We start from the raw sequence: 228097 nt of genomic DNA, 5'->3' as shown, positions 1-228097 counted from the left end.
GGCATCGAGCGTCGAGTCGGTGAACGACGCCATCGAGAGCCGCGAGTCGCCGATCGCGTCGGTGCTCATCACGCCCGGCCCGCCGGCGTTCGTGATGACAGCGACGCCGTCACTTTCGGGAAGGGGTTGACTCTCCAGGACGCGCGCGGCGTCGAACAGTTCCTGGACGGACGCCGCGCGGATGACGCCCGCCTGTTCGAGGCCGGCCTCGTAGGCCTGATCCGAGCCGGCGATCGTCCCCGTGTGACTGGAGGCGGCCTGTGCGCCGGCGTCGGTGCGACCGGACTTCACGAGGACGACCGGCGTCTCTGCGGTCACCTCGCGCGCCGTCTCGATGAACGCCTGGCCGTCGTCGATGCCCTCCAGATAGCCGATTATCACGTCGGTGTCGTCGTCGTCGCCCCACTCTCTGACGAAGTCGGATTCGTCGAGGACGGCCTTGTTACCGAGCGAGACGACGTCTTTGAAGCCGATTCCCTGGTCGTTCGCCCAGTCTAAGACGGCCGTGATGAACGCCCCCGACTGGCTCATAAACGACATCCGCCCCTCGGTGGCGTTCTCGGGGCCGAACGTCGCGTTCATTCCAACCGGCGTCGACATAATCCCGAGGCTGTTGGGGCCGACCAGGTCGATGTCGTACGTTTCGGCGACCTCGATCAGGTCCTGCTCACGGGCGGCGCCCTCACTGCCGGTCTCGCCGAAGCCGGCGGTGATGACCACGACGTTTCGGACGCCCGCCTCGCCGGCCTCGCGAACGACGTCGACGGCGATCTGCGGTGGCACGACGACGACGGCGAGGTCGGCGTCGGCGGCGGCGACGTCGTCTAGCGTCGGGATGCCGAAGACCTCCTCGTGGCTCGGATTCACGGGGACGACCTCGCCCGCGAACGAATCGAGGAGGTTCTCCATAATCGCCCGGCCGACGGAGCCCGCACGCTCTGTCGCGCCCACGACGGCGATTCGTTCGGGCGAGAACAACGCGGATAACTCTCCCATCGGGCGAACGTACTCGGGGTCGGCGCTTAAATCCGTGCGGTCTGGTACTCGATTCCGAGTAGCTGTCTTCGAAGACACCAGGCTGATCGGCGTCCGTCTGCGATCACGTGAAACGGGATCAGACGACGTCGTCGGGGGCGTACTGCTCACGAGTCCGTTTCGCTTCCCGGGCGTATCGCCTGCGCTCGTCGGGGTCGGTCACGGTGCCGAGACTCGACTCGCGAGCGAGCAGCCCCGCTGTCGTGTCGCGTGCGTCGTCGAAACTGGTGAGGGCGCGCTCTTTGCGGAGATACTGCGATCCGTCGGGGGTCGCGTACACGAGGATGACGATGTTCTGCTCGTCGTCGGAGTACGTCCGCTCGACGAGCCAGACGCGCTGGCGTTCGGCGTCTCCCTCGCTCTCTGCTGTGGCGTCCACCGGCGGTGATTGATCGGCCATAACTCCACCTACGATGCCGAGATACATAATCGCCAGTCCCCCAGTACTGTTAGCCGCGGGACTGATACTGTCGGACAGAAGCTCGTGAACTATGTTGACACCCACGGGTGTCGATAATCTTCACACAGTTCTGTCCGACAGTATGAGGGCCAGTACCGGACACGAATGTACAATTCCGAGCACGACAGCACACCTACAATTTAAATCACTCTCACCTGTAGCGACCGTATGGATTGCGATGGTGAAGCGATCGACGTCGAGACCGTCTCCCGAAATCAGATGGAGCCGGTGTTCGCTATCGACGCCGATGGCACCATCGCGTTCGCGAACGATCGGTTCTACGCGATCTCCGGCCTCTCCCCTGAGGCGGTGATCGGGGCCGACTACGACCGCTTCGGCCGGATCGTCGAAGACGGCCTCGACTCGCTACGGACGGCCGTCGAATCGGTGCTGGCCGACGAATCAGCCGAAGAACGGGTCGAGTTGGAGATGGGTCACCCCGAGGACGCGCCCGTCCCCCGCCACCTGCCGGCAGAGGCGCGGGTCACGACGCTGCGATCGGGCGGAGAGCCCATCGGGGCGCTGGTCTCGCTCCGACGGATCGGGACGCGGAAAGCGTACGAGCGCCAACTGGAGCGACAGAACGAGCGACTAGAGGAGTTTGCGAGCGTCGTCGCCCACGACCTCCGGAACCCGCTGAACGTCGCCGAGGGACATCTCGAAATCGCGAGCGAGGAGTGCGAGTCAGCGCACCTAGCGTCTGTCGACGACGCTCTCGACCGGATGTGGGACATCATCGAAGACACGCTCACGCTCGCGAAGCAGGGCCATCACGTCGGAGAGAAAGAGCGCGTGACACTTTCGGAGCTCGTCAGACAGTGCTGGGGCACCGTCAGCACGTCCGGAGCCACCCTCGAAGTCGAAGACGAGATGACGATCAGAGCCGACGTCGACCGGCTTCGGAACCTCTTCGAGAACCTGTTTCGGAACGCCGTCGAGCACGCCGGAGACGGGGTGACGGTCCACGTGGGTGCGATCGAAGACGGATTTTTCCTCGAAGACGACGGCCCGGGTATCCCGCCGGAGGACCGAGAGCGCGTGTTCGATCTGGGATACACGACGGCAGCGGACGGCACGGGCTACGGTCTCGCGATCGTCAAGTGGATCGCCGAGGCGCACGGCTGGGAGATTGCTGTGGCCGACAGCGATGGTGGTGCCCGATTCGAGTTCACCGATGTCGACGTCGTCCGCGAGTGAGGGATCGGATCGGCCCTACACCTCGATCGGCGTCGCGTCGGAGACGTCTCGGAGGGTCTGGGGGTCGATCGAGAAGACCGCTGTCGGCGCGCCGGCGGCCGCCCAGACGGTCTCGTAGCCGAGCAGTGATTCGTCGATGTAGACCGGCAAGTCGGCATCGTGACAGAACGGGGGGACGCCGCCGATGCTCCAGCCGACGACGCTCCGAATCTCGTCGGGATCTGCCATCGCGACGTCCTCGGCGTCGAGGTGCGATTCGAGCCGTGATTCGCTGACGCGGTTCGCGCCGCTCGTCACGACGACGACGAGATCGCCATCGGCGTCGAAGACGAGGCTACTCGCGATCTGCCCGACTTCACAGCCGACAGCGTCAGCGGCGTCGGCGGCCGTCTCGGTGCCTTCCGGGAACGATTCGACGGTGAGATCGAGATCGTAGCGTTCCCGTGCCAGTTCGGTGAACTCGCGTGCGCGGCGATGCATACGCCCTCTTGTGACGGCCGTTCCGAAGAGCGCTTCGACCGGTCGCCGGACAGCGGGCAGACGGCGCGCTCCGCGACGGCGCCGACCGCCGAGCGGGATTACTCGCCGGATCCTGGCGTCCCGTCGTCTTCGATACGGGACTCGTATTTCCTCAACGACTCCTCCAGTGCGGCCTCGGCGTCGACGTCGAGTTCCTCGGCGAGCGCGAGTAGTGCGAAGAGCGCGTCGCCAAGTTCGTCGCGTTTCACCGATAGCGACTCTGGCTCGTCGCCGTAGGCGGTCGACTTCGTCGCGTCCGCGGCCAACTCGCCGACCTCCGCTGTCAGATCCAGGAGCCGATACGCCGGGTGGGTGTACAACTCGGCTTCCTCGAGGAAATCCGCCACGCGTCGCTGACTGTTGCGCATCAGACAGGTCCGCGAACGCCGGCGTAGAAAATGTTTTGTTTCCGAAATTATAGAACGTTGATGTCCTTTCGCGTTCGTTTGCGCGACGGTTTTAGGCCCGCCAAAACAATCAGTAATATGAAATGTTTATACCGATTCAGTGGTTACACGCGAGTATGGTCGAGCTGTGGTCTTTCGGATTCGTCTTCCTCGCCGGCCTGATCACGGCGCTGGCGACGGGGTTGGGGGCAGTCCCGTTCTTCTTCGTCTCCGACGTGAGCGACCGCTGGAACGTCGCGCTGTGGGGCATTGCCTCCGGGATTATGCTGTCCGCATCGGTTTTCGGGCTCGTGTTAGAGGCGCTCGGCGAGTACGTCCACGTGGCGCTCGGTGGGGTCTCCATCGACCCGATCCCACAGCGTGAACTGCTCCTCCTCGGTGCCGGACTCTTCGCCGGCATCCTTCTCGTCTACGTCGCCCACGACCTCATCGAAGCCGCCGAGGTCGACCCGCGGCAGTACGAGGAAGCGGACTTCAAGAAGTTGGTGCTCATCCTCGGCGTCTTGACCGTCCACTCCTTCCCGGAGGGCGTCGCCGTCGGCGTCTCGTTCGCAGACCTCGGGCTGCAGGGCGGAACGCAGCTCTTTGGGCTCGTAGTTCCCCTGCTCGCGATCTTTATGACGATCGCGATCTCGATCCACAACATCCCCGAGGGCGTCGCCATCTCGATCCCGTTGCGTTCGATGGGCGTCGCGAACTGGAAGCTCGTCTGGTGGTCGGTGTTCTCGAGCCTCCCGCAGCCGATCGGCGCGGTTCTGGCGTTCTACTTCGTCCGCGCCGCTCGGGAGTTCCTCCCCGCGGGCTTCGGCTTCGCGGCCGGTGCGATGATCTTTCTCGTCCTCACGGAGTTCATTCCGGAGGCACTCGCCGTCGGGCGCAGTCTGCCCGGCGACGGTCGTCGTGAACTGGCTGCGGGCGTCGCAGCCGGCTTCCTCGCGATGGTTCCGCTGCTGTTCGTCTGAAAGGTGAAAAGAGATCGTGCCGCGATCGCCTCGTGCGTTCAGTGACTGTGACCCATCGCCTCGTCGAGCGAGACGCCGAAGCGCTCCTCGAAGAGTTCCTCCATCTTCTCGTTCAGTTCTTCCAGGTCGGCGGGCGTCTCGCCCTGTCCGTGGTGGACGACGGCGTGAGCCTGCTGGGCGAACGACTGGATCAGGAGGTCGCCGACGACGGCCGTCGTCGACTCGCCCTGTTCGGTGAACACGTCGGCGAGGCCCTCGGGGAGTTCGATCTCCTCGACGTCGCCGTTCGGCGCTTCGATCGTGTAGGTCTCGGTGTCGACCATACGTCCTCTCCGGCGCCTCGACATAAGGGTCTGTGGGAATCGGCCGCTCGAACGACGACGCGGCGTCGCTCGCTCATACTATCGGCCAGCAGTTTGTGAATTACGTTGGCACCCACGGGGTGCCGATACGCCGCGCAGAGTGCTGTCAGACAGTATCAGTCGTCGTCGGAACTCATCGACACCGCCGGGGAGTTCGCTCCCGTCGTGACCACGGAGTCGTCCTCCCCCGACAGCAGCGGGTGGACCGACTGGTACTCCCAGACCATTCCGACGATTGCGACGACGGACATAAGCGCGAACGGAAAGCCCGTGATGATCGCCGACGACCGGAGAGCGTCGATGCCGCCGCCGACGATGAGCAGCGAGGCGAGACCGCCCATCAGACCGCTCCAGATGATCCGATTGACAGTCGAGGGGTGTTGCTTGCCGCCGGTCGTGAGCATCCCGAGCGCGAGCGTCGAGGAGTCAGCCGAGGTGACGAAGAACGTCACCACCAGTAGCATAAACACGCCCGCCAGCACGTCGCCGAAGGGGAGACTGGCGAAAAGCGGGAAGCCCGAGACGGAGACGCCGTACTGGTCGACCATCTCGAGCATCGGTGCGATGTTGTTGCGCTCGAAGAAGATGGCGCTGCCGCCCATCGTGAGGAACCACGGGATCGTCGAGGCCGTCGCACCGATGAGTGCGGTCGCAACCACCTGTCGGATCGTCCGGCCCTTCGAGATGCGTGCGACGAACAGGCCGCCGAAGGGGGCCCACGAGAACACCCACGCCCAGTAGAAGACCGTCCAGTTACCGACCCACTCGCCGGTGCCAGTGGCGTTCGTGTAGAGACTCATCGAGACGAACTCGCTGAAGTAGCCGCCGACCGCCTGCAGGCCGGTGTTCATAATGTAGTTGGTCGGTCCCAGCAAGAACGTCACGACCGCCAGCGCGGCGAAGACGCCCATATTGAACAGCGACACGCGGGCGATTCCCTTCTTGACGCCGAGCGTGACAGAAACGGTGAACGCGACTGTCAGGCCCGTGATCACCAGGACCGTCCCGCCGTCACCGAGTGAAACCCCCGCTGTGTACTCCAGACCGGTGAGGAACTGTCGCCCGACGAAACCGAGCGTCGTCGCGATGCCGCCGATCGTCGCGAACACCGCCAGCACGTCGATGGTTTTCGCCCAGAAGCCGTCGAGGTTCTCGACGCCGACGAACGGCGCGATGAGCGTCGAGACGCGCATCGGCGCGTCTTTCCGGAAGGCGTAGTACGCGATCGGAATCGCGACGATCAGGTACGGGACCCAGTAGGAGATGCCCCAGTGAAACAGCGTGTACTGGATCGCGCCGACGGCCGCCGCGGACGTGCCGGCTTCAGCGCCGACGAGCGGCGGAACGCTCGCGTAGTGGTTCAGCGCCTCTGCCGGTCCCCAGAAGACGATGCCGGCCGCGATCCCCGCCGAGAACATCATCGAGAAGAACGACAGGAGACTGAACTCCGGATCGTCCCCGGGCTTGCCGAGTTTGATGTCGCCCCACCGGCCGAACATCAGCCAGAGGCTGAAGACGACCATCAGGAACATCGTCCCGATGTAGACCCACATAAACTCGGTCCAGAGGTACTCGTTGATCTGTCCCATCCGCTCCGCTGAGACGTCTGGATTCAGGAAGAAGACCAGAATCGCCAGCAACGAAACGGAGAACCCGACACCGAAGACAACGGTGTCGAGTTCGTCGACGAATTGTCGCAAACTCGTGCGTATCGTACGCATACATACTGGTCTCCACGTGATGGATTGTCAAACATAAGACGGCATATGACACCCGTTGAAGTGAGTTATTGCATCACTCCAGTGCGGTGACAAAACGCAGCCTAAATACTAGAAAATTGGTATGATGTGCCCGGTACGTTCAATCACTCGGGTCCGGGCGGTAGCCCCGGCTCACGGCTTTCCAGCGGTTCGAGCGGAACCGCCAGAGGTTCACCACCATCGGCACGGCGGTCTCGGCGAGCAGCGCGAGCAGCAGGCCGCCGGTACCGAGCGCCGGGACGACGGTGCCGAGCCACGCCAGCGGGACCGCCGCGAGATACAGCCCCGCCAGCGCCGAGACGAACGGGACCCGGGTGTCGCCTGCGCCCCGCAGCGCGCCCGTGATCGAGCCGTCGACGCCGAGTGCGACGACGCTGACCGCGGCGACGCGGACGAACTGGGCCGAGAGCGCGCGGTTCGCGGGTTCGTTCACGAAGATGCCCGCGATGGGGTTCGCGAAGACGACGACGACGGCGGCAGCGACGAGGTAGACGAGTACCGAGAGTCGGACGATCCCCCAGCCGTACGCCTCGGCTTCGCTTTCCTCGCTCGCGCCGAGTTCCTGGCCGACGAGCGTCGAAGCGGCGATCGAAAAGCCCCACGAGAAGCTCCCGAGTAGCGATCGGACCTGTCGGCCGACGCCGACCGCCGCGACGGCGACGGGACCGAAGGTCGCCGCGATGGCGAGCAGCGGAAACACCACGAGCCCTTGAGCTGCCCGACGGGCGACGAGCGGGGTCGAGACCTGTCCGATCTGCCGGAGTAAGTCGCGGTCGAGTAGCGGCCCCGAGAACGTGAGCGGAACTGGACTCGCCCCCCGACCCCGAACGTAGTTCCGGCCCGTCATCCCCCACGCGAACACGACGGTCACGAGCGCCGTCGCCAGCGTGGTGCCGAGCGCCGCGCCGGCGACGCCCATATCCAGACCGAGGACGAACGCCGCCGACAGCGCGATGTTGGCGACCGCGCCGCCTGCCCGAACCGCCATCGGCGTGAGGGTGTCGCTGACGCCCGCGTAGGTTCGACTGGCGATCAGATTCAAAAACTCGAAGAGCAGGCCGGGGGCGACGACCGCGAGGTACGTCGCGCCGTATCCGACGCTTTCGGGATCCTGTCCGAGCAAGTCGACGAGGGGCCTCGCGGCGAGACCGAAGAACGCCACTGTCGGGATGCCGAGTGCGACCGCCAGAAGGACGCTCAACCGGACGACCGACGCCGCGCGTTCCGTGTCGCCGCCGCCGTAGTTCTGCGAGACGAGCGCCACCGTCCCGCCGGCGAGGCCGATCGCGAGGAACTTCGCGACCATCCAAAAGGCGTTCGCGAGCGTCAGCCCCGCGACCGCGGTCGGCCCGATGACGAGGCCGACGAGCGCGAGGTCGACCGTTCGTTTCGACATAATAGCGAAACCGGTGACGATCCGGGGCCACGCCAGGTCGACGGTCGCGCGGAGGCGCGTCTCCTCGATGACGCCCGCATCCGCCAGTATCCGGGCGAGCGCCGTGCCGGTTCGCCTGAGTCGTGACACGGCTAACAGAAGCAGCGCCCGCGGCTAAGGGATTCCGTTCGGCGGCCAAGGCTGCCGGAAGTGGATCGAAGACACGTCGCAACCGTAGCATCACCGCGCTCCGTGTGGCTGCCACCGCGAGCAGAGCGAGCGGTTTTTCGTCCAGATTTTTTGGCCGGGGTCGAGCGCCGTCGAAGGCGGCGCGAGGCCCCGTGAAAAGAGACGGGTGCTTAGTCGTCGCTCTCGACGGCCGCGACCTCGCTACCCGCTTCGGCCTTCTGCTCGCGTTCGAGATCTTCGAGGTAGTCGTCGGCGTCGAGGGCGGCCTTCACGCCCATCCCGCCGGCCGTGGCGGCCTGCTGGTAGTGGTAGTCGACGACGTCGCCCGCGCCGAAGATGCCGGGGACGTCCGTGGCGGTCTGGTTGCCTCCCGTGCCGCCCTGGGTCTTGAGGTAGCCGTCGTCGTCGAGTTCGACGCCCGTGCCTTCGAGGTAGCCCGCGTTCGGCGTGTGGCCGATGGCGTAGAAGACCGCGCCGACGTCGAAGTCGAACTCCTCGGTGTCGGGGTCGTCGAGTTTGTCGGTGGGGTGTCCCTCGGGGTGGCTGACGAGCGTGACGTGGTCGACCCCCTCCTCTTGGCTGCCGTGGAGTTCCGTGACTTCGGTGTTCCGCATAATCTCGATTTCGCCCTCGTCGACCTTCTCCATCACGCGGTCGATCCAGTAGTCCTCCGCGCGGAACTCCTCGCGGCGGTGGACGAGATAGACCGTCGAAGCGAACTTGGTGAGGAAGTTCGCCTCTTCCATCGCGGCGTCGCCGCCACCGACGACGAGGATCTTCTCGTCGCGGAAGAACGCGCCGTCACAGGTCGCACACGTCGAGAGGCCGTAGCCCATCAGTTCGTCCTCGCCCGGGATGCCGAGCGTCCGCGCGGATGCCCCCGATGCGGAGATGATCGCGTCGGCCGTGTAGACGTCGCCGTTCTTCAGGCGGACCGTGAAGGGGCGTTCGTCGGCCTCGACGGACTCGATGATGCCGTTTTTGATCTCCGCGCCGAAGCGCTCGGCCTGCTCTTTCATATTCTGGACGAGTTCGGGCCCGGAGATGCCTTCGGGAAAACCCGGATAGTTGTCGACTTCCGTCGTCAACGTGAGCTGTCCGCCGGGTTCGTCGCCCTCGAATACGAGGGGCTCGTTGTTCGAACGTCCGGCATAAATTGCTGCAGAGAGCCCCGCGATACCGGAGCCAGCGACGATGAGTGGGCGATGTTCGACGACCTCGTCAGCGGTATCTGTCATACACACTGTTTCGGTAGACACGGCCTTTTAGATTCCGCTGTCGTGCGCACGTCCCGTCAGACTGTATTGCGTTATTGTCACAATTTCACATCCGGACGGATATATACGCCCCGCGCAGCGACTACCGGATATGACCGCGGATCTGATCGAGAAGACGGACCGATACGAGCGGATGTTCGCCGATGCGCTCGCGGAGGCCGACATCGTCGTGCCGACGTCGACGCCGCTGGGCGAGGCGGCTGCCGAAATTCGGGAGATGGCACTGTCGTATCTCGAAGACGGGCGGCACTTCCGCGAGAACGACGATCCCGTGAACGCACTCGCCGCCTTCTCGTACGGCTACGGGTGGCTCGACGCCGGCGTCCGGATGGGGCTCTTCGAGATTCCCGAGGAGACGCACCTGTTCACGATGGAGTGACGAGCCGCGAACGCGGCGGGCGTGCTCGGCGAGGAACGCGGAGCGCTACCCGAATCGATACGTCGGGCCGTCGTCGCTGTCCTGGATTTCGATCCCGAGGGCTTCGAGATCGTCGCGGAGGTCGTCCGCGCGCTCGTAGTTGCCCGCGTCGCGCTCGGCTTCCCGAACGTCGAGGACGAGTTCTACGAGTTCCTCGGCGAGCGTCACGGTTCCGTCGTCGTCGGTCACCGCGCCGAACGAGAGGCCGAAGACGTCGCCGCCGAGTTCCTCGAAGGCCTCGACGCTCTCACGCAGCGCCCAGTAGTCGTACGCGTCGTGGTCGTCGACGTGGCGATTCACCGCCGTCGCCAGTTCGAGCAGCGCCGCCATCGCCTCCCGGACGTTGAAGTCGTCGTTCATCGCCTCCCGGAACTGGGTTCGGGTCTCCGCGAGCGCCCCGCGGAAGGTTTCGTCTTCGGCTTTCGCGTACGCGTCGGTGCTGTCGCAGGCGTCGACGGCGGCCTCGTAGGCGCGGTCGAGTCGCTCCCAGCGTTCCTCGGCCTCGCGCATCTCTTTCTCGCCGAACGTCTGCTCGCTGCGGTACGCGGTCGAGAGATAGAACGTCCGGACGACGTCGACGCCGTACTGATCGAGGGCGTCGTCGACGGTGAGGAAGTTCCCGAGGCTGGATGACATCTTGTCGCCGGCGGTCTGGAGGAGGCCGACGTGGAGCCAGTAGCGAGCGAACTGCTGGCCCGTCGCGGCCTCGCTCTGGGCGATCTCGTTTTCGTGGTGCGGGAAGACGAGGTCGCGGCCGCCGACGTGGATGTCGAGCGTGTCGTCGAGGTGCGTCATCGACATCGCAGAGCACTCGACGTGCCAGCCGGGTCGGCCCTCGCCCCACGGCGACTCCCAGGTCTGGCCGCAGGGGTCTTCGACGGCCGGGAGATCCGCGTGGCGGTGTTCGGCGACGTCCTCGGGCGCGACTGCGCCGGCCTTCCAGAGTGCGAAGTCCGCGGGATGGCGCTTCTCGGAGCGCTCGTCTTCGGGCCCCTGGGTCTCGATCTCGTCGAGGCGCTGATTCGAGAGTTTGCCGTAGTCCTCGAAGGCGGTGACGTCGAAGTACACCGAGCCGTTGGACTCGTAGGCGTAGCCCCGTTCGACGAGCGTCTCGACGAGGTCGATGATGTCGGGGACGTGTTCCGACACTCGGGGGTAGACTTCGGCGCGCTTGAGGTTCAACCCGCGCATATCCCGGATCACGTGGGAGGTGAAGTGTTCAGCCACCTCGGATTCGTCGCCGCCGAAGTCGTCCTCGCCGATGCGGGCGACGATCTTCTCGTTGACGTCGGTGAAGTTCTCGACGTGGCGGACGTCGTAGCCTTCGTGTTCCAGCCAGCGGTGCATCACGTCCGCGTGCGCCCACAGGCGCGCGTGGCCGAGGTGTGCGTCGTCCGAGACCGTCAGCCCACAGACGTACAGCAGGACTTCGTCGTCGTTCCGCGGCTCGAACTCCTCGCGTTCGCCCGTCAGGGTGTTGGTCACGGACAGCGTCATCGACGGTGGATACTCGCGTCCTGGTTGTTAAATCGTCGGAAGCGAGCGCGGCTCAGAGCTCCGAAACCGACGCCAGCGCATCTTCGACGGTCCGGAGAGCGCTCGCGCCGTCGCTCCGCGGGACGACCACGACGAGTTCGTCGCCCGCGACGCCGGCGGCGTCGACGAGGACGTTCTCGGCCCGGAGTCGGCCCACGACGGCCGTGAGTGCGCTCGCGTCGACCTCGCCGTCGACGACGATGGCGGTGAGGCTCCCGTCGGCGGTGACGACGGCTTCCTCACCGACCGACAGCAGTGCTTCGGCGCCCGCGTCGAGATCCAGCGATTCCGAATCGTCGGCAGCGACGTCGACACCCGCGAGTCCAACCCCGCTGCGCATTCGAACGGCGACGTCGCGCTCCGCTGTTTCGGCGGGTTCGAGGTCGTCTGCGAAGCGCCGCAGCGCCGTCGCGATCGAGTCGGTGTCGCCCTCGACGTCCAGCGACTCCGCGGCGGCCGCGTAGTTCACTACGCCCGCCCGGAGCGCCTGCAAGAGCCAGGGACGGGCCCGAACGGCGGCCCGCGTCTCGGCGGCCAGTGACATACCGGACCCCTCGGACGACGGGGAGAAAAGTCCGCGGATCTCTGTGGTCGGGGCGATAGAGACGGGACGCAGATGTGCACCGTCTTCCACCGATCCGACAACCATCCAATTTCGGCTTCCGAAATCTGAAAAATCGTTCGCGGAACCCGAAGTCCCTAAGGGCGCTCCGTCCTCAGAGCCGGGTATGCAAGCGCTGGTAATCGTGGCGCACGGGTCGCACCTCAACCCCGATTCGTCGACGCCGACGCACCGCCACGCGGACACGATCCGCGCGACGGGCGCGTTCGACGAAGTGAAGACGGGCTTTTGGAAGGAGGAACCCTCGCTCAGGGAGGTCCTCCGCACTGTCGAATCCGACGAGGTGTACGTGGTCCCGCTGTTCATCAGCGAGGGGTACTTCACCGAGCAGGTGATCCCGCGGGAGCTCCGCCTGTCCGGCTGGGACGTCTCCGAGTGGGACTCCGACGGCCTGAGCGCCGACACGGCGACGCTGGTCGCCGAGGACACGGGCCAGACGGTCCACTACTGCGGGCCGGTCGGCACCCACGAGGCGATGACCGACGTGTTGGTCCGCCGCGCCGAGACTGTCACCGGCGACCCGAACGTCGGCGAGGGATTCGGCTTCGCTGTCGTCGGCCACGGGACCGAGCGCAACGAGAACTCCGCGAAGGCCATCGAGTACCACGCCGACCGCGTTCGCGAGATGGATCGCTTCGACGAGGTGCAGGCGCTCTATATGGACGAAGAGCCCGAAGTCGACGACGTCACTGACTACTTCGAGGCCGAAGACATCGTTGTCGTCCCGCTTTTCATCGCGGACGGCTTCCACACCCAAGAGGACATCCCGGAGGACATGGGCCTGACCGACGACTACCGGACGGGCTACGACATCCCCGCCGACGTCGACGGCCACCGCATCTGGTACGCCGGCGCCGTCGGGACCGAGGGCCTGATGGCCGACGTGATCCTCGAACGCGCCGCCGACGCCGGCGCGGAGATCGAAGCAGCCATCGAGACCGTGCGCGAGGAGACCCGCGAGACGCCGGCGGCGGGTGACTGACGTGCACGACGAGCAACTCGACGCCTTACTGGCCCGCCTCGAATCAGATGCGGACCCGGTGGAATTCGACGGGCTCTTCGCGGACGTGGACACGAACGCCGACGCGAGCGACGACGGCGGCAGCTACACGCTCGACGTCGCGTCTTCCGACGAACGCCACGAGAACCTCTCGGAATCGGCGTTCCGATCGGTCGCCAGCGACGATCTCGTCGCCCCGTACGTCACGAACTGGTACTACTGGGAGGAAGTCGTCGGGGACCGCGGCCGCCACCGACGCGCCTTCCTCCGGCACGCCGAGGCCGCGTCCGAGCATTCAGTTTCCGACCGCTACGCGGCGCTCCGCTCGGGGATGCACACCGAGTGGGGCGAGGTGCTCGTCACGGCGACGCTCGGCGAAGACGGGCAGCGGCGCTACGAGATCCGGCACACCGAGGACCGCGACGCCGAGGCCGACGACCTCGACACCTACCACGACCCGCTCGACGCTCGCGACATCGCCACCTACGACGAGCGCGGTCGGTACCGACCGCTGAAGACCGCTCCCTCGCTCGTTTCGGGGTGGGTCTTCCCGGATCTCGACGGCCGCGACGCGGTCGAGACGCTCGACGTGCTCTATCCCGCGTCAGTCGCCAACTGGAACCTCGAACGCGAGGGCGACCTCGACGTGACGCACTGGCACGAGACCGCCGAGCGCCAGACCGGGATCTACGGCGTCGTCGAGGACCTGCCGGGCGAGGCCGTCGATTGGATGGCCGAAGCCTGCTGCGTCGATTCGCAGTGTCTCAAGCGCCGCGAGTGGGAGTACGACGAGGGACACGAACTCGACGCCGACGGCGGTACGGGGGCGTTCCCCTGCCGAGAACCCTGTTCGCTCGTCGTCGCGGCCGCGCGCAAGTGGACCAGACTCGAAGAAGAGGAGACGCACTCCTACGAGTTCGAGCTGACACCCTCCGAGAAGGAACAGGTCGAGGAGATCGTCGACGCCGCCGCCGACGGCCGCACCGAGGAGATCCGCGAGGCCGACGTCTACGAGGGCGCGAACCGCTATCGAGCGCGGTTCCTCCGTGCGAAGCGCTTCGACGAGGACGGGAACCTCTCAGGAACGCCGACGCACCCCGAAGATCACGAGGCGGACGCGGAACACGACGACGGGCACTGAATCGGAGTCCCGGCGCAGGCCGTCCCGTGCACCCTGCTACCGTTCGTCGAGCAGTTTCTCGGCGTGGTCGAGCGACTGCGCGCGCTGCCACCGCACTTGCGCAGCGTCGCCGTAGGCCAGTTCTTCCCGGAGCTCGTCCGGCAGAAAGCCCGCGACGGCCTCGACGACGTCGCCGTCTTCGTCACCGAATTCGACGAGTCCGTACGCGTCGGGAGCGCTCCCGACAGTCTCTCGCGTCAACGGCTGCCATCGTTTTCTGAGTGCCATCGGAGTCAGGCGTCGCCGCTGTCTGCGGGGTTAGTGGCGTCGTTATCTGTGTCCTCGCCGTCGGCGTCGGCGCTCTCGGTCACGAACTCGTAGGACTGCTCGCTCCAGTCGTCTTCGACGAAGACGAACACGCGCCCGCGAGCCACCTCGGGGTCGGCCTCGACTTCGGTCCGCATCCCGCCGGGACGACGCACCGTGACGCCGGGGAAGACTTCCTCCTCCTCGCCATCATCGAGGATGACCCGTCCGACGCCCGTCGATTCGAGGACGTCGTCGTGCGTCTTCAGGTCGTTGACGTACATCATCACACCCTCGGTCTCAGTCGGATCCGTCACGAGGACGTGGGTCTCTTTCTTCGGCGGCGTGGTGAGCGTGTCGGTGACGGGCTCGGGGACGCCCCGATACAGCGTCGTCCGGCCGTCGGTGTACTCGACCTCGACGCCGTGATCGAGGAGTTCGACGCCGACAGTGCTCGGTGGGACGTCGTTGCGCGCGCTCATATCTCGGTGTTCGCGTGGCCCGCTCAAAAGGGACGCGATGGCATCTCCAGCGCCGTAGTGGGGTGTCGGAAGCGTCCGAATTGTGGTGAAGTGTAGCGCCCGAGTGAGTCAGTCGAGGGCGACGACGCGGCCCGATTCGGCCGTCCGACCCCCGTAGCTCGCGTCGTCAGTACCGACGAGTATCCGAGAGCCGACCGGGACGACCGCCGAGACCGAGCCGCCGATCGGGTGGCGCCACTGCACGTCGCCGTCGAGCGATAGCGCGGTCACGCGGCCCGGCGGTGGGGTCTCCAAATCGGCGTTCGACCTCTCAGCGTTGGTCTCTTCGGCGGCCGAGTCGAGGTCTGGCGTGACAGAATCCCACCGCGTGCCGACGAGGACGCGGTCGCCGGCGACGACGACCGAGCGCACCCAGTTCTTAAACTCGATGCGCCAGCGCTCTGCCCCCGTCGTGGCGTCGCGGCAGAAGACGGCGCGCCGGCGGCCGTCGTCGCGTCCGGTCCGAAGCGCGTGGAACAGTCGTTCGTCGCGCGCCGCGAGCTCCTTGACGACGACTGGCTCCGACAGCGGCGTGGCATCGAGAGTCGCCCAGCGCCGCGTGCCCTCGCCGACTTCGTGCGTCCGGAGCGACGGCGAGTCGCCGCCGACCGAAGACACCGAGAGCCGCCCCGTCGCGACAAGGTCGGCGGCGTCCGCGCGTGTCACGACCGTCGGGTCCAGCGTGTAGTTTGGCGGGTCCCGGTCCCAGACTGGGTCGGGCGGCTGTTCGAAGACCACCTCGCTCCACCGCCGGGCGCCGAACCGCGTCAGGCGGCCGCCGGCGAGGAAGAGTGCGCCGTCGGCGAGAAGCGGCGTCACGGGGATTCCCCACGTCGACGTTCGAAACAGCCGGCGGCCCCGGTCCCGGCCGAATGCAGTCACCCCGCCGTGATAGCCGACGTAGACCGCCCGCTCGCCCACCACCAGTCGCTCGCCGTAATCACGGACCTCGCGTTGCCACTGCGTCTCTCCCGTCGTGGCGTCGAGCCGCGTGACGGTTCCCGACCGCCCGCTCTCGTCCCGTTCGGACCTCGGTGCCGCCTCGCCAGTCGCGTACACGGCCCCGGTGACGAAGGCGAGTCGCCGTGCTGGCACCTGCCGCGTCCACCGGACGGTGCCGTCGGCGCGATCCAGCGCCGCGACGGCGGGTGCGTTGCCCGCGGTCCGGGCGCTCCCGACGTACACGCGCTCGGGGCCGACGACCAGCGCGTCGACTGACGGCACGGGCTGCTTCCGCCACGCGATTTCGGGCTCTGCGGGCGGAGTCGCTTCCGGGGCCGAATCAGTCCGCTGCGCGTCGCGGTCGGTGAACGGCCACGTCTCATCGGGAACCGTGAGTGCGGCAGGCGGATCGGTCCGCAACTGCGTGAGCGCGCCAGCGCCGACGCCGATGCCGCCGGCGACGAGGAGTCGCCGCCGCGTGATCGCGCGTTCGGCCCGCTCGCGGAGGGAGGGGTCAGCAGGTACATCGCCGGCCGCGTCGGAGACCATACTACACGGCCCGTGTCGGCGTGTAAGTGTCTTTGGCACGACTGCGAGAACTCGCGGCGGTTCTGCACCGAGAGCGCAGCGGCTTTGATGGCCGGCGTCGAGTGCTCTCGTATGACCGATCACGACCCGGGGGTTTCGGCCTCGGCTCCGACGGACGAGCACGTCACGCCGCTCGACTCCGACGGCGCACGCGACGGTGGGACGGCGGCGGACCGGCTGACGTACGAGGAACTCGCCGTCGGCGACCGGTTCGTGGCCGATCGGACGGTCACGTTCACGCGCGATTCGATCGTTGACTTCGCCGGGAAGTACGACCCGCAGCCGTTCCACGTCGGCGACGACGCCGACGCAGCGTCGCCGTTCGAGGGCCTCGTCGCCAGCGGCCTCCACAGCTTCTGCGCCTGCAACCGCCTCGCGACTGAGGCCTTCTTCGGGCGCGTCGCGTTTCTCGGCGGCCGCGGCGTCGACGACCTGCGGTGGCACCGGCCCGTCCGCCCCGACGATACCCTGTCCGTCGACGTGGAAGTCGTCGACAAGCGAGTCTCCGAATCGGACTCCCGACGGGGATACGTCGACGTCGACGTGACCGGGCGAACCTCGGCGGGCGACCCGGTCGTCACCTGGCGCGTGCTGGGGATGATCCGGCGGAGTGGCGCTGTGTCGCCCGGCGAGACCTGATCCGACAAGCAACCGCTACACCTTTTACGGCGGTCGATAGCTATCCTGTATGTACGGCCGAGCAGTCGCACTGGGCGCGGGGACGGTGCTGAACGCCCTCTCGACGGGCGTCGGGTCGGCGTTCGCGATCGACGCCGAAACGACTGCGACCGTCGAACTCGACGACTCCGCGACGGTGACGGGAACGATCGCCGAAGACGCCGACGCCGACACCCGGCTGATCGAACGTTGCGTCGAACTCGCGATCGAGACGTACGGCGACGGCGAGGACTACGGTGGTACCGTCCGGACCGAGAGCGACGTCCCGATGGCTGCCGGACTGAAAAGTTCGAGCGCCGCAGCCAACGCGACCGTCCTCGCCACTGCCGCCGCGCTCGACGCAGCGCCGGATCGCCTGGAAGCCTGCAAGCTCGGCGTCCAGGCCGCCCGCGACGCCGGCGTCACCGTCACCGGCGCGTTCGACGACGCTTCGGCGTCGATGCTCGGCGGCGTCACCGTCACCGACAACGACGACGACGAACTGCTCGCCCGCGACGAAGTCGAGTGGGACGTCTTGGTCTGGACGCCGGCAGAGCGCGCCTACAGCGCCGACGCGGACGTCGATCGCTGTGCGAACGTCGCGCCGATGGCCGAGTTGGTGGCCGACCTCGCGCTCGACGGCCGCTACGCCGAGGCGATGACGGTGAACGGACTGGCCTTCTCGGCGGCGCTCGGCTTCTCTGCGGACCCCGCTGTCGAAGCGATGCCCCACGTCGACGGCGTCTCCCTCTCCGGTACTGGTCCGAGCGTCGTTGCCGTCGGTCAGGACGACGGACTCGACCGCGTACAGGGCCTGTGGGACGAACGCGGCGGTCACACGTGGCGCACGACGACGCGAACTGATGGAGGACGAACCCTATGACACAGAACGAACCTACAGCCCCCGAGGACGCTTCCTTAGACGAACTGCGTGCAGAAATCGAAGACATCGACCGCGAGATCGTCGAGTTGATCGCGCGGCGGACCTACGTCGCCGACTCGGTCGCACAGGTGAAAGACGAACGCGATCTGCCGACGACCGATGAAGGCCAAGAAGACCGCGTGATGGAGCGTGCCGGTCGAAACGCCGAGCACTTCGACGTGGACTCGAATCTCGTAAAAGCCGTGTTCCGCCTGTTGATCGAACTGAACAAAGTCGAACAGCGCGAGAGTCGATAGCTCGATTTTCGACGATACAATCCGTATGGTGCCCGTTTAGTCCTCCAAAATTCTTCCGATAACTGCTCTTTCGAGTCAGGCTCGATGAAAAACACTATGTCCGGTTTCGGGGGCTCCGAAGGATGTGGTAGTGGAAAGAGGGCAAATGTTTTGCCCCTGTACTCACAATGTACACATATGAGTTCCGAATCCAAAAAGAAGCGCGTCCAGTTCCGTGCACCGAGGGGACTAGTAAACCGGGCCGACGCGCTCGCTGCGGTGTTCGAGACGGATCGGACGGACATCCTCATCTCCGCGCTTCGGGACTACTTGCGGGACGCCGCGCATTCCGACGAGGTGAAACAGGAGATCGCAGAGGCCTTCTACGACGACGATATTACGTTCGAGGAACTGAAAGACCTCGTCGGGCACGAGGAGGCCGCCAACTTCCAACTGCTGAAAGAGCAACTGACCGACGAATTCGTGGACGGGGTCGCGGAGGAGCTGGCCGACTCGTAGATGGTTCTGATAGTCGCCGACACGTCGGCTCTCGTAAGCCTCGGGACGGTGGCGGGCACCTCACCGAATCCACTCGACATTCTCCTCGATTCGCACACCGTGGTCATCCCAGAGCAGGTCGTCGACGAACTCACCGAGACGGCGTCCTACGACGATGCATCCGGTGAGGCGGCACAGGCCGTTCTCGACCGTCGCTCTGCGTTGGAGGCTCGTTCCATCGGACTGGACGAGACGTTCCCGCTGGACGACGGCGAGAACGCGGCGGTTACGCTGGCGAACGATATCGACGCCGTGCAACTGCTCTGTGACGAGTTCAATCGACTTGCGCTCGTCCACGCCTCGCTGGCCGAGACTCGCCTTGTCACAACGCCCATCCTCCTCACCGCACTGGTTCGCAACGACGCGATCTTGCCGGACGCTGCCGACGAGTTTTTGGCCGAGATGAGTGACGCTCGCAGTTGGTCGTCAAACTCCTACGTCGAGCGGGCGCAGTCCACGCTTCGACAGCAACGCGATAACGAGCAACCCGATCCGAAGTGATCGACTCGTTAGACACGCGCTAGCCGATCAGAACGACTCTCCGTAGAGCAAGGGCACCTCATTTAAATACGCCACCGATACACGCCCTTTGTGTCCTGAATTCTGTCGTATTGGACGTGTTGTTGGACACTATTCCAGAGAATCCATTATGGATTTTAACGACTTGAACAAAGTCGAACAGCGCGAAAATCGCTGACGGCGGATCTCGAAGTTCTCCTCGCTGCATCCGAGAGTACGATCCGCGGTAGGCGGGCGTACACAGCCACTCGATCACGGTTTTCGAGCGAACAGGGGAGAGTAGGGCCGAATCGAATCCGTGGGTTTAAACTGTCCGACCTCGGTATCCAGCAATGAGGGCGCTTAGCTCAGTTTGGACAGAGTGCTTGGCTTCGGACCAAGTTGTCGCGGGTTCAAATCCTGCAGCGCCCATGCGAATTCTGCCTGAAACGGAGTAAAACTAGATCACTTCGTAGAGGCGTCTATTCGGGCGTATTCTCTGTTTTCGCCGTTTCAACGAACCCGTCTCAAATTGCGACCAAGTGGAATCTAAACGCACCCCTTTGCAGTCGGGCGATTCGCTCAGCAAATCGGGGTGGTTTCAGTGGATAATGCCACTGATTCCAGTTACGTCCAGTACTACTGCCGAATCTGCAAGACGGGATGTATCAACCTCCGTACACAGTCGCGGACCAGGTACCGCGAGTGTGAATCTTGTCACTCGGTCCCCGTGCTCGATCGAGGTGATCCCGTCGACCGGGTACATCCCGGACTACTCTGGGCAGTTCACGCAACCCTGTCCGACCTCGAACTCAGTCCGCAGTCGGATGCACGCGCTGCTCCCGCAGATACCGTTCCATCCCTCGGCTGATGAGCACGGGGGCCTCGATCTCGGACGGATGTAACACATCTCCCCTTAGGGACTACCTTCTCGAAGAGCTGGAATCCGAGGGGCTTCTCGGTCGAGGCCAACTGCTCGATGGTTCGTACACTGAACGCGATCGCGACCGCGCGCGCCTTCTCCAACTCGTCGCTGAACATCCTGAGGGTATCCTCCGTTCTCGACTCGTCCACGTGGGCCTCTATGGCCTCCGTCTGTACGGGACTGATCCCTGGCGCAACACGGTCGGGTTCGACGACCTAGACTGGAACAGCGCCGAAGATCGACACGATGCCGCGCTCGACCGGATTTCAGAAAAGACCTCGACCGTCGATCAGCTCGACGGCAGCGATTCGGAATACCAATTTGCATACAGGTTCACGAAAGCGGCTGAGGAGACCGATCTCGTCCGTCTCGAAAGCGGCGGAAAATCGGCCACCGTGTTTCCGACACTGCGGCTTCTTGACTTGATTTCATCAGGCATTAGTGAAACAGAGACCCCCGACGACGGCACGCTTTCAGACCGTAATTTCGTCCGGCGCGTCCTGTCCTCCGTCGATTCGCACCTTTCAGACGCTCAGAAGTCCGCTGCCGCTGAGGGGCTTCTTCGTTACATCCGGCGCATCGACGATTTTCGACTGGCCTTCGACGTCCACGTTCGCTCCCGATCGGGAACCGAAACGCGTCGAATGACCAAACAGTACAAAACTCGCTTCAATTCCGAAGATCGGCACGGGCGGTCGTTCGCTCGCCTCCAAGATGCCCTCGACGCGCACGCAGAACCAGGTGCGACCGCGGCGTTCACTACTCTTACAACCGACCCGAAACAACACGGTTCGCTGCTTGATTCGATACAGAATATCAATCCGAACTTTCACCGTCTTCAGCAGTACCTCTCGTCAGACCCGTCCTCGAAGGCTGATACACGGGAAGACGATGTCTCCGGTTGGCGGCCGGATCTCGACGACCAGGTGACCGGCCGTCCTCGTCGAACACTTGACTACCTGAAGGTCCTCGAATTCGCATCCGGTGGACTTCCACATCTCCATACGCTCTATTTCAATCCTCCACAGCGTGAATCGGACGGAATGCCGTGGCTGATCGACAAGAGTGAGTTGTCGCAAAAGTGGTCCGATTACGGACAGGGAGAGGTCGTCGACGTGCGACCGTTAGTGTATCGAGACGATCTCTGCCCAGCTGGTGATCCGAACGACCCCGACGACAACGGCCTCCTTGATCTTGTTCCCTTCGTTGGGTCCTCGCTCGACGAAGATGGCACGTGGCAGTTCATACAAGAGTCGACGGAGGACACGATTCTCAACTGGTACCGCCGAGAACACGATCTCGATGGCGTTCGGTTCAATTCCTCCGAGGGGTGGGTCGACTGGTACCGCTACGGAGATAACGACCTCTCCCGTGAAGAGGCGGCCGAACGCGCCGGACAGCACGATCTCGTCAATATGGAAGGCGATGACGAGATCATTTTCCAAAAAACCGCTGGTGCGTACCTCGGCAAGTACCTGAGTGCTACTTACGGAGCCCTTTCGGACGTTGCTGAATCCTTCGAGGATCGTGAATCGATTACGTCGGGTGAGGACGACTCAAAAGAAGCCGTCTGGAAACTTGCGCTCTACTGGGCAACAGACAAACAATTCTGGTCGTGTTCACGCGGAATAGAGCGTATCATCGACCCCGAAGAACAGGAATTAGAGGGTGACGCCCGCGACGCCGCTGAATGGGCTTCTCAGGATACTGTCCTCGAACTCGCACGAGAATACGCTGAGACGTGGGCTCACGAGCCGGATTTAGATGAACTGCTCGAATCAGGTAGAGCGCAAGCTACACTCCTTGAACTATCAACTGATTACTGGGTGTCGATCGATTACCTGGGTGCCTATGCCTACTGGGATATGCCCATCTCGACATCACAGGCTGCTTCGCTTGAAGTAGTTGAAGAGAATCAATACGATTCTGATGAGCCATCGATTTCGGCTGAAGCTGATCGTCCACCGCCGACATCCCAGGTTTGGGGAGAGTCTTAGGCTGCGTTCGATTCTCTGGTTAGGCTGGTCACTGGTTAGACTCTCCAAAACTATCCTGACGACATAGTTGAGTACGTATCATATACGAACTCGGCCACTGACGTTAGAACAACAATCATAAAAATGATAATAAATGCTACTACTAAGATTGTTTGAGCGAGGTCTGGGATCTGGTTTATCGAATCTACACTACCTATTGAAAGGCTGGCACTGAATATTGAGGCAGCTACTTTATTACCATCTAGTAATAAAACCGCCATAACTATGATTGGGAATTCGATCGCAACCTCAATAGCTACCTTTTGTAAATTCATTCTCCGATATCAACCCAATATGAATAAAACAGAAACATCCCGATCACTATAAATAACACACTTATTGAGTAAAGTCCAGTCACCGCAGCGAATACAGTGGCGAGGCTTGAGAGTACAACTCCGAATAAAACAATGATATCGTGAATAGGTTCCAACGGCGCGAATCTAATTTTATTTTTAGTTTCCTTATCAAACTGGTCCCAGTAGTTCACACCGGAATGGACCTCTGTCAGAACCTCTTCGCTATTCAAGACACCACCGGATAACAAACTATCTTTTACTGCTGACTGGAAGCTATCATTTGCTGAGTACTTCCTCAGTTGTGGTTCAACTTTCGCCTCCTCCAACTGGTACTCAACATCTGAAAGCCTTTCTTCCAGGTTTAGCATTAATTCCTTCTCCGATTTCTCACGAATAGCAAAAGCTGAGGGGCCCAGAGAGGGTTCTTTTTTTCTGGATAACCTATTCTCCGTACCAATCACAATTGCCTCACCCTTAGAATCAGCACTATTGGATTCTTTCACAAACCTCCTTTCTATCTCTTGTTCGATCGAGGCGCTTCGTTTGCCCTCCTTGGATGGGAACTCTTTTTCAGTCGACATTGGTTTGTGGGCTTACCGTCTCTAACGACTCCATTTTATCATCAATCTCTTCGACTTTTTCTTTGATGTCTTCGTTTACTTCAACTAAATTTTCGTATTCAGATTCATCAATAAGAAAGTCATTTTCAATTACCGTTGAAAGTGTTTCATTTATTCCTTCGATTATAGATCTACTAAGATGGAGTCCGACAGACGAGGACACTCTGGTTTCGAAAAGATCCAGATCTCCAGTTGACGCCTCAAAATAAATCATAGGTTCGGCATACTCACTCCTGTAACCCGGTTCATAGTCGTATGAGGTAATTGGATTTAGTCGTTCACCGAACACTTCTAAGTATGCGGCACTCAATGAGGGTAAAAGACGAGAATACTTTTGATTAATATTTTGTGCTGTCTCAAGAACTTCTTCTCCCTCTGAATCTCCACGTAACAGTTCTTCATAGCTATTATCCAAATTCATTGAGTACATAAGAAATCGATACGCGTCCCTCTCAGACCTCGCTAAACTTCTTAGTTCTTGTCTTACTTTTGTGTCATTTCCAGATATCCTAGCCCGCAAGAGATCGTCGAGTAGATTCTGTATAGTTCCCTCAAGCTGCTCGTACTGTTCATAATATTGAATGAGTTGCTCAGCGGTTTCTTCAGATGGATTTGACATTACTTCTGATCTGTATTTCGATGACAAAAAAGTTGACCTCTGTAGATCAAACCTAACCATCTGAACTGAGTGTTCTTCACTTCCACCCGGGTCATTTTCCAACTTAATACACAATCAAATGTAGATATTCTCGCAGATGTCAACTGAAACCCCAAGCTTCGACGAGATGGAAACCGTCGACGCACCGGATCAGTCCGGTGACGGCGACGCTGAATGGATCGAACTCGACGCAGGCGAATCCGTTGTGGGCGAACTCCGCAAGCGCCAGGAGACCCAAGAGTACGACAACGACGTTCTCGAAATCGCACGCGGCCTCGGCGACGTTGTCGTGATGTTCTCGAACGGCCAGATCGACCGCCGGCTCGACACCCTCGCGGACGAGTACGGCTCTGCTGAGGGCCTCGTCCTCGGGTTCAAGAAAACCGAGAAGACGCGCACGTTCACCCCTAACGGGTCAGACGAAGAGGTCGAATTCAACCTCTGGGAAGTCCGCCAGCTCAAGGAGTAGACCGATGGCTTCCAGTTCATCCTACTCGTCAATGACCGGTGCGCTCTCGGAGTACGCGAACCTCCGGACACTCCCGGCGATCTTCTCGGTAGTCTTCGTCGCGACCTCGCTGTACCAGTTTGGTGGCATCACCGAGATCACCCTCACGTGGTTCTCGAACTACTCGCTGACGACCGAACACGCAGCCCTCGCGGGTATTGCCGTCTACGCGGCGGCGTTTATGTCCTCAGAGACCAAGCGCTTCGAGAACTACGAAACTTGGGAACAGGTCGCTCTCGGCGCTGTTCCCGTGGTCACCCTCGGGTATCAGTATGTCACCGAGATACAGTCACTCATCAATGACCTCGGCGGCACCAGTCCGCTCGGTGCACAGCTCGCCTTTGCTGTGACGCTATTCGGCTGGTTCGTCGCTGTCCGCTGAGAGGCTTTCCAATGTCCAACGTTTTTCGAAACCACGATCGGAAAGTTGCACTGCTCGGAGCGGGCGTGACCGCGTTCGCCCTGCTCTCGAAGCTCCTCACGGAGGGTCTACTATGAGCCGCGCTGTCGCGGCGACCTCGGTCGTCCTCGGCGCTGGCTTCTCGACCCTCGCCACGGTCATCACTGACCTGTCCGTGTATGACGGTAGCTTCCCGCTGATTTCTTTCGTCCCGCTTGCGCTCGGCCTCCTCGCCGCGAACCTCGTCTATCCCGATGACGACGATCGCGACGAGCTGCCCGATGGCCTCGACCGCAAAGCGATCAAGGACCTCGGAGGTGATCCCGATGCGTAGCAAGTTCGCTTCAATCTTGATGGCCTTCCTGCTCGTCACTTCAGGCATAACGGCCTCGACCGGCGCGGCCTCCGCGCAGACACTCACTGACAGCGAGTGTTCTGGTTTGGTTTCGTTCATCAAGAACGCAGTTTCGCTTGGCCTCACTGGGTCCGGCACTGCCGAGTGCGCTCCCACGAATGACGCCATCGAGGATATGAAGCAGTCCGACGCCAACCAGACCAAGGTCGACATTTACTCGACTGGCTCGGCTGAGAAAGCAAACCTCGAAACCTTCAACACAGTTTACGGGAACTACCTCAACGACACCGAGTCGGTTGCCTGGATGAAGATGCAGGTCGCCGTCGCTGAGGCCTACCAGGACGGTATGTCTCAAGAGCAGGCGCTTGTTGAGGCGCGCCAAGCGATCTCGAACTACTATGCCACGAAGCAGATAAACCAAATCAAGCAGTGGAACACTTCGCTGTCGAACTACCGCTACCTGCGCGAGCAGGCTACGAACGAGACCGATATATCGACCTCGTTCGTCTCGCCGAGTATCGAATGGGCTCATTCTGGTGAGGGTGCCTCATGGAACTTCGGCGGAACCAGGTCTCTGAGCCTCGTCAATGGTAGTACCGCTACCACTGCACAGGTCCACGTCCCGTTCACCCAAACCAATCAGGTGAACAACTACGATGGTACGGCCTACCTCCACGCAGCGGGGATGTCCGGCGCGGACGACTCTCACTTCAGCGACGTGAACTTCGATATTCACCCCCCGGACGGTAACTACGATACGCTGACTGTGTTCGAGGTGGAGGACTTCGCGGCGAGTTGGAATGAGATTCAAACCCGGAACAGCAACCTACAGGCCGAAGCCGAGAACTTCGTTAACGCGACCTACGCCGACTTCTCGGCTGGCGAAGCTAACGCTTCCGACGTGATATCGGCCAACACCGCGATGTTCGAGTACGCGACTCAATCTGACGGGTCCCAGTCGCTGTACGACTCGACGGCCGCGCTCGCGATGATGGGCTTTGACACACCCAATATGAGCAGTTCCGGTACGATGGACGTGACCTACCAAGGTAACACCTACACGGGGATCGTCCTCGCCCGGAATGCGCCTGGCGACGGTTGGGAGACGAACGTCACATACAACACTGGCAATATCACTGGTCCGGTGTTTCTCGCTACGGTCGATGGCCAGAAGCTCGACTTCGCCGAGGGCACGAACTTCACCATCGAGCAAATGCGCTCCCAGACTGGTGCTAACGTCACGCAGGTCAACACCACGAACTACGTCTACAAGACGGCCAACACCTCGGAGCTGAACGAAATGCAGACTCAACTAACCGACCTCCGTAAGGAGATCGAGTCGCGTGAACCGTCCGGCGGTGGTGGCTCCGGCTCCGGCCTCGACAACCAGACGATGCTCGCTATCGGCTTGGTTGCCGCTGCTGCGCTCCTGCTCGGCGGGAGGTCGAACTAAGCGTATGTACTGGCTCCTGGCCAGTCTCCTACCAGTGCGCTCGATCGCCGGGATCGCGCTGCTGGTCCTCGGCGCACACCTCGCTGGAGTCGACGTGATCGGGATCGGCCTCGATCTCCTCGGCCTCCCCGACTGGCGCTGGACCGGCCTCGGTCTCGACTCGCTCTGGTAGCGAACTAATCCTTTTCACCCCTACCCGCTATGAACCACAAACTCGCACTCATCGCGTGCTTAGTCCTCGGACTCCTCGTCGCGCCACCAGCGGCGGCACAGTCCGACGAACCGACTGCGACCTCGACGACGACCGCGACGCCCAGCAGCTCGTCGACGAACTCGACTTCGCTCTTGGCGGTCGATCGGCATACTGATCTCGTCGACAAACGGTACAACCGAAATACCGGCACACTGACCTTGACCTTCGAGGCGGATCGGTACGCACCGATCTCGCTCTTGGTCATCGAGGACACTGGCTCGTCGACTGGCTCGGCCACGTTCACCAAACGCTACCTGCAACCGGGCGAAACAACGGAGGTCCAAATCGAGGCACCGCCGAACACTCGGGTCTGGATCTCGACGGATCTCTCCCAGCAGAACGGCGTCGTCCACTTCGTCCAGACTACCGAAGGCAGCGCGCTGATCTCTGGCCCTTGGACCGCGGCTGATGTTCGGGATGCTGCGCTCGCCTCTGCGTCTGGTGTTGCGCTGATGGTCTTGTACCGGCTTGTCGTTGAACGCTCTGCGGTCAACAAGAACGGGGAGCGTGTTGCTTGATGCCCGAACAATCAGATCCCGACCAACCGGAAGAAGCGACGCCCGAGGAGACACGCACCGGCCATACTGACCAGCCCGACGACCCCCGTTGGTTCCGCGCGCTCGTCTGGCTCGTCGTTCGTGGGAAGTACCTGCTTGGCGCTGCTGCCCTGGTCGTCTTCGCTGTCCTGATCGCCACTGGTACCTCAGTCCCGCGTACGGTTCGGATCGGGACAATCGCCTTCATCGTCTCGACCTTCACGGTCGGTCGGTGGACAGCAGCGAAAACCCTCGATCTTATTGACGGCCCCGGTTGGGTCTGGCTCGTCGACGTCGATCTCCTCGACCTCGATGGTGCCGGGATTTACCGCTGGCCCCGTCCCCGCTGGAAAGAGGTCGAAGTCGTCGACGGACAGCTCTACTGGTCCAGCCCCTCGCTCGCGTTCGGGAAGAACGTCGATCTCGAAGCAAACACGGTCGAAGGTGTCTGGCCCGGCACGCTCGACGACCGCGAGCTGATGATCGCACTCTCGAAGGTACACGAACTTCGGAACGTCCTCGAAGAAGATGCCCAGCGCGGGTTCGCGATCGAGACGCAAGTCTTCTCGATCGTCCGGTCTGCCACGAGACAGGCTGTCCTCTCTGTGGTCCAGACCTTCGAGAAGTCGACGCTCCCCGATCGTGGCGAGTCGATCAATCAGGCCATCGACGACGCGATAGAACAGTTCGAACTCGACCGGCATATCCGCGATCGCGACGATGACGACCCGCTCGACGAGTTCGACGGTCCCGATCTCGATGCCGCGGCCCAAGCAGCTGCCTCGAACCAAACGGAGGCTGCAACCGATGACTGACGTTAACGAACACCTCTTGACCGCAGCGAAGCTCTACGAACAGGCCCGCGGTCGGATGGACAACGAGGCCGATCTGCTCTCGCACGCTGGCCTCCCGCTCGACCAGGAGGACCACGATGTTCTCTCGTTCCTCCACGATGAGCCGATCAGCGACGAACTCGGCGCGTTCGAGGAGACACGGCTCGGCCAGATCGTCGACGCGCACCTCCGTTCGGAAAGCGCCACGCGAGCGGTCAAACAAGGGGACGGTGAGGCGATGTCCTACCTCGTCGGGATTACTGAACAGGATCTCGACGCAAGCGCCCTCACGCTCCCGGCTCGCATCCTCGACGAACTCGATCGCGATGGCGCGCTCACTACCGTCCTCGCGGCTGGTGATCCGAATACCGGGAAGACGAACAGTGCGTGGCTCTTAGTCGAACTCGGTCGGACGCTCTGGGACGACCTCCTGATCCTGAGCAACGCCCGCGCGAGCATCGTCGACGAACGAGTAACGACCTGCCACGATCTCGCCGAGCGCCTACTGGAACACCGCGACCGGCCGAAAGCAGTCGTGATCGACGAGGGCTCGACCCACTTCGACGCGCGGACGAACTCTCACGATGTTGCCACCCAGTGGTCTCCCTTACTCAAGCGGATGAGTAAACTCGGCGTCGAGCTGGTGATCGTGATCGGCCACACGGGGAAAGACGTTGATCCGGAGATGAAGCGCCTCACGTCGCTGGCGTTCTACAAGACTGAGCCAAAGACTATCGAGTTCTACCGTCGCTGGCCCGCGGACTCGGATCGCCCAACAGAGCAGTTGTTCGGTGGTCCGGTCGAATCACTCGAGGCGACGGCGGTAGAGTACGATCCCGACGAGCCTGCCCCGTGGAGCTGGAACCTCCGCTCGAACCTGTTCGACCTTGACCTCTCCTGGTCGGAACTCTTAGCAGAACTTCGCGATCGTGGCCCCGACGACTAGGGACGGAGTCTACCGTCGGGGCGGTCCCACGTGGCTGCGGTAGCGGTCCTCCTGTGACCGGAGCGAGACGCAACGGACCCAGCGGTAGCCCGGAACGGCGCGCAGCGCCGCACGCCCGGAACGTGGCCGTACCGTCGACGCGGAGGGATTCTCAATTATCTTTTTTTCTCTAGGTAGATAGCGGTAGACAACATCCTAGGGCAATTAGTTAGGAGAGGATTATTTCATATATTGTTGTAACCTCTCAATTACAGGACTCCGTAGGCCCAATTATTATTTATCCTGACGTTAAGCCCATCATATGGATGGAACCCCCGATGACAATTTCTCTTTGTCCTCAGTATTCAGTCAATCGTACTTTGAGATCCCAAACTATCAGAGAGATTATGCTTGGGAGGTATCTAATGTGGATGATTTGGTGGACGATATTGAGTTCGTATATAAACAAAATTATAATTCAGAATCAGAGGAAAGATTAGATCATTATTTTGGAACCATTGTCTTAGAAGAGCGAGGAGATATCGAGCCTACAGACTACGAAGAGTTTGATAATTACGGTATAGTCGACGGACAACAGAGATTAGCAACAGTCGCGATTGTTATTTCTGCAATAATTGATGAAATGGCGACTATCGAAAAGAGCCGGGATATTAGCGCAGACTTTTCTAGTACGATTGAGGAGCGGAGAAAAAATATCGCGGAAAAATATATTGAGTACGGCGGTATCGAACGGATTCAGCTGGGTGGACTCGCAGAAGAGGCATATGACAACGTCATTCTTGGCAGTACATCTCCAGAAAGTTATCTTGCACAAGATGGTCTCGTCGAGGCTGAAAGAAAAATTGCGAGAGCTAAAGCAACCACTCTGTCTCGATTGGCGGAATGGAGAGATACTAAATATCAAAATAATACAGTAGACTATGCGGGATATTACAAATTCCTGAATAATATTGTCCAGATTATCACTCAACGGTTTGAGGTTAACGTAAAAGTTGTGGAAGATGTTGATGAAGCCGCGCGAATGTTTAAAGTGATTAATGATCGTGGCAGAGATCTTCGGCTTCATGATAAGATCCGAAGCCATTTGGTCTACTGTGCTTCCCAATCAAAGAAGCTAGATTCTAAGGAGGTATATCAGAGGTTTAACAGTATAGTGAGGAATGTTACAGTTCACGATGGATTCTCTGACACCGAAGTTGATGACCTAGCGAGAATTCACTGGGAAGTGTTTACCAGTGAGCGTTCTGACTCTCGGTCGAAACGATCTGGCCCCTCAGAGATTCACCGGCGTCTTTCCGATTTAAATGACTTCGCAAGTGTTCAAAGGCCTGATTTTGAATCTTTTATTAATCCATACCTAAATTCGCTTGAGAACTTTTCAGAATTATATCCGTACCTCACTGATAGAGATAAATTTGCAGAGAAATACTTTGAGCCTGATAGAGGCCATAATTCGCCAATTAATGTCTCTGTGAGAATGGTTCAACTTCTGTTTCTACACGCTGGATCCCAGTCTGCGACCACCCCAATATTGTTTGCAACAGCTGACAAATTCGGTGTCAGATCTCCAGAATTCGCCGATATAGTAGCCCAACTGGAAAAGCTTGTTTTCAGATACAGTTTGGTTATGTCCCACGGTGCGCAAGGATACGTCAATTCTCTATCCTCAATTGCTAACGATTTGTATTGGTCAGATGTTGACCCAGAACAGGTAGCTGAGGTGTTCAATTCTGATGCCAACCGATACGTCGGATATCAATCAAAAGAGCTTGGGATTAAGGACGCGATTGAACGGATCATCGAAAAAAGAGAGCGGATTGCTCCTATTGAAGAAGTTGCATCTGACTTCTTAGATACGCCTGACGTCCTGGATGGATCTTTCACTTCGGGTTGGGGGGGAGTAAGAAATAACGAGGTTGTGAAATATATTATATATGAATACGAGCGCAGTTTGAGAGGTCCATCCGGACTTCTCTCGCTTGCGCCTTATCATGAGTTTCGGAAAAATTTCCAAGTGGAACATCTTGTTCCGAAGAATGCAGAGGAAGGTAACAAACTTGAAGACCACATAGTGAATCGGAATCGACTCGGTAACCTAGCCGTACTCAGTAATGGAGAAAACCAGTCTGAAGGAAATTCTTCGTTTGAATCCAAATACAACGAGATATACTCCAATTCCTCGTTGAAAGTCCTTGGAGACCTTGACGGCCCAGAATTCACAGTGGCGGATGTATCCGCACGTAACGAGGAATTACTCGAATTTATCAGCGAGAGGTGGGGATGAATACGTAAATATATCGAACGGTTGTTTCAGTACCAAATACGATTGTTAAAAAGCTCGCAAAAATACTACCCACAGACCCACCTACGTATATATAACCTTCTAGGTGGGTAGTCGCTAGTAGATCGCGCGGCCCCTCCTTGTGGGGGGTCGCGCGAGTAGATGCCTTGTCCGAACACTCATTATCCACTGGCTGTAACACATATGTATGTCGAACGCGGATACAGCCGACGGCGGCCCAGAAAAGACTAACATCAATATCCGAGTGACGGAGATGTTCCTCGAAGATATTGATGCCACGTGGCAAGAAGAAGGGTACAACAGCCGAAGCGAGTTCATTCGCGATGCACTTCGCGATGCCGTCCGCCATCCCGGCCTTACTCGGGAGAGCTGGAAAGAGATCGCCGCTGTTGAACACGCTCGGCGGACGGGTGATGATGAGTCGTTCTCTCGCGAGGAAGTCTTAGGCGACGATGAGTGACGACGACTGGACTTGGGAGTTCAAGAAACCCGCAAAACGGACTTACGACGACCTCGACGAGCACGCCCAGAACCGGATCACGGACAAACTCGACGACATAGTAAACGACCAGTGGCGCGATCCGGATGAGTATATGACACCACTGACGGGCGCGCCGCATTCGCGAATCCGGATCGGGCAGTTCCGTCTCGGTTCCGAGTGTGACTACGAGGAGAACGTAATCATCATCTTCACGATAGAGCGCCGGAGAGGAGCATACAAAGCGGATGACGACTAGCTCGGAATCTATGTATTAGAACCCGCCTGGCCACCGGGGCAGAGTTCCAGCGTCCAAGTCACCTCGGAGATATGCCAGTCCCCAAGATGTGATCTCGTACATATCATCGTAAACAGGTGCGATTAATTCACGCTGTACCAATTCCTGACAACGCTCACGAATGTGGTTTTGTGACACCTGTAGTTCCTCAAATCGGGAGTCGGATGCTATCGTCGAAGGGGTTGCCCAGCTGTCTTCCGCCAAATGCTCTAAAATTCGTTCGTCGACTTGCTGCATCCAGTTGGCAGATTTCCGACTTGACATCTATGCTGTTGAGGATTCGGGTTCTTCGTCGGCTTCAGGCAATTGGCCGGCATCTAATTCCCCTTCCAAATAGTCCTCACCAGTATCTGTAATTACATATACTCCGTTTCCCAAGGGTTGAAGCAGCCCGTGCTCGGCCAATTTTTTCAGCCGCCGAGATATCTGCGATCTCGATACTCGAATATATCTGTGGTCCGCAAGCTCGGTGGCGGTCCCTGATCCCTCGTCGTTAATGATCTCCAGGATACGATCGTCCCAGAGAGTCATCCAAGCTGCGGATTTCCGCATTCAGTTGTGTGCTTAATACCACGTAGTCTTAGTTGTAACACTTTGGGTTAAATCTCACTTTCAGTCTTTCTAAGAACAACCTGTGTATTTATGCACTGCGAGTGTTATTGTGGTCGTGCGGAGCTACCGGGTAGGATACTGATGACTCTGGTCGGTTGATGAAGAGCGGGACCGTGCTACAACACGGTCCCAAAGGTGGCTTCGTCCTCTGTGATGAGCAAAGCCATCTTCGCGGGCAGAGCCCGCACGAAGGACGAAACGGCGCATTCTGAAAACAGCATCGGCTCTCTCGCCAGTTCGATCGAGGTGAGTACTGGTGAGTGACGCCTCAAGCGGAGAGAACAATCTCCGACCAATTTCTCCAGGTGAGGCTCGGGACCTGTATCTCGAATCGCTCCGAGACGAAGCAGCCGACTGGACCCAGCAATCTCAGGAGAGCCACCTTCGCGCCTTCATCGAATGGTGTCGCGAAGAAGCTGAAATCGAGAATATGAATACTCTCTCCGGACGCGACATCTTCCAGTTCCGTCAGTGGCGGCGTGCCGGAGGATACTCGAAGGGGAAAGATGGTGAGATCGCACCGCGGACGTTATCGAGCGCACTCACTACTGTCCGCACGTTCCTCCGCTTCTGCGGCCAGATCGAAGCTGTCCCTCCAGAGCTATACGAGCGCGTCGACCTCCCGGCGTTGTCGAAGGCGGACCAAGTCAGTGATTCGACGATCGCGCCAGAGCGCGTTCCGAAGATTCTCGACTACTTGAATACCTACCAGTACGGCTCTCGTGATCACGCGATCTGGGCTCTGGTGTGGCACACCGGAATGCGTTCGGGCGGGCTTCGGTCTCTCGATCTCGAAGACACATACCTCGACGACAAGGAGCCGTACATCGAACTCCACCACCGCCCGAACGAGGGAACTCCCCTCAAGAACCAGTACGACGGTGAACGGGTCAACAGGATTAGTCGCCGAGTCGCCCAGGTCTTGCAGGATTACATCGACGGTCCTCGGATCGATAAGGTAGACGACTACGGTCGGTCTCCGTTGATCACAACGCGGCAAGGTCGGGTCTCGTCGACGGCTATCCGGAATACCTTCTATCGCTGGACTCGACCGTGCAAGGTCGGTGTTGAGTGTCCGCACGGTGAGGACCCGACGACGTGTGACTGGGCTGGTCCGGGTCCGATGAGTAAGTGTCCCTCTGCGCGGTCAACGCACGACGTCCGGAAGGCCCGCGTGACTCGGTATCGGAACGACGGCGTTCCGCGCGGGGTGGTTTCGGATCGGCTGAATGCATCCGAGGACGTGCTCGATCTGCATTATGATCGTGCCTCGGATCGAGAGAAGGCGAATCGACGCTGGGAATTCCTTCAATAGTCACAACGATGATACAAAAACTCAGAAAATACGGTCAAAATCCGATCGGTGGAGACCTGCAGCGCCCATCATTCTGCGTGACGGGCAACATTTGGCAGACGGCGGTACGGCGCTTATAAAGGAACCCCTCTTCGGCCGTTTTGATTTCATCACGTTTCGGAACGGGGGTCGCCGGTGTCATGCGATTCGCTTGCATTTGAATGACACTGTGGGGACATAATTCTTGGGTAGAAGGTGTAATTGGCGGCGCGCGCGAGAGGTTTTGCCGTCCAACTTCGACTCTCATCCCACCACGCACCTCAGCAATTCAGATAGAATTCCTTCTGCTTCCGCGCAATTCCTCGCCCCTCAGAGTTCCTGTTCCAGCCTCTCGAAGAGGGTGCGCCATCGTTCGGGCACGTCATCAGTGTCGTACACCCCTTCGTTCGCTAATTCTAAGAGCCGGACGGCTTCGGCGTCGGTGAGGTTCTGCAGATCCAACTCCTCCACGGTCTTTTCGCGCGCCCATTCCGTGCTCATTGGCCGGTCACGTTGGATGGCCCCATAGAAGTGGAACCAGAACATGAAATTGTCTTCGGACGGTACGGGCGGGCTCTGATCCCGGCGGACTCGGTCGGGGATCAGCGGAAGTGACGGTACTGCTGAGAGAGCACCGAGGAACGACCGTCGAAACATGCCGTCGACAAAGTGACTCCTCTTCTAAAATCTACCTCCGCCTCGTGGTACACTCTCGTGTACGTACTCACGTACATACGTAGGTACATGAGAGGGTACCTACGTTGTGCAGTTCCACTATTCAGGTTGTACCGCAGACACTCGTCTACTCCGAATCAACGTCGGACTTGTCGCTCACTAGTGTGTTCATGACGCCTCATCCGATCCGTTCGATTGACTCAAGGCCGGGGACCTCGACAAGCCGTCTCCTCATCTCCGCATTGGTCATTGTACTGGTCCAGCAAAGCGTGATACCGATGGTGATTGCCGTTGCCGAAAGCTTCGGATCGATACCGTGCAGATCGTCAACCGTGACGGTATTGATGTCCTCGGCCCGCAAGAGGCGCTCTTCGGCGTCGGTGACGAGATCGCTGTCTTCACCACATGGGATGCGGATCGTGACGACAGCAGTCGTCGTCGGTTCGGGGTCGTTGTCACTGGAGATTGCCATGATGTCACCTCTGTTGAAGAGCGTCGCTCGGGCTATCTGATTCACGAGCTACGCTCTGAGTGCGCGAGGGGCGATTCGAACGCCCGTCTCGGTCGTGGCACGACCTCGTGATACCGAACTACACTATTCGCGCTTGACGAAGAAAGATGAGAGAGCAACGCTATGCAGGTTCGAACGCGTCGATCTCATCGATGACCTGCTTCGGGTTTTCGGCGTGTTCGATGAACGAGAGGACGTTCTCGGACCAGCCGGAGACGTTGTAGACGTTCTCGTATCCCTCCGGCGTCACGAGGTCGCCGTAGGACGCAAGATCGACGAGATACAACGCGGTGTCCGAGGAGACCTCGTTCCGATACGCATCGAACGCCGCCTTGACCGTCTGGTTATCACGCGCCGTGAATGGCGTGCTGTCCCAGATCTGCATGTCGGTGAAGACGACGACTCGCTCAATGGGCTCTTCACGCTCGCGGAGATACTCCAATGCCTTCCAGCCGTTCGTCGAGTTCCCGACATCCTCATCGATGGCCAGCACCGCATCTTGACGCTGCAGTACTGGCGTGTCCACGTGCATCGGAACGGTCTGGAAGTCGTCACCGAACCCGCCGATCTCCGCACCTTGGTCGGCCAGGATCGCCCCGAACAACGCACCGATCTCCTTCAGCCTGAGCGTGCTGTTCTTGGACAGCGCCATGTCCATCGACCCTGAGAGGTCCACGGCGACAAACGTGTCTCCGAGCCCGTCAGGCACCGTCTCGACAGCAACGTCGATTGCGTCCTCCAGCCACCGCTCGACCGCTGGTGCCTGGACGTCAGCATTCTGGAGTGCGGTGTACGCCTGGTAGTACCGGAACGGGTACAGCGGCGCGTGCCGGACTGCTTCCAGGTCGAGGTGGTCCACGACGGTGTCCTCGTCGACGCCTGCTTCGAGCATGTTCCGGAGGTTTCGGATCGATGCGAAGATCGGCAGCGTGTACGCGTCGTCCTCGATGAGCGTCTCCCACGCGTCTCGGGTGTTGCCGCGCTCAGAGATAACTGTCTCCCAAGTGTTCGGCGACGGCAGTGGTTCGACGTCGGGATAGTCGTCGAGATCGCCGCGCATGAACCGCTCGAACAGCACCTCCTGGTCGGCGTCGACCGGCTTGGGGTGGACGCGATTGAACACGTCGTGCAGCGTCACCTCGCGCCGCGACAGCTCGTACTTGCCCAGGGTGTAGGCGTCCGCCATCGAGACGAGCGCGTCTTCGACCCCACGTCGAAGCGGCCACGGGGCAGTCCCGCCGAACAGCTGGTCGTGGATGGCGAGCACGGTTGCCGTCTCGTCCATTCGCTGGATGATCGCCGGGGCCCACTCGCGGATGAGTGACTCGGGTGAGTCGTCCTTGAACCGGTTGTCGTTGGCTGCCAGTACGAGCAGGACCTGTGGAATGTCCCGTAGGTAGAGTTCCTGGCGCGCGTACGCGGCGAGTTTCAGGACGAACTCCGGATCCTCGTCTGCCGCGGCGTCGAACCGTCGGACGACAGCAGCGAGTTGTTCGTCATCGGTCTCGTAGAACGAGCCCTCCAGCAGTTGGTTGATCGTGCGCTTGTACAGTGCGAGTCGAGGGTCCGCAGGCTCGAACGCTTCCCCACCTTCGTAGTTGGTGGTTCGCGTCGCCTCCGCGACCGTTTGCTTTGGCCTGTTGAATTCCATACTATCACGCGGAGCCGCAACAGGCGACTCCGATACCGGTGCTGTTCACACGTAGTGCGAGCAGCGAACGCCGGGAGAAGACGTCTCCCGAGCCCAGCCTCACTTCGTTCGGCTGGACGTCCCCGGCACGATTCGAACGTGCGACACCCGGCTTCGAAGGCCGGTGCTCTGTCCTGGCTGAGCTACGGAGACAAGGACGTGGCCGGAAAACTGCTGAAGCCTGAACAGCGTGCTACCAGATTACACTACGGTGGACGAACAGATTCCACCGCCGGGATTCGAACCCGGACTTCCGGCTCCAGAGGCGAAGGATGGCTCCAACTCGACGGCCACGGGATGAGTGATGGCGACCGGGAAACTGTCGAGGCGGATCCGGTGTCGAGAGCACCCACGTGCTCTCTTTGTCCGGGATGTTCTCGATGGACGAGGCCACCGACAGGATTTGAACCTGCGAGTTCCTGGCGAAGCAACACCCCGACTCGACGGTCGCCACGTGCGGTCGGGAAACTGACGGCGCGACGGGCTATGACTCCCGGTGTGGGCCTTGCGGGCTGAAGGAACGCACCGTCTCGTCGACCGCACGCTATGGGAACCGACAGGGGACGCGTCACCGGTCTACGTCGCTACCTCGATGGTACGACGCAGAGCGTCGCTGTCCACTGCCAGTTCCCGAGTGCTCCCGAGGGGAATCGAACCCCCGACCTCCAGCTTGAAAGGCTGGCGTCCCTCGCCAACGGAGACTCCGGGAGCATCACTGCTATGGAACTAGTGGTTCCGAGCGCCTGGGGAAGGACTCGAACCTCCTGCGACCGGGGTAACAGCCCGGCACCCCCACCAGGGGGGTCTCCCAGGCACCGAGAGGGCCCGACGGGATTCGAACCCGCTATCCTGCGGTTAAAAGCCGCTCGCCTGTCCTCATAGGCTCCGGGCCCACATGCTCCAGCCCGGATTCGAACCGGGGGCTCGGCCGTGAGGGCCGTGAGTTTGGCCACTACTCCACTGGAGCGGGTTGGCCTCTCCTGGAAAGGGTCATCGGCCAGTGGGACGGGCAGGATTCGAACCTGCGTGTTCTCGTTACAAGTGAGATGAAGGAACTCTCTCCGTCGCACCGGTTCTCCGGTGAAAACTCGGCGAGAGTGTGTAAATGCCAGGCTCTTCCACCGCCCCGAAGTCTCTCCGGCACGACTCGAACGTGCGTCTCCTCCTCTACAGGGAGGCGTCGTGACCGCTCGACTACGGAGAGAAATGTCGCCGCGAGGATTCGAACCTCGGAAGGACCTACGCCAGCGGTTCTGAGCCGCTTCCCGTTGACCACTTGGGTACGGCGACAGGGAATCGTCTACCGGTACAGTAACCGGCATGCCGCCACCAGGATTCGAACCTGGGAAGGACTAACCACACGGTCCTCGACCGTGTCCGTTTGACCACTCTGGCATGGCGGCGCAATTCGAGAATCGCTAACGACTCTGCGAATCACCTCGGCACGCAGCGGCGGGAGAGTGATTTGAACACTCGTGCCCTCGCGGACGCCGCGCTTCCAACGCGGTCCCTTGGCCGGGCTAGGGAAATCCCGCCAACAGTGAGACGGAGATTCGAACTCCGAAGCCTCGCAGCTCTCGGTTTCAAACCGAGCACAGTCACCAATCTGCTTGTCTCACCACACGCCGTCGGAGCTTGCTCCGACGAGCCTCCTTCGCGTTACTCACGGGCTGTCGGAAGATGCGTATTGCTCAGCTTCTGACCCTCGGTTTCGGGGTGAGTAAGTTCACCAGCACCCAGTCACGGCAGGGGCGAATGGCGGTCACCTCGTTCCGTGAAAGTACGTGCCTTCGTCGGTGACGCAGATTCTCACGCTTCCAATCGTGTCGATGGACGTTGTTTCACCGAGTGGGACGTGCCGGAACGCTTTTTCCTCGCAGTCAGGGCAGACCTTCTTTGGCATCACGCCGTGTCCCGGAGTTGAACCGGGAACCCGTCGCCGGGGCTGGCGTAGCAGGCCAGTGGGGTCACCATTCCCCAGACACGGCACACTGAGCCGACGAGGATTCGAACCTCGGTCCTGTGCGCCCAAGGCACAGATCGTCGTCCGCTGGACTATCGGCTCACGGGTACTGCCGAGCGTTCGGCAGTTAGTTATCTATCTGTACGACTGTTTCCAACTGCGCAACCACGAACGGGTAGTCGTGATTACGTGTCTCATCGCGGGGGCGTACTTCGGGTGCTCCCGGGAATACCACACCGGCTCATGTAGGTTGCAGACCCTGCTGGGCCCAGCATCGTGGGAACGATCCAGCTGATCGCACCAACGGGCTGCCTACCTCGATGGGTATCCCCACGTGGTTTGTCCACGCGTCTACGCCGACGCCGGGGTTCGAACCCGGATCACGGTCGTGACAGGACCGTATGCTCGCCGGATTACACCACGTCGGCATGCAGTCGCCCCGGCCGGAATCGAACCGGCGACCTCCGGATTCAAAGTCCGGCGTCCCTCGCCAGCGGAGACTCCGGGGCTCGACGTAGCCGCAGCTAACGCTGCGGGGGATGTGTGCTAGCGACTCCTCGTACGCTCAGCGCGTACGGAATCGCTCGTTCGTTCCACGGTCAGGAACGAACGCAGACCAAACTGCCGCGAGCTTCAGTCGCCGTACTCGCGTGACGCTGTGAGCTAAGCGAGTACTAGGCGAAAGCAGGCGGCAATCCCGTGTTCCCCAGCCCCTGACGGGTAGTCCGCGTGGGAGCCGGGTTATGCGGGTGAGAGTGTCCGGAGATCGCCGGAGTGCGTCGCACTTTCGCGTTCGATGGCGACGCAAGCCCAGTGATTCCCGGCCGAACTCTTCGCACGCTGGTCTTGTAGATACTCGCCGAACACGCGACCCGCGGCTAAGCGAGAACGAGCACGCCGCGATTTGAAGCGAGTATCGACCATGTTGCGAAATTCTCCGTTTTCGAGATTTGTTTCGGACGTCAATTACGGGATATCGTGGCAACTGTATTAAAGTTAGTCAGGGTGTGGTAACCATAGACAAGGAGGTCGTGAAGTCCTGCGCCAGGTACATTGTTAGAGGTCACTGCTGGAGTGCACAGAAACTATTTACAGTAAACGGCTGTCTGTTAGAACAGATGGTTGGTCTCCCGTCGGTCGAGTTCTAGCCGGGGACCCAGTCACAGTGTGTGACTGATGGTTCTCGGTTAGAGACCAATGACCGAGAATACTGACGCAGGCAAGTCTGACCAGACAGAGTGTAGCGACGCGCCTCCTCAACCGATTGACCCGACCGACTGTTCTTCGTGTCGGGAGACAACCTCCATCCTGGCGTGCGATGCGTGCGACACCACGCACTATGCCGAACTCCACGATGTCTCGCTTGGTGACTCTGAGTACGATGTGTGTAGCGACTGCCTCCAGTTGCTCGTCGATCAGGTCGAGCGATACTACTGGTGGGAACGCCTGACTGAGGCGCACTACAACCGCGCAGCGGGATTTCTCCGGTCACTTGATGAAGTTTGGTGCGTCAAGGATTAGGCGTACGCTGGCGGCGAGCTGTGGATTCATACGCCCTATTGTGATGCGGCAGTCGTCAGAGATATTTGCGACCACTTCGGGTTCCAAATCCGGTGGTTCAGCGTCGTGACTCCCACTGACGAAGGATTTGATTGCATCTCCGAGCATGGTCCCTGTATCGAAATTAACCTCACCTACACGAATCGCCCCTCTAATCCGCTTCCGTTAGAATACGACATCCAGGATGACGTGACGTACCACGAGATCGAGTGGCTCGAAAACCATCACCGCCTGTTCGACCCAACGACTGATTGGAGTAGGCTACTGTAAATCAATTCTCGGTAACACTTATTAGTGATTCGCTATTTTATTTTACAGCAGTGCTTACGAACGCGGGACTCGAACTCATCGACGCTCTTCACGGTGGGCGTGAAGCGACCGTCCACGAGCTCGCAGACGAAACTGGGATCAGCACTTCGCAGATCTACCGGACGGCCGACGAGTTACTCACCGAAGGGCTCATTGACGAGTCCAGAGGGCACCACAATCAGCGGCTTCTGTGCGTTACTGGCCATCCGGTGATCGAAGCGTACCGAAGCCTGATCTCTAAACTGGGGCACGTTGACTGGCCAGATTTGCTCTCGCCGGCAACAATACGCATTTGCTGGTTTCTGGATGAACCTCGACGCGCAACAACAATTGCAGATAGACTTGACATCACGCGACAGGCGGTCCACCACGCGCTGGATCCGTTGAAACATCGCGCGATGCTCTTCCCATCCGGGCCAGAGTACGCGCTCGTCCCCAGCCTACAACCGTTACACGACTTCGCAGAAGCCGTTATCCTCCACGAGCACCGCGCCCGTGTCCGGCGTCTCGCGCCAAGTGCAACAGTCGAGTGGTTCGATCCTGAGCGGGCACTTGTCCACGTCCACACCAAAGACGACACCGCGGCTCTCCAAGCCGCTGACGAGTGGGAGATGACCGGGCTTGCGCGGTTCGTCACATTCGACCTGCAGTTCTTCCTGGCAGGTGAACCGGCATTCTGGTACGCACCAGACGAGCCCCTCACGCCTGCCCAAATTGTCTGTCACAGCCTCGTGAACGATACTGGGTCAAGGCGAGTGAGCTACGCGCTCCTCCTCATCGAGCACGTACAAATCGACGAGAAGGAGCTACGCAATACCGCAACATGGTACAGTTTGGAATCCACAGTCTCGGACCTGTATGCGTTTCTCAAGGACGAGGCCGAGAAGCTGGATGGTGGCGACACAGTGCTTCCGAATCCTACCGAGTATAAGTCGTTGAAGTCACAGTACGGAGTCACGTAGCTCTAAGAGCGATTCTTCGGCTGAAAAACAGACTAGCCAATCAGATTACTTGCTGGAGCAGACTGTTGAGACGCTCTAACACCGATTCACAATCGCCATTCTCTCTGGCAGTTTCGCACAACTCGTCGAATAGGTCGGCCAGAGCCGCCACGATTGGTTCTTCGAGCGCTGTCGGATCGATAACAGGGAGTTCGTTGAGCGCATTGATGCTGAGTTTCTCGTAGCCGCCTTGCTGCGTTTGTGTCTGCGTCTGGATCACCTGCTGTCCGACGTTGCTATTCAGGTACGCGAGCAACGCTTTCAGTTCAGTTTCATCAAGGGACACGTCGTAGAATCCACGGAAGTTGTTGATGTTTCTCGCCGTTGTCTCGTTGAGGATGAAGGTGAAACCGTCTCGACCGGCGTCTTGCACCAAGAACCGAGGTGAGGCTTGTCGACGGGGTCGATACCAGTACGGGCGGTTCTCGATTACGTTCGCTCCAAGTGAGCTGGTCCGGTAGACACTATCCTGTAGATACGAAACGACGTTCGACATCTCGCCGTCGCTGTTCCTCGGGAGCGAGTCAGCGTTGAATAACACTTGCTTCTCGAAGTCCTCCCGTGACTTCCGGACTCCTGGTAGTTCGTCCGGGTTTAGTAGCCAGACCTCCTCACCAGCAGCTCGTAGTTGTTCCCAGTCCTCCTTACGGAAGTCGTACCCGTCGACGAGCCTTGGTTGACGAATGAGTCGAGACAAGTGTTTCTCAGAGATTCCTGACTCATCGACTTCGTTCTGAGTCAGGCAGAAAAACGTCACATCGCCGGTGGACTTCCCGCGGTGGATCGTGACGAACTCGCCGAGCTCAGTCAGCTCGCTTGTATCAACGTCGCAGGGATCGAATAGTGCTCCCCAGTTTTGCCCGGGTACAAGATCCGCTTGCGGCACGTGATTGATGAATCCCCACTCAGTCTCACCCTGCTCCCCATTCTGCACCGCGTTACGAAGCGTACTCGAATCGATGGACTCGTCCACGCGAATGAAGCGCGTCACACCCTCGTTACCACCAGAACATGCTTCTAAGAAGCAAACGAGTGCGGTGACTTGGGCGTCCTCGAAAACCGATTCGCCTTCTGGGTCGAACTGAACGAGCGCGGTGATGGAAAACTCGTCAAGTAGGAACTGTTTGAGTGAGTCGCCGTAGGCCGTCGTGAGGAATCTATCCGGCGTGAGGAACGCTGCACGGTCGCCCGAAGATAGGAACGACCGACTATGGTACATGAAATACGTGTAGAGTGGTGATCGCGCACTGACGTCGATTCCTGTCGATTGCTCCATGTCGGCGTTGATCTGTTCTTTGTACTCTTTCGGGAGCGCATCCCCGCTCGTGTATGGGGGGTTACATACGATCCCGCCAATATCGTGTTGTAGTTCGTCTGGATCAAGATTGAGGAAGTCGTGTGTTCGCGGCGTATTCAGCTGTCCACCCAAAGTGAGTGCTGTCGCGCCCATGACCCGAGCGAGGGGGCTACGTTCGATCCCGTCGACGTGCGTGGGGTCAGTGTTTAGACTCCAGCGCGGGTGAAACGCGCTGGATAGTACGCCGGCTCCCATTCCAGGGTCGAGAAGGTGGTCGACATCGCGGTTAGCCCAGGACTTCATCGTCACTGCAATTTCCGGCGGTGTCCGAAACTGCCCGAGTGACTGTCGATACTCGCTCGGTGTTAGCTCCGCGTAGAGCTTCCCAATATCTTCCGTTGGCTGGGGTGAGAAGAGCAATCGATCCCGGTGAGCCAACGTAGATTTCAGGAGGTCCTCATCAGCCAGTTCTGTGACGTGGTCAAGAATGAACTGATTGAATGCTCTGTCTCCTGTCTGCTTCCGTGCGTTGTGAAACGCCTGTTGTACCGAATTGGAGAGTGGTGGAACGATGCCGTGAAACCGGTACCATTCGTACATCGTCGCTTTTAGGAGAACATTCAGGACGGCGTGTCGCGCAACAGTTCTCTGTACCTCCACTGTTTCTATCGACCCGATTCCGTGCAGCTCGCACCACTCCTGGAGTTGCTTGTGGAGCGACTCGGACAATTTCGTATTGAATGCTGGAGTGATGGTGCCTGCTGCCCGTTGAATGTCCTTGATGAGTTCATCCGTGACGACGGGCGCGAATGTTTGAGAGGCTGAGTCCCACTCGTAGCTGAGTCGGTCGAGTACACGCTCGGTGACTCGGTTCTTTACTGCGGGTTTCCACACCTCGATTCCTACGTCTGCAGCGGTCTGGTACAGCTCTCGCTTCGAGAACGGTGCTGGAATCTCGTGCCGATCACCTGTCAACTTCTGGATGACGGCGTCTACCTGTTCATGCCGCCGTGCGTCCAATCCTACTGGGGTAACCGGTGAGCGGTCTCCCCCACCACCCATCGCCGGAGACGGGACAGGGGTCTGAGGATACGGACGAGCGTTATCACTCGTTCCGCGACGGTGGAGTCGCTTGATTTCTTCTAGGTCCCTCATATTCCTCGCTGCGGGCACGATCCGCAGTACGCCAGCCACTCAGAGAGGAGTGGTTTCCGAGGCAGTCGCTGGAACTACGTTTCGATCAAGTAACCGAATTCCTCGACGACGGTCTCACCGTCAATGCCGCGTTCTTCGCACCAGTCTAGCGCTGCTTCCTCATCGAGCGGTTCGATCTCCGCACTGCCCGTCGTGCCGCCTCCGCTACACGGCTTGGCGTATTGGGTTGCCGCACCGCCCTCGCAGTGGAGGAAGTACTCCCCGTCCGAGGTCTCGTATAGCGTTTCGACGAGGTAGTAGAGATCACCTCGATCCGTGTTTGGGGCATACTGGGCAATTTGTTCGGCTCGGTCCGTGTCGTACAGTTTTCGGTCGATGACGCGCTGCATTGCACACCTTGACATGACCTGGTTGTATTAAAGGGTTAGCCCTGAGAACCCGAGATTTCTAACGCTACAGGCCGTTAGAACCCGGAATCCGGACTCACAGTACGACCGCCCGACTCACAGCACGACTATATCGGGCAAAACGGTCTCAGAGCCCACCAGCCCGGGGGGTAGAAAGTAAACAGCGACATGGATTCTTCAGAATCGCTTGATATGGCTATGACTCACCGAACATCTACGAGAGAGCAACGAATCACTCACGCACGTCCGGACATCATCCTCGGCCGCAGTCATCGGAACAGCAACCCTGTCGCACTCATATTCTTGATATGTTTTCTGGACACCCCCCGTGTTGACAGTGAGAAATCCTGTCCAATATGGCCTGTACTGACTGGAAAATTCTGGACACACCCCGTGCTGACCGACGATGACGATCCATCAAATAGATGCTAATTTCTCACTCCGGCAAGAGCTAACTGTCCGTCTAAAGCCTATCTGGCTCATCTAACCTTGTTTTGATTCTCTACGAGCAATCAACGAAAGTCGTCGTGTGAGAGGACATCTTGTGGCTCCACATCTTTTGGCAGCCCATCTTCGCCAAGTGGTCTAAAGATATAGGAATCGTCGAGATAGTCGTTTTCGAGCAGTTCACGGAGCTCTGCCAACGTCATATCTTCACCCTGATATGCTTTCCTCAGTAAGCGATTACGCGCTTCTCGTGGCAACCCGCAGTGAAGATCGAGGTTGAAGTCAAGCACTTCGTGCCGGTCATCAAGCCCCTTCTCGATTCCATTCTGGAGGACATCTCGAAACCGGTCATTAGTGGAATACCCTGGTGAGTCCGGTGCGTACGCGCACATCCGGTAGATAAACGCGATAGCGTTTTCTGCGGCGTCGAATGCTTGCGTGTTTGTTTCTCCTGATTCCGTGACGAGTTGGGTTACGTCTCGTTCTTCGAGCTCTGCTGCGAGGTACTCAAAATCGTAGAGGCCGTTTCTGACCCTGTCTCGGATCCGTTTCCTGGCATTCCGCGCGCTATCACTTTGTAGGTTCTTTCGCCCAGCGAGGTAATCACGGTCGTCTGTGGTCAAGATCCCGCGTTGTCGATCCGGTCCAGTCATAACTCATTCCGAACACGGTCTCAGTTGATTATAAAGAATTCCCGGGGATCGTCATCGGGTTCCGATTACAGTGTTCTCGAATTTACTATTCCGCTCTCTGTCGACCTCACGAATGCACCGCGCCGCAACCAACCACCGCACACCCAGACCATGCCAACAGACGAAGAAATCAAAGCAAGAATCGAGACAAACTCAACCCGCTACGGACACGGCAAAACGCCACAGGACGTGTTTGAGGACCAACTACGCCCTCAAGCATACGAACTGATCGACGCACTTGCTGCCAGCGAACACCTCTCCAAGAAAGAAGCCATCGCGTTCGTACAACACCACCTCGTAAGCACCCCGACCAGGGTAGAACTGGAAGGTGAATCTGAAGAATTCGATAACCCAGCAGAATTGAAATCGTACGCCCTTCAAGGCAAGCATAAGGTCGCGCAAGCGATCTGGATCTACGAGCTCATTGACGCCTACCGACACCCTGAGCCGCCTGAAGAATGCCGTGAATGTGGAAAATCAATCGGCAACACTTGGATCGGGCATCCAGACAAAGGCGAACCAGGCGTCCTCTGCGAAGACTGCGCCGGCATAGATCCCCACTCCGGTCTCTAAGGCTCGTCACCGGTCAGCACACGTGGACTAACAGAAACGAATCCCCTTATACGAGATTTATCGCCTGTTCGGTCAACCGGTACCGATACGCCGGTCGAACGAATACGATCTGCCCGTAGTCTTCCGATTTCGTGACTTCCTCAGAGGACTCAATCGCTTCGACAGCCGTATTGAGTCGCTCCACTGGGTCACCGGACCGAAGATAGTCGATGACCTGTTCTGGCTCGATACCGAACTCCGTAGCCAGGATACTTCGAATTGTTCGACCAGCGCCGTCAGCGACGGCGACAGACGGTGCTGACACCCGGGTCTGCGGGCCGTCCCGCTCTGCAGCGTCTTCAGAAAGCGCTGTGACCTGCAGTTCGTCGTCGATATGCGCGATCAACGCATCCAGGTTTGCTTCTGCTTCCTCAGTCACCTGCCCATTCACGATGTCGTCAAGCCGCTCGCTAATCGCAAAGACATCCGGTCCGGGCGGCGCGGTCTGGGCAAGCACGCCAGCATCGACAAGGTGATTCAGTACTGTTCGCGGTTGGTACTCGATGTCGACATCAAGCGAGTCCAGCAGTTCTGTTCGCTTGAGTCCCTCTTGCTCGGGACCGATCCCTGCGTTGTAGAACGCTTTTGCCACGTTTACCTGATCGTCGACGCTGTGTGTGTTCCCCTTTCGTTCTTGGATATACCGCTCCAAGCGGTCGAAATCTGTGTCGTCATCCTCGTCAATCGTGAGTGCGTCTCTGACTGTGTCTGGAAGTTCTGGACGCGGCGCATCACGGTGCCGTTGGGCTTTCTCTGATAGGCGCGTGTTGTCGTAGAGGGCACGCGCTACGGGGAGCCCACGGAGGTAATTGTACTCGTAGAGGATTTCCACACCGTGTTCAGTCAGGCCGTAGAACTGACTGGGAAGATCACGCGCGTCCTCATTCGGCGGGTACCGATAACAGTCGATGATATCGTTGTCACTGAGAACCTCCAGCTGATCCCGGATTGCGGCCTTGTTCTTCGGCATCATGTACGCCAACTCGTCGAGTGAGGGGAGATGCTCTGGGTGGCCAAGGATGAACTGCAGAATCAAGTGCCGCGTCTCTTGGGAGAGGAGGTCGTAGATCTGCCGCTGTTCTTCGAACGGGCCGCCACCCTCCGCGGCAGACGCATCACTCATAGTCTCACTTGAGAGTACCTCGGCGACGCGAATAATACTTTGGGTCAACTGGTGTGGTCAATCAGCGTATTAGCCATATTGGTTAGCAACCTATTTATTCCGTCTCCAAGGAGCACCAGTATGGCTGACCCCGGCCCGCCCCCGAATGCAACAGAGATCATGGAGAGCGTGAACGACGCGCTCCAGGGTCTCGAATTAGAACCTCACGAAACGTCGGAAATACTGGGGTTCGCCAACCGAGAACTCCCGCACCTCCACACGCCCGAAGACTCGTACTTCATCCTCGGCAGCTACCGCGACCCATACCTTCGACGACTCCGCATCGTCCAGAACGAACTCGACAAGCGCCTCGGCACATACCCGTTCCTGATGGCCGATCTCCCCGAGTTAGATATCGACCGACTCCCCGTCTTCCGCATCCGATTCACTCTCCTCGCCGCGCATGCCGATACTATCGTCGCTGTGTATGAACAGGATGCCGGGGGCGAAGTTACCGAACTCGGGAAGATCAGCACGACACCATACTTCGACAAATCGTACGTGCTGCCGCGAGACTACGCGTGGATGTCCGAACAGAATCTCGCCACGGAAGCAGACGTCATCGCGGCTGCCGCGACAATCTACTTCAACGACGATCTCGACGAAGCGGCTACCGAAGAAGAGCTGGACTCACTCATTACTACAGCCAACAAGAACGACATCAGCCTCACGATACCCGACGTCATCGACCGATTAGAGGATCGAGAGGACGGCGAACAGGCACCTGTCTCATACAGCTGGGTTCACCTGAACGAATTCCGTCTCTTCGAACTCCACGACCGATGCTTCGCCTGGTCCAGCCCAGATGACCTCCGTGATGTCGTCGATGAAGTTCCGTAGTACTGCATAACGCAGTTGATTCAGAACCAATATGTTCTAACAACTAAGTTATGAGTTTTCTGGACACCCCCCGAGAGGCTATCGAGAGATACCGCTTGAAGGCGTCTGCAGGCCCCGAATAATTCTGGACATACCCCGCCACCACCTCTAATAAGATATTTGATGCTATTCAGGTGTTGAGCGTCACGTGTTTTCAGCAAGGGAAATTCGTCGCCATTCAACTCACTCACCCTGGTGGACTGGCGACATACTGCTATTGGGTAACCGACGCGGCTTGTTTACCGGAGTGAAAGAGTATGTTAGGCACATTCAGCCCTCCTGCTCATAGTGGTGAAGTGTGGGCCGTGGGTCAGCTGCCGAGTAGCCGTCGGAAGAATCCAGGCGAGTCTGTTTCTTCAGGAGTTGCGTCAGATTCCGCCGGCTGGTCGGTAGTCTCACCATTTTCTGCGGGTCCGTTGAGTAGTTCGTCTACCGAGTAGCCGACCCACTCGGCAAATTCCTTCGGTGCACCGATGTAGACACTCGTCCCAGATTTATCGGACATGAACCGCTTGTCCAGTCGTTTCTCGTAGTCGTAGACTTCCCAATCCTCGCGGTCAAAGTCAGCGTTCATCCCATCGGGTTCCGATTCGAACTCGACACGGCCTCCCTGGATGTCGCGCTGCCATTTGAGCCGCCCTGTATCGTACATCTGTTCCGCTGGCTCATTAGCAGGGAAATACTCCGGTGGTTCTCGGCCAGCCTCCTCGTAGAAGTCACAGAAGATCTGGCGGACGTCTTCCACGGTGCCATTGCCTTCGGTCCACGGCTGCTCTGCTAGCATCCGGCGAGCCACGTAGCTGAATATCGGGTTTTCTCGCTCTAACACTTCTGCGAGATCGTCTTGCGCCTCATGGAACCCAGGGTCTTCTGGATTCGAAGGGAACGACACGTCCATACTGAGGATCTTCATTCGGTTCCGGAACTCCGATTTCGGAAGCGAATCGTTAGTCGTGAAAATCAGACACGGCTGATCGACACTGGTCGGCGTCCAATCACCCCAGTAGTTTCGGATTGGGCTCCACCCTTCGATCTTGCCTTTCTCCGCGTCGATGATCGCATACGGGAAACAGGTGTCCCACTCCCGAACTCCGCGAATCTCATCAACACCCACGTCGTCTGCATCAACTCCAGAAATGACTGTGTTGTCCGAAACCAGGCGGAGGATGTATTCCGTGAGTTTATCCTTTCCGGCGTCGCTGTTCCCTTCGATGTACAGGTGCTGTAGGACGTTGTCGAGGGTCCGCGACGGGGACGAGAGTGCCTCAGCGTACTGGTTGGCGAACGGGGCCCAGAAGCCGTAGAGGAACGCTTCGTACATCTGAGCCATTACGGCGGTCGGTGTCTGGGTGTACCCGTGGTTTTTGACGGTCTCGACGTAGGACTCAATGGTATCGAGGCAATGGTCCAGAACCTCGGGAGTCGGTGGATCCGTAGCGACTAAAATCAGGTCCTCATCATCGCCGATGATGACCTGTTCGGCTTCGGGGACGACGGACATGGTGGGGATCTCTGTTGATTCCCGAACTTGGTTGTTGTAGGCGCTCAGCGGAGCTGTGATACTGTGATCCTCGACAGTCGCGCCGCGGGAACGGAGAGTAGAGCTGAACTCGTCGGCGACATCCCTGTCTACTTTACTAGTCCCCATTCGAATTTTCTTCTCTGGCGTCCGAACTCGGGGCCGGTCTAACGTCTCGGTGAGGGCCGTTTCGTTGTCTGATTCGACAAGCCCCACATCCGGTGATTCCTCGCTATCACCCTCTGTTCCCGAAGGTTCGTTCGGATCGGTGTCATCGTCGTCACCTGACCCATCTGGTTTGACGACCGTCTGGTCGGCTTTCTCCGGCTCATCGATGAATGCAACTGATTCATCCGCTTCCTCAGGGTCATCGACTGCTGCCGTTACTCGATCTGCGATCTCCTTCAGATCCTCCGTCGCATCTTGGTTGAGCGCGGCCGTATCGCTTACGTCTAAATCTCCAGATCCGACCCAGTACTCGATGCGGTTTTCGCGCTCTTCGGGAGTGTCTGCGTCTTCGATGGCTTCGACCAGCCCTTCAAGAAGCGTCTGGCTGCTGTATCGTTCTCGGTACTCGTCGATAAACGCTGCAAACTCCTCATCGAGCTCCGTCCCGACTTCGGTAGTGATGACCGAGATCTGGTTCGTGTGGTACTCCCACGAGTTAACGGATAGGTTCGCGGACCCATGAACGAGCTTCACCGTATCGTCCGGCATGACGATACGGTACATTTTCGAGTGGACGATCTTTCGGTTCTTCAGTCGAACAGTCAGCCGGTCGTCCTGCCGGAGCTGAACGAGCGACCGCGCGGTTGAGACATCGTTGACCTGATTGGCGTAGTCGTTAGCATTCCCGACCAGCACATCGAGTGAATCGATGTCATACTCGGTCAGCATCCGGACCATCAGTTCCGGCGTCTCAGCGTACGTCACCGCATCTACGTGGCGGGCCCCCTCGAACAGGTCGAGAAAGTCCTCACGCTTTTTCACCATCACCAACCGATACCCCGCCTCACCGGAACCGTAGAATTCCGGCATGTCCGCGAACTTGTCAAACGAAATGTTCGCTGTTATCTCATCCATAGTTCTGCCTTCGTTTACCCGATTAGTGGAATTCCCGCGGAGTCAAGACGGTAGTCACGCTCCACAACGACCGTCTCGAACCGCTGCCCTCGCTTAATCAAGGCTCTGGACCCCCGTTGAATCTCCTTCACCGAAGTCTGCGGACTCCGATTGAGCTGGTTCCCGCTGGCGCTGATCGTACGCCTCACGCCAAGCCTCAATGACATCCGGACTCTCTGCCCCGTGCTCCGTACGCCGACGCCGAACTTGAATCAGCGCTGGCGTGTTCATCGCATCACCAGAAACCACCGCTTGTCCGGGCGTCAGGCCGGGTAACTCACGGAGTACATCTTCACCTGCAGCCTCGACAGAATTCTTGATCGCGTCTTGGTCGTTCGGGTTCTTGATTTGCATCGAGATCTGGGTGCCACATTGCGACAGCACGTCCTGGTCGATCTTTGAAGGACGTTGACTGATGATGCCCAGTCCGAACCCGAACTTACGGCCCTCGGATGTGATTGTGCGCATAATATCGAGTGACGGTGCGTCACCGGAAGCCGGTGCGAACCGATGCCCTTCTTCGAACAGCGCAAAGATCGGGTGACCGATTTCAGAGTCCCTGTCTCGCACGGCATCGAGTCGTTCTCGATACATCCGTCGCAACAGGACAGTCGTGATGAGTTGCTGGTTCCATCGATCCAGCGTATCCATCTGCAGGACGGTACACTGACCAGGATCCACGATTTCGTCCAGCGGGACGTTGTCCTCAGGGTGGAACAGATCGTTCCGCTCTATCGACCGGCGGAGACGCCACTCTAAGGCCCCGACACTCGCGTCGTCATCCCCGTATCTCGCTTCCATTTCATTGATGAGTTCATCGACGCCCCACGTTCGGCTTTCGCGCCGCTGCATCGCACGCCATGCCGTCGACAGTCGCTCTTGCATCCGATTGCTCGGATTGTCCAAGACGGCCATAACGTCGCCAATGTCCAATTCGGAAATGCGAACGCGAAGCCGCTCGGGATCGTAGTACACGACGTCCGGGTCGTACCCATCCTCTCCTTGGAATGCGTCGTGTCCCTGTATGTCCGCGAGGCTGTCGTACTCGCCATGCGGGTCGAACACGAGGAGAGACGCGCGGGAACCGGGCCGCATCATCTCCTCGATGAGTACGGACGCTGTGTACGATTTCCCGCTGCCGGTGGATGCGAGGATCGCTAGGTGCGTTGAGGCGAATTCCTTGATTGGAATGTGGATATTCGTCGCTTCGGACGGCCGATTCAATAACCACCCCAGGTGTGCAGTTCCGTCCAGCTCCGTCACGTCTGCGCTGTCCGTCTCGCACCCGAGGTTCGGTAGGACTGTTTCCAGCTGCTGATCCGGCGCAATCGACAACGGCGTTCCCGGAGACGGGAGCTGTCGCGGATTGGCGAACGTGGTCATATCGGTGTCGTAGTACCCGATGACCGTCGCCGTCAGCCGGTACAATTCGGTGTCGTCGGTCGGTACTCCGAGCGTTGCTGCGACGGTATCTGGACCAACTTCCGGATCTGCGAGGAAACCGTCGGGAAGTCCGCGAATCAATTCGCGGTTCGTCACGCGGGCAAACACAGACCGGTTCTCTCCATCGACGGAGACAGTGTAGGTGATGAACTCCCCCGTCTTGATTGACTTGTCCGCAGGGGTGACGAAGACGAACTCATTCGGGTCTTCTCCAGGTCCGGCGACGGTTCCGACGACCGATTGCTTCCCGGACATCAGACAACCCCCCGACGCTCGTGCGCCTGCCACTCGATGTTTTGCTCCACTACGTCCAGTACCCGCTGGTTCGGGTCGTCCTCAGGGAGCATCCGTCGGAGCCGGTCGATCAGTGCGACGATGACTTCAGCACCGAGGTCACCCGCGATGTCGATGAGTCGGTCGAGGTAAGCCAGCTGGATCTGTCCGTCGACAGTGTGGAAGGAGACGGTCACCTCATCCGGACAGTGGTAGACCGTGTCGTCTACCTCTAGCGTCCATCGCGGCATCCGATGCGTTGGATCCGCAATCGTCCGATCATCGGTCACGACCGCCGTACCGAGGAGCGCCACGCCGGCGAGTGTCGTTCGTTCCTCGATGTATCCGGGCGTGAACTGTGCTTGGTCGTCTTGGGCTAGCCGCGGGCCAGTGCGGCCTTGGTCAGGGTCGACGAGCTTCGTGTCGTAGATCACGCCCATAACCGCGTGCTCCGTGCCGTCGATGACTTTCTTGATGAAGACGGGTTGCCCGAACTCCCGCTCGTGGAGCTCTGGCGGGCGGTCACAGTCTCGCTCTTTGAAGATCTCGACAACGTAGTCGAGATGGCTGTTCGAGGAAACGATGCTCCCAATCCGGACACATGAGTCGAGATCCGGGGTGTCGAGTTCTGTTGCTGATTCTGTCATAGGTTTACCTCGGTGGTGCTTCGGAGTAGTCGAGTGAGCGGTGCTTCAGTCGTCGCCGTGGCGAAAGCGTTCATCATCGGCGGCGGAGTTCCTTGCTAAGTGCTTTGGCGTTCCATTCTAACGGGACGTCGTTCGATTCGGCCCAGCGCTGCACGACCCGCTGGAACTGTTGCCGATCCTGATGATCCAGTACCGCATCGCTATCCACCTGCTGGAGGATTTCCGGATAGCCACGCCCGATACCGGCCTCCGCTCGGACGATCTCGACGGTGTACTCGAACATCGACTCATATCCGTCAGGACCGTCGCTGCGGCAGAGCCACCCGGGGAACTCGATACGGTCAAGCCCAGCGCCTGGCGGCACATTCAGGTACGTGAACAGGATATCGTCGCGGAACTCGTACGTCTCTCCCTCGTATGTTGCCTGTAAGGCGTCAATACTCCCGTCACGTTTCGAGATGAACGGGAGCGTGATGTCTCCCCACGGACTCATCAACTCTGTCAGCACGTGCGCGTCCGGAATGACGCGATCATCTTCGAACTCCTCGCGCCACAGGAGTCGCGTCATTTTCACCAGTTCCGTTGCGCTCGACCCAGCAACGTATCCCACCAGTGGAATTTCGTGGTGCTGACTCGCCGCAATTACTCGACTCAACGTCGAGAGGTATCGTTCTCGGGTTTCGGGTTTTAGCGGGTTCGCAAACGACGCGATCAACGGCCCGTCGTAGAACACGACCGGCGTGCGTTCGATGTCGCCCGCATCACGAGCAGCGGCCAGATCCGACAACTTCTCGATCAGGAGTTGCCCCTCGTGTTCGTAGCGATGATGACCGACAAGCTGCGAATCGACGAACCGGTAATCGCCGTCCTCCGATTCTTGTGTCACCTCGTCAGGCGTCAGTAGCCGTCCTTCGACGCCTCGGTCAAGTCGGCCTTCCGCGTGGTGATGATTCACCGCCCACGCCGATTGCACGTACGCGACCGGGACGTTGAACTGCGTGGTCGGCGGGAGCTGTGACCCGTCGACAGCCATTACGGGCACATCTCGGACGATGTCGCGCGCCCACTCGTTGACCTCCTCATGGTTTTCCCAGCCGTCACTCTCCGGATATGGAACGATGATGCGACCAGCATCATCGAACCCATCCGTTGGGTACGCGCCGGGATACGACGTGTCCTGTAACGCCGTTCGAATCTCACGGCTCGTCCACTCGTCCGGGAGCCGCTCGAATGCATTCTGGTATCGTTCGACGATTCCGGAGTCGTCTTCTAGATACGCTTCAATCGTCTCGACGTTGGCTTCTAACTCGCTGGCGACCCCCCGCTTGTCAATTGGCATTAATTCACCGTCACCTCCGACGTCTGCCGGTCTTTCGTCACGGAGATCGTGTAGTCCGTCATCGAATCGAACGTCTCGTCGTGACTGATCACGGTGAGCTGCTCGAAGCTATCCAGTTGCTTCAGCTGCGAGACCAAATTCCGTTTCTTCTGCCGGTCGAGGTTCGCCGTCGGCTCGTCAAGGAACGCGACGCCGACCGACGCCAGCTGTTCGAGGATGGCAAGCCGCACCGCCAGTGCAGCCGCCATCTTCTCACCACCACTTAGCGTCGAGAACGACTTCTTCACGTCCGCGTCGTGGACGACGATCTCGTAATCACTCGTCCACTCAAGCGTTTCTGCGGAGGCACCGCGGATCGTCCGGAACAACTCGTTCGCCCGCGCCCCGATCCGGTCGGTGATGATCTCTCGCATCTTCGGCCCTGCCTCCCGAACATTCTCCCGGACCCATTCCGCGAACTGGTGATCGGCTTTCAGCTCCTTCAACTGTTGGAGCTTCTCTTGCCGCTCCTCCAACGCCGTCTCTAAGCGCTGGATTTCCTCGCGCGTCTCGCTGAGATTTTCCCTCTTTTCTTCGAGCGAGCCTTTCGCTCGCTCTATCTCGCCTTTGATGTCCTCGATGTCCGACTCAAGCGCCTGAAGCCGCTCCTCGTCGAACGCTGCTTTCGTCTCTTCGAGTTCGGCTTTCGTCTCCTCAAGGGCATCTTCGAGTTCGGCCAGTTCCTCTTCCGTCTCGTTGACGGCCTGTTGCCGTTCCTCTACCTGGGAGGCCTGTTGCTCATGCTTGATGTACGTCTGATACGCCGACTCGGTCTTCTCCAGTGTCTCCTTGACTTCGGCCAGTTTCTCGTCCAGCCCTTCGTATTCCGCCAACTCGTCGTTGATATCCTCCAACTTCGAGTTGGCAGCATCAAGCTCTGCCCGTTTCTCCTCTAATTCGTCAGGGACGTCCGCGTGCTCCTGCACTCGGAACTCCGCAGTCTCGTACTCGTCATACGCTTCCTGCAGCTCATCCCGTTCTGCTTCGAGTTCTGGCAGTTCCGCCAGTTCCTCTTCGAGTTCCTCTAGGGTCTTCTCCGTCTCCGACTTCTCTGACTGGAGAGCCTCGATCTCTCCTTCCAACGATTCGATCTTCTCACGGTGAACCGGGAGCTTATCGGCACGTTGCTTGACGTTTCGGGCCTCCTCCCGACGGTCGCGTAGATCGGAGAGCTCCTCGCTGAGCTCCTTACGTTCTGTGTCGATGTCTTCGATTCGTTCTTCGCGCTGGTCGATTGCGTCCGACCGGTGTTCCTCCTTCAGTGGTCGGTCACACGTCGGACACGGCGCATCCACATCCGTATCTCGCAGCCGCTCCAACTGCTCTTCGAGCCGTTCCCGTTCGTTCTTCAGTTGCTGCCGGCGCGCCTTCCGCTCGTTAATCTTCTCGTCAAGTTCTCCCGGACGCGTCGTTGCCTCCCACTCTTCCTCGATGGCCTCAACTTTCGCTTCGAGCGACTCCACCTTCTCTTGCTTCTCGCTGATATCTCCGGCGAGATCGTCGATTCGTTCCTGTAGTTCCTTGACTTCGCCCTCACGCTGCTGTAGCGAGTTGATCTTCTCGTCGAGTTCTTCGTACCGCTGTTTCTCGTCCTCGCGCTCCTCCAGCGTTTCCTGCGCCGACTGCAGCGTCTCTAAGTCATCTTCAAGCTGGTTTACCTCGAATTCGACCGACGAGACCTCCTGTTTCTGCTCGTCTTTCCGCTCAGCAAGCGTGTCCCGCTCGTTCTCTCGTTCCTCCAGCTCGTCCAGCCGCTCACTCGCTTCCTCGTGCTGGCGATACCCCTCACGGTTCTCCTCACATTTCTCCTGTGCTTTCTGAGCGGCGCGAAGTTCCTTCTCTGCAGTTTCTAGCTCTCGCTCGGTAGCCTCGATCTCCTGCTCCTGTGACCGCACCTCCTGTTCGAGGCTGTCGATTTCATCCTGGACGGCTTCTAACTCTTCGTGTTCCGTTTCTTTCTCAATCAGATCGTCGGTCTTACGCTCAATCTCGGCTTCGATTGATGCGACCTCGTCGGCCAGCAATTCCGCTTTCGCCCGCTTGTCAGGCAGATCCTGTACGGTACTCGTGAGCCCTGCAATCTCCTCACGGAGCTTCTGTTCCTCCTGCTCAATCGCAGCCGGAATGTCCTTGAGCCGATCCCAGGACTCTTCGTACGCATCCAGATTCAGCAGCGCATCGAACTTCTCCTTCCGAGGCTTCGGATTGTCCGCAAAGTCAGAGAGGAACCGCGTCTGTGGAACGCCAATACACGACTCCCACAAGCTCTGCAACTCCTCTTTGTCCTCAACATCGAACCGGGCGCACAACCATTTGATGAGTTGGGATTTGGAATCGATGTCCTGGTCGATCCACTCGTCACCCTCGGAATCGTACCGGTGCACGCCGTAGTTTGATCGACCAGCCGACCGCGTCACGCGGAAGCGCTGCTGTCCCTTTGCCGTCTCCTGCACGAAGGTGACTTCGACAGTCCCGGAGCTCGCGCCCTCCCGCACGAAGTCCTTGTTGTTGAACGGCAGCGAGTCGAACAGCGCGAACCCAATCGCTTCCTGGATCGTCGATTTCCCCGCGCCGTTCTCACCGAGGATTGCGGTCACACCGCCTTCAATCGGCACGACTGTCCGCCCCTCGTACGACTTGATATCCTCTAACGCTACCTCAGTAATCTTCATTGCTGCACCACCTCCGCTTCATCGCTGACCTCTCGACTGGGTTCTTCATCTCCTAACTCAGTCTCCCTATCGGGATCCGTGTCCGAGAAGGGGTCCTCATCGATGTCAAGCACGATGTTGTCCGTCAACTCAGGGAACAGTTCCTGCCGTGCGGAGCTCACCGAATCGCGGATATCTTCGACTGCCTCCTCGGCCTGCGCCATTTGGTGTGCGTTCCCCAGGACGTCGGCGACGTCTTCCGCGTGGTCATCGTAGATCGATTCCTTCGCTATCGTCTCGAACACCCGGTGTTCCAACGCATCCTTGTTCAACCGTCCATCTTGGAAGACCTCCTCCTCGTCGATCTCGGAGATCAGTTGCTGAACGTCCGCCGTCCGGATCCCCGTGTTCACCTGCACGTACAGGGCATCGCACTCATCTTTCAGCCATTCCGCGAGCTCATCTGTTCGGAAATCCCCGCGACTGAACTGTAACGTCCCGGTGAACCGAAGATCGATGATCGGTGCTCTGGGGTCACCATTCGCCGTGAACTCCTCCTTCCGGCAGTACTCGTCAATCTTCGATTGCTCCCCCCGGACATGCTCCTGGAATCCGGTTTCGAGCTCGCCCGGCGAGTCGTACGGCGTCACATCGAACTCAACCTGGTAGTACGGCCGTCGCTTCGTCGAGTGGTGGTCAACCTCGTACTCGACTGTGTTTTCACCCTCGTCTCCGTTGGGAGACAGGGCAATTGAACAGTAACCGTGCTCCCAGTCGTGGCGACCCTCGCGCGTGTTGTGCGCCTCTGGGGAGCCAGGATTATAGATCCAGTCAGCAGCCTCGTACCGCTTGTGAATGTGCCCGAGCGCCAGGTAATCCACGTGCTCTTTCACATCTCGGAGTTCTGCGTGCGTCATCGTCCCGCCGAGCGTTGGGACCTCATCCTCCATTCCGAAATGCGCCAGCAATACGGTCGCCGCCGGTTCACCGTGCTCGGCATTCGCCGCTTCAATACCGTTTGCCACCTGTTGCAACGCCTGCCCTGTTCTCGCGCCTCGCCACTGGAGTCCGAACACTCGAACTGGTCCGTCACACTCCTCTACCTCGATATCGTAGAACCCAGCGCAATCTCCGGGGTCACTCGGGTCGTATGGGTCGAATCGAGCAGTTTCCGGATCGGCCTCCAGGTCTGCTTTCAGAAACACGATGTGGCCGCGCCGATGCAGGTAATTCAGCCACGTCACCTCGCGTGGCGTCAAGTTCTCGTCGTGGTTTCCTCGGGACACCAGCACCGGTACGTCGTCCGGTAGTCGGCTCAGTTCTCGTTCCGCTTGGTCGAGGACCTTCGGTCGGAGATCCCGCGAGTGGAACAGGTCTCCAGGTAACAGGACCGCGTCCGTGTCGTGCTCCTCGACCATCTCTCGGAAGGCAGTACGCGTCGTCGACACCATGTCGTCTTCTCGTTGTTTCAACCCGTACTGTCGGTGGCCGAGGTGCGTATCTGCGATGTGAGTAAGCGTCAACATGGTGGCTAACACAGATAGTCAATAAAAGCAATAGGTTTTAATAGTTTTGGGTAACTTGGATAGTTTGAGGAGTTGGAACCGATGGAACCGGGTAACGAAGACGAAGACAAGAAAAACCGCTTCCGAGAAGCCTTCGAACGCGGACAACAGGGGCACGTCGGAAGCTACGAAGTCTGGTTGTCGGATCACGGGTTCCAACCAGAACGAGCTAGCCGCGAACGGCTCACAGAATACTTCCAAAATCACCCTGAAAAAGCAGTCAATCACGAAGACGCACTTGACGAGGTCGGTGAATACGCGGGCTTCGTAACTCAGCAACAGGATGTCTATCATACCCCTGTACTCGGGCCGTCAGGAATCGGGAAGACCCAATTACTCCACACCGTCGTATCGTTTCTCACGGAACTCTCCGAGGACATCGATACGAAGTTCATTGACGCGCGGGATCTCGGAAAGAAGGCCGACGAAGGATTCCTTCTCGATAAGTTCGCTCACGAATTGACCGAACTCGAATCCCCAATCGTCTGTATCGATGACTGTGGGTTGGACAAACGAATCGAAACCTCACTCAGCGAGCTCCAACAAGCTGTGGACAGCGGCCTATTCGTAACGACTTGGACGCCCGAACGGTGGGGTGTCAACCGAGGACGAGTCCAAGACTCCCTCCCGCCCTCGAAAGAACTCTACCTCGATGCGTTCCCTCGCAAAGACACCGACGAGACGCTGCGCATCATTTTCGAGGTGCTCTCCGAGAACGAGTTTACACTCCCTTCGGAAACTGTGGGCCGCATCCATGAGCTAAGCGAGGGGAACCCGCGCTTAATTCACGTCCTCGCGTTGGAGTCACTCCAAGAGGCCTTCCGGAAAGAACTGGAGCCAGGGGACGTAGCAGCCACGAATTCGGCTGCCGACCGACTCCACTTGGCTGATGCGACCGAACGCGTCCAGGACCTCTCGGAGTCGAAGCTCACCGTGTTGAAACAGATCCTCCAGCTCCCAAATGATCGCGGTGTCCAACCGAGTACGTTAGTCGAGGAACTCCACCGTGACAAATCGACCATCTCCTATCACCTCAGGGAACTCAGCGACGGGGGATTTGTAGAACGTGACCGAGAAGGTCGCCGCGCGTTCTATCGGGTGACCGAGACCCTGGAACCGTTCATCCAACGACGAATCAACCAGGAGGCCGAGTTCGATGGCTAGCTACAAGATCGTGGAACTACGGGACGAGAGCATCGACACGGAAGCAATCGAAGCCGGAATTGAGGCCACCTCGGCATTCAACTCGGACGCCGACCTTCGCAGCGGAATGCTTCCACAGACGTTCAAAGTGGGAACAGACGGCATCTGCTGGGCGGAATACGGTCGTGAGACGCACTACGACCTAACTACGCTCGAAGGCACCGAACAAACGAAACGCGCCCAACGGTACGCGGTCATCTTTCTCCAGAACGGCTACGTTGCCATCGCAAAGGCAACGAAGGAGGTCGAACAGGAGATTCTCACGACACTCGCAGCGGTTCTCGACGAGGACGTGAAATTCGAGACAATAGAGTTCGAAGAAGAGGATCTTCGGAAGGTCATCGAGGAATCCAGCCGCGTCCAGCGTGTCGATGTCAGTCCGAACAAACGCGAACGACCGGACTACGTGTCGGCTCAAGACCGGGGTGACCTGAGAGACACGGACTGGTGGGAGCAATACTTCGGGGACACATTCGAACAGGTTCGTGTTGATCTCCCGAACAGGAACATCGAGGTCGAAGTCGGGTTCGACGACACCGGTCGCATCACGCTCTATGGCCGTGAAATCGAGATGGCGATTCAGGCAGAGGCGATGCGGTATCTGACCGATGAGATCATCGATCCGTACCGGAGCCCGACTGACTTTCAGGGTACTCTCGGGGGGTACAAATGACGGCTCAGCAACTGGCCGACCTGGACTCTCGGGCGACCGTGAGTGGTCACCCGACGATGGTCTCCTGGTCTCGGGGGAAACCACGGCTGTACCTCGCAGACACGAACGGTCCGGTTGACCTCGCAGGTCTCGTCGGAGAAGAGATCCGCGTCGACGTCCATCCCGGATTCCGGTGCCAGCACTGTGGGGACCGAGCGGACGACTCCCCGTGTCAAGAGTGCCAGTCGAAGCCGCCCTTCCAGCAGTGCGTTTTCACGCCCGGAACGTCATGCGAGTATCAGGACTGCCCGTTCCCGTCGTTCAAACGGCGGTCCTGCGCGCACAACTTCGTCGTCTACCTCGTCGCCAAAGACAGCGTGAAGGCTGGAATCACGCAAGCAGATCGCGCTGTGAGTCGTTGGGCGGAACAGGGCGCGACTCACGGCATGATCGTCGCTCGGACACCGAATCGTCGTGTCGCCGGGATCGTTGAGGACGCGTTGGAGGCTGTCGTGTCGACCGAATCGACGAAGGAGTGGTACGAGGCGCTGGACCAGCCCAAAAACGCGCTCATGGAAGCCGTTGATTCGTGCCGGGACGTCCTAACAGGACCTCTGGAACCGTTCTCGACACTCCCCAGTGACGAGACAACCATCGAAGACCGGATTGTTTCACTCCCGGTTCACTTCGCCGGGGACGATGCGACCGTCAGCACCCTTCCAGAGCTCACCCTTGACGAGGGGATACAGTCAGAGGTTCTCGGAGTCCGAGGTCAGATCTTAGCGACCGAGGACGCTGTCGTGAACTTCGACCATCTGAAAGGGAAACAGGTCACGGTCGAAGCGCCTGCCGAATGTCTCCCAGCAACGGAGGCCGCACAATGAAACCAATCAACCTCGACGAAAACTCACTCAACGACGTACCGGTCGGAGACACCTACGCCGTTCGATTCACGCTCGACACAGTCTTCGACAACGAGGGTCAGTACCCACGCCGCAACTTGAAATTCACAGATGGCGGCGGTGACGACCGAACCATCACGATGTGGAAGAACTCCGCACCAGCGGAGATCTACGACGAAGACTACGACAGAGGAGCCACTTACCTCATCACCGCTGTCGAGTACGATATCGACGAAGGAAACGACGGGACGGAATATCAGAACCTCACCGTCCAGAGCGATGCCAAACTCCTCGAAATGGAGGGCCCCCCGACTACCGAGGAAGCCCTCGAAGACGGGCTCGCCGAAACCCCTGACACGTCCGCCAACAGTGGAGACCACGGTCTCACGACGTTCCGTGCCACAGATGATCTGCCGGACTACGACGTCTACGAGTACGAACTCGTTCCGAAGCGAGGATTCCGACCCTCGGGGCAGAACACGCTCCGGGCGACGTACAAGGCCCGTCGCAAAGTCCGGCAACAACTCGATGTGACACCGGTCGTCGTCGGCAGCGCGTTCAAGCTCGTGTCCCTAGTAAAACTCGCGCACGAACGCGTAGATCTTCCCCGCTTCGAAATCAACGAGGTCGGCACCCGACCGGTCGTCTACGCGGACGAGGATGACCGGGAGATCCTGGGTGAAATGCTCGGTGAAGTCCTGAAGGACGCGAAACGCGACCAGTACGACATCCACGGCATCGATAAAATCCTGGAGATTGACCCGGTAATCGAGAAAGAAGGATTCCGGCTCCACGAGCGGTACAACCTCACCGTCGAGGTGCTCCCCACGCGTGCCGCCTACCTGCACGTCGATTACCGCCACCGGATCCTCTCAGACCGGACGCTCGACCAACTCGACGACGACGAGATTCATCCCGGACTCCGGGTGACACCCTCCTACCGAGACAGGGGGCTGTATGTCATCGGCGTCGGCCCAGAAACCGTCACCGACAAGCTCCACATCGAGGGCAACAAGAGCCTCGTTCAGTATCACCGAGAGGAACCCTGGGTCGATCCAGCGAAAGTTAACGAGATTGAGGACGCGGACCGGGAAGTCATCTGGACAGTTCGCCAGCGTGGCGACGGGACCGAGATGGCGTTCCCACCAGAGCTCCTCGCGCTCCAAGGCCATCCTGAGAACCTCGCTCGATTCGCACCGGACTTCGCAGAGAAACAACGGCTCAATACGCGCCTGTCCGCTCAGCAGTGCATCTCGAACGCAGAGAGCTTCGTCGAAGAACTCGGCCCACTTCAGTTCGACGGCCACACCGTTGAGTTCGGATCGGACCCGCTGCTCGGGGATGAGAACATCTCCGTTCAGGGGCTTTTCGATCCGGAAGCAGACGTTCTCCAGTTCAGTGACGGGCAGACCGGGACGCACCCGAGTGACGTCACCCGCCTCGGAGTGTACGAAGCACCGGATCCCTTCCGTGTGTGCCACATTCGGATGGAAAAACGGGACGACCGGATCCAACGGGGCTGGTCCACGCTCCAAAGCAAACTCGAACAAATCGGAGCCCCGCCAGACAGCGTCGAAGAGGTCACCTTCGACGCGACGATGTCAGCCGACCAACTCGGCATGGAGCTCGCCGCTGAAATCCCGGACGACCACGACTACGACGCCGTCTTCTGCACGCTCCCGCCGAAGAACACTGGGTACTTCGACACGGCAGATCCCGAACGTGTCTACGACGAGGTGAAGAAGGTCCTCGCCACGAAGGACCTCAACAGCCAGTTCGCACACGAAGCGACGCTCGACGAACGGTTCACGATCATCAACATCGCCCTCGGATTGGTTGCGGCTGCAGGCGGGATTCCGTTCACTATCGAGCGGGCGTTGCCAGGGGACTCTGAACTCCACCTCGGTATCGACGTGACCCATCAGTACGACGAATCAGCCGACGGGAATCACATCCATCTCGCAGCCGCAACCACCGCGATTCACGCTGACGGGGCCGTTCTCGGCTATACGTCATCCCGACCGCAGTCCGGGGAGAAAATCCCACCGAAGGAACTCAAAGAGATCGTCAAGCAGGCGGTGATGGGCTTCCGAACTCGGTACGACCGGTACCCGAACCACATCACGATTCACCGGGATGGCTTCGCCAACGAAGACCTCAGCGACGTCGAGCAATTCCTCTCCGACCTGGACGTCAAGTACGACGTCGTCGAAATCCGGAAACAAGCCCCAGCCCGCGTCCTGAAATACAGCGGCGCTCACTTCGACACGCCGCAGAAAGCGACCGCAGCCATCTACGAGGACCTTCCCAAAGCCATCGTCGCCACCTTCGGCGAACCCGAAACCCTCGCCAGCAGAGAAAGCACCGGACTTCCCCAACCCATCACCGTCGAACGCGTCCACGGCGATACTCCCATCGAGACGTTAGCCGCACAAACCTACCTCCTGTCACAAGCGCACATCGGCGCGTCCAACGCCACTGCCCGCCTTCCAATCACCACGATGTACGCAGACCTGGCAAGCGCCGCTGCCGCTCGCCAACACCTCCCACCAACGAACAAACTCCGAGACAAGATCGGGTTTATCTAACAGACACCCATGACAGGAGATTCTGACTGGACAACGGACGGCGATACTCCCTTGGAGTTGTTGACACTCCCTGCATCAACGCTCGACCGCGTATCACAACCCGCGGTCCGGGACGCCATCCAGTACTTCAATCCAGGGCTCATCACGATCCCCGGAGCCCGAACCCCGACTGCAGAGGCCACCGCCCGTGACGCCGCCCCCGACATCCCCGTCTTGCACCCACAACTCGGTCGTGGCGGGAACCGCGTCCACCACTTCCGGTACTCCCCCGACGCCGGTGTTCACGAATCCCCCGACGCCGCCCCACCACCCGGGACGATAGATATTCTCGCCGTCCAAAGCGGGGACGTCCTCCCTCAACTCCAAACGCAATTGGCATCAGGTGAGCGGCAGACAGGCTCCGAGGCGGCGACGTTCCTCTTCGCCCCCAAACTCACTGTCGATTGGGATACAACAACCCTCTCCACGACCCTCCCACACGCCGATCAGTTGGCGGCAATCAGCGCTACCCTGCCCGAACCAGTCACCGTCCTCGCAGGCGGTCAACCAGCAGAGTACTACCACGAGTGGGAGCTACCACACAACCACTCGTCAGTCCACGTCCCCATCTCTGGACTCGGTGCAACAGAGCACAGCGGTGCCATGTTCGCCCAATACACCTGCACGCCCCGCGGAACCATCGCAGCAGAAGCTGTCGATGCTGACCAGTTCGGCCTCAGAGCGTTAAACGGCGTTGGACAGTCTACGGCCCAGCGACTCCGCAAACAGGGCTGTCAAACAACCAGCGATGTCCAGAACCTCGCAATCAGCACTCTCACCGACCTCCCCGGAATCGGGCAGACAACAGCCGAGAAGATCCACGCCCACGCCGACGTCATCCACTCAGGCGAACCAATCGTCCTCACGAACAAGACGCCAGTCAAGACCCGCGACGACCGCCCGCCGCTCTGCCTCGACATCGAAACCGACGGGCTTTCTCCAACCATCATCTGGCAGCTCGGCGTCTACGACCCGGCGACCGACACGCATCAAGCGTTCATCGAGAAGCAACACCCGAAGGATCCAAAGCCAGTCCTCGAAGCGTTCATAACGTGGTTCATCGCCAACCACCAGGACAGGACCGTGCTCACGTGGAACGGGTACAAGTTTGACTACCCACATATCTCGCAGTTCCTCGAACAGCACCTTCCCGAATACGTCGATGCATGGGAGGACGTCTGGACTTACGACCTGTACAAATGGGCCGTCCGCGACGGGAACGCCCTCCTCCCCGGTCGAACGAACAAACTCGACCATGTCGCTCGCGCGCTCGGCTACGATTCTGCCGGAACCGGACTGACTGGGGCACAAACCGCGGCTGCATACCAGGAATTTATGCGGAACCCGGACTCCCCAGTAGCTGAACTGGATTGGGAACGCCACAAGACGTACTGTGAGGATGACTGCCGGGCGCTCTGGCACGTCTACCAGGCAATCACGAATGCCACCCGTCGGGACATGACCGATAGCGGCACCGGCGGCGCAACCGGACAACAAGCCGGCCTCACTGACTTCTAACCATGAGCGACAACACCACCACCACCGACACGAACGCAAGCACCGACGTTAACGCGGACACCATCATCGACACGTTCCCGCGCGTCAGCCTCACACCGGATTCAGAGTACATCGAAACTATCGAGCTACCCGCTGAACCTGCGAACACAGTCCCGACAGCAGAGGTACTCCGCCCGGAACTCGCCGAGCCGTACCCGCACAACCTGTTCAGCCACCAGGCCGACGCCCTCAACGCACTGGAAACAGGCAACAACGTCGCCGTCACGACCTCGACGTCCAGCGGAAAAACCCACATCTACGGCCTGCAAATCGCTCGGAACCTCCTCGACGCCGGCGTCCTCAACCCTGATGGAACTAGAGCGTCCGAACAGAACGACGCCTCAACCGCGCTGTGCGTGTACCCGATGAAGGCGCTTACCAAAGACCAGCAGGAAGCCCTCGACGATCTCTACGACCAACTCGGGTTAGACATCCGCGTCGAGATCTACGACGGCGACACGCAGGACGGGCGGCGAGAAATCCGAGAACAAGCGGACGTCATCCTCACGAACTTCGCCGGGCTCAACCTCTACCTCGAACACCACGACAAGTGGAGCCGCTTCTACAGCGCCCTCAATCTCATCGCCATCGACGAGTCCCATACCTACACCGGCATCGAAGGCATGCACGTCGCATGGATCCTCCGTCGTCTGCAGCGGGTCGCCGACTACTGGGGCGGCGATCCGCAATACGTCCTCACCTCCGCCACAATCGGGAACCCCCGCGATCACTCCGAGGAGCTCATCAACGCTCCCGTGACCGTCATTGACGATGACGGCTCACCGCACGGCCCCCGCGACGTCATCCTTTGGAATCCCCCGCCGCGAGACAAAACCCGAGACTCCACGCCCGAAGAGGAATCGTTCGATATCGACATCGACGACGGGACTGATATGGAGGAGGATGATGAGGAGTTCGTCGCCGAACGCGTCCCAGCCAGCGTCGAAGCGCCGAAAGTCTTCAACCACCTGACCTCGCACGACATTCGCACGTTACTGTTCTGCGAAAGTCGCAAACTCACTGAACTCAGCATCCAGCGGGCAAATGAGCACCGTCAGAACAATCCCCGCGAATACGACCGTTCGACCACCGTCGGGAGAGAAGCGTATAATGCTGGGCTCGGTCGCCGAACCCGTCACTCCCGTGAACACCAGTTCAAAAACGGTGTCCTCACCGGCCTCGCCACGACCTCCGCACTCGAACTCGGAATCGACATCGGCAGCCTCGACGCGACCGTCCTCATGGGCTACCCAGGGCAGCGACAATCCTTCTGGCAACGCATCGGTCGCGCCGGCCGCGAAGCGAGCCGCAGCCTCGCTGTCCTCGTCGGCGATCACCGCACACTCGACCAGTACATCCTCACCCATCCTGAATACCTCCTCGAAAACGACGTCGAAGACGCCGTTGTCGACACCTCGAACAATTCCGTCTTCGCAACCCACGTCCTCGCCGCGGCCGACGAAATTGCCCTCGACGAATCAGATATCGGGACATTCGCCGATGAAGACCGACTTCGTGCTGCGGTCAAGATGTGGCGCGAAGCCGGCTTCGTCGACGGCTACCTCGACGCCGCAGTCCACTACTCTGGCCCGAGCCGCCCACAGACACGCGTCAACCTGTACGGGACTACCGGCACGGACTACCGTCTCCAACTCGCAGACAACGTTGACCGCGACAAATGGGGTCTTCCCGACGATCTTGACCTAGAACCAATCGAGCAGAACCGCGCCTACCGCGACTATCATGAAGGCGCAGTTCGCCTTCAGAACGGCCAACAGTTCGAAGTCGTCAACCTAGATGAAGACCGTCCGCAACCCATCATCGAACTCAAACCAGTCAACTGCGAGTACTACACGCGCACCCGCAACAAAGTCAACGTCCTTGACGCCGAATCAGAAGAATCCCGCGAGGTCAACGGGTTCATGCTCCACTTCGGCCGCGGCACCGTGCTCGTCCACCACCACTCCTACGACCAGCTCTACATCGGTAACAGCGACCCGAAACAACAGGCAATCCCGACCGAAACTCCGCCGATCCTGATGGACACGCAGCTCTGTTGGGTCGAAGTCCCCGAAGACGTCGAAACCGCCCTCTCCCGCAAATACCAGGATTACGGCATCGAAACCGGCGTTGATCCCGAAAACACCGGCATCGCCCACCTCGGATACATCGCTGGGCTCCACGCCGCCGAACACGCCACCATCCAAACCGCCCCACTCGAACTCCGCGTCGACAAAAACGACCTCGGCGGCCTCGCAACCCTCGTGATGGACACCCACTACAGCCATCCGGAATACGATGATATCACCGACTCTATCGGCGACTCCTTCGAAGCCGCCACCCACGCCCTCGAACAACGCACCCAAGAACTCACCGGTCGTACCGCCTCCGGCTGGTTCATCTACGACGGCGTCGACGGTGGCCTCGGCTTCGCACGCGCCATCTACGAGAACTTCGAAGCCCTCGCCGAACGCGCCCGCGACCAACTCCGCGACTGCCACTGCGGCCAACCCAACGGCTGCCCCGCCTGCACCTTCGACGAAAACTGCGGCAACGACAACAAACCCCTCCTCCGCGCCTCGGCCATCGACGTCCTCAACCAACTCCTCGGCGACGACACCCGCGACGACCTCGCCGAACACCTCCCCGACGACGAACACAGCGGCGACCGCCGCCCCGTCGTCTTCTACTCCTAATTCCTCCTGCAGTACGACGGTGGAAGACCTCCAACAATACGACAAAGGCCAAGCCGCCATCAAAGCCCCCGACGTCGAAGCCGTCGAAGTCACCGGCCTCCCCTACTGCCTCACCCAACACAGCAACTAATGATTCGTTCGTCGTAGGACTGCAGTAATCATACACGGGGTAACGAATAACCGGTTGAGTTAGTCCTGTTAGTGGCTTAGGATTCCAACGGAAGGCGGTTTAGTGTGTCCTTCTCATTAATAAACCACCAATGATTACTTGTGTCTGTTTGTCGAAAACCACGGTATGAAGGCTGTGGAACGTAGTTCAGACAGGGTTCGGGATTGGCTCACCAGAGCCTTTGCTCGTTTTTACCATGCGCCAGTTGAGAACGTCGACAATTTCAACGGCTACGATAATGAGGACGAAGTTTACTGGTTCGAAAGTGATTCTGCCACGTTCGGCCAGGCCACGCCGGTTGGTACGATAATACTAAACAAGCAGCGCATGGAGAACCTGTCCGACGAGGCAGCCGAGCTCGTCTATCGGCACGAACAAGGTCATCTGAACCGCTTGCCCGTGTTCCGGGGTTTGTTCTGGGGTATGGTGCTCAACGGGGCAATTGGCATCTACTACTTTCTGCAGAGTCTCGGTTATTCGCTTCTGATCCCGTTTGGAGTTCCTGCGAAGCCGGTGGCCATGCTGGCAGGAATATCGCTGGTGTTCATTGTTTTGATGGCAGTAGCTGCCCGTGTTGAAGAGTTGGCGGCTGATCTGCACGCACTCCAGAGCATAGGTGAGGAGGCGTTCCTTGATGCTTACGATGAGATTTCTGATGAGAGCAGTGATTCACTTCACGTTCGGATTCTAAACCGGATTCAGTACACTGATCCGGCAAATGTGGTCAAGGTCCATCATTTTCTGGTTCGCGCAAAGGTGCAGTACCCGGTGTAGACCATCTATCTCTCTTTAACGAGTCACCCCCATCTCTGATCCTCAAGCAATTAACCACGGAGAATCCATGGTTTCGCATCAGTATCGTACTCGCTGATCTTCCCGCTATGACTTCGGGTCTCTGGCGCGAGAATCCCGATGTGTTTGAGTTGCTGCACGAAATTGAACAGCACGTTCGTTCGAATGATGTCCTTCCAGACGGCTTCCTCCTCGTAGATCCGGGAGACCTGACCAGCCTCTATTAACTCGCGGGCTCGCGTTCGGCCTGACCTGGTGCAGAAAGTATTGAGAAACACATTGGGATATTCATGAACCAATCGGCGGAGTAAATCTGGGAAGTGAATCGTCGGCCCCTCCTTCCGTAACGCATCCAACAACAACCGGAACTCAGGATGCCGCTCATAACAGTTCTGCAGGAGAATCGCAAGCGGCTGGTGCTCCTCAACCACGGTTGATCGTCCAACCTCACTCTTCACTATGTCAAGCTTTGATAGCGTCGAAACCCCGTACCCGCGAAGCACCGTTGCCGCAAGTTCTCCCTGATCAGTAAGCGTATACCGGTCGTCACGCCGGAGCAACCCCAGAGATAGTGTACTCTGACGTGCACTATCACCTGCACCGAACCCGTACTCATCCGCAAGTACATCGACAAGCTCATCGCCAGCCAAGGGCCCGTGCTGATCGATAGCAACTACAGGTGCCAGGTAGTTCAGGGGTTGGGCGAGCGATAGGCTGGCAATATCCCCACTAACATCACTCCGCCGCAGCCGAACAGACAACTGTCCCTCAATATCGACAACTTGTTCGTGCGATTCAGATGTCGGTGGACTCGACCACTCCGATACTCCACTCTCCGTCGCGCCGATCACACCGACCCCTTTCGACCGCAGCAACTCAGTATGCTGCCCAACAGCCTCCTCCGCTGCCGCCAAATACGACACATGTGCCCCCTGCTGGTACGTAAGCGCCTGCCCGATCCCCCGAAGCAACCCACTCGACCCCTTCACCTCAACCGCAAACACGCGATCAGCATTCGTGAACCCCAACACATCCGGATACCGCCCCCCAATCGTGATCTGATGCGATTCACATCGATTCAACACATCCGCATACGTCTCCTCGTGTGAACCGGGCACATGCACAAGCGGCTGATACCCCCGGGCATCCAGCTCATCAACGACGTGTCCAAACACAGCCGATTCATCCATCTTACCCGAGTGTTTCACACCGGGTTTGTTTGAATCTATGGCACCTACACATTCCATCTCTTCTACTCCTTGGATTTCCACACGGAGCAACTCAACTGGTGAGCATTCGAACTCGTGGGAACGCTTATTCCGGTTGCTTGATATGCGCCACCATGGCGACTCAAACTGGAAAGTTCGATTTGAATATGGAGGAAGTACTTGAGGCATGGGGACCAGCCGATGCTACCCGTGAAATTCTAGCGAACGCCCTCGACGAACAGGCACTCACTGGCGGATCTGATCCCGAGGTGTTACAGGACGAAGAGGGTCGTTGGCACATCCGGGACTACGGCCGTGGTCTGCGTTATGAGCATCTCACGCAATCAGAAGACGACGAAAAACTGGCCAACCCCGATACTGTCATCGGAAAGTTTGGTGTCGGGTTGAAAGACGCTCTTGCGACATTCCATCGGCATGGAATCGAAGTCACCATTCACTCCTCATACAATACGTTTACAATCGAAGAAGCTCCGAAGCACGGCTTCGAGGAGATCTCCACTCTCCACGTGAATATTGAACCGCCTCAGGTAGATATCGAGGGAACAGACGTCGTTCTTGATGGGATTTCTCAGACGGCAATCGAGGACGCAAAATCGAACTTTATCCGGTACTCAGACCTCGAAATCCTAGAATCCACTGGATTCGGTGATGTCTACCAGGTCCAAGAGGGGGAGGACGCGGGAGTGTACGTTACCGGCCTCAAAGTTGCTGAAGAGCCGAACTTCCTGTTCTCGTACGACATCACGAACACTACGAAGAAAATCCGTGACGCGCTGAACCGTGAGCGATCTAACGTCGGTCGAACCGCGTACACGTCTCGCGTGAAAAAGATACTACAGGCGTGTGATTCTGAGGCCGTCGCTAGACGCCTCGTTGATGACCTACAACGGTTTACCGACGGTGAAACGCACGATGAGCTCGGATGGAAACCAATCCAATTGCACGCGGTCCGGATTCTGAACGCCAGACAAGAGGTAGTCGTCACGACCGTCGATGAACAGCAGAAGCATCGGGACCTACTCGATCACGCCAAAGACGATGGGCACTCCGTTGTGACGGTCCCAGATCGGATTCGAGATGAACTCTCGGATACTGCTGACGTAGATGGAAACCAAATCCGAGACGTCACCGTCTACGAGAACGAATACAACGACAGTTTCGAGTTCGACTGGGTTGAGGAGTCCTCACTCACTTCAGAAGAGCAGGCTACGTGGGATTCACGAGAGGACGTTCTCCAGATAGTTGGACGCCCGCAGAACTACGACTACCGCATAGCGAGCCAATTCCGCGCAACTGACGATGACCAGACTCGCGGCCTTCACCAGCCCGGTGAACAACGAATCATCGTACACCGCGATGTCTTAGCCGATCAAGCAGAGTTCATCGGCGTCTTTCTTCACGAACTCGCACACACCAGAACTCCGTTCCCCGACCAGACACGAGAATTCGAGAACGTACTAACAGACTTACTCGGGCAAGTCGGCGTGGAGGCGATCTCGTAATATGGGGACGCTCGTACTTGACATCGAAACTGCGAGCCCATTCGAAGAACCACCCGAGAACTCGAACGGCACGCAGTACTACGAATGGTTTGCTGTCAGTCTCGCGTACGCTGATAATCTGGAAGAAAGCCCTGAAACCGAGGTTCTGTTCCGTCGTGGGAACTGGGATGACGCCCATACCATCGACCTCTACCAACGAATGTTCGAGTGGTGCGACAAGCAGAACGTCGAGCGACTACTCACCTACAATGGTACTTGGTTCGACGGTAAGCATCTACTCAACTGGGCCAGAGAAATAGACGCCGCTACCGATCACAATTACCGAGGCCGCACGGAGAGGCTATTTGAGAATCACGTCGATGTCGCCCTCGCAGCAGCAGACGAGTACTCTGAGGAACTGTGGGATGACCAGCACATCCTCCCCGACTGGAAAGCATACAAAATCACGGAGATAAACAACGATAGTGTCTGGTACGACGATTATGACTTCCCAGAGACATACCTCTCGCAGATTGACGGATCTGCTGTCCAAGGAAAACACATCGGCCAGGTTCTAGGTGAACGGTACGTCGACAACGTCGAGGCTGGCATCGAATCTACCAGTGTCCACCGCGAACTCACCCAACTCCTCACCGATTACTGCACGAGCGACGTTGCCGACCTCGTAGATCTTTATACTACACTCGGCGGCCCGACCCTCGACGAAACGTATCGCCGGACAGCAGCTGAAATCACCTAAAAGACCTGATCTGGCGATTCAGGGTACTGTACGATCTCGATCTTCTCCTCGGGGTTCGATGGTATCTCTCGACCCAAATCGTCCACGAACAACAGGCCTTTGACGTCAACCGAATCAAGAATATTCTCTGGGGCTTCGACGTACTCATCCGTTGCAGCACGTCTCACAAACGCCATATATTCCAGTAATTCACGTAGCCCAGTCGCAGCATAATCGAGACTCTGAGTGTATTTCACCTCTCCAATAAACACCTGATCCAGTACCCAATCACCCGATTCCTCTGCCTGGTACCGTTCCAAAACGATGTCTGGACGGCCACCCCACAGCGAACCGCTCCCACTCCGATCCAGCATCTGCTCAGACAAAGATTGCCACCGAGCCAGAACCTCATTCATTCGGAACAAATACCCATCCTGGTCGAGCTCCTCATCTCCTACTGACTCATTGAACGTGAGTTTCTCTCCCGTTGAATCGTGCGACAACCTAAACCGGAATCCGTCTTGTTCCCAAGTAGCGATTGTCGACGGGCTTTCCCTACTGTCAGTCAATATACGATACTGTACTCCCTCATAGGCGTCTAACACGCGGAATACCCAGTACAATTCGAACAGAACCTCTGTCTTCTCTGGCGCAATGATCGTGTGATTCAGAATCTCGCGTGCCTTATCGCTATCCAGTTCTTGATTCACCAACTGCCGATACCTGTCCAGTAGAATAGCAGCCTCCTGATAGAATCTTGACCGAGATCGCTTCACCGATTCAATAGTCCGGTCCGTGATATCTGTCTCCTCGACGTTGATGCGCTGTAGATAGATATTCTCTTCATAGATACGGTCAAGCATCTCTACTGCAGACTCAGCCTCTACGGCGATCTCGCTGTCTGAGTTAACCCACGGACCGAGCCATCCATAGCCATCTGGGTTGTCTACCGCGTACTCCAGATCTTCCGTCACAATCTCGTGAATAACGGTTAGCAACCGCTTCAACACGAGATTCTCATCGATATTGTAATGTTCCTCTGATTGGTTACACACGAAGATCGGCTCACTAAGTCGCCCCGCCCTTGCACGAGTCTTCACTGTCCCTTGCCAATCGATCCGCCCGCGCACCTCGCCATGATACTCGTATGCCTCTGGCGAGGTCGTCGTCTTCATCCGGCGGATACGTGCTTCCAATTCCCGCATAAAGTCCAACACGCCGACATCCTCATCATCTGTTTCAGCTTCCGTCAACACGAAGTGAATCCGAAGCAGAGTTTCGATATCGTCTATCTCAAGATCCGAATGCGCTGAACCGATTACTCGGTCAAACCGAACCCCCTTCCGAAGGTACGTGTGGAAATCATCCGCAACCGCATCGAGTAACGCATCCTCGCTCGTCTTCGCCATCCTAAATCACTCCTCGTCACTCGGCTGCAGATCCACTTGGAAAAAGTCTCGCGCAACCGTCCACAACTCTCCAGACCCATCATCCACAATCGAGTCAAGCTGCTCGATCAGGCCTTCTAACTCGTTCCGACGTAGCCCCTCCAACTGCGGGAACACGTACATAATCAGCGGTGACACGTAATCTGCGTCCTCACGAGTTGGTGCCGCTGCAACGTACTCATAGATATCCTCCACAATCGCAGGCCCAATTGACCGCTCCTCGTTCACGGCCCGCCAAATCCGACCCACCGGCTCGTAATGTTGTTCAGCTTCAGGGACGCTCCTATCAGTCGCCCACACCTTCACATACTCCTCAACCAAGTCTTCTAACTCGGAATCATCCTCATCCGCCCGCTCAGGAAGCTCAGGGATCCCGACTGGAATGAACGCCCATCGCCGCATAAACGCATAACTCATCTCATACAACGAAGTCTTGTCAAGCGTGTTCATCGTCGCAATCATCTGCCAATCCTCCGGGATATAGAACCGATTCAAATCTACCTCCACGTCCGTCTGCGACGCATCGAGGATCTGAATCGGTTCCTCATTCGGCCCGTCAAACGGTAACGTGACACTCTCACCAGTTAATGCAGAAAACAGCGAACCAAACGCTTTGTCGATATCAGCCCGATTAAGTTCGTCAATGATGAGCCACTCGTTCGTCGGCGATCCATCAGTATCGTCCTGGAACCGATCCAGCACAATCCCCGGTTCGAATTCAAGCGTATTCTGCGACGTCGTCTGATATCCACCAACGGTATCGAACGTAGACCAATCAGCTGACGCCGTCACAAGCTCATAATCGTCCCCGACTGTGTCTTCACACACCTGCCTGGCAAGCTTGGTCTTCCCCGTTCCCGGCGGGCCAAACAGCAACACGTGATTCCCATTCGCAAGCGCTCGCTCTATCCGGGACTGGATTCGGCCCCACTCCCCTTGCTCATCATCCGCCCCGTCTGGGAAGTACAAATTCTTCCGATCCACAGTGATCTCTTCATTCGGTACCTCAAGCTCGTCAGCGAAATCACCGAACGTCGTTTTACGAGTCAACTCCAGAATCCTATCGTACTCCCGCTCCGTAAGTTCAGTAACAACGAAACTGTTGTCCGACTCGACGAGTCTACTAGCTTCCAATTCCGGGTCCGACTCTATTTCGCCCCAACTCACCCCCTCCACAGATTCCTCCCAACGAAGGGTAATCCCATCTACCGGCTCCTCACTCTCTTCTACAGATTCCTCGTGTAATCCACGAGCCACATGGGCTCGGCCAACAACACGTTTTTCGGGCGATATCTGATATACCAGCACCTCATCACCCGGCTGCGCCTTTTGATACGCCTCCTGATTCCGACGTTTCCCACCAGATGAACCCGTAACCGGATAGAACGCCTCACCCCCGTCCTGTTGCCAGTCAGTAGCTTCTGCGTTCACCCAGAAGTACCGCGTGGACATCCCCGACTCCACAACCGTCCGATAATCACGGCCCGTGATCTCAATAATCGGATGCTGGAGAGAAATAGAGCTCTCAAACTCCCCACGCACTGAATTCACATCAACCGAATCCAACTCCTCGTACTCCTCAACATCCGCGAAGCAGTGCGTCTCATCACCACGCTCTTCCTCGTGAATCCCAACAATCCGTGCCCTCGCATAGATGTCTCCATCTTCCAAGTATAACACACGGGCAGTCTCAGCATCCCCCAGCTTCCGCGAACCAGGGATCCCCATTTTGAAATGATACTGCTCAGCAGGCTCATCCTCCCACTCGTCACTCCCCGTTTGCAAGATGAAGAAACTCCGCGTAGCAAAATCTACACTAGTATCCTCAAGACGCTGCAGTGGAGAGAGTGTTTCCGCTGGAAGATTCCTCGCCAGAAGTCCTCGAAGTTCCTCAAAACAATCGTACGCCACGACTGTCCGGTTGTCGAACTGCTTTGAAACTCCCCAATCCTGGATATCCACTGCGTCAGAAACGCTTCGCGTAAAGATCCACTCAACGTGTCTGATACATGGATGCGTGTCTGATTCACCTTCATTAGAGAACGCGATCTCACGATCCGTACCACCCACGTACTCGTACCCATCAGGCGTCACGACACCGAGCCCCAACAGGTCATGATGACCTCCTTTGGCGACCACGATATCCCCAGGAGACATCCGCTCTACGAGCGTTTTGCTCTGCGAATTCAACTCATCAGTAGAGACCTGGCTCAGTGGTCCAATATCCCACCCCACCGAAATCACATTCCGTTCTATCCAGATCGGCCAGAGCTTTTCTGGATACGAATGCTGGTTCGTCCCAGGTTGTACCTGCCACGCGTTCCGAGAAACCCCTTCCCTGAGCACCTCAGACCATACGTTATCGGTCGATTGTACCCAGTGAAGGAAGTAATCTAACTCACGGAAATGGCTCTCGAACGAGAACTCTTCTCGAACCTCAAGGAACCTCTCACGCTCATCCAAGTAATCACTCAGTTCCTGACTCACCTGCTCACCGGTCATCAACTCCATTCCGTCACAAGACCGCCCGTTGATAACTGGGAAAAGATCAGGAGCCAAGTAATGGAATATCGGCGAGATGCGGCCGGACTGAACCCCATAAAAGTCAATCGTCAAGATCTCACGCACCGCATCGACTAACTCCGATTCAGCCTCATAGTCCTCAACAATCCGAGCAAAGCACTCATGCAAATCCCGTTCCAACTCGGGAAACTCGTCATCTTTTCCACCCACATGTATCGGGGGATTCGTCATACTCTGGCCAACGCTTCCAACAGACGCATCAATATCATCGACAATCTGCTCAGTCTTGCCATCAGACAAGCCAAGTTGACGAACAAGCTCCCGCTTGTCCTCAGCCGACCGCCCATCACTGCTGTTCTGACACAAGTGATACAGCGTCTTCAGTTCCTGATCCCCAATCCGCTCTCGCTCTTCAACCAGATTCTCGACAGTACTCCGGACGACCCGAGTCGTTTGCTCAGCAGATTCCTTCAGCGCTTCCCACGACGGCTCTTCCCGCTCCTTGAACCGATCAACAAGAAACTGAGCACGGTAATACGACTCGCCCTGAGAATCGAACATATCCTATCCTGACAGAGTAGCCTAAAAAGAGTAACCGGTACGTAGTTATACTCCATTTCAGACCGATCTTACCAGAACAGAGTAATCAACTGAGGTGACTGGAAACCGCCCATAATCTGTTCAACTACTCGCAGTCTGGCTCTCCTTGTAGACTTCGCGCCGGAGATGCTTGGTGATCGCCTCTTGTACTTCCTCGTTATCCATGAACTTAGCGAACAACTCCTGGTTCTGATCCATCCGGTCGATAAACATCTCGGTCAATGCGTCATCGAACTCAAGTGCGAAGTTCTCTCTGCTGTTCACCTGTGCGGACCGACGGAGGTGATCGTCCTCAAGTGCATCTTCTTTAATCTGATCAAGGAAGAGCTGATCCGCTTCGGTAAAGTCCGTACCCAGCTCCTCATTGATCTTCTCCACGATAGTCGAAAGTTCGACCTCCTCATCCTCCTGACTACCCGTACCGGTCTCCGTCGGTACAGATACTCCTTCACCGCCGCTTGAGCCGAGTTCAATACTACCCTCATCCGACTTTTCTAGTCGGTAGTACTGGAGTGCAAGCTCATCGTTGAACTCTACCCGGGACTCACTGGAATCCCGCGGAAGCTCCTTGTATAGGAAACGACCGAAGGTGTACAGCTTCTCTAACGTGGTATCAGCGTAGCTGACGACTTGCGATTGAAACTTGTAGAGTCGAAGGAACGAACGGAGTTTCGAACGGAACTCGTTTTGTGTCTCCTCGTCGGCGACCATGAATCGGTCGCGGGCAGGCTGAATGTGGCTGCTCAGCTTCGCGTGTGCTTGCTCGGTTCCCTTGTTTTCCGGGCTAAAGAACGCCTCTGCAAACTGATCTACCTCTTGCTGGGTGTATATCTGGAAGGCGTTCAGCTCTGACTCTAATTGGTAGATGTGCTGTGGGTCAGTCGTTTCGTCGATGGTAGTCTTCTCGTAGTAGGGCTGAAATGCGTTATAGATGTCGTCGCGGTCGTTTTCAAAATCGAGGACGAACGTATCTTCCTTCCCTGGATGCGTACGATTCAACCGGGACAACGTCTGCACCGCTTGAATCCCGGAGAGCTTCTTGTCCACGTACATCGTGTGTAGAAGCGGCTGATCGAACCCAGTCTGGTACTTGTCGGCGACGACGAGAACCTGATACTCCGGAGTGTCGAACTTGTTGGGGAGCTCTGATTCCTTGATTCCGTCGTTCATCCCCTTCTCGGTGTACTCGAAGCCGTCATCCTCGACGGTACCACTGAAGGCGACGAGTGCGTTCAGATCGTATCCGTTCTTCTCGATGTACTCGTCAATTGCCTTCTTGTATCGCACAGCGTGGACACGTGAGGACGTCACGACCATCGCCTTCGCCTTCCCGCCGATCTTGTGCTGCGTGTGTTCGCGGAAATGCTCGACAATGATTTCGACCTTCTGTGAGATGTTGTGGGGGTGTAGCTTCAGGAACTTCGAGACCGCCTTCACTGCCTTCTTCTGGGGGACCTGCGGGTCTTCCTCGATGACCTTCGCAATGTTGTAGAACGTCTCGTACGTCGTGTAGTTCTGCAGGACGTCGAGGATGAACCCTTCTTCGATGGCCTGGCGCATCGAGTAGACGTGGAACGGCTCTGGCTTATCGCCATCCTCGGGGACGGTTCCGAATGCCTCCAGCGTCTTGCCCTTCGGTGTCGCGGTGAACGCGAAGAAGCTGAGATTCTCCTGGTTTCCCCGCGTCTCCGCGCTCTTCACGATGAGATCCTCGGCATCGTCGTCTTCGTCGATGTCGATGCCAGAGAGGATCTGCTTCATCTCGTGGGCCATCTCACCGGACTGGCTACTGTGCGCCTCATCCACGACGACGGCGTAGTCCCGTTCGGGGAGTCGTTTTGCGTGTTCAATGACGTGGGGGAACGTTTGCAATGTGGTGATGATGACCGGCTTGCCCGCTTCGATGGCCTCCGCCAGTTCCTGGGACTTTGATCCCTGTTCACCCTTGATTGCGTGAACGACGCCGGTCTTGTGGTCCAGCTCGTAGATGGTGTTCCGAAGCTGCTCGTCGAGTACGGTGCGGTCCGTGACAACGACGACGCCGTCAAAGACCGCTTCGTCGGCGTCGTTATGGAGTGAAACGAGCCGGTGGACGAGCCACGCGATGGACTTACTCTTCCCGCTACCGGTCGAGTGCTGAATCAGATAGTCTTCTCCAGCGCCATTCTCCTGTGACGCGTCCACGAGTTGCCGGACGCACTCTAGCTGGTGGTACCGCGGGAAGATGATGGTCTCCTCTTCGTCTACCTTCACGCCGCCCTTCCGGATCTCTTCAGTGTCGATGTGAATGAATCGCTGGAGGAGCTCCATCCAGCTGTCCTTCTCCCAGACCTCTTCCCAAAGGTAGGCCGTCCGGTGACTGTCCTCCCGTGGGGGATTCCCGGCTCCGCCGTCGTGGCCCTTGTTGAACGGCAGGAAGTGCGTATCGTCGCCGTCTAACTGGGTCGTGTACTCTACCTCGTCTTGGTCAACAGCGAAATGCACCAGCGTCCCTCGCTTGAACTTTAGCGCAGGTTCACCGGGATCACGGTCAGACTTGTACTGGCTCTTCGCATCGATGATGCTCTGGTCGGTAAACTTGTTCTTCAATTCCGCGGTGGCCACCGGGATTCCGTTGACACTCAACGCGAGGTCGATGCTCTTCTTCGGGTCAGTCGTCGAGTAGTAGAACTGTTGAGTAACGCCCAGACGGTTCGCTTCGTACCGTTTCTGGACTTCAGGATTCAGTCCGGTGTTCGGCTTGAAGGCCGCGAGGTTAATGGTCGTTCCAGTGGTCCGAAGTCCGTGCCGGAGCACTTCGAGTGTACCACGGCCCTCCATCGCACTCGTGAGATCTTGTAGGAACCGCTTCCGCGCATTGCCTTTGTACGCGGTTTCCAGCTTCTCCCACTTCTCCGGTTGCGTTTCCTTGACGAAGGACACGACGACGTCGGGAAAGATCCCTTGTTCCCGGTCGAACTCTTCGGACGGCAAGTGCTCGTACCCACCATGTTCCACGAGGTGGGATGCGATGAAGTCCTCAAAGCTCTCCTCGTCGTGTATTTTACTCATGTGGTAGTCTCTAATTCGTCATCTTGGTCTTCGGTGACATTAATTTGACCCGTTACTGCAGCGTTGATTAGCGCTTTCCGTTTCTCTTCGAGCAGATCTAACGTCTCTTCGGTCTTCTCAATGAGTTCCCAGAGTTTTTCTGTCTCTGCTTGGATGTGCTCAACAATTTCCCGCTGTTCCTCAACAGGTGGCAGTGGTGTCTTGAACGACCGGATATCTGGCATATAGATCGTCTGGTGTGTAGATCCCTGAGTGAGTCGTTCAAACTCTGAATCCATAGAACGGAAGACATAGAGAAGATATTCTGGGACGATATCGTCGCCACATACCCAGTTGGCAAAGTCCTGTGACGTCGCCATTTCTTGGCCCATAATCCCAGAGAATCCAACAGAAGCAGTTCGGGAGAGAAAGACTGTTCCTTCTGGGAGAAGGCGTGCTCCGGAGTTCTCTAGACCCAATTGGCTGATTTTGTTCTCAGTATCATGGAGATAGATCTTTTTCCCCTTTCGGAATGGTTTGATGTCAGAGGTCGTCACCCAGGGAATGTCCGTGTCTTCCCAATATTCATCATTAGACCGGTCTGGCGTGTGACCTGATTCTAGCCTAGCAACAAAGCGGGTTCTGACAACATCCCAGTGTTCAGGGACTTCCCCAATCCAGCCGACGCCGGACTCTTTCATTTCTACATCGTCTTCAAGCCCTTTTGTGACTGGCTGATGGACCCGATTTTCACCTGAGAGTAGGTCTTCGATGCCCTTGATTACATCCGATCCAACTAGGTCTAACTGAGCATCAACCTCTTGGAGACCGCCTGATTCGTTATACTCGAAAAAGAATCGATCAAAGTTAATTTCGTAACCGACGACTCCCAATTCACCATCTTTGTCATCGTGGTACTTGCTACTCTCGTTAATCCAAGCGTTTTCTAAGTACGGTGCAACCTCCTCCTCGAAGTAGTCACGAGGATCGACCCCCAATGGAACTCGTTCTTTTTCCCGGAGGTCACTATCGTACTCAGGATCTCCGTTCCCATCACGACAAATCTCGGCATCCGGGTCTCGCTCGCCCATGGCACGCTCAATGGCGTTGTACACGCTATCCCGGACATCAAGGCCTGCCATATTCAACTGGAGCTCAACGTCATTCAGGAACGACTCACGGTCCATCCAGACCCTGTCCTTCTCCATCTCTGAGAGCGAATCCTTGATGCGCTTTTGGACGTCCTCGTCACGATTCGAGAAGGCCCGTTCGTCATCCAAATCCCCGATACGCTCTTCACTGACCTCGAACCGGAGTCGAAGCGGTTGATCGATGACAATGCGGCGGTATCCGAACTCTTCGCCATCAACGACTTTCGACCGCCCATTGGCTTCGAGGTCGCCGAAGATACGCGTGATCTCTTTGATATGTTCCTCAGTGAGCCTGTGACGCTTATCGCCCAGACTTTCGTCCATCTCCTCGTACAAGTCCCCTGCATCGATGAGCTGGACTTTGCCCTCGCGGTGTTCCGGCTTGTTATTCGAAAGAACCCAGATGTACGTCCGGATGCCGGTATTGTAGAATAGGTTCTCCGGCAGACCGACGATGCCCTCCAGCCAATCGTTCTCGATAATCCATCGACGGATGGCTGATTCACCGCTATTCGGGCCTCCGTTGAACAGCGGTGACCCGTTGAAGACGATTGCAATCCGCGAACCGCCCTCCTCCGGGGGCTTCATCTTGCTGATCATATGCTGGAGGAAGAGGAACGCGCCGTCGTTGACCCGTGGCGTGCCCGCTCCGAACCGACCAGCGAACCCCTGCTCTTCGTGCTCCTTCTCGATCTGATCCTTGACCTTCTTCCAAGAGACACCGAACGGCGGATTCGATAACATATAGTCGAATTGCCGATCTGGGAACCCGTCGTTAGTGAAAGAGTTACCGTATGCGATGTTTTCGGGTTCCTGGCCTTTGATCAGCATGTCCGAGTTGCAAACAGCGTAACTCTCCGGGTTGAGTTCTTGGCCGAAGACGTGGAGCTTCGCTTCCTCGTTGAAGCTCCGGACGTGGTCCTCCGCCACGCTAAGCATTCCGCCGGTCCCACAGGCGGGGTCATACACCGTCCGAACCGCCCCTTCTTCGGTCAACACTTCGTCGTCCTCGTCGAAGATGAGGTTCACCATCAGTTCGATGACCTCGCGGGGCGTGAAGTGCTCCCCGGCGGTCTCGTTACTGAGTTCGTTGAACTTCCGGATGAGCTCTTCGTAGATGTACCCCATCTCCTCGTTGGGGACCTCGTCTGGGTGAAGATCGATCTCCTTGAACTCCTCTATGACTTGGTACAGGAGGTCGGCCTCATCGAGACGCTGAATCTGGTGGTCGAAATCGAACTTGTCGAAAATCTCCCGCGTTTCCTCGTCGTAGGCATTGATGTAGTACTGGAGGTTACTCGCAATCTGGTCTGGGTCATTACAGAGTGATTCGAAGGTGTACTCGCTAGTGTTGTACACTTTCTCACCAGACGCCTTCTTCAGCGCAGGTGCGACGTTTTCGATGCCCTGCTCCTGAAGTTGTTCGTAGCGCTCCAGCACATCTTCCTTGTTACGCTGGGTCACGCAGTCGAGGCGACGAAGTACCGTCAGCGGCAGGATGACTTTCTGGTACTCGGATTGCTTGTAGTCCCCTCGGAGAAGGTCTGCAATAGACCAAATGAAATCAGCCTTCTCGCTAAAGTTCTCTACCATCTACGGAAAGAGTGTTCATTGGGGATTCTTAAGTGGTGCGGAGAGTTCGTCGGACGGCGACTGGATAATTCACTGATCAGGGGCGGGACGAAGGTCACGCCAACGAAGGTCAACGACGTCACCATCCTCGGTTTCTACAGAGAATATGTGGGAGTCTCTCGGATCACCGGTCTCATGCCCCGCGTCATCCTGGATGACTTCGACGACCGTTCCTTGCAGTCCATGTAGTCGGTCGTGATCTGGATCTGTTTCATCGGGAATGTCGATGCGGACGCGATCTCCTCTCTCAAACCGTCGCATTGTCCTCTGATACAAGCCATAGGAGTGAATTCCCTACCTTCCGACTAGAGATTCGGTTCGCTTCTTCCAGTTCCTTTAGTCGAAGGTAGGCTGTACGCCGATCACAGCCAATTAGATCAGCTACTTCCGTAGTAGAAGCAGTCCCTCCGGACTCTTCGATAGCTTCGACAAATTCCTCATCAGAGTATTCAGTAGTATATCTTCCAGACGATTCATCCCGGTCCCGGTCCGCCATGGGCCGGATTTCTCTATGGATGGCCATAGAACTACTGGTAAACGCACGCCGCCACTAGACGCTCGACTAGTGGTAAAGTTTATACCATTAGACATACGACTAATGGTAGAGGCCCGGTGTGAGACAGGCGTTCTACTTGAAGAACGTCCGGGTGTTGGAGCACCCGAACCGGGTTCTCATTGGCTGCCCGAGAACCCATGACGAAGTCAGAAACACTGCGACAAGTGATTGACGGTGTACAGCTGTTTGAAGACATAAAACAAATATACAGAAATTGTCAGGTCTGTGGGGAGCGTTTGCGGGCGGGTGAGCGGGTGGTTGCGTACGTGTTCCGGCCGTGTCCGCATTCGGTGTGGGTGGCCGGGCAGGTGCGCTGTGTTGACCATCCGCTGTCCCTTGAGTCGATGGTGACGCTGGGCGTTTGTGAAGCGGTTTTGTCGGGTCGTGTTGGGCGATGTGTCGATCAGGCATATCAGAACGAATGGCCGGTGCTGCTTGACCCTGTAATTGAGGGTGTGTCACCGCGTGAGACGACGGCGGCGGTTGGTGTGCCGAGCGTGACGGTCGAAGATGTGACTGAGTGCCCGGTTGCTGAGTCGGCGTTGGAGCGTCGGGCGGTGCTTCGCCGGGCGGAGGTGGCGTAACGATGGTAGACGGCTTCGAGTTTGCTGATCTGCCGGTTGCGGAGGATGATCTGTTGTTCCCGGACGTATTCGTGGCCCTGGAGATCGACTTGTTAGCGCCGGGCGCTGGTGTGGTGACGGATCGGCATCATGCGTCGGCGGATCGGTACGAGCCGGAGGATCCGATGAATCAGATTGAGGGACAGATTTCACCGTTCACGCTGTCGGGGTGGCTGCGGCACGGCTGCGAGGAGGTGCTGCAGATTGCTGGTGCGACGGCGTGTCATCCGGGAGAGTCGGATGGGAATTACCGGCGTGGGGACGTGTACGAGCGTGATCTCGATTCGGGGTATCACGAGAAGGGTAGCTGTACTGAGGAGCACGATGCCGGGTGCGTGGTGTATGACCTGTTCGGTGGGTTCGGTGATCAGCCGGGGAAGTTGTTGCGGCGGCCGGTGTCGTTCTCGCCGATTCGGACGCATGTGGACGTGCTGGATGGTGATGCGGAGGCGCATTACCGGCGGGTGAGTAATCAGCTCCGGTCGCGGAACGAAGCGGATGGTGGGCAGACGCTTCGCCAGTCGGACCGTGATCTGCTGGGGAATGTTGAGGGGACGTGGAAACTCACGCTTCGGGAGGTGAAGCCGGAGTTCGTCGGGCTCCTGCTGGAAGCGGTGTCGTTCTTGGATGCGCATAGTGATGAGTTCGCGTTCCAGATCGGTGGGGCGCGGAACTTCGGGGCGGGGATCGCGGACGCGTGGGTGGTCAACCCGTTATACTCCGAGTCGGAGGTGAAGCGCGTGTTCAATAGGGCGCAGGATGCGACGAGTGAGATGGAGCGGAAAGACGAGGTGTGGGCGTCGGAGTGTCGGCCGAAGTTTGTGCGGGCGTTGCAGGCGCGGCTCGCTGAGCGGGACAGCGATCTTGAAGCGCCGGATCCGGTCAACGGGGGTGAGTCGGTGTGACCGACCCAGGTGACGAGTCGCTGCAGCCGCCGTCGGAGTCGATCCGCCCCTCCGTTGCGAAAGAGGACGGCGCTGGTGAAGCATCGTCGGAGTCGCTGGGCGGCGAGGGTTGCGTGGACCCGATGGTTGCGGTGTATCGGCATGATGTGCATAAGGCGCGGATGCGGTCGCACGAGGACGCTGCGGAGACGTTTCGTGGACTGCCGGTGAATCAGGATGTGCCGTTGGGTGCGGATGGGGATGCGGCGGTGTTGAGTCGGCCGCGAGGGTCGCCGGAGCAGACGGTGGATAATCACAAGTCGTGGCTGCGCGTGTCGCTGCTGACTGGGAACAGCGGGGAGCCGATTGAGCCGGTGGAGGACATCGGCTTGGCGCTGTACGACGTGATCAGCATCAAGGATCCGGAGGAGCTGCACGCGGCGTGGCTTGATGCGGCGGTGCCGGCGTTGTTCTCGGAGTCGCCGTATTACCCGTACACTTCGCTGAAGTACCACACGCTGCTGACGGCTGCGTTGCTGGACAATTACCGGGCTGGGGCAGCGTTTGATGACCTGTTCCTCGCGGTGAGTCGCGGCGACGACGCCGACGTTATTCCGCATCGGACGGTGCTGTCGGTGTCGGGATTCGATCTGCACGTGACGAGTGATCCGGATGGGCGGCCGGCTGCGCGGATTGGTGCTGTGCCGGCGCGGTCGTTCGGGGATGTGTGGGCGCGCCTTCCGGAACTCCCGTTCGATGTGAATCGGGAGCGGCGGTGGCGGGTGTTGGATGCGCAGTTGCGACGCGTGCGGTCGTGGTCGGTGGCGCTGCAGTACATTGAGGAGTACGTGGCCGCGCTCGGACCAGCGGCCAGTGATGGGACTGGCGGCGCGACTGGAGGTGAGTCGCGTGGCGCGTGACTATTGTGCGGGCCGAGATGCGTGTCCTGCCCGCAGTGGAAATGAGGGGGTGGTGGCGTGACGCGAATCCAGCAGGTGCTGTTCGAACTCGACGAGCAGTACTTGGGGTACCCGTATTTCGTCACTGGGAACGCGTTGTTCAACGCGTTGGCGCGTCGTGTTGATGCGGAGACGCGCCGGGCGCTCCAGGTGAGTCACGGTGTGTTCGTGCCCGGTGAGTACGGTGAGTACCCGGACGAAGCGTCGCAGGACGGGTATGCGGGGAAGCTCGGGCAGTCGCTGCCTGAGGTCGAGAGGTATGCGGACTTGTTCGTGTATCGGGATGCGGCGCAGCGGTGGTTGCTGGATTCACGGCCGCGAGATGTGCATAACGTGTTCGACATTCAGATGCATGGTGATCGAGTGGCGTTCGCGTCGACGTGTTGGTTCGGACGGCCGTCGCACACGCATAAGTCGAAGCGGTCGGTGTCGTGGTACGTCCAGTGCTACCTGCACACTGGGCCAGGTGACGATGGTGTGGTCCCGGTTGATGAGGATGTGCTTGACGAACTGCAGGTCGGCGGTGCGCGGAACTACGGGTTTGGCGAGTTGTCGCTCGTCGACACGCAACTCGTGGACTTGGATGCGTTGGATTTCTCCCGGCTGGAGGCAGTGCAGGAGGACGGTGAGGCGTGTCAGCTCGAACTCGTGACGCCGTACGTCCTTGATACTGAGCATCCGAGTGGCGAAGCTCAAGACATCCCGTGGTGGTGGCGTGTCGACATGGACGGGAATCCTCCTGGTTCGACGGGCGGGTTGCGTCGCCGGGAGACGCGGCTCGTTGATGGGTCGGAGTCGTACGCGGTGAGGGCGGTGGACCACGGGCAGGTCGTCGCGTATGCTGGTGATGAGCCCGTGGAGACGGCGCGGAATGGCGTGCTGCGGGTCGGGACGCATTCCCGGTTCGGGTTCGGTGAGTTCCGTGTCCGCCCGCCGGGCGAGGAGCGTGTGCCGGAGCGACGCGCTGCGCGAGCAGGGGGTGAGGCGTAGTGGTGTTGGAGCAGGTGGCGTTCGATATCGAGACGACTGGGTTCGGCGTTGAGGACGAAGTGACGGTGGCCGGGTTCGCGGTGCCGATGGGCGTACAGGTGTTCCTGCAGACTCAGAATCGCCCGGCGCGAAACGTCCAAGCGTCGGTGCAGGAGCAGGTTCCGGTGCACGTGGACGTCTCGACACACACGTCCGAGCAGGAGTTGCTCGCGGCCGTGACGGGGTTCATTGAGGAGCGACTCAGCGGCTCGGACGTGTTACTAGTCGCGTACAACGGAGAACGATGGAACGGCGGGTTCGACGTCCCGTTCCTCCGCACACGGTACGCGAAACTTGACCTGCCGTGGCCGTTCGTGGACATCCCGTACGCGGACGTGATGCCGCTGGTCAGTAATAGATTCAATACGACCGTGGACGGCGACGACAGGCAAGATCTGGGCAGCGCATACAACCTGTTGTGCGATGGTGAGTACCGTTACTTAGATCCGTTCGATGGGAGTGATGCTGCCGTTGCCGCGTTCGGGAACGGCTGGTTCGCGGAGTTAGTACAGCACAATGTTGCGGACGTGCTTCGAACGCGAGAGCTTGGTCGCGTCGCTGAACGGTACTGTAGCAAGTCGGAGTTCCAAGTGAAGTCGCTTACCCCGACCAGAGAGGTGTGACGTGACTCCGACTTATCTCGTCCCAAGATCGGGAGGGCTGCTGAGGAGGCTCAGATCTTCGCGGGAACTGGGTTGACCTTGGTTCCGGTAGCAAAGTTACCTGAAAAACTGCGGATTGAAGCGATACACCACTCCACACCTGGATCGACGACGAGTAATTAATCAACGTGAGTACGACGCATGGCAGAGACTGAGCCACGACGACATGGTGAATCGAGCAGTGAACGAACGGACAGTAGTGGGGCTGATCGGCCGGGGCACTGTGAGTGTCATGAGACAGTTGATCCGGACACGCGTCAGGATGTCTTGGCGGAGTACAAGCATCGATGTCAGTCGTGTGGCCGGCGGGGTCCGGAAGAGGGCGGACTGGCGACGCTGCATGTCCACCACATCGAACGCAACCCTGACGAGATGGGCGAGCACGATATGGAGAACTTGACGTTGCTGTGTCGGCCGTGCCACAGTTGGCTGCATCAGCAGGCGACGCCGGGTGACTCGCCGGTGACGATTACGGAAGCGGATCGGAGCGTCCTCCTCCCGCAGGACGTTGAGGTGTTACAGTACTTAGCGACACATGGACCGACGCGGACCGGTGACATCGCATCTGGGATGACGGCGGACTTGTCGGTGTCGGCGGTCCGGGAGCGACTCTGGGTGCTCATGGGTCTGGATAACCGTGTTGAGTCGCGTGACCGACAGATCGTCGATAAGGATGTCGAGACCGGTGAGTGGGGGCTCGTCGACCAAATCGAGAATTCCGCTCGTGGACACATCCCCGACGATCAGCAACTACTGTTGCAGCGGATGGAGGACGAGCAGGTCCGACGCGCACTCGACCGCGGGTGTGATCGGCGTGCTGTGATGGAAGTTCTCGGAATCTCGCGCCGCTCGACGTTCAACAAGGTGAAGCGAGCGTACGCGTATGACTTTCCGCTCGACGCGTTCAGTCGGGGCGGGCGACCGACTGACGATTCTCGACCAAAGCGGGATACGCAGGCCACGAAGAACGAGTCAGACCAGCAGCAACGGCTCGACGATGTCGCCGATCAAGAGGATGGATCTCTCGGGCGGATTGAAACTTGGGGAACGCCTGAGTCGAACACAGATGAGTCGGGCGTGCATGATGGTGACCTGCGGAACGGGCGATCAGCAGACGACGATGGCCTCAGTGATGAGTTGCGGAGGCATCTGCAGCAAGCAATCGATTCGTTGCAAGAGGCTAATTCAGCGCTCTAACTGACGAATTGGCGGGTAATGATTCGGTATCGGTCGCAGTGGATTGTCCTAGATGCGCGATAGAGGTGATGGTGGCGTCACTTTGATTTTCACGGTGGGTGACTGTAGCGTATGACTCGAAGTATCGAGGCAGAATTAGCGATGATACGGCAGCAACTTGCTGCGCTTCCGGAGGCGGAGGAACCCCCGCCAACTACGCTGCAGGTGCTTGGCCGAAGCACGCAGGAGCGTGACTGGCAGCAGTTTCTTGTTCATTTCCTGATGCCAGGCGCGCCGCATGGTCTCGAACACGCCGTGTTAGAACACGTTTTGGCGGCGTTGTCTGATCGGGACGATCTGAAGTACGCATTTTCTCGATTCGACATCGACGACATCCAGATAGCTCAAGAGGTATCCACGTCGGACGGGATTCCCGATGTCGTTCTGTGGGCATCCGATGAGTGGTTCATCTGCTTGGAATTGAAAGTCCACGCGTCAGAAGGGCAGGACCAGACAGAACGGTACGTCGGCGTCGATTCGTTCGACGGAATCGGGCTTGACAAGTCCGAGGTCCCATCCGACGGCCAGCACTACGTGTTCTTGGCCCCGGAATCCGCGTCATCCCCAGCCGCTGAAGAATTTGTGCATATCTCGTGGGAGTGGCTGGCGGCAGAGCTACAGTCGTTCTTGATTGAGAGCTACGATGAGTACCCGGCGCGAACCACGGCGCAGTTGAGAGACTTTGTCGACACGATTCGGAGTGAACTCACTATGACGGATTATCAAGAGAATCAGCAAGAGAAGGTGGAATTGTACGTCGAGAACTACGGTGTGATCTCAGAGTTGGAGGCGGCGTTTGAGGAGGAATGGTCGGAGTTCGAAGCGACGTGGGGAAGGCGGCTATCGCAGACACTAGCGGGGGCTGAACTTATTGAGGATGCAGATGCGCCGGAGGAGTACGCTGCGGTTCGGGTGCAGATGGAGTCGGGTGACCGTCGGCAGTGGACGTTCCGTCAGGGGAAGTCAGATTGGTCGTGGCTGTTCCCTCGGGAGTGGTGGACGAAGCTAGATGAGAATCGCCCAGTTTCAGATGCGACCAAACCGAATGCGAGGGTTGGGCTGGTTCACCGGCTTGACCGGCATCGGACGGAGGCAGTCCGCGATCACACCTTGATCGTCTCTCTTCGAAATGCACCGTCAGGCCACGATAGCTTCTACAATAACTTCGCAGCGCGATTCAGTGACGCTAATACGGAGATCGCGGAGGCGATTGAAGAGACAAATTTCACGATTACGGGGAACAAGTCGAATCTCCTCCGTGCTGAGTACGACATCAACGTCGATGCCCACGCGGACTTCTTCGACGCGTACGTCGAAGCTTTAGCAGAAGCTGTCCGGGAGATAGCCCTCGAAAACTCTGAGCTGGTCGGAATTATTGACCGCCTGTATGAAACGACAGTGGCGGAAGACGTGACGGTGTGAGCCGTGAGTGATTCGATCAGTCGTTGTTGTGACAGTGGGTCCTATGGGAATCCAATTTGAACGGGGAGAGAGTCAGCTTCGTCGCCCCATGCTAAGTACCGGTACTGCCGGTAGCGTGAACCCTGTCGTGGATCCAGACCAGTGTAGTCGATCACGGGTGACGGCTCTTCGTGGTCTTCTACGTCCTCGTGGTCAGGGTACGTCAGTAGTGCCGCGCGGATGGAAGCGCGTCGATTCGCGTCCACTTGGTCAGGGTCAAGCAGGTACTCGTGAGATTGCAGCACCTCGTATTGAGTCGAGGTGAGGGAGTCCCATGTCGGACGTTCTTGGGTAATCGTGTGACGCACTTCCCGACTTCGCTCTTCGACCTCGCTAACGACCGCTTCGAAGGTATCCCAGTCATCAGCCTCAAACGAAGGTCGCCTATCGATCAACTCGTCAGGAAAACGGAATTCCAGTAATTGACTCTCATAGCCAAGCAGTTGCTGATACCCCTGCGCAGGGTCTGGACGACTATGCGTTCGGAGCGAGACTCCAGCGATAGTTGCGCGTGTGAGAGCTTTGATCTCCGGCCACGTATAGAGGAACCGGGGCTCGATACGGTGGTACGCTCCAGGTTGCGAGTAGCGCGGCTGGGTCTTGTCTTTGAGGTAGACCGCTGAGAACGTAGGGGAGGGCCCGTTTGTCGGCACCCAGAACGCAGTGTACTCGTGTAAGTTCTGTTGACGCTTTGGGAGTGTGGCGAGGGCTTCGACGTCGACGAACACGGTCGAGCCTAAGACGTCCCCGAGCCCGGAAAGGTCAGTGACGACTGGGAGTGCATAGAATGCGAGTCCAGGAAGTGGAGTACGGCCGAGTAGTGTCTTGGCCTGTTGGCCGTTGAACGGGAATTTTACTGCTCTTTGCGGGTGTCCGGGATCGAAGGTGCGATCATCGATTTCGCTGTAGACAGCCTTGTACTGGAGTTCGAGGCGGGACGCTGTACTGAATTCGACATCGTAGCCACCCGTGGCTTCTTCGTGCTGTGTGGGAACGATAGCGACCCCAGCGTCGAAGTCACCCTTGGCTAACTGCTGTTGAGTCGCATTCACGAGCAGTGATGACTCAGAGGGGTAGTCAGTCATATCTCGACCGTGGACTCTTACTGTGATTATTCTTCGGCTGAAACGATAGGAATAGTCTTGCCACGAATTTCAGTTGCCTTTGTCGGCCGAAACGACAAGGCTTAGACTTTGAGTAGATGGTCGTAGACACGTTCAGTCGTCTGAATACTGCGATGACGGAGTCGATTGCGGACATCGTACAACGTGTTTCCGTCTTCTTCGTTCATCATTCGATAAGCAACGCCGTGCCGTAGCGCGTGAGGTGTGACGTCGCTTGGATCTCCTCTACTTCCATCAAGTTTGTAGGGTCGAATCCCAGCCTCCTCAGCGATCTTGTGAAGCATGTTCCTCACGCCTTGTTCGCTGATGCGCTCCGAAGATCTTGATGGGAAGAGGGCTGGCGTGTCTTTCCATCGGTTGGTGAGATACGCTGAGAGCAGCCGTGTCGTATCGGCGGCGAGTTCGAGGGTCACCGGCGGTGGCGAGTTTTGGTTCGGGTAGTCCTTCTGCAGTTCCGTGGGGAGGTAGAGTTCCGAGTTGTTGTTCCGGAGTAGTTCGACATCAATCTGGACGAGTTCACCTACTCGAAGCCCAGTATCGTACATCGTCGTGACAATCGCTTCATTTCGCTGTTGCAGATAGTCTGCACCAACCGCATAACATGCCGACCGCAGCGATTCGACTTGGTCGGGCGTCACCCACACTTTCGCCCGAACTTGGGAATTTGCGTACTCACTCATTCTGACAAACCCTCTTTATAAACAGCACTGTCCCACAACCACTTGAACTTTGGAGTCCACAAGTAGACTCCAAAGTTCATTAATCAGCCTGGGATCTGGAGACTGATGCAGTTCCTAGAAGCGATGTTCTAGATATTCTTGGGTAAATCAGAGTCCACGGACAAGGGATAATCCTGAAGCACTACTCACATCGATTCGTCGAATGAAGCTACTATCTCCGAAAGAATATCCTCATCAGTGCCACTAACGCTCTCCTTGGGCGCAACGAATAGGGACGTATCGTCAACCTCGGATAATCCTTCAATCACAGTTCGACCGATACGAGACTCTTTTTCTCCCAGAACCACACGCAGTGAGGCTGAAAGTACACTCTCGCAGAGGGACAGGAAAGCATCTTCATCTACCTCACCAATTTTGAACCCTTCTTGGTAGGTCTCTGGGAGCGTGATATCGAGGCGGTGAACGTCGTCTTCAGTATCCCAGAGATCAGCACTAACGAGATAATAGATGTAGTCTTCAGTCTCGCAGAAAGATTCACCGTCGTAGAGATCGACGATAGTTGATGCATTGTCGTCTTGGCGTACAACAACGTACGCGTAGTGAAGAACGACCGCTAATGCAACGGAATCGAACTCGTCGGGCAGATCTTCTTCAACAAAGAACATTAGCGGAGTAATGCATTCGGCGGAACCAGGGGTGTGATCGAGGATTTTGTCAAGGACGGAATCCAGTTGGTTGGAGGATGCTTCACTGAGGGAAACGACGACTCGATGGAATGCGTTTGAATCCACTTCGTGGAGCTCGTAATGGGTTAGTACGCGTTCTACGAACGCACATCGCTTCTCAACTGAAAGTTCGCTCACTATATCGAAATCGACAGCCGATGGGTCTGGTGCCGTGTCCCGGGGGTCGGCATCGCTGTTCTTGAAGTAGAGGAGGCCGAGATCGTTCAACGTGTAGAAAATATCCCACGAGACGATATCTCCATCTTCGTTCCCGGTCGCAAGAACCATGTCTCGTGCTTCGGGTTCCAGTTGGTAGGTGTGGAAGTCACCGTGTCGCTTCGGGACGAAATAATAGGAGTCTGCGCCCTTGTGCTTGTGGAATCCTGGCATCTATCATCTGTATTGGAGAGTCATCACATAAATCCAGAGACCCCGTAATAGGACTCTCAATGTAGGGCAATAATGAAACCCGCAAATCCAATCGACGACTGAGCACACCAGAGGTGGATAAAAAATAGGGTCGGGGGCTCACGAGTTGGTGTCGTAGAGCTCCTTCACATAGGCTCCATCGTGGAGCATGAGCTGGACTTCGTCTCGGGGGTCGTAGTAGTGGTCTTTGCCGTTCAGGATGTAGACCTTTCCAGGTTCCAGTCGAACGTCAGGGTCGTAGACAACGAAGGCCCGGATGTCTCCGTAGTTCATCGACTTGTCCCAGAGGAGCCCTTTCTGGTAGGGCCGATGGCTGTTCAGGTCTTGCTCACAAGTGACCTGAGCGTTGACCAGGACATTGTCTCCTGACCCTGAGAGATCTGCGAGATCAGCGAGTCCCTGCTTTTGCGCCATCTCAGTCACCTCCCTTTCGAGTGATGCTGATCGCTCCGGTGCTCCGGCCTGCCTCGGCGGTCGAACCACACCACGGACAGGTCTCGTTTGTTCGAAGCGGTTCGTGGGGATGACCACACCCCTGACACCGGACTTTTCCTGGAGCGTAAACCCGTGTCTTACTGGCGTACATCACGGTGGTGATGACGCCGTTCTTGCAGGTCATCAGGAGGTCCATCAGCGGGTGGAGTCGAGCCTCGTGGTAATCTTTGTCCGGTGCTTCGACTCGTACACCGCGTTCCCACGCTGTTGCGAGGGGGATGTCTCCGTTGTCGAACCGGTTGCCGTACTCGTCTGCTGCGTGGGACGACACAACTGGACGCTGATGCTGGTCGCTGGTGGTTTTCGTGTTCATTGGTAGAATCCTCTGGTCCGTAGGATGGATCTGAACCTGCCGAAGTGTGCTCAGTCGTACGAACGGTCTCTGAGAATCGCTATCTCGCCGTCGGGTGAGGGGAATACCGGACCGGCAAGCTACACGCTACGCTCCGTGACGATGCTCTGAGCTCAAGTTCACTTCGGCGGGGTGGTAACCGAAGCAAGGCTGCTGCTCAGAACGTTGAATACCCTTGGCAATCCATGGAGTCATCTCCTGACGTCGCTCCACGTAGGGTCAAAGGGCCCGAAGCCCCTTCGTGTAATCCTTCGCGGGCGAGCGCCAAAGGTAACCCTTAGCTGACGAAGTCGAGCCAATCTTCATGACCTGCCATAAGGCAGGTAGAGGGTATCGGGGAAGGCCTCGAATAGAGGCCGGAAAATCGGTATACCCTCGCTGGCTCTCCGAGCCACCTCAGCCGGGAACCCCTCAATAACAGTATTGTCGCAGGACCATACTTAAACCAAAATTAAGCAGGCACCCCTCCTCTGATTCTGGATCCTGTTGATCTCCGGACTGTTCAGCAGCACTGCATTAAAGACCGCTTCCGGTACAGGGTTAATGGATGAGTCAATCGGTGTGGGAAACTGCTACTATTGACGATGCTATCCGGGAGATCACTACGGGTGCCCGGTTAGATTATCGCGCAGGGCCCATACACGAGGACGAAGGGGACGGAGAGCTGCCGCCGGCATGGGGGGTCGATGTGGAATCCTATGCTGTCGGGTACGAACCTGTCGGAGAGACCTCTATTGGGAATGCGTCAGAGCGATACAGCCACTCTAAGTTTTCTCGGTTCCGAACACCGGCAGACCGTCTCGCTGAACACAACGAAGGACGGCATCCGTCAGATGGGACGCTGAGCGCGCGACTTGCTCGGCTCGACAAGAAACGCATCACACAAGCATACTGCTCCCGGCTTGATGTCACTCAGTTCCAGCGAGATGAGGCAGTACGCGCGATGCTCTTGTTGAATCTCGACGACTTTGGACAGAACAAACGGATCGAGAAAGTGGCGTTAACAGTCATCCGGGTCATCGTCAACTACAATCGCTTCGCACATCTGCAGAAGACGGATGCTCAGCGAATTTCGGAGACAAAGGATTTCAAACAGCTCGCTGAATCCGTTGAGCTGGATAAGCGAACAATGCGGCGGCTATCGAGAAGCATCAAGGAGAACCTCAGTGCGGCTGAGTTTTTCGAAAAAGATCTGGAGCGACAAGACCTCCGACAGGCGGAATTCCAGCACCGAAACGAGCGTGACACGCAACGACCTGGCCACACGTGGCCTGGCCATGCCTCTGAATAGGACGTTTGAACAGCCTAGCAATCCTCTCTATCGGTTAATTGTTGTCAGTATCCCTCGAATGAGGGGTTGAATGTCTGACGATGGAACTGAAGCGGAAGTTGTTCGGTCGGCACGGATTACACGACATCGTGATGGCACTCCTCTTGGGTGCGGTATTCACCTTACTGGTCCCGATCTTCTCCGATTAGGTATTGATCCTGTCGAAACCGATGTAGTCGATGTCGTTATCCAGGGTGGAGAACTCCGGTTAGTGCCTGGGGAAGGAGAACCTGTAATTGTTGAATGTGCTGCGTCTGCCAATCAGAAAGAACAGTGGCGAGAAGCGAAATCGAAGAATGAGTGGTAGCTGTCTAACTTTTCCTGATACCGGATGCGATACGGTTCATGTATTCCTCGTGGCTGATTTGTGCGCCGCGGAACTGGGGGCTCATATGCCCGCAGGGAAGGATTGCGACGTCGTGTTCTCGTGTTGCTCGGTGGGGCTTCCCGTGGACTTCGGTGATTGAGGATGGATCGTCAATATCGCTGACTGGCTCTGCTTGGAGATGTGTCCGGATGGCGTTCCAGGCTCGGCTTCCGAAGGTGAAGATCAAGTCGGGGTCAATGTATTCCAATTCGCGGATCAGTCCGAGGCGGACTGAGGCATCCAGGGCTGCTTTGGAGGGACTATTTTCTCGGTATTTCACTACGTCCGTCATATAGAAATCATCGAAGAAGGACCCAGAGAGCAGATACTGCCACCACGATTCTTCCATATTGATTAATCCGTGCTCTTGGCATCGCTGGATGAATTCTGAAGTGAAGTCCGTGTAGCGTTTCTTCGCCAACCATCGAGCACCGAATCGCTGGTCAACGTGGACCTTTTTTCGATAGTCGTCGGTGTCGAGATCTGCGTAAGCGTTTGCCTCGAAGACGACGTGCTCTCCCGGGACACCAGGGTCAGCAAGTAAGAAGACGTATGATGGGTCGTTCTGCTCCCAGTCGTGGTAGTAAGTGTAGGTGAGTTTTTCGAGAACCTGTTCGGGAACATCGGTCATGTGATGCTCTTGCAAGCGCTCACGGACACTGCCATAGGCGCTTTGCTGAGCCTCTTGGAGATATCTGGATTCAGGGTGTTCGATTTGCTCAACGAACTCCGCATTCATGATGTAGTGTTCTTGAGCGACACCTAACTTAGTTGTTTAAGCGAAGGTGGGTAGGTAGAGGAACGAGTTTCTTTGAAAACGGCGCGCTTCTTTGTGAAGGGGTCAGGTACTCGGATAGACAATGGAGGGGTCGCAGGTGGGATCGGCATCATCTGGGAGGGTTGAGTAGTTGCCTGTAGATTCGCGTGCTGTTAGGGCGAGGATGGCGGCGTCGAGGACGTCGTCGACGCGGCCTGACTGGATTCGGTGGTGCCATTGGCTGTTTGCTAGTCGCTCGTCAACAAGGTTGATCACCGGCTGGAAGGAGTCGCCGCCATTCTCGATGAGACACTCTTTCCGGGCTTCGAAGCCAGCGTCGCTTTTCTTCGAGGGGAGATCGTCGCCTTGGTACGCTTTGAAGCAGACTTCTGGATGGCTCTCGTAGACTGTCTCACGTGCAGTTTCGAATTCATTCAGTAGAGCGTTCACTTCCTGGATACGTGGGATGAGTCCCCAGCTGTGGCTTCCTAATCCGCGAGTATTCCTCTCTACGGCCTTATCGTAGTCCTCAGCTGTCACCGCGTCGCTGTTCGGTGTCCAGAAGACAGTACTGCCGCGAGAACCGAGGAAGTCCTTGGCTTCCCGGTCACACTCACGGTTTCCCTCACTTTGCAGATGAACTGGAATGTCCACGAGGATCTCATTCGCCCGATTTCCATATTCGTGCCAGACGTTCAGCAGCGATGGTTCGGTACCGACAGTAGTCGTCTCTGAGGTTGCCTCAACAACGACCCATGACCCGCTTGCCCAATCCACACCAACATGTGTATCCATAGAGGAAAAATATAGGAGACTCATTTAGTATTTCAGTTACTCTCGATGGTCCTGAACACGAGAATTGAATCACTGAGGCGAGAGTGGAACCGTACTCAATATCGCAGAAGTGGCGGTTTGGAATGTGATTATCTGTGGCCGAAGGCGACGTGCTGGACGGCTTTCAGCAGCTCTGGGTGAGTGACTGAGAGACGAAGTCCGAGTTCAGGTGAGGCGGCGCGATTGATGAGCGTGTGCCAGTTCTGTAGGAGGATGGCGATGTTTATCCCGTACAGTCGGAGTTTCGGATTGCTGCTTTCGATGACCGGCATAAAGTGGTTGGAGATCTGGTTAATTGCTTCTTCGATTGCCCAGCGTTGGTAGTAGTTGAAGTGGATTCCGCCGGCAGATCGTTCTGGAATAGTGCGGTCAGTCAAGTATGCGGTATGCGTTGATTGATTCCTGATCCCGTCGAGAGTTTCTGGGTCATCGAATTTCTCTGTGAGCGTTGGGACCAATGGATCTTCGGCTTCGTTGGCTTCTGATTCGTCTGTTAGTGTGGTTTGATGCGTAGTTGCCGGCTTCGGGTCGTCTTTTTGTAGTTCATGGACAGTGAACTGGAGTGGTGACGGTTGCGTACTTCCGTAGGGGTATGCGACCGCGTTCGGCTTTGGGGAGCAATTCCACGGAACGCCGAGGACGTGCCCAGTGTACCCGCTTGGCGTGAGCGCTTTTAGACTCTTTATCACGGAGTGGTCCGGTGATTTAATAATCCAATCTGACCCGGCAATCGCTCGGAATGCGGTAATCAGCTCACCTGGGACCATTTCACTGTCAGCGTAGATCGCTTTAACATCGAAGTGGAGGGGTTCGCCGGGAAGCATCTGCTTGATGACGTGTGGGTATTCGCTCTTGTGTTTCAGCCATCGGGTCCCGAGAGTGAAGCGTGCCTCCGTATCGAGAATGCCGATAACGGCGTACGTCCACTGCGTACGGACGTCATTCTCTGATTTGTGTGGTCGGTCGATGGTTGGCGCATCGTCAGAACCCGTCCACTCAATGCGGTACAGGTCAACAGCTAGTGAGACAGGATCGGTGAAGAAGCCGAGTCGCGCTGCGAGAGCAAGAGTATTCTCGTGAACCGCATCGAACTGCGCTTCTATTGTGGGGGTCTCGTCTGAAGTGTTCGTCCGGGGGATGGTTCGCTGTGTAGACGGAACGCGATTGCTAATGTATTTCGGCAGACCGGTTCCTTTGGGGACGTCGGCTGGGTGATGATCCCAGAAAGAAACTTTCGCGGCGGTCTGAAGCCCACTGCCGGTTAATGCCGATGTAGCGAGCAATCCGAGAAAGTGCAAGATGTCGAATTGCGGCTCCTCACGAGCGAACGTGAGTGGGTCTAGAGTTTCGTTTGCCAGGAATTGAATCCAGTTCCGTAGCGCATACTGCTCATCGTCCCAGCGTACGGATCGCTCGGAGAATGGAGGGGCGCGAGCATCGAATCCATACGCTTCGCGGACGGTGTTTGGTGGTTGCACTCCGTTGCGAAATGCCGCGTAGACTGCGCGCGTCCGGGCTGCCTCGAAGGCTTCTTTGCCTCGTTCTAGTTCGTCAAGTTCGTTCGGCAGCCTGCTTTGGGCCACTCGCTGGAACGTGCTGTAGCTCGGCAGATCCATTGCATCGCTGTATCCGAGTGCGGAGAGAATGGGTGGTGAGGCTTTCAGATGTTCGTAGAACGCCTGGTTATTTCGTGGGTGTCGCGCGGCTTTGAGAAAGAGAGTTTTGAACCGCGGTTCGAGCACGTCAAGTGCTGACGGGTCCAGAGTCTCTTCGTCAAGTGCTGCGTCGGCAACGTCGAGAATGGTTAAATCGTACAGTATCGACCCGTCGTTCGGGTACGGTGACTGTGTCTCCCATTGATCTCGGTTGTGTTCGTGGAACTGTGCAGCGAGATGGGCGGTTCTGTGTAGCGTCTCGATGTCCGCGACGGGGTGGTTGAGTTTGAGGCCGGTTCCTCGGACAGCGACCGATCCATATCCATCTTTTTCTGGAAGATTTCGATAGGTGGCCCGGGTGCTGTATTCTCCGTTTCCGTTCCCGATGATCGGTGTGTATTGATCGCTGTGTTTAGCGGGCTGGCCATCTGGCATACGAACCGCATAGGGTTATTGCCCTTGACTGGTATAAAGAATCACCAGGCAATTGATCCGATCTTAATTTCTGATTCCGGAGAATCAGGGCTCCGGAATGTACGAGTTCAAGGGATTTTAGGAAGTCTTCAATCTCGCGTTGGTCCAAACACGAGACTAGTTCCATGGTGCGACTGAACGGCTGATTCTAACTCACAAGAAAACCCCTCTGGACCAGGTGCTAGAAGCCAGGTTCTCGCCCTCTCGGTAGCAACTATCGCATTCATACGCACAAACGCCTATTCGTTGGCAATCAACCTGTTATGAATGCTATTCAGGCATCCCGCATCAAAATACCAGTAGAGGCCACTACAACCCGATTTCCAATAACACACCGCATACGTCGGAGAAAACTATATGAAATTTTTCAGGATGCGAATAGCACCCTGTTTCGAATCTGCTTGAGAGGCTCGCAGTTATCGCTGACAGCCGTGGAGCAGATAATCACTAAGATGAGGGATGGTGTTTGTTACCGTATGGCCTATTGTCCGAATTGTGGAGATCAAGTCAAGGATGAGCACCACTACTGCGGACAATGCGGTTATCCGCTCGCCGAACTTGATGATGATGCAGATGAAATTCCTCCAGCGGGCACAGCTGCAAGTCATCAAGGCTTCCTTAGCGGGCGTTCCCTCCAGTATCTAGTTGATGTACGGAAAGGGGAACAAGAGCTGGACCCAGAGACAGTCGGTTACTCGAATCTATCGCGGGATGTAGGCGCTGGACTGGCGGACTTTGCGAAAGTTGCGGTGGTTGCTGATATCAATCTACTTGCTCTTGTTCTCGACAATAGTAGTGACGCTGATGTCCTAGGAGAGGATGTAGAGCAGCTCAATCGGTGGCAGATCCAGGAACGAATGATGTGGATGGGGTTGCTACGGGTGCCGAAGTTGTACGACCGAGCATTCGGGACAGAGTGGGATGAAGAATTCTCGAAACGGTTAGAAGAACTCTCGGAGAAGGCTGTGGAATTCTACCAGGAGGAGTGAGCCTCCAGCTAATGGAGACTGATGAGGTATTAATTTCGTTGTGTATTGTCTCTCAACGTAGGTTGATTGATTAGCGCCTAAGGCGACTGATCAACGAGATACTGGTTGGCCAAGTATTGCTCTACTCACCGCGCGATGCATCGTGGGTAATCGAAATACAGCACCGATGTTGGACGAGTATTCTCACACCGAAACTGCCGTACTTCGTTTATAATGGCCCTGTTGGTAGCAAATTTCTACGCTTGACCACCTCCGGTAGCGCCATCAGTCAATGGATCCTTTGGAATCGCCAGACAGCGTTACGATTGAGAGTAAATCTACGTTGAAATACAGAGGAGAACCACCCCAGTTAGTAGCAAATATTGCTTGTATTACCTGCCGAAGGCTAAGTGCATTAAATGGGTGGTTATTTTGCGTAGGTGATGACCGACCGGCGCGACGACGTAGAGTTCATCAAAGAACGCCTCTCTGAGGATCCAACAGAGGACTTTCTGGAACAGATAGCCGCTACTGTCGTTGATCAGATGGCGGACTCATTTCCTGAGCTCTCACGCAAGTCGCGCCCGATGGATGAGGTCTTGAATGAGTTCCGGGAGAAGAAACTGGAAGAGGTGAGTTCAACAGGCCAGTACAGGCGGAAACTGAACTATCTCCAGACATACCTCGAAGACGAGATAGATATCGACTCGACTGACAACCTCACGAGCGAGGATGTTGAGCGATACAATAAATGGCGGAAGTACGAGTCTCTGTCTCGGGACAAACCGTTGGCGGACACCACGCTTAGGGATGATATGTACCTCTTCCGCGAGTTCATTCAATATCTGATCGAACATAGGATGGCTCCGGTTCGCTTCGAGAAGTGTGTCGAAATCCCTGAAATAGACTATGCCGGCGGCGAGGGTGTCGACGAGAAGAAGCTTGATCCTGAGATTGCGAAAGCGGCGCTGGACTTCCTTCGGAAATATGAGTACGCCGATATAGAGCATGTCTCGATGGAGTTGATGTGTCAGTCTGGTCCGAGGAAAGCCGGATTGATTGGCCGTGATGTTCCTGATTTCGACTATGAGGAGCGGGTTCTCCAGTACGAAACCGATGAGACGACACCGCTCAAGAACGACGAGAGCAGCGAACGAGAGATCACTCTCTACGGGGATGTTCCAGAGATTATCCAGGACTATCTCAAGGATCAGCGACCTCCCGTAACGGACGAAGAAGGGAGGGAACCGTTACTCACGAAAGGTGACGGGAGAATGAGCCCATCGACATTACAGAAGATCGCTTACAAATGGACTCGACCGTGCATGGTCGGATTAGACTGTCCTCACGACCGGGATCCCGAGGACTGCGAAGCAGCCCAGAAGAACAACTCCGCCTACAAATGTCCCAGTAGTCGAGCCCCACATCACATCCGAACTGGATACATTACCGACCAGAAGAACAGAGGCGTCTCGGCGGACGGGATCGACCAGCGGTGTGACGTATCGCCACGCGTTCAGAAGCTCCACTACGACCAACCGAACGACAGTGAAGAACGCGAACGCTTCGAGGACGAGTTCCGGAATGCCGACGACGACCCCAACTCAGGGTTCAATCACAACTGACAGCGGCTCTTATCGGCGTCTGAGTGTAGTGATGAGCAGATCAGGTAGATTTGAATAACTGGACTTGACGTTGTTCCCATATCCCGCATTTAGGTGAGAATGAGGTCACCATGGCCTATTTGACATCCCCACACCTCCGCAAATATATTATAATGGCGTCGGCTTTTGATGGGGGTTGGCTACAGAGTGTTCGAACTCTGTGTCACACCCTTCACATTGGGTAGTTACCTTTCGGCCCCATTCATTGATGATCTCGCCATTTTCTAGAGTTAATTGAAATTCGTTTATAACATCCTCTCCGCAACAGGCACACTCAAAGCGAGCATATGCGTTAATATCCACTTCCTCCTCTTCTCGGACCGAGTGGTCAGCATGAGTGTATAGATAGACGGAATAATTTTCTCGTGGCCCATCTCCAGGCCACCAAGGATCTGGGAGGCCCCCTGTTTCAATTCCTATTGATTCCTTGAGGGCAGTTCGGACCCTGTCATCACTATTCACCGTCTTCATCAGCGTCATACCTAGTCTGCTCAAGCGGAGTAGATCGGCATTTTTGTCGTCGTTATTGATTACGTCGGTTCTGCCACTGGCGTCCGTTACTGGCTTTCGACAAAGATTCTGGAATCCATCTTTGACAACGGAAATGCCTGGATCGTCTAAATCTTCTGACTTCGCATATGAACGCACGCTCCCCTTCTCACTGTGAAAGTTCGATGTTTTTCCAATCCCCACATCAGACTCTTCGGCTAGATATAGAATCCAGAGGGCCCCTCCATACCCCACTGTATCGGCAGCCTGTAGAACCGATTCCTCATCCCACGTCACACCTCAGTCGTATGGTTACTGCTTATTTAAAACACGTGTTCCCATGTATTTGGAGTTCTGAGATGATGGACAAGATTTATGACCTGCGCTCCCCTCTCATTGTAATGAGAATGAGTCGGACAAACCCCTCCGAAGCACTAGAACGTCTGGCCTGGACATTGAATTACCCCCGGAGGGACCCCATCTCTATCAACGAGCTCGCGGAAAAAACCGACCTTTCGTGGGCCACTACCCAGAAATACGTCCAATTGCTGGAAACCCTCGGGCGGATTGGTCCCAAAATCACCATTGACGAGGACGGGGTAGTCCCACAGCAGCTAGGGGAAAACTTGCATGACATCCGTGACCAGAAAGACATGCAACTCATCATCTACCTCTATACCCATGCAAATATCCAGGGGAGCCCCACAGAACCCTTGGACGTAGAGAAGCATTCAGAGGTCCTCGAACACTACGATGAGGTCATCGACGAATTGGCGGAGTTTGGATGGATCGAGCTCACCGAGGAGACGATCCAGTTAACGCCAGAGGGCGTGTCGATTGCGGCCCCCGCCCAATCACGAATACGAGACAATGACTTAGATGTCACATCCTCCAAAGGGACGACACAGGCAACCCCAGCATCTGGTGCAGCCAGCAAAGCCGACATCCTCGTCGCAGATGCCTGGGTAGATGTCAGTAGCTCTGGCTCGTTCGAGAGTGAACAATCGGAGGACAGCTGGGACAAAGACAACGACTGGAATCGACAAGACACGACGAGTCTGGCCTACTAAGTGACTATGTCAGAAGAGAACCATAGCGGAACGGACATTCACGTTGCGGATGAGGATTCACCAGTTCTAACATCCTATGAGCCAAATTTCCAACGTGTATTTGCACGTGGGACGCTCCTTCGAATGGACGATGATGATCAAAACATCGTTCAGATGGCTTTTTGGAGTTCAAAAGATACTGACATCGAGATAGAAGACGAGGGAATGGCAAACGCTGTTGGCTATCGGTTGGAGTCGGAGATCATGATGGATTGGGAGAGCATTGTGAACCTGCGGAATTTACTCGATAATTATATCGAGGATCATGCTCCCGAAGAACACGTCGCCAATATAGAGTAAAATAGGTCAGCATCACTATCAAGGTGTGACTTGTACCTAGAATACCGTGGATTCCACTATGCCAAGAACTAGTGTATTTTCACCCATGTCCGTTCTATCGTAGAGACTGTGTTCCGCGTTAAACGGTTACGGCATATCGTATACCAGGAAATAGGAGTGATTCTTCCGAGCGTGGACTTGCTTGTTCATCCCAACGACAGTTGGTTTCTCTTTCCGAATCTGAACGAATAGGTCACGAGTGTAGAAATCCAATTCTCTTTCGTAGTAGTTTGTTACTTGAATGTGCGCAAGTTCCTGCTTATTCGACGAGACCTCGTCCATTATTTTGATAATCAGCGTTCCATCCGGTTTCAGCACCCGCTTTGCTTCATGCCCCCCCTCAAAGTAGGTTTGAAGAACTGCTTGGTGGTATTTCCCACTGCCGTCATACGCTCGACCTCCCGAATATGTGTCGCGGAACGACTTGTGAGACCCATTCCCAGCCATGTGTTCCCGGTTCCTTCGATAGTACCCTTCAGCGTATGGTGGGTCAAGGATCATACAATCGAGACTATTGTCTTGAATGGGGAGTGCGCAGCAATCGCCAATCATGGAAAGGTCGTCCGTCTTCGGTGTGATATCGGACGTGACCAGCTCCATACCACGGCTTTCGAGGTCAATGTCTTGCCAGAAGACACCTGTGCCGTGTGTAACATCCGCGATGCGCGCGCCGTCCTCAATATGTAGATCGAGAATACGGGGGAAGAGTTCGCTACTATCGGCTCTGTAAGCAGAGAGGATTAGATCATCGTTCTCTTCGCTATCCGTCATCTGTTGCTAAATTAGCTACCGTGTATATATTTAAACTTGCGTCACTTGACCGCTCAGGCACTTCGCCAATCATCTCGCTTACCGTCCCTGACCACGGTTCTTTGTTCGCTTCCTCAGTGATGATTTCGTACATCCGCTTCCACTTCCGCGCGCTCTTGTACTGTTCTTTATCTGAGGGAATGACATTAATCAGACTACGAGGGACAACCAGTACGAGCTTCTTTTTCATCCGACTCATCGCCACATTCAGGCGTTCAGGACTCAAAATGAACTCTGCTTCACGCCTGATATAGTCCGGATCAGAAACGGTTGCTGACACGATGATGAGATCACGCTCCCCACCTTGGAACCGCTCCACCGTGTCTACCGAGTCATCATCGACACGCCCTCGGAGTTTGGTTCGGAGACGGCCGCGCTGTGCATTGTGAGGCGTCACGACACCTTTCGATTCTTTGTCTGCAGCGGCGTCCACGAGTTTGCTAATGATACCCGCCTCGAATGGGTTTGACTGTTGGCTCTCCTGCTCGTCATGGACGATTAACACCAGGGGATAACGTGGGTGCATTGCACGGCGAACTCCCGGCCGGTGCGACCCTTTGACATCTAGCTGATGATTGAGCCCAGAGCGGTACCGGATGCCATCGTCGCTGTAGATGAGTCGGCGGAGGAACTCGGCGACAACAGTATGACACCGGTACGTAATTTCGAGACGGTCAATAGGGACGAATTGTCCAGTTGGGACATCCACGAGTTCCAGATTCTCACCACCGCTGAAGTTGTCATCTTCGCTGAAGAGCCGGAAAAAGTCCATCGTGGACAGGAACGGCGCGATCTCCTCAACAATCCGCCTGTCCTCCCGGTCCCAGTCGTGCTGTTGAACCGGGGGCATCTGCCGGTGATCGCCCGATATCAGGATCTGTGCACCCTTTGTTGTTGAGGCCCCCGGGACTAACAGATCTGGGACCGGCATCATCGACGCTTCGTCAGCAGCTAATAATTCGAAGTGGGGTTCAGTCCCGTCGTCATAGATCTTCTCAACAAGCTTGTAACCTCCCGAAGGAGTTGAGCACACCAGAATCCCTGAGTTCGTACTTCCACCAGCACCGAACGCATCGAGACTGCTCTGCCCACTCGTCAGGTCCCGCTTGATTTCCGAAATTGCTTCCTCGTCCGTATGGTAGTTTACGAACCGGGATTCGTCGTAGCGGTCTTCACGGACATCAACGTCGCGGCTAACTGCCCGGACGAGTTGTAGATCATCTAGAGGGTCGTCGTCCGTCCGTGGGCCACTCGCCCTCCATTGCTGGAGTAACGCGTCCGTTTTCTCTAAAAGGGCGTTCGTTGCGCGATTGGAGGGGGCAACGACGAGTCCGCGGAAGTCTTCATTGTCGTCGAGCCTAGCGAAGGCGCGAGCTAGCAGACCATAGGAGAGGGTGACCGTCTTCCCAGTACCCGGTGGGCCTTGAAGTACTGCAAATCGCTCTGCGTACCGCTGAATGAACTGACGTTGTTTCTCGTTCGGTGAATCTAATTGGGTCTCCTCGTCAATCCACGAGAGGAATTCGTTCGCTTTCCTTCGGTTGAATAATTCAATCTCAGCGGGGCTACTCATAACTACCCTCCATCAACTGCTCCATCGACTCGTAGATCGGCACTTCCTTCTCTTCGATGCTGTTGTACACTGTTTGACCGCTTTCAGCAGTCCATTCGTCGGTCTGCGGATCGAGAATTATTACGTCATCGGGCGCGAAGTGGACGAGATAGGGCCTTTCGCCGGCTTTGTGTTTGTCTTCGTGCCACGCTCGGTGTTCTCGGACGTAGTCGTAATCCGTATACTGGTTACTGCCGGGATGGAACCCGTGCGCAAATTCGCTCAAGTGGATCTGTATTTCCCGGTCCGGAATATCGATATCCACAACCTCGACGGGGACACCCTGTTCGATAGTCTGCGGCGTCTTATTGTCCTCGTGCATATACTTTTCACCATTCCATTCAACATGGTTCGCTATCAGACGGCTGCCCGATGTCGTCCCTTCCGAGCCCTTGAGACGGCACGAATTCGCAATCTCACTTGGATTAGCGAACTCTCGCCTGTCGTAAACCAACTCCCCATACAGCATCTGTTCCTTCTCTCCCACCTGCTCAGTCCGTTTCACACGGACTATTGCGGTTCGGCCCGTCCGGACTCTTTCTCTCGGTGACTTTGCGTAGTGTCTGAGCTCTTCTTGGCGCTGTGAGAAGTGTTCTAGGTCGATGTAGTCTTGCGATGCCTGTCGCAGGTCGCTCTCACCTAGGGTGAACGACGGCAACTCGGGTAGCGGAATAGGCTTTTTACCGAGATACGCGTTGTGGTACTGTTCATTGTTGTAACCGAGCGCGCGCTCAACGTGCTCTATCGCCCGACACAGTTCTTCTCCCAGTAATTCAACGTCGTCCGGGGTAATACGTCGATCTTGCTTGTCTGCGTCGTGCCAGCGATACTGCTGGATCTCGTTGATTTGCTTATCACCGCCAGCCCAGTCGAGGTCGAGTTTCCCCTGCGCAGCCCAGATATACTCCAAGGGGAATTGAGAGTCGAATCGAGCGCGGACTGGATACCAGCCATCTTCATCCTGCACCGATTGGAACGTGAACCCCTCGTCAGTTTCCTTAAACGGCAGGCGGAAATTGAAGAAGTTCGGTTTGAACGTATTGTATAGGTCGATATCGGGCTTATCTTCGCGCTCAATCTTCCATTCCCATCTGGTGAATCCACCGTCACATCCACACGTGCAGTTGTGGAAGTACGCTCCCTCAAGAACTGGTAGCAGCCCTGTGGACGTGAATTTTAACTCGTATCGCTCTCGCAGTTCGTCCTGTAGGATGCCGACCATAGGCTGGTCTATGGCTTGCCTGAGGCCGAGGAGATCACGAACCGCGCCGAGACTTTCTGAATCCCACCGCTGCATATGCCGTTTAATCCCCTCCACAAGCCAGTCACGCTCACTTCGCGTGTAGAAATAGAGGTGAATCGGGACTTCGTCTCGCCCATCGGCAACCGTTTGAATTGCCTTGAACAACTTGCGGAACGTGGTTTTCAGTAACTTACGCTCTACACGAAGTTTCTCCTCATCATCATCCGGAAGTGACTCTGACAGTTCGGAGAAGGTCTCAGGGTCGCCGTCGTAGTTCGTCCGCGTGACACGGCCCGCTACAAGTCCAACCGCATCACGCATGTAGTCCTGCCTAACATACAGGTAGACCCGAACCATCTCCCCCGGCTCGTACTCGATATCCCCCTTATCGTACTGGCTCTGAGTCGGTTGGTCCTTCGGTAGCGTACCATCTCCTGCTCCTTGCAGCGTCCGAAGATAGGATTTCGACTCGGTAAGTGGGTGGTCCTCGTAGAGTTCCCCAAGTACGCCCTGGGCGTTTTGAACCATATCGTCAAGTCCATCACCGATAATCGGCTCATTCATCAGATCCTGCACTTTTGCCTCACGAAGTGAGTCCAACTCTCGGTACTCCCATGGTTTCGGGTTTTGAGGTGCGCGTTTCAACGACGCGAGTTCGTCAACGGTTTCAATGCTATGCTCTTCGAGGACTCGCTGTTCGCCCTCTGTAAGGCCTAACAAGGCGAGATCAAGGTCACCAACCGCTTGCTTGAAACAATCCTCGTTATACAGGCAATAGTTACATTTGCCCGATAACCGATAGCGGACATCGTCAGCGTCAGCTAATTCATCCATTCGCCCACCCTCCCTCAACAGGCGATTGACGTCACCCTCAACTACCCCCAGATCGTTGATGCTAGGGAATGTGCTTGGATTAGTTGCGTCGAGGGCATCCGAATCGCGGTGAACGATCCCGGCTTCGACGTTCGCATCGAAGCCACTAATAGAGAGATAGTCACGCAGCATCAACGAGTAGACTGCGGCCTGAACCTCGTGGTGTGGCTGGGTGTCTTTCGAACTCTTAATCTCAACTACATAGGCGTGTAGCCCGTCGCCTTCGGGCCAGAAGGCAATGAGATCGGAGTTCCCTGTAACGGGCCAAGCACCGATACGGCGGCGGAGTGGTGCTTGGTATACGAGAACCATCCCGTCTTCTTCAAGTGCAGTCGTGGCAGCCTGATCGATCTTCTCACGGATTGTATTCAAGGAATCAGAGAAGTCATCGGGGAGCTCCCATTCGCCCTTCTTTTCGGCGTCGATGAATGCGACAGCATTCGACTTGAGTTGTGAGAGGATTTCCTGTTCGAACCGCTCGCCGTGTTCCGATAGGAGGACGCTCAATTCCTCCTCCTTCCCCTCGACTGGCCCCATACTCTTTACAAGATAATTAGCGCACTCCTCGAAACCGATATAGAGACTAATGCTTGACGCGGTTATCGGATTCCGGGAACGATCAATCACGGATTTCGTTTCAAATGATTACGACTTAAACCCTCGCTGTAACCTGAACGTGGTCCGTAACTACACTCTCCTAAATGACTGCTATCATTTCCTTGATTCTCACCTTTCGGATATCGCTTGAAAAGACGCAGATACGGACTAATTAGCTGATGCAGAACGATCATCGGGGTCAGGTCACTGGAGGAGATCTGAACCTTCGTAGATCAAGGGGCGGCTATCCAATAGTGGGTTCTTTTAGAATGCAGTTGATCTAGCCTATACAAATGAGAAAATTCGCCCACTATTCTACTGTGTTTACCAGGAAGCCTGTCTAGAGATCATCCAGATATTCCCTTCGTTGCTCCATCTTTTCACGTTCAGTACGTCGGTCGTAGTGCTGCTCGATCACGCGTTGACTTACATTTGCACGGTCGCTGACGACCTTGTCCGGCATATCGCTGTTCAGGCTGTGGGTTATGCTTCCTCGACGAATGGCGTGTGGGCTCACGCTCGACGGACATCGGTAGGCAGTGTCCCGCTCTACTGCTGAACATTCACCGAGGCCGCGGTCGTGGGGACACTCGGTGCTATAGACACACGGACGTGTCCAGCGGTACACGTAGGCGCGCAGCGTCGTCTTATTGGTCCGTCCTTCCCGCGAGGCCAGCAACGGTTCTCGTCCGTACTCGTCGGTGACTGACGGTCGCTTGGTTTCGAGCCAGTCATCGAGGAGGTCACAGACTTGGTCTGACAGCGCGACCATCCGTTCACCCTCTCCCTGGTTTTTGATCGGGGTGCCGGTGTCCGGTCGATGACGGACCTTGATGCACTGCTCGTCTGAGGCGTAGTCGTCAACGTCTAGTGCGTGAACACCGCCGACGCGCATCATCGTGTGCCACATCAGAGCAATCGAGACGTGCTGGATGCTCGCGTATTCGTACTTCTCCAGATGCGCGAGCACCTTCGAAGCACTGTCACTGTCCAACATTACGTCCCGAGAGTTCTCATCAGGAGTGATCGCTGGAGACAGCACCTTCTGACTTAGGTCCTGTTCTACGCCGTCGATGGACTCTAGCCACCGGATGAACACGCGAAGGGTATCCATCTGGGTCTTCTCACTGACTTTGTTCAGGTCGCCATCCTCGCGCCGCCAGAGCCGGTACTTGTGCAGCTGGCGGCCGCTAAGGGTGTTGAGGTTCTGTATCTCTTCTACCTCGTCACACCAGCGGACGAAGTGACCGAGTCGGTACTTGTGGCCCTTCAGCGAGGCCTCCGATAATTCGTTTCCTCTGTCAGCGAGGTACAGTTCGAGCGCGGTTTCTGCGTCGATTGGTTCGAGACTCATGGTTGGTCTTCTCCGGTCAAGCGAACCCCATGAGTCCCGGCTACTGCACGTTCCGAACCAACGGCTACAACGCTCGAAATCGCCAAAAGGAAGGGTTGTCACGCCGCGTGACCAAGGCCTGCAGCGCCCATCCTCTGGCAACGCTCTTCGAAACCAAGAGAGGCGAGTACGTCACTTGGAGTACTCAACAAGCACTACGAAGAACACACCCCGTCGTCTTCGTGTGAGCCGGAGCCGTATAGACGCTGACGCTGTCGTGGTACGGGAGGCGGGGCTCCTCGTCTCGCATCCCGTGGTACTTGACGACCCTCTTGATGGGTGGCCTTCGCTGCCATTTTGTGCTCGTATCTCCCCCGATGAGGGAGAATTAAACGTCCTGTACCCGTCGCGCTGTTGCCGCGCACACTCCGCCGTGATGGCACGGTCCCGAGTGGGTATTCGCGTCATTTCCAGATAATGTCTGCGGGAGTTATACACACGGTAATGGCGGATGAATAGCTGATTAACTGTTCTTTCACCCCGGCGTAGTCGGGCGTTTTTCTACAATCATCCGTGTGGAGTTCGGGGCGTTTCCTGTGGCGGAGGAAGCGGTCGTCCTGGTCTGTAACTTCCGTCCTAAGCCGGTTAATTATCTAACACTTATCGTTTCTTGACCCAGGTGTATGCCAGAAAAGACAAACAGAAACGAGATTACCACATCCGGTGGGTTCGAGTGGCGGTCCGTCCCGGACTCGAACAGTGGCTCGGAGCGCAGCCACCTGGCGTTGGTTGCGTTCGTGGCCGTCGGGGTGGTGTTCGGCAGTGTGGGGATGTTATTTATGTCGGCCCCAGCGAGCGCGAGCACCTCATTCACCGCGAACGATGTGTCGGCTACGACGGCCAACGGTAAGCTGAATGAACTGACGGTGGCACCGAATGGGACCGTGAGCTACTCCGGGCTCGAACAGGAACCCTCGGGGGTCACGGTAACCGTCGAGGTCAAGGGGGGTTCGGCATCCGACTGGAAGGAGATCAGCTCGAAGACCCACAGCGCGACCGGACTCAGTGGTGAAGTCAGCTACGACTTCAGCGAGGCGAGACTGCTGCAAGAGACCTCGATGAAGCCGAGCGATTTCAGGGCGACTGACGGCAACTCGGGGTCGACCGACGTGCAGATCCGCGTGACCGCAGTTGTCGAAGATGCAGGACCGAACGGTGACGACGTAACGACGACGAGCACGAATTCGTTCGCCGTCACGGTTGAGAACAAAAAGGCCGGCGCAGGCGTCGGCGGCAAGGCCAACACGGGTGCGAACGGCCCGGGGGGAGGACGATTATGATTTCGACACCCACTCGGCGAGCGGACGTGCTGCGTTCGACACTCGCTGAGCGCGCGGACGTGCTGCGTTCAACACCCATTCGACCGGCCGACGCTCGCCAACGCGGGAGGTCACGGCGATGAGCGAATCCGGGAAGCCGATGACAGACGTGACGCTCCCGGGTATGGGGGGAAGTACGGTGAGTGTGTATCGTCTCTGCGACGACGAGTCGTCGTCCCTACTGGCGTTTCCACCCACTTCGGTCGGCGTCAACGAGCTTGACCCAACGCACCCGCTCTGGAACCTGACGTGGTTCCAGTTCACCGCGAGTGTGAACGTGTACGTCGTCGTCGATCACGGGAAGGCGTCGATCCATACCGGTCCCGATCAGTTGGCCGGCGTAGTCCCGCATCTGACCGACGCCGAGCAGGACCTCGCCGCAGCGTGTGGCATCGCAGACAGAGGCGAGCGAGAGACGACGTGGGTCTGCCTCGTGGACCAGACCGGGACGGTACAGTCGAGGTGGGCCACAGACACGGAGGGCTTCGACCTCGACGCCGTTCACGAAACGATTCGCGAAACCATAACGGAGAATCCCCAATGAGTATCAAAATGACCGATCTGCAGACCGAAGAGCAACGAGTGGAGAAGACAGTCAACGGCGTGACCGTTCGGAAAGAACTCAGAGAGACCGAGAGCGGCATCACGGTGGTCGTGTTCACGCTGATGAACGGGCGCGACGACGAGGTGGCAGTCGATCTCGACGAGCCACTCCCGGAGGATTTCTCAGTTGAGAAGGTCGGTCTCCATCCGGAATACAACTCCGACAGGTGGACAGTCACCAAGGAGCGGCTCATTTTCGAGGCGATTATCGACGGCGGCGAGGGACTCGTCACGCTGTACGGGGTCGACGTCGAGTCCGCCGAGAAGGCGAGACCGTTCCTCACGGACCCGCAGGTGGATACGAGCATCCCCCTCGAAGATCCACTCGAGTACGACGGATCGACCGAGGACACCAGCGGCAGCATCAAAGTCGAAATGCATCGAACCGAACGAGCGGACGCCGGTCTTCTACCGACTCATCGACGAGACAGACAGGACGGAGTGGCCCTCCAAACGCCACGTACTACTCGCGCTACTCGTTGGAACGGGGCTGGGCCTCGTGGGTATCCTGGACGCCTTGCCACTTGGGCTCTTCACCGAGCCACAGGTCGCAGGGGCGTTCGCCCTCTGGCAACTGGGACTCATCATCGTCCTCAAACGGTACTCCACTTGATTGTGGACGACCCACGAATAGTCCCGCAACCCGTTCTCGAATCGTGTCGCGCTGTCCTGGTTCTTCTCGTGGTGACGTTCCGTGTGGTCTGTCTACCCGACATGGAGACGCAGGGGCGATCGTGTGCTGGCGACCATCGAGCGGGCACTGTCGCGATCCCCATCGAGAGGTCAGTCGAAAGCCTCACTAGACGAAAGACTGATTCGAATCGACGCGACAAACAGCAGATCGCGCGGGCCACGGTCCTCGTCGATGGCGCACACCTCCTCAAAGCGGCACGCCAACGAGTTGGACTCCGGTTCCAGGAGATTCTCAAATCTGTTCAGCAACGTGGAGCCACCGACAGCAGAATCGCGGCTCCAGGCCTTCGGCGTCTGGTGGAAATGCCAAACTTGACACGAAGGTTCTGTCTATTCAGATCAGCTCGAAGACGTGGATCGGCCACTCCTCCTCGTAGGACAGGCCGAAGTCCGGATCGATATCGACCGTCTCGGGATCACGGACTTGGAGTTCGACGCGGTCTCCGATGGTGACGTCCTCGAGCGAAGCGTCGACACGACCTGTCAGCCGAGCCGAAGAGTCGAGTTCGACCACCGCGACGGTGATCGGCGCCAAGTGGTCAAACGCTGACGGAGGTCGGTTGACCGACGTGTACGAGATTACCTCGCCGGTCCGGGGCTGTTCCGAGAGCGTAACTGCCCGGCTGCCACAGCCGTAACAGGCGGGACGAGGCGGCAGCAGGTGTGTATCACACTCCGTACAGCGGGCAGCCACCAACCGGCCCTCAGCCAACGCGGCGAAGAAGCCGGGGAGCGTGAACGGCGAGTCGGCGGTGATGTCTTCCGGTACGAGCGGTCCTGTCGTCGTGGAGTCGGTGTCTGTCATCGGTGAATCACTCTCTTCGGTCATTGTGCAGTCAGAACGTGAGCCACAGTATGGGCGTCTGCGACGCCACCTTCGTTGATGAGCAGCGCGGTGTCGGCGTCGGCCACTTGCCGCTCTCCGGCCCGTCCGGTGAGCTGTTCGTAGGCTTCGACCGCCTGCAACAGCCCGGTCGCCCCAATCGGGTGCCCACGGGCCTTCAGTCCGCCACTGGTGTTGATCTGGACGTCGGTCCAGCCCGCCGATCGGTCCTCGGGATCCTCGACGGTCTCGATTCCGCGACCCTTGGGGGCGAACTCGGCGGCCTCGGCCAGCAGTGCCTCGCAGACAGTGAAGGCGTCGTGTACCTCCGCGACGTCGATATCCGCGGCGTCCACGCCGGCGTCCTCGTAGGCGGTCGAGGCAGCGACGTTCGCCCCCTCGACGAACGTCAGGTCGCGCTCGGCGACGGCGAGGTTGTTGGCCGCCGAGCCAACGCCGGCTACGCGAACCGTGTCGGGACGGCTCTGCAGGTCGGCCGCCACCTCGTCGTTCGCGACGACGACGGCTGCGGCACCGTCGGTAACGGGCGCACAGTCGTACAGTTTCAGCGGGGGAGCGACGTCGGGAGCGTCCATCGCAGTCTCGATATCGACTGCCTGCTGAAACATCGCCCGTGGGTTGGCCACCGCGTTCTGGTGGTTCTTCACGGCGATCTTAGCCAGGTCTCGTTCCGTCGCGTCGGTTTCGTGGAGGTATCGCCGCGCGAGCAGGGCGTACGTCGCGGGCGCGGTGATCCCGGACCGCTGTTCTAAGGCACGCTCGAAGGCGGCCCCGAGCGCGTTCGTGGCCCCTTCGGTCCCGCCGGCGGTCATTTTCTCGACGCCACAGGCCAACACTGCGTCGTGGACGCCCGCCCGAACATCCCGGACTGCGTTCTTGAGCGCGAGCGCACCTGCGGCCGCACACGCTTCGACGCGCTCTGCGGGGACGTTCCGCAGGCCGGCCCATTCGGCCATCAGTGTTCCCTGCATAATCTGGTTCTCGTACCGCTCGGACTGGGCGCCGACGTACAGCCCGTCGACGACATCGGCCGGATCGGGCAATCCTTCGAACGCCTCGGCCAGTGCTTTCGAGAACAGGTCGCGGCCGGGCAGATCTGTCTTGCCCAGCGGAGACGAACCGACCGCGATGAGATGAGCTGTGGACATCTCCTATGGTTCCTCCACTATTGATATTAATAGTTTGGCCGCAAAGCCGTCTGGCTTCGGCTCTGGTCGTCGCAATCGAGCGGTCGCATACTCGACTCCGCCTGGAGAAAGAACTTTACGTCCCTCTGTCACTCGTTGGCATACTGTGAATCGACCGATGACGACGCTCGACTTCCTCGACAGGGGGGTCGACATCTATGGCGACGTCGTTGGCGTGATCGCCCACGACGGCACCGAGTACACCTACGCAGAGTTCGGCGAACGCGTCGACCGCGCAGCGGCGGCGCTCGCAGATCTCAGCATCGAGAAGGGCGACCGCGTGGCGCTGCTATCGCCAAACACACACTGGTTTCTGGAGACGCTGTTCGCAATCAACGTCCTCGGGGCTATCTCGGTCCCGCTCAACTACCGGCTCATCGCCGAGGACTACGAGTACATCCTCAACGACTGCGGCGCTCGGGCGATCATCGCTGATCACGAGTACGCCGAGAAGGTCGAAGCGATCCGCGGCCAGGTCCCCGCCACGGCGTTCGTCGCCAATCCGGCCGACCGCGTCGACGGCGACTGGCGCGACTACGAGTCACTTCTGGAGAGCGCCGACCCCGGCGCAGTCGAGCGCCCCGACATCTCCGAGGACGACCCCGCGACGATCAACTACACGAGCGGGACGACCGGCGACCCGAAGGGCGTGGTCCGGACTCACCGCACCGAACACTGGCACGCGCTGATCACCACCCACCACACCGAGGTCAGCGACGACGACGCTTACCTCTGGACACTCCCGATGTTCCACGTCAACGGCTGGGGCTATCCCTACGTCATCACCGGTGTCGGCGGTACGCACGTCTGCCAGCGCCACTTCGACAGCGGGGACGCCTTCGAACGTATCCACGACCACGACGTGACCTACCTCTGTGGCGCGCCGACGGTCCTCGACCAGATGGTCGACCACTATCAGACCCACGACATCGCGGCGACCGGTGACAAGCCAGTCAGAATCGCGACAGCGGCCAGCCCGCCGCCGGAGGCCACAATCCGGACCGTCGAGGACGAACTCGGCTGGAACATCTTGCACGTCTACGGGCTGACCGAAACCGGCCCGCTGATCACGACGAGCAACTCGCCGCGCCGGATCGAGAGCGAGGGCCGCTTCGCGATCAAGACCCGCCAGGGCCACGCTATGCTCGGGACCGAGCTGCGCGTCGTCGACGAGGCCGGCGAGGACGTGCCGACCGACGACGAGACGATGGGCGAGATTATCGTCCGCGGCAACCAGGTTATGGATCGCTACTGGAACAAGCCCGAGCGGACCCGCGAGGCCTTCTCTGGCCGGGTCGACGGGTGGTTCCACACCGGCGACTTCGCCACTGTCGACGAGCGCGAGATGATCTCGATCAAGGATCGCAAGAAGGACGTCATCATCAGCGGCGGCGAGAACATCTCCAGCGTCGAGGTTGAGGACGCCCTCTACGACCATCCCGACATCGAACGCGTCGCCGTGATCGGCGTCCCCCACGAGAAGTGGGGCGAGACGCCCAAAGCAATCGTCGTCCCCGCCGACGGTGCCGACCTCACCGGGGAGGAGGTCATCGAGTTCGCCCGCGACAACCTCGCACACTTCAAGTGCCCGACCGTCGTCGGGTTCGTCGACGAACTCCCCGAGACCTCCACGGGAAAGGTCCGTAAAGTCGAACTTCGGGAGTCCCACGGCAACCCTGTCGAGTGACCTGTCCGTTCCGGTTCTTGCCGGCGGCTCTCACTTCCAAGACGGGACGGATCCATTCGAAGAATACGCTGTTCCGCTGACCATTTCGTTCGGTTGTAGACTATAGTAGCATTTGCAAATCTTCACGCCCCTGATCGCCCGACAGCGTGTGATCGGGTGCGCAATCAGTTGCAAATGCTACTATAGGTAATCGGCGCTGTCGATCGATTCGTTCGCAGTCACGAACCAGAGGCCATCGCAGCCTCTGTCTGCTCTCCCGGTTCAGACGAATTTGCGGCCGCAGGATTCCCAGTGTCTCCGGAAAGCTCGAAGGATTCCAGCAGTGCTGTCAGTTCCTCGGCGCGTGTCGAGAGTCCCTCGATATCCTCGCGAATCCCCTCAATCGAAGTGGTTTGCTCGGTTGCTGACGTTGCAGCCGCGTTCGCTTGCTCGCTCGTTTTCTGGCTGATCTTTGACACCTGATCAGAGAGGCCCGCCACTTCCTGCGTCGAATGCGCTTGCTGTCCAGTCGTGTCGTCGATCGTCTGAACCCCGGAATTTACTTCGTCGAGGTCGTCGACGACCGCTTCGATGTCTTCCATCGCGTCCTCGATAGTGTCGGCGCCGCCGACGACGCGCGTCTGCATCGTCTCGACGTTGTCGACCGCTTCGGCCGTCGCGACGGTGACGCTCTCGATGGACTCTGCGATCTCTTCAGTTCGATCTGACGTCTCCGCAGCGAGCGATTTGATCTCGTCGGCGACGACCGCGAACCCCTCGCCGGCGCCCCCTGCGCGAGCGGCTTCGATCGACGCATTGAGCGCGAGAATGTTCGTCTGATTGGCGATCTCGTCGATCGTCGAGACAACCTCGTTGATCCCTTTGACCTCGGATTCGAGGGCCTTCACCGTCTCTCTCGTCTCGTCGGCGACGTGGGTCATCTCGTCGAGCGTATCGAGGGCTTCGAGGGCGGCGTCGCGAGACTCGTCGCCGACCGCGGCCGCGGATTCAGACCGACTCGCGAGTTCGTCGGTCTGTGCGGCGACCTCCTCGACGCTCGCAGAGAGATCTTCCATCTCCGCGGAGATATCTTCGAGGAGGTCGTGTTGTTCTGCGGTGCCGTCGGCGATCTCGCCGGTGGCCTCGCTGACGTTCTGACTCGACGCAGCGATGTCTTGCGCCCCGCTCGTAACCGTCTGGCTCGTGTCGTCGACTGCCTCGGAGAAGCGCCGGATCTCACGCATCGCCGCCTCCATCTCGTCCATCATTTCGTTGAACTGCGCTCCGATCGCGGCCATCGCCTCGTTTTCGGCGTTTGTGTCCATACGGACGGTGAGGTCGCCATCGGCGGCGCGGTCCATCACGTCTCCGTACTCGCCGGCTTTCGCCTCTAAGGATGCAGAGAGCGACTCCGAGCGTTCGATCCGCTCGCGAAGTTCCGAGCGCATCTCATCGAACGCGTCGTAGACAGCCGCCACCTCGTCGGTTCGGTCCGTCTCTAGCGTCGCGTCCAAGTTGCCGTTCGCCAGCTCCGTCGCGCGGTCACGGAGGCGACGCATCGACCCGATCGTCGACCGACCGAAGGTGAGTCCGAAGAAAGCGAACCCAACTAGCGAGACTCCCGTTATCAGGGCGAGACTTCGATGAACGGCCCGCGTGACCGCGTACGCCTCCGATTTGGGCTGTTGGACGAGCGCAGCCATCTTAGTCCCGTTGACGGGAGCGTACGCGACGATCGTTCCGTCGTCGGTCGCAGTAAGACCGGTCGTTCCGTTCAACCCCCGCTGGAGGTGCGACACGCTGGCCCCGTAGGCGTACGTCGACCCGATCGCGTCCGTCCGCTGGGAGAGTTTGACCGTCCCTTCCTGATCCACAATCTGCACGTACGACGAGTTCGAGGCGGTCTCGAACATCGCCGAGCGCTTCTCAACGTCGACGGTGACGATGACGACGGTGGTCATCTGCTGTGTCGGCGTGGCGAAGGCGATCAGCGTCTCGCCGTTCCGCTCGTACACTTCGGACACCGCGACTTCCGTCCAGTCGTTGAATGCGAGCTTTTCAGTGTCTCTCGACCCCTCGACCCAGGTGTATCGGTCCTGTTCGAACGCCCTGTTCCTGCTCGAAACGTTGGTGCTCGCGACGTACCGACTGCTGGGCAAGTCGACGACGTGGATGGCACGAGCGTCTTCCGGAAGTGAGTGGAGGTCGCTCGTGATGACGCCCTGGGCTGTTCCCCCCTCGTTGATGAGGCCACGCTGGGAGATCATCTGCGCTGATTGCTCGTACGTCGCGAGCCACTGCTCCGTCTCGTAGGCCTGTTGCTCGGCTTGCATCGTCAACTGGGACTCGACGGACTCTTCGACGAGTCCCGCGACTCGGTGTTCGGCGTAGAATCCCACGCCACTGACGAGCAACGCGAGTACAATTGTCAGAAGAAAAAACTTTCTGAGGATACTCTTTCGAACCGGCTTCGGGACGAGCGAGTCCAGCATCTACGTTGCCCTGAACAGTTGGCTGACTAATTTATTCTGTCCAAATTATACGTTCTGATATCGTATCATTAGGCGAACTGAGGGCTATTTTCGTCTATATTGCTGCGGCTAGGACGGATTCAAAATTGACCTATTATTTCTGGAATGTACGGCTATCAAGTATGACGCAACCGGCTGGAAATGCCCTTTTTGCGGCTCAATTTCATATATTTCGTACGACAATTTAAATACTATTTTTATTATCTTTGTCGTAGACGAGGTGAGGTTATGGAAACTAATACATCATACATATCACATATATTTTAAGTATATTCATATTATAGTTATTGGTAGAGGACTTCTTGATGCGATAGTAACGACGTGGTGTCGCTGAGAATCTGTCCCTCTCCTCGTCTTGCGGTCACCATCTTCCTGCGAGAGACGAGAGATCCGTGACCGTACGTATCAGATACCTAGTGAAATCGGTTACTCGGCGTCGACAATATACCCTCTATGAAGTGGTATCTCCCTTTTCGGAGTCACTCGCTTCCTGCAGAGTCACCGGTTTCCTGCTGCTGTTGGGCCTCTACTTCGTCCGAGTGGGCTTCGCGCCACCAGACCAACTCGAATTCGATGCTCTCTTTCGATTCTGTGCCGCTTTCTGCGGGGTCGGATTCGCCCTCCAGTTTGAACGTCACCGAATCAGTCGGATCCACCTGCATCTGTCGACCACCCAGTTCGAGCGTGAACTCGCTGCCCCCTTCGAGTTGATCTGCCAGGTCTCGGAGGTACGCCGCGACTTCAGCGCGTGTCTTCTCGGATTCGGTTTCGATTTCGGACATAGCTGTATAAACAGGTGACACGATGATGAATGATGGGAGTTTTCCCAGGCCGTAAGAACGCTCGGCGTACCGAATCACCGCTCGAACGCCAGCGAACGAACGCTTTGCGCGCCGGTGTACCTACGAGGATCGATCACAGCAGACGCCACCACTCGGGGTCAAGCCTCCTGCTCCTGCCAGCCCCCGGCGTCGAGGACCGCGAAGAGTTTTCGCCAGTTCTCGTCGTCCTCGGCCTCGGGCAGTTGATTCCGGAGTTGTTGTACGTCCGAGTCTGGCACGAGCGTGCTCACGAGGTCGATGATGACCTGGGCGTGGTACGCGGCGTCGGAGCGCTCGATCCCCTCAACCTCGCTGACCCGGCCGACGAACTCCGTCCAGTCGAACCGCTGGCCGTGCTCGTGGACTGCGCCCGTCAAGTACCACTTGATCTCCATCGGGAGCGAGGCGGCGAGGTCCTCGGCGTTCCCTTCGGGGATCCGCTGTCCGAGCGTCGTCAACGTCGCCCGGATCGCCCGCACTGCTTCGCCCGTCCCGGGGAGTTCGAGTCGGTGCTGCACTTCGCCGGTGAATTCGTCGAAGTTCATAGGAATCGCCCGCCTCAGAGTATGTGAGATCGTCTCATAATTGCTCGCGTAGTTACCATTCGCTTGTGAACGCTGCGGGTGTCGTCGACCTCTCTCGGTGGCGTCGACAGCGAGGATCGAACCGGACGTCGCACTGTCCGATACGGCAGTCAGGGGACTTTCAGATACGCGTAGCCGTCGCTCTGGAGACGTGTGAGTTCGCCGACCCCCGACGGCACGAGTTCGACGTTCGAGAGGAGATCGGACTTGGCGATGTCGTGGCCGCGAACGGAGTTCCGACAGCCGACACACCGGACGCCCGTGCTTCCCAGTCCGCGAATCTTCTCCGAGAGCGGCGCACCGGCCTCGAACAGCCAGATCGCTCCGCCGTTCGCGAGCAAGACCGCGTCGTCGACGTCTGCAGTCTCGTCTTCGAGGAGGTTGCGGACGTTCTGAACCGCGTGTTTCCAGTCGTCGACGTCGCCGCTGGAGACGTGGAATACGACCTGCATACAGGTGCGTACACCGGACACCGTTTAGAAGATTGGTGTCTGCCGACGCCATCGCGACCCCCCGGGACGCCCCGAATGAACAACCGTTTTGCCACTCGACCGCGCTCGAACGTGGTATGCACGCCATCACGAACAGCGGGTGGATCGAGGTCGTCACGGGCTCGATGTTCTCGGGAAAGACCGAGGAGGTCCTCCGTCGACTCCGCCGCGCGGAGATCGCGGGCCAGGAGATCGCGGTGTTCAAGCCCGCCGTCGACGACCGCTACGGCGAGACGACCGTCGGCTCACACGTCGGTCGCCAGTGGGAAGCCTCGGTCGTGCCCAGCGAGGGCGACGGGGTCTGGGAGATCCGAGACCAACTGAACGGGGAAGACGTCGTCGCGGTCGACGAGGCCAACTTCTTCGGCCCGGAACTCGTCGCGGTCTGTCAGCGCCTCGCCGACGACGGCCGGCGCGTGCTCGTCTCCGGCATCGACCAGACGTACCGCGGCGAGCCCTTCGAACCGCTCCCGCAGTTGATGGCCGTCGCCGAGTACGTCGACAAGCTGCAGGCGATCTGTTCGCAGTGCGGCGAACCAGCGACCCGCAATCAGCGGCTCGTCGGCGGCGAACCGGCACACGTCGACGACCCGACGATCGTCGTCGGGGCCGAAGAGTCCTACGAGGCGCGGTGCCGGAACTGTCATACCCTCCGCCGCGACTAATAGAACGTAGAGACGACCGTGACGACCTGGGTAGAGAATCCGAGTGGTGGGCGCGAGCGCGGGCCGCGCGGGGTCGCGCGGGCGTGGATCGAAGTACTCGTTCGACCGCAGCAGTTCTTCCGAAACGGCGTCGCCCCCGGCGATCAAGCGCCCGGACTCGTCTTCGGCGTCGCAGTCGCCGTGGCGTATACGATCGGCCTCTTCTCGTTCGCGCCCGAACGAATCCCGGCGCTCGCCGGCGGACCGGCGGTCTCGGCGCTCATCGCGCTGACGGCCGTCGCGCTCGTGATCGCGCCCGCGACCCTCCACCTGACGGCGGCGCTCCAGACGATCATCCTGATGATCGCCGTGCGTGACCGCGGCGGGGTCAGCGAGACGGTACAGGTGATCGCCTACGCCGCAGCGCCCTGCATTTTCGTCGGGATCCCGTCTGCCCCGCTCCGGCTGGTCTGCACGCTCTATGCGGCCGCGTTGCTCGTCGTGGGGCTCCGAGAGGTCCACGGGACGACCACGGGACGTGCCGTGATCGCGGGCGCCGTTCCGGCGACGCTGCTCTTCGGGTCCGCGTTCGGCGGCGTCGACGCCGCGATGGCCGTCCTCCGGCTCGCGGGGATCATCTGAGAGGGAGTGTCGTCCCCGTTCAGAGATCCTCTCCGCATCGTCCGGCGAGAATCGGTGCAGACGCACGTTACTCCCCTCGAGGAGGCGCGTTCTGGCCGACTGTGATTCTCGCCAGACGCGATTCGCCAGCCGAAACGTCACGAGTGGGATTCGACAATCGTTTTAGGCCCGGACCATTTGATTCGCTCAATGGATTGGATTACGCACGACGAGGACGTTTGGTTCGATTTCAGGGGAGATTCCCCAGAGCAGCTCACGCCGGGACGGTATTACAAGGGTACCGTCGATGGATTCGCGGACTTCGGCGTCTTCGTCGATCTCGCGCCCGGGGTGACCGGGCTTCTGCACCGCAGCGAACTGGACCGCCGGCTGGAGAGTCTCGAGTGGGACGCCGGAGACACCGTCTTCGTTCAGGTGAAGAACGTTCGAAGCAACGGTAACATCGACCTCGGCTGGTCGATCCGACAGTCCGAATCGGAGTTCCGTGGAGCGCGTATTCACGACCCCGACGGCGAGCACGACAACGAGCCGATCGAAGCCGCGGACGACGACTCGGGGTCGGCGCCGGTGAAGAAGACGCCGAAGGGCGTCTCCACGAAGTCGCGGGCCGCGAACGGACAGACCTCGGCCGAGACGGCCGACGGGGCGGCCGACGAAAACGAGAGTACAGCGACCGAGGAGACGACCGAAGCTGATTCGGCCGAAGCGACGAGCGAGGGCGCTGAGGAAACGGAGACCGAGGACGCTTCCGAGACGACCGAGAACGCTGACGCAACCGCGAGCGGAGATGCAGCGGCCGAAGCATCCGAAGACGAGGCCGAACCCGAGCGCGTCACCGTCGAATCGCTCGGCGACCGCGTCGGCGACGTGGTCCGCATCGAGGGCGAAGTCGTCGGCGCGCGACAGACCGGCGGCCCGACGATCTTCGAGGTCCGCGACGAGACGGCCGTCGTCGACTGCGCGGCGTTCGTCGAGGCGGGCGTTCGTGCCTACCCCGACGTCGGCGAGGGCGACGTGATTCGCCTCGACGGGGAGGTCGAACTGCGCCGCGGCGAACTGCAGATCGAGACCGAGGAACTGACTTCGCTCTCCGGCGAGGACGCCGACGCCGTCGAACAGCGACTCGCGGACGCGCTCTCGGAGAAGGCTCGCCCCGAATCGGTCGAGCCGCTGGCGGCACACGAGGCCGTCGACGCCGTCACCGACCAGCTCGCCGACGCCGCCGAAGCGATCCGCGGCGCGGTGCTGCAATCGCGCCCCATCGTCGTCCGCCACGCTGCGACGGCCGACGGCTACGTCGCCGGCGCGGCCATCGAGCGCGCCGTGCTCCCGCTGATCCGTGAGGAGCACGCCCGCGCGGACGCCGAGTACCACTTCTTCACGCGCCGTCCGCTCGACGACCCAGTCTACGGAATGGACGCCGCGACGAACGACGTGACGCGGATGCTCCAGGACAACGAGCGTCACGACGAGAAACTGCCGCTCGTCGTCCTCGTCGGCGTCGGGGGCACTACCGACTCTCTCGACGGCCTCGGCCTGCTCGGCGTCTACGGCGCGTCTCGCGTCGTCGTCGACGCCGAGACGGTCGACACCGAAATCGTCGACGAGGCGAGCGTCCTCGTCTCGCCGAGCCTCACCGACGTCGCCGCCGAGGACCTCTCGACCGGCGCGCTCGGGGCCAACCTCGCCGCCGCCGTCAACGCCGATATGAGCGACGATCTGTCCCATCTCCCCGCAGTGAGCTACTGGGAGGACGCACCGTCGGTGTACGCCGACCTCGCCGCAGACGCCGGCTACGACGCCGACCGGACGCGGAAGCTCCGCGAGGCCGTCGCGCTCGAAGCCTACTACCAGTCCTATCAGGACAAGCGCGAACTCATCACCGACCTCCTGTTCGACGACGACGGCGGCCTCGCCGACCACGTCTCAGAGCAGTTCCGCATCAAACTGGACGACGAGGTCGAGACCGCCGAAGCCAACCTCGAGACGCGCGACGTCGACGGCGTCTCCGTCGCCGTCCTCGACGCTGACTCCTACAGTCACCGCTTCGACTTCCCGCCGACGGCACTGCTCGCCGACGCGCTCCACCGGGGCGCCGACGAGGAGCGAGCAGCGACCGTCGTCTACTCCACGGACGAACTGTTCGTGCGCGCGGCCGACGTCGACGTCCGCGCTGCCGCCGACGCCGCCAGCGAAGCCGTCCCCGAAGGCGGAATCACGGCGGTCGGCATCCGACAGAATCGCATCGAGTTCCTCTCGGGCGCGCGTGAGGACGTCGTCGACGCCGTCGTCGATGCCGTCGCCGATCAGCTCTAAGCCGTAAGCTGGCTTCGCACACGACTCCGCGCACTTTTCCCGTTCTCTCTCGCCTCGACTCCTCGGAGCGACACGCTTAACCCCGAAACGCGACGAGAAACGCCCAATGAAACACCGCTCGCGACGACTCTCGGAGGTGACTCGCTAGTGAGCACGGACGCCGACCCCGAGCCGACAGAGACGGACGCGTTCCGCCGCACTTGCGAGGACCTCGTCGAGCGCATACTCGACGGCGAGGTCGGCCGCGACGACCTCGAATCGGCGAAACTCGACGCCTGTTCGACGCACTCCTCGCCGAAGGTGCCCAAGAACGCGGAGATCCTACAACACGCGCCGGAGAGTCGCCGCGAGGAGGTGAAAGAAGTCGTCCGACGCAAACCCGTTCGGACCGCCTCGGGCGTCTCGCCGGTCGCGATTATGACCTCGCCGCATATGTGCCCGCACGGCAAGTGTCTCTACTGTCCTGGCGGCCCGGCCTCGGAGTTCGACTCCTCGCAGTCGTATACGGGTCACGAACCCGCGGCCGCACGCGGCGAGCAGAACGACTACGACCCGTACGGACAGGTGACGCTCCGACTCGAACAGCTCCGGCACATCGGCCACCCGGTCGACAAGGTCGAACTGATCCTGATGGGCGGGACGATGACCGCCCGCAGCCACGACTACCAGGAGTGGTTCGTCAAGCGCGCTCTGGAGGCGTTGAACGACTACGACCTCGATTCCGAACCCCAGCCGGCCGAAGACCAGTCGTTCAAGCCGGACCCCGAGGAAACCGAGTTCAGCTACGTCGAGGACGTCATCGCCGAGAACGAGACCGCAGACATCCGAAACATCGGGACGACGTTCGAGACGAAGCCCGACTGGTGTGACCCCGAACAGATCGATCGGATGCTCGACCTCGGCGCGACGAAGGTCGAGGTGGGCGTCCAGACGACCTACGAGCGGATCAACAGAGAGATGCACCGCGGCCACGGCGTCCAGGCGTCGATCGACGCCAATCGCCGACTGCGCGACGCCGGGTTCAAGGTCGGCTTCCATATGATGCCGGGGCAACCCGGGATGACGAAGGAGATGATCCTAGAGGACTTCCGGCAACTGTTCGAGCGCGAGGAGTACCGCCCGGACTACCTCAAGATCTACCCGACGCTCGTCGTCCGGGGGACCCGCGTGTACGATCAGTGGCGGCGCGATGAGTTCGAGCCGCTCGGAAACGAGGAGGCCGCAGAGATCGTCAGCGAAGTGATGGGGATGATCCCCGAGTACACGCGCCTCCAGCGCGTCCAACGAGACATTCCCGCCGACTTCATCGATGCGGGGGTCTGGAAGTCGAACCTCCGGCAACTGGCCGCCCAGCGCGCCGAGGAGAAAGGGATCGAGCAGCGCGACATCCGGGCGCGCGAAGCCGGGATGAACGAGGCCGACCCGGACCCAGAGCGGGTCGAACTGAACGCGAAGACCTACCAGGTCGCCGGCGGCACCGAACACTTCCTCGCCTTCGAGGATCCGGTCGAAGACCTACTCGTCGGGTTCTGCCGACTCCGTTTCCCGAACGACCCGGTTCGTCGCGAACTGGAGAACGCGGCGATCGTCCGCGAACTCCACGTCTACGGGAGCGAAGCGGGCATCGGTAGCGGCGAGGGCGAGTGGCAGCACAAAGGCTACGGTCGACGGCTCGTCCGTCGGGCGGAGGAACTCGCCGCCGACGCTGGCTACGACAAACTCGCGATCATCTCGGGCATCGGCGCCCGTGAGTACTACCGGCAGAAGCTCGGCTATCACCAGGACGGACCGTACGTCTCGAAGCGGCTGTCCTGATCGGCCCTCCGGCTGACGCGCCGTGTGGCGAACAGTCGGCACCCGCGTCGACGACGTCCCCGGCGCGCCGCCGTCCGCTTCCACGCCGACGTGCCGAGCGACCGCGACCCGACGTGGGTGAATGTCAGCGCACGGCGTGGCTGCTCCCGTCATCGGATATAAACACCCGGTCGCGACGGATCGTGGCGACTCGTCCGTCTGAGGCGGGCGGCGCGCCTCTGGAGTCGCAAAACGAGCCGACTCTCACTCCCGCGTGGAGTCGCCGTCGTCGTCGAGTGGCTTCGTCATCGACACGTGCGGGATCCCGGCCTCGTAGAACACGTCACCGTGTGCGACGTAGCCGAACTGATCGTAAAAGTCGCGGACGCGGGTCTGTGCGTGGAGCGTGAGCCGTCCGAAACCCTCCTCGCGGGCTCGTTCTTCGACGGCGTCCATTAGCCGAACTCCCCACCCCTCGCCGCGCCGGTCGGCGGCGACGGCGACCCGCTCGACCTTGCCGGTCGGCGCGGCGGCCTCGGCTGCGCTGGCCCCTGCGGAGTCTGTGTCTACGGACGGGACGCGAAAGCGGGCCGCACCGATGGGTTCGCTGTCGTCGTAGGCGACGAAGTGCGTCGCCGCCGCGTCGGGTTCGTCGTGTTCGTCCCACTCGATTTCCTCGTCGACGCCCTGTTCGTCGACGAACACCGCTCGGCGGACTGCGAAGGCGTCCTGTCGTTCGGCAGGAGACGTAGCGACGAAGACGCCGGTTCGACCGGCGTCGGTCTGTTCGCCGTCGGAAGCGCTGTCCTCGGCTGTGTCGCTCTCGGAGGTCACAGGAACACGAACGGAAGCCGAACGACTGAGCGTTTCGGATCAGTCCGGACGTTGGGTCGCCACATCCCAAACTCAAAAAGTGAGCGTCACGCTCACGAGCGTAGCAATTCGCCCGAGCGAACCCGGGCAGAATGATGTGCCGTCGTGTTAGTCGCCGAGGCGACTACAAGCCGGTATTAGTTACGAACGAGGTTCGTCGCGCGCGGGCCCTTCGGCGAGGACTCGATTTCGAAGTCGACGTCCTGACCCTCTTCGAGGTCCGGGCCGCCGACATCCTCCATGTGGAAGAACACGTCGTCGTCAGAGTCGTCAGTCGAGATGAAACCGTAGCCGCCAGTGTCGTTGAAGAAGTCAACCTTACCGTTTGCCATTGCAAACAAACGTACACCCCACCCACGGATAACACTTGTGAGGGTCGCGGTACCACGACGGTCACGAGCCGAACGGTACAGTAGCGACTGACGGGATCGGTCGGCGCTAAAGAAATGTCGGGGTGTACGAGTCGTCGCTTACTCGAAGAGTTCGACAGCCTGCTCGTAGCGGGCGCTGGGTTCTTCCCAGTCGACGACCTCGAAGAAGTTCTCGACGAAGTCGCCGCGGGCCGGACCGTAGTCGTGGTAGTACGAGTGCTCCCAGACGTCCAGCGCGAGCACCGGATGGCTGCCCCAGAGCGCGCCCTGGTCGTGCTTGTCGACGACCACGTTGCGCAGTTGGTTCGAGAACGAGTCGTAGACGAGAAGCGCCCAACCGCTCGCGGCGGACGCCGCTGCCTCGAACTCGCCCTTCCAGGCTTCATAAGAGCCGAAGTCCTCCTCGATTCGGTCCGCGAGCGCTCCGGACGGCCCGTCGCCGCCCTCCGGCGACATACTCTGCCAGAACAGGTCGTGGAGGATGTGACCGCTGCCGTTGTGAGTCACGTTGCGGATCGCACCGGCAGACGAGGAGAAGTCGCCCGCCTCACGGTTCTCTTCGAGCGTCTCCTCGGCCGCGTTCCAGCCGTTTACGTAGCCCTGGTGGTGGGTGTCGTGATGCCACGTCAGGACCTGTTCGGAGATGTGCGGCTCGAGCGCGTCGTAATCGTACGGAAGGGGATCGAGTTCGTAGCTCATAATTGGACCTCCGTTCCTTACCACGGACGGATTCCTGTTAAACGTTAAGAGAGGTATGTTAACACGAATTTCCTACTGGCCTGACCGGTCTGTTTCGCGACCGATTCGGGTGCGCTTCCCGTTCTGCGGTACGGTTGAGTGAGATACGCATTACTACAGGAGAGACACCACGCATCGTTTCAGACGAAGCGCTCACGAGCGTGGTACTCCGGAATCAAAGCAATAATAACTCAAGTACTTAAAATAATAATTGAGTGGTGGAGACAATATAATGCACCGAAGAACGACCCATTGTGACTTCGCCGACGCGGGAACTGTATCGAAACCGGATCTGCGACTCGTCTCGTCCTACGCGGGCGCTCGCCCGTTCGCTGTCACGGGGGCGGGTGTGCGATGACGGCGTTCACGCCGATCGGCCGAGTCGACTCGCCGTTCGAGCGCCCCGCCGACGAAACGGAGGGGACGATCGTCGTCGACGAGGAGTACGCCGCGGGCCTCGACGGCCTCGAGGACTTCTCGCACATCGTGATCCTCGCACACTTAGATCAGATCGACGACTATCACCTCCGCGCCCGGCCGCCGCACGCCGAGGGCGTCGAAGTCGGCGTGTTCGCGACGCGGAGTCCGCACCGGCCGAACCCGATCGCACAGACCGTCGTCGAACTGCTGGAGCGGGACGGAAACCGTCTCCACGTCCGCGGACTGGACCTCGCCGACGGGACGCCCGTCCTCGACATCAAGCCGTACGTGCCTACGGTGTCCGAAGACGAGGACCTCGCGCTCGGCTGGCTCGACGAGCGGTAGCGCGCTCGCCGTCCTATTGGCCGTTCGCTTTCCCCGAGCTGTCTCTCCTCATAATGATTACTCTCGTCTCTTACCGCCGACCATCGCCTCCGGGAGTGGCGCTCGGCGGTAAACAGTGAGAGTAATCACTATCAGTCCTCGCCGCGCGCGGCCTCGAACATCGCCAGCGTCGCCTCGCGACGCTCGCTGTGGTCGACGATCGGTTCGGGGTACTCGACGTCGATGCCGGCCCGCTGCGTCGGTGAGAGTTCGTGCCACTCGTGGATCAACTCGGCGTCGACGTCACGGAGTTCCGGCACGTACTCCTTGATGTACTCGGCGTCGGGGTCGTAGCGTTCGCCCTGCGTCATCGGATTGAAGATCCGGAAGTACGGCTGAGCGTCGGTTCCCGTCGACGCCGCCCACTGCCAGCCACCGTTGTCGTTTGCGGTGTCGTGGTCCGCGAGATACTCCCGGAAGTGATCGTAACCCTCTCGCCAGTCGATCTGCAGATCCTTCGTGAGGAACGACGCGACGATCATACGGACGCGGTTGTGCATATACGCCTCCGCTTTGAGTTGTCGCATCCCGGCGTCGACGATCGGATAGCCAGTCTCGCCGTCCTTCCACGCCTGCAACTCGTCGGGGTCGTTTCGCCACTCGATGTCGTGTTCGTACGCTCGGAAATTCTCGGTCACGACCTCCGGATTGAAAAAGAGGACGTGCGCGTAGAACTCCCGCCAGGCGAGTTGGGACTGGAACTCCTCGACCGACTCGACCTGGTCGTCGGTGCCGCGCTCTCGCGCCTCGGCCGTCGCTTCGTACACCTCGCGGATGCCGATCGTGCCGAACTTCAAGTCCGTCGAGAGGTGTGAGACCGCTTCGCGGGTCGGGTAGTCTCGATCCTCCTCGTAGCGGTAGATGCCGTCCTCACAGAACTCAGAGACGCGGTCGCGGGCGGCTGCAGTTCCGGCAGACTGGACGTCTGCGCCCGGTTCCTCGAAGCCGAGTTCTTCGATCGTCGGGAGCGCCTCGCCGGTGACGTCCGCGAGTGCGTCGGCCCCGGGTGCGGCGATCGGGTCGGGCTTCTCGCGGTCGCGCCACTTCTTCCAGAAATAGGTGTAGACGGAGTAGGGATCACCGTCGTTGGTCGTGATCGACCCGGGTTTGTGGAAGATAGCGTCGTGAAACGACTCCCGGTCGACGTCGCGCTCGTTCAGCGCGCGCCTGACGCGGGCGTCGCGCTCGCGGGCGAGTCCGGAGTAGTCTTTGTTCCAGACGACGCGCTCGGCGTCGTACTCCGCGGCGAGGTCTGAAAGCACCGCCGCGGGGTCGCCGTGTGCGACGACGAGATCCGAGTCGCGCTCGCGGTACCACGCCCGCAACGCGGCCAGGGCGTCAAGCAGATAGCGGACGCGGGCATCGCCGGCGTGATCGAGGACCGTATCGTCGAAGACGAACACGGGAACGACGCCCGAATCGGGGTCGTCGCGGGCGGCGTCCCCCACGGCGTCGGCAGCCGCCGTGAGCGCACGGTTGTCCACCGCGCGGAGGTCCCGTCGGTGCCAGTGAATCTGCATACCGACACGTCGAACGCCCCCGCCGTCAACGTATCGGCAGTCCTGCCCGGTCGGCTGGCGAAGCGCGAACGCCTACGAGAGCGCGAGCGGATCGATGTCGTCGCGGCGGCCGTCGAGAACCGCGAAGCGCTCGTCCCGTCGACGTTCGAGCAGGTGGAGCAGCCGCTCGGCCCAGCGGAGTTTCTTCGCCTTCGACGGTGAGACGCTCGGGTCGTCGAAGTCCCACCCGACGAAGCGGAGTTCCGCTGCGCCGAATTCGTCCGCGATGAACGCCGCGCGGTCGCCGTCGGTGAAGCCGCCGAAGTTGTAGACGGCGTCAGTCGGAGCCGCCTGCGTCGTCGCGACGACGTGCTCGTGTGCCAACTGCGGCGCCCACTCCTCTACGAGCGGGACGTTGTCGCCGTGGGCGTGTGCGGCGACGGGTGTCCCCGCCTTGGTCAGCTCACGGGCTGTTTCAGGGTTCTTGTCGAGGTCCGTGACGAAGAGGTCGACGTCGTAGCCGGCGTCGCGGACGACGTCCGCGGCCGTCGAGGCGGCGACGACCCTGTCGGCGTCGGCGACGCGGTCGACTGCCTCTGGAAGTGACGGCGCGGCACCGACGACGGCGACGACCTCGCCGTCGTAGTCCAGTCGGTCGAAATCGAACGGCGTCGCATACGCGGCGAGCACGTCGCGGGCGCGCTCGTCGCCGTCGCGTGGATACCCGAAGTCGGTCAGGATCGATTCGTAGATCGGCTCCCAGGTTTCGAAGCGCATAGCTATCGCTCCCGAGCGTTACGGTACGAGCCGGAATGGCACCAAGTACCCCTACCCGCGTGCCCTTCCGGCTTCCAGTGGACCGGTTTCAATCGGTCCGTCATAAGCTTTCCCGTGTTCTGACGCGTCTGACGGGAAGACACACGGCGTCTGACGCGCGTCTGCCGTCGGTTCGGTCAGCCCACACGGAACGTTGTCTCATTTATGCTATGTGTTCGGCGATCGTTTCGAGCGCCCCGGTGAGCCCGTCCGTGCCGCCCGTGAGCGCGCCGGCGATTCCCGCAAGCGCGCCGACCGTGCCGAAGAGGAGGACAGTCCGTCCCGTCTCCCCGTCGCGGTCAGTGGCGCCGGGAGTTCCGTTCCCGTCGGCGAGCACGGACTGACCGTCGTCGACTGTCGCGCCCGAAACCACAGTCGCGCCCCGCTCGGCGGCCGCCGTCGAGAGCGCGCCCACGTCGGCGTCGGAGAGGCTGTCGAGTTCGAACACCCGCACGACGGAATCGGTCGACACTGCTTCGGCGTCGGCGACGCCCACCCGGTCGAGGTGGCGTTCGGCCTCGCGGGGCGTCGTCACGTCGAGCTCCTCGATCGAAACGTCGCCGGCGTCGCGTTCGCGGACCCGGTCGCGGGCGAACTCGTGCCCGATCAGCGCGGCGTCGCGCGTCTCCGTGACGTCGTGCGTTCGGATCACGTGCGCGCCGCGCTCGACGGCCATCGACGTCGCCGCCAGCGAGACAGGGAGAGCTTCCTCGGTCGAGCGGCCCGCAATCGAGCGGAGGAAGTTCTTGCGGTTGATCGAGACGAGGATCGGGTAGCCGAGCCCGCGGAACTCCCGGAGCCGGCGGAACGTCTCGCGGTCGTCTGCGAGCGTCTTCTCCTCGGACCAGCCGCCGAAGGCCGGGTCGACGAGCGTCTTGTCGGTGAAGCCGTTCAGCGAGAGCGCGTCGTAGATGTCGTCGACCTCCTCGATCGCGCCCGGACGCTCTAGGTCCGGCGGCGACGCCATCTTCGCGACCGCGACGTCGTAGTCCGCACAGACGCGCGGCATTTCCGGGTCGGCGAAGCCGCAGATGTCGTTGACCATATCGAAGCCGCGCGAGAGTGCTGCGTCGGCGACCTCGTGATAGCGCGTCTCGATCGAGAAGACGGCGTCGCCGGAGACGCTTTCGAGCGTCTCGACGGCGGTGTCGAGCCGTTCGAGTTCCTGCTCGGCGGAGAGCACCTCGAAGCGCTTGTTCGCGGATTCGAGGCCGACGTCGACGATGTCTGCGCCCTGATCGATGAGTTCCTCGTCGACGTAGGCGGCGGCTTCACCCGGGTCGTCGAAGACGCTCGGGTCGTAGGGCGACTCCTTCGAGACGTTCAGGACTCCCATAATCCGCGGCGGGTGCTCGTCCCCGATCGGCAGACCGGCGGCGTCCACAGTTCGCATACTCTGAGGAGGGACGGGAGACACATATACTGTCTGGCAGCGGCTTCTCGGCGGGACTTTTGACGCGGCAGCGAGAACGGGGTCGTATGCCCAAGCCGAAGGACGATTTCGACACGCTGTATCCGTACCGCCTCTACGAACCGACCGAGGTTCTCGACTCCGAGTTGATGTACACGGTCCCGGAGATCGCACGGCTGTTGCAGGGGCTCGATCCGGACGTCGAACTCGACGCCGACACCGAAGACCGCGTCGTCGCGTGGACGATCCCGTGGCTGATGACGCACGCCGAAGAGTTGGTGATCAACGATCCCGTCGGCGACGAACCCGGCTACTTCGGCGTCGCCAGCGAGGACCGACCTGTAGAAGAGATTCCCGACGACGCCGACGTGTAGCGGGCGGACTGCGTCTGCCGCGCCGTCGCGTCCGTCTCACATCCGTGCGGCCCGCGCGGCGAGTTCGACGTCGTCGATCGGACGCTCCGTGATGCTGGGGCCGTGGCCGACGTGGAGCGCCGCGAGGTCGTCGTCGAGCGTATCGAGGAGCGCGTCGATGCTCCGGATCAGCGTCTCGCGATCGCCACCCTCGAGGTCGGTTCGGCCGAACCCGCCGTTCTCGAAGACGAGGTCGCCGGCGAAGCAGACGCCGGCCTCGCGAGCGTACAAGCAGAGGTGGTCCGGCTTGTGTCCCGGCGTGTGGAGTGCCACGTAGTCGTCGTCGCCGATCTGGACCGTCTCGCCGTCGGCGATGGCGTTGTCGACGTACTCGTTCTCGGGATCGTACCCCCACGTCTCGACGTCGAACGCCTCGCGGATCGCCGGGAGGTTCTTGACGTGGTCGGGGTGCGTGTGCGTGAGGTAGACGCGGTCGAGTTCGTCCACCTGCGCTTCGATGCGCGCGACGACGTCGAAGTTCGCGCCCGCGTCGACGAGCGCCGTCGTCTCGCCGGTGACGAGAAAGACGTTCGAGGTGAACGCTCGGACGCCGCTCGCGAGATTCTGAATCATAGCCCCGGCTAGGCGGTGGGCCGACTTGCCTCTTTCCGATCGGACGGGACGACTGGCCGCCGCCTCTCCAGTGGATTCGTTCGAGCCAATCCCGGGACGGGTCCGGGAATTTTTGTGTCCGCACGCCCAGCCGTGGGTATGTACCGGAAGGGGCACTACGGGGTCTCGCTGCTCGTCTTCGCGCCGCTGGCGTTCGTTCTCGTCACGCTCGGCCGCGCGGATCTCGCGGTCGTCACGGGGGGCATAATGCTGTGGCTGACGATGTTGCCCGACGTCGATCACCGCCTTCCGGGGATTCCGCACCGCGGGCCGACGCACTCGCTCGTCTTCGCCGCGCTCGTCGGCGCCGTCTTCGGTGGCGTGGGTGTCGCGCTGACGACGGTCGCGACCGGTAGTACGCCGTCGTTCGCGACCGTCGCCAGTGGAGCCTCGCTCGCGGCGGTCGGATTCGCGACTGGGGTGCTCACCGTCGTCGCGCACCTGGTCGGCGATGCGCTCACGCCGGCGGGCGTCAACTTCTTCTGGCCGTTCTCCGATCGCACGTACACGCTCGGACTCTGGCGCGCGGACAACACGATCGCAAATTACGGGCTGTTTGCGGTCGGAATTTTCGCGACGGGAGCGGCCGCCTACCTCGCTCTCGCGGTCTGAGGCGGGTTGCCGTCCCACACGGATGCTTCGCGAGCCGATCTCGGCTTCCGTCTCAGGATTGCGACACAAGGCTTATTTATCACCTTCGCGTTTTTGGGATTGCAATGGCGAAAGGAACGGTTGCGTTCTTTAACGACACAGGCGGTTACGGTTTCATCGAGAGCGAGGATTCTGACGAGGACGTCTTCTTCCACATGGAGGACGTCGGCGGTCCGGACCTCGAAGAAGGACAGGAAGTGGAGTTCGACATCGAGCAGGCCGACAAGGGCCCGCGCGCGACGAACCTCCAGCGCCTGTAAGGACGCACCACGATAGCAGTACTGCGGTCGGCGATCCCGTCGATTCTCACCACGATTCTGCATTTCTCACCCGGCGAGCGGCAGCGCCGGAAGACTGTGGGATTACAGCGACCCGTCAGCGGCTCGCTCACGCACCTCGTCGGCTCGCTCGCGGATCGCCTCCAACTCGGCGTCGTCTTTGCGGTCGACGTGAGAGTACATCAGCCCCATTCGTCCCGTGCCCCGGAGCGTCTCCTCGTTGCGCTTCAGGAAGTCCCAGTAGAGCGCGTTGAACGGACAGGCGTTCTCGCCCGTGGTTTTGGTCTTCGCGTACGGGCACGCCGAGCAGTGGTCGCTCATCTTGTCGACGTAGTTGGCTGACGCGGCGTAGGGCTTCGAGGAGAGCACGTCGGTGCCGAACGACCCCATTCCGACGACGTTCGGCGTCGTCACCCAGTGGTAGGCGTCGACGAAGCCGAGGTGGAACCACTCGTTGAGTTCCGCGGGGTCGACGCCGTACAGCAGCGCGAAGTTCGAGAGCAGCATCAGGCGTTCGATGTGGTGGGCGTACCCGTGGTCGTGGACGTGAGTGACGGCCTCCGAGAGACACTGCATCTCCGTCTCGCCGTCCCAGTACAGCGGCGGCAACGACGCCGTCTGACCGAGTTGGTTCGCCGACCCGAGGTTCGGCATCGCGCGCCGGTAGACGTGGCGCATAAACTCCCGCCAGCCGATCACTTGCCGGACGAACCCTTCGACGCTGTTGAGCGGGGCGTCGCCCGATTCGTAGGCCGCGACGACCGGCTCGACCACCTCGCGCGCCCGGAGCAGGCCAAGATTGAGCGCGGCCGAGAGCAACGAGTGACACAGCGCCCACTCGCCGTCGCGCATCGCGTCCTGGTACGTGCCGAACTCGGGGAGCCGGACCGAGACGAAGTGTTCGAGCGCCCGCGTTGCCGCCTCGCGCGTGACGGGCCAGACGAACTCGTCCATCGCGCCCCAGTGACCGCCGTAGCGGTCGGCGACGAACTGCTGTACCTCGCGCGTCGTCGCGTCCGGTTCGAACCGCGGCACGTCCGGCGGCGTCCACTCGGGCGGCGGCGTTTCCCTGTTGTCCTCGTCGTAGTTCCACGCGCCCCCGACCGGCTCGTCGCCGTCCATCAGGATGCCCGTCTCCCGGCGGACGTGGCGGTACCAGCCTTCCTGTCGGAACGTCTCGTTCTCGTCGCGCTCGCCCGCCCAGTCGTCGAACTGTTCGCGGGAGGTCAGAAACAGGTCGTTCTCGACGAGCGTGAGCGTGCCACCGCGTTCAGAGACTAACTCCCGCCGGCGGTCGTCGGCCCCGTGGCTCGGCGACCGGAGTCCGAGGAGGTCGTCACCGGGATTCACCTCGAAGTAGCGATCGAGTGCGTCGCCGAACGTCTCCGCTTGGAGGTACGTGACGTCGTAGCCGCGGTCCCGAAGGTCGTCGCGGAAGTGCCGCATCGCACTGAAGACGAGCGTGAGCTTCTGGGGGTGGTACGGACGCCGCTCGGCGAACGCGTGCGCTTCGATGAGCAGGACGTGATCCGCGGACCCGAGCGGGGCGGCGTCGGGGTGTAATTGATCGCCGAGGAGCCAAACCGACATCGAACGGAAATTCGATGCCCGACGACAAAGTCGGCACGGCCGTTCCGTCCGATTACAAACTTCGAAAATTGCGACGCGGGCGTCGGTGCTGGCACAGGCTCTGAAGAACGACGGGAAACGGTTCCTCGTCTCTCTTTAGCCGCTCTCGGTCTATCTCAGGGACCGGAGGGGGGGAGGGCAAGAATTTAGACGACGGGCGACGACGTGCGACGTGGATCGCTATGGACGGCGCTACACCCCAAATCCTCGTCGTCGAAGACGAGCCAGACTTGGCGGAACTCTATGCCATCTACCTCTCGGACGTGTACGAGGTTCAGACGGCCACCAACGGCGAGACCGCGCTCGAACTCGTAGACGACGGGATCGACGTCGTCCTCCTCGATCGCCGGATGCCGGATATGACTGGCGACGAGGTTCTCGACGAGATTCGAACCCGTGGCATCAACTCGCAGGTCGCGATGATCACGGCCGTCGAACCCGACACGGACATCCTCGAGATGCCGTTCGACGACTATCTCGTCAAGCCTGTCACACAGGAGGATCTGCACGGGCTCGTCGAGGTACTGCTCCGCCGCGCCGACTACGACGACCGCTCACAGGAGTTCTTCCGGCTCGCCTCGAAGAAAGCCGCATTGGAGTCCGCCCCCGACGTGTCGGTCGGAGAGGTCGACGAATACAAGGAACTGACACAGCGGATGGAAGAGATCAGAGCCGAACTCGACGACACGCTCTCAGATCTGAGCGAGGACGACTTTCGGGACGCCTTCGCGTCGTTCCCGGACATCGACGTCGACGACTCCGCCACGTTCGGGAACGGGGACGTCGACGGCCCGGACTCGTCGCCGTCCTTCTGAGATTGTAGGCCGCTCTGCGCCGCTCTCTTCGAATCAGTCCGCTCTGCGGCTCCCCGGCTGGGGATCGACGTGCGCCGGCGTCATCAGATCTTCGTAGCGCCGCTCGTCGAGCCACTCTAAGAGCTCTACCAACTGCTCCGTCGCCGCCTCGAACAGCCGCGCGCCGATTTCGGCCGTCGCGTCGGTCTGGTCGCCGAACACGCCGTTCTCGGAGTTCTCGACGGCGTCGTAGAACGTTCGCGCGCCGTTCTGCCGGAGATGTTCTGCACTTTCGATGTCGCGAACGCCGCCGTCGCGGGCGGCTTCGAGTTGGTCGTCGCGGACGAGTTCGGGCGCGAGATGCTGAATCATCGCCGTCTCCTTCGGGCCGCCGTGGGGGCCATTCTGCTCAAAGACTTCGTCTACGAGTTCCGGGATCGACTCGTTCCACATCCACTCGACGGCGTAGAGCGTGCCGTCGTCGCGGAGGCGACGCCCGACTTCGCGCAGATGCTCGACGTTGCCGCCGTGGGCGTTGACGTACACGACGCGGTCGATCCCGTGGTACGCGAGGTTTCGCGTCATCGACTCGACGTAGTCGCGGAACTGCGGGGCGTCGACCCACATCGTGCCGTGGAACTGCCGGTGATGCGGGCTGACGCCGACGTTCACCGTCGGCGTGCAGAGAAAGCCCGTCCGGTCGGCGGCCTCGCGAGCCAGCCCCTCCGCGATGAGATGGTCGGTCGCGAGCGGGAGATGGGGACCGTGCTGTTCGGTCGATCCGAGCGGCACGATCGCCACCGACTCCTCGGCGACGTAGTTCCCGAGGTCGGGCCACGTCTGGTCTGCGACGTACATACCGGCCGGACGCGGCGAGGCATCAAGAAAGGTACGGCACGACGAAGGACGGCGACGGAGTTGTCGCGTCCGACAGTGTTACTCGCTCGCCGACGGAGTGCCGATGGCCGCGCCGGCGTCCTCGTCGGGACCCTCCTCGGATCCACGGAGCACGACGACGAACGCTCCCAGGCCGACGAGCAGCACGGCGAACTGGACGAGGCCGCCGAGGATCGGGACGGCTCCCAACAGAGCCACGGCGACGACGCCCACGAGGAGTGCGGCCCACCGGTTCTCGTAGTCGACGAGCGACAGCAGCCACGTGCCGACCACGATAGCCCCGTAGACCGACGTCACCCACAGGAGAAGCCCGAAGACGACGAGCCCGGCCAACGAGAGCGGAATGCCGACGATCGTGATGAGCAAGAGCAGTAGCACGATCGGGACGCCGATCAGCGTCAGGAGCCCGATGCCGCCGCTGCGGAGCGTCTGAGTCCGGCCCGCATCGACGAGCCGTCGGGCGAAGTTCGGTGCGACTACGAGGAGTACCGCGCCGAGCACGAGGTTGACCAGCGTGGAGTAGACCGACCCGACCCAGGCGGGGACCGCCGGGAGGCCAGCACCCCCGCCGGAGCCGAACACGTCGGGACCGGTGACAGAGAGCGACTCGTCGCGGGTGACCTCACCGGAGACGCTCGCACCATCGGCGAGCGTGAAGTTGGCGGCGTCGTAGGTGAGAGACCCGCCGATCGCTGCAGTCGATCCGACAGCGAGTGTGTCCGCGCCGACCCGCGCGTCGCCGTCGATCGCCCCGTCGAGGCGGACGTCGGCCGCGCCGGCTTCGAGCGACCCGCCGACCTGCGAGCCTTCACGGAGCGCTAGCGCCGCCGAACCGACGGTGACGTCGCCGTCGACAGTGCCTTCGATCACGACGCTCCCGGCGGCAGCGTCGAGCGACCCCGTCACGCGACCCGACTCGGTGACGAGCACCGACCCGGCCGCGGTTTCGACGTCGCCGTCGACCGTGCCAGCGATGACGATCGACCCGCCGGCCGCTTCGAGATCGCCGTCGTACGTTTCGCCGGCGTCGACGCGGACGACGCCGCCGACCGATCCGTCTGAGCCCGGCCCGCTCGGACCGAACTGCTGTGCGCTCGCGACCATCGGTAGTCCGCCGAAGACGACGATGGCCGTGAGGAGGAGTACGAGTGTTACACGTGGAGACTGTGACATTCTGCTCACGAGAGGGGACCTCTCACCGAAACGATACGATGGCATCGGCCTTAATTATATTCGAGTGAGATTATTCGGGATTCACCGGTCCCACCTCGCCGCGTGGCTTTTTGCCGGTCCGGTGTGTGCGCTCCGCTATGGAGTACACGACGCTCGGTAATACGGGAACGACCGTCTCGAAGATCTGTCTCGGCTGTATGAGTTTCGGTGACAGCGACTGGCGCGAGTGGGTGCTCGACGAGGAGGACGGGAAGGAACTCGTCGATCGCGCCATCGAACTGGGCGTGAACTTCTTCGACACCGCGAATATGTACTCCCGCGGTGAGTCCGAGCGCGTCCTCGGCGAGGCGCTTTCGGAGTACGACCGCGACGAGTTCGTCGTCGCCTCGAAGGTGTACTTCCAGATGGACGACGACGATCCGAACTCCGGCGGCCTCTCGCGAAAGGCGATCGAGCAGGAACTCGACAACTCCCTCGCGCGACTGGGGATGGACACGCTCGATCTCCTGCAGATCCACCGCTGGGACTACGACACCCCGATCGAACAGACGATGCGGACGCTCGACGACGCCGTCCGGCGGGGCAAGACCAGATACCTGGGCGCGTCGTCGATGTGGGCCCACCAGTTCGCCGAAGCACAGCACACCGCCGACCGACTCGGTTTGACGCCGTTCTCGACGATGCAGAACCACTACAATCTCCTGTACCGGGAGGAAGAGCGCGAGATGCTACCGCTCTGTGAGAAACAGGGCGTCGGCGTCATCCCGTGGTCGCCGCTCGCGCGCGGCCGACTGGCGCGGCCACACGAGGACTCGCGCGCGACGACCCGCGGGGAGACTGACGACTACGCGCACCAGCATCCGTATCTCGACAGCGGCGGCCGCACAGTCAACGAGCGCGTACAGGAACTCGCCGACGAGAAGGGCGTGAAGATGGCCCAAATCGGGCTCGCGTGGCTGTTCGCCGACGACCGGGTCGACGCGCCGATCGTCGGGACGACGAGCGTCGAACACCTCGAAGACGCCGTCGAGGCGCTGTCGATCGACCTCTCGGATTCGGACATCGAGTACCTCGAAGAGCCCTACGAGCCCGTCCGCGTCTCCGGGCACGAGTAACTCACTCGGACGCATCGCTCACGATCGTCCGTCCCCCGCCCCCGGCGTCGTCCGATCTGGCGATTCGCCACACCGCCCGCCCGGCGACGAGTGCGATCGCGACCTCCGATGACCCGACGAGGAGGAACGACGCCAGGAATCCCGCTGTCGACGTCGTCAGTCCACCGAGGAGGAACCCGGCGAGAAATCCCAGACTTCCGAACACGTTGAATCCGCCGAGCGCCGCGCCCCGCGTCTCCGGCGCGGCGACGTCCGTCACGAGCGCCATCGTCGCCGGCGCGACCAGCGCGCCGAGGGCGCCGACGGCGACCATCGCGAGGACAGCCAGTTCGACGCCGGGCGCGATGCCGACGGCGACGATCCCGAGCCCATAACATATCGACCCGACGGTCACTGGAATCGCCCGTCCGACGCGGTCCGAGAGGATGCCCGCGGGGTACTGCAGGAGCGCGAACGGGACGAAGAAGGCCGCGAGCGCGAGGCCGGCGCCGGCGGCGTCGAGACCGAACGATTCCCGAAAGTAATAGACGCCCACGAGCGCGAAGAAGCCGGCCGTCATCCGGTCGATGAAGCCGAAGGTGTAGGGAACGGCCAGTATCGGGCGGTCCTTGAGCCGTTTGAGCGCGTCGCCGACGCGGATCCGACCCGCTCCCGGCAGTTCCTCGGAGATTGTTATGAACAGGATCGCGACCGCGACGAGCGTCGCCGCCGCGGCGTACAGCGGGTACAGCGGGTCGGCGTCGGCGAGACGGCCACCGAAGACGGAGCCGAGTGCCGCGCCGAGACCGATCGCGATGCCGGCCGCGCCCATATTCCGACCGTTGCCGCCGGAGAGGTCCGCCAGGGCGGTGATCGCGAGCGAGAACGCGCCGATCGTCGCCGCGCCGCCGACGAGACGAACGAGGAGGACACCCGCGAACGGGATTCCCAGCGTCGGTGCGGCCGCGAGAAGCAGATAGCCGGCCGCGCCGCCGAGTGCGCCGGCCGCGGCCAGCGGCATCCGTCGCCCGAGGGCGTCGCTCGCGGCCCCCCAGACGCTGGCGAAGGTGACGAACGCGGCGAACTCCGCGACGAGGAACCACATCCCGGCGCGGATTTCTCCCCCGCCACCGAGTGCGGTGACGATGTCCTCGACGCCGGGGTACAGAAACACCTGCGAGACAAGCACCCCCCAGACTCCGATGGCGAGCCGAATTCGTGTCTCGCGACGGGTCACGGGACCCTTTTTGCTGTCCCGATAAATATCCGCGTCGCTTTCGGAACCACAGCAGGTAGCCGACGCTGCCGCTGGTCGCACACACTGTGCGCCATCAGAACCCACTTTGCCGTCAGGGATCTACTGACTCGTATGGTAGACGGGCGGGGCGACCGGACGCGTCGCGACGTGCTGAAAGCAGCCGTCGCCGTCGGCGGCGCGGCGGCGCTGTCGGCGTGTCTCGAGCGCACAGCGGAACCGGTGCCAGCCGGCACCGACCAGTTTTCGTCGCTGCCGGAGCGACAGCACGCGTGGAACGACCGCGTCCGGACTGACGAACACGGAAACACGCTGCTTCCCAGGCATCAACTGTTGCTGTATCTGACCCTTCCGGGCGAGGGGCCGCCGGACGAGGCCGACAGAGCGACCGTCGAGACAGCCCTACAGACGCTCGATCGGGCGTACGAACGGAGCAGCGAGGGACTGCTGTACTCGATCGCGTACTCACCGCGGTACTTCGGTCGGTTCGAAGACGACCTCCCCGACTCGATCGACCTCCCCGAGCCCCGAGCCCTCTCGTCGTTCGAGACGCCGACGCTGGACCGGCAGGACGCGTTGCTTCACCTCGCCTCAGACCGTGCGGACGTCGTCCTCGCCGCCGAGGAAGCGCTGACGGGCAACGAAGACACCGCGAACGACATCGCCGTCGAGGAGACTCTCACGGACGTCTTCGAGGTTTCAGACCGCCGGTCCGGATTCGTCGGTGCAGGGATGCCCGCGGACCGACAGGACGGGCTGGCGGGCATCCCGTCGTCGAATCCGGTTCCGAAGGAGTCACCGCTTTTTATGGGCTTCATTGCGGGGTTCAAGCAGAACCAGGCGACCGAAGACTACGTCACGCTCTCGCAGGGTCCCTTCGCTGGTGGGACCACGAAACACGTATCGAACCTCCGGATGCGTCTCGACGACTGGTACGAGGAGCAGTCCTTCGAACAGCGCGTGGCGGAGATGTTCTCGCCGGTGCACGCCGAGTGCGACCTAGTCGAGGGCGTCGGCGCGAACCTCGGCGACGACAGCGGCGTCACGGCGGAGATGATCGACGACATCGAAGACCACGCCCGACAGTTCGCCCGCGTCGGCCACGCCCAGAAAGCCGCGCGTGCGAACCGCGAAGCGGACGGGACGCCGCGAACGCTCAGACGACACTTCGAGTCGACCGACGACGACGAGGCGGGGCTACACTTCCCCAGTCTGCAACGAGAGATATCGACGTTCGAGGAGGTTCGCAGGGCGATGAACGGGACGGACCTCACCGAGATTCCGACGATCAGACAGCGCGTGAACAATGGGATTCTCGAATACGTGTTCGTGAAGCGCCGCGGTAACTTCCTGGTGCCACCGCGGTCGCTTCGCGCGCTTCCGACGCCGAGCGGTACGACGCCCGGACTCGACTGAGTTCAGTTTCCAGAGAGGCGGCCCGATCAGCCGAGTTGGCTGTCGATGGCGCCGCTGACGCGTTCCCAGCCGTAGTTGTCGAGGAGTTGCCCGTTCACGTAGACGGCCGGCGTTCCGGGGACGCCTCGTTCGGATCCGGTCTCTCGGTCCGCTTCGACGACCGGACGGTAGGACTCCTGGTCTGCGGCCGCGGCGACCGTACAGCCGTCGACACCGAGGTCGGATGCGATGTCGTGAACGACCTGGTAGCCGTCGTCGCTGAGGCGACCCTGATTCTCGTAGACGCGCTCGGTGAAGGTGAAGAACGTCTCGGCGTCACTCCGATCCTGCACCGCGCGCGCAGCAGAGGCCGCGAGCCACGACCAGTTGCTCACCGGGATCGGGTAGTCGAAAAATCGGAACTGGACGTCGCCGGCGTCGACGTAGTTCGACTTGATCTTCGGAGCGACAGACAGCGTAAACTCCTGACAGTGCGGGCAGGTGAAGTCCTCGAAGACGTCGACGGTGACGGGGGCGTCTTCGGGGCCGAGTGCGGGGCGCGGCAGCGACGAGACTGTGTCGAGGTTGCCGACGTCACACCCTTCTGGAAGCGCACTCCCACCGGAGCCGCCGAGACAGCCGGCTGTCGCGCCGAGCGTCGTCACTCCACCGACCGCAGCGAGATAGGACCGCCGTGTCGTTCGCATACCGGATCGCACGGCTCGCCGACATATATATAGTACCGTTTGCGGAAGGCGCGGTTCCGGTGAGCGCGGCTCGGCGACTCCGCGTTCGGAACCAGTCGATTTTTCACCCGCGCGCGCGGCTCTCCGGTATGGAGTTCGAAGAGGACGACAGCGTGGTACTGCGCGACAAGCACAGCGAATTCGACGGCGAGGTCGGCACGATCACGCAGGTCGTCGAGACGATGTTCGGCGACGCGACCTACACCGTCAGCTTCGAAGACGGTCAGGAAGTCGGCATCTCCGCCGACCAGCTCGAAGCCGCGGACGAAGACGAAGAGTAACGGGAGTTTTTCCCCGCCGCAGCGCGAAGCGTCGCTAATGCCCCGAATTCCGTTTCACTACGTCGATCTGCGGACTTTCTGCTATGAGACCGAAGACGACAAGCGAGTCGAGAGCGCGCTCCGGACCTTCCTCCCCGAGGAGTTCGAGGTGACCCGCACCGAGAGCACCGGTCACCACGGCGACCGAATCATCGTTTTCTCGGCTCGCGTGGAGAACGCCGACGACGTCCGCCACGTCCTCGCGAAGTTGTCCGAGCTGTCGGACTTCGACGCGCTACTAGAGGAGCTCGACGACCGCGTCACCGAGAACACCGAGCTGTTCCTGCGATTGGACAAACAGGCGGCGTTCCGCGGCGACGTCCGACGCGGCAACGGGATCACGCTGCGGGCGAAGGTGGAAGCCTACCCCGCTACGAAGGAAGCGGCAGTCGAGAACGCCCGGGAAGCGCTCTCTGAGGCCGACGACCTCTCGTAGCACGGCAGTCGTGGCACTTGCACGTAGCGCGTCGCCGACGGACGCGGTCGGACGCTACGCGATTGGAGTAGCGAACAGGTAGCACTGGCCGACCACAGGGCGATGTGCTACACAACTGCGGTGCGCCCTGCGACAGGAGTCAACGCATAGGCTGCGTGGTCCCGTCTTCGTATATAAATTCTCCCGCGGGAGAACGCACCGTCTGCCGTCGCCGCCGACTCAATTGTCCGTCCACTTGATCGAGCAGCCCTGCGAGGGGGTCTCTGCGAGCGGAACGTCCTCACCCGCGAGAAGTGCTTCGACGGCCTCGCGCATCTCGTGACGGCTCGGCTCTTCGTCGGGGCTCATCGCGTTGTCGATGCGTGAGTGGAAGGCGAGTCGGAACGTATCGCCGTCGCGCTCGAAGAGGAATGGATCGGGCGTGCAGACGGCGCCGTACGCGTGCGCGACCTCCTGTGACTCGTCGCGGAGGTACGCGGTGTATTCGATTTCGCCCGCGTCGACACGTTCTTGCATCCGTTCGAGGGAGTCGTCGGGATACTCCGCGGCGTCGTTCGGGTTGATTCCGACGACGGCGAGGTCGTCGTACGCGCTCGCGAGGTGATTCAGCTCGTCGACCTTCGCCTCGGCGTACGGGCAGTGATTGCAGGTGAAGACGACGAGCAGCGCCTCATAGTCGTCGAAATCCGAGAGCGTGTACGTTTCCCCGTCGGCACCGGGGAGTTCGAACGTCGGTGCCTCCTCGCCGTGCGACAGTTCCGAATCGGATTCGACTAGAACCATATAGCCGAGGTAGAGGGCTGTCGACAAAAGACGTTGTCCGTTGCGGCAGGTCGGTGTGCAGCCTCGCGGCCGGCCGGTTCACTCGACGCTGACCAGATACACCGCCACGAGCGCGAGGCCGATCCCGAGCAGCTTCCGCCCCGTCAGCGATTCGTTCAGGAACACGATGCCGAGCGCCGAGCTGATAGGGAGTATCGTAAGTCCTCATAGATTTCTCGCCGGACGGTGAGGCGAGAATCTCCGAACAGTTACGATACTCCCTATATGAACCGGAACGGGCTCAATCGCCATCGGCGCCGGCGGCCGCACCGGGAGCCGCGAACGACGCGTCGCGGACGATGCGGAGCCCGAGAGCGAGCGAGAGGACGCCGAGGGCGGAGACGAGCCCGAATGAGACTGTGAGACCGGCCACGTCGACGAGATAGCCGAAGACGGGCGGGGCGACGACGCCGCCCAGCGAGATACCGATCGTGACGAGCGCGAAGTTCTTCCCCAGGTCCGCGCGCCGCGAGAGCCGATCGGCGAGCGTCGAGCGCGCCGGGCGGGAGAAGCTGATGCTCCCGCTCAAGAGTAGCACGATGCCGACCGCTGCTAACGGGAGCGAGAGCGTCGCCAGCAGCGCGGCGACGACGACGAGCGCGGCGTATCCGCCGACGACGATCGGCCCGGCGCCGACGCGGTCGGTGAGGCCGCCACCGGCGAGGATCAGCCCCGCACCGACGACGAGCATCGCCGACGTGAGCGCGCTCGCGGTCCCCCCAGGGAGGCCGTAGCCACGCACGAGCAGGCTTGGCGTGTAGGTCCGGATCGCCCACGCGGCCGCAGAGGTGAGAAACGCGAGCACTGTGAGCCCCAAGATCCCGCCCGAGGAGGCGAGCGTCCGGAACAGCGCGCGAATCCGACCCGGAACGGAGCGCAGCGTGGGACGTTCGTCGGGGCGCTCCGCCAGCCCCGGCCGGGTGATCTCGTCGTCGACGCCGCGGAAGCGGAGCAGGCAGTAGGCGGCGAAGACCGCGCCGACGACGGCGACGACTCCGATCGCGACGCGCCAGGACAGATCCAGCGCCGTCGTCCCGGCGACGACGGCGTATGGGGCGGCGAGCCCGACCGACCCGCCGAAGGCGTGGGCGCTGTAGGCTCGTCCGCGGTTCTCGTCGGTCGAGACAGCCGCGAGCAGCGGATAGTGAGCGGGGTGATGGCCGGCGACGCCGATTCCGAGCACGAGCTGGGCGGCGAGCAGCCACGCGTAGGACGTCGCGAGCGCGGTGAGGGCCGCCCCGAGGGTGCCCACGACGAGCGAGATTCCAAGCACGAGCGTCCGGCTGTAGGCGTCGGAGACGTACCCCATCGGAAGCTGGAGGAGGAGAACGACCGCGTTCTGCACCCCGATCGCGAGCCCGATGGCGGCGATGCTCACGTCGAAGCGGGCGGCGAGCACGCCGACGAGCGGCGCGAGCATCACCAGATAGGAGTGGTTCACGAAATGCGAGCCAGTGACGAGAGCGACGACCCGGCGGTCCTGTGCGTCGGTCACACCGGGACGTCACCACCCGAGCGAAATATAGCCGCCGGAAGCGGCCCGTCGCGGCCGGTTCGTACATCGGCGCGTTACCGCTGTCGTCGCTGCTTCGTGCGCCGCCACCCTCACCGCCGTCTTCGCTGCCGCCCGCGGCGGTCCTGCTGCCGCCAAACCTCGGCGAAGGACTCGAAGAAGTCCGCGCCAGTGTCGACGACGACGTGATCGGCGCGGAGCGTTCGGGCTCGCGCGGCGACGTCGTCGACGTGCTCTGAGAGCCGGTCGCGGTACGCCTCGGCGGTCGAGCCGGCGAAGTACGCGCGCTGGGTCGTCCCCGTCTCGGGATCTTCGAAGACGGTGTCGCCGGCGACGTCGGGGTCACGTTCCTCGGGTGCGACCACGTGGACGAGGAACACGTCGTTGTGTCCGAGCGCGGCGATCCCGTCTTCGATCGCCTCGGGATCGTCGAGAAAGTCGCTCACGACCACGACGAGCGAGCGCGAGTGGATCGTCCGCCCGTACGCCTCCAGCGCGTCGGTGAAGTCGGTCCGGCCGTCGGGTTCGATCGCGTTCACGGCGTCGAGCAGGCGGAGGAGTTCGCCACGCGTAGACCGGCCGCGGTCGAGGCGGTCGACGCCCGTGCCGAGCGCCGAGAACCGGAACGAATCGTGCTGTGTGGCCGCGAAGTACGCGAAGGCGAGGCCAAATCGGGCCGCGAACTCGAATTTGTTGGCCGCGCCCTCGCCGAAGTCCATCGAGGCCGAGGTGTCGAGGAGAACGTGGACCGTGAGGTTGCGTTCGGCCTCGTACTGCTTGATGAAGTACTCGTCCGTTCGGGCGTAGACGCGCCAGTCCACGAGCCGAACGTCGTCGCCGGGCGTGTACCGGCGATAGTCGCTGAACGTCAGCCCCTCACCGACGTTCGACGAGCGTTGTGTGCCCTGTTGTCGGGCGTCGGTCTCGCGCCGCAGCGCCACCTCCAGACGGGCCAGTTCGTCGAGGAACGCGGGCTCGATAGGCATCGTTACAACAGGTCTGCGACGACGTCGTCGGCGCCCACACCTTCGCGCTCGGCCCGGAAGTCGACGATGAGGCGGTGTCGGAGCACCGGATGCGCCATCGCCTCGACGTCCTCCCAGGAGACGTGCGAGCGGCCGTCGAGGAACGCGCGCGCCTTCGCGGCGAGGACGAGACCCATACTGGCCCGGGGGCTCGCGCCGAACTCGACGTCTTCAGCGGCCCGCGTCGAGCGCACGAGGTCGATCACGTCGTCGCGGATGTCGTCGGCGATGGGGACCTGTCGGGTCAACTGCTGGGCCCGCTGGAGTTGGTCGCGCGAGAGGACGCGCTCTACCGTCGGATCGGGTGCGCCCGTGGTGTACCGGTCGACGATCTCGCGCTCCTCGTCGCGGCTCGGGTAGTCGACGAGGATCTTGAGTAGGAAGCGGTCGGTCTGCGCCTCCGGAAGCGGATAGGTCCCCTCCTGGTCGATGGGATTCTGCGTGGCGAGCACGAAGAACGGACGCGGCAGTTCGCGCGTCTCGCCGGCGGTCGTCACCTGCTTCTCCTGCATCGCCTCTAAGAGCGCCGCCTGCGTCTTCGGCGTCGCGCGGTTGATCTCGTCGGCGAGGACGATGTTCGCGAAGACCGGCCCGCGCTCGAAGACGAATTCCCGCTCGCCGTTGACTTCCCGGATGATTTCGGTCCCGGTGATGTCGGCCGGCATCAGATCCGGCGTGTTCTGGATGCGCGAGAACGACAGGTCGGTCGCCTCGGCGATCGTCCGAACGAGCGTCGTCTTCCCGAGGCCGGGGTTGCTCTCGATCAGGCTGTTCCCGTCGCAGAGCAGACAGACGAGCAGTTGCTCGACGACGTCGGACTGCCCGACGATTCGCTTTGCGACCTCCTCGCGGAGGGCGGCGAGTCTGCGCTGAATCTGTTCGATCTCCTCGTTTGTTCCGTTCATCGTAGTAGGTTCAGATTAGGTCTGGGCGGCTGCGCCCTCGTCATCCTCGTCGAACTCCCTGATCCGCAGATTGTACTCCCGGACGAGTTCGGCATCCTCGATCTGCTCGGCGCCGGTGAAGCCGGCCTGCTGGCTGTCGAACTCGCCGCTCCCGCCCCCGCCGACGTAGCCGCCCGACGGCCCCGTCGGACCGTCGCCGGTTCCGTCGCCGGTTCCGGGAACGGTGATGTTCTCCAGTTCGTCGCCGGCCCGAACGTCCTCGGGGTCGCCGAGGATCTGATCGCCGTCCTGCAGGTCGTCGTCGTCGGGCGGCGTGAGCTGTCCGTCGCCGTCGCCACCCGGACCGAGAAGGCCGCCGAGGTCGGGGTCCACGATGGCGACCTGTACGCTCGCGAGGCTCACGAGGACGATCAAGAGCGCGGTAACGGCGACACGGCGGGTCGCGACGAGTTCGAAGCTCGACGTCTCGCCGAGCGTCTCGATCACGTCGTCGTAGAGGCGACGCGCCATCGCGGTGTCGGCGTCATCGCCGACAGCGTCGCGGGCGGTCCGCAGTGCCTCCCGAACCTGGGGGTTGGCCGTCTCGAACTGCTCGACGAGCGGGCGACGGAGCCGCAGCGCCGACTCCACGGCGAAGGCGACGACGCCGACCACGACGGCGAGAAGCGAGGCAGCGTGAATAGATCGCGGGGCGACGTCGCCGAGCAACGGGAGGGCGCGGAGCGCTTCGACGACGACCGTCGGGAGACCGAACGCGGTCGCGAGCCACGACGGCTCGAAGAGTGCGAAGGCGAGATTCGCAAGAACCGCGAGGAGTGCGGCGTCGACGGCGGCCTGGAGGAGTGCCGCCTTCTGCACCTCGCGTCTGACTTCGTCGAGCGCTTCCCGTACGCGATCCGTCGCGGCGGCGGTTCCGGTTTCGGCGGCAGGTTCCGCGTCCCCGTCACGCCCGTCTGCGTCCGCTGTTCGAGCGCCGAAGCCCGGATCGGCGTCGAACGTCAGGTCGTCGGCGTCGGCGTCGCCCCGCGCATCGTCGCCGTCGTCGGGCCACTCCCCGTTTCGTTCCTCGGCCGAACCGAGCCACTCCTCGACGGGGTCGTCGTCGCCGCTAGACATTTTCACACTCCTGTGGGACTGTCTCGTTCGCCTGCTGCCACTGCTGGCACACTGCGCGTAGATCCTCCCGATACGCGTCGCGCTCGTCGCGGGCCGTCGACAGTTGGCTCTGTAGCTCCTCGATTCTGTTTTCCAACTCCGACACCCGCGACTGCAACGACTGAATCCGGTCGCGGGCCGAGCGCAGATCCTCGCGGAGCTGTTCGTTCTGCGCTCTGAGTTGGTCGTTCTGTGCCGCCACCTCGGAGACGCCGGACTGATAGAGCGCCGTCACTCCGACGGTCCCGGCGGCGAGGACGAGGAGGGCGGCGACGAGCACGAGGTTCAGGCGACGGCCGACGAAACTCACGGGAGGCCTCCGTCCGACGTGGTATCGCGGCGACGAACTTGAAGCCGCCGGTAGCTCACTTCGGCCGTGAAGACGAGTAGGCCGAGGAGTAACGGGAGCCACGTCCAGTCGGTCCGAACGGGCCGGATGCCACGGGCGCGCTCGGTGGCGAAGCGAGCGATCTGTTCGCCCTGCCCCGCAGTGAACTCCCGGCCGCCGGTGTCCTCGGCGAGCGATTCCAAGGCCGGGTCGGGACCGAAGGCAGCGTACTCGCGGGCGTAGTCGGCGGCGTAGGTCGCATCGAGTATCTGGAAGTAGCCCGTGCTGTCGGGCGTCACCGTCGCCTGGAACGTCTCTTCGCCGACGCGCCGGAACGCGATGCCGTCAACCGCGGGGCGGTCGGCGCCGCGATAGGTCACGGTCGTCGGCTCGCCGACGCGCGTGTCGGGGATACCCGTGACGCCGGTCGCCTTCCGCTCGGGATCGCCGATAGCGTAGTTCGTCGTCCGGGTCACGAGCAGGGAGTCGGGTTCGCGGAGCAGACCGCCGAGCGTGCCGTCGTCGTCGTGCGCGGTGATCGTGGCCACGCGGCCCAGCCCGTAGCGCCACGTCGCGAGCGCGGGCTGGCCGGTGTCGCCGGCGACGAGGAAGTCCGCGCCGCGGCGGACGGACACGTCGTTGAACGCGTCGGGATCGGCTGTCAGCGTGACGCCGGAGGTGATGAACGTTCCACGGTCGATGACGATGAGTCCGGAGCCGCCGGGCGCGCCCGTACCGCCGAAGAGGATGCCGAGCCGAGTCGTCTCGGTCGCCCGGAAGTAGCTTCCTCCGCCGGCGCCGGCGATGGTCCGCAGCGTGCGCTCGTTGATAGTTTCGCCCGCGCCGACGGTGACAACCTGGATCCCGCGTTCGGAGAGTTGTCGGGCGACGCTCGCGGCCTCGTCTGGGTTGTCGTGGCCGTCGCTGATGAGGATGACCGTCCCGACGCGGTCGCCGAGGAGTTCGCCGCCGCCATCGACCCCGGCGGCGATGTCGGTCGCGCCCCCGGCGCGAAGCCGTCGGATCTTGTCCTGAAGCTCCTGGCGGTTCTGCGACAGCGGTTCGACCTCGGAGACGCGGTACGCCTGGTAGTTGAAGCCGACGAGCCCGACTTCGTTCTCGTCGCCGAGTTGGTCGAGCACCGAGAGCGCGGTCGCCTTCTGGATCCGCATTCCCTCCTGGGCGCTCCCCGAAACGTCGACCGAGAGGACGATGTTGGTCGATCGGGGTTCGCCCTCGCCGACCGAGACGGGAAGCATCGACGCGAGATTCGACCCCCGGTAGCCGCCGCTCTCGAAGGAGTTGGTACCGCCGACGACGAGCAGGCCGCCGCCGTCGATGACGAACTCCTGGAGGCGGTCGACGTTCCCGATCTCGTCGGCGGGGGTGTCCTGCACGACCACCGCGTAGTACGGAGAGAGGTCCTCCGGCACGCGCTCGGCCGTCTCGACGTCGTACAGGCGGTCGAGATAGTCGCGGAAGGGGTACTCGCCCGGCGAGACGTAGAGGATCTCCGGGCGCTCGACCACCCGGACCGTCTTCCGGCTGACGTCGTTCTCGACGAACCGATCGGTGACGTCGATCTCCGCGGTCACGGTGTGGCTGCCGGTGGACTCGAAGGTGTGGTTGAACACCACTGGCGCGGGCACGTCGTTCACTGCCCGTTCGAGCACCTGTTCGCCGTCGACCGAGACCGTGAGGGTCGCGGTGGTGTTCCCGCCGACGCCGTCGACCCGGGCGACGAATCGGTTCTGGACGCCGAGGCTGGCTTTCTCGGGCCCCTCGATCGTCACGTACCGTTCTCGCGTTCGGGGTTCCATCGAGACGGTCGAGACCGTCGCGTTGGCCGAGCGCGCGAGTTCGGCCGCCTGTTGGAGCGACTGCCCACTCGTCACCCGCCCGTCGCTGAGGAGGACGAGACTCCCGTTCTCGCGGATGTTTGCCGCGACGGCGTCGCCGACGGGTGAGGAGTCGGCCGCGCCGACTGGGACCTGTCTGACCGAGACACCCGCGGATTCGATCGACTCCGCGAGCCGGTTTTCGACGTTCGGCGTGACGGCCATACTGTCTGACTGGTCGACGAGCATCGTCACCCGCGGCTCGCCGGTCGTCAGTTTCGATTGGGTCGTGTAGGGACCGGCCGCCGAGAGCACGACGAGCGCGACGACGGCGAGCCGTGCGGCGAGGAACCACCGTCGCGAGTCCTCCGAAGCCGTCCCAGACGCGTCGCGGAAGACGAGCGCCCAGAGCGTGAGTGCCGCAATCGGGAACGCGAGGAGGTACGCAGGGCGCGCGAGACCGACGGAGAGTCCCTCGATCAGTTCGACCGACAGTTCAAGCAGTGTGGCCGTGGCGGGATCGAGCAGGATGGCCGTCGGCACGAGTGCCCCGAGCGCGACCATCAGAGATCACCCCGCCGGCGGAGGAACGCCACCTCGCCGATCGCGACGGCGACGATGCCGAGTGCGACGAGTTCCGTCAGCGGGTCGGGAGCCGTCCGTTCCTCCTCCCGCGTGGTCGGCCCGCCGCCCGCTGTTGCGTTGACAGTCGACGCCGACACGTCGGACTCGCCAGGATCGAGCAGTGAGGCGCTGTATCGGACTCCGTCGGCGGTATAGAACCCCGCGTCGGTCGCCTCGACGCTCGACGCGGTCACCTCGCCGCGCGGCGTCTGGACCGTCGTCTCGTTGCCGAGCCTGATCCGCTCGCCCGTCTCCCGGTTGAGTTCCGAGAGCGATTCTCGGCCGGCGAGCGCGTAGACGCTCCGCTTCCAAAAAATCGGATACTCGAAGTCGTATTTGAACGCCGAGGCGGCTTCGACGTAGCCGTAGTAGAGCACGCGCCCGCCGCCCTGGCTGTCGCGGGCGATGATCGGCGTTCCTTCCGTGGTCGAGACCAGCGCACGCCCCGCGCGGAGGTCACCCTGGACGTACCGCTCCGGCGGCGGGAACGTGATGTCACGGGTAAGTTCGTCGTCCGCAGGCGTCCTCAGCGTCGGATTCGATCCCACGCCGCTGGGCGAGACGAGCAGCAGATCGCCGTAGGCGTCGACCGGCATCGACTCCTGTGCCTGGATACCGACGCCACCGCCTGCCGCGAGCGCGTCGCGGCCCGCGGCGACGTGCGAATCTCGGAGTTGCCCGGCGGCGACGTTGCTGTAGAGCACCACGTCGTAGGCGTCCGCGGGCGGCGACGGAACTGGCGACGGTGGCTCGACGACCGTCAGCTCGACGGGATCGACGAGCGAGAGCGCGGTCGTGAGATAGCGATTCCGGTCGTTCGTCACGAGCAGCACGTCGACGGTGGCGTCCGAGGGCGCGGCGACGTACGCGACGTCGTCGGTCGGGAAGGGATCGCCGGGCGAAAGCCGTATCTCACCGCCGCCCGCCGGGACCGGGAACGTGAGGCTGCGGACGTCGCCGGGGGCCAGCGAGACCTGTGTCGTCTCCCCGCCGAGCGATACCTGTCGAGTCGCGTTCGCTGTGCCGAAGTTCTGCACGGAAACGGTCACCTGCTCGCCCGAGAAGCGCCGGTCGACGATGCCGACGTTGTTCGTCCCGCCCGCTGCGAACTGCCGCAAGTCGACCGTCAGGCCGCGAGCGCGCGCCGCCTGCACGGCCGACTCCCAGTCGGTGTCACCGGCGAAGTCGCTGACGACGACGACGCGAGCGTTCTCCCCGGCGACGCTCGTCGCCCGCGAGATCGCGGTTCGGAGGTCGCCTGGCGCGCCCGTCGGACGGAGTGAGGAGAGGACTCCCTCGGCGTCGGCGGCGCTGCCGCTGCGTAACGCGATCGAGGCGTCGCCGTCGGCGACGACGATCGACGTGGTCGAGGTGGTCGCTTCCTGGGCGCTGTCGACCGCCCGGTCGAATCGTGTCACTCCATCCGACTGGACGTTCATACTCCCGGTTGCGTCGACGACGAGCACCGTCTCCTCGACGGTCTCCGACTGCGACGTCGAGACGTACGGCGTCGCGAGCGCCGTCGCAAACAGGAGTATCGCCAAGAGCTGCAACAGCAAGAGCGCACTCCGCTTCAGTCGTTCGAAGAGGGGCGTCGACGACGACGTCCCCGCCGAGTCGGTCAGGAACCGGACCGTCGGCAGCGTCACTCGGCGCGGGTCCGGGCGTACCAGATACAGGAGGATCACGGGGACGGCCGCGAGGAGGGCGGCGAGTCCGAGCGGGGAGAGAAAGACGTCAGAGAGGGCCATCGTCACAGAGGCGGTCCGCCGGGGTATTGGGCCTTTCCCACCCGCCGTGCTCGACCCGTGTCACGACCACGGAGTGTGAGTGAGACTTTAATTCGCGGCATTTGGTACCATATACGGAGAGCAAACCCTTTCAACGGGGACCGCATCGAACCGTCTATGGAAGCGAAGCGGGAACTGCTCGACCTGTTGCTGAGTGACGCTCGCCAGAGCACGGACGACATCGCGCGACAACTCGGTGTGGACGCAGCAACGGTCGAAGCACTGGTCGACGAACTGGAGTCCGAGGGGGCGATTCGCGGCTACCAGGCGGTCGTCGACTGGGATAGCGTGGGCGAAGAACACGTCCGCGCGGAGGTCGAGTTGAACGTCGAACTCGACCGCGAAACCGGCTACGAGGAGATCGCCCGGCGCATCGCGAAGTTCCCGGAAGTGTCATCGCTGCGGCTCATCTCCGGCAGTTACGACTTCGCAGTCGACGTCGAGGGCGAGTCGATGCACGACGTCTCGAACTTCGTCTCCGAACAGATCGCGCCGATCCCCGAAGTCACCCAGACGGTGACGCACTTCGTGATGACGACGTACAAAGAACGCGGCGTCTACTTCGGCGACGGCGACGACGACGATCGACTCTCGATCTCGCCATGACCGAGGGGACACACAGCCCGCTCTCGAAGCGGGCCCGAGAGACGCCGCCGTCGGGAATCCGCCGGTTCTTCGAACTCGCCGAGGAGATGGACGACATCGTCTCTCTGGGCGTCGGTGAGCCCGACTTCTCAGCCCCCTGGGCCGCCCGTTCCGCCGCGATCGATTCGCTGGAGCGCGGTCGCACCTCTTACACGGCCAACCGGGGCCGTAAGGACCTCCGCGAGCGGATCGCAGAGCACGTGACGCGCTACGACCTCTCCTACGAGCCCGACGAGGAGATCCTCGTCACGGCGGGCGCGAGCGAGGCGGTCGACCTCGCGATGCGTGCGCTCGTCGATCCCGGCGACACGGTGGCTGTCCCACAGCCGTCGTACATCTCGTACGGCCCGACGGTGACGTTCGCCGGCGGCGAGGCGCTCCCCGTGCAGACACGCGCGGAGAACGACTTCGTCCTCACCTACGAGGACCTCGAACGCGCCGGGGCCGCAGACGCGGACACGCTCGTCCTCTGTTACCCGAACAATCCGACGGGCGCGGTGATGACGCGCGAAGAACTCACAGAAGTCGCCGAGTTCGCCCGCGAGCACGATCTGGTCGTGCTGTCCGATGAAATCTACGCGGCGCTCCGTTACGAGGACGAGCACGTCTCGATCGCGACGCTCCCCGGGATGCGCGAGCGGACGGTCGTGTTCAACGGCTTCTCGAAGGCCTACGCGATGACTGGGATGCGCTTGGGGTACGCCCTCGGCCCAGCGGAGATCATCGACGCGATGAACCGCATCCACCAGTACACGATGTTATCCGCGCCGACGACGGCGCAGTTCGCCGCGATCGAGGCGCTCGAGTCCTGCGACGACGCCGTCGAGGAGATGCGCCAGGAGTTCGACCGTCGGCGCAAGTTCGTCATCTCCCGCTTCAACGAACTCGGGATGGACTGCTTCGAGGCGAAAGGCGCGTTCTACGTCTTCCCGAAGTGTCCGCCGGGCTGGGAGGACGACGAAGCGTTCGCGGAGGCGCTCATTCGAGAGAAGCGCGTCGCGCTCGTCCCGGGACGCGTCTTCGGCGAGGGCGGGAACGGACATCTCCGCGTCTCGTATGCGTCCGGGATGAGCGAACTGAAGGAAGCGCTGAACCGGATCGAGTCGTTCGTCGAGTCGAACTAATAGGGGCTACGTAACTGTTCGGAGACTCTCCCCGTATCGTCCGGCGAGAAGCCTATGGAGACGTACGATAATCCCGATAACCTGACAGACGTTTCATATCACAAAGTATTACTTTAGTGGCGGTTTTGTGTGCAGACGAATGCACACAGGAGGCGGCCCCGACGGGACAGACGTCGGTGCCACTGTGGGCGTCGCGACCGCACTCGACGATCTGAAGTCAAACGGTAGCGCGCTTTTGATCGTCGGGTCCGTGCCCGATGAGGTCTACGCTCGTCTGTCCGGGTGTATGCTCGGCGACGAGGACGCGGCGGACCGGCGTCGCGTCGTCGTCGAACGGGGGGCGAGCCCAGACGCCCGATTCGAAGACGTCGAGCGCTGGACGCCGGAGTGGACGCGAATCCTTCGATGGGACGTCGCCGCGCGACGCTCGACGACAGCCAACGGACAGAGAGCCACGCATCCGGGTGCGCGGGCCGGCCCGTCCTCGAATTCCCGCGACGAACCGGCGCCGATGGGCCACCTGCCGGACGTCGACTCGACGCCCGGGATCTACGTCGGCGAACGTGGGTACGCGGGCGCCTCCGTGACGGCCGAAGGATCGATCGCCGAACTCGGAGTCGCGATCGGCGAGGCGATCGAACAGCTCGATTCGGTCGCCGGCGGTCTCGACCCCGCCGAGTTGCGCGTCGCGTTCGACTGCGTGGCCCCCCTACTGTCCGAGTACGACGAACAGACGGTGTTCCGTTTCCTGCACATCCTCGCGAACGACGTCCGGACGGTCGACGGGATGGCACACGTTCGGCTGCCGGAACCTCTCGAATCCGAGACGACCCGACTCCTTGCGCCCCTGTTCGACGCCGTCGTCGAGTTGCGGCTCGACGGCACGACGCCACAGCAGCGCTGGCACTTCCGAGACGCCAACGTCTCCTCGGAGTGGCTGCCGATCGATCCACAGTCGTAGCCGTCTCTGCCAGCGGGACATAGAACCCACACGGGCCGTCGATCACCAGTACGCTTTTTGCTTCGTGCGTGATGTATTGTCACAATGGAAGGGTTTGGGCGCCGTAGGGGGCCGGAGTCGGACGCTGTCGCTCCGGTTGGGGACGACCACCTCCAGATCGAGTTCGATTCACCGGCCGATCAGACGGGCGTCGTCGTCTCCGATCCGATCGAACGGAGCCGATTCGTGCTCTCGACGCCGGAGGAGGTTCAACTACGGACGGCCGACCCCGACGCGTTTCAGTTCCCCGCCGACGAAGCAGTAACCGTTCGGACTGACGGACTCGAGTTAGAGACCGTCGTCTCGGTCTGTGTCCGGGACGGATCCGGCGAGATGTTGGGACAGATCGAACACTTCGCGGAACAGACGTTCCCGGCGGGAACCTACAGCGTCGAGTTGTTCGCGCCAATTAAACTGTATTTACGAGTCGATGCACCGCTTCGGGTCGTCTCCGATGCAACCCGGACACGGCTCGAATTCGAGTCGGAGACCGACGTGCTCGTCGGCGCACGATCGCATCACAAGCGTCCCGCGGCGACGATTCGGACGACGGATCACCCCCGAGACGCGATGCGTGCGGTCTCGCTTCTCGGGTCGGCGCTGAAGACGACGACCGTGGAGCGCTCCTATCCCACGCTCCGCGGGCATCCACCCCTCATCGAACGCGGCTCTCAGTTCGAGGCCCCAGACGGTCTCGAACCACCCGAGACGGGCGTTCGGCTGGAACTCCCCGAGACGCACCGGCACGTCTACGTCGCCGCGCCGCTGGCGTACTATCTCGGCGCGGAGGTAGTGCCGGGAGCGTCGCCGCGAATCGTGACCGAGGGCGGGTTCGCGTACGACCTCGACGGTCTCGACGGGTTCGAGAAGTCCGTCGAGCGGGTCCTCAAACAGACCTTCTTCCTCGACTGTCTCACGCGTACCGAGGGTTACTACCAGGTCGATCTCCACGAGCGACGGACGCTCGAATCGACGCTGGATCTGGACTTCGCCGATCTGTACGACCGTTCGATCGGCGAGCAGCTCGAAGCGTACCTGCGTGTCCCCTACGAGACGATCGAGCCGCACCTCCCGGAGTGGAAACTCACCGCTCACGTCACGCCGAACGCTCCGAACGTCGAACTCCTGCCGTTCGTCGCGAACGACCTGGCGGTAGTGACGACGCCGGCGACCCAGCCGACCAGCGGATCGTCCGTTCAGGCGAACGCCGTCGACGACTTCCTCCGCAGAACCGCGACGCCGCCGTCGCCGAGCACTGCACCAGCAGCCGGCGAATTCACGCGAAGTGCGGGCACGCGGAGTCAGCAAGTCGGCCCCGACGAGAGCAAACAAACGTACGTACAACCTCCGGAGACGGACTCGCTCGAACAGGCGTGGCTCGGGCCGGGGATTCCGATCGGTGCGAGTAAGGCGTCGCTGCAGGCGTATCGCAATCGGTTGTCCCGCGACCCAATCGAGGGCGACATCGGAATCACCGTCGTCTGCAACGATCCGAAGATGGCCGAAGAGCGGGACGCGGTCGAGTCAGTGTATGGATCCCGCGACGAACTCCCCTTCGAGGTGCGCACGCACTACGAACTCACTGTGGAAGAACTCAGATCCGTGCTCGCCGAAGAGACGGAGTTCTTGCACTACATCGGACACATCGACGAAGACGGATTCCAGTGCCCAGACGGCGCGCTCGACGTCACGACGATCGATTCGCTCGGCGTCGACTCGTTCCTGCTCAACGCGTGTCAATCGTACGAACAGGGAATGGAACTCATCGAACGCGGGGCGATCGCCGGGATCGTCACGCTGAACGACGTGGTCAACAGCGGCGCCGTCGACATCGGTCGAAGCCTGGCGCGACTGTTGAACTACGGCTTCCCGATCCGGATTTCGTTGGAGATCGCTCGCAAGGACAGTTACATCGGCAGCGACTACATCGTGGTCGGAGACGGGAGTTTCTCTGTAACTCAAGTTCAGGGAGCACTCCCGAATATGTGCAAAATAACGCGTTCAGACTCGGGCTTTATCGTCGATTATCGAACGTACCCGTCCGCGGAGTACGAACTCGGTAGTATGGTCGTTCCGTACATACCTGATAACGAGACCTACTATCTATCGTCAGGAACTGCGGATACGTTCGAGCTAACAGAGATGGAACTCGATGACTTTCTTTCGCTCGAGAATATTCCGACGTTAATCGACGGGTCGTTGCGGTGGAGCGAGAACTTGTCGACTGATTCGTTCTAATTACGGACCGGAAATTGCCCCGTGGTTTGCGCCCGCTGCGACCGCGCCAGCCTGCGAGAGCAGGAGCACGGCGGTGAACAGGACGCCCATCGCGCGGGGGTGGTCAGCTAGGTACTGTGCGACAGCGTTGGTGTCATCGTCGGACATGACGATTAGTCCATCAGCGCGGTTTAAAATAAAATTTTCTGACACTTTCTGATATGATATTATCTTATTTTAGTTGTATTTGTATATACAAAAAGGCAGACAACGACGAGAGAACCTCTCGAACCCGTCGCGCCGCTCGAAGCGGAAAAGAGTAGAAAAGAAGCGAAATCGCAGCTGACCTGTCGTTACTCGGACTGTTCGACGTCGGCGTCGGCGGGCTCGACGTCGAAGTCGTCGCCGAGGTCGCGGTACATCGCCGTCATATCGTGCTCGTCGTCGAATTCGACGAGTGCCTGATCGAGCTGCGAGCGGAGTTCGTCGACGCGGTCCGAGAGTTTCTGGTACTCCTCGTGCTCTTCGAGCGTCGCGGCGTCTTTCTCGGACTCCAGGATGGCTTTCTTAGAGGCCAGCGAGAACAGTTCCTGGATGCCGTCGTCGTAGGTGTTGCGAAGCAGGAGATTCTCGACCGTCTCTTTGAGCGACTCACGCGAGACGGGCTTGACGAGGTAGTCGTCGAATCCCATCTTGACGATGTCGAAGTCGGGTTCGACGGCGGTGACCATCGCGACCCGGCATTCGACCCCTCGGTCGCGGATCGCCTCTAGTGCTTCGTCACCCGAGAGATCCGGCATCCGGCGGTCGAGGAGGACGACGTCGACTTCGTCGTCGAGTTCGTCGAGGGCCTCACGTCCCCCGTAGGCGACGCGGACGCGATAGTCGTCTCTCAGCCACGTTGCGTACAGGTCGGCGAGATCTGGCTCGTCTTCGACGACGAGCACTAGCGGCAGGTCAGCGCTCATTGGTAAGTTCGCGGTGTTCCGATGACACCGATATGAAGGATTGTTTTCCGGGGGCATATCAAGATACCCCTTGTGAACCCTACGTCAGGCGTGACGCCGACGTCGCGACGGGAACAGTCGGCTCACGAAGGTGGTCGAGAGGATCCGCGGTTCGCGGCTCTAGTTACTGTCGGGGCTGTAGTTCGGCGCTTCGTCGGTGATCATCACGTCGTGGGGGTGGCCCTCGGTCTGGCCGGCACTGGAGACGCGGACGAACTCCGCGCGCTCTTTGAACGCCGGGATAGTCTCGGCGCCGACGTAGCCCATCCCCGAGCGCATCCCGCCGACGAGCTGGTGCAGTTCGGAGGCGAGCGTGCCCTTGTACGGCGTCGCAGCCTCGACGCCCTCCGGGACGAACTCCTCGTCTTCTTCGGTGTCTTTGAGGTAGCGCTCGCTGCCGCCGGATTTCATCGCGCCGACCGAGCCCATTCCTCGATATTGCTTGTACTTTTTCCCGTTCATCGTGATGACGCGACCGGGCGCTTCCTCGGTGCCGGCGAAGTACGAGCCGAGCATCACGGCGTCTGCGCCCGCGGCGATCGCCTTGATCGCGTCGCCGGAGTAGCGGATGCCGCCGTCCGCGATGACGGGGACGCCTTCGGGTGCGGCGACATCTGCGACCTCCGCAACCGCGGTGATCTGTGGCATCCCGGCACCGGAGACGACCCGGGTCGTACAGATCGAACCGGGGCCGATGCCGACCTTCAGCCCGTCGGCGAAGTCGACGGCGGCCTCGGCCGCTTCCTGAGTGCCGACGTTGCCGACGACGACGTCGGCGTCGACGGCGCTCTTGATCTCGCGTGCGCTGTCGAGGACATTGAGGTTGTGCGCGTGCGCGCAGTCGATGAAAATCACGTCGGCGTCGGCCTCGTCGGCCGCCTGGGCGCGGTCGGCGTCGAAGGGACCGACAGCGACGCCGACGCGGAGGCGTCCGTCTTCGTCGCGGGCGGCGTTCTCGTGTTCGCGACGCTGGAGGATGCCCTGCATCGTGACGAGACCGACGAGGCGGTCGTCGTCGTCGACGATCGGTACGCGCTCGATCTTGTGGTCGTACATCAGCTCGAGCGCGTCGCGGGCCTCGACGTCGCGCGGGGCCGTGACGACCTCGTCGGTCATCGCCTCCCGAACCTCGTCGGTGTCGCCGACTTCGAGGTAGGGACGGATGTCGGTGCCGGAGATGATCCCAAGCACGACGTCGTCGTCGTCGACGACCGGCGCGCCCGAGACGCCTTCTCGCTCCATCATCGCGTCGACCTCGCGGACCGTCTGGCTCGGATTCGCCGTGACCACGTCCTCCCGGCGGATCACGAGTTCGTCAGCGCGCTTTACGTGTTCGATCTCTGCGACCATCCGTTCTGTGTCCATATTCTGGTGGAGGACGCCGAGACCGCCTTCACGAGCCATCCCGATCGCCATCCCGGCTTCGGTGACCGTGTCCATCGCGGCCGAGAGGATCGGAATGTTCAGTTCGACGTTCTTCGAGACGTGTGTCGAGACGTCCGCCGCGTCGGGTTCGACGCGGCTCTCCATCGGTCGAAGGAGCACGTCGTCGAACGTCAGCGCTTCCGGTACTCGAAGTTTCTCGGAGAATGGGCCGTTGTCAGAAACGTCGTTCGCCATATAAACGGTCCACAGTGAATCGACAAAAGCGTTGCGAGACACCACGCCTGTGAAGATCGTTGGCACGTATCGGCGCTCGATACACATACTTGTGTATACATTTGACGGGAGGCCATCTGTCCCAAGCCGCGTTAGCACAGTCGTGCGTCGCTTTCTGATACGTTAATTATTGCCGCGAGATGTGGGCGCTGCGCGGTCGGACGCGACGCAACTATCGCCGCATCCAACCCTCGGTTCCGACAGTTCGTAGAGTTATTTGACCGGATTATGGAACATCGGAAATTAGCGTGGTTGGATGATGAAAGAGCCCCGGAACCGTGAGTGCACGTCCCACACAACGTTTAATATCCCATTCCCGCATATCTTAGATATGGACTCCGAGTGTCCCACTGCATCGCGCATCGCAGGTCAGCCGACCACCGAATTCGATGCGAACTTTACATTTACAGCGATGCAGTCCTTCAAACGCGGGAATCAGACGCTCCCCGCGCTCGACTCTCTCGGAGTGCTCGGTCAGGCCCACGGCGCTTCGCCGTCGGGCTTGCGCCCGTATCGCCGTTTGGCCGATGGTGACGGCCGTTAGTCCCGAATGAGCGTCTCTCAGCACCCTGTTGCACTCCGGCTTGAGCAGCAGGTCGGTGGTGCGACCAGGCTTCTCGCGACGGTGATGGCCCTCCCGCTCGTCGACGGAATCTTCCCGGCACTCATCATCGCCGGGACGCTCAGCACTCCGCTCGGGATCATCGAGACGGGGCTGCTGATCTTCGGCGGTTCGGCGACGGTCGCAGTCATCCTCGCGGAGATGGACGGGACCCGACGCGAACAGGTCACCTCCGTGCTCGTGCTCGGCGCGCTCTTGCTGCCGGTCGCGGGGGTCGAAGCGCTCTTTGCGGAGACCCTGAAGACGGTCCTGAACTTCGAGGTCTTCCACCGCTTCGCCGGCCTCGTGATCCTCGCGGTCGCCGCGAAGACGGCATCCGCGAAGATCGGCGAGTTCCTGCCGTCGCCGAGCGTCATCATCGGCCTCGGACTGATCGCGAGCCTCGACCTCAGCAACGCGACGCTGGTGGTCGACCCGAACCTCGTGACGGTCGGACGGGCCGTCGCCGCAGCGGGCACGGGTGTCGGATTCGCGCTCGCCGTGGCGCTCTTCGCCCCGCGGCTTCGCGGCGCGGTCGATATCGACCTCTTCCGCTTCGGGAGCTCGGTCGCGCTGGGAATGCTCGCGATCGACGTCCTGGGGCTCCTGCCGACGCAGGCTCCCGTGGCACTGGGCGTGCTGGGCGTCACCGCGTTGTTCTCCTACGATCCCGCATCGGACGCGGAGGACACCGCGGTCGACGATGCCGACGACGAATCCGAGCCCGAAATCGAGGTCGACGTCGACGACGATACTAGCGTTCCGTCGTCGCTCTCGAGTTCGACCGTCGCCGACGGTGGTGACTGGGACGACGCCGAGAGCGACGAGGACTCGCGATCGGAACGCGACCGCGGCGGCAGCGGCGGGGACGTCGGGTACGGATACCCCGACACCGACGGTTCCCGGGCCCCGTGGCTCTGAGGCCGCGATTCACTTCTGCAGCGCCGCTCCGCTGTCGATCCCCCACGCGACGGATTTACCACCTTCCACCCCGTGCCCGACGTATGAGCAATCGCGTCGTCGAAGGGCGAATGGTCACGCCGAAGCGACTCGCAGAACTCGTCGAGGGCGAAGCACCGATGGATGCCGAACCGATCGAGGACGCCGAGATGGACTGCCCCGAATGCGGCGGCAACGTCATCTCCGTGGGCTATATGCCGAGTGTGACCGAGTTCGTGACGGCCTACAAGTGCCAAGACTGTTCGTGGTCGGACACGGATCGCTGATCGCCGACGGATCGCGGTGGCGTAGCGCCGACCGATCGTAATCCCTTTATGTAGAATCAGCATACGAGCGGATGCACGCAGAGGGGCCGTGGCCAAGCCCGGCATGGCGACTGACTCCAGAGGCTTGGCGCCCGGTGACGACACTCCAGACTGATATACCGAGCGGCCGACTGATCATCGGTTCGCGACGACGACCCTCTGGAGTACCGAGGCGCGTACCGGAGATATCAGTCGATCGGGGGTTCAAATCCCTCCGGCCCCATTCCAAAAAATAAAACTTTCTGAACCTCAGGTAAACACAGAACCAAAAATCTGCGAATTCTGTGGCCTGTATCTCACTGAGGTCAACCAGCGGTGCCCCGGCTCTTTCATACGGGAGGTGTCAGGAATGACGCCGCTGGATTTCGCTGCAAAACGCGACAGTGGCTCGGCCAGCTGGACACGCGCCGATCCCGAAGCGGCACTGATCGAGCGGCTCTCGTGGAACACGTGGCTCGTTACGCTCCCAGACAGCGACGACGTTCACGAAGTCTCGCTGCACCGTGATCACGGAGCGCTTAACGGCGAGTGCAAGGTTCGTGAGACGGGCGAGCAGTGCCCGGCGCGGAAGTACCGCGACGTCGACGACCGGCGTGTCATCTCGGCGTACTGCTGTACCTGCGAGAAGTCGACGACAATCTTGGCAGAACCAGGCCGGACGCGACGCTGGGAGCACGACGACCTGAACGCATCACACGTGGTCGACTATTGGAGGGGAGACTGATGATCTCGACAGTTAATTAGAAAAGCAGCTCTGACAAGAGTTCCCCACCATCGTATTTTATCTGGTTGGCAAAACCATTCCCGCTTAGTTCTACCTTACCCTCGTCATACGCCTTTTGCGCGGTTGAAATCGGGTTATCAGCGCTTGTTATTTCATCACGGACGTCTTCCGAGAGAACAATATCTGCATTTGCGGAGTCTTGTTCAACGACTTCGAAAGTGTCGATTTGACCATCGGAATCGGTATTGATCCACCGAACTGTCATCTGGTCACCGGCGTCGGTCTGTGTTACAATGTGGAAGCTATCACCGGCGATCTGGTTGAACGCCCAATTTGGCGCTTGTGATCGAATATCTGACACATTGTTGTTGAATTTGACGATGGCCGCTGGAAACGGGAGGATATCTCCACTGGCCATAATCTCCGCTTTGGCCGCCACATCCTCACGGACTGCTGATGCTATATCAAGCACTGCTTGAGCGTTGTTAGCTATTCGTTCGATTGTTCTTTGTCGGGCCCCCGGAGTGCCCCGTGCAACATTTTGGTACGCGCTCGCATCGATGTTTGACCATCGTCGTACCCACTTTAATTTCCCCAGTTCGGTGGCCAGTGTTTCCATCTCATCTACCATCGCGTCTGTGGCAGATTTAGATGGATTACTGACACACGCTTGTGCTTTCTCGATTACGACATTACACTGCTCAGAAACGTCATTAATCTCACCTTTGGCAGCCGCCATACCGTCTCCACCACTGCCTTTGTAACTCCTCTCGCCATCAGTTGAAACGCCATAGCGTGATATGAGTGCAAACATCGAATGCTCACCGACGCTTTTGTACCACTTTAATGTCTCCTTCAAGTCAGCAGCCTTCCCCAGCAGCCCAGGGAGCAACGTACTAAGTGACGGGGTAAAACTCTCCACAAAGAGGTCAACGAGCTTTTCATTTGTTGGCGGATCAAATATATCGGTGTACTGTTCAAACGAACGGTCTACTTTTTCCATATGTTTCACGACAAACTGCGCCTGTTTAGCGAAATAGTTTGGCTTCTCTGAGTCGGGGATAGCTCCTGTGATTCCTGTGGCGCCGATAGTTCCGACAGTAGCACCCAGACAGCACCGCAGCACTGACCGCCTGCTTGTTTTTTTCATCAACGTACTGTTCACTTTTCATTTCAAATTAAATCTTTCACTCCTGATGGATTGTGTACAAAGACGGTCAGTGCGTACTCAAGTGGGCTTGAGCCTCTAAGTCGAGTGAATTCTGTTCAGGTGTAGACGTCGCCAAACACTTGCACAGAGCTGTTTCCTGAACGGTTACTCGCCTGAATCGGGTTCGAGTGGGATACGTTCCGGATCGACTTCCTGATACGCCTTGTCCGAACTGAGAATCGGCAGGGCACGCGTCTCTGCCGTCGCTGCGTGAAACGCATCGAATGGCGTCATCCCGTCTTCGTAGTACCCGACGGCTTTCAACACGATCTGTCGCTCTTCGTCGCCGCTGACGGGAACAACTTCGAGAAGATTCGCGAACAACCGGACGTAATCGTACTCCTCGCGATCGAATACGAGTAGGATCGCCAAGTACGCGAATGGAGACGTAACGACGTCCTGCTCTGCGAGGACTGCCTCGGCACGTTCCTGCAGCCAGTCGTCGTCTTTAGCGACTGCGAGAAGGAAATCAGTCTCGACGAAGACAGTCATTCGGCCGCGTCCTCAGAGTCTCGATTTTTGGGGCCGAGATCGGCTTCAACCTCCTGCTTTGCTTTTTCAAGCGCGTCTTCACGAAGTTCTGCGACTGATTTGTCTTCGAGCGAGTCTCCGATCTCGTCCCGAACGGCTTCGAGTGGATCCTCCTCAATCGGAATCAGCTCCAGACGATCTTGATATTCGACGACGTGGAACCGTTCGCCATACTTTTTCCGCAGCTCTGACGAGAGGTAGAGGCGGCCGTGTGAATCCGTTTCAATTGACATACAATGTATTCTTGTGGTAGGAATATAGGATTTGTGCCATAGAACACAAACTTGCCCCAAATAGCGTACCGTGTGGGAGGCTCGGTTGGTGGCGAGTAGCGGCCCGTTTCGCACAGACTGGCGGCAAGTCTATTTCTTTATAATCGGATCGAAGGTGGTTCGGTCAAACGATAGAATTAGATCAGTGCTGGCTGACACATCTGTATGGCTGACTCGAAGTATGAAATCCCTCACGATTCTGACGTAACACCTGAGGACATTAATCCAGGTGCTGATCTCACCGATGCGGATCTTACCAATGCAGACCTCTCAAATGCAGACCTTTCCAATGTGGACCTTACCAATGCAGACCTCACCAACGCGAGGCTCGTCAAGGCCAACTTCAGCAAAGGCGACCTCAGAGCAGCTGACCTCTCTGGAAGCAATCTCAACCAAGCTGACCTCAGTGACGCTAATCTTTTTGCTGTTGACTTCCCCACTCCGCTTCACGGTGTTAACCTCGCAGGCGCCGACCTCTTGAGTGCCGACCTTTCTGATGCCCATCTTCAAAAGGCCGACCTCTCCGGTGTATTATTAATATCAGTACAGTGAACTTCAAGCGCACGAGCAGTATCATCTAAATGACATAGAGTAATGTGGCACCGATGCCTGTAGACACAAGAAAAACAACTCCCACGACACCGATCCAAAATTTCTTCGTTCCCATACTTTTACCTCACCAGTTTGACGGTATATGTTTTCTTCACGTCAATTCTTAGGCGCACAATTTTACGAGCGAGAACCGATATCAGTACACACACTTGCTCTGACGGGTGATTCGGTTATGAGAGCGTGAAACAAACACCGTGACAAGTCTTCTATGACACTCTGTTATGGAGGGTTGTCAGCGTCGTTCAGGTGCTCCAGCGGATCCGTTTCGTACGCCCGTCGCCAGAGGCTGTGGACCGTTCGGGGCCACGATCATCGATCCGTGGCGGTGATACAGGACTGCTCGACGTCGTCTATCGGACCGACGTTCCCCTCGATGTCCCTGCGGCGCCATCTACACCGTCTGGGCGGTGTCGTCGCCGAGCGCCCCGCGATCCCGTGCGGAGGTGCGCCCATCAGAGGCGCGGGCTGCGGCCGAGCGGCTGTCGTCGGGATCGAAGTCATAGAGTGTGAGCGCCGCCTGGGCGATTTCCAGGTTCTGCTCGACCTGCTGCCAGCGGGTCAGATCTCCCCAGCCCTCGTCGCCGGGTTCTAGTTCGAGCGTGAGCTCGTCGACGTCGGCCACGTCGTAGTGGTCCTGGAAGTCGCGGCGTTCCTCCTTGAGGTCCCGAATCGCCTGGCGAATCTCGTCTTTCGTGTGCTCGCGGTGAATGTCGGCGATCCGGCGCATCGCGAGCATCTCCGGGGCGCGCATATACCGCGTTCCGGACTTGGTCGTGATCGTCTTCACGCGACCGGTCTCCGCCAACGCAGAGAGGTGCTTCCGCGCAGTCGGTTCGCTCACGTGCGCTCGCTCGGCGGTCTCGCTCGCGCTCTGTGGCTCGGTCGTGACGTCGATGATCTGCCGGACACGCTCGAAGGTCGTCGTATCGGCCGTCCAGTCCTCGACGGCGGCCTCGTTGACGTCGCCCTCCCAGCGGTCATCCGTGGATTCGGCGTCGGTCATTGCATCCAAATACAGCGGTTAGCCATAAACCCGTTTTGCTGGGGAAAACTATCTTTTGGGGAGGTCGCCAGCCGGGTATGGGCATCGTGACACCCGTAATTGCCCGGCTATCTCAAGATCCGTCGTCGACGACAGCGACGGCCTCGATCTCGACGAGGAGTTCGGGGCTGATCAGCCGGCTCACTTCGAGCATACTCGTCGCCGGTCGGATCTCGCCGAAGTACTCGCCGTGGGCCTCGCCGATCGCCTCCCAGTCGTCTATGTCGGTGACGAACATTCGGGTTCGGACGACGTCCTCCAGCGACGCATCAGCCGCTATGAGCGCGTCCTCGACGTTGGAGAGCGCCTGTCTGGTCTGCTCGTAGGGATCGCCTTCGCCGACGATGTCGCCATCGTCATCGGTCGCGGTCGTACCGGAGACGTGGATCTGTGAACCGACTCTGACCGCGCGGGAGTAGCCGACGCGTGCTTCCCACTCGGTGCCGGAGGAGATTCGGCGGCGTTCCATACGTAGTGGATGCGTGGGGTGTGTGAAACCCGTTTTGGGGAATGGTGCATGTTACACGTCCGGACTGAAGATGGCTATAGTAGCGTTTGCAAGTCTTCACGCACCGAATCGCACGCAGTCGTGCGATTGGCTGTGTAATCAGTTGCAAACGCTACTATATTCTCGAACTGATCCAGGATAGAGTGGAACATCGAGCGATCCGCTTCCCCGTTGTCCGCTGTCTTTGGCGTGGCGAGCTTCGGGTTCTGAACAGATGACAGCACTTGCTACTGTTGGGCGCTTGTGAGCGAAAACACCGCGGGAAATGGGGACTGCCCGCGGTGCGACGGAGACTCGGTAGTGGGTTGGGTAGCGGGCAAAGCCCGCAGTCAGCGAGAGGACCAACCATAATAAAAATCATACGCCGATGTTCAGGCTCTGCAGTCACACCCCCGAACCGGAATCGCACGGTATCGAGTGAACCGTCAAAGAAACAAAATTTACATTCCATCTACATACCATATCCGACGATGATCGTCAAACACGTAGAATGCGGAAATTGCGGACGTGTGATCTCACCAACAACCCACAACGACAGTCAATGCTCGGCAAAAGAGGGCGGCACCGTAGTTATGATTGGAGGTACGTGGCGATGTATGGCGTGCGATGCCAAAATCTCGGGGAAGACGTCCTGTTCTGAATGCGGTTGGTCCACGAATAACTGGGAAGACTACGGCCATCCCATCGAGATGGACGAAAGCGAACTCTGAGTCGCTCGCGGCAACTCTGCGCCATCTGACAGGTGTCTACGAGGTGACCAAGTGACTTCTCTACGCTCGGTACAAGACGTTCGAGGTTAGTGATCGGATGGACGCGGGGAGTAATGGGTGTGCGGCCCCTCGTATGATGGAGTGGCTGACCTGATTACCGAATACGCCGAGTACGACGAGTTCGCCCGTGAGTATCATTCAGGGACTCTCGCCGACTACGATGTCTCGCTCGACGAAGCCAGAAGACGGGGACTTCTCGACGAGCAGCGGACCCAGAAATTGTGGCAGTTGTTAGGGCTTCTCGACTCCGAGGAACTGCTTGTTCAACTGCCGGAATGGCTGGCCGAGAAGAAGGTCGAATCCACGAACAGAACTCCGCCCACGATGTTCGTTGGATACATCTCTAATCAGACTGCGGACGCGGTTCTGTTCGAATCGTCGGCAGCGGCTCGGCCCCTGATGGAACGCGCACATAGAATACACTCGCTCGAAAGAGGGATCAGACACACAGAAGACGGTACCGACCGTCACGGGCGGCTAGTGGAGCGGCTTCGAGAGTACGAGCGGAAGTTTGAGGACCGTGATGAGCTGCTCAGCCTCTCCGACGAGTGGCTTCCGAAAAGCCAACTCGGCACGGTTGTCCGGCGGCGTTCGTGACTCGGATCCCGGCTGCCACTTCGGGATCACTGCGCGAGGAACGCACACTCGTTCTGACGGGTGATTCGCTTGTGCAAAGAACACTCGTGAGCAGATCTATGCCTCCCTCGTTCCGGGTGTTCTCCGGAACGCGGTACGATGCCGAGGGCTAACGGCCACTTTCAGTACAGCCTCGCGACAACCCTGGGTCATCTCACAGATGTCTACTCAGGGGTCACAAGCGGAATTCGACTTCTCTGCGTTCGATACGGAGGTTACGCGAGAAGCGGAAGACCGGATTATCGAGGCGATCGCCGGAAGCATCAACCGGCTTCGCGAGCATCTTGACGACGACACGCTCGACAAAACGTTCTCGCGGGGATGGGGAGAGTACGTTCGAAAATCGAGATACACCACCGACCAACTGGATCCCGAGACGCTGACGAAAAACCGCGTTATCGAGCCGATGCTCGATTCGCTCGGCTACGAGGACTATAGGTCGAGGCCGGGAGCCTCACCGCGGAGCGCGGTGAGCAGGCCGACTACGCGATCTCGCTGCGGGACATCGAAAGCGTGGATTCGAGTCGGCTGCTGATCGAAGCCGAGCCGCCGAAGAAGCCGCTCGAAAACCGGGGGCACGGGCTCGACCAGGTGAAAAGCTGGCTGAGTCAGCGGGAGTTCGAGTCGGACTTCGGCTTCGCGACCGACGGCCTGCGGTGGATCTTCGTCCGCTACGACCCGGACTCGTACACGCACAACATCATCGAGGGCGTCGATCTGCGCCCGGTCTTTCTGACGCTTTTCGACAACGCGACGGGCGCGAATCGACCGCCGACCGAGGTCGTCACGGAAGACGAGCGCGAGCTGGTCGCGACGCTGCTTCGGACGTTCCAGTACGAGAACTTCGTCTCGATCATCGACGACGCGCGGGAGGTCATCAAAGAGAAGCAAGAGGAGATCACCGACGAGTTCTACGACGACTACACCTGCGTGGTCTTCGGCGTCCAGGAGGACACCGACGACCGGCGGGCGCGGAGTCTGATCGATGACGGGATCGTGCCGCCCGAGGAGACCGACGACGGGCTGGCGACGTTCGAGCGCTGCAGCGAGGACAGCGTTCGGTCGCGCTATGAGGACGTGATCGAGCAGACCGAACTGCACGAGGAGTTCAGTGCGTTCCCCGAGAAGGCGAACGAGCTGCTCGCGGAGTACCGTGAGGAGTTAGACGAGGACATTCTCGACGACTTCCGCGACGTCAGCGAAGAGTACGATCAGGTGCGTGCAGGCGTACAACTGTGACTATCGAGACAACGAAAGAACACGTTCATATCCGGGCCGCTCGGAGACCGGCTATGGTCCTCGGTTCCGACGTGATGGTGTACCTCCTTGCGCTCCTCCCGGCAGTCATCTGGGGATTCACACCAGTGCTAGACAAGCGGGGGATGTCGCTCGACGGCACCGCCCTGCAGGCGGCGCTGGTCGTGGTCGTCGTCGATCTCTCGCTGTTTCTCGTGGCCCTACTCGCGCTCCGTGGGAGCGACGTTCTCGCCGGCCTCGACCCGTCGACGGCGGGGCTGTTCCTGTTCGCCGGCGCGACGGGGACGGCTCTCGGCCGCCTGGCCATCTTCGTCGGTGTCGACCGCGTCGGCGCGAGCATCAACAGTGCGGTCGTGAGCGCACGCCCGCTGTTCGCGACCGTCTTCGCTTTCGGCCTACTTGGAGAACCGATCTCGCTCAGTACGGCGGTCGGAATCGTCGTTCTCGTCGCGGGCTTGGTCGTCCTCAGCCTCGCGAAAGGCGGCGACCTCGCCGGCTGGGAGTCACGTGATCTGTTCTACCCGCTGGCGTCTGGGGCATTGTTCGCGTTCGGGAACGTCCTCCGACGGTTCGGGCTCGGGACGGGCGGGGCGGACGTCCTCCAAGCCGTCGCGCTCAACGAGGCAGGTGCGCTGGTCGTCTTCCTCACCTACGCTGTGATCCGCGGGACGCGTGGCTTCCAGTCCGCCGATCGCCGATCGTACGGCTACTTCGCCGCCAGCGGCGCGCTCACTGCTGTCGCCCTGCTATCGCTGTTCGGGGCGCTCGCACTGCCAGCGGGTCGCGTCGCGATCGTCGAATCGCTGGCGTCGACGGCACCGCTTTTCACGACCGTCTTCGCGTACTTCCTCCTGCGGGATCTCGAACGAGTCACGCGCGGTGTCGTCGCCGGGGCCGTACTGGTGGCCGTTGGGGTGGCGCTGGTGACGCTAGGACCGGGAGTCGCAGCCTGAGGCGGGGACCTGCAAGAGGCGTCGCTACGATGCGTTCGTGAGCCTCCGTCTGGCCCAATGAGGTACTGTCGTAGTGACGAGCGAGAAGGCCGAGAGAACGGTCGGAAGTCGGTTACTTCGGCACGCGGTCGTTGAATTTTCGGCCCGAGAGCTCTTCTGGGATCAACTGGAAGAACGCCATCGCGAGGTCGTCGGGGCCAGTGTTCGGAAACACGTTCAGCGTCGGAATGTTGGCGTTCTCGGCGATTGCGGTCGCGGCCCGCGTCTGTGCGGTCTCCGGGACGCGTTCGAGGGCGCCACGGACGAGCACGCTCTCGGCGGGCTCTTCGGTAAAGACCGTAAAGGAGGCGGTCTCCGTCGACTCCATTAGCTGCATCTTCTCGCTATCGCCGTCATAGACCAACTGAAAGTAGAGCAGTTCGCCATCGTAACCGAACGACTCGGGGATCCCGTAGGTTTCGGTCCCGTCTGTCAGCGACAACACGCCCGCGCCGCGCGCCTGCAGCAGGTCGTCGATCTCGGCGCGTCCCATCTCTCTCGTCATCACTGCGGTATGGCGGAGGGACGTGGATATGTGTGTTGACTCGCGAACGGTATGTCGCGGTCGCCAGCTCAGTCGCTGGGGGCGGGCACGGTGACGAGAGGCGACGAACGACGCGGGCGTATCATTCGAGCGACTTCGCTCGGTTCTGGAACTCGCCGCCGCACTCCGAACAGACGCCGGGATGCGTCTCCGAGTGGACGATGCTGCCGCACTGGAGACATTCGTACTCCGAGATGACCCCGCCGGTGTCGCCCTCGGTATCTTGATTGTGTGGCATACTCTAACATTGTCGTTCGCGGCTGAAAAGTCTTGGTCGAGAGGGGACAGGCCGAACGGAATCTCCGACGCGACAGATACCCTCCACAGGAGCGCGGAATTAGACAGCCGACACGTCTAGCCGCTCGACACGTCTTGAAGAGCCAGACCATCGGAGAAAATTCGTCGTCTCCGCACCGTTTGCCGATTTTTACCAGATGGTAAAATACTTCTTTCGAGCGTACCCTGTCTTCGACGATGGTAGACGTAGCAATCGTTGGCGGCGGTCCCGCTGGACTGAGCGCAGCCCTGTACGCTGCAAAGAACGATCTCGAAACGATAGTCTTCGATACCGACGAGTCGTGGATGCACAAGGCGCATCTGTTCAACTATCCCGCAGTGCGAAGCATCAGCGGCGACGAGTTCCTCAAGATTTCGCGCGGTCAGGCCCGCGACCGCGGCGCTGCACTACACGACGCCGAGGTCACGGACGTCGAACGGACTGACGACGGATTCGTCGTCTCCACGGCCGACGACGAGTACACCGCCGACTACGTCGTCCTCGCCACGGGTGGGGCCCGAGACCTCGCCGAGGACCTCGGCTGTGCGTTCACCGAGGAGGACGTCGTCGACGTGAACCTCGATATGGAGACGTCGGTCGAAAATGTGTACGCTACCGGCGCGATGGGTCGCGCGGAGAAGTGGCAGGCTGTCATCGCGGCTGGCGACGGTGCGGCCGCCGTCCTCGACATCCTCTCGAAGGAGAAAGGCGAGTACTACCACGACTTCGATATGCCGTCGGACGTCCCCGAACTGTAACGCTCGCACCCACCACACCGCGACCGACGTGGTCGCGGCCTCTCTCGCTTCTCCGGATTCTCACCCGATCCGACTCCGAACTGATTACCGCAGCTACTGCGTCGGCTCCAACGAATCGAGAACGAACGCGTCGATGGCTCGTCGTGCCTCTGCCGGCGCGTCCTCGTGATCGAGGGCGAGTCGACGTTCACGAGCCGCGTGGATTACGTCAGTGATGAGTTGTCCCATCAGCTCTGCGTCCACCTCTCGGAAGACGTCCTGCTCGATGCCCGCTTCGATGACCTCGACGATGCTCTGTCGAATGTGCTCGTAGTGATCGTTGAAGATATCCTGGTGTTCGTCGTCGTGCTGTGCGTACGCGAACAGTTCGTGATACACCTTCATTCGGTCCCAGTGCGTGAACTCCTCGAACTGCGGGCCGAGCAGACACTGATCGATTCGAGCGTCCAGTTCGGCACGCGGCGCCGCATCCCCATCCACGTCGACGCTGCCCTCGTACTGCTCGATGACGTACTGCAGAAACGCGGATAACAGATCGTACTTGCCGTCGAAGTGGTAGTGAATCACCTGCCGCGACAGCTCCATCTCCTCGCCGATGTCGCGGACGCGCAGGTCCTTGTACCCGTGTTTGCTCACTGCTCGGAACGTTGCCTCCATAATCTGCTCGCAGGTATCGTCGGCGGCGACGCTCCCGTCCGATCCGCTCATACATCGCTTTCACGAGAGCAACACAAATCGTTTTCTCCCATCGTGTCTGTCCCGCTGTCAGAAGACGAACGGCCCACGCTGTCGGATCGGTTCGTCGTGAGGGTGGCCGGCGACGGCGACGACCCGTAGTCCGGAGTCAGTCGCGACCTCGACGTCCCGAGCGTCGACGAGTGGAACGACATCGCCTTCGCCGAACGACCACCCGTCGACGCGCCCGGTGCCGTCGACACCGTAGAGAAAGCCCGACCAGCCGTCCGCGACCGACCACGTCCAGCGGTCCGTCACGCGCACGTCGAGGTACTCCATCGGCGTCTGCAACTCGATCGGCGAGCCCTCGCCGACGACCGTCGTGATGGTCGCTCCCGGTCGGGACTCGGTGGGAAGTTCCTCGGCATCTGCGTCGGCGTATCCTGGATCAATGTCTTTCCGAGCGCGGGGGAGGTTCACCCAGAGCTGGAGACCGTTACAGGCGGCTCCGTCCGCCGGGAACTCCGAGTGTCGGATCCCGCTGCCGGTGGTGACGCGCATTACGTCACCTTCGGTGGCGGTGTTTGCGACGCCCAGCGAGTCCTCGTGGTCCATCCCTCCCTCGAGCAGGTACGAGACGATCTCGAACCCCTCGTGTGGGTGCATCGGAAACCCCTTGTCAGGCTCGATGTAGAACCGCTCGAAGAGCACGAACGGATCGAGATGCTGCGGATACGCGTTCGTCGGGAACGCTCGGTTCGAGGTGACGCCCGTCCCGTGTTGCACGCGCTCGCCCGAGAGAGGGGCCTCGGCGTCGCTCGTGTCGTCGTCTACTGCCATACGGCAGCTGATGGACCCGTCGCAGATAAGCCATCTGTAGTGACAGACAGCACAGTCCCCTCAGTACGGACGTCGAGAATCCGGAGAAGTGCTCCGTCAGGGATTCGAACCCTGGTCCTTGCCGTGAGAGGGCAAGATGATTGGCCGGACTACACCAACGGAGCGCTGCTGCACTTTTCCGTATCTCCGGGATGTGTAAAACGGTTCCGTTTTGCCCGCGCCGTGCCGTGGTGTCTCGTACCCAAATACGGCGACTGCAGACGGACTCCGGCCGAGTTACTGTCTCTCGCCGGCTTCGTCGTCGTCGCTCTCGGGAGCGTGTTCGGCGATGATCTCTGCGACGTCGCTCTCTGCGACTGCTTCGTATCCATCGGGCGTAATCGTCGCGACGCTCACGCTCTCGGCGGCGAGTTCGCCGTCGGATTCTAAGAGTGCGCGAACGGCGATCGAGACGCCGTCGTCGAGAGAGAGCTCCTCCGACCAGTGCTCTTCGAGGAACTCCTGGATGTCGTCGCGCCCGGAGCCGATCGCGACGGCGCGCCACTCTTGGGGTGCACCCGACGGATCGGTCTGGAAGAGTCGCGGGCGGGCATCCGGACGCTCTCCGTCCATCCCGGCGACCAAGAGCGCGGCACCGAACGGGCGCGTACCACCGTACTGGGTGGTCTCCTGAATCTCGTCCGACAGCGTCTTCGTGAGCGTCTCCACGCCGAGCGGTTCGCCGTACCGCAGTCGGTTGCGCTGGGCGGCCGTCCGCGCGTCGTCGATCAATCGGCGGGCGTCGGCGACGTGCCCGGCCGAGGCCGCGCCGAGATAGTCGTCGAGTTTGTGCAATTTCTCGATGCTCTCGCCCTCCATCAGCGACGAACTGGTCCGACGCTGCGCAGCGAGGACGACCCCGTCCGTGGTGCGGATGCCGAGACTCGGCGCACCGCGTTTGACCGCTTCGCGCGCGTACTCGACCTGATAGATGCGTCCGTCCGGGGAGAAGAGCGACGTCCCCCGATCGTACGCCTGCTGGTCGTTTCGGTTCATATACCCCTACTCCGACCCGGGGACGGATAAAGCCACCACCGGCACACGATATTACCGGAACCGACGGTCCGAGAAGGGCCGTGCTACCAGCACCGAGGCGGCGCGTCGCCGCTACTCGGCTTCGACGACGTCGGCGTCGGGAGCGTTCTGTTTGACGCTCTCGATGCCCTGCTTTGCCTTCTGCTTCGTCGCGTATCCCTCCCCGCTGTCGGCGATGATGTTCCCGTTGGAGTGAACGAGCCGCCAGCGGTACTCTCCGGCCTGATCCTCGTACACCTCGAAGGTGGCAGTCATACGACCGCCGTGTTGAACTGCTCGCGACAAAAATCCCGGTGCAGTTTGCGTTCGGCGCGTCGCCGGGCCAAGACGGCGACGTGGTGGCGACGTGGCGGCGGCGTCACTCCCGTCGCCGCTCGTAGGTCACGAAATCGAACTGGTCGCGGTCGTCGCGGTCGACTTCGACCCACTCGTCGTCGTCCCACGCCGGGAAGGCTGTGTCGCCCTCGTAGGCGCCGTGAATCTCGGTGAGCACCATCCGAGACGCGTGCGGGAGGAACTGCTCGTAGACGCGGCCGCCGCCGGCGACGTACGCCGTCTCGACCCCTCGCTCGGCTGCGTCGACGCAGGCCAGGTCGATCGCCTCCTCGACGGAGTTGGCGACGACGGCACCCGCCGGCAGGTCGAGCGACTGCGAGGTGAGCACGACGCTCGTCCGGCCAGGGAACGGTTCGCCGAGCGCGTCGACGACCGTCTCGTAGGTCTTGCGACCGACGATCACCGGGTGGCCCGTCGTCGTCTGTTTGAAGTGCGCCAGATCCTCGCTGAAGTGCCACGGCATCCCGCCGTCGCGACCGATGGTGCCGTTCTCCGCGACGGCGGCGACGAGGACGATATCGACGTCCATCACTCGGCCACCGCGAAGCGGATCCCCGGCGCGGGATCGTACCCCGAGAGTTCGACGTCCTCGAACGTGAGGTCGTCGAGCGGCACGTCGGCGACGTCGATCGTCGGCCGCGCTCTCGGTTCCCGGGCGCACTGTTCGAGGAGTCCGGGGACGTGGTCGTACCGCTCCTCACCCTCGGCCTCCGGGGGGGCAGTCGCTTCGAGCCACTCGCGCACGTCGCGATACCCGGTTCGGTCCTCGACGTCCCCGAGACGCGACTGCAACTCTCCCAGGTGGTCGGCGTACCACGCGCCGCGGTCGCCCGTGCCACAGTACACGTGGGCGTCGACGACGGAATGGGCGAATTTCCCGGGCTCGAAGCCGGTCCGCTGGGCAAGTGCCGTCGCGAGCAGCGAGTACGCGGCGATGTTGAACGGGATGCCGAGTGCGACGTCGCCTGAACGCTGCGTCAGGTGGACGTTGAGGCGGTCGCCTTGCACGTTGCAGACGAAGGTGTAGTGACACGGCGGCAGCGTCGAGACGGCGGCGTTCGCCGGGTGCCAGGCGTTGACGACGAGGCGGCGTGAGTTAGGATTCTCTTTGAGTTGATCGAGGACGTACTGGATCTGGTCGAACGTGCCCTCGTCGTTCATCCAGCGGTGGCCGTCGTCGGGCCAGGACTCGCCCGGAAGCCCCTCGTCGGGGACCGGGAAGCGACGCCAGAAGCGCCCATACGCGGTGTCGAGACGGCCGTCGTCGTCGGCCCAGGCGTCCCAGATGCCAGTCTCCTCGCGGAGCGTGCGGATGTGCTCCTCGCCGGAGAGATACCAGACGAACTCGTGGATCAGGGAGTTCCACCGCGCACCCGAGAGGTCCTTCGTCGTGAGTAGCGGAAAGCCCTCTGCGAGGTCGACTTCGTAGTGGCGGCTGAACGCCGAGATGGTGTCTACGCCCGTTCGATTCGGCTTGTGGCCCCCGGATTCGAGGACGTCGGTGACGAGGTCGAGATACTGACGCATAGTAGACCGGATTGTCCTACGATGTTGCGCCTGCAATCTTGATTGTTTGTGTTCGCCGCGATGCTCGCACCGCCGGGGACCACTGATCCTGCCTCCGTGCCGGTGCGGGCGACGTGGCAGCCCGGCAACAACTATACGATAGTCCGCCGTCGCGGCAGACGTGAGCGACGCCGATCAGACGCAGACGACAGACACGTGGCTGTACGGCTGGGCGCTCGGCTACGCTGCCGTGGGCGCGGCTTCGCTGCTCGTTCCCCTCTACGCCATCGACCTCGGCGCGGGCGCGTTCCTGGTCAGCCTCATCGCCGCCACGGCTGCCTTCGCCGGCGTGCCGGGCGCGATCCTCTGGGGGCGGTTAGTGGCGCGGACGCGACGCCGCCGACCGTTCATCCTCGTCGCACTGGGCGCGAGTGCCGGCGTCTTCCTCGTCTTACCGTTTCTGGCCTCGCCGTGGACGGTCCTCGCCGCCAACGCCGCGCTGTGGTTCGTCGTCGCGGCCGCCGCGCCCGTACTGAACGTCGTCGTCGTGGAGGGCTACGAGCCGTCGCTGTGGACGCAGCGATTCGGCCTGCTGAACCACTACCAGGGCTACGGCTGGCTGGCCGGTCTCGTCGCCGGCGGCGTCTGGTCTGCGGTCGCCGGGTCCCACGTCGGCCTGCCGGCGCTCGCAGCCAAGCGACTCTTCTTCGTCGGCGGCGCGACCGCCACGCTAGCTGGTGTCTTCGTCGTCTTCCTCCGCTATCCGGAAGCGGCGACGATGTCCGAACAGCGCTTTCGACGGCTCTCACGTCGCTTCCGCGCGGGGAACGGGGGCGCCGAGCGGGCCACCCGCGCCGTGCCGTTCGGCCCTGCCCGAATCTACTGGGCGCTCCGCGAGATCAGACTCGGTCGGGGCTCCCTCACGCGCCTCCGCGGGCGGTTCTCGGCGCGGTTGCTCCGGTACCTCCTCGCGGCGACCGTGTTTTTCGCCGGGTTCTCGGCGTTCTTCGGACCGTTACCCGCGTATCTGGTCGACGCGGGCTACGCCACCGACGAGGTGTTCGTCCTGTTCATCCTGAGTTCGGCGGCGTCGGCCGCGGCGTACGCCCGGGCCGGGACGGCGGCCGCGGCGTTCGACCCGTTCCGACTGCAGGTCGGGGCACTGCTCTTTCGCGCCGGGGCGTTCCCGATCGTCGCCGTCACCGGGGCGGCGATTGCGCCCCCGACCGGTCTGCTCGTCGTCGGCGCGCTGTTTCTCGCACTTGGGGCCTCCTGGGCGGTCATCGCCGTGACCGCGACCGGCCTCGTCTCCGGACTCGCATCGGAGACGGTCCGCGCGGAGGCGCTCGGGATCTACACGGCTATCGGGAGCCTCGGCGGCGGCATCGGCAGCGTGCTGGGCGGTGCGATCGCCGACGCCGTCGGCTATCTCCCGGCGTTCGGCGTCGCAGGCGGGTGTGTCGTCGTCGGCATCCTCGTCGCTGGTCGAGCGGAGATGGCGGCACACGAACCCGTCCAGGGCTGAGAGCGGCAGCGAAAGTGACAGCTACTTGTCGACCGTCTTCGTCGGGGAGATCCAGACGACGAGGTCCTCCTCCTGTCGCACGATCCCCTCGATGAAGTCACCGCGATCCATCGGCGGGTCCTCGACGTCGTCCATCGAGACACGGACGACCTGGTCGACCTCGTCGACGAGCCAGCCGACCGCGGCGTCGTCCTCGAAACTGGTCGCGTCGAAGATGACGATACGACTCGCCTCACCGGTGTTCTCGACGTTCAGGAGCGTCTTCGGGTTGACGATCGAGGTGGTCCGTCCGCGGAGGTCCATCACGCCTTCGACGAAGTCGGGCGCGTTCGGGACCGCGGTGAGCGAGCCACGGTCGACGATCTCGGAGACGTAGTCGATGTCGACACAGTAGGTCTCGCCCCCCAGCTCGAACTCGAGGACCTGCATCTGGCGGGCGGTGGCGTCGGTGTCGTCTGTGGCGGTGGGGTCTGAAGCGCCCGCCGCCGCACGTTGTTCCTGCGACATAGCCGTGTCGCCGACGGCTGTAGAGCCGCCGGTTGTTACCTGATTTTGGCGCACACGTCGGCAATAAATGTACGCACGCTATTATCACGGCTGATTTTCGCCGGCGAGCGCTTAAGTCCCCCAGTTGGGAAGTTTTCCAGTAGAGATGAGCGGGTACGAGCACGGCGTGGACCGGCCGGACGCGCCTACGGGACGGAGGCGGCGTCACGGCCCGAGACACGAGTGCGTCTCGCGGCTGCGAACCGAGACCCGTCGTCGTTCGAGGACGGCGCAGGCGGAGATAGACGACGGACACGGGGGAGACGAGCGATGAGTACCGCCTCCGAGCCGGGCGGCAGCGACGAGTCGACGCGGGCAGTCATCGTCGACGACTCACGGTTTATGCGGACGCTCATTCGAAGCCTGCTCGAAGAGGGCGGCATCGAGGTCGTCGGCGAAGCCGAAGACGGCTCGAAAGCGCTCGATGCGGTGACCGAACACGACCCGGATGTCGTGACGATGGACATCGAGATGCCCTCGATGAACGGTCTCGAGGCCGTCGACGCCATTATGGCTGACCACCCGACTCCGGTGTTGATGCTGTCCGCACACGCTGAGGAGGACGCCGACGTGACTTTCGAGGCGCTCGACCGCGGCGCGGTCGACTTCGTGACCAAGCCCGGCGGCGAGGTCACCTCGTCGATGCCGCGGGTGAAGCGCGAACTGGTCGAGAAAGTCGAGTCCGCGGCCCGAGTCGACCTCTCGGCGAACGCCCGCCTGTCCTCGGAGGACCGCGGCAGTTCGACTGGGGAGAGCCGGTCCTCGTCGCGAACGGCCGGCTCTACCGCGTCGACAGACACGAGCGCGGCCAATGGAGCGACCGCGTCCGGAACACCGACGGGAGCAGACGCGTCCCGACAGCAACGGACGGCCCGAACGGGGTCCGCTGCGGGGCAGACGGACGCCACCGACACGGGGTCGTCGACGGCATCGACAGCAGGCAGTTCGCCGGCAGCGACGCCGACCACGACGTACCCGGAGGCCGGAACGCTCGTCGTCGGCGCCTCGACCGGGGGACCGAACGTCGTCGAGCGCGTCCTCGGAGCGTTACCGCGCGAGGCGAACCTCAGGGTCCTCGTGGTACAGCATATGCCCGAAGGCTTCACCTCGCGGTTCGCGACGCGACTCGACGGCCGGTCGGGGTACGACGTCACGGAGGCGGAGTCGGGCGAGCGGATTCAGGCGGGCGAGGCGCGTGTCGCACCCGGCGGCCACCACCTGCTCGTCACCAGCGATCGGAACGGGCGTCTCAAACTCGAACTGACGGAGACAGAACCGATTCACGGCGTCCGACCCGCCATCGACATCACGATGGCCTCGGCCGTCGAGAGTGTGGAGGGACCGCTGTGTGCGACCCTCCTCACCGGGATGGGCCGCGACGGCGTCGACGGGATGCAGCGGATCCACCAAAGCGGCGGACACACGATCGCACAGGACGAGGAGACGTCCGCGATCTTCGGGATGCCGCGGCGCGCCATCGAGACGGGGAGCGTCGACGTGGTCGCGCCGGCCGAACAGATCGCCGAGAACGTACTGCAGTACTTCGCGGAGGAGTGACCGATGGACGACGAACTCTACCAGGAATTCATCACCGAGTCCGAAGAGAGCATCACGCAGTTGAACAACTCGCTTTTGGACCTCGAATCGAACCCCGACGACGAGGAAGCGATCGACGACATCTTCCGACAGGCCCATACCTTGAAGGGGAACTTCGGGGCGATGGGCTTCGACAACGCCGCGACCGTGGCGCACGCCGTCGAAGACTTACTCGACGAGGTCCGAAACGGCCGCATCGAGGTCACCCACGAGCGGATGGACCTGGTCTTCGACGGGATGGACGAGATCCTCGACATCCTCCACGAGATCGAAAAGCACGGCGAGTCCCAGCGCGATCCGAGCGATCTCGTCGAGGAGATCCGCGCCGCTGCAGAGCCCGAGTCCGACGCGGACGCCGGGGAGGAAGCCGCCGCGGACGCCGAACCCGCCTCCGCAGACACCGAGTCAGGCGACACAGACGGCACGGAAGACGGGGTGGAGCCGGAATCCCCGGACGCTGACAGCTCAGCGGAGTCGGGAGAAGCCCTCGCGGCAGCTTCGGACGCGCTCGACCTGGACGAGCCCGACGTCGCCGACGCCGACAGCCTGTATCACGCCGAGATTTCGCTCGACGTCGGAGATATGAAAAGCGTCGACGGCGGCTTGTTCGTCGGCGGCCTCCCGGAGGACCTCGCGGTTGTCGGTGCGGACCCGGACCTCGATCGCATCGAGGACGGCGACTTCGGAGACGACTTCGCCGTCTTCGTCGCCGACGAGGACCGCGACGAACTCGAAGCGACCCTCTGGGACCTCTGGAAGGTCGAGTCAGTCACGCTCACCGACGTGAGTGCGGTGCTCGACGGAGAAGCCGGAGAGACAGCGGACCCCGATTCGGACGGTGCAACAGCCAGCGCGGACGCAGACGGATCCGACGCGGACACCACAGCAGACGGCTCCGAGGCGACCCCCGGAACGCCGGCGGCGAACGGGTCCGCGGGCGACACCGGGAGCGCGCCGACGTCGACCCCGAACGAGGACGTCGACGCGGAGTCTGCGGCCGCCGCGGTCGACGCTGTCGTCGACGCGTACACCTCGGACGGAGCGGCCGACGGCGACGCGGCGGACGAGACTGGTGACGCTGCTGCAAGCGACGACGCAGCAGACGAACACGACGACGCCGCGGACGCAGCGGCCGAGGATACAGCGCCCGCAGACACCGACGAGACCGAGGCAGACGCAGACCCCGGCAGCAACTCCCCAGGCGTCGCGGAGGCCGATGGCGCTGCTGACTCCGGCGACGGTGCCGAGGAGCCCGACGAGAACGACGCGGACAGCGACGACAGTGGCGGGACGGCGCGAAAGCGTGGAGACAGCGGCCGGAGCGGCGACGAGGAGGATAAAGACGAAGACGACGAGGAGTCACGCTCGATTTCGGCGGTGAAGTCCGTCCGGGTCGACGTCGATCAGCTCGACGAGCTGCACAGCCTCGTCGAGCAATTAGTCACGAGCCGGATCAAGCTCCGCCAGGCGCTCGGCGAAGACGACTCGACCGGCCGCGACAACCTCGATGAACTGGACAAGATCTCCTCGAATCTCCAGGACACCGTGATGGATATGCGGCTCATCCCGCTGAAGAAGGTGTTCGACAAGTTCCCCCGACTCGTGCGTGACCTCGCGCGCGAGGAGGACAAGCGGGTGAGCTTCAACATCGAGGGCGAGGGCATCGAACTCGACCGGACGATTCTCGACGAGATTTCAGATCCGCTGATGCACGTGCTCCGGAACGCGGTGGATCACGGCATCGAACCACCGGAAGAGCGGGAAGCCGCCGGGAAGTCTGCGACCGGCGCAGTCGAGTTGCGAGCCGAGCGCGAACACGACACCGTCGTCATCACGGTCGAAGATGACGGGGCGGGCATCGACGCCGACGTGCTCCGCGATAAGGCGGCCGAGAAGGGCATCCGACCGCGCGAGGAGTTGGTCGAAATGCCCGACGAGGAGGTCTACGACCTCATCTTCCACCCGGGCTTCTCGACGAACGAGGAGATCACCGACGTCAGCGGCCGCGGGGTCGGAATGGACGTCGTCAAGACCACCGTCGAGTCGCTCGACGGATCGGTCAACGTCGACAGCACGCTCGGCGAGGGGACCACCATCTCGATCCGGCTGCCGGTGTCGGTCGCGATCATCAAGGTGCTCTTCGTACAGGTCGGCGACCGGGAGTTCGGCGTCCCGATCAAGTATATCGACGAGATCTCGCGGCAGACGCGCGTCCAGAGCGTCGACGGGGCTGAGGTGATCGTCCACGAGGATCGTATCTTCCCGCTGATTCGACTCCGCGGTGCACTCGCTCTCAGCGACGAACGGCGCGATAGCGGGATGATCGTTCGCATCCGACCCGCCGACCGGCAGGTCGCGCTCCGCTGTGACGACGTCGCGCGCCAGGAGGAAGTCGTCGTGACGCCGCTGCAGGGACCCCTCAAAGGCACGGAGGGACTCTCCGGAACGGCCGTCGTCGGCGACGGGAAGGTCGTGCCGATCCTCGACGTGAACTCACTGTCGGTTCCCGACGAGGGCAAGCAGGCGCGCCGTCAGTGGGTCCCACCGGAAGACGACAGCGCGGAAGCCGAGGGGGCGGCCGACTGATGGGCCTCGACATCGACACCGGATCCGACGACGCCGAGGACGCAGAGGAGCGGGCGTTCGACGACTTACTCGAGTACGTCGAGTCGTCGCTGTCGTTCGCGACGAGTTCGTACAACCGCTCGTACCTCGACCGACGGGTCTCCGCCCGGATGCGACGCCGGCACGTCGACGACTACGACGAGTATCAAGAGCTGCTCGAAGACGACGAGGACGAACAGGAAGCGCTCCTGAACGCACTCAGCGTCAACGTCACTAGTTTCTTCCGCAACCCCGACGTCTGGGAGGCGTTACGCGAGATCATCGCGGAGTTGAGCGACGACGGCCGGACCCGGATCTGGAGCGCCGCTTGCTCGGACGGCCGCGAAGCGTACTCGGCGGCGATGCTCGCGCTCGACGACGACCGAATCGACGCCGATCGCGTCGAGATCCTCGGTACCGACATCAAGCCCGAGATTCTTCGGGCCGCACGCCGTGGCGAGTATCACGCCTCGGAGACGAACGATCTCAAAGAGCAACTCGAACCGCTGGAGAACAGCGACCGGTACATAGAGCGTGAGGGAGACACCTACCGCGTCAGCGACGAGGTGCAGGAACTCGTCTCCTTCCGCCGGCACGACCTGGTACAGGAGGATCCCCCGAAGACGTTCGACCTCGTCATCTGCCGAAATCTGTTCATTTACATCAACAGAGAAGCAAAAGAAGCCATCTTCGAGACGCTCGGATCCGCCGTCGAACCCGGAGGATACCTGACGATCGGGATGACCGAAACCGTCCCGGCGTCCTGTCGCGACCGGTTCGATCCGGTCGAAAAGCGACTCAGGATCTACCGCGACACGGCGGGTGAGGAGACGTCTCGAACACGGAGGTAGGTGCGTGTGAAACCAGGTGAAACGAAACTCGCGGACACGCGCGGACGGTTCCTGCAAGCGCTCCGTAACGGTCGCGAACGGAGCGACGCCGGCTGGACGAACGGCCGCATCCTGCTCTCGAACAAACGGATCGTGCTCGCGGGGACGAGCGGCAAGCGCACCTTTCCGCTCTCGAAGATCGAACAGGTGGGCGGCCGGTTCGACGTGAACCAGCGCGTCGCGACCGTCGCCGACTACATCGCGCTGCAGTTCGACGACGGCGAGGACGTGATCCTCGTCGCGCCCGCGGAATTCGAGGAGTTCGAGATGGACCTCTACGACGCGCTGCTGTCCTCGACGAAGTTCCTCGTTCGACACCCGGCCGTCGAGGGCGGCGTCGTGCAGAACACCGAGTGGGAGCGCGCCAAGATGCAAGTCGAGACGGAAGCCGTCAACATCGCGACTGTCGCCGGCACGTTCGTCGGCATCCAACTCGACGACATCGGTGACATCGAGATGGGGCGCCGAACCGTCCGCGAGGAGCGACGAGAGGTCATCGAGGTCGAACACTCCGACGACAACGGGACGAGCGTCCAGACGTACATCTCGGGACCCGAACGGGCCGTCGGCATCCTGAAGTCGCTTCTGCGGATCGGCGAGGAACAGACCGAGACGGCGCTCGATCTCTCGAGGCAGGACAAGCAGGTGTTGATGGCGCTGTACTCCGGCGTCTCCCCGTTCGACATCCCCGCGTTTCTCGGGATCGACGTCGACGAGGTCGAAGAACTCTTTGTACGGCTCATCGACCACGACGTCTTAGACGAGGTCCGGATCCGACACGAGGTGGAACTCAACGCCCGCGGGCGGTCGATCGCGGCCGACGCGATCGACGAACAGGGCGCGGAGATGTGACGACGACGAGCACCCCGAAGGAGTAGACCTCGCCGAGTCCCGCGCTCACCCGCTAGCGTGCGCCAGAATCTCTGTGCGGGCCTCCGAAGCGCACTCCCGACCACCCCGGCCGAAGTGAAGGGTGTTCGCGTTGACCGGGTCGCTGAGGAGGCCCCCCGAGTCGACGGGGACGTCGACCTGTTCGATCTGGAGGTAGCCGATGGTGATCCCCTTCGCGAGGTCGACGCCGGTTATCTCGTCGGCTGGGATCGTCTTGTCGTCGAACCGTGAGCGGTCCACGCGATAGATTTCGACGCGGTCCTCGTAGACGACCAGTGTGCCGTCCTGGAACGTGCAGACGACGAGCGCGTTCGGATACTCGTCGACGTCGTCCTCGGAGTCCTCATCCGCGTCACCGCTCCGTCCCCACGGGAGATCGACCATCGGGGACTGGTACCACGGGACACTGCAAAAACGTTCGGCCGGGCCGGGCTTCAGTCACCCGACCACGCCGCATCCGAGAGCGTGCGCTGGACCGCCTCCTCGCCAACCGCGGCCGCGAGCGCCTCGAAGCCACGTCGCTCCGCGCGGTCTCGGGCGTTCGCGACGAGTCGGGAGACGATGAACTCCGGCGTCGACTTGCCGACCGTGCCGAACCGTGGCTGGTAGTCGACGCGGAGCGCGAGGTCGTCGGTCAGCCCCTCCGCGAAGATGCCGTCGATGCGCGCCTCCGGGGGGAGGGGACTGAGGTCGTCGGCGAGGTGGGTCACGTAGACGCCGAGCGCGTCCTGATCGACCGTCAGATCGACCAGGCCGTTCAGCAGGTCGGCGGCCCGGCCGGGTTCGGTGATCGCCTCGAACTCGTCGACGAGCATCAGCGTGCGGTCGCCGGTCGACAGCGGCGGGACGATCGATTTCAGCGTCGACTCCAGGACGCCGGCGTTGAAACTGGCGTGTCGGCGGTGGAAGACCACCGTATCGAACTGACCGACCTCGGCCCGCGCTGCGGGCACGGGCAGCCCCATCGAGGCGAGCAGGACGACCTGTGCGAGCGTCTCCAAGAGCGTCGTCTTCCCGCCTGAGTTCGCCCCGGTGAGGACGGCGACGCGGTCGCCGGATGGCGGCTTCGGCGCGTCGTCGCCGAGGTCGGCCGAGCCTATGCTGTGTGACCCGACGGCGTACGTGACGGGCTGAATCTCACCGGACAGCGAGAGGTTCCGCGCGCCGACGACGGCGAGTCCGTCCTCGACGAGCCGCGGGCGGATCAGATCGTACGCGGCGGCGAAGCGGCCGAGCGAGAGGTCGAACGCGATCTCGGAGACGGCGCCGACGGCGGTCTCGACGTCCTCGCGCGCGGTCTCGATCGACTCCCGCAGATCGGCTGCCACTGTGCGTTCGCGTTCCTCGACGTCGGCGTCGAGTTCGGCGACGAGCGCCCGGAGGGACGTCCCCGCGAAGTCCGCCTCGTCGTGGGCGTCCTCGGCGACCGCGGCCTCGACGCGCCCGCGGCGAACGTCGGTCTCGCTCGCGACGTACTCGACGAACGCCGCGCGGAACTCCTCGAAACTTCGGACGCCGCGCTCGCGCACGGACTCTAGCACGTCGAGCGCGCTCGACTCCAGTTGCGCGGCGGCGTCCCGCTTCTCGCGCAGGCGATCGAGTTCGTCGTCGGTACCGGGTGCGACCGATCCATCTTCGTCGACGGTGCCGAGCGCGGCCGCGGCCGCTTCGAGCGCGTCGTCGTCGAGGTCGTCCAACGCGGCGAAGGTCCCGCCGCGCAGGCCCGCCTCGCGGAGCGCGAGCGCCGTCTCGACCGCGATCCGGTCGGTGCCGCCGGCCTCGTCGTAGGCGTCGAACGCCGAACGGACGGCCGCGCGATCCTCGTCGTTCAGTTCGACCCAGGCGTCGCGTGCGGCGAGCACGCGGTCGAGTCGCGACTCCCGTTCGTCGACGTCCGACAGCGGCGTCAACACGCGAATCCGGTCGGCGGCGTGCGCGGTCAGCGCGTGTTCGCTCGCCAGCGTCAGCAGTTCGTCGTAGACGTCGCGGGCGTCCCGCGTCCCGAGCGTTTCGATGCCCGCCGCACCGTTGGCTCTGCGGAGGATTCTGACCGCACGCCCCCGCGGGATCCCGGCGTCAGCCAGCGCGCGGATGTCGGCGTTCTCGATGGCCGCGATGGCGCGCTCTGTGCCCATCGCCTCTCGGAGTTTCTCGCTCGTCTTCGGACCGACCCCCCAGTAGTCCTCCAGTCGCATAGCCTCACCTCCAACGGGAGCATCTTGTAGGTTTGCGGTTCGACTGGTCGGGGCGTGGGAGCGCCGTCACGGAGGTGACGGCTGGAGGAATGGGGGAACGAAGGGACCGCCGTATGAGGCGGTCCGGAGGGGACGCCCGACAGCGTGGTTGGGGGAGTGGTGGACGCTGTCGAAACGGGGGGTCGGCGTCGGGCTCGGGAGGCGGTGGAGCGTCGTGTCGGGAGCACCGAATGCGTCAGGGGGACGACGAGACGCGCCGGGCACGGGCGTCTCGGACTTCTGCTCCCTCCCGGATTGCGTCCTCACAGTTGGGACAGACGCGGGCGTCTGTGAACCCTTCCGGGGCGAAGACCCGGACGTAGTCCCGCGAGACGAATGAGCCACAGTTCTGACACTCAGGCATTGCACGCCACCTCTGCGACGGATCGGTCGAACATATCCACTCGGGGAGAGGGGATGTAGTACCCTAACACGGACCCCTACGTCCTTAGGCCCCGAGCGGAAATTGGGGGTCTGAGGGGCAGCTATTTATCCGTGGACTCGTTTCGTCCGGGTATTAGGATGACATCGGACGGTTCGTCGAACGGCTCTCAGTCGGGGCCAGACGACACGTCGGCTGCGACAGGTTCGCCCCCCGACGGGACGGTGGAGAACCCTGCGACGCCGACAGACGAACCGCAAGCCGAGACCGATGCGTCAGACGACGAGCCGGTCGTCCTCGTCGTCGACGACGACAGAGACCTCGCCGACACCTGCGAGTACTGGCTCCGCGAGGACTTCGACGTTCGCGTCGCCTACGGCGGAGAGGACGCGCTCGAACAGATGGACGACGAGGTCGACGTCGTCCTCCTCGACCGCCGGATGCCGGACCTCTCGGGCGACGAGGTGCTCGCGGAGATCGACGAACGGGGGTACGACTGCCGCGTCGCGATGATGACGGCCGTCGAACCCGACACCGACATCGTCGAGATGCCGTTCGACGAGTACCTCGTCAAGCCGGTCGACGAGGATAGCGTCACCGGAACCGTCGAAGAACTGCTCGTCCGCTCGGAGTTCGACGAGCGTGTCCGCGAGTACTTCGCGCTGGAATCGACGGAAGCAGTCCTCGAAGAGCGCGATCTCCGCGACCTCGGCGACCCGACCGCCCTCGACGACCTAACTGCCAGAGTCCGTGAACTCCGCGAGGAGCGCGAATCGGAGATCCGCGAGCGCGAACGCCAACTGGACCGCGTGCGCCGGATCAACGGCTTCCTCCGCGACGTGGACCAGGCGCTCGTCGACGCGAGCACCCGCGAGGGCATCGCGGAGACGGTGTGTGCCTCCTTCGAGTCCTCGCCCTACGACGGAGCGTGGATCGCGCGGTACAACGAAGCAGTCGACACCGTCGAGTGCGCGGCCGTTGCCGAGTCGGTCACGTCCCCGTTCGCCGAGGGCAGTTCGGCGGATCCGGCGGCGCTCGTCCGCGAGGCGATAGACACGCGATCTGTCGTGACCGACGCCGTCTCGCCGGCCCACGCCGCGGCAGCCCTGCGAAACGCCGACGCCGTCGCTGGGGAACTGACCCTCGTCGCCATCCCGGTCACCTACCGGGAGACGGTCTACGGCGCGCTCGTCGTCTACGTGCGCGGATCGATCTCCGAGGAGGAGCGGTCGATGCTCGGCGGCGTCGGCGAGACGGTCGGGCACGGCATCAACGCCGCCGAGTCAAAGCAGTTGCTTCACGGCGACAGCGCGGTCGAACTGGAGTTCGAGCACACCGACACCCGAGACGTGCTCGTCGACCTCTCCTTGGAGTTCGACACGACCGTGACGCTCGAAGGCCCCTCACTCGCGGACGAGGGCGTCGTCTCCTGCTACGCCTCGATCGAAGACGTGGATCCGTCGACGGTGCTCTCGGCCGTCGCACCGCTCGACGCGCTCGTGAACGGGCGGGTCATCTCCGACGAAGACGACGAAGCGCTGTTCGAGTTCCGGCTAGCCGACGCCTCGGTGGTCGTGACGCTCGTCGAACTGGGCGCGTCGGTGGAGTCGTTCAGCGCGACCGGCGGTGAGGGCGAACTCGTCGTCAGAGTGCCCGCCCGGTCCGACCTCAGAGCGCTCACGAACGCCGTGCAATCGTCGTACCCGGACGTGTCGGTGCTCGCGAAACGAGAGGTCGAAGACGCAGTGCAGTCGACGTCCTCGTTCCGTCGACAGCTCGAAGAGAAACTGACCGACAGACAGCGCGACGTGATGGAGACGGCGCTGGCCTCGGGCTACTTCGACTGGCCGCGCGGCAGCACCGCCGAGGAGGTCGCAGCCTCGCTCGGCATCGCCGCGCCGACGTTCCACGAGCACCTCCGATCCGGCGAGCGAAAGCTCATCGAATCGTTCTTCGCGGAGACGTCGACTGACCGCCGGACGGGGAATCGGGCGGACGACACCGGCGACGCGGCGAGCGACGACTGATACTATCGGACGTACGTAATCTGAGAGTCAGATACTGTCGGACAGAACGGTGTGAAGACCATTGGCACTCCGTGAGTGCCAACGTGATTCACGAACTGCTGTCTGACAGTGTGAGCGACGGGAGAGTCGGCGTCGAAAACTGCAGGCGATCGGGGGCCGCCCGCGTGCGCAGAAATCTACGGAGAGTTCGTGCCCGTGTGGGCGGTGAGCCGAATCAGGCGTCGTTCATCCGCTGGGCGCGTTCGTCGCCGCAGGCTCGGCACTTCGTCACTCGGTAGGGCTCTCTGGAGAACGCCCGGTTCGTCTGCTTCTTGCTCTCGGTCTTGAGTTCGATCGAAACCTCGTGGGGAGTCCGCGCGCCGCATTCGTCGCAGTACTCGGTCAGTTCGGTGTGGGAAGATTGGCTCTTGGACATCGTCGTTCGGTACCAGAGTAGATGGCCGAATCCACATTGACTCCCGACCCTACACCCTTAGGGTCGGGCGGATCGGCGGACTGCGGTGGGATCTGTGAGCGAAAAAGCGTCGACGGGACCGCTCAGTGATTGAGACGGCACCCCAGTTGGAGATTCGAATACGTCCCGACGCCTGCGCGAGCGCGTCAGATGCTGCCCTGTCGGTAGATGAGGTTGCGCTGGATCTCGTTTGCACCCTCGTAGATGACCGGGATGCGGACGTCACGGTACACCCGCGAGATCGGGTACTCTTCGAGGACCGAGCGGCCGCCGTGGAGTTGCATCCCGCGCTCGGCACACTGCATCGCCACCTCCGTCGATTTGGTCTTCGTCGCCGCCGCCCAGAAGCCGGCGTCCTCGTTGGTTTCGACCTTGTGCGCTGCACGCCAGTTGAGCGTCCGCGCCGCCTCGAACTCCATCCGCATATCGGCGATGATGTGCTGGGTGGACTGGAACTCAGAGATGTTTCGCCCGAACGCCTCTCTGTCGTGGACGAACTTCCACGTCTCCTCGATGGCGCGGGCCGCGAGACCGATGCCGTGACCGCCGACGACGACGCGGCCGTGATTGAAGAAGTCCGCGAGGACGTAGAAGCCTCCACCTTCGGTGCCGACGAGGTTCTCCTCGGGGATCTCGCAGTCGTCGAAGACGATGTGGCCCTGCTTGGAGGCGCGCATCCCCATCTTCTCGGGGATGTGCTCGGCCTCGTACCCGGGGGTGTCGGTCTCGACGATGAACATCGAGTAGTCCGAGTAGCGGTCGTCGCTGTCGTCCGTCTTCGCGTAGACGGTCAGCCAGTCGGCCTCCACGGCGTTCCCCACCCAGTACTTCTCGCCGTTCAGGACCCAGCCGTCGTCGGTTCGCTCGGCAGTGGTCGTCATCCCGGCCATATCCGATCCGGTCTGTGGCTCCGAGACGGCGAGTCCCGAGATCTGCTCGTTCGCTGCGACCGGTCTGAGGTACTCGTCTTTCTGTTCCTCGGACCCATACTTCTCTACGATCTCACAGCCGAACGACGCGAGCATCAGCGTCAGCGCGATACCGGCGTCGGCCGCGTAGAACTCCTCGTTGATCGCGAGAATCTGTTCGAGGTCGAGACCACGGCCACCGTACTCCTCGCCGATGTCTTGGGCGACGAGACCGGCGTCCATTGCCGCTTCGAGGATCTCCCAGGGGTACTCCGCAGATCGGAAGTACTCCTCGGCGTTCGGACGGATGTACTCGTCGGCGAACTCGCGCGCCTCCTGTTTTACTTCGCGGGCGTGCTCGGGCACGACCGACTCGTCGAGAAGGTCCATAAAGGCCACTCGAATGCCACGAGCAAATAACTCTCGGAACTTTGAAAAACGTTACATTCGTTTATAGTTCTCTGATTCAGTCGTCGGTGTCGGCGTCCGAGTCTGTGCGATCATCTTTCGGCCTCGTCCCGGAGAGCCGCTCCCGGACGGCTTCTCGGTCCACCGTCCCCGAGACGGTCCGCGGAATCGCTTCGGTGACCACGATCACTTTCGGGAGTTTGAAGCCGGCCAGTCGGTCGCGAGCGAACCCGAGCAACTCGTCCCGGTCGATCGAGTCGCCTTCGGGGACGACCAGCGCCGAGACGCGTTCGCCCCACTCGGCGTCCGGCACGCCGACGACGGCCGCCTCACGCACGCTCGGGTGTGCGAGGAGAGCGTCGACGACTTCGCCGGGGTCGACGTTCTCGCCGCCGGTGACGATCCGGTCGTCGACGCGGTTCAGAACGGTGAGCGTCCCATACTCGTCGGCGACGCCGACGTCGCCGGTGTGGAACCCGAACTCCCCGAACGCTGCCTCGGTGGCGTCGCTGTCGCCGTAGTAGCCAGGTGTCACCGTCGGGCCGTCGACGACGAGTTCGCCGGGCTCTCCGGGTGGGACCGGCGATCCCGCCTCGTCGACGACGGTGACGTCGGTCATAAAGAGCGGGCGACCGACGCTCTCGGGATTCTCGTACGCCGCGTTCGGGCGGGCCGTCGCGATCTGGGAGGCGGTTTCGGTCATTCCGTACGTCGGGAACACCGGGACGGAGTAGTCGCGGCAACGCTCGATCAGTTCCGGCGACGCGGGTGCGCCACCGAGGAGTACGACGCGGAGCGACTCCGTGAGCGTCCCCCGGCGGTCCAGCATCCGGCGGAGCATCGTCGGGACCAGCGAGACGGCGGTCGCATCGTATCGGTCCAGATCGTCTGCTGCCGCCCCGGCATCGAAGCCCGCTCGGAAGACGACCGTCATCCCGTACAGCGGCATTCTGAGAATCGGCGCGATCCCACCCATATGGTGCAACGAGAGCGTCACGAGCCACCGGTCGTCCGGGTCGAATCCCAGACGGAACACCGATGCGACCGCGCTGGCTAGGAGATTCCCCGTCGTCAGCCGGACGGCCTTCGGATCGCCAGTAGTGCCCGACGTGAACAGGATGAGTTGGGTGTCCTCGAGCGACCATTCCGCGGGCGTCACAGACTCGGGCGTCACCGACGAGAGGGAGGTCACGGCGTCCGTGTTCGGTTCGTCGACGGTGACGACCGAGGCGGTGCGGTCACAGCCGGCACCGTCCTCGCCGCCGGGTACGTCGTCGAAGCCGGCCTTGCCGCTGCTTCCAGACTCGTCCTCACTACCGGTCTCGTCGTCGGAGTCGGTCTCCTCGCCAGAGTTGGTGGCTTCGCCATTACCCCCCTCAGTGTCGGCCGCTTCGCCAGCCACGCGCGAGAGAGCGTGTACAACCGTCGTTTCGGTCGCGTCGCCGCAGACGATTGTCGACACGTCCGCCGTTTCGATCTGCTCGGCGAGTTCGCGGGCGGTCAGTTCGTCACCCATCGGAACGAGCGTGACGCCGAGTCGCATCGCGGCGTGGACGAGACAGACGTATTCGAGTCGAGGATCCAGCACGACGCCGACGTGTGCGCCGCGTTCGACGCCCGTCGCGGCGAGTCGGCCGGCGAGGTCGTCGACGAGCGCATCGAGGTTCGCGAACGTGTAGACGTCGCCCGTCGCTGCAGTCACGAGGGCGTCGCCCTCCGGTTCGATCCGGACCCGGTGAGAGAGCCAATCGCGCATCCTACGCGTGTGGACGTGACGGGCCGCCTAATACTGTCGGCTCCTCCGGCGGCCCCGACCGCTACGCCCCGTCGCCGTGTTCGACGTACTCAACGAGGACGCCCCCGGTCGACTTCGGGTGCAGGAACGCTACTTCGTGGCCCCACGCGCCCGGTCGCGGCTCCTCGTCGACGAGGTCGACGCCGGCGTCGCGGGCGCGTGCGAGCGCCGCGCCGATGTCTTCGGTCCGGAGTGCGACGTGGTGAATGCCCGGACCGTGGCTGTCGAGGTAGCGCGCGATCGTGCCGTCTTCGAGCGGTTCGAGCAACTCGAAGTAGCCGCCGTCGAGTTCGAGGAACCGAGCGATCATCCCGTCGAACGTCTCCTCGTGGACGATCGAGGCCTCGAAGAGCGTCTCGAAGGTCGCTGCCAGTTCTTCCCCGTCGGTCGTCGCCACGCCCAGGTGGTCGAAAGCCATCGGCATAGGGGGACGGTAGCGCGACGCGGAGATAAAATCCGCTGCCGCTATCGCGCGGGACGGTACTCGCCGAACTCCTCGCGGAGCGCGTTCGATATCTCGCCGACCGTCGCGTAGGCTTTCACGGCGTCGACGATGGGCGGCACGAGGTTTGCGTCGCCCGCGGCGGCCTCCCGAACAGTCGCGAGCGCCGCTTCGACGGCTTCCTCGTCCCGCTCGTCTTTCACTGCCTCCAATCGTTCTCGTTGCCGCTTTTCGTCCGCCTCGTCGACGTCTTCGACGTCGACCTGCGGTTCTTCGTCGACCTGGTACTCGTTGACCCCGACGACGATCCGCTCGCCCGATTCGATCTCCTGCTGGCGTTCGAAGGCGACGTCTTGGATCTGTCGCTGTACCCACCCGGACTTCACCGCCTCGAGCATCCCGCCGCGGCTGTCGACCTCCTCGAGGATCTCGAACGCCTCGGCTTCGATATCGTCGGTGAGCGACTCGATCGCGTAGCTCCCGCCGAGCGGATCGATCGTGTCCGCGACGCCCGACTCGTGCGCGAGGATCTGCTGCGTCCGCAGCGCCGTCCGCACGGACTGCTCGGTCGGCAGCGACAGCGCCTCGTCTTTCCCGTTCGTGTGGAGGCTCTGGGCGCCGCCGAGGACGGCCGCCATCGCCTGATAGGCGACGCGGACCACGTTGTTCTCGACCTGCTGGGCGGTGAGGGTCGACCCGCCGGTCTGGGCGTGGAACTTCAACTGCTTCGATTTGGGGTCGTCCGCGTCGAATCGCTCGTCCATTATTTTCGCCCACATTCGCCGGGCAGCCCGGAACTTCGCGACCTCTTCGAGGACGTTGTTGTGGGCGTTGAAGAAGAACGAAAGCTGTGGGGCGAACTCGTCGACGTCGAGTCCGGCGTCGATGGCCGCTTCGACGTACTCGATGCCGTCGCCGAGCGTGAACGCGATCTCTTGTGCCGCCGTCGACCCCGCCTCCCGGATGTGGTAGCCCGAGATCGAGATAGTGTTGAAGTTCGGCACCTCGCTCGCGCAGAACTCGAAAAGGTCGGTGATGAGCCGCATCGACGGCTCCGGCGGGTAGATGTAGAGATTGCGCGCGATGTATTCTTTGAGAATGTCGTTCTGTATCGTGCCACGGAGTTTATCTCGGGGGACGCCCTGTTGATCGCCGATCGCGACGTACATCGCGAGCAACACCGCTGCGGGGGCGTTAATCGTCATCGACGTCGAGACTTCGTCCAGTGGGATGTCGTCGAAGACGACTTCCATATCCCGGAGGCTGTCGATCGCGACGCCCGCCTTACCGACTTCGCCCGCCGCCATCCCGGCGTCGGAGTCGTAGCCCTTCTGCGTCGGGAGGTCGAACGCCATCGACAGCCCGGAGGAACCCTGGTCGATGAGGTAACGGAAACGCTCGTTGGTCTCCGCGGCGGTTCCCATCCCGGCGTACTGCCGCATCGTCCAGAGCCGGCCGCGGTGCATCGTCGGGTAGACCCCGCGCGTGTAAGGCTCCTCGCCCGGGAATCCGAGGTCGGCGTCGTGGTCGAGGTCAGTCACGTCCTCGGGGGTGTAGAGCCGTTCGACCGTCTGCCCGCCGGTGTCAGTGGTGAACGTCTCCCGTCGCTCCCCGAAGCGTTCCAGCGTCGGTGAGAGCGTCTCGGCCTCCCACTCGCGTTTTGCCTCCCGGATCGTCGCGAGGTCGTCGGGGTCGAACATACTCCAGTGTGGGGTTCCGACCGGTATTGAAACTGTCCGACGGTCGGGGTCGTGGGGATTGTCGCTCCAAAGGGAACAAGGCCATTACGGACGCCGACAAACGGCGTGCTATGAGCGACGACGTTGCCGACGACGTGACCCCCGGACGGGTACGTGGCGGGCAGATGACCGACGCGGAGATCGACGCCTACCTCGAAACACAGGGGACAGGCGTCCTCTCTTTGGCCGACGGGAACCGAGCCTACGCGGTCCCCATCTCCTTCGGCTACGAGTCCGGACGCGCCGTCTTCGCCTACTGGCAGTTCCGTCCCGACAGCACCAAACTCGCGTTCACCGAGACGACAGAGCGCGCGTGCCTGGCAGTGTACGATTTCAATGCACAGACGGACTGGCGGAGCGTGCTCGCGTTCGGCCCGCTACGGGAACTCGGAACCGACGAGTGGGCCGAGATCGGCGAACTGATGGACGAAAACGCCTGGTCACCGGATTTGACCGGCGTCGGACGCCGACAGCTCTCCATCGTCGGCTTCGAGATGCCGATCGAGGAAGTGACCGGGCTCAAGCGCGAACCCGACGCAGCGAGCGAGTGAGCGTTCGCCGTCCGATCGAATCGACAGGGCGACGGAGACCCACCTGAACGGCACGGTTCGCCACGCTTTTGCTACCGGCCGCCTACGCTTCGACCAACTATGTTCGGCGGAGGCGGTATGAACCCACGGAAGATGCAGCAGATGATGGAACAGATGGGCATCGACGTCACCGAACTCGATGCCGAGGAGGTCGTCATCAAGACGGCCGACGAGGAACTCGTCTTCTCGGACGCGCAGGTCACCCGGATGGACGCGCAGGGCCAGCAGACCTACCAGATCGTCGGCGAGCCCGAATCCCGCGAGCGCGGGGCCGACGAGAGCGAGACCGCGGAGCTCGAAAGCGGCGACGCCGAGTCCGGCGGCATTCCGGACGAGGACGTCGCACTCGTCGCAGAGCGCGCAGGCGTCGACGCAGACACGGCGCGTGAGACGCTCGAAGCGACCGACGGCGACCTCGCGGCCGCCATCGCCCAGCTGGAGTGAGTTTCCTCCTCGTACACGACGACCGCGAGTACCTCCGCGCCCCGGGCGACGAACTCCAGACGGACCTCGGCGTGCTCGACGTCCCCGAAGACGTCGAACCCGGCGACGTCCTGGAGACGCATCTCGGCGAGGAGTTCGTGGTCCGTCGACTGCGCGGGCCGGACCTGTTCAATCACTTCGAGCGCACGGGCGCGCCGATGCTCCCGCGCGACATCGGCCTCGTGGTCGGTCACACGGGCGTCGCGGCCGGCGACCGCGTGCTGGACGCCGGAACGGGAACGGGCGTACTGTCGGCGTATCTGGGCCGACTGCACGCGGACGTCGTGACCTACGAGGTCGACGCCGAGTTCGCCGACGTCGCGCGCGAGAATATGCGGCTCGCCGGCGTCGACGACCGCGTCGACGTCCGCACGGGCGACCTCACAGAACACCTCGACGCCGTCGCCGCGGACGGCCCCTTCGACGTGATCACGCTCGATACCGGCGACGCGCCCGCGGTCGTCGAGCGTGCGCCCGACCTCCTCGCGGACGGCGGCCACGTCGCCGTCTACTCGCCGTTCGTCGAGAACAGTCGCGAGACCGTCCAGGCGGCCCGCGAAGTGGGGCTCCGCGACGTCGACACCTTCGAGACGATCCAACGCGAGATGGACTTCGGCGAGCGCGGCTCGCGACCCTCGACGGCGGGCGTCGGCCACACCGGCTATCTGACGTTCGCGCGAAACGAGCGCTGAGCAGGGTCGGCACGGCCAGCGCGCTCACTCGATCGAACGCAACATTCCGAACAGTTCTTCGCGAGCGGACTCGGGATCGAACGTCTCCGGCTCCGGAACCGTAAGCGGGTACGCGCCACCGCCGAGGAGGTACTCCTCGCCGGCCGGCCACGCGGCGAAGTACGCCTCCACGGGGCGATTGCGGCCGTCGACGCGCACCTGCGCGCGGAACCGCGTCGCCTCTACTTCCGTGTGGTCCACGTCGATCCGGTGCGTGTCGGCGCGGTCGACGCCGGAGAAGCCACGTTCTTCGAGCACCTCGACGAACTTCGACGTCGCACGGTCCTTGACGAGGCGCGTGAGCGCCGTCGACGGCGAGGTGGCGGGCGAGATGCGGAGCCGACTGGCAAAGACGAACCGCCACGTCGTCCCACGATCGACACCTGTCGCCGCTTCCAGCCGCTCTCGCAACCCGACGTCCTCGTAGATCTGAGTGTGGGCCTCGATTCGGACCACGCGTACGTCGAACGGCGCCGTCACCTCTTCGGAGACCAGCCGCCAGCCATCGGGGACATCGATGCTCGGCGGCGCGATCTCGTCGGTCACGGACACTCGTTTGGGGGCCACCGACTTAATTCGCAGCGACGGGCGGGGTCGAGGGGTCACAGCGAAGACGGCATATTCACTCGGTGGGGGCCGCGTCACCGGAAAAACCGCCGTAGTATGCGAACGATGCGACAGCGACGGCTCATACTGTCGGATAGAACGATGTGAAAATCAGCGGCACCCCGTGGGTGCCAATATATAGTAGCGTTTGCAACTGATTACACAGCCTAATCGCACGACAGCGTGCGATTCGGTGAGTGAAGACTTGCAAACGCTACTATAATTCACGAACTGCTGTCCGACAGTATCAGTGGTCGTCTTCGCGCCACTTGTGGCCGCACTCGGTACAGGTGAAGAACCGGGTCTCGGATTCGTCGGCCGAACGGATCTGCTTCATCTCATAGCGCGCGCGGTCGTTCCCACACTCCGGACAGATGACCGTCGTCGTCGGTCCGATCTCCGCGTCGTCGACGTCGGACATATCGACCACCTCGCTCTCCTCGCGGGCGGCCGTCGAGGTCATATGCTCTTCGTCGGCCGTATCGCGGGGTTTCTCGTACCCGCAGTTTCCGCAGACCCAGACGTCGTCCTCGGTCTTCATCATCGAGCCGCATTCGTCGCAGAACTCCATCTTACCCCGACTCAGACGCTTCGGAGACTTAAGCGGCCGGGATCGGTGCGACCGCGTGTCGGATGTTGAAACGTCTTAATACCACAGTGCGAAAAGCCGTGTGTGACAGATAATCGAGCCCTCTCCGAGCAGGCGAAAGAACGGCTCGCCGACGTCGTCCGCCTGCAGCCGACGAAAAACAAAGAACTCCAAGACCAGTGGGGGATGGAATCCGGCAGCGAGGTCCACCAGTACCTCGAAAGCGAACTGAAGGACTACTACTACCGCGACGACAACAGCCTCATTCGCGCGACGGCCGAGGCCGCGGAGTTAGTCGACGTCGAACCCGGCGTCGAGGGCGACGGCGACGACGAGGGCGGCGTCCCCTCCGTGATTCGCGTCCCGGCGCTCGAGTCGCAGGTATTCCAGGTCGTCGCCGGCCCCGACGAGCGCTCCGAGAGCGTCGTGAGCGTGTTGAACAAAGTCCGCGACGACTTCGACGTCGACCCGCCGGTCGAGGACGTCCGCCGGGCGCTCCAGAGCCTCCGTCGGAAGGGCGTCGTCGAAGTGATCTATCGGACGGTGCCGACGTTCAGGCTGGCCGCGCCCCGCGACGACATCGACGTCGAAGTAGCCGATTCGTAGTCCGAGTATCGGGCGTGCTCACTCCGCCGGGGTTCTCGTTTCTGACGGAGGCGCACTCCGGCGGTTTTCTCATCCGCGGTCGTGTTCTCGCGCGCGGATCCACGCGCGCCGGTCGTCGAGGAGCCGTTTGATCCCCTTTCCGGGACCGCCCTCGATGGGCCACCCGCGAGTGCGCCACGTCGGCGGTTCGGGCTCGAACTCCGGGCACGACTCCGCACACTCCGCGGCGGTCTGTGAGCGCTCCTTCGCAGCGCAGTGCGGCACGAGCGCGCGGCCGAACCGGCGGAGTTCGAAGTGGCGGCAGTCGGGCCGCATCGTCTCGTGATACGACCGCCAGCCGCGGCCGTACGCGCGCTCGGCGAGTTCGAGCCGCCGTCGCTGCCGCTCGTCGTCGCCGTCGGTGAGCTCAGGTGTCACCTCGCTCGGATACCACTCGACGTTCGCAGCGGTGCGCCGACTGGCGTCTGCGGACTGTCTCGCGGCTTCGCTGTCGTCGTCGCCGTCGAACGAGACCGCCAAAATCCCCACGTCGACCGGCAGGTCTTCGAGCAGCGCCGGTTCGATGCGGCTGTCTGTCGCCTCGGTCGCGACCCAGACCTCGTCGGCGAGCGCTGTCTCGACGTCGTGTTCGAGTTGCGCAGAGAGCGCGCGGGCCGCCGAGGCGTCGAGGTCGGGTTTGTTCTCGACGGCGACGATCCGGCGGAGCCAATCGGGGTACGGCGCGATCCGTCGGACCTCGATGCGGTTGCTCCGGCGGCGCGTCTCGACGACGCCGCGGTCGGCCGCGCGGTGCACCGCTGCGCGGACGTAGCGCCAGGGGTAGCCCGGGTCCGGCAAGGCGTCGCGGTACCACGTCCACTCGGCCGGGGCGTTGCGGACGACGTGCAGGAGATCCGAGTCGAGTTCGCGCTCGCCGAACTGCGCGCGGGCGGCCAATCCGTCCGGATCGCACTCTAAGACGACGGTGTCCCAGCGGCGATCCCGCGTGCCGAGCTGTCGGGCGACGACGACGGCGTCCTCGCGTCGCTCCTCGGGCGGCCAGGCGGCCTCTGCCCAGCGGCAGACGAGCAACTCGAAGCCGAACTCGGCGGTGCCGGGGTACACGCGTCAGGCTCCGATCGCCTACGCGAGGTACTTGCCTTCGCCGGTCTCGCCGTTTTCGGCGGCGAGTTGGTCGAGGTACTCGTGTGCCTGCTCGAAGATCTCGCGGGGGCCGTCCTGTGTGATCGTGTTGGTCGCCTGCTCGTAGTCGCGCCACTGCAGGTCGCGGTGTTCGTTCGAGAGCTCCGCGCTCGCCTCGAACGAGCGGGCGATGAACAGGTGGACGGTCTTGTGGATCGTCTTCCCGTTCGCCTCGAAGACGTAGTCGTACTCCTTGCGGAATCCGTCGATAAGACGGAAATCTTCGATTCCGGCCTCCTCTTTCACTTCTCTGATGGCTGTCTGCTGGAGCTCCTCTTCCCCTTCGACCCCGCCTTTGGGGAACTCCCAGTCCCCCGGACGGCTCTTCAGGAGCAAATACTCCCGTTCGCCGCGGGTGTCGCGGAAGAGGATCGCTCCAGCGCTAACCGCTTCCACAGTCATTAGATGGATAAACCGGGTAGGGAGTTAAGAGGCTATCGGACGTTTGGACGGGTCCGCGCTCTCAGAGGGTCGACTCTGTCGGGGTCTTCGAGCCGCAGCGAAGGCTCGTTGGCGTTACTGCCGTCCTATGGATGTGTTTTTAGGGCTCGGTGACGACGTATCTTCTATCCCAGCGAGACCCCAGCTATGACCTTCGTCACAAAACTACACTTCCAGTCGGGGAACCGATACGAACTGGAATCGGAAGTTTCAGAACTCAAATCGATGCTCGAACGCAAAGGCGCGGAGTGTAAAGGCCCACACGCGGATCCGCCGGAAACCGTCGCCGTCCCGCAGTATCGATCGCTCCAACCGGGCGACGAGTTCTCCTCGTGGAGCTACACCGTCTACTCCCGAAAACTCGAGATCCACGGGAACGATCACATCGCCCGCGAGGTCGGCCATATGGACTTTCCCGAGAGCCTCCACGTCGAGATCGAAGTCGAACAGAAGAAGCCGCTCGGACACCTGCGGGACTGACTCCCTTTCTTTCGCGGCGTTACTCGCCGTCCTGGAGCACGTCGACGACGCGGGCGGTCCCGCGGTGTTGCCCCTCGTCGAACGATTCGATTTTGATAGTGACTTTCGCGTCCAAGAGCGCGGGGTCCGCGTCGGGCAGTACCAAGACGGTGTCGCCGACGCGGACGAGCAGTCCCGACTCGCTTTGGCCGGTGACGAACGCCGGGACTTCGTCGCCGACCTCGAAGGACGGCGTGGCAGTACGGAAGGTGAGGCCAGCGAGCACTTTCTCGAAGCGGCTCATACGCGACTCACCTCCTCGCTGGCGCGGTCGGAAACGTACTCACGGCCGTAGCCGGTCCACGCCGCGAGCAGGAAGACGGCGACGAGGAACCAGCCGTGGAAGACGAACGGCCAGACCGACGCGGGATTGACAACCATCGCCTGCGTGAACCACTCGTACTGCTCGGGGAGTCGCTGCATCGCCGAGTAGCCTGCGAGCAGACCGCCACCCCACGGGAAGATGTAGCCGAGCGCCGACGTGTTGGCGTCGAGGATGTTCGCGCGGCGGTAGCCGTTGATGTTGAAGCGACGCCCGAGCGTCTTGATGTACGGGGCGATCGCGATCTCGGCCGCGGTGTTGATCGTAATCATCGCGTTGACAAGCGCCGTGCCGAGCACCATCGTCGTCTCCGCGCGGCGGACCGTCGTCGCGACCCGTTCGAGGAGGAACTCCTGGATCGCCTCGAAGCCGCCGCCGCGCTGCATCACCTGCGCGGCCGCGACGATCAAGAGGACGAGCACGATGAGCGGGAAAAAGCCCGCTGCGCCCGTGTAGAGGCTGCCCGCGACGGCCGCGTCGCCGGGAGCCACGGGGACGACGAACGCCCCGATGAGGGGGAGCGCGTCGATCGACTGCACCAGCGCAGATTCTTGAGAGGCCTCGAAGGCGAGCATCGCAGACACCTCAGCGAGGCCGAACGCGAGGTTGAGAAACACCGAGAGGACGATACCCCACGAGATGGCCTCGACGATGTGACGGCCGCGGATCGCCGTCACGATCACGACGCCGATCGACGCGAGGTGGACGAGGCCGAGCGCGGTCCCGGCGCCACCCGCGCCAGCGACGTCGACGGGCGTCCCTTGCATCGTCTGGCCCGCCGCGAGGTACGCCGCGAACGCGAACACCGCAGCGACGATGGCGTACTTCAGCCGCGAGGCGACGACACCGCCGATGTCGGCGTTCTGCGTCACGGCCGAGACGATCGTGGTGTCGCTCACGGGCGCGAGATTGTCGCCGAAGACGGCGCCCGAGAGGATCGCGCCGAACAGCAGCACCGGGTCGGCGCCGACCGCGACGCCCGCCGGGAACACCAGCGCCGTGAACGCGATCGCCGTCCCGTAGCCGGTGCCGATCCCCGTCGCCAACAGCGCGGCGAGGAGGAACGTCAGCGCCGGGAACAGGCCCGAACCGACCTGGACGGCGTCGGCCGCCCAGACGAGGCCGTCGACGAACCCGCCGACCTGGATGGTCTCGGCGAACATTCCGGCCCACAGCCACGCTACGATCGCTGTGGCGGCGACCCGCTGTGTCATTCCGTCGAAGAGGACGTCAGCGTAGGTCTTCCACGGACCCTTGACGAAGAACATTCCGACGATGAGCCCTACGAGTATTCCGACGATGAGGCCGGTCGTGTCGCCGATTCCGAGCAGTCCGCTCTGGAAGACGGCCCAGACGATGAAGAACGCGATCGGGATCGCGCTTGCGGCCCGGCCGCCGTAGAAACTCAACGTTCTGGATGCGTCGCTACTATCACTCATCGACAGACCGGTTGCAGCCGTCCCCGATAAACGAACCGATCCGGACGGTACCAGAGAGACAGCAGGTGCCCGTCTCCGACGCGACTTTACCACCCGCCGACGCAGAGACGAGTATGACTGCTGCCGACCTCGTGGAACTCCGGCGCGACCTGCATCGGCATCCAGAGCCCGCCTGGCGAGAGTTCTACACGACCGCGCGGATCGTCGACGAACTCGAGACGCGCGATCTCGACGCGATCTACGTCGGACCGGAAGTCCTCACTGCGGACCGCGTCGGCGTCCCCGACGACGACGAACTCGACGCGTGGCTCGAACGCGCCCGCGAGGCGGGCGCTCGCGACGACATCCTCGACCGACTCGCCGGCGGCAACACGGGTGCGCTAGCAGTCGCAGAGCGGGGTGACGGACCGACGGTCGCGCTCCGCGTCGATATCGACGCGCTGCCGATCACCGAATCTCGGGGCGACGAGCACGCGCCCGCGGCGAGCGGATTCCGCTCGACGAACGAGGGGTACATGCACGCTTGCGGCCACGACGCCCACGCGACGATCGGCATCGGTGTCCTCGATGCCGTCCTCGACAGTGACTTCCAGGGCACGCTGAAGGTGTTCTTCCAGCCCGGCGAAGAGCGGATCGCCGGCGGCGAGCCGATGGCGAACTCGGGGCACCTCGACGACGTCGACTACCTGCTCGCCGTGCACATCGGCCTCGGTCACCCCTCCGGCGAGATCGTCGCGGGCATCGACGGTTTCCTCGCGGTCTCACAGTTCGAAGCGGAGTTCGAGGGCGCGCCGGCCCACGCTGGCATCGCGCCCGAGACGGGTCGGAACGCGATGCAAGCGGCCGCGACGGCGATCCAGAATCTCTACGGGGTTCCACGGCACGCCGACGGCGCGACCCGCGTCAACGTCGGCGTCATCGAGGGCGGGACGGCGACGAACATCGTCGCCGAGCGCGTCGCCATCGAGGGCGAGGTGCGCGGCGACACCACCGAACTGATGGAGTATATGGACGAGAACGCTCGGCGCGTGCTCCGCTCGGCCGCAGAGATGCACGACTGCGAGGTCGACGTGACCACTGCGGGGCGTGCTCCGTCGACGGCGAGCGACCGGGGACTCGCCGCCGTCGTCGGCGACGTCGCCCGAACCACCGACGGAGTGACGTCTGTTCTCGACTCGGACCACCTGGGCGGCAGTGAGGACGCGACGTATCTGATGCAGTACGTCCAGGAGCGCGGCGGAAAGGCGGCGTACGTCGGGGTCGGCACGGACCATCCGAGCGGTCACCACACCGATACCTTCGACGTCGACGAGGCGAGCATCGGCGTCGGGATCGACGTCCTCGCGAACGCGATCGTCGAGATCGGCAAGCGGCGGCCCTGAGCGGGCGCTGGGTGCCCGGTGACGCCGCTGGCCGAATTAGCCGAACGTCTCGTTGAAGCGATTGACGGCGTCGTCGGTCCCGGCGACGACGACCGTGTCGCCCGACTGTAGGGTGAATTCCGGGCCGACGTCGGTCCGGAGGTCGTCGCCGCGTTCGACCGCCAGCACGGTACTCCCGGTCTGGGCGCGGACGTCCGCGTCGGCGAGCGACATACCGGCCAGACCGGGCGCGTCGACCCGAACGATCTCGACTTGTGACTGCGGCGCGATGACCTCCTCGTCGGTGAGGTTCGACGCCAGCATCCGCCCGCTGACCGTCGAGAGCGCGAGGACGTACTCCGCGCCCGCCCGGTAGATCTTCGGGACGCTGGCGGCGTCGTTGGCCCGGACGATGATCTCCGCGTCGGGAGCCAGGCGTTCGACGACGAGCGTCGCGAAGATGGCGGTCGTGTCGTCGTCGAGCGCGATGAGGACGCTCTCGGCGTCGGTGATCCCCGCTCGACGAAGCGTCTCGGGGTCGGTAACGTCGCCGACGACGTCGACGCCGGACTCGTCTCGCTGATCGATGACGACGTGCGGGACGTTCGCGTCGGTCAGTGCCTCGGCGGCCGTCGCGCCGACTTCGCCGTGACCGGCGACGACGACTCGCCCCTGCCGGTGCCGTCGCGCCTCCGAGCGAGCCAGCTCTCTGAGTCGCGAGAGCTGTTCCTCCCGGCCGGTGACGAGAAGCGTGGTGCGACCGTCGAGGACCGTGTGCGGGGAGGGCGGCGTGACGAACTCGCCGCGCGACCACAGCCCGATGATGTTCGCGCCGGTCCGCCGACCGACCTCGCATTCGGCGATTGTCCGGCCTTCGAGCTTGCTGTCGGGGTGGATCAATACCTCCGCGATCTCGAAGCCGTCGCCGAGCGGGATCGCGTCGTCGCTTGGAACGATTGGCGAGGCGGCCTTGCGCGCGAGGCTTTCGCCGAGTAACTGCCGCGGGAGGACGACGTCGTCGGCCCCGGCGTATCGGTGGTAGTCCGCGACGTCCGGGTCCTCGACGAGGCTGACGATCCGTACGTCTGAATCCAGTTGCTCGGCCGTCAGCACCACGCTGGCGTTCGTCTGGTCGTCGCTGTCGGCGACGAGGGCGACCGCAGCGTCGGCGTTCGCCGCGCGGAGATCCGACACCGACTCGGGGTCGCCGTGGACGACTTCGTACTCGCCGTGGAGTTCGCGAGCGCGCTCACGGTCCGGTTCGAGCACGAGATAAGCGATTCCCTTCGACTCGAGTTCGCTGATGAGGATCTCGCCGTGGGCGGTGAGCGGCGTGACGATCACGTGCTCGGTCAGCGACGTCTCCCGCGGCGGGTTGCGTTCGAGCGCCCGTTCCACGAGCGGGACGACGAAAAGCGGCAGCGTCGTGAAGATGAGCGCGACGCCGGTGAACTGCATCGCCATCGAGAGCAGGTACGTCGGGGTCGCACTCCAGAGGCTCGCGTCCTCCCCGTAGCCCGTCGTCGTGAACGTCTCCACGACGATGTGCGCCGATTCGACCCAGCCCACGGTGACGCCCTCGAAGGCCGCCATCGTCCATCGGTAGAGCACGGTGTAGAACACGATGGCACCGACCGCGATGCCGACGTAGAGACCGAGCCGTCGCTGGGCCTCCGAGGGCGACCAGGTCGAACCGTCTGCCATACCAGTGGCTTACGGCCCGAGAGGAAAAGTTCGCCGAAGCAGCCGTCGCAGATCCGTCCGAAGCCGGAGAGTGCCCGGGGCGTCCGACGATCGTCTGACGCCGGTTCGCGAGATCGGGAGCCTGCGCCCGTGTACCTGGCACCTGCCGGTCGAGGGCCTAGCTCTCCGGAAAGTATTTGATCTGGATTCTGTGATACACACAGGGATGAACAGTCGAACTATTGATGTGGTGACCGACTGGGAGACGGTCGCCACACCCGACGGATACGAGGGGCTCCACGAGCTCGCGGACGCGGAGTTCAGCGGAGCCGTCTCTGCCGGGATGGCGTGGGCGTTCTTCCTGAACGGCCGCGTCGTCGGCGTTTTCGAGGGGGAAATCGGGGACTTCGAGGACGCTGAGCTGACCGCGTACCGCGCGGCAGACCCGAGCCTCCCGCTGCTCTTTTCGATGCAGGAACGCGGGGGAGAGACACAGGCGAGGTACTACACGAACAAGACACCGCTTTCGGACGCCGACCAGACGCTCTCGAACGGCGGATTCACCGGCTACATCGAGCTCTCGGAAAACGTTCTCTCGGGGGATTACTACGTCGTCTACCACGGGGGCAAGTCGATGAGCGCCGCCTTCGTCGGGAGCTCCGAACGGCTCGTCACGGGCGATGAGGCCTTCGAGACGGCCGCCGACGAGGTCGGGATCTACGAGGTCGTCGACGTCGACGTCGAGATCGTCGACATCCCGGAACTGGCGACCGACGAGGCGGAGACGGATGAAGACGACGCGTCGGGTACGGAGAGCGGAGCCAGCGAGGACGCGACAGAGACCGCCGACGACGCGACGGCAGCGGCCGACGACGAGGAGCCGACCGCGACAGCGGATCCTGATGCGGCGGCAGCTCCCGGCTCTGCAGCCGACGCGACAGCAGACGACCCGACAGCAGAGGGCGAGGCATCGACAGCAGATACCCCGACAGCGGACGACGCCCCGACGGACGACGGTTCCGACGGGGGACCGGCGACGGCGGACGCGGAAGCCAGCGAGCCATCGGACGCTCCCCGGGGTGGCGACCCTGCGAGCACTGACTCACCCGGCGCTACCGCTCCCGAGGGCCGGACTGCGGACAGCACCGAGGCGGAAGGAGAGACGGGTGCCGCAGACGGACACGCGACTGACACCGGCTCTAGAGCCACACGGCCGGACGACCGCCAGCCGTCGGAGCCATCCTCTGAGACGGCGTCGGGTGCGGGCGACACGGGCGATGCCACCGTCGCGGGACCGACGCAGAAAGGTGCCGCCGCAGACGGGGTCTTCTCCGACGAGGAACGCTGGCGGGAGGCGAAGACGATCCCGTCGCTCGACCCCAGCGAGTCGAGTTCGAACGGGACGACAGCGCAGGCCGCGAGCGCCGAGCAGGATCGCCGATCGGCGGGCGAACGCGCCGCGCAGATGCAGCGAAAGCGGACCGCACAGAAAGCCGCCCAGGACCGATCGAGCGCCTCCAAAACGGCGGACTCGGGATCGACCACACAGGCGAGCGCGCGCTCAGCAGCGGGGGGCGAACAGCCGAACGTCGAACGGCTCGAAAAGCGCCTGTCGAAAGCGAAAGAGCGCGTTCAGTCCCTTGAATCCGAGCGCGACGAACTCGCCGAGGCGCGAACGAAACAGCGCGAGCGGATCGACGAACTGGAAGCCGAACGCGAGGAGTACCGCGAGCGCGTCGAGGAGCTCGAAGCCGAACGTGAGACGCTCGAAGCAGAAGTCGAGCGCCTGGAGAGCGAACTCGAACGGCTGGGCGGCGACACCGGCGGCGCTCCCTCACAATCGATGTCTGTCGACCAGGCGCTCTCGGGGACGAACCTCTTCGTCCGCTACGACCGGAAAGGCGAGGCGACGCTGGAGCACGCCCACGACGGCGCGGCGTCGCGGGCCGACGTCAGCGACAACCTCCGGCTCGAACACCACACCACCTTCGAGACCGGGGGGCTCGCCGTCGACGGGCAGCCATACGAGGCGTTCCTCCACGACAGCACCGAGTACGCCTTCGCACAGTGGGTCGTGACGGATCTCCTCTATGAGATCGGCGAGACCGGCAATCAGTCTGGGCTCGCGGGCGTCTTCGACGCGATCCCGGAGATCGACCGCGTCGAGTTGTCGGGGACCGTCGGCGTCGACACCCCCGACGGCGTCGAGCAGCGTGACTTCGACGTCATCTTCCGGGACAAGATGGGCGATCCGCTGTTCGTCGCGGACATCAACGCCTCGCGGAACGCGACCACCGAAGCGATGGTCGGCTCGCTGGTCGAGAACACGGGCACGATCGCCTCGAACGACGAGTCGCTGGCGGCGGGCTTCTACGTCACCGAGTCGTTCTACGAGCCCGGTGCGTTAGAGACGGTTTCCGAGGAGACGGGCGGCGGCCTGCTCTCGCGGTCGAAGAAGCTCTCGCACGTGAAACTCTCGCGAAAGCGCGGCTACCACCTCTGTCTGGTCGAGGCGCGAAACGGGGAGTTCCACCTGAACGTCCCGGATCTGTAAGCAAAACGAGACAGAGACGAGACGTGGGCGGGACGGTTACGGTTTCAGCTTTCGACTTCGACGGCCTCTTCGATCTTCATCTCGTCGAGCTTGTCGACGATCTGATCGAGTTTCTCGTCGAGTTCGTCGACGAATTCGGCGGTCCGCTCGGTCGTGATCGCACCCTGGCTGGACGGTTCGATGAGGTTCTCCTCTTCGAGGACGCGCAGCGAGTAGCGGACTTTGTGGTGTGGGTAGCCAGTCTCGTTCGACATCTTCACGATCCCGATCGGTTCGCTCTCGATGACCATTTTCAGGACCTGCAAATGCCGTTCAAGCATATCCACTTCCTTTTCGAGTCGGTCTATCATGTCATCTGTTAACTTGTCTGGGCAGGATTTAAATGTTACCCTCTCCCCCGACAAAACGCGGCACAGTGGGTATCACACCGTACGAATGGGAGCGTAATTAACGATTCGGGTCGGGAGTCGCTGGCGGCGGCACAGACTCAGAAAACGGACGGTGCGTCTCTCACGACTCGTGGGTCGCCCTGTTCTACACGGAGGTGGGCAGGTGCGTCGATACTCCCGCAGTGGTATCCACTTTCGTGACCATCTCGCGGCGGCGGACCGTAATGGGTTTCACGGGGCGCGCAGAACCGCCGTGTATGACCGTCACGATCGTCGGCTCCCAACTGGGCGACGAGGGCAAGGGCGCTCTCGTCGACCTGTGGGGAGGCGACGCCGACGTGGTCGCCCGGTATCAGGGCGGCGACAACGCCGGCCACACCGTCGTCGAAGACGGCGACGAATACAAGCTTTCGCTGGTTCCGAGCGGCGCCGTCCGCGACAAGGTCGGCGTGCTCGGCAACGGATGCGTCGTCAACCCGAACACGCTGTTCGACGAGATCGACGAACTCCGCGAGCGCGGACTCGACCCCGACGTCCGCGTGGCGCGACGCGCACACGTCATTATGCCGTATCACCGCGTGCTCGACGGCATCGAGGAGGAGGCCAAATCCGACTCCGACCTCGACGCCGGCACGACCGGCCGCGGCATCGGCCCCACCTACGAGGACAAGGCGGGCCGACGCGGGATTCGCGTCGGCGACCTGCTCGATGCGGAGGTCCTCCGCGAGCGTCTCGAATACGTCGTCCCCCAGAAGCGCGCTCTCGCCGAGGACGTCTTCGGCGTCGAGGCCGGCGAGGCGTTCGACGTCGACGCCGTCTTCGAGGAGTACAAGGCGATCGGCGAGCGCCTGCAAGAGGAGTCGATGACCGTCAACGCCGGGGAGTTCCTCGGCTCGCACGTCGATAACGGCGAGAACGTCTTATTCGAGGGCGCACAGGGTACCTCGATCGACATCGACCACGGGATCTACCCGTACGTCACCTCCTCGAACCCGACCGCGGGCGGCGCGGCGACCGGCACGGGCGTCGGCCCCACGGTCGTCGGCCGCGGGGAAGTCGTCGGCATCGTCAAGGCGTACCTCTCGCGCGTCGGCACCGGACCGCTCCCGACCGAACTGACCGGCGACGACGAGGACCTCGCCGATTACATCCGCGAGAAGGGCGGCGAGTTCGGCACCGTCACCGGCCGGCCGCGCCGGATCGGTTGGCTCGACGTGCCGATGCTACGCCACGCCGCTCGCACGAACGGCTTCACCGGCCTCGCCGTGAACCACATCGACGTCCTCGCGGGCCTCGAGGAGGTGAAGGTGGGCCACTCCTACGACCTCGACGGCGAGGAGTTGCTCACGATGCCCGCGACGACCGAGCGCTGGGGCGAGTGTGAACCGAACCTCCGCGAGTTCGAGCCGTGGCCGGAGGTCGACTGGTCGGCCGTCGCCGACGAGGGCTACGATGCGATCCCGGAGAACGCACAGGCGTACCTCGACTATCTCTCCGAGGAGGTCGGCGCACCGATCTACGCCGTCGGCGTCGGTCCCGACCGCGCACAGACGATCGAACTGGAGAACCCCTTCCAGCAGTAGCCCGATAGTGCTCGGCGCACGCCGAGTACTGTCGGCGAACCCGTAGCCTTTTCACCGCCGCTTTCCTCTCGTAGCGTGATGAAAGAGTCACTGATGGACATCCTCTGTGACCCCCTCGACAAGAGCGACCTCGAACTCGAAGTCGACGAACGCGACGGCGAGGAGATCATCGAGGGTCGACTCGTCGGCACTGTCACGGGCGAGGTCTACCCCATCGAGGACGGCATCCCGAATCTGCTGCCGCCGGATATGCGCGACGAAGAGTAACCGAGTTCCGCTCTCGTCGACACCCGTTTCTGCCGCCGCCTAGCGCCTGTTGAGCCACCACCAGCCGACGCCGAGCACGAGCACGACGACGAGCACGCCGGCCGCGAGAAGCGTCGTATCGCTCGCGCTGGTCTCCTCGACGACGGTCACCGGAACCACGTAGGAGTCGAGGACGATCTCTTTTCCGTCGGGCCGCTCGGCCGTGACGTTCACCGAGACCGACGAGCGCGTCGGCACCGCGTCTTCGGAGACCGTGACCGCGAACGCGAGCGTCTCTGTGTCGCCGGGGTCGAGCCGCTGGACGTACGCCGTCCGCGCCTCCGAGGAGAACGGCGGTTCGGTTTCGAGTCGGGCACGAACGTCGGAGAGGGTCATATTTTCCCTGTTGCGGACGCGGACCGTCAGCCGATTGTCCGTGTCGATGCCGAACGTGGCGTTTCGTGGCGTGACCGCCAGCCAGTCGCGCTCGGGCAGCACCGGCACCGTCGGTTCGAGTTCGTCGCTCACCTGGCGGTTGTTCTGCGCGTCGCGATACCGCACGGAGAGATTCAACTGCCGGTCGGTCGCGGTCGCGTCCGCCGCGACGTCGACTTCGAACGTGAAGTCGCTCCGTTCGCCCGGTCCGAGGCGGCCGAGCGCGGATTCCGTATCGACCGGTACGACGTTCGGGTTCGACGAGCGATAGACGAGCACGGCGTTGTCGACGGGGGCCGGACCGGTGTTCCTGACTGACCCGCTGATCGTCCCGGGCTCACCGACGTACAGCGTGCTCGTGAGGTTCTCCACGGCGAAGGTGACTTCCTCGCGCGGCGTGACGCCCGCCGTCAACGGCGGCGACGTGCGCTGGATGCCATCGGGATCGGTGTAGGAGACGGAGGCCCTGAGCGGGTACTCGCGCTGCTGGGCGTCGGGGGCGAACCGCGTCCGGAACTGGAACGTCCGGTTCTCGCCGGGCCCCCACACCCCGGAGTACGCTTCGGACTTCGCAGCGCCGGTGCCGAACGTGACCTCGTCGTCCGGCGAACTGAGCTGAAGGGTGGCGTCGCGGGCGGCTTCAGTACCCGTGTTCCGGACCGTCATCGAGAGCGGGCCGTAACTGCCGACCCGGGCCGTCGAGGACACGTTGACGACCTGGAACTGCGGACGGTCCTCGACGACGACGGAGAGCGAGAGCGTCCGCGCGAGGTCGACGTATCGGTACTCGGGGCCGTCAGTCCCGGACCCGTACTCGACCTTCGGCGCGTAGCTGTAACGGACGCGTACCGGGAGCCGATACGTACCCGGCGGCGTGTCCTCCGGGACCGTAATCGAGACCGGAATCGGCCCGGTCGTCCCCTCGGGGACGTTGCCGACCGGATATCGGGCCGTGTTCACTTCGATCGGGGTGTCTCCGCTCCGCACCTGCAGCGTCAGCGCTCTGGCAGTCGTCACGCGCGCGACGTACTCGGCCGGGCCGGACGACTGCAGGCTCCCTTCGTTCGAGACGTAGACCGGAAGCGACGCCTCCTGACCCGGAACGAACGCGTTGTCCGGGCTCTGGACGGACACGTCCGGCGAACCCGTGACGTTCTCGATGGCGGTGATCGGAACCGGAACCGCCGCCACCACGACGAGCAGGAGGACCAATCCGAGGGGGGCTCGAAACGTTGTCAACGTACAGACAGACCACGCGATTCCATTTAAAATGTGTCGTCAGGGCGCACAGATCAGACGACGACAGTCAGATATCGCGGTCGTGGAAGCGAACGACGCTGAGAAACAGCAGGAGGAGCGTGACAGCGAAAAGCAGGAGCGAGTCACCGACGTAGATGTTCTCGTGGAGCAGGATCTCCGTCGGGTCGATGTACCGCGTCGGGCTGACGTCGCCGAGCCACTCGAGGTCGGTGCCGACAGTGACCGAATCGAGGAGAAAGAGCAGAAAGACCGTCGCGATGCCGCCCAACTGCGCGGTGTTGCCGCGACTGAACGTGACCGAGAGCAGTTGGCCGATGCCGAGACAGACGAGGTGGTACGGAATCGAGAGCACGTGCACCGCGAGCAGGTAGACCGGGTCCAGCGGGTAGTCGATCGCGACAGTGCTGGCGAAAACGACGAGGGGAATCACGAGATTGAGGACCAAAAGCGGCGTCAAGAGCGCGATCGTCTTCTCTACGACGACCCGCGTTCGCGACACCGGCGTCGCGAGGACGAGATAGAGCCGTTTCGACTCGATGTCACCGGCGAACGTGCCGCCCGCGGCGTACGCCATATAGAGGCCGAGCAGGAGAATCCAGATGAACTGATACAGTTCCGCGGCGATGAAGCCCTCGATGGTCGAGTAGGCTTCGACGCCGAGTCCCTCCTGAAACGACTCGGGGAAAGCCTCGATCAGCGCGTCGATGTCGGCGCCCGCCTCGGCGATCGAGGGGTAGAGATAGACGATAAGGATCGAGAACGCGCCGAGCAGCGCTGCCAGCGCGAGCGACCCCCGGACGCGTTGTCTGGCCTCGTAGCGGGCCGTGTCAAGCCGCATCGTTGCGCTCCTCCGTTCGCTGCGGCCCGCCGTAGTAGTGCATAAACACCTCTTCGATCGGCGGTTCGTCGATCTCGACGTCGACGATCCGATGCTGCGAGAGCGCCTCGAACAGTTCGTCGTAGTCGCCGGTGAAAGTGAACTGCGCCTGTCGACCCTCGGCCTCGAAGTCGACGACGCCGCCCAGGCCGAGGTCGGCTTTCGTCAGCGGCGGATCGGTGTGCACGCGGACCCGTTTGCCCCCGCGCTGGAGGAGGTCGTCGACGGTCTCGACAGTGACGAGGCGACCCTCTCGAATGATTCCGACCCGATCGCAGACGCGACGGACCTCACCGAGGACGTGCGAGGAGAAGAAGACCGTCAGTCCGTCGTCGCGCTCCCGACGAAGAAATCGGTTGAACGCCTCCTGTTTGAGCGGGTCCAGCCCCGACGTGGGCTCGTCCATTATCACCAGATCGGGATCGTGCATAAACGCCTGGACGAGCCCTAGCATCTGTTTGTTCCCCGTCGAGTACTCGCGGATCTTCCGCTCCAGCGGCGGCGTGAACAGTTCGAGCAGTTCCGCGCGCCGTGAGTCGCCCTTCAGTCGCGCCTGGTAGTCGAGGAACACTTCGCCCGTGACTGAGCCGTTGAACGCCGGCTCACCGGGGAGAAAGCCGATTCGTGACTTCACCTCGCGCAGCGCGTCCTGATCCCGAATGTCGGCGCCGAACAGGGTCGCGGTGCCAGCGGTCGGCGATTGGAATCCCATCAGTTGCCGGATCGTCGTCGACTTCCCGGAACCGTTGGGACCGAGATAGCCGAATATCTCCCCGCGCTCGATCGAAAATTCGAGGTCGTCGTTCGCCAGGGTGTCGCCGTAGGCCTTCGTCAATCCCTGGACCTCGATCGTCGCCATCGTCTTCACATTCCTGTCACTGGGCAATAAAACTCTGTCAGAGCGGCGGCCCCCTCACACCGGACGATGATCGGGACCGTTCCCTCCGACTCCAAGTCACCTGAACGCTTTTACACGCTCGCGTCGACGTTGTCGACGTGTCAGAGTCGCTCCAGGTGGAACTGAACGGGGAGACAGTCCACGCGATCGACGCACCGGACGCACACACCGTCAGCGGACCGTTTCACATCTATCTCCGGAACGCCGGTGGCCCCGTTCACGTCCACATCCACCTCGACGACGCCCTCTCGGAGGTCGCGCGGATCGACGCCGTGAACCACTACGTCGAGGGTGAAGAGACTATCCGGATCCCGGTCGGCGTCGCCGCGGACCGAGAGCAGGTCAGCGGGCGACTCAAGATCGTCTCGGGCTACGGCGCCGAGATGGAGTACGTGAACGTCGTCGTCGAAGCCAACTCGTCTGGGGGTTCGAGCGGCCGGCGTTCTCCGAGCAGCCAGCGTGCTCCGAGCGGTGACGACAGCGCACGTCGGAGCGTCGAGAGCGCGGAGGAGCGGACGCCGCAGGACCCGGAAGCGTCGGCGGCTTCGAGCGGGGCGGATGATGCAGCATCGACGACCGGCGCAGCGTCGACGGCCGACACAGGCACGGCCGAAAGGCGCACAGACGGGGTGTCTGGAGGGTCGACGACCGATGCGAGGGCGTCGCAGTCGACGACGAATACGACGGCCGACATCGGAAACAGCGTGTCACGCAGCGGTGGGAGCCGGGACGCGACTGGGTCTGCCACCACCGGCGGGCGTCGTCAATCTAACCGCTCGGAGTGGGAACAACGAGCGCGCTCGGCGGCCGACGAGGCCCAGCGTCTCGTATCGGAAGCCGACGTCGCACCCCGGGAGAGCCTGGCGTTCGGCGCGCTCACGGTCGTCGCGCTCGTCGTCGGCCTCGGTGTGATCACGACGGTCGGCGAGGCCCTCCTGACGCTCGTCATCCTCGTCATCCTCGCGGTCGTCGTGGCGACCGCCGGCTGGCTGTTGTTTCAGTGATCGAGGTTACGACGCGGCGCGTGCGCTCGGGGCGCACCGCTCGGCGGAGTCGCTCACCGTCTCCAGCACTCCCCGCTTACTGCAGATACGACGGTTCCTCCGCGTCGCAGTTCTCCTCGTGAGCCTTCGCGTCTGTCTCGTCGTCGAGCAACAGTCCGCACTCGTCGCACTGGTACCACGTCTGCCCGTCCCGCTCGACGGTCGACACCATATCGTGCGAGAGGATGCCACGATTCAAAACCCTTCCCCCGCGGCGTCCGGCGACCCCGGGCAAGACAAAAGACCGGGCGCGCCGAAGCAGAGGTATGAGCGCGGACGAGGGCCTCGAACTGACCGTTCGCGGGGCCGAAAAGCGAGACGCCGGCCGAGGCATCGCCCGGCTGCCGGAACCGGCGCGGCGGCGACTGGGCGTCCTCAGCGGCGACACTGTCGTGGTCGCAGGCGAGCGAGAAACGGTGGCGAAAGTGTGGCCGGCCGGCGGGGACGTGCCCGACCACGTCGTCCTCGTCGACGCCGACACCCGAGCGAACGCCGGGGCGAAGATCGACGAGACTGTTCGCGTCCGGAAAGTCGACGTCGAGGGTGCCGTCTCGGTGACGCTGTCGATGCCGGGCGACGTCGCCTTCGAGGACGACGAGCGCGCGGTCGAACTGATAAAGCGGGCGATCCGCGACCGGCCGATCAAACCCGGGGGCCAGATCCACTTCGAGTCGCTGAGCGACGACCCGTTCGTCGTGAGCGAGACGACCCCCGACGGGATGGTCCGCGTCACGGACGCGACGAAACTCCGATTGACGCGCGAAGGCAGGCTGAGTCGCGTCGTCTCCTCGATCTCGGGGAGCGACTCCACCAGCGGCACATCGAGTGCCGCCGGCGACGACCAGCGCGGTCGCACGAGCGGGTCGGGGTCGACGCCGACAGTCACCTACGAGGACATCGGCGGCCTCGACGAGGAACTCGACCTCGTCAGAGAGATGATCGAACTCCCCCTCTCGGAACCGGAGGTGTTCGCACATCTGGGGATCGACCCGCCGAAAGGCGTGCTGTTGCACGGCCCGCCCGGGACCGGCAAGACGCTCATCGCGAAGGCGGTCGCAAGCGAGGTCGACGCGACGTTCATCGACGTCTCCGGCCCGGAGATTATGTCGAAGTACAAGGGCGAATCCGAGGAGAAACTCCGCGAGAAGTTCGCGCAGGCCCGCGAGAACGCGCCGGCGATCGTCTTCTTCGACGAGATCGACTCGATCGCGGGCAAGCGCGACGACGGCGGCGACGTCGAGAACCGCGTCGTCGGACAACTGCTCTCGCTGATGGACGGCCTCGACGCCCGCGGCGACGTCGTCGTGATCGGCGCGACGAACCGCGTGGACACGCTCGATCCCGCGCTGCGGCGCGGCGGGCGCTTCGACCGCGAGATCGAGATCGGCGTCCCTAACGAACAGGGGCGCCGCGAGATCCTCGAAGTCCACACCCGACGGATGCCGCTGGCCGACGACGTCGACGTCGACCGCCTCGCCGCCCGGACGCACGGCTTCGTCGGCGCCGACCTCGAATCGTTGACGACGGAGGCCGCGATGATCGCGCTGCGTCGCGGTCGCCGCGAGGACGTGAACGCACCCATCGCGGATCTCCAGGTGACTCGCGCCGACGTCGAGGCCGCGATGGCGGCTGTCGAACCCTCGGCGATGCGAGAGTACGTCGCGGAGTCGCCGACGACGACGTTCGCGGACGTCGGTGGGCTCGACGATGCGAAGCGGACGCTCGAACGCGCCGTGACGTGGCCGCTGACGTACGGCCCGCTGTTCGACGCCGCGAAGGCGGACCCGCCGACGGGCGTACTACTACACGGCCCCCCTGGAACTGGAAAGACTCTCCTCGCGCGGGCAATCGCAGGCGAGAGCGGTGTGAACTTCGTCCAAGTGGCCGGCCCGGAACTCCTGGATCGCTACGTCGGCGAGTCCGAGAAAGCGGTTCGCGAGGTGTTCGAGCGCGCCAGACAGGCCGCGCCCTCGATCGTCTTCTTCGACGAGATCGACGCCGTCGCGACGAACCGCGACGCGGCGGGCGGCGACTCCGGCGTCGGCGAGCGCGTCGTCTCCCAACTGCTCACCGAACTCGACCGACTCGCCGATCAGCCGAACCTCGTCGTGCTCGCGGCGACGAACCGGAAGGGCGCGCTCGATCCCGCACTGCTCCGACCCGGTCGCTTGGAATCGCACGTGCACGTCCCCGCCCCGGACGAGGCGGCCCGCCGTGAGATCCTCGACGTCCACCTCGACGGAAAACCGCTCGCGGACGACATCGATCGCGACGAGCTGGCGGCGATGACGGACGGCTACTCCGGCGCTGACGTTGCCGCCGTCGTCCGCGAGGCGTCGATGCGGGCGATCGAGCGCGTCGCCGACGCCTACGAGGGCGAGCTCGCGAACGAACACGCCGACGAGGTGCGCCTGACGCGCGAGGACTTCGAGGGAGCGCTCGACGCCGTCGAGCCGTCGGCGTGAGATGTCGCGGGCGACCGCGTTCGACATTTCGCGTTCGACCGCTTTCCACCGAGATCAGTCCCAGAAGGACTGCGTCCGGGCGTACTGGCGCTCCTGTTCGAGGATGTCGCGGTAGAAGTCGGCCTCGTCTTCCCGTAGCTTCCCGATGATTCTGGCGGCGGTCTGTGGCCCCACGCCGCGGGCCGCGAGCGCGATGACGGCCTGTTTGCCGTGGCTCTGAACGAGGCTCGCCGAGCGATACGCGCGCTGAACGAGACGCTCGGACTCGTCGTCGCGGTCGTCGGCGTCCGCGCGGACCGCGGTGACGGTCTCCTCGTCCCAGGGGTTCAGACACGCGATGCGGGTCGCCCCGCACTCGGGGCACTCTGGCTGGTCGCGGACGCGACGCACCTTCGTCTTCCGCTCCCAGTCCGCACAGTGCAGACAGAGCAGGCGCACGCGGTCGTTCCGGATGCGTTCTTTCACGGCCTCGATCACGCTCGCGTCGGCGTTCTCCGGAACGAGGAGTTCGCGCCCGCTGGACCGGCCACCGATCCCGATCGGGGTACGCTCGCGGGCCGTCTCCAATCGAGCGTCCGTCTCGTCACCGCGGAGCCGATCGAGCAGCTCCGCAGTTTCGTCGACAGCGAGGTCGACGTGGAAGACCTCCCGGACGGCCTCGTCGTAGACCGGCGTGTCTTCCAACGCGGCCAGCAGCCGATCCGCGCCGAAGCGCTCGCGGCCCTGATAGCGCTTGAGCGCGCCGAACTTCGCGGCGACCTGCGCCAGCGTGAACTTCAGCGCGTCGGAGTTCTTCAGCGCGAGTTCGAGGGCGGCTTCGACGTGGTTCGGATCGGTCGTCTCTAACACCTCGGTGACGTCGCGGAGGGACGCACGCGTCGGCACTTCGAGTTCGATCCGATACGGGCTGACCTCCATCCCGACGGACGAGCCGGTTCGCTGGCCGACGAGCGCCGCGAGCAGCCGCCCGAGCGTCTCGTTCACCCGGTGCCCGTAGCAACTGTTCACGACGACGGTCCGGGCTTGCCCTTCGACGACGAGCCGGTCGGCGGTCGGGATCGGATGGCCCGTCTCGACCTGCCGCTCGATCGGGTCGAGCGCGGCCGCGAGCGTGTCGACGTCGGTCGGGTACCGAGCGCTCAGATCGCGGGCGACCGCCTCTCGCGACGCGCCGCGCTCGAACTGCCCGGCTGCAACGTCGCGGATCTCGCCCACCTCGTTCGCGACGCGGGCCGGAACCGGAATCTCGGAGCCGGTCCAGGAGGGCACCTCGCCGCTGGGATCTTCGATCGGCGTGACGTTCACTCGCGCCTCGTCGTCGTCGATGTCGTTGATGCGCCACATCTCGCCGCGCTGGACGAACGCGGCCCCCGGCTCGGCGAAGTTGACGACGAAGCGCTCGTCGAGCGTACCGATCTGCCCGCGCGAGGAGATGTCGTGGACCTCGTAGGTCTCCTCGTCGGGGATCATCGAGAGGTTGGCGTAGAAGTACTGCCAGGTTCCGCCGGATTTCTCCAGGCGGTCGGCGTCCTCCTCGAGCCAGAGCAGTCGGTTCTTCGAGAGTTCGCGCACGACCTCTCGGAAGGTCTCCTCGTCGAGGTCCGAGAACGGATACGCGGCGGTCACGAGCTCGTAGGCGCGACGGGCCGAAACCTCGCCCTCGTCCATCACGACGCCGACGATCTGGTTCGCGACGGTGTCGAGGCTGGCGTGATGGATCCGCGCGGGTTCGACCTCGCCGGCCTCCGCGCGCCGGGCGATCGCGAGTGCCTCGAGCGTATCGTCCGGTTCAGAGGTGACGAGCGTGCCGCGGGAGACCTCGTCGCGGCGGTGACCGGCGCGCCCGACGCGCTGGAGGAGCCGCGAGACTTCTCTCGGACTCCCGTACTGGACGACGTGATCAACGCGCCCGACGTCGATGCCGAGTTCCATCGACGACGTGCAGACGAGCGCGTCGAGGTCGCCGGCCTTGAAGCGGTCTTCAACGTCGATTCGGACGTCTTTCGAGAGGGAGCCGTGGTGGACCTCGATCGGTTCGTCGAGCTTCTTGAACCGCGAGCCGAGCGCCTCCGCCGTCTGACGCGTGTTGACGAACACCAGCGCCGATTCGTTGTCGCGGACGATGTCGCGAATCACGCGGACGTGGCTCGCGATCTCGGCGTCGGTCGCGAGCTGGCCCGCCAACTGCTCGTCCTCGGGTGTCACCTCGGGGTGTGTGACGGTAAAGGAGACATCGCTGCCGACGTCGACCTCGACGATCTCGAAGCCCCGGTCGCCGGTGAGGAACTTCCCCACCTCCGCGGGCGACCCGACGGTCGCCGAGAGGCCGATCCGCTGGAACGGCCCCGCAAGCTCTCGTAGGCGTTCGAGACCGACGGTCAACTGCGCGCCCCGCTTCGCGGAGGCGAGTTCGTGGACCTCGTCGACGACGACGTGGCGAACGTCCGAGAGCGCCCGGCGGAGCTTCTTGCCCGTCAGCATCGCCTGGAGCGTCTCGGGCGTCGTGACGAGGACGTCCGGCGGGTCGTCGGCCTGCTTCTGCCGCTGATACTGCGTCGTATCGCCGTGTCGGACGTCGATCTCTACATCCAGGGTCTCGCCCCACCACTCCAACCGTTGGCGCATATCCCGGTTGAGCGCCCGCAACGGAGTGATATACAGCGCGGAGAGCCCCTCACGGTCTTCGGAATCGGAGCGAACGATCGCGTCGAAGACGGGCAGCATCGCCGTCTCGGTCTTTCCAGTCCCGGTTGGGGCGATCACGAGCGCGTTCTCCCCCGAGGCCAGCGGCGGGATCGCGCGGCGCTGTGGCTCTGTCGGCGTCGTGAATCCGCGCTCGGAGAGCGCCCTTCGAACCGACTCGCCGAGCGCCGTGAACGCGTCCATCCCCTGCGCTGACGTGCCGTCAGCCATCGCGTTCACTACCGGCGCGACCGGATTAAGGGCAGCGTTCGGACGCCGAGCCGCCCAGGTGAGAACTGCTTATAGGGATTATCGTACGTCCTCATAGATCTCTCGCCGGACAGTACGGCGAGAATCTCCGAACAGTTACGATAATCCCTATTATACTGTCGGACAGAACGATGTGAAAAGTATCGGCACCTCGTGGGTGCCAACATGATTCACGAACTTCTGTCCGACAGTATTACTCGCCGAGCAACCGAAGGCCTCCACCGAGCGCGACGACGAGGCCGCCGAGGAGGAACGTTCCGGGAAGCGGAATCACGAACACCAATACGCCGGCGAGCAGCACCTTGCTTGACATTCGCATACATATTATTGCCGCCGAAGACGGAAAAACGAGGCGCCGACCAGTCTGGACCGAAGTGCCACACCAGCAGCCGGAGTCAGCGTTCGACCCACGACGGTTTTTGTCCGCGAAGCGGACAGTTGTCGTATGGGTCCCCGACGAACGTTCTGGCTCGCCCTCCTCACGTACGGCCTGCTCTCGATAGCGACGTTCGCACCGACGGCCAGCGCGTCACAACCGGGATCGGTCGCCGGAACCGTCGGCAGCGCGGTCCTCGTTGCTGGCGCCGGCTACGCGCTCGTCGAGCCCGAGCGAGCTGGCGGCCCCGAGGAGTGGACTCTCGTCGTCGTGGCGGCCGTCACGGGAGCGGTTCTTTTCGCACTGGGAGTGCTCGTGGGCGCAGTGTAGGGCGCGGCGCGTCCGGCCCAGCCTGCCGACACCTACACCGATCGGTACGGCCCCAACCGTGTGCCATCGAGGAGATACGCGTCGGTGTCGGCGTCGACGAGCGCCTCGGGGAGGAACGGTGCGAGAAATCCCTGGCCGTCGACGTTCACCCACGTCCCGCCCGAGCGCTCGTTGAACGCGGGCACGATCACGAGTTCGGGGTCGTGCCAGTCGAGGTCTTCGACAGCGAGATGCAACTGCTCGGCGAACGGCTCGGGTCGGAGCGGTCCACGAAGCCACGCGCGCTCTTTGCGCCCGCCGCCGACAGTGTCTTCGAGCCGGACTGCAGGGTGTTCGTGGCCCATACAGACCACGTCGCTCTCGACGACCTCGCGGGACGGCCAAGTGTGGCCGTGGGCGAAGCCGACGCGACCGAGACGGACGCCGCCGCTTTCGCTGACGGTGAGTCGGTTGCGGTGGTCGTCGGCCGCGTCGCCCGCGCCGTCGTCCGAGCCGAACCGCTCTGCGACGCCGCCGTCGTGATTCCCGCGGACGAGCGTCACGGGCACGCGGTCGAGAACCGCCGCCAGCAGGTCGTCAAGTTCGTCGGCCTCCTCGCCCTCGGGGTTCCCGATCCGGTGGCCCAGGTCCCCGAGGACGACGAGCCGATCCGGATCGACCCGGTCGAGGAGGCCGAGCAGGCGCACGCGCCGGACGGCCGCGTTGCTGTCGAGTTCGACGCCGCGCTCGTAGCGGAGGCCGGCCTCGATGCCTGCGTGGTAGTCGGCGACGACGAGCGCCGTTTCGTCACCCAGGCGGGCGACAGCGGCCGGGGCTCCCGGGACGGGCTCGACGAGCGGCCGCTGCGCTGTGCCGCCGCCGGCGGAGCCGTCCGCAGAAGTCCCTGTCGGGGCGAGTGAGCCGGCGGCCGCGTCGGCGTCGTCGGGCGCCCCGGAATCACGCGGCACGGCTCAGATCGCCTTCAGGCTCCCTTCGGCGGGCTCGTAGCACTGGCCGCTCATCAGCGCCTCCTGGATGGCGTCCTCGACGTCGTCTGGGTCGACGCCGTACTCCTCGACGACCGTCGCGACGACGGCCTCGCGGTCGGCCCCGTCGCCGTCGTCGAGATCGGCCATCACGGACACCGCGGCGTCTTCGAGGTCGACGTCAGCGGCCGATTCCTGTGCGGTGTCGTCGGCATCAGCCGCGGGAGCCGCGTCCGGTTCGGCGGACGGCTGCTCCGGCGCGGAGTCAGGGGCGGACTCCGCAGCGGGCTCTGCAGGGGCTGTGTCGTCCGCATCTGCCGTGAGCGAATCGCCTGCGTCCGATGCGGTGTCGTCGGCCGTGGCTGCCGTCTCCTCGGCCGGACTGCCTTCCGATTCCAGCTCGTCGACGTCCGGCACGTCGATGTCCGCTTCGCCGGGCTCGTCGACCTCGTTGCCGGTCGAGAACTCGGTGCCGAACTCGGCTTCGATCTCTGCGCGCTCGTCCTCGTCGAGTTCATACATCTCGCCCTCGTCGAGGCCAGCGTCGGTGCCGGCGGCGGCGCTGGCGTCCGCCTCAGTATCCGATCCGAACTCCGAATCGGTCTCGAAGTCGGAGGCGGACCCGCTCTCGCTCGTCGCTTCGTCAGCGGGATCAGCATCTCCGGCGTCGGCGCCGAAGTCGCCGAGATCGTCCGTTCCGCCCAAGTCGTCCGTTTCGGTCGACCCTGTGTCTGGCGCCGCCTGCGTGTCGGCAGCCGTGCCGCCGACGTCAGCGTCTGCGGTTCCGGCGTCCCTGTCGACCGCGTCGGCTGCGTCGGTCGCTATGTCAGCGTCCGCCGCATCCGTCGAGGTCGTTGTCTCCGAGGCGTCGGTCGCGGTTCCGGTGGTCTCTGTATCGGCCGTAGAGGTCTCCGCGCTGGGAGCGGCGGCGCCCGTGTCGGTGGCTTCGGCGCCTTCCTCCGATGCCGTGTCCGTCGGCGCCGTGTCCGCCGGCGTCGCGTCCGCGGATTCTGGCGCGGACGACTCGGTCGCATCGGCAGCAACGGAGTCGGCTGCGGCCTCAGTATCGGTCGATGCAGCCGACTCCGCCGTGACCGACGCAGCAGTGTCTCCCGGTGCGGCCGACGCGGCCGCGACGGTCGGCAGCGGGCCGAGCTCGTCCGGTCCGGCTTCGTCGGGGGCGACCGACGGCGTCTCGACGGAGTCGCGTTCGTCGGCGACCAGTTCGAGCGCCTGCACGGCCATCGTCCGCACGGCTTCGAGATAGTGTTCGGTCGGTTCGTAGTGATCGACCGCGAGCGCGACGCCTTGGGCGAGCGCGGCGTCGACGCCACGCGATTCGAGCGCCGCGCGCAGGTCCTCGCCGCGGACGTCCATCGTCAGCGCGGCCGCGGTCGTCGCGACGCGTTCGAGCGTCGCCTCCGCGGCGGCGACGACCCAGCGGTCGCGCGTGTCCGCGTCGACCTCGTTGAGGCTCTCGGGGCGGACCGACGTGAAGATTCGATCGGAGTCGTCGGGCTGATACGTCCGCGCCTTCCCGGTGAGTGAGACGAAGCACGGCGGTGCGGCGCGGTCGAGAAAGCCCATTGCGTCCGGCTGATACTGGCCCGCGTAAGTGACGAACACGCCCGTCGGATCGGCGATCCGACCGCGGACGATGTCGTCGTTGACCTGTTCGACCTCGGTGAGCGCGCCGACGGCGAACAGGCGGTTGATCCGCGCGCCGGTGGGCGTCACGACGTAGTTGGGCGCGCGCTCCTCCTCGCCCTCAGAGTACGAGAGCGTCGCGTCGTCGAACTCCGCGGCGAAGAGGCGTCGAGCCACCTCACGGCGGTTCTCGGCGTCGCTCACGGCCGCACCTCCGTCAACAGCGCAGTCGCACGCGCGGCAGGATCCTCCGTCGAGCGCTCGAACTCGCTCGCCTCGACGCTCGCGCCGTAATCGTCGACCGAGAGGTTCCCCCGGACGCGGAACTCGTGGCCGACGACGGTCTCTCTGATCTCGTCGGCGACGACTTCCTTGTCCATCGCGTCGCGGGCGGCCGCCATCGCGTCTTCCATCGTGCCGCCGTAGAGGTCCTCGGTGAGTTCGCGATCAAGGATCACCGTCACCGTCCCGGTGCCGTCGTCGACGATCGCTTTCACGCGCATATCGTCTTCCCCGTCGACGTCGCCGTGGACCCGGCACTGGCCGTTCTGGAGCACGCGGCCGCAGTCCGGACAGCGCTCGATGAGTCCCGAGCCGTCGCGGACTTCGAGGACGTTGCCGACGAGTTCGACGTCGAACAGGCCGCCGGAGGCGACCGCCTCGGCGACGTGCATCCGCGGCGCGTCGTCGTCGACTTCGACCTCGCGCGCGAGCGGGGTGATAGTCGTGAACTCAGAGAGGTTCACCTGCGGGACGCCGCGGAACTCCCGAACGTACACGTCCTCGAAGCGGAATGCGTGACCCTCGCGGAGTTCCGAGCGGGCCTGCCAGTCGGTGAAGGGCAGTCGCCCGGTCTCGTCGGCGACGACGCCCGAACGGATGGTCGTCTCCCCGCTCCGTCCGTCGATGGCGCGCTCCTCGGATTCGAGCACGCGAACCTCGACGTTGCGGCCGCGGTCGCCCGATCGGAGGTCGACGAGAGCGGTGTCGCCGCCGATCTCGTAGGGCACTTCGACCGGTGTCGTCTCGACTGCGACGGTCGACGATTGGCCGATGTTCAGTTCCGGTTCGCCGTCCCACTCGCGGACTCCCGCGTTGCCGACGGTGATCGAATCGCCGGGCTCGAAGCCGAAGTCCTCCCAGGCCGTATAGGAGAGTTTCCCCGTCGCATCCGCAAGCTCTCCCTCGCGGATGACTTGCTCTTCGCCCTGATACTGGATCGAGCGCCGACCAAC

The 228097-nt window shown here is 61.5% G+C and carries 210 protein-coding genes, 16 tRNA genes and 2 pseudogenes (2 of these 228 cut by a window edge); 96 read left to right on the top strand and 132 right to left on the bottom strand.

Annotation, left to right across the window (positions count from 1 at the left end):
- Positions 1 to 996, bottom strand: partial view of an acetate--CoA ligase family protein gene (locus tag NO347_RS04020; RefSeq protein ID WP_256288365.1) — the beginning only. Its footprint begins 1098 nt before the window's first position; 996 of the gene's 2094 nt are visible here — the first part of the coding sequence; the start codon lies at positions 994 to 996; the stop codon falls past the left edge of the window.
- Positions 997 to 1114: 118 nt separating this feature from the next.
- Positions 1115 to 1435 (bottom strand): DUF7967 family protein, encoded by a 321-nt coding sequence (locus NO347_RS04015; protein ID WP_256288364.1) that lies wholly within the window; start codon positions 1433 to 1435, stop codon positions 1115 to 1117.
- A gap of 228 nt (positions 1436 to 1663) precedes the next feature.
- Between NO347_RS04015 and NO347_RS04010 the strand changes: the two genes are divergently transcribed.
- Positions 1664 to 2692, top strand: coding sequence for a sensor histidine kinase (locus NO347_RS04010; RefSeq protein WP_256288363.1), 1029 nt, complete (start codon positions 1664 to 1666; stop codon positions 2690 to 2692).
- Between the two features lie 15 nt (positions 2693 to 2707).
- Here NO347_RS04010 and NO347_RS04005 read toward each other — a convergent pair whose 3' ends face one another.
- A complete protein-coding gene (locus tag NO347_RS04005; protein ID WP_256288362.1) occupies positions 2708 to 3172 on the bottom strand; it encodes a YbaK/EbsC family protein in 465 nt (154 codons plus the stop codon).
- Between the two features lie 98 nt (positions 3173 to 3270).
- Positions 3271 to 3579: a MazG-like family protein gene (locus NO347_RS04000; protein WP_256288361.1), complete on the bottom strand. Its 309-nt coding sequence runs from the start codon at positions 3577 to 3579 to the stop codon at positions 3271 to 3273.
- A gap of 155 nt (positions 3580 to 3734) precedes the next feature.
- Between NO347_RS04000 and NO347_RS03995 the strand changes: the two genes are divergently transcribed.
- Positions 3735 to 4580: a ZIP family metal transporter gene (locus NO347_RS03995; protein ID WP_256288360.1), complete on the top strand. Its 846-nt coding sequence runs from the start codon at positions 3735 to 3737 to the stop codon at positions 4578 to 4580.
- A gap of 38 nt (positions 4581 to 4618) precedes the next feature.
- Here the strand turns inward: NO347_RS03995 and NO347_RS03990 are convergent, their stop codons facing one another.
- The 4 genes from NO347_RS03990 to NO347_RS03975 all read right to left on the bottom strand — a co-directional run bounded on the left by NO347_RS03990 (position 4619) and on the right by NO347_RS03975 (position 9504).
- Positions 4619 to 4903 (bottom strand): DUF7545 family protein, encoded by a 285-nt coding sequence (locus tag NO347_RS03990; RefSeq protein ID WP_121568362.1) that lies wholly within the window; start codon positions 4901 to 4903, stop codon positions 4619 to 4621.
- Positions 4904 to 5058: 155 nt separating this feature from the next.
- Positions 5059 to 6663, bottom strand: a complete 1605-nt coding sequence (locus NO347_RS03985) for a BCCT family transporter (protein WP_256288359.1) — start codon at positions 6661 to 6663, stop codon at positions 5059 to 5061.
- Between the two features lie 139 nt (positions 6664 to 6802).
- A complete protein-coding gene (locus tag NO347_RS03980; RefSeq protein WP_256288358.1) occupies positions 6803 to 8227 on the bottom strand; it encodes an MATE family efflux transporter in 1425 nt (474 codons plus the stop codon).
- 209 nt (positions 8228 to 8436) lie between these two features.
- Positions 8437 to 9504 carry an NAD(P)/FAD-dependent oxidoreductase gene (locus NO347_RS03975; protein ID WP_256288357.1) on the bottom strand — a complete coding sequence of 356 codons (1068 nt, stop codon included), beginning with the start codon at positions 9502 to 9504 and terminating at the stop codon, positions 8437 to 8439.
- A gap of 130 nt (positions 9505 to 9634) precedes the next feature.
- Between NO347_RS03975 and NO347_RS03970 the strand changes: the two genes are divergently transcribed.
- Entirely contained in the window at positions 9635 to 9922 is a 288-nt protein-coding gene (locus NO347_RS03970; RefSeq protein ID WP_256288356.1) for a DUF357 domain-containing protein, read from the top strand.
- A 45-nt stretch (positions 9923 to 9967) separates the two neighbouring features.
- On the opposite strand, the gene cysS is transcribed toward NO347_RS03970, so the two are convergent.
- Both cysS and NO347_RS03960 read right to left on the bottom strand, forming a co-directional pair.
- The gene (gene cysS, locus NO347_RS03965) at positions 9968 to 11458 is read right to left on the bottom strand and encodes a cysteine--tRNA ligase (protein WP_256288355.1); all 1491 of its coding nucleotides are present in this window, start codon (positions 11456 to 11458) and stop codon (positions 9968 to 9970) included.
- Between the two features lie 52 nt (positions 11459 to 11510).
- On the bottom strand, positions 11511 to 12041 hold the full coding sequence (locus tag NO347_RS03960) for a DUF7523 family protein (protein WP_256288354.1): 531 nt from the start codon (positions 12039 to 12041) through the stop codon (positions 11511 to 11513).
- Between the two features lie 184 nt (positions 12042 to 12225).
- Between NO347_RS03960 and NO347_RS03955 the strand changes: the two genes are divergently transcribed.
- Together NO347_RS03955 and NO347_RS03950 are read left to right on the top strand one after the other, a co-directional pair.
- Positions 12226 to 13101 (top strand): CbiX/SirB N-terminal domain-containing protein, encoded by an 876-nt coding sequence (locus tag NO347_RS03955; RefSeq protein ID WP_256288353.1) that lies wholly within the window; start codon positions 12226 to 12228, stop codon positions 13099 to 13101.
- Positions 13094 to 14260, top strand: coding sequence for a DR2241 family protein (locus NO347_RS03950; protein ID WP_256288352.1), 1167 nt, complete (start codon positions 13094 to 13096; stop codon positions 14258 to 14260). The genes NO347_RS03955 and NO347_RS03950 overlap by 8 nt, the downstream gene beginning before the upstream one ends.
- A 36-nt stretch (positions 14261 to 14296) precedes the next feature.
- Here the strand turns inward: NO347_RS03950 and NO347_RS03945 are convergent, their stop codons facing one another.
- The 3 genes from NO347_RS03945 to NO347_RS03935 all read right to left on the bottom strand — a co-directional run bounded on the left by NO347_RS03945 (position 14297) and on the right by NO347_RS03935 (position 16557).
- Positions 14297 to 14527: a DUF7508 domain-containing protein gene (locus NO347_RS03945; RefSeq protein ID WP_256288351.1), complete on the bottom strand. Its 231-nt coding sequence runs from the start codon at positions 14525 to 14527 to the stop codon at positions 14297 to 14299.
- A 5-nt stretch (positions 14528 to 14532) separates the two neighbouring features.
- On the bottom strand, positions 14533 to 15027 hold the full coding sequence (locus NO347_RS03940) for a DUF5796 family protein (RefSeq protein WP_256288350.1): 495 nt from the start codon (positions 15025 to 15027) through the stop codon (positions 14533 to 14535).
- Between the two features lie 108 nt (positions 15028 to 15135).
- Positions 15136 to 16557: an outer membrane protein assembly factor BamB family protein gene (locus NO347_RS03935; protein ID WP_256288349.1), complete on the bottom strand. Its 1422-nt coding sequence runs from the start codon at positions 16555 to 16557 to the stop codon at positions 15136 to 15138.
- Positions 16558 to 16668: 111 nt separating this feature from the next.
- Here NO347_RS03935 and NO347_RS03930 point away from each other — a divergent pair, with 111 nt between their 5' ends.
- From NO347_RS03930 to NO347_RS03900, 7 genes are all read left to right on the top strand, one after another.
- Positions 16669 to 17235 (top strand): MaoC/PaaZ C-terminal domain-containing protein, encoded by a 567-nt coding sequence (locus NO347_RS03930; RefSeq protein WP_256288348.1) that lies wholly within the window; start codon positions 16669 to 16671, stop codon positions 17233 to 17235.
- Positions 17236 to 17284: 49 nt separating this feature from the next.
- Complete coding sequence (locus NO347_RS03925; protein WP_256288347.1) at positions 17285 to 18136, top strand: shikimate kinase; 852 nt, start codon at positions 17285 to 17287, stop codon at positions 18134 to 18136.
- A complete protein-coding gene (locus NO347_RS03920; RefSeq protein WP_256288346.1) occupies positions 18133 to 18432 on the top strand; it encodes a chorismate mutase in 300 nt (99 codons plus the stop codon). Before NO347_RS03925 ends, NO347_RS03920 begins: the two co-directional genes overlap by 4 nt.
- 177 nt (positions 18433 to 18609) lie before the next feature.
- Positions 18610 to 18930: a hypothetical protein gene (locus NO347_RS03915; protein WP_256288345.1), complete on the top strand. Its 321-nt coding sequence runs from the start codon at positions 18610 to 18612 to the stop codon at positions 18928 to 18930.
- On the top strand, positions 18931 to 19470 hold the full coding sequence (locus NO347_RS03910) for a PIN domain-containing protein (RefSeq protein ID WP_256288344.1): 540 nt from the start codon (positions 18931 to 18933) through the stop codon (positions 19468 to 19470).
- A 354-nt stretch (positions 19471 to 19824) separates the two neighbouring features.
- Positions 19825 to 19899, top strand: a tRNA-Arg gene (locus NO347_RS03905).
- A gap of 438 nt (positions 19900 to 20337) precedes the next feature.
- Positions 20338 to 22389, top strand: a complete 2052-nt coding sequence (locus NO347_RS03900) for a DUF8148 domain-containing protein (protein WP_256288343.1) — start codon at positions 20338 to 20340, stop codon at positions 22387 to 22389.
- Positions 22390 to 22699: 310 nt separating this feature from the next.
- Here the strand turns inward: NO347_RS03900 and NO347_RS03895 are convergent, their stop codons facing one another.
- Together NO347_RS03895 and NO347_RS03890 are read right to left on the bottom strand one after the other, a co-directional pair.
- Complete coding sequence (locus NO347_RS03895; protein ID WP_256288342.1) at positions 22700 to 23305, bottom strand: hypothetical protein; 606 nt, start codon at positions 23303 to 23305, stop codon at positions 22700 to 22702.
- Entirely contained in the window at positions 23295 to 23963 is a 669-nt protein-coding gene (locus NO347_RS03890; RefSeq protein ID WP_256288341.1) for a hypothetical protein, read from the bottom strand. The genes NO347_RS03895 and NO347_RS03890 overlap by 11 nt, the downstream gene beginning before the upstream one ends.
- A gap of 136 nt (positions 23964 to 24099) precedes the next feature.
- Here NO347_RS03890 and NO347_RS03885 point away from each other — a divergent pair, with 136 nt between their 5' ends.
- The 11 genes from NO347_RS03885 (at position 24100) to NO347_RS03835 (ending at position 32325) form a co-directional block, all read left to right on the top strand.
- On the top strand, positions 24100 to 24471 hold the full coding sequence (locus NO347_RS03885) for a hypothetical protein (RefSeq protein ID WP_256288340.1): 372 nt from the start codon (positions 24100 to 24102) through the stop codon (positions 24469 to 24471).
- Between the two features lie 4 nt (positions 24472 to 24475).
- Positions 24476 to 24892, top strand: a complete 417-nt coding sequence (locus NO347_RS03880; RefSeq protein ID WP_256288339.1) for a DUF8023 family protein — start codon at positions 24476 to 24478, stop codon at positions 24890 to 24892.
- Positions 24893 to 25004: 112 nt separating this feature from the next.
- Positions 25005 to 25244 carry a hypothetical protein gene (locus tag NO347_RS03875; protein ID WP_256288338.1) on the top strand — a complete coding sequence of 80 codons (240 nt, stop codon included), beginning with the start codon at positions 25005 to 25007 and terminating at the stop codon, positions 25242 to 25244.
- Complete coding sequence (locus NO347_RS03870; protein WP_256288337.1) at positions 25237 to 26718, top strand: Env/VP5 family phage fusion protein; 1482 nt, start codon at positions 25237 to 25239, stop codon at positions 26716 to 26718. Before NO347_RS03875 ends, NO347_RS03870 begins: the two co-directional genes overlap by 8 nt.
- A gap of 4 nt (positions 26719 to 26722) precedes the next feature.
- Positions 26723 to 26890 (top strand): hypothetical protein, encoded by a 168-nt coding sequence (locus NO347_RS03865; RefSeq protein WP_256288336.1) that lies wholly within the window; start codon positions 26723 to 26725, stop codon positions 26888 to 26890.
- A 29-nt stretch (positions 26891 to 26919) separates the two neighbouring features.
- Positions 26920 to 27489: a DUF8063 family protein gene (locus NO347_RS03860; protein ID WP_256288335.1), complete on the top strand. Its 570-nt coding sequence runs from the start codon at positions 26920 to 26922 to the stop codon at positions 27487 to 27489.
- Positions 27489 to 28322 (top strand): DUF8125 domain-containing protein, encoded by an 834-nt coding sequence (locus NO347_RS03855; protein WP_256288334.1) that lies wholly within the window; start codon positions 27489 to 27491, stop codon positions 28320 to 28322. Before NO347_RS03860 ends, NO347_RS03855 begins: the two co-directional genes overlap by 1 nt.
- Complete coding sequence (locus tag NO347_RS03850) at positions 28315 to 29286, top strand: hypothetical protein (protein ID WP_256288333.1); 972 nt, start codon at positions 28315 to 28317, stop codon at positions 29284 to 29286. The genes NO347_RS03855 and NO347_RS03850 overlap by 8 nt, the downstream gene beginning before the upstream one ends.
- A gap of 301 nt (positions 29287 to 29587) precedes the next feature.
- A complete protein-coding gene (locus NO347_RS03845) occupies positions 29588 to 31570 on the top strand; it encodes a DUF262 domain-containing protein (RefSeq protein ID WP_256288332.1) in 1983 nt (660 codons plus the stop codon).
- Positions 31571 to 31775: 205 nt separating this feature from the next.
- The gene (locus NO347_RS03840) at positions 31776 to 32048 is read left to right on the top strand and encodes a ribbon-helix-helix domain-containing protein (RefSeq protein ID WP_256288331.1); all 273 of its coding nucleotides are present in this window, start codon (positions 31776 to 31778) and stop codon (positions 32046 to 32048) included.
- Positions 32041 to 32325, top strand: a complete 285-nt coding sequence (locus NO347_RS03835; RefSeq protein WP_256288330.1) for a type II toxin-antitoxin system RelE family toxin — start codon at positions 32041 to 32043, stop codon at positions 32323 to 32325. Before NO347_RS03840 ends, NO347_RS03835 begins: the two co-directional genes overlap by 8 nt.
- A gap of 303 nt (positions 32326 to 32628) precedes the next feature.
- Here the strand turns inward: NO347_RS03835 and NO347_RS03830 are convergent, their stop codons facing one another.
- Positions 32629 to 32895: a winged helix-turn-helix domain-containing protein gene (locus NO347_RS03830; protein WP_256288329.1), complete on the bottom strand. Its 267-nt coding sequence runs from the start codon at positions 32893 to 32895 to the stop codon at positions 32629 to 32631.
- Between the two features lie 337 nt (positions 32896 to 33232).
- Between NO347_RS03830 and NO347_RS03825 the strand changes: the two genes are divergently transcribed.
- The gene (locus NO347_RS03825; RefSeq protein ID WP_256288328.1) at positions 33233 to 34291 is read left to right on the top strand and encodes a tyrosine-type recombinase/integrase; all 1059 of its coding nucleotides are present in this window, start codon (positions 33233 to 33235) and stop codon (positions 34289 to 34291) included.
- Positions 34292 to 34639: 348 nt separating this feature from the next.
- Here NO347_RS03825 and NO347_RS03820 read toward each other — a convergent pair whose 3' ends face one another.
- The 16 genes from NO347_RS03820 to NO347_RS03745 form a co-directional block, all read right to left on the bottom strand.
- A complete protein-coding gene (locus NO347_RS03820) occupies positions 34640 to 34810 on the bottom strand; it encodes a hypothetical protein (RefSeq protein WP_256288327.1) in 171 nt (56 codons plus the stop codon).
- Between the two features lie 352 nt (positions 34811 to 35162).
- Positions 35163 to 35456, bottom strand: coding sequence for a hypothetical protein (locus NO347_RS03815; RefSeq protein ID WP_256288326.1), 294 nt, complete (start codon positions 35454 to 35456; stop codon positions 35163 to 35165).
- A 60-nt stretch (positions 35457 to 35516) separates the two neighbouring features.
- Positions 35517 to 35589 (bottom strand) — tRNA-Gly (locus NO347_RS03810).
- A gap of 27 nt (positions 35590 to 35616) precedes the next feature.
- On the bottom strand, positions 35617 to 37146 hold the full coding sequence (locus tag NO347_RS03805; protein WP_256288325.1) for a TROVE domain-containing protein: 1530 nt from the start codon (positions 37144 to 37146) through the stop codon (positions 35617 to 35619).
- 117 nt (positions 37147 to 37263) lie between these two features.
- Positions 37264 to 37338, bottom strand: a tRNA-Arg gene (locus NO347_RS03800).
- A 482-nt stretch (positions 37339 to 37820) separates the two neighbouring features.
- Positions 37821 to 37896, bottom strand: a tRNA-Glu gene (locus tag NO347_RS03795).
- 29 nt (positions 37897 to 37925) lie between these two features.
- Positions 37926 to 37999, bottom strand: a tRNA-Asn gene (locus tag NO347_RS03790).
- A gap of 6 nt (positions 38000 to 38005) precedes the next feature.
- A tRNA-Lys gene (locus tag NO347_RS03785) sits at positions 38006 to 38078 on the bottom strand.
- A 108-nt stretch (positions 38079 to 38186) separates the two neighbouring features.
- A tRNA-Thr gene (locus NO347_RS03780) sits at positions 38187 to 38313 on the bottom strand.
- A 4-nt stretch (positions 38314 to 38317) separates the two neighbouring features.
- Positions 38318 to 38389: transfer RNA gene (locus tag NO347_RS03775), tRNA-Tyr, on the bottom strand.
- Positions 38390 to 38392: 3 nt separating this feature from the next.
- A tRNA-Leu gene (locus NO347_RS03770) sits at positions 38393 to 38475 on the bottom strand.
- A gap of 31 nt (positions 38476 to 38506) precedes the next feature.
- Positions 38507 to 38588 (bottom strand) — tRNA-Leu (locus NO347_RS03765).
- 47 nt (positions 38589 to 38635) lie between these two features.
- Positions 38636 to 38721 (bottom strand) — tRNA-Ser (locus NO347_RS03760).
- Between the two features lie 456 nt (positions 38722 to 39177).
- Positions 39178 to 39250, bottom strand: a tRNA-Pro gene (locus NO347_RS03755).
- A 252-nt stretch (positions 39251 to 39502) separates the two neighbouring features.
- A tRNA-Asp gene (locus tag NO347_RS03750) sits at positions 39503 to 39576 on the bottom strand.
- Between the two features lie 6 nt (positions 39577 to 39582).
- Positions 39583 to 39658: transfer RNA gene (locus NO347_RS03745), tRNA-Gln, on the bottom strand.
- Positions 39659 to 41028: 1370 nt separating this feature from the next.
- Here NO347_RS03745 and NO347_RS03740 point away from each other — a divergent pair.
- On the top strand, positions 41029 to 41979 hold the full coding sequence (locus tag NO347_RS03740) for a helix-turn-helix domain-containing protein (RefSeq protein ID WP_256288324.1): 951 nt from the start codon (positions 41029 to 41031) through the stop codon (positions 41977 to 41979).
- 40 nt (positions 41980 to 42019) lie between these two features.
- On the opposite strand, the gene NO347_RS03735 is transcribed toward NO347_RS03740, so the two are convergent.
- From NO347_RS03735 to NO347_RS03725, 3 genes are all read right to left on the bottom strand, one after another.
- Positions 42020 to 44470 carry an Eco57I restriction-modification methylase domain-containing protein gene (locus NO347_RS03735; protein WP_256288323.1) on the bottom strand — a complete coding sequence of 817 codons (2451 nt, stop codon included), beginning with the start codon at positions 44468 to 44470 and terminating at the stop codon, positions 42020 to 42022.
- 74 nt (positions 44471 to 44544) lie between these two features.
- A complete protein-coding gene (locus NO347_RS03730; RefSeq protein ID WP_256288322.1) occupies positions 44545 to 44859 on the bottom strand; it encodes a hypothetical protein in 315 nt (104 codons plus the stop codon).
- 530 nt (positions 44860 to 45389) lie between these two features.
- On the bottom strand, positions 45390 to 45947 hold the full coding sequence (locus NO347_RS03725) for a DUF8102 family protein (RefSeq protein ID WP_256288321.1): 558 nt from the start codon (positions 45945 to 45947) through the stop codon (positions 45390 to 45392).
- A 180-nt stretch (positions 45948 to 46127) separates the two neighbouring features.
- Here NO347_RS03725 and NO347_RS03720 point away from each other — a divergent pair, with 180 nt between their 5' ends.
- Positions 46128 to 46589 carry a hypothetical protein gene (locus NO347_RS03720; protein ID WP_256288319.1) on the top strand — a complete coding sequence of 154 codons (462 nt, stop codon included), beginning with the start codon at positions 46128 to 46130 and terminating at the stop codon, positions 46587 to 46589.
- Between the two features lie 46 nt (positions 46590 to 46635).
- Here NO347_RS03720 and NO347_RS03715 read toward each other — a convergent pair whose 3' ends face one another.
- Positions 46636 to 47751, bottom strand: a complete 1116-nt coding sequence (locus NO347_RS03715) for a hypothetical protein (RefSeq protein ID WP_256288318.1) — start codon at positions 47749 to 47751, stop codon at positions 46636 to 46638.
- A 120-nt stretch (positions 47752 to 47871) separates the two neighbouring features.
- On the opposite strand from NO347_RS03715, the gene NO347_RS03710 reads away from it, so the two are divergent.
- Positions 47872 to 48630 carry a DUF8170 family protein gene (locus NO347_RS03710; RefSeq protein WP_256288317.1) on the top strand — a complete coding sequence of 253 codons (759 nt, stop codon included), beginning with the start codon at positions 47872 to 47874 and terminating at the stop codon, positions 48628 to 48630.
- 349 nt (positions 48631 to 48979) lie between these two features.
- On the opposite strand, the gene NO347_RS03705 is transcribed toward NO347_RS03710, so the two are convergent.
- The 6 genes from NO347_RS03705 to NO347_RS03680 all read right to left on the bottom strand — a co-directional run bounded on the left by NO347_RS03705 (position 48980) and on the right by NO347_RS03680 (position 59228).
- Entirely contained in the window at positions 48980 to 51271 is a 2292-nt protein-coding gene (locus NO347_RS03705) for a phospholipase D-like domain-containing protein (RefSeq protein WP_256288316.1), read from the bottom strand.
- A gap of 93 nt (positions 51272 to 51364) precedes the next feature.
- A complete protein-coding gene (locus tag NO347_RS03700) occupies positions 51365 to 52693 on the bottom strand; it encodes an ATP-binding protein (RefSeq protein ID WP_256288315.1) in 1329 nt (442 codons plus the stop codon).
- A gap of 314 nt (positions 52694 to 53007) precedes the next feature.
- On the bottom strand, positions 53008 to 53673 hold the full coding sequence (locus NO347_RS03695; RefSeq protein ID WP_256288314.1) for a DUF8166 family protein: 666 nt from the start codon (positions 53671 to 53673) through the stop codon (positions 53008 to 53010).
- Between the two features lie 73 nt (positions 53674 to 53746).
- Entirely contained in the window at positions 53747 to 55012 is a 1266-nt protein-coding gene (locus NO347_RS03690) for a DNA double-strand break repair nuclease NurA (protein WP_256288313.1), read from the bottom strand.
- Positions 55012 to 57723: an AAA family ATPase gene (locus NO347_RS03685; RefSeq protein ID WP_256288312.1), complete on the bottom strand. Its 2712-nt coding sequence runs from the start codon at positions 57721 to 57723 to the stop codon at positions 55012 to 55014. The genes NO347_RS03690 and NO347_RS03685 overlap by 1 nt, the downstream gene beginning before the upstream one ends.
- Positions 57720 to 59228 carry a metallophosphoesterase family protein gene (locus NO347_RS03680; protein ID WP_256288424.1) on the bottom strand — a complete coding sequence of 503 codons (1509 nt, stop codon included), beginning with the start codon at positions 59226 to 59228 and terminating at the stop codon, positions 57720 to 57722. Before NO347_RS03680 ends, NO347_RS03685 begins: the two co-directional genes overlap by 4 nt.
- A gap of 81 nt (positions 59229 to 59309) precedes the next feature.
- Here NO347_RS03680 and NO347_RS03675 point away from each other — a divergent pair, with 81 nt between their 5' ends.
- From NO347_RS03675 to NO347_RS03645, 7 genes are all read left to right on the top strand, one after another.
- Entirely contained in the window at positions 59310 to 60431 is a 1122-nt protein-coding gene (locus NO347_RS03675) for an ArsR/SmtB family transcription factor (RefSeq protein WP_256288311.1), read from the top strand.
- Positions 60424 to 61143 (top strand): hypothetical protein, encoded by a 720-nt coding sequence (locus tag NO347_RS03670; RefSeq protein WP_256288310.1) that lies wholly within the window; start codon positions 60424 to 60426, stop codon positions 61141 to 61143. Before NO347_RS03675 ends, NO347_RS03670 begins: the two co-directional genes overlap by 8 nt.
- A gap of 56 nt (positions 61144 to 61199) precedes the next feature.
- A complete protein-coding gene (locus tag NO347_RS03665) occupies positions 61200 to 62006 on the top strand; it encodes a DUF2797 domain-containing protein (protein ID WP_256288309.1) in 807 nt (268 codons plus the stop codon).
- A complete protein-coding gene (locus NO347_RS03660) occupies positions 62003 to 64612 on the top strand; it encodes a Piwi domain-containing protein (RefSeq protein WP_256288308.1) in 2610 nt (869 codons plus the stop codon). Before NO347_RS03665 ends, NO347_RS03660 begins: the two co-directional genes overlap by 4 nt.
- A 9-nt stretch (positions 64613 to 64621) precedes the next feature.
- Positions 64622 to 66169 (top strand): ribonuclease H-like domain-containing protein, encoded by a 1548-nt coding sequence (locus NO347_RS03655; protein WP_256288307.1) that lies wholly within the window; start codon positions 64622 to 64624, stop codon positions 66167 to 66169.
- Between the two features lie 2 nt (positions 66170 to 66171).
- Entirely contained in the window at positions 66172 to 68904 is a 2733-nt protein-coding gene (locus NO347_RS03650; protein WP_256288306.1) for a DEAD/DEAH box helicase, read from the top strand.
- 295 nt (positions 68905 to 69199) lie between these two features.
- Entirely contained in the window at positions 69200 to 69847 is a 648-nt protein-coding gene (locus NO347_RS03645; RefSeq protein ID WP_256288305.1) for a M48 family metalloprotease, read from the top strand.
- A gap of 50 nt (positions 69848 to 69897) precedes the next feature.
- On the opposite strand, the gene NO347_RS03640 is transcribed toward NO347_RS03645, so the two are convergent.
- Entirely contained in the window at positions 69898 to 71136 is a 1239-nt protein-coding gene (locus NO347_RS03640) for a hypothetical protein (protein WP_256288304.1), read from the bottom strand.
- A gap of 71 nt (positions 71137 to 71207) precedes the next feature.
- Between NO347_RS03640 and NO347_RS03635 the strand changes: the two genes are divergently transcribed.
- Positions 71208 to 72596, top strand: coding sequence for an ATP-binding protein (locus tag NO347_RS03635; protein ID WP_256288303.1), 1389 nt, complete (start codon positions 71208 to 71210; stop codon positions 72594 to 72596).
- 1 nt (position 72597) lies between these two features.
- Entirely contained in the window at positions 72598 to 73335 is a 738-nt protein-coding gene (locus NO347_RS03630) for a hypothetical protein (RefSeq protein ID WP_256288302.1), read from the top strand.
- Here NO347_RS03630 and NO347_RS03625 read toward each other — a convergent pair.
- The 5 genes from NO347_RS03625 to NO347_RS17340 form a co-directional block, all read right to left on the bottom strand.
- Positions 73332 to 74723 carry a hypothetical protein gene (locus tag NO347_RS03625; protein ID WP_256288301.1) on the bottom strand — a complete coding sequence of 464 codons (1392 nt, stop codon included), beginning with the start codon at positions 74721 to 74723 and terminating at the stop codon, positions 73332 to 73334. The two genes, NO347_RS03630 and NO347_RS03625, sit on opposite strands and share 4 nt — an antisense overlap.
- Positions 74724 to 74729: 6 nt before the next feature.
- Positions 74730 to 77846, bottom strand: coding sequence for an AAA family ATPase (locus NO347_RS03620; RefSeq protein ID WP_256288300.1), 3117 nt, complete (start codon positions 77844 to 77846; stop codon positions 74730 to 74732).
- Positions 77847 to 77966: 120 nt separating this feature from the next.
- Positions 77967 to 80936 carry a type I restriction endonuclease subunit R gene (locus tag NO347_RS03615; protein ID WP_256288299.1) on the bottom strand — a complete coding sequence of 990 codons (2970 nt, stop codon included), beginning with the start codon at positions 80934 to 80936 and terminating at the stop codon, positions 77967 to 77969.
- Positions 80933 to 83659, bottom strand: a complete 2727-nt coding sequence (locus NO347_RS03610; protein WP_256288298.1) for an N-6 DNA methylase — start codon at positions 83657 to 83659, stop codon at positions 80933 to 80935. Before NO347_RS03610 ends, NO347_RS03615 begins: the two co-directional genes overlap by 4 nt.
- Positions 83660 to 83728: 69 nt before the next feature.
- Positions 83729 to 83959: a DUF8139 family protein gene (locus NO347_RS17340; RefSeq protein WP_425492335.1), complete on the bottom strand. Its 231-nt coding sequence runs from the start codon at positions 83957 to 83959 to the stop codon at positions 83729 to 83731.
- Between the two features lie 432 nt (positions 83960 to 84391).
- Here NO347_RS17340 and NO347_RS03605 point away from each other — a divergent pair, with 432 nt between their 5' ends.
- The 7 genes from NO347_RS03605 to NO347_RS03575 all read left to right on the top strand — a co-directional run bounded on the left by NO347_RS03605 (position 84392) and on the right by NO347_RS03575 (position 91069).
- Positions 84392 to 84838 carry a DUF8112 family protein gene (locus NO347_RS03605; protein ID WP_256288297.1) on the top strand — a complete coding sequence of 149 codons (447 nt, stop codon included), beginning with the start codon at positions 84392 to 84394 and terminating at the stop codon, positions 84836 to 84838.
- A gap of 2 nt (positions 84839 to 84840) precedes the next feature.
- Positions 84841 to 85782 (top strand): hypothetical protein, encoded by a 942-nt coding sequence (locus NO347_RS03600; protein ID WP_256288296.1) that lies wholly within the window; start codon positions 84841 to 84843, stop codon positions 85780 to 85782.
- 122 nt (positions 85783 to 85904) lie between these two features.
- Positions 85905 to 86681 (top strand): DUF8168 family protein, encoded by a 777-nt coding sequence (locus NO347_RS03595; RefSeq protein ID WP_256288423.1) that lies wholly within the window; start codon positions 85905 to 85907, stop codon positions 86679 to 86681.
- A gap of 57 nt (positions 86682 to 86738) precedes the next feature.
- On the top strand, positions 86739 to 87710 hold the full coding sequence (locus NO347_RS03590) for a hypothetical protein (protein ID WP_256288295.1): 972 nt from the start codon (positions 86739 to 86741) through the stop codon (positions 87708 to 87710).
- Positions 87710 to 88372 carry a hypothetical protein gene (locus tag NO347_RS03585; protein WP_256288294.1) on the top strand — a complete coding sequence of 221 codons (663 nt, stop codon included), beginning with the start codon at positions 87710 to 87712 and terminating at the stop codon, positions 88370 to 88372. Before NO347_RS03590 ends, NO347_RS03585 begins: the two co-directional genes overlap by 1 nt.
- 180 nt (positions 88373 to 88552) lie before the next feature.
- On the top strand, positions 88553 to 89608 hold the full coding sequence (locus NO347_RS03580) for an HNH endonuclease (RefSeq protein WP_256288293.1): 1056 nt from the start codon (positions 88553 to 88555) through the stop codon (positions 89606 to 89608).
- Between the two features lie 111 nt (positions 89609 to 89719).
- Positions 89720 to 91069, top strand: a complete 1350-nt coding sequence (locus NO347_RS03575) for a PD-(D/E)XK nuclease family protein (RefSeq protein ID WP_256288292.1) — start codon at positions 89720 to 89722, stop codon at positions 91067 to 91069.
- 41 nt (positions 91070 to 91110) lie between these two features.
- Here NO347_RS03575 and NO347_RS03570 read toward each other — a convergent pair whose 3' ends face one another.
- The 5 genes from NO347_RS03570 to NO347_RS03550 form a co-directional block, all read right to left on the bottom strand.
- The gene (locus NO347_RS03570) at positions 91111 to 92193 is read right to left on the bottom strand and encodes a hypothetical protein (RefSeq protein WP_256288291.1); all 1083 of its coding nucleotides are present in this window, start codon (positions 92191 to 92193) and stop codon (positions 91111 to 91113) included.
- Between the two features lie 101 nt (positions 92194 to 92294).
- Positions 92295 to 92912 carry a tyrosine-type recombinase/integrase gene (locus NO347_RS03565; protein WP_256288290.1) on the bottom strand — a complete coding sequence of 206 codons (618 nt, stop codon included), beginning with the start codon at positions 92910 to 92912 and terminating at the stop codon, positions 92295 to 92297.
- Positions 92913 to 93097: 185 nt separating this feature from the next.
- Positions 93098 to 94027, bottom strand: coding sequence for a hypothetical protein (locus tag NO347_RS03560; protein WP_256288289.1), 930 nt, complete (start codon positions 94025 to 94027; stop codon positions 93098 to 93100).
- Positions 94028 to 94165: 138 nt separating this feature from the next.
- The gene (locus tag NO347_RS03555) at positions 94166 to 94480 is read right to left on the bottom strand and encodes a hypothetical protein (protein ID WP_256288288.1); all 315 of its coding nucleotides are present in this window, start codon (positions 94478 to 94480) and stop codon (positions 94166 to 94168) included.
- Position 94481: 1 nt separating this feature from the next.
- Positions 94482 to 94874, bottom strand: a complete 393-nt coding sequence (locus NO347_RS03550; RefSeq protein ID WP_256288287.1) for a hydrogenase maturation nickel metallochaperone HypA — start codon at positions 94872 to 94874, stop codon at positions 94482 to 94484.
- Between the two features lie 586 nt (positions 94875 to 95460).
- Here NO347_RS03550 and NO347_RS03545 point away from each other — a divergent pair.
- On the top strand, positions 95461 to 96204 hold the full coding sequence (locus tag NO347_RS03545) for a hypothetical protein (RefSeq protein ID WP_256288286.1): 744 nt from the start codon (positions 95461 to 95463) through the stop codon (positions 96202 to 96204).
- A gap of 350 nt (positions 96205 to 96554) precedes the next feature.
- On the opposite strand, the gene NO347_RS03540 is transcribed toward NO347_RS03545, so the two are convergent.
- The 3 genes from NO347_RS03540 to NO347_RS03530 form a co-directional block, all read right to left on the bottom strand.
- Positions 96555 to 97349, bottom strand: a complete 795-nt coding sequence (locus NO347_RS03540; RefSeq protein WP_256288285.1) for a uracil-DNA glycosylase family protein — start codon at positions 97347 to 97349, stop codon at positions 96555 to 96557.
- Positions 97350 to 97451: 102 nt separating this feature from the next.
- Complete coding sequence (locus tag NO347_RS03535) at positions 97452 to 98144, bottom strand: DUF429 domain-containing protein (RefSeq protein WP_256288284.1); 693 nt, start codon at positions 98142 to 98144, stop codon at positions 97452 to 97454.
- A gap of 146 nt (positions 98145 to 98290) precedes the next feature.
- Positions 98291 to 100291 (bottom strand): hypothetical protein, encoded by a 2001-nt coding sequence (locus tag NO347_RS03530; protein ID WP_256288283.1) that lies wholly within the window; start codon positions 100289 to 100291, stop codon positions 98291 to 98293.
- A 515-nt stretch (positions 100292 to 100806) separates the two neighbouring features.
- On the opposite strand from NO347_RS03530, the gene NO347_RS03525 reads away from it, so the two are divergent.
- Both NO347_RS03525 and NO347_RS03520 read left to right on the top strand, forming a co-directional pair.
- Positions 100807 to 101319 carry a zinc ribbon domain-containing protein gene (locus tag NO347_RS03525; protein ID WP_256288282.1) on the top strand — a complete coding sequence of 171 codons (513 nt, stop codon included), beginning with the start codon at positions 100807 to 100809 and terminating at the stop codon, positions 101317 to 101319.
- 422 nt (positions 101320 to 101741) lie between these two features.
- A complete protein-coding gene (locus NO347_RS03520) occupies positions 101742 to 102923 on the top strand; it encodes a site-specific integrase (protein ID WP_256288281.1) in 1182 nt (393 codons plus the stop codon).
- A 147-nt stretch (positions 102924 to 103070) separates the two neighbouring features.
- Here NO347_RS03520 and NO347_RS03515 read toward each other — a convergent pair whose 3' ends face one another.
- Positions 103071 to 103748 (bottom strand): hypothetical protein, encoded by a 678-nt coding sequence (locus tag NO347_RS03515; protein ID WP_256288280.1) that lies wholly within the window; start codon positions 103746 to 103748, stop codon positions 103071 to 103073.
- A gap of 62 nt (positions 103749 to 103810) precedes the next feature.
- On the opposite strand from NO347_RS03515, the gene NO347_RS03510 reads away from it, so the two are divergent.
- Positions 103811 to 104521: a winged helix-turn-helix domain-containing protein gene (locus NO347_RS03510; RefSeq protein ID WP_256288279.1), complete on the top strand. Its 711-nt coding sequence runs from the start codon at positions 103811 to 103813 to the stop codon at positions 104519 to 104521.
- A 123-nt stretch (positions 104522 to 104644) separates the two neighbouring features.
- On the top strand, positions 104645 to 104860 hold the full coding sequence (locus NO347_RS03505; protein WP_256288278.1) for a hypothetical protein: 216 nt from the start codon (positions 104645 to 104647) through the stop codon (positions 104858 to 104860).
- Positions 104861 to 104986: 126 nt separating this feature from the next.
- Here NO347_RS03505 and NO347_RS03500 read toward each other — a convergent pair whose 3' ends face one another.
- The 5 genes and pseudogenes from NO347_RS03500 to NO347_RS17335 all read right to left on the bottom strand — a co-directional run.
- Positions 104987 to 105670 (bottom strand): DNA methyltransferase, encoded by a 684-nt coding sequence (locus NO347_RS03500; protein ID WP_256288277.1) that lies wholly within the window; start codon positions 105668 to 105670, stop codon positions 104987 to 104989.
- Positions 105660 to 107282 carry a DEAD/DEAH box helicase gene (locus tag NO347_RS03495; RefSeq protein ID WP_256288276.1) on the bottom strand — a complete coding sequence of 541 codons (1623 nt, stop codon included), beginning with the start codon at positions 107280 to 107282 and terminating at the stop codon, positions 105660 to 105662. The genes NO347_RS03500 and NO347_RS03495 overlap by 11 nt, the downstream gene beginning before the upstream one ends.
- Positions 107275 to 110064, bottom strand: coding sequence for a hypothetical protein (locus NO347_RS03490; RefSeq protein WP_256288275.1), 2790 nt, complete (start codon positions 110062 to 110064; stop codon positions 107275 to 107277). Before NO347_RS03490 ends, NO347_RS03495 begins: the two co-directional genes overlap by 8 nt.
- Positions 110065 to 110374: 310 nt before the next feature.
- Positions 110375 to 111388, bottom strand: a complete 1014-nt coding sequence (locus tag NO347_RS03485; RefSeq protein WP_256288274.1) for a tyrosine-type recombinase/integrase — start codon at positions 111386 to 111388, stop codon at positions 110375 to 110377.
- A 211-nt stretch (positions 111389 to 111599) separates the two neighbouring features.
- Positions 111600 to 111746 (bottom strand): annotated as a pseudogene (locus NO347_RS17335) (hypothetical protein); the annotation flags it as partial.
- A gap of 304 nt (positions 111747 to 112050) precedes the next feature.
- On the opposite strand from NO347_RS17335, the gene NO347_RS03480 reads away from it, so the two are divergent.
- Positions 112051 to 112707: a hypothetical protein gene (locus tag NO347_RS03480; protein WP_256288273.1), complete on the top strand. Its 657-nt coding sequence runs from the start codon at positions 112051 to 112053 to the stop codon at positions 112705 to 112707.
- Between the two features lie 118 nt (positions 112708 to 112825).
- Complete coding sequence (locus NO347_RS03475; protein ID WP_256288272.1) at positions 112826 to 113290, top strand: hypothetical protein; 465 nt, start codon at positions 112826 to 112828, stop codon at positions 113288 to 113290.
- A gap of 182 nt (positions 113291 to 113472) precedes the next feature.
- On the opposite strand, the gene NO347_RS03470 is transcribed toward NO347_RS03475, so the two are convergent.
- The 3 genes from NO347_RS03470 to NO347_RS03455 form a co-directional block, all read right to left on the bottom strand.
- Positions 113473 to 113730 (bottom strand): hypothetical protein, encoded by a 258-nt coding sequence (locus NO347_RS03470; RefSeq protein ID WP_256288425.1) that lies wholly within the window; start codon positions 113728 to 113730, stop codon positions 113473 to 113475.
- Between the two features lie 646 nt (positions 113731 to 114376).
- Positions 114377 to 114847: a Zn-ribbon domain-containing OB-fold protein gene (locus NO347_RS03460; protein ID WP_256288271.1), complete on the bottom strand. Its 471-nt coding sequence runs from the start codon at positions 114845 to 114847 to the stop codon at positions 114377 to 114379.
- A gap of 20 nt (positions 114848 to 114867) precedes the next feature.
- Positions 114868 to 116034: a thiolase C-terminal domain-containing protein gene (locus NO347_RS03455; protein ID WP_256288270.1), complete on the bottom strand. Its 1167-nt coding sequence runs from the start codon at positions 116032 to 116034 to the stop codon at positions 114868 to 114870.
- 145 nt (positions 116035 to 116179) lie between these two features.
- On the opposite strand from NO347_RS03455, the gene NO347_RS03450 reads away from it, so the two are divergent.
- On the top strand, positions 116180 to 117760 hold the full coding sequence (locus NO347_RS03450; protein ID WP_256288269.1) for a long-chain-fatty-acid--CoA ligase: 1581 nt from the start codon (positions 116180 to 116182) through the stop codon (positions 117758 to 117760).
- A gap of 218 nt (positions 117761 to 117978) precedes the next feature.
- On the opposite strand, the gene NO347_RS03445 is transcribed toward NO347_RS03450, so the two are convergent.
- The 4 genes from NO347_RS03445 to NO347_RS03430 all read right to left on the bottom strand — a co-directional run bounded on the left by NO347_RS03445 (position 117979) and on the right by NO347_RS03430 (position 122127).
- Positions 117979 to 120231 carry a methyl-accepting chemotaxis protein gene (locus tag NO347_RS03445; protein ID WP_256288268.1) on the bottom strand — a complete coding sequence of 751 codons (2253 nt, stop codon included), beginning with the start codon at positions 120229 to 120231 and terminating at the stop codon, positions 117979 to 117981.
- A gap of 518 nt (positions 120232 to 120749) precedes the next feature.
- Positions 120750 to 121052, bottom strand: a complete 303-nt coding sequence (locus NO347_RS03440) for an amphi-Trp domain-containing protein (RefSeq protein WP_256288267.1) — start codon at positions 121050 to 121052, stop codon at positions 120750 to 120752.
- A gap of 158 nt (positions 121053 to 121210) precedes the next feature.
- Positions 121211 to 121636: a DUF2267 domain-containing protein gene (locus NO347_RS03435; RefSeq protein ID WP_256288266.1), complete on the bottom strand. Its 426-nt coding sequence runs from the start codon at positions 121634 to 121636 to the stop codon at positions 121211 to 121213.
- 149 nt (positions 121637 to 121785) lie between these two features.
- Positions 121786 to 122127, bottom strand: a complete 342-nt coding sequence (locus tag NO347_RS03430; protein WP_121568339.1) for a DsrE family protein — start codon at positions 122125 to 122127, stop codon at positions 121786 to 121788.
- A 116-nt stretch (positions 122128 to 122243) separates the two neighbouring features.
- Between NO347_RS03430 and NO347_RS03425 the strand changes: the two genes are divergently transcribed.
- From NO347_RS03425 to NO347_RS03410, 4 genes are all read left to right on the top strand, one after another.
- Positions 122244 to 122831: a thymidine kinase gene (locus NO347_RS03425; RefSeq protein ID WP_256288265.1), complete on the top strand. Its 588-nt coding sequence runs from the start codon at positions 122244 to 122246 to the stop codon at positions 122829 to 122831.
- 18 nt (positions 122832 to 122849) lie between these two features.
- Positions 122850 to 123452, top strand: coding sequence for a YIP1 family protein (locus tag NO347_RS03420; protein ID WP_256288264.1), 603 nt, complete (start codon positions 122850 to 122852; stop codon positions 123450 to 123452).
- Positions 123453 to 123641: 189 nt separating this feature from the next.
- Positions 123642 to 125768, top strand: coding sequence for an OB-fold nucleic acid binding domain-containing protein (locus tag NO347_RS03415; RefSeq protein ID WP_256288261.1), 2127 nt, complete (start codon positions 123642 to 123644; stop codon positions 125766 to 125768).
- Positions 125769 to 125915: 147 nt separating this feature from the next.
- Positions 125916 to 127583, top strand: a complete 1668-nt coding sequence (locus NO347_RS03410; RefSeq protein ID WP_256288260.1) for a tRNA uridine(34) 5-carboxymethylaminomethyl modification radical SAM/GNAT enzyme Elp3 — start codon at positions 125916 to 125918, stop codon at positions 127581 to 127583.
- 243 nt (positions 127584 to 127826) lie between these two features.
- Here NO347_RS03410 and NO347_RS03405 read toward each other — a convergent pair whose 3' ends face one another.
- The 3 genes from NO347_RS03405 to sod form a co-directional block, all read right to left on the bottom strand.
- Positions 127827 to 128396, bottom strand: coding sequence for a GNAT family N-acetyltransferase (locus NO347_RS03405; protein WP_256288259.1), 570 nt, complete (start codon positions 128394 to 128396; stop codon positions 127827 to 127829).
- Between the two features lie 176 nt (positions 128397 to 128572).
- Positions 128573 to 128767 carry a cold-shock protein gene (locus NO347_RS03400; protein ID WP_049984818.1) on the bottom strand — a complete coding sequence of 65 codons (195 nt, stop codon included), beginning with the start codon at positions 128765 to 128767 and terminating at the stop codon, positions 128573 to 128575.
- 138 nt (positions 128768 to 128905) lie between these two features.
- Positions 128906 to 129505 carry a superoxide dismutase gene (gene sod / locus NO347_RS03395; protein ID WP_256288258.1) on the bottom strand — a complete coding sequence of 200 codons (600 nt, stop codon included), beginning with the start codon at positions 129503 to 129505 and terminating at the stop codon, positions 128906 to 128908.
- 393 nt (positions 129506 to 129898) lie between these two features.
- On the opposite strand from sod, the gene tsaA reads away from it, so the two are divergent.
- On the top strand, positions 129899 to 130309 hold the full coding sequence (gene tsaA / locus NO347_RS03390) for a tRNA (N6-threonylcarbamoyladenosine(37)-N6)-methyltransferase TrmO (RefSeq protein ID WP_256288257.1): 411 nt from the start codon (positions 129899 to 129901) through the stop codon (positions 130307 to 130309).
- Positions 130310 to 130440: 131 nt separating this feature from the next.
- Here tsaA and NO347_RS03385 read toward each other — a convergent pair whose 3' ends face one another.
- The 3 genes from NO347_RS03385 to folP all read right to left on the bottom strand — a co-directional run bounded on the left by NO347_RS03385 (position 130441) and on the right by folP (position 134056).
- On the bottom strand, positions 130441 to 131868 hold the full coding sequence (locus NO347_RS03385) for a cryptochrome/photolyase family protein (RefSeq protein ID WP_256288256.1): 1428 nt from the start codon (positions 131866 to 131868) through the stop codon (positions 130441 to 130443).
- A gap of 72 nt (positions 131869 to 131940) precedes the next feature.
- A complete protein-coding gene (locus tag NO347_RS03380; protein ID WP_256288255.1) occupies positions 131941 to 132624 on the bottom strand; it encodes a 6-hydroxymethylpterin diphosphokinase MptE-like protein in 684 nt (227 codons plus the stop codon).
- A 202-nt stretch (positions 132625 to 132826) separates the two neighbouring features.
- A complete protein-coding gene (gene folP, locus NO347_RS03375) occupies positions 132827 to 134056 on the bottom strand; it encodes a dihydropteroate synthase (RefSeq protein ID WP_256288254.1) in 1230 nt (409 codons plus the stop codon).
- 86 nt (positions 134057 to 134142) lie between these two features.
- Here folP and NO347_RS03370 point away from each other — a divergent pair, with 86 nt between their 5' ends.
- Positions 134143 to 134448 (top strand): DUF5827 family protein, encoded by a 306-nt coding sequence (locus tag NO347_RS03370; protein ID WP_256288253.1) that lies wholly within the window; start codon positions 134143 to 134145, stop codon positions 134446 to 134448.
- A 36-nt stretch (positions 134449 to 134484) separates the two neighbouring features.
- On the opposite strand, the gene NO347_RS03365 is transcribed toward NO347_RS03370, so the two are convergent.
- Complete coding sequence (locus NO347_RS03365) at positions 134485 to 135060, bottom strand: MBL fold metallo-hydrolase (RefSeq protein WP_256288252.1); 576 nt, start codon at positions 135058 to 135060, stop codon at positions 134485 to 134487.
- 138 nt (positions 135061 to 135198) lie between these two features.
- On the opposite strand from NO347_RS03365, the gene NO347_RS03360 reads away from it, so the two are divergent.
- A complete protein-coding gene (locus tag NO347_RS03360) occupies positions 135199 to 135711 on the top strand; it encodes a metal-dependent hydrolase (RefSeq protein ID WP_256288251.1) in 513 nt (170 codons plus the stop codon).
- A 104-nt stretch (positions 135712 to 135815) separates the two neighbouring features.
- Positions 135816 to 136010: a cold-shock protein gene (locus NO347_RS03355; RefSeq protein ID WP_121558331.1), complete on the top strand. Its 195-nt coding sequence runs from the start codon at positions 135816 to 135818 to the stop codon at positions 136008 to 136010.
- A 102-nt stretch (positions 136011 to 136112) separates the two neighbouring features.
- Here the strand turns inward: NO347_RS03355 and NO347_RS03350 are convergent, their stop codons facing one another.
- Positions 136113 to 137618, bottom strand: a complete 1506-nt coding sequence (locus NO347_RS03350; protein WP_256288250.1) for a cryptochrome/photolyase family protein — start codon at positions 137616 to 137618, stop codon at positions 136113 to 136115.
- A gap of 221 nt (positions 137619 to 137839) precedes the next feature.
- Here NO347_RS03350 and NO347_RS03345 point away from each other — a divergent pair, with 221 nt between their 5' ends.
- Complete coding sequence (locus tag NO347_RS03345) at positions 137840 to 138472, top strand: response regulator transcription factor (protein WP_121568325.1); 633 nt, start codon at positions 137840 to 137842, stop codon at positions 138470 to 138472.
- A 33-nt stretch (positions 138473 to 138505) separates the two neighbouring features.
- Here NO347_RS03345 and NO347_RS03340 read toward each other — a convergent pair whose 3' ends face one another.
- The gene (locus NO347_RS03340) at positions 138506 to 139309 is read right to left on the bottom strand and encodes a creatininase family protein (RefSeq protein ID WP_256288249.1); all 804 of its coding nucleotides are present in this window, start codon (positions 139307 to 139309) and stop codon (positions 138506 to 138508) included.
- 78 nt (positions 139310 to 139387) lie between these two features.
- On the bottom strand, positions 139388 to 140521 hold the full coding sequence (locus tag NO347_RS03335) for a bactofilin family protein (protein WP_256288248.1): 1134 nt from the start codon (positions 140519 to 140521) through the stop codon (positions 139388 to 139390).
- Between the two features lie 137 nt (positions 140522 to 140658).
- Between NO347_RS03335 and NO347_RS03330 the strand changes: the two genes are divergently transcribed.
- A complete protein-coding gene (locus NO347_RS03330) occupies positions 140659 to 141636 on the top strand; it encodes an aldo/keto reductase (protein WP_256288247.1) in 978 nt (325 codons plus the stop codon).
- Position 141637: 1 nt separating this feature from the next.
- Here the strand turns inward: NO347_RS03330 and NO347_RS03325 are convergent, their stop codons facing one another.
- Positions 141638 to 142852, bottom strand: coding sequence for an MFS transporter (locus NO347_RS03325; RefSeq protein ID WP_256288246.1), 1215 nt, complete (start codon positions 142850 to 142852; stop codon positions 141638 to 141640).
- Between the two features lie 132 nt (positions 142853 to 142984).
- On the opposite strand from NO347_RS03325, the gene NO347_RS03320 reads away from it, so the two are divergent.
- The gene (locus NO347_RS03320) at positions 142985 to 144286 is read left to right on the top strand and encodes a DUF7405 family protein (protein WP_256288245.1); all 1302 of its coding nucleotides are present in this window, start codon (positions 142985 to 142987) and stop codon (positions 144284 to 144286) included.
- A 26-nt stretch (positions 144287 to 144312) separates the two neighbouring features.
- On the opposite strand, the gene NO347_RS03315 is transcribed toward NO347_RS03320, so the two are convergent.
- Complete coding sequence (locus NO347_RS03315; protein WP_256288244.1) at positions 144313 to 144972, bottom strand: DsbA family protein; 660 nt, start codon at positions 144970 to 144972, stop codon at positions 144313 to 144315.
- 128 nt (positions 144973 to 145100) lie between these two features.
- Here NO347_RS03315 and NO347_RS03310 point away from each other — a divergent pair, with 128 nt between their 5' ends.
- Positions 145101 to 145292, top strand: coding sequence for a DUF1918 domain-containing protein (locus NO347_RS03310; protein ID WP_121568318.1), 192 nt, complete (start codon positions 145101 to 145103; stop codon positions 145290 to 145292).
- Positions 145293 to 145329: 37 nt separating this feature from the next.
- A complete protein-coding gene (locus NO347_RS03305; protein WP_256288243.1) occupies positions 145330 to 145767 on the top strand; it encodes an RNA-binding protein in 438 nt (145 codons plus the stop codon).
- 219 nt (positions 145768 to 145986) lie between these two features.
- Here NO347_RS03305 and NO347_RS03300 read toward each other — a convergent pair whose 3' ends face one another.
- The 8 genes from NO347_RS03300 to NO347_RS03265 all read right to left on the bottom strand — a co-directional run bounded on the left by NO347_RS03300 (position 145987) and on the right by NO347_RS03265 (position 155728).
- The gene (locus NO347_RS03300) at positions 145987 to 146550 is read right to left on the bottom strand and encodes a thioredoxin family protein (RefSeq protein ID WP_256288242.1); all 564 of its coding nucleotides are present in this window, start codon (positions 146548 to 146550) and stop codon (positions 145987 to 145989) included.
- A 280-nt stretch (positions 146551 to 146830) separates the two neighbouring features.
- A complete protein-coding gene (locus NO347_RS03295) occupies positions 146831 to 148084 on the bottom strand; it encodes an MFS transporter (protein WP_256288241.1) in 1254 nt (417 codons plus the stop codon).
- Between the two features lie 110 nt (positions 148085 to 148194).
- A complete protein-coding gene (locus NO347_RS03290) occupies positions 148195 to 149088 on the bottom strand; it encodes a DUF58 domain-containing protein (protein ID WP_256288240.1) in 894 nt (297 codons plus the stop codon).
- Between the two features lie 2 nt (positions 149089 to 149090).
- A complete protein-coding gene (locus tag NO347_RS03285) occupies positions 149091 to 150032 on the bottom strand; it encodes an AAA family ATPase (RefSeq protein ID WP_256288239.1) in 942 nt (313 codons plus the stop codon).
- 15 nt (positions 150033 to 150047) lie between these two features.
- Positions 150048 to 151148 carry a DUF7502 family protein gene (locus NO347_RS03280; protein ID WP_256288238.1) on the bottom strand — a complete coding sequence of 367 codons (1101 nt, stop codon included), beginning with the start codon at positions 151146 to 151148 and terminating at the stop codon, positions 150048 to 150050.
- The gene (locus NO347_RS03275; protein WP_256288237.1) at positions 151141 to 151497 is read right to left on the bottom strand and encodes a coiled-coil domain-containing protein; all 357 of its coding nucleotides are present in this window, start codon (positions 151495 to 151497) and stop codon (positions 151141 to 151143) included. The genes NO347_RS03280 and NO347_RS03275 overlap by 8 nt, the downstream gene beginning before the upstream one ends.
- Positions 151494 to 153917, bottom strand: a complete 2424-nt coding sequence (locus NO347_RS03270) for a vWA domain-containing protein (RefSeq protein WP_256288236.1) — start codon at positions 153915 to 153917, stop codon at positions 151494 to 151496. The genes NO347_RS03275 and NO347_RS03270 overlap by 4 nt, the downstream gene beginning before the upstream one ends.
- Positions 153917 to 155728 carry a vWA domain-containing protein gene (locus tag NO347_RS03265; RefSeq protein ID WP_256288235.1) on the bottom strand — a complete coding sequence of 604 codons (1812 nt, stop codon included), beginning with the start codon at positions 155726 to 155728 and terminating at the stop codon, positions 153917 to 153919. The genes NO347_RS03270 and NO347_RS03265 overlap by 1 nt, the downstream gene beginning before the upstream one ends.
- 156 nt (positions 155729 to 155884) lie before the next feature.
- Between NO347_RS03265 and NO347_RS03260 the strand changes: the two genes are divergently transcribed.
- From NO347_RS03260 to NO347_RS03245, 4 genes are all read left to right on the top strand, one after another.
- Positions 155885 to 156373: an Lrp/AsnC family transcriptional regulator gene (locus NO347_RS03260; RefSeq protein ID WP_121568308.1), complete on the top strand. Its 489-nt coding sequence runs from the start codon at positions 155885 to 155887 to the stop codon at positions 156371 to 156373.
- Complete coding sequence (locus tag NO347_RS03255; protein WP_256288234.1) at positions 156370 to 157536, top strand: pyridoxal phosphate-dependent aminotransferase; 1167 nt, start codon at positions 156370 to 156372, stop codon at positions 157534 to 157536. Before NO347_RS03260 ends, NO347_RS03255 begins: the two co-directional genes overlap by 4 nt.
- Positions 157537 to 157675: 139 nt before the next feature.
- The gene (locus NO347_RS03250; protein ID WP_256288233.1) at positions 157676 to 158497 is read left to right on the top strand and encodes a DUF7504 family protein; all 822 of its coding nucleotides are present in this window, start codon (positions 157676 to 157678) and stop codon (positions 158495 to 158497) included.
- Positions 158498 to 158581: 84 nt separating this feature from the next.
- Complete coding sequence (locus NO347_RS03245; protein ID WP_256288232.1) at positions 158582 to 160774, top strand: hypothetical protein; 2193 nt, start codon at positions 158582 to 158584, stop codon at positions 160772 to 160774.
- Here NO347_RS03245 and NO347_RS03240 read toward each other — a convergent pair whose 3' ends face one another.
- The 3 genes from NO347_RS03240 to guaB all read right to left on the bottom strand — a co-directional run bounded on the left by NO347_RS03240 (position 160775) and on the right by guaB (position 163380).
- A complete protein-coding gene (locus NO347_RS03240; RefSeq protein ID WP_256288231.1) occupies positions 160775 to 160921 on the bottom strand; it encodes a DUF7503 family protein in 147 nt (48 codons plus the stop codon). It lies immediately after the preceding gene.
- Between the two features lie 185 nt (positions 160922 to 161106).
- A complete protein-coding gene (locus NO347_RS03235; RefSeq protein WP_256288230.1) occupies positions 161107 to 161721 on the bottom strand; it encodes a response regulator transcription factor in 615 nt (204 codons plus the stop codon).
- A gap of 159 nt (positions 161722 to 161880) precedes the next feature.
- Positions 161881 to 163380 (bottom strand): IMP dehydrogenase, encoded by a 1500-nt coding sequence (guaB, locus tag NO347_RS03230; protein ID WP_256288229.1) that lies wholly within the window; start codon positions 163378 to 163380, stop codon positions 161881 to 161883.
- A 295-nt stretch (positions 163381 to 163675) separates the two neighbouring features.
- Here guaB and NO347_RS17455 point away from each other — a divergent pair, with 295 nt between their 5' ends.
- The 5 genes from NO347_RS17455 (at position 163676) to NO347_RS03210 (ending at position 166009) form a co-directional block, all read left to right on the top strand.
- Positions 163676 to 163963: a DUF8099 family protein gene (locus NO347_RS17455; RefSeq protein WP_484494525.1), complete on the top strand. Its 288-nt coding sequence runs from the start codon at positions 163676 to 163678 to the stop codon at positions 163961 to 163963.
- 6 nt (positions 163964 to 163969) lie between these two features.
- Positions 163970 to 164941 carry a DUF5794 domain-containing protein gene (locus NO347_RS03225; protein WP_256288228.1) on the top strand — a complete coding sequence of 324 codons (972 nt, stop codon included), beginning with the start codon at positions 163970 to 163972 and terminating at the stop codon, positions 164939 to 164941.
- An 83-nt stretch (positions 164942 to 165024) separates the two neighbouring features.
- Complete coding sequence (locus NO347_RS03220; RefSeq protein ID WP_121568301.1) at positions 165025 to 165246, top strand: DUF5795 family protein; 222 nt, start codon at positions 165025 to 165027, stop codon at positions 165244 to 165246.
- Between the two features lie 82 nt (positions 165247 to 165328).
- Positions 165329 to 165508: transfer RNA gene (locus tag NO347_RS03215), tRNA-Trp, on the top strand.
- Between the two features lie 126 nt (positions 165509 to 165634).
- Positions 165635 to 166009: a hypothetical protein gene (locus NO347_RS03210; RefSeq protein WP_256288227.1), complete on the top strand. Its 375-nt coding sequence runs from the start codon at positions 165635 to 165637 to the stop codon at positions 166007 to 166009.
- A gap of 16 nt (positions 166010 to 166025) precedes the next feature.
- Here NO347_RS03210 and NO347_RS03205 read toward each other — a convergent pair whose 3' ends face one another.
- The 3 genes from NO347_RS03205 to NO347_RS03195 form a co-directional block, all read right to left on the bottom strand.
- Positions 166026 to 167159, bottom strand: a complete 1134-nt coding sequence (locus NO347_RS03205; RefSeq protein WP_256288226.1) for a hypothetical protein — start codon at positions 167157 to 167159, stop codon at positions 166026 to 166028.
- Positions 167160 to 167324: 165 nt separating this feature from the next.
- Positions 167325 to 167711, bottom strand: a complete 387-nt coding sequence (locus NO347_RS03200) for a PIN domain-containing protein (RefSeq protein WP_256288225.1) — start codon at positions 167709 to 167711, stop codon at positions 167325 to 167327.
- Positions 167708 to 167983: an AbrB/MazE/SpoVT family DNA-binding domain-containing protein gene (locus tag NO347_RS03195; protein ID WP_256288224.1), complete on the bottom strand. Its 276-nt coding sequence runs from the start codon at positions 167981 to 167983 to the stop codon at positions 167708 to 167710. The genes NO347_RS03200 and NO347_RS03195 overlap by 4 nt, the downstream gene beginning before the upstream one ends.
- A 204-nt stretch (positions 167984 to 168187) precedes the next feature.
- On the opposite strand from NO347_RS03195, the gene NO347_RS03190 reads away from it, so the two are divergent.
- Positions 168188 to 168574: a pentapeptide repeat-containing protein gene (locus tag NO347_RS03190; protein WP_256288223.1), complete on the top strand. Its 387-nt coding sequence runs from the start codon at positions 168188 to 168190 to the stop codon at positions 168572 to 168574.
- A 451-nt stretch (positions 168575 to 169025) separates the two neighbouring features.
- On the opposite strand, the gene NO347_RS03185 is transcribed toward NO347_RS03190, so the two are convergent.
- Together NO347_RS03185 and NO347_RS03180 are read right to left on the bottom strand one after the other, a co-directional pair.
- On the bottom strand, positions 169026 to 169637 hold the full coding sequence (locus NO347_RS03185) for a winged helix-turn-helix domain-containing protein (RefSeq protein WP_256288222.1): 612 nt from the start codon (positions 169635 to 169637) through the stop codon (positions 169026 to 169028).
- Positions 169638 to 169749: 112 nt separating this feature from the next.
- Positions 169750 to 170145 carry a RidA family protein gene (locus NO347_RS03180; RefSeq protein WP_256288221.1) on the bottom strand — a complete coding sequence of 132 codons (396 nt, stop codon included), beginning with the start codon at positions 170143 to 170145 and terminating at the stop codon, positions 169750 to 169752.
- A gap of 866 nt (positions 170146 to 171011) precedes the next feature.
- Between NO347_RS03180 and NO347_RS03175 the strand changes: the two genes are divergently transcribed.
- The 3 genes from NO347_RS03175 to NO347_RS03165 all read left to right on the top strand — a co-directional run bounded on the left by NO347_RS03175 (position 171012) and on the right by NO347_RS03165 (position 173800).
- Positions 171012 to 171551, top strand: a complete 540-nt coding sequence (locus tag NO347_RS03175; RefSeq protein WP_256288220.1) for a hypothetical protein — start codon at positions 171012 to 171014, stop codon at positions 171549 to 171551.
- Positions 171552 to 172103: 552 nt separating this feature from the next.
- On the top strand, positions 172104 to 172829 hold the full coding sequence (locus NO347_RS03170; RefSeq protein ID WP_256288219.1) for a hypothetical protein: 726 nt from the start codon (positions 172104 to 172106) through the stop codon (positions 172827 to 172829).
- Positions 172830 to 172882: 53 nt separating this feature from the next.
- On the top strand, positions 172883 to 173800 hold the full coding sequence (locus NO347_RS03165) for a DMT family transporter (RefSeq protein ID WP_256288218.1): 918 nt from the start codon (positions 172883 to 172885) through the stop codon (positions 173798 to 173800).
- Positions 173801 to 173912: 112 nt separating this feature from the next.
- Here NO347_RS03165 and NO347_RS03160 read toward each other — a convergent pair whose 3' ends face one another.
- Both NO347_RS03160 and NO347_RS03155 read right to left on the bottom strand, forming a co-directional pair.
- The gene (locus NO347_RS03160) at positions 173913 to 174344 is read right to left on the bottom strand and encodes a pyridoxamine 5'-phosphate oxidase family protein (protein WP_256288217.1); all 432 of its coding nucleotides are present in this window, start codon (positions 174342 to 174344) and stop codon (positions 173913 to 173915) included.
- Between the two features lie 121 nt (positions 174345 to 174465).
- Positions 174466 to 174621: a rubrerythrin-like domain-containing protein gene (locus tag NO347_RS03155; RefSeq protein ID WP_256288216.1), complete on the bottom strand. Its 156-nt coding sequence runs from the start codon at positions 174619 to 174621 to the stop codon at positions 174466 to 174468.
- A gap of 221 nt (positions 174622 to 174842) precedes the next feature.
- Here NO347_RS03155 and NO347_RS03150 point away from each other — a divergent pair.
- A pseudogene (locus tag NO347_RS03150) lies at positions 174843 to 175418 on the top strand (NAD(P)/FAD-dependent oxidoreductase); the annotation flags it as partial.
- A 93-nt stretch (positions 175419 to 175511) separates the two neighbouring features.
- Here the strand turns inward: NO347_RS03150 and NO347_RS03145 are convergent.
- From NO347_RS03145 to thyA, 7 genes are all read right to left on the bottom strand, one after another.
- Positions 175512 to 176126: a TetR/AcrR family transcriptional regulator gene (locus NO347_RS03145; RefSeq protein WP_256288214.1), complete on the bottom strand. Its 615-nt coding sequence runs from the start codon at positions 176124 to 176126 to the stop codon at positions 175512 to 175514.
- 57 nt (positions 176127 to 176183) lie between these two features.
- The gene (locus NO347_RS03140; RefSeq protein WP_256288213.1) at positions 176184 to 176933 is read right to left on the bottom strand and encodes a pirin family protein; all 750 of its coding nucleotides are present in this window, start codon (positions 176931 to 176933) and stop codon (positions 176184 to 176186) included.
- 89 nt (positions 176934 to 177022) lie between these two features.
- Positions 177023 to 177097 (bottom strand) — tRNA-Glu (locus tag NO347_RS03135).
- A 112-nt stretch (positions 177098 to 177209) separates the two neighbouring features.
- A complete protein-coding gene (psmA, locus tag NO347_RS03130) occupies positions 177210 to 177968 on the bottom strand; it encodes an archaeal proteasome endopeptidase complex subunit alpha (RefSeq protein ID WP_256288212.1) in 759 nt (252 codons plus the stop codon).
- 111 nt (positions 177969 to 178079) lie between these two features.
- Positions 178080 to 178262, bottom strand: a complete 183-nt coding sequence (locus NO347_RS03125) for an HVO_2922 family protein (RefSeq protein WP_256288211.1) — start codon at positions 178260 to 178262, stop codon at positions 178080 to 178082.
- Between the two features lie 103 nt (positions 178263 to 178365).
- Positions 178366 to 178872: a dihydrofolate reductase gene (locus NO347_RS03120; protein ID WP_256288210.1), complete on the bottom strand. Its 507-nt coding sequence runs from the start codon at positions 178870 to 178872 to the stop codon at positions 178366 to 178368.
- On the bottom strand, positions 178872 to 179870 hold the full coding sequence (gene thyA / locus NO347_RS03115) for a thymidylate synthase (protein WP_256288209.1): 999 nt from the start codon (positions 179868 to 179870) through the stop codon (positions 178872 to 178874). The genes NO347_RS03120 and thyA overlap by 1 nt, the downstream gene beginning before the upstream one ends.
- 160 nt (positions 179871 to 180030) lie before the next feature.
- Between thyA and NO347_RS03110 the strand changes: the two genes are divergently transcribed.
- Positions 180031 to 181374, top strand: coding sequence for an MFS transporter (locus tag NO347_RS03110; protein ID WP_256288208.1), 1344 nt, complete (start codon positions 180031 to 180033; stop codon positions 181372 to 181374).
- A 21-nt stretch (positions 181375 to 181395) separates the two neighbouring features.
- Here NO347_RS03110 and NO347_RS03105 read toward each other — a convergent pair whose 3' ends face one another.
- The gene (locus tag NO347_RS03105; RefSeq protein ID WP_256288207.1) at positions 181396 to 181881 is read right to left on the bottom strand and encodes a chemotaxis protein CheW; all 486 of its coding nucleotides are present in this window, start codon (positions 181879 to 181881) and stop codon (positions 181396 to 181398) included.
- Positions 181882 to 182190: 309 nt separating this feature from the next.
- Here NO347_RS03105 and cheB point away from each other — a divergent pair, with 309 nt between their 5' ends.
- From cheB to NO347_RS03085, 4 genes are read left to right on the top strand one after another with little or no spacing between them, the layout of a single operon-like run.
- Complete coding sequence (gene cheB, locus NO347_RS03100; protein WP_256288206.1) at positions 182191 to 183477, top strand: chemotaxis-specific protein-glutamate methyltransferase CheB; 1287 nt, start codon at positions 182191 to 182193, stop codon at positions 183475 to 183477.
- Positions 183478 to 183480: 3 nt separating this feature from the next.
- Positions 183481 to 186102, top strand: coding sequence for a chemotaxis protein CheA (locus tag NO347_RS03095; RefSeq protein ID WP_256288205.1), 2622 nt, complete (start codon positions 183481 to 183483; stop codon positions 186100 to 186102).
- On the top strand, positions 186102 to 186971 hold the full coding sequence (locus tag NO347_RS03090) for a CheR family methyltransferase (protein ID WP_256288204.1): 870 nt from the start codon (positions 186102 to 186104) through the stop codon (positions 186969 to 186971). Before NO347_RS03095 ends, NO347_RS03090 begins: the two co-directional genes overlap by 1 nt.
- A gap of 6 nt (positions 186972 to 186977) precedes the next feature.
- The gene (locus NO347_RS03085; RefSeq protein WP_121568429.1) at positions 186978 to 187862 is read left to right on the top strand and encodes a CheF family chemotaxis protein; all 885 of its coding nucleotides are present in this window, start codon (positions 186978 to 186980) and stop codon (positions 187860 to 187862) included.
- A 45-nt stretch (positions 187863 to 187907) separates the two neighbouring features.
- On the opposite strand, the gene NO347_RS03080 is transcribed toward NO347_RS03085, so the two are convergent.
- The 3 genes from NO347_RS03080 to NO347_RS17330 all read right to left on the bottom strand — a co-directional run bounded on the left by NO347_RS03080 (position 187908) and on the right by NO347_RS17330 (position 190499).
- Positions 187908 to 188285, bottom strand: coding sequence for a hypothetical protein (locus tag NO347_RS03080; protein WP_256288203.1), 378 nt, complete (start codon positions 188283 to 188285; stop codon positions 187908 to 187910).
- A gap of 50 nt (positions 188286 to 188335) precedes the next feature.
- Complete coding sequence (locus NO347_RS03075) at positions 188336 to 190096, bottom strand: MutS-related protein (protein WP_256288202.1); 1761 nt, start codon at positions 190094 to 190096, stop codon at positions 188336 to 188338.
- 235 nt (positions 190097 to 190331) lie between these two features.
- Complete coding sequence (locus tag NO347_RS17330) at positions 190332 to 190499, bottom strand: DUF7563 family protein (RefSeq protein WP_425492334.1); 168 nt, start codon at positions 190497 to 190499, stop codon at positions 190332 to 190334.
- A 158-nt stretch (positions 190500 to 190657) separates the two neighbouring features.
- On the opposite strand from NO347_RS17330, the gene NO347_RS03070 reads away from it, so the two are divergent.
- On the top strand, positions 190658 to 192544 hold the full coding sequence (locus NO347_RS03070) for a bacterio-opsin activator domain-containing protein (protein WP_256288201.1): 1887 nt from the start codon (positions 190658 to 190660) through the stop codon (positions 192542 to 192544).
- 214 nt (positions 192545 to 192758) lie between these two features.
- Here NO347_RS03070 and NO347_RS03065 read toward each other — a convergent pair whose 3' ends face one another.
- The 5 genes from NO347_RS03065 to NO347_RS03045 all read right to left on the bottom strand — a co-directional run bounded on the left by NO347_RS03065 (position 192759) and on the right by NO347_RS03045 (position 198251).
- On the bottom strand, positions 192759 to 192959 hold the full coding sequence (locus NO347_RS03065) for a DUF7835 family putative zinc beta-ribbon protein (RefSeq protein WP_121568275.1): 201 nt from the start codon (positions 192957 to 192959) through the stop codon (positions 192759 to 192761).
- 185 nt (positions 192960 to 193144) lie between these two features.
- On the bottom strand, positions 193145 to 194296 hold the full coding sequence (locus NO347_RS03060) for an acyl-CoA dehydrogenase family protein (protein ID WP_121568274.1): 1152 nt from the start codon (positions 194294 to 194296) through the stop codon (positions 193145 to 193147).
- Positions 194297 to 194372: 76 nt separating this feature from the next.
- On the bottom strand, positions 194373 to 196070 hold the full coding sequence (menE, locus tag NO347_RS03055) for an o-succinylbenzoate--CoA ligase (RefSeq protein WP_256288200.1): 1698 nt from the start codon (positions 196068 to 196070) through the stop codon (positions 194373 to 194375).
- A 61-nt stretch (positions 196071 to 196131) separates the two neighbouring features.
- Positions 196132 to 196527 carry a methylmalonyl-CoA epimerase gene (gene mce / locus NO347_RS03050; protein ID WP_256288422.1) on the bottom strand — a complete coding sequence of 132 codons (396 nt, stop codon included), beginning with the start codon at positions 196525 to 196527 and terminating at the stop codon, positions 196132 to 196134.
- 47 nt (positions 196528 to 196574) lie between these two features.
- Positions 196575 to 198251 carry an acyl-CoA mutase large subunit family protein gene (locus tag NO347_RS03045; protein ID WP_256288199.1) on the bottom strand — a complete coding sequence of 559 codons (1677 nt, stop codon included), beginning with the start codon at positions 198249 to 198251 and terminating at the stop codon, positions 196575 to 196577.
- Between the two features lie 110 nt (positions 198252 to 198361).
- Between NO347_RS03045 and NO347_RS03040 the strand changes: the two genes are divergently transcribed.
- The 3 genes from NO347_RS03040 to NO347_RS03030 all read left to right on the top strand — a co-directional run bounded on the left by NO347_RS03040 (position 198362) and on the right by NO347_RS03030 (position 200055).
- Positions 198362 to 198841 (top strand): pyridoxamine 5'-phosphate oxidase family protein, encoded by a 480-nt coding sequence (locus tag NO347_RS03040; RefSeq protein WP_256288198.1) that lies wholly within the window; start codon positions 198362 to 198364, stop codon positions 198839 to 198841.
- 99 nt (positions 198842 to 198940) lie between these two features.
- Positions 198941 to 199324, top strand: a complete 384-nt coding sequence (locus tag NO347_RS03035) for a nascent polypeptide-associated complex protein (protein ID WP_256288197.1) — start codon at positions 198941 to 198943, stop codon at positions 199322 to 199324.
- On the top strand, positions 199321 to 200055 hold the full coding sequence (locus NO347_RS03030) for a methyltransferase domain-containing protein (protein ID WP_256288196.1): 735 nt from the start codon (positions 199321 to 199323) through the stop codon (positions 200053 to 200055). The genes NO347_RS03035 and NO347_RS03030 overlap by 4 nt, the downstream gene beginning before the upstream one ends.
- 24 nt (positions 200056 to 200079) lie before the next feature.
- Here NO347_RS03030 and NO347_RS03025 read toward each other — a convergent pair whose 3' ends face one another.
- Positions 200080 to 200640, bottom strand: a complete 561-nt coding sequence (locus NO347_RS03025; protein WP_256288195.1) for a DUF6517 family protein — start codon at positions 200638 to 200640, stop codon at positions 200080 to 200082.
- Positions 200641 to 200947: 307 nt separating this feature from the next.
- On the bottom strand, positions 200948 to 201271 hold the full coding sequence (locus NO347_RS03020) for a transcription factor S (protein WP_121568266.1): 324 nt from the start codon (positions 201269 to 201271) through the stop codon (positions 200948 to 200950).
- A 102-nt stretch (positions 201272 to 201373) separates the two neighbouring features.
- Between NO347_RS03020 and NO347_RS03015 the strand changes: the two genes are divergently transcribed.
- Complete coding sequence (locus tag NO347_RS03015; protein WP_121568265.1) at positions 201374 to 201895, top strand: DUF5797 family protein; 522 nt, start codon at positions 201374 to 201376, stop codon at positions 201893 to 201895.
- Positions 201896 to 201964: 69 nt separating this feature from the next.
- Here NO347_RS03015 and NO347_RS03010 read toward each other — a convergent pair whose 3' ends face one another.
- Positions 201965 to 202999: a DUF5787 family protein gene (locus NO347_RS03010; RefSeq protein ID WP_256288194.1), complete on the bottom strand. Its 1035-nt coding sequence runs from the start codon at positions 202997 to 202999 to the stop codon at positions 201965 to 201967.
- A gap of 18 nt (positions 203000 to 203017) precedes the next feature.
- The gene (locus NO347_RS03005; RefSeq protein WP_256288193.1) at positions 203018 to 203479 is read right to left on the bottom strand and encodes a bis(5'-nucleosyl)-tetraphosphatase; all 462 of its coding nucleotides are present in this window, start codon (positions 203477 to 203479) and stop codon (positions 203018 to 203020) included.
- Positions 203480 to 203665: 186 nt separating this feature from the next.
- On the opposite strand from NO347_RS03005, the gene NO347_RS03000 reads away from it, so the two are divergent.
- Positions 203666 to 203998 (top strand): uS10/mL48 family ribosomal protein, encoded by a 333-nt coding sequence (locus tag NO347_RS03000; RefSeq protein WP_121568262.1) that lies wholly within the window; start codon positions 203666 to 203668, stop codon positions 203996 to 203998.
- A 19-nt stretch (positions 203999 to 204017) separates the two neighbouring features.
- Here the strand turns inward: NO347_RS03000 and NO347_RS02995 are convergent, their stop codons facing one another.
- On the bottom strand, positions 204018 to 204281 hold the full coding sequence (locus tag NO347_RS02995; RefSeq protein WP_256288192.1) for a DUF7513 family protein: 264 nt from the start codon (positions 204279 to 204281) through the stop codon (positions 204018 to 204020).
- Positions 204278 to 205798, bottom strand: coding sequence for a Na+/H+ antiporter NhaC family protein (locus tag NO347_RS02990; RefSeq protein ID WP_256288191.1), 1521 nt, complete (start codon positions 205796 to 205798; stop codon positions 204278 to 204280). Before NO347_RS02990 ends, NO347_RS02995 begins: the two co-directional genes overlap by 4 nt.
- A gap of 113 nt (positions 205799 to 205911) precedes the next feature.
- Here NO347_RS02990 and NO347_RS02985 point away from each other — a divergent pair, with 113 nt between their 5' ends.
- Positions 205912 to 207180: an amidohydrolase gene (locus NO347_RS02985; protein WP_256288190.1), complete on the top strand. Its 1269-nt coding sequence runs from the start codon at positions 205912 to 205914 to the stop codon at positions 207178 to 207180.
- A gap of 36 nt (positions 207181 to 207216) precedes the next feature.
- Here the strand turns inward: NO347_RS02985 and NO347_RS02980 are convergent, their stop codons facing one another.
- Positions 207217 to 208863, bottom strand: a complete 1647-nt coding sequence (locus NO347_RS02980) for a potassium channel family protein (protein ID WP_256288189.1) — start codon at positions 208861 to 208863, stop codon at positions 207217 to 207219.
- Between the two features lie 205 nt (positions 208864 to 209068).
- Between NO347_RS02980 and NO347_RS02975 the strand changes: the two genes are divergently transcribed.
- Positions 209069 to 211396: a DUF7527 domain-containing protein gene (locus NO347_RS02975; protein ID WP_256288188.1), complete on the top strand. Its 2328-nt coding sequence runs from the start codon at positions 209069 to 209071 to the stop codon at positions 211394 to 211396.
- Positions 211397 to 211440: 44 nt separating this feature from the next.
- Here NO347_RS02975 and NO347_RS02970 read toward each other — a convergent pair whose 3' ends face one another.
- Positions 211441 to 211746: a hypothetical protein gene (locus NO347_RS02970; RefSeq protein WP_049985358.1), complete on the bottom strand. Its 306-nt coding sequence runs from the start codon at positions 211744 to 211746 to the stop codon at positions 211441 to 211443.
- A gap of 296 nt (positions 211747 to 212042) precedes the next feature.
- Here NO347_RS02970 and NO347_RS02965 point away from each other — a divergent pair, with 296 nt between their 5' ends.
- Both NO347_RS02965 and NO347_RS02960 read left to right on the top strand, forming a co-directional pair.
- Positions 212043 to 213368 carry an adenylosuccinate synthase gene (locus NO347_RS02965; protein WP_256288187.1) on the top strand — a complete coding sequence of 442 codons (1326 nt, stop codon included), beginning with the start codon at positions 212043 to 212045 and terminating at the stop codon, positions 213366 to 213368.
- Between the two features lie 78 nt (positions 213369 to 213446).
- The gene (locus tag NO347_RS02960) at positions 213447 to 213635 is read left to right on the top strand and encodes a methytransferase partner Trm112 (RefSeq protein ID WP_199722983.1); all 189 of its coding nucleotides are present in this window, start codon (positions 213447 to 213449) and stop codon (positions 213633 to 213635) included.
- A gap of 39 nt (positions 213636 to 213674) precedes the next feature.
- On the opposite strand, the gene NO347_RS02955 is transcribed toward NO347_RS02960, so the two are convergent.
- From NO347_RS02955 to NO347_RS02945, 3 genes are all read right to left on the bottom strand, one after another.
- On the bottom strand, positions 213675 to 215288 hold the full coding sequence (locus NO347_RS02955; protein ID WP_256288186.1) for a COG1361 S-layer family protein: 1614 nt from the start codon (positions 215286 to 215288) through the stop codon (positions 213675 to 213677).
- Positions 215289 to 215355: 67 nt separating this feature from the next.
- On the bottom strand, positions 215356 to 216147 hold the full coding sequence (locus tag NO347_RS02950) for an ABC transporter permease (RefSeq protein ID WP_256288185.1): 792 nt from the start codon (positions 216145 to 216147) through the stop codon (positions 215356 to 215358).
- Positions 216137 to 217045: an ABC transporter ATP-binding protein gene (locus tag NO347_RS02945; RefSeq protein WP_256288184.1), complete on the bottom strand. Its 909-nt coding sequence runs from the start codon at positions 217043 to 217045 to the stop codon at positions 216137 to 216139. Before NO347_RS02945 ends, NO347_RS02950 begins: the two co-directional genes overlap by 11 nt.
- 137 nt (positions 217046 to 217182) lie before the next feature.
- On the opposite strand from NO347_RS02945, the gene NO347_RS02940 reads away from it, so the two are divergent.
- Positions 217183 to 218088 carry a DUF7524 family protein gene (locus NO347_RS02940; RefSeq protein ID WP_256288183.1) on the top strand — a complete coding sequence of 302 codons (906 nt, stop codon included), beginning with the start codon at positions 217183 to 217185 and terminating at the stop codon, positions 218086 to 218088.
- 76 nt (positions 218089 to 218164) lie between these two features.
- On the opposite strand, the gene NO347_RS02935 is transcribed toward NO347_RS02940, so the two are convergent.
- Positions 218165 to 218299 (bottom strand): DUF7128 family protein, encoded by a 135-nt coding sequence (locus tag NO347_RS02935; RefSeq protein WP_255410140.1) that lies wholly within the window; start codon positions 218297 to 218299, stop codon positions 218165 to 218167.
- Positions 218300 to 218393: 94 nt separating this feature from the next.
- On the opposite strand from NO347_RS02935, the gene NO347_RS02930 reads away from it, so the two are divergent.
- The gene (locus NO347_RS02930; protein WP_256288182.1) at positions 218394 to 220592 is read left to right on the top strand and encodes an AAA family ATPase; all 2199 of its coding nucleotides are present in this window, start codon (positions 218394 to 218396) and stop codon (positions 220590 to 220592) included.
- Between the two features lie 54 nt (positions 220593 to 220646).
- Here the strand turns inward: NO347_RS02930 and NO347_RS02925 are convergent, their stop codons facing one another.
- Complete coding sequence (locus tag NO347_RS02925) at positions 220647 to 223505, bottom strand: DEAD/DEAH box helicase (protein WP_256288181.1); 2859 nt, start codon at positions 223503 to 223505, stop codon at positions 220647 to 220649.
- A gap of 232 nt (positions 223506 to 223737) precedes the next feature.
- Positions 223738 to 223863 carry a hypothetical protein gene (locus tag NO347_RS02920; protein WP_256288180.1) on the bottom strand — a complete coding sequence of 42 codons (126 nt, stop codon included), beginning with the start codon at positions 223861 to 223863 and terminating at the stop codon, positions 223738 to 223740.
- Positions 223864 to 223989: 126 nt separating this feature from the next.
- Here NO347_RS02920 and NO347_RS02915 point away from each other — a divergent pair, with 126 nt between their 5' ends.
- On the top strand, positions 223990 to 224250 hold the full coding sequence (locus NO347_RS02915) for a hypothetical protein (RefSeq protein ID WP_256288179.1): 261 nt from the start codon (positions 223990 to 223992) through the stop codon (positions 224248 to 224250).
- Positions 224251 to 224282: 32 nt separating this feature from the next.
- Here the strand turns inward: NO347_RS02915 and NO347_RS02910 are convergent, their stop codons facing one another.
- The 3 genes from NO347_RS02910 to NO347_RS02900 all read right to left on the bottom strand — a co-directional run.
- On the bottom strand, positions 224283 to 225044 hold the full coding sequence (locus tag NO347_RS02910; protein ID WP_256288421.1) for a metallophosphoesterase: 762 nt from the start codon (positions 225042 to 225044) through the stop codon (positions 224283 to 224285).
- Positions 225045 to 225200: 156 nt separating this feature from the next.
- Positions 225201 to 227066 carry a hypothetical protein gene (locus tag NO347_RS02905; protein WP_256288178.1) on the bottom strand — a complete coding sequence of 622 codons (1866 nt, stop codon included), beginning with the start codon at positions 227064 to 227066 and terminating at the stop codon, positions 225201 to 225203.
- Positions 227063 to 228097, bottom strand: partial view of a Single-stranded DNA binding protein gene (locus NO347_RS02900; RefSeq protein ID WP_256288177.1) — the 3' portion only. 237 nt of this gene lie beyond the right edge of the window; the window shows 1035 of its 1272 coding nt (coding positions 238-1272); its start codon lies off the right edge, out of view; its stop codon occupies positions 227063 to 227065. Before NO347_RS02900 ends, NO347_RS02905 begins: the two co-directional genes overlap by 4 nt.

This window comes from Halobellus inordinatus (assembly GCF_024464655.1).
GTDB lineage: Archaea > Halobacteriota > Halobacteria > Halobacteriales > Haloferacaceae > Haloquadratum > Haloquadratum inordinatus.
Note: the sequence above shows the minus strand (reverse complement) of the source record. Positions and strands in the feature narration are given on the sequence as shown.

What these genes read in the sequence shown, in the direction of transcription:
- NO347_RS04015 (WP_256288364.1), bottom strand. Translation starts at nt 1,435, where the DNA reads ATGGCCGATCAATCACCGCCGGTGGACGCCACAGCAGAGAGCGAGGGA.
- NO347_RS04010 (WP_256288363.1), top strand. Translation starts at nt 1,664, where the DNA reads ATGGATTGCGATGGTGAAGCGATCGACGTCGAGACCGTCTCCCGAAAT.
- NO347_RS04005 (WP_256288362.1), bottom strand. Translation starts at nt 3,172, where the DNA reads ATGCATCGCCGCGCACGCGAGTTCACCGAACTGGCACGGGAACGCTAC.
- NO347_RS04000 (WP_256288361.1), bottom strand. Translation starts at nt 3,579, where the DNA reads ATGCGCAACAGTCAGCGACGCGTGGCGGATTTCCTCGAGGAAGCCGAG.
- NO347_RS03995 (WP_256288360.1), top strand. Translation starts at nt 3,735, where the DNA reads ATGGTCGAGCTGTGGTCTTTCGGATTCGTCTTCCTCGCCGGCCTGATC.
- NO347_RS03990 (WP_121568362.1), bottom strand. Translation starts at nt 4,903, where the DNA reads ATGGTCGACACCGAGACCTACACGATCGAAGCGCCGAACGGCGACGTC.
- NO347_RS03985 (WP_256288359.1), bottom strand. Translation starts at nt 6,663, where the DNA reads ATGCGTACGATACGCACGAGTTTGCGACAATTCGTCGACGAACTCGAC.
- NO347_RS03975 (WP_256288357.1), bottom strand. Translation starts at nt 9,504, where the DNA reads ATGACAGATACCGCTGACGAGGTCGTCGAACATCGCCCACTCATCGTC.
- NO347_RS03970 (WP_256288356.1), top strand. Translation starts at nt 9,635, where the DNA reads ATGACCGCGGATCTGATCGAGAAGACGGACCGATACGAGCGGATGTTC.
- cysS (WP_256288355.1), bottom strand. Translation starts at nt 11,458, where the DNA reads ATGACGCTGTCCGTGACCAACACCCTGACGGGCGAACGCGAGGAGTTC.
- NO347_RS03960 (WP_256288354.1), bottom strand. Translation starts at nt 12,041, where the DNA reads ATGTCACTGGCCGCCGAGACGCGGGCCGCCGTTCGGGCCCGTCCCTGG.
- NO347_RS03955 (WP_256288353.1), top strand. Translation starts at nt 12,226, where the DNA reads ATGCAAGCGCTGGTAATCGTGGCGCACGGGTCGCACCTCAACCCCGAT.
- NO347_RS03945 (WP_256288351.1), bottom strand. Translation starts at nt 14,527, where the DNA reads ATGGCACTCAGAAAACGATGGCAGCCGTTGACGCGAGAGACTGTCGGG.
- NO347_RS03940 (WP_256288350.1), bottom strand. Translation starts at nt 15,027, where the DNA reads ATGAGCGCGCGCAACGACGTCCCACCGAGCACTGTCGGCGTCGAACTC.
- NO347_RS03935 (WP_256288349.1), bottom strand. Translation starts at nt 16,557, where the DNA reads ATGGTCTCCGACGCGGCCGGCGATGTACCTGCTGACCCCTCCCTCCGC.
- NO347_RS03930 (WP_256288348.1), top strand. Translation starts at nt 16,669, where the DNA reads ATGACCGATCACGACCCGGGGGTTTCGGCCTCGGCTCCGACGGACGAG.
- NO347_RS03925 (WP_256288347.1), top strand. Translation starts at nt 17,285, where the DNA reads ATGTACGGCCGAGCAGTCGCACTGGGCGCGGGGACGGTGCTGAACGCC.
- NO347_RS03920 (WP_256288346.1), top strand. Translation starts at nt 18,133, where the DNA reads ATGACACAGAACGAACCTACAGCCCCCGAGGACGCTTCCTTAGACGAA.
- NO347_RS03915 (WP_256288345.1), top strand. Translation starts at nt 18,610, where the DNA reads ATGAGTTCCGAATCCAAAAAGAAGCGCGTCCAGTTCCGTGCACCGAGG.
- NO347_RS03910 (WP_256288344.1), top strand. Translation starts at nt 18,931, where the DNA reads ATGGTTCTGATAGTCGCCGACACGTCGGCTCTCGTAAGCCTCGGGACG.
- NO347_RS03900 (WP_256288343.1), top strand. Translation starts at nt 20,338, where the DNA reads ATGAGCACGGGGGCCTCGATCTCGGACGGATGTAACACATCTCCCCTT.
- NO347_RS03895 (WP_256288342.1), bottom strand. Translation starts at nt 23,305, where the DNA reads ATGTCGACTGAAAAAGAGTTCCCATCCAAGGAGGGCAAACGAAGCGCC.
- NO347_RS03890 (WP_256288341.1), bottom strand. Translation starts at nt 23,963, where the DNA reads ATGTCAAATCCATCTGAAGAAACCGCTGAGCAACTCATTCAATATTAT.
- NO347_RS03885 (WP_256288340.1), top strand. Translation starts at nt 24,100, where the DNA reads ATGTCAACTGAAACCCCAAGCTTCGACGAGATGGAAACCGTCGACGCA.
- NO347_RS03880 (WP_256288339.1), top strand. Translation starts at nt 24,476, where the DNA reads ATGGCTTCCAGTTCATCCTACTCGTCAATGACCGGTGCGCTCTCGGAG.
- NO347_RS03875 (WP_256288338.1), top strand. Translation starts at nt 25,005, where the DNA reads ATGAGCCGCGCTGTCGCGGCGACCTCGGTCGTCCTCGGCGCTGGCTTC.
- NO347_RS03870 (WP_256288337.1), top strand. Translation starts at nt 25,237, where the DNA reads ATGCGTAGCAAGTTCGCTTCAATCTTGATGGCCTTCCTGCTCGTCACT.
- NO347_RS03865 (WP_256288336.1), top strand. Translation starts at nt 26,723, where the DNA reads ATGTACTGGCTCCTGGCCAGTCTCCTACCAGTGCGCTCGATCGCCGGG.
- NO347_RS03860 (WP_256288335.1), top strand. Translation starts at nt 26,920, where the DNA reads ATGAACCACAAACTCGCACTCATCGCGTGCTTAGTCCTCGGACTCCTC.
- NO347_RS03855 (WP_256288334.1), top strand. Translation starts at nt 27,489, where the DNA reads ATGCCCGAACAATCAGATCCCGACCAACCGGAAGAAGCGACGCCCGAG.
- NO347_RS03850 (WP_256288333.1), top strand. Translation starts at nt 28,315, where the DNA reads ATGACTGACGTTAACGAACACCTCTTGACCGCAGCGAAGCTCTACGAA.
- NO347_RS03845 (WP_256288332.1), top strand. Translation starts at nt 29,588, where the DNA reads ATGGATGGAACCCCCGATGACAATTTCTCTTTGTCCTCAGTATTCAGT.
- NO347_RS03840 (WP_256288331.1), top strand. Translation starts at nt 31,776, where the DNA reads ATGTCGAACGCGGATACAGCCGACGGCGGCCCAGAAAAGACTAACATC.
- NO347_RS03835 (WP_256288330.1), top strand. Translation starts at nt 32,041, where the DNA reads ATGAGTGACGACGACTGGACTTGGGAGTTCAAGAAACCCGCAAAACGG.
- NO347_RS03830 (WP_256288329.1), bottom strand. Translation starts at nt 32,895, where the DNA reads ATGACTCTCTGGGACGATCGTATCCTGGAGATCATTAACGACGAGGGA.
- NO347_RS03820 (WP_256288327.1), bottom strand. Translation starts at nt 34,810, where the DNA reads ATGAGCACGGAATGGGCGCGCGAAAAGACCGTGGAGGAGTTGGATCTG.
- NO347_RS03815 (WP_256288326.1), bottom strand. Translation starts at nt 35,456, where the DNA reads ATGGCAATCTCCAGTGACAACGACCCCGAACCGACGACGACTGCTGTC.
- NO347_RS03805 (WP_256288325.1), bottom strand. Translation starts at nt 37,146, where the DNA reads ATGGAATTCAACAGGCCAAAGCAAACGGTCGCGGAGGCGACGCGAACC.
- NO347_RS03735 (WP_256288323.1), bottom strand. Translation starts at nt 44,470, where the DNA reads ATGAGGGACCTAGAAGAAATCAAGCGACTCCACCGTCGCGGAACGAGT.
- NO347_RS03730 (WP_256288322.1), bottom strand. Translation starts at nt 44,859, where the DNA reads ATGCAGCGCGTCATCGACCGAAAACTGTACGACACGGACCGAGCCGAA.
- NO347_RS03720 (WP_256288319.1), top strand. Translation starts at nt 46,128, where the DNA reads ATGCCAACAGACGAAGAAATCAAAGCAAGAATCGAGACAAACTCAACC.
- NO347_RS03715 (WP_256288318.1), bottom strand. Translation starts at nt 47,751, where the DNA reads ATGAGTGATGCGTCTGCCGCGGAGGGTGGCGGCCCGTTCGAAGAACAG.
- NO347_RS03710 (WP_256288317.1), top strand. Translation starts at nt 47,872, where the DNA reads ATGGCTGACCCCGGCCCGCCCCCGAATGCAACAGAGATCATGGAGAGC.
- NO347_RS03705 (WP_256288316.1), bottom strand. Translation starts at nt 51,271, where the DNA reads ATGGATGAGATAACAGCGAACATTTCGTTTGACAAGTTCGCGGACATG.
- NO347_RS03700 (WP_256288315.1), bottom strand. Translation starts at nt 52,693, where the DNA reads ATGACCACGTTCGCCAATCCGCGACAGCTCCCGTCTCCGGGAACGCCG.
- NO347_RS03695 (WP_256288314.1), bottom strand. Translation starts at nt 53,673, where the DNA reads ATGACAGAATCAGCAACAGAACTCGACACCCCGGATCTCGACTCATGT.
- NO347_RS03690 (WP_256288313.1), bottom strand. Translation starts at nt 55,012, where the DNA reads ATGCCAATTGACAAGCGGGGGGTCGCCAGCGAGTTAGAAGCCAACGTC.
- NO347_RS03685 (WP_256288312.1), bottom strand. Translation starts at nt 57,723, where the DNA reads ATGAAGATTACTGAGGTAGCGTTAGAGGATATCAAGTCGTACGAGGGG.
- NO347_RS03680 (WP_256288424.1), bottom strand. Translation starts at nt 59,228, where the DNA reads ATGTTGACGCTTACTCACATCGCAGATACGCACCTCGGCCACCGACAG.
- NO347_RS03675 (WP_256288311.1), top strand. Translation starts at nt 59,310, where the DNA reads ATGGAACCGGGTAACGAAGACGAAGACAAGAAAAACCGCTTCCGAGAA.
- NO347_RS03670 (WP_256288310.1), top strand. Translation starts at nt 60,424, where the DNA reads ATGGCTAGCTACAAGATCGTGGAACTACGGGACGAGAGCATCGACACG.
- NO347_RS03665 (WP_256288309.1), top strand. Translation starts at nt 61,200, where the DNA reads ATGGTCTCCTGGTCTCGGGGGAAACCACGGCTGTACCTCGCAGACACG.
- NO347_RS03660 (WP_256288308.1), top strand. Translation starts at nt 62,003, where the DNA reads ATGAAACCAATCAACCTCGACGAAAACTCACTCAACGACGTACCGGTC.
- NO347_RS03655 (WP_256288307.1), top strand. Translation starts at nt 64,622, where the DNA reads ATGACAGGAGATTCTGACTGGACAACGGACGGCGATACTCCCTTGGAG.
- NO347_RS03650 (WP_256288306.1), top strand. Translation starts at nt 66,172, where the DNA reads ATGAGCGACAACACCACCACCACCGACACGAACGCAAGCACCGACGTT.
- NO347_RS03645 (WP_256288305.1), top strand. Translation starts at nt 69,200, where the DNA reads ATGAAGGCTGTGGAACGTAGTTCAGACAGGGTTCGGGATTGGCTCACC.
- NO347_RS03635 (WP_256288303.1), top strand. Translation starts at nt 71,208, where the DNA reads ATGGCGACTCAAACTGGAAAGTTCGATTTGAATATGGAGGAAGTACTT.
- NO347_RS03630 (WP_256288302.1), top strand. Translation starts at nt 72,598, where the DNA reads ATGGGGACGCTCGTACTTGACATCGAAACTGCGAGCCCATTCGAAGAA.
- NO347_RS03625 (WP_256288301.1), bottom strand. Translation starts at nt 74,723, where the DNA reads ATGGCGAAGACGAGCGAGGATGCGTTACTCGATGCGGTTGCGGATGAT.
- NO347_RS03620 (WP_256288300.1), bottom strand. Translation starts at nt 77,846, where the DNA reads ATGTTCGATTCTCAGGGCGAGTCGTATTACCGTGCTCAGTTTCTTGTT.
- NO347_RS03615 (WP_256288299.1), bottom strand. Translation starts at nt 80,936, where the DNA reads ATGAGTAAAATACACGACGAGGAGAGCTTTGAGGACTTCATCGCATCC.
- NO347_RS03610 (WP_256288298.1), bottom strand. Translation starts at nt 83,659, where the DNA reads ATGGTAGAGAACTTTAGCGAGAAGGCTGATTTCATTTGGTCTATTGCA.
- NO347_RS17340 (WP_425492335.1), bottom strand. Translation starts at nt 83,959, where the DNA reads ATGCGACGGTTTGAGAGAGGAGATCGCGTCCGCATCGACATTCCCGAT.
- NO347_RS03605 (WP_256288297.1), top strand. Translation starts at nt 84,392, where the DNA reads ATGACGAAGTCAGAAACACTGCGACAAGTGATTGACGGTGTACAGCTG.
- NO347_RS03600 (WP_256288296.1), top strand. Translation starts at nt 84,841, where the DNA reads ATGGTAGACGGCTTCGAGTTTGCTGATCTGCCGGTTGCGGAGGATGAT.
- NO347_RS03595 (WP_256288423.1), top strand. Translation starts at nt 85,905, where the DNA reads ATGGTTGCGGTGTATCGGCATGATGTGCATAAGGCGCGGATGCGGTCG.
- NO347_RS03580 (WP_256288293.1), top strand. Translation starts at nt 88,553, where the DNA reads ATGGCAGAGACTGAGCCACGACGACATGGTGAATCGAGCAGTGAACGA.
- NO347_RS03575 (WP_256288292.1), top strand. Translation starts at nt 89,720, where the DNA reads ATGACTCGAAGTATCGAGGCAGAATTAGCGATGATACGGCAGCAACTT.
- NO347_RS03570 (WP_256288291.1), bottom strand. Translation starts at nt 92,193, where the DNA reads ATGACTGACTACCCCTCTGAGTCATCACTGCTCGTGAATGCGACTCAA.
- NO347_RS03565 (WP_256288290.1), bottom strand. Translation starts at nt 92,912, where the DNA reads ATGAGTGAGTACGCAAATTCCCAAGTTCGGGCGAAAGTGTGGGTGACG.
- NO347_RS03560 (WP_256288289.1), bottom strand. Translation starts at nt 94,027, where the DNA reads ATGCCAGGATTCCACAAGCACAAGGGCGCAGACTCCTATTATTTCGTC.
- NO347_RS03555 (WP_256288288.1), bottom strand. Translation starts at nt 94,480, where the DNA reads ATGGCGCAAAAGCAGGGACTCGCTGATCTCGCAGATCTCTCAGGGTCA.
- NO347_RS03550 (WP_256288287.1), bottom strand. Translation starts at nt 94,874, where the DNA reads ATGAACACGAAAACCACCAGCGACCAGCATCAGCGTCCAGTTGTGTCG.
- NO347_RS03545 (WP_256288286.1), top strand. Translation starts at nt 95,461, where the DNA reads ATGAGTCAATCGGTGTGGGAAACTGCTACTATTGACGATGCTATCCGG.
- NO347_RS03540 (WP_256288285.1), bottom strand. Translation starts at nt 97,349, where the DNA reads ATGAATGCGGAGTTCGTTGAGCAAATCGAACACCCTGAATCCAGATAT.
- NO347_RS03530 (WP_256288283.1), bottom strand. Translation starts at nt 100,291, where the DNA reads ATGCCAGATGGCCAGCCCGCTAAACACAGCGATCAATACACACCGATC.
- NO347_RS03525 (WP_256288282.1), top strand. Translation starts at nt 100,807, where the DNA reads ATGGCCTATTGTCCGAATTGTGGAGATCAAGTCAAGGATGAGCACCAC.
- NO347_RS03520 (WP_256288281.1), top strand. Translation starts at nt 101,742, where the DNA reads ATGACCGACCGGCGCGACGACGTAGAGTTCATCAAAGAACGCCTCTCT.
- NO347_RS03510 (WP_256288279.1), top strand. Translation starts at nt 103,811, where the DNA reads ATGATGGACAAGATTTATGACCTGCGCTCCCCTCTCATTGTAATGAGA.
- NO347_RS03505 (WP_256288278.1), top strand. Translation starts at nt 104,645, where the DNA reads ATGGACGATGATGATCAAAACATCGTTCAGATGGCTTTTTGGAGTTCA.
- NO347_RS03500 (WP_256288277.1), bottom strand. Translation starts at nt 105,670, where the DNA reads ATGACGGATAGCGAAGAGAACGATGATCTAATCCTCTCTGCTTACAGA.
- NO347_RS03495 (WP_256288276.1), bottom strand. Translation starts at nt 107,282, where the DNA reads ATGAGTAGCCCCGCTGAGATTGAATTATTCAACCGAAGGAAAGCGAAC.
- NO347_RS03485 (WP_256288274.1), bottom strand. Translation starts at nt 111,388, where the DNA reads ATGAGTCTCGAACCAATCGACGCAGAAACCGCGCTCGAACTGTACCTC.
- NO347_RS03480 (WP_256288273.1), top strand. Translation starts at nt 112,051, where the DNA reads ATGCCAGAAAAGACAAACAGAAACGAGATTACCACATCCGGTGGGTTC.
- NO347_RS03475 (WP_256288272.1), top strand. Translation starts at nt 112,826, where the DNA reads ATGAGCGAATCCGGGAAGCCGATGACAGACGTGACGCTCCCGGGTATG.
- NO347_RS03470 (WP_256288425.1), bottom strand. Translation starts at nt 113,730, where the DNA reads ATGCATTTCGACTTTGATGCTGCCGCTGGTGTCCTCGGTCGATCCGTC.
- NO347_RS03460 (WP_256288271.1), bottom strand. Translation starts at nt 114,847, where the DNA reads ATGACAGACACCGACTCCACGACGACAGGACCGCTCGTACCGGAAGAC.
- NO347_RS03455 (WP_256288270.1), bottom strand. Translation starts at nt 116,034, where the DNA reads ATGTCCACAGCTCATCTCATCGCGGTCGGTTCGTCTCCGCTGGGCAAG.
- NO347_RS03445 (WP_256288268.1), bottom strand. Translation starts at nt 120,231, where the DNA reads ATGCTGGACTCGCTCGTCCCGAAGCCGGTTCGAAAGAGTATCCTCAGA.
- NO347_RS03440 (WP_256288267.1), bottom strand. Translation starts at nt 121,052, where the DNA reads ATGTCCGAAATCGAAACCGAATCCGAGAAGACACGCGCTGAAGTCGCG.
- NO347_RS03435 (WP_256288266.1), bottom strand. Translation starts at nt 121,636, where the DNA reads ATGAACTTCGACGAATTCACCGGCGAAGTGCAGCACCGACTCGAACTC.
- NO347_RS03430 (WP_121568339.1), bottom strand. Translation starts at nt 122,127, where the DNA reads ATGCAGGTCGTATTCCACGTCTCCAGCGGCGACGTCGACGACTGGAAA.
- NO347_RS03425 (WP_256288265.1), top strand. Translation starts at nt 122,244, where the DNA reads ATGCACGCCATCACGAACAGCGGGTGGATCGAGGTCGTCACGGGCTCG.
- NO347_RS03415 (WP_256288261.1), top strand. Translation starts at nt 123,642, where the DNA reads ATGGATTGGATTACGCACGACGAGGACGTTTGGTTCGATTTCAGGGGA.
- NO347_RS03400 (WP_049984818.1), bottom strand. Translation starts at nt 128,767, where the DNA reads ATGGCAAACGGTAAGGTTGACTTCTTCAACGACACTGGCGGCTACGGT.
- sod (WP_256288258.1), bottom strand. Translation starts at nt 129,505, where the DNA reads ATGAGCTACGAACTCGATCCCCTTCCGTACGATTACGACGCGCTCGAG.
- tsaA (WP_256288257.1), top strand. Translation starts at nt 129,899, where the DNA reads ATGACGGCGTTCACGCCGATCGGCCGAGTCGACTCGCCGTTCGAGCGC.
- NO347_RS03385 (WP_256288256.1), bottom strand. Translation starts at nt 131,868, where the DNA reads ATGCAGATTCACTGGCACCGACGGGACCTCCGCGCGGTGGACAACCGT.
- NO347_RS03380 (WP_256288255.1), bottom strand. Translation starts at nt 132,624, where the DNA reads ATGCGCTTCGAAACCTGGGAGCCGATCTACGAATCGATCCTGACCGAC.
- folP (WP_256288254.1), bottom strand. Translation starts at nt 134,056, where the DNA reads ATGCGAACTGTGGACGCCGCCGGTCTGCCGATCGGGGACGAGCACCCG.
- NO347_RS03370 (WP_256288253.1), top strand. Translation starts at nt 134,143, where the DNA reads ATGCCCAAGCCGAAGGACGATTTCGACACGCTGTATCCGTACCGCCTC.
- NO347_RS03365 (WP_256288252.1), bottom strand. Translation starts at nt 135,060, where the DNA reads ATGATTCAGAATCTCGCGAGCGGCGTCCGAGCGTTCACCTCGAACGTC.
- NO347_RS03360 (WP_256288251.1), top strand. Translation starts at nt 135,199, where the DNA reads ATGTACCGGAAGGGGCACTACGGGGTCTCGCTGCTCGTCTTCGCGCCG.
- NO347_RS03355 (WP_121558331.1), top strand. Translation starts at nt 135,816, where the DNA reads ATGGCGAAAGGAACGGTTGCGTTCTTTAACGACACAGGCGGTTACGGT.
- NO347_RS03350 (WP_256288250.1), bottom strand. Translation starts at nt 137,618, where the DNA reads ATGTCGGTTTGGCTCCTCGGCGATCAATTACACCCCGACGCCGCCCCG.
- NO347_RS03345 (WP_121568325.1), top strand. Translation starts at nt 137,840, where the DNA reads ATGGACGGCGCTACACCCCAAATCCTCGTCGTCGAAGACGAGCCAGAC.
- NO347_RS03340 (WP_256288249.1), bottom strand. Translation starts at nt 139,309, where the DNA reads ATGTACGTCGCAGACCAGACGTGGCCCGACCTCGGGAACTACGTCGCC.
- NO347_RS03335 (WP_256288248.1), bottom strand. Translation starts at nt 140,521, where the DNA reads ATGTCACAGTCTCCACGTGTAACACTCGTACTCCTCCTCACGGCCATC.
- NO347_RS03330 (WP_256288247.1), top strand. Translation starts at nt 140,659, where the DNA reads ATGGAGTACACGACGCTCGGTAATACGGGAACGACCGTCTCGAAGATC.
- NO347_RS03320 (WP_256288245.1), top strand. Translation starts at nt 142,985, where the DNA reads ATGGTAGACGGGCGGGGCGACCGGACGCGTCGCGACGTGCTGAAAGCA.
- NO347_RS03315 (WP_256288244.1), bottom strand. Translation starts at nt 144,972, where the DNA reads ATGCGAACGACACGGCGGTCCTATCTCGCTGCGGTCGGTGGAGTGACG.
- NO347_RS03310 (WP_121568318.1), top strand. Translation starts at nt 145,101, where the DNA reads ATGGAGTTCGAAGAGGACGACAGCGTGGTACTGCGCGACAAGCACAGC.
- NO347_RS03305 (WP_256288243.1), top strand. Translation starts at nt 145,330, where the DNA reads ATGCCCCGAATTCCGTTTCACTACGTCGATCTGCGGACTTTCTGCTAT.
- NO347_RS03300 (WP_256288242.1), bottom strand. Translation starts at nt 146,550, where the DNA reads ATGGTTCTAGTCGAATCCGATTCGGAACTGTCGCACGGCGAGGAGGCA.
- NO347_RS03290 (WP_256288240.1), bottom strand. Translation starts at nt 149,088, where the DNA reads ATGCCTATCGAGCCCGCGTTCCTCGACGAACTGGCCCGTCTGGAGGTG.
- NO347_RS03285 (WP_256288239.1), bottom strand. Translation starts at nt 150,032, where the DNA reads ATGAACGGAACAAACGAGGAGATCGAACAGATTCAGCGCAGACTCGCC.
- NO347_RS03280 (WP_256288238.1), bottom strand. Translation starts at nt 151,148, where the DNA reads ATGTCTAGCGGCGACGACGACCCCGTCGAGGAGTGGCTCGGTTCGGCC.
- NO347_RS03270 (WP_256288236.1), bottom strand. Translation starts at nt 153,917, where the DNA reads ATGGTCGCGCTCGGGGCACTCGTGCCGACGGCCATCCTGCTCGATCCC.
- NO347_RS03265 (WP_256288235.1), bottom strand. Translation starts at nt 155,728, where the DNA reads ATGGCCCTCTCTGACGTCTTTCTCTCCCCGCTCGGACTCGCCGCCCTC.
- NO347_RS03260 (WP_121568308.1), top strand. Translation starts at nt 155,885, where the DNA reads ATGGAAGCGAAGCGGGAACTGCTCGACCTGTTGCTGAGTGACGCTCGC.
- NO347_RS03255 (WP_256288234.1), top strand. Translation starts at nt 156,370, where the DNA reads ATGACCGAGGGGACACACAGCCCGCTCTCGAAGCGGGCCCGAGAGACG.
- NO347_RS03250 (WP_256288233.1), top strand. Translation starts at nt 157,676, where the DNA reads ATGCACACAGGAGGCGGCCCCGACGGGACAGACGTCGGTGCCACTGTG.
- NO347_RS03245 (WP_256288232.1), top strand. Translation starts at nt 158,582, where the DNA reads ATGGAAGGGTTTGGGCGCCGTAGGGGGCCGGAGTCGGACGCTGTCGCT.
- NO347_RS03240 (WP_256288231.1), bottom strand. Translation starts at nt 160,921, where the DNA reads ATGTCCGACGATGACACCAACGCTGTCGCACAGTACCTAGCTGACCAC.
- NO347_RS03235 (WP_256288230.1), bottom strand. Translation starts at nt 161,721, where the DNA reads ATGAGCGCTGACCTGCCGCTAGTGCTCGTCGTCGAAGACGAGCCAGAT.
- guaB (WP_256288229.1), bottom strand. Translation starts at nt 163,380, where the DNA reads ATGGCGAACGACGTTTCTGACAACGGCCCATTCTCCGAGAAACTTCGA.
- NO347_RS17455 (WP_484494525.1), top strand. Translation starts at nt 163,676, where the DNA reads ATGATGAAAGAGCCCCGGAACCGTGAGTGCACGTCCCACACAACGTTT.
- NO347_RS03225 (WP_256288228.1), top strand. Translation starts at nt 163,970, where the DNA reads ATGAGCGTCTCTCAGCACCCTGTTGCACTCCGGCTTGAGCAGCAGGTC.
- NO347_RS03220 (WP_121568301.1), top strand. Translation starts at nt 165,025, where the DNA reads ATGAGCAATCGCGTCGTCGAAGGGCGAATGGTCACGCCGAAGCGACTC.
- NO347_RS03210 (WP_256288227.1), top strand. Translation starts at nt 165,635, where the DNA reads ATGACGCCGCTGGATTTCGCTGCAAAACGCGACAGTGGCTCGGCCAGC.
- NO347_RS03205 (WP_256288226.1), bottom strand. Translation starts at nt 167,159, where the DNA reads ATGAAAAAAACAAGCAGGCGGTCAGTGCTGCGGTGCTGTCTGGGTGCT.
- NO347_RS03200 (WP_256288225.1), bottom strand. Translation starts at nt 167,711, where the DNA reads ATGACTGTCTTCGTCGAGACTGATTTCCTTCTCGCAGTCGCTAAAGAC.
- NO347_RS03195 (WP_256288224.1), bottom strand. Translation starts at nt 167,983, where the DNA reads ATGTCAATTGAAACGGATTCACACGGCCGCCTCTACCTCTCGTCAGAG.
- NO347_RS03190 (WP_256288223.1), top strand. Translation starts at nt 168,188, where the DNA reads ATGGCTGACTCGAAGTATGAAATCCCTCACGATTCTGACGTAACACCT.
- NO347_RS03185 (WP_256288222.1), bottom strand. Translation starts at nt 169,637, where the DNA reads ATGACCGACGCCGAATCCACGGATGACCGCTGGGAGGGCGACGTCAAC.
- NO347_RS03180 (WP_256288221.1), bottom strand. Translation starts at nt 170,145, where the DNA reads ATGGAACGCCGCCGAATCTCCTCCGGCACCGAGTGGGAAGCACGCGTC.
- NO347_RS03165 (WP_256288218.1), top strand. Translation starts at nt 172,883, where the DNA reads ATGGTCCTCGGTTCCGACGTGATGGTGTACCTCCTTGCGCTCCTCCCG.
- NO347_RS03160 (WP_256288217.1), bottom strand. Translation starts at nt 174,344, where the DNA reads ATGACGAGAGAGATGGGACGCGCCGAGATCGACGACCTGCTGCAGGCG.
- NO347_RS03155 (WP_256288216.1), bottom strand. Translation starts at nt 174,621, where the DNA reads ATGCCACACAATCAAGATACCGAGGGCGACACCGGCGGGGTCATCTCG.
- NO347_RS03145 (WP_256288214.1), bottom strand. Translation starts at nt 176,126, where the DNA reads ATGAGCGGATCGGACGGGAGCGTCGCCGCCGACGATACCTGCGAGCAG.
- NO347_RS03140 (WP_256288213.1), bottom strand. Translation starts at nt 176,933, where the DNA reads ATGGCAGTAGACGACGACACGAGCGACGCCGAGGCCCCTCTCTCGGGC.
- psmA (WP_256288212.1), bottom strand. Translation starts at nt 177,968, where the DNA reads ATGAACCGAAACGACCAGCAGGCGTACGATCGGGGGACGTCGCTCTTC.
- NO347_RS03125 (WP_256288211.1), bottom strand. Translation starts at nt 178,262, where the DNA reads ATGACTGCCACCTTCGAGGTGTACGAGGATCAGGCCGGAGAGTACCGC.
- NO347_RS03120 (WP_256288210.1), bottom strand. Translation starts at nt 178,872, where the DNA reads ATGGACGTCGATATCGTCCTCGTCGCCGCCGTCGCGGAGAACGGCACC.
- thyA (WP_256288209.1), bottom strand. Translation starts at nt 179,870, where the DNA reads ATGCGTCAGTATCTCGACCTCGTCACCGACGTCCTCGAATCCGGGGGC.
- NO347_RS03105 (WP_256288207.1), bottom strand. Translation starts at nt 181,881, where the DNA reads ATGTCGCAGGAACAACGTGCGGCGGCGGGCGCTTCAGACCCCACCGCC.
- cheB (WP_256288206.1), top strand. Translation starts at nt 182,191, where the DNA reads ATGAGTACCGCCTCCGAGCCGGGCGGCAGCGACGAGTCGACGCGGGCA.
- NO347_RS03095 (WP_256288205.1), top strand. Translation starts at nt 183,481, where the DNA reads ATGGACGACGAACTCTACCAGGAATTCATCACCGAGTCCGAAGAGAGC.
- NO347_RS03090 (WP_256288204.1), top strand. Translation starts at nt 186,102, where the DNA reads ATGGGCCTCGACATCGACACCGGATCCGACGACGCCGAGGACGCAGAG.
- NO347_RS03080 (WP_256288203.1), bottom strand. Translation starts at nt 188,285, where the DNA reads ATGGTCGATCTCCCGTGGGGACGGAGCGGTGACGCGGATGAGGACTCC.
- NO347_RS03075 (WP_256288202.1), bottom strand. Translation starts at nt 190,096, where the DNA reads ATGCGACTGGAGGACTACTGGGGGGTCGGTCCGAAGACGAGCGAGAAA.
- NO347_RS17330 (WP_425492334.1), bottom strand. Translation starts at nt 190,499, where the DNA reads ATGCCTGAGTGTCAGAACTGTGGCTCATTCGTCTCGCGGGACTACGTC.
- NO347_RS03070 (WP_256288201.1), top strand. Translation starts at nt 190,658, where the DNA reads ATGACATCGGACGGTTCGTCGAACGGCTCTCAGTCGGGGCCAGACGAC.
- NO347_RS03065 (WP_121568275.1), bottom strand. Translation starts at nt 192,959, where the DNA reads ATGTCCAAGAGCCAATCTTCCCACACCGAACTGACCGAGTACTGCGAC.
- NO347_RS03060 (WP_121568274.1), bottom strand. Translation starts at nt 194,296, where the DNA reads ATGGACCTTCTCGACGAGTCGGTCGTGCCCGAGCACGCCCGCGAAGTA.
- menE (WP_256288200.1), bottom strand. Translation starts at nt 196,070, where the DNA reads ATGCGCGATTGGCTCTCTCACCGGGTCCGGATCGAACCGGAGGGCGAC.
- mce (WP_256288422.1), bottom strand. Translation starts at nt 196,527, where the DNA reads ATGGCTTTCGACCACCTGGGCGTGGCGACGACCGACGGGGAAGAACTG.
- NO347_RS03045 (WP_256288199.1), bottom strand. Translation starts at nt 198,251, where the DNA reads ATGTTCGACCCCGACGACCTCGCGACGATCCGGGAGGCAAAACGCGAG.
- NO347_RS03040 (WP_256288198.1), top strand. Translation starts at nt 198,362, where the DNA reads ATGAGCGACGACGTTGCCGACGACGTGACCCCCGGACGGGTACGTGGC.
- NO347_RS03035 (WP_256288197.1), top strand. Translation starts at nt 198,941, where the DNA reads ATGTTCGGCGGAGGCGGTATGAACCCACGGAAGATGCAGCAGATGATG.
- NO347_RS03020 (WP_121568266.1), bottom strand. Translation starts at nt 201,271, where the DNA reads ATGGAGTTCTGCGACGAATGCGGCTCGATGATGAAGACCGAGGACGAC.
- NO347_RS03005 (WP_256288193.1), bottom strand. Translation starts at nt 203,479, where the DNA reads ATGACTGTGGAAGCGGTTAGCGCTGGAGCGATCCTCTTCCGCGACACC.
- NO347_RS03000 (WP_121568262.1), top strand. Translation starts at nt 203,666, where the DNA reads ATGACCTTCGTCACAAAACTACACTTCCAGTCGGGGAACCGATACGAA.
- NO347_RS02995 (WP_256288192.1), bottom strand. Translation starts at nt 204,281, where the DNA reads ATGAGCCGCTTCGAGAAAGTGCTCGCTGGCCTCACCTTCCGTACTGCC.
- NO347_RS02990 (WP_256288191.1), bottom strand. Translation starts at nt 205,798, where the DNA reads ATGAGTGATAGTAGCGACGCATCCAGAACGTTGAGTTTCTACGGCGGC.
- NO347_RS02985 (WP_256288190.1), top strand. Translation starts at nt 205,912, where the DNA reads ATGACTGCTGCCGACCTCGTGGAACTCCGGCGCGACCTGCATCGGCAT.
- NO347_RS02980 (WP_256288189.1), bottom strand. Translation starts at nt 208,863, where the DNA reads ATGGCAGACGGTTCGACCTGGTCGCCCTCGGAGGCCCAGCGACGGCTC.
- NO347_RS02975 (WP_256288188.1), top strand. Translation starts at nt 209,069, where the DNA reads ATGAACAGTCGAACTATTGATGTGGTGACCGACTGGGAGACGGTCGCC.
- NO347_RS02970 (WP_049985358.1), bottom strand. Translation starts at nt 211,746, where the DNA reads ATGATAGACCGACTCGAAAAGGAAGTGGATATGCTTGAACGGCATTTG.
- NO347_RS02965 (WP_256288187.1), top strand. Translation starts at nt 212,043, where the DNA reads ATGACCGTCACGATCGTCGGCTCCCAACTGGGCGACGAGGGCAAGGGC.
- NO347_RS02960 (WP_199722983.1), top strand. Translation starts at nt 213,447, where the DNA reads ATGAAAGAGTCACTGATGGACATCCTCTGTGACCCCCTCGACAAGAGC.
- NO347_RS02950 (WP_256288185.1), bottom strand. Translation starts at nt 216,147, where the DNA reads ATGCGGCTTGACACGGCCCGCTACGAGGCCAGACAACGCGTCCGGGGG.
- NO347_RS02945 (WP_256288184.1), bottom strand. Translation starts at nt 217,045, where the DNA reads ATGGCGACGATCGAGGTCCAGGGATTGACGAAGGCCTACGGCGACACC.
- NO347_RS02935 (WP_255410140.1), bottom strand. Translation starts at nt 218,299, where the DNA reads ATGGTGTCGACCGTCGAGCGGGACGGGCAGACGTGGTACCAGTGCGAC.
- NO347_RS02930 (WP_256288182.1), top strand. Translation starts at nt 218,394, where the DNA reads ATGAGCGCGGACGAGGGCCTCGAACTGACCGTTCGCGGGGCCGAAAAG.
- NO347_RS02925 (WP_256288181.1), bottom strand. Translation starts at nt 223,505, where the DNA reads ATGGCTGACGGCACGTCAGCGCAGGGGATGGACGCGTTCACGGCGCTC.
- NO347_RS02920 (WP_256288180.1), bottom strand. Translation starts at nt 223,863, where the DNA reads ATGCGAATGTCAAGCAAGGTGCTGCTCGCCGGCGTATTGGTGTTCGTG.
- NO347_RS02915 (WP_256288179.1), top strand. Translation starts at nt 223,990, where the DNA reads ATGGGTCCCCGACGAACGTTCTGGCTCGCCCTCCTCACGTACGGCCTG.